Genomic DNA, 182336 nt, shown 5'->3' on the forward strand with positions numbered 1-182336 from the left:
TCTTCCTGAAGATCTTCGACATCAGCCGTCGGGACTATGACCGGAACCCTGCATCACACAGAAAATGTGACTGAGCCGATTTTCTTTTCTCTTGGTAAAAACATTTGACCACCTTTCCTTGCTGTTCTGTAGATATTATACCTAGTTTCAGCAGTTATTTACAAATCAGTTAATTGCACTTTAACCAATGAACTTAGTGCAATCAATGGTAAATATATCACATTTGTCAAATTTATCCCCCCTCTTTTTGTGCACATTACCCTATATTTCGTTTGTTTTATTTACTTTTCAAATTTCCGGTTACGTTTATCCTACACTGTTTCTGTGTTTTTGTATCTCTGCCTATACTTTTTCACTTAGTTGGTGCAATTTATCAAATATTCTTTTCTTCGGAAACGTCTATAATAATAGACAGCACAATAATCTTTTATAATCAGGAGGATTTACACATGATTATTTTTGAATTTTATAACCCCACAAAAGTTATTTTTGGAAAAGGTGTTGAAGCAGAAGCCGGTAAGGTCATCAAGGAAATGGGCGGGCACAAAGTACTTGTACATTTCGGCGGCGATTATCTTCAGAAAAGCGGTACTTTAGACCGTATCCACCAGGGACTTACTGAGGCCGGTCTGGAATATGTAGATTTGGGCGGAGTTGTTCCGAATCCAAGACTTGGACTAGTAAAAGAAGGGATCCGGCTTTGTAAAGAGGAAGGAGTTGACTTTCTGCTTCCGATCGGCGGCGGAAGCGCAATCGACTCTGCCAAAGGAATCGGTTACGGCCTTGCAAATGATTTTGAACTGGAAGACCTTCTGCTGGGCAAAACTGCCACCGACAAAATTGCACCTATCGGATGTATCTCAACAATCGCAGCAACCGGTTCTGAGACAAGCAACTCCATGGTAATCACCATCGAAGACGGCATGCTCAAGCGTTCTTACAACCATGACTGCGCCCGTCCTAAATTTGCGATCATGAACCCGGAACTTACATATACACTTCCTGCATATCAGACATCCAGCGGTGCTTCTGATATTATGATGCATACTATGGAGCGGTATTTTACAAACACAAAAGATGTCGACCTGATCGACCGTATGGCAGAAGGACTTCTTGTATCTGTTCGTGAAGCTGCCCTGACTGCTGTAAAAGACCCTGAAAACTATGAAGCTCGCGCAACCCTGATGTGGGCCGGAAGTCTTTCTCACAATGGACTGACCGGAACCGGACGTGTATCCGACTTTGCATCTCACAAAATCGAACATGAGCTGGGCGGTATGTTTGATGTTGCTCACGGCGCAGGCCTCTGTGCCGTCTGGGGGAGCTGGGCAAGATACGTATATAAGACAAATCCGGCAAGATTCGCACAGTTTGCAGTCCGTGTATTTGATGCAGCACAGAACTTCTATGATACAGAGGCAACTGCCCTCAAAGGTATTGAAGCCTGGGAAAACTGGTGCCGCTCTATCGGAATGCCGACCAGTCTCCGTGAACTGGGTGTAACTCCCACAGATGCACAAATTGAAGAAATGGCCGAAAAATGCGTTGCCACAGGCGGCGGACACGTTGGCTTCTTCCAGACCTTATATAAGGAGGATGTCATTAAAATTTTCCAAATGGCCCGTTAAATCCTTTTTTATCATCCTGCAAAAAACCAAGGGGCTGTCGGGAAATGAATGATTCATACTATATATTGCCGCCTGACTTTATAGTCTGCCTCAATATGCAGCTTATGAATCTCATTTCCCGACAGCCCCTGAATGCTGCCGCGCCTCCTGCAACGCTCACGTCCCCCTTGGAATTGAGACTTGTATGGTGTATATATCTGCCTCACTCAGCACATACAGTTCTCCACCATGGATTTCTACCATTTTTTCCACGCTTTTGAGTCCGATCCGGTTGCTGTCGGTTTCATTTACTTCCTTTTTGACTGTATTTATAAGGGTTGTTTTGAGCTGCTGTTTTTCTGTTTTGAAGGTGAGCCTGACAGGGTTTTTCTTGTCCCCGTATTTTAAGATGTTCGAAAACAGATTGTTGAATATTCTTTTTAAAATTACGATATCACCCTTCATGAACCCCTGGCTTTCTTCGATATTTACTTCTGCTTCAAATCCGGCCAGACGCAGGAAGTCCAGGTTCTCCTGCAGAATTTCCTGCAGATCCTGTACCGGGACTTTTTCCATATTGACCGCTTCTGTTTCTTCAAACACCAGCGCATATTCGAACATTTTATCTGTCATCTCTTTGATATCGCTTGTTTTCTGCAGGCATCTTGCCAGGTACTCTTCTTCCATTGACTTGGGTATCTTCTTTAACTGGAGTACTTCCAGATATCCGTTAATAATCGTCAGCGGGGTTCTGAGGTCGTGGGATATGGCTGTGATCAGATCCTGATTTGCCTTTCGGCTTTCTTCCTCCTGACGGATATTCTCATCCAGCGCAGTGCGGAGTTTGTCCAGTTCTTCTGCCAGTATCCCGATCTCATCTTCTCCACAGTCAGGTACCGGATGCTTTAGATTGCCGGACGCCATCTGCAGCACCTCATCCTTCAGGCAGAGAACGTCCTTCATCCTCCGGTTAATAAAAAACAGATTTATTGTCAGGAACGCACCTACGCTGATCAGCACACTGAACAGAAGGTATGGGTACACCATTTTCATGGCGTGATAGGAATAAATCATCACGCTGTATTTCCCATTGCGGAACTCCATCGGCCTCTGATCGTGGTTCTCAATCTCCCCTGATGTGATTTTGTATCCTGCATCCAGCAGGCTGCCGTATACCATCCGTTCGGTTATCTCCGGGTATGCTCCTGCCCTGAAAAGCCCGTCTCCGCCGATTTCGTAAACATATATACCCGTATACTCATCCTTAGGAGCAAAGAACGACTTGAATTCGGCCTGCGCCTCCTTATTTTCCTCCCGATCCGGAACATCGTAGTATTTTGCATTTGCTTCCAGTTCCTCAATCAGCGCATTCTCATCCCATGTGATCGAAGGGAATCTGCACAGGAACTTCCATACATTTCCCATATTAGACCAGATCCCCCAAAACAGGGAAAGACTTGCAATCGCAGCTGCCAACATAAGTATTGAAAGCTTCGTCCGTATTTTCCAGCTTTTTACTGCGGTCTTTATCTTCTTAATCACAGCGGTACCCCTTCCCCCATATGGTTTTGATCAAAACGGGATTCCTGGCATCCTTTTCAATCTTTTTCCGCAGATTTCTGATATGGACCATGATCGTATTATTGGCGCCGTAATAGTAAGGCTCATCCCAGACAGCCTCATACAGTCTTTCCGCCGAAAATATCTGGTGCCGGTACTTTATCAGTAAATGGAGCATGGCATATTCCGTGTCCGTCAGTTCAATCTCCCGGCCTTCCGCATACACCGTCTCCTGCTCCTCATCTATCTCAAGATAATGAAAGTGCAGGCGCTTTTTTTCCTGGCTTCCTTCCTCGCTGTTCCTATCCTCTGCGGCAGAATCAGGATCTTCCTTGCCTTTATATATCTGATAGCGTCTGATCAGGGCTTTGGCACGGCTGACCAGTTCATTATAGGAAAACGGTTTTACCAGATAATCATCCCCTCCGCTGGAAAATCCCAGAGTTTTGTCGCTCTCCTGTCCCTTCGCGCTTAAAAACAAAATCGGCGCGTTGCTCTGCTTCCGGATCTCCAGACAAGTCTGGTATCCGTTCATGCCCGGCATCATGATATCCAGAATAATCAGGTCAAACATCTTAAGCCCCAGCATTTCCAGGGCCTTTGTTCCATTCTTTGCTTCTTCTATGTCATATCCTTCCCCTTGAAGCAAGATTCTGATAATCTCACGAATCTCCGGGTTATCGTCTACGATTAAAATTCTGGCTGTTTCCATTTTTACCAACCCCCTTGTTTCCAATATCATTATACATGATTTCAGAAAAAATATAGTTACTCTTAAGAATTCTTCAGATTCAGTTTGGGAATTCTTTAAGAAACGGGTTGTATAATCCACTAATGTAAACAATATTCTGTAACCGCTCATAAAAAGGAGAGAGTATGACAAACAAAAATTATTTCTTCCCCGCACTGCTGGCCGGGCTCTTCATAATGCTGGTGATTCTGACCATTCCGGGGGGATATTTCTATGGATCTTATACAGACTGGCTGAGCCAGCATGTCCGGCTTGCTGAGACAATCCGCGGCGCCTGCCTGGAACAGGGGACATTGGTGCCGGCTTTTCTGCCGCTAGGGGGCGGGAGTAATGGATATCAGTTTTCTTACTATGGATACCTGAGGCCGGACATTCTGATCGGATGTCTGTTTCCTTTTGTTCCTATGGTATATTTTCTGATCGGCTATATGCTGGCAGGATATTTCTGTTCCGTTATGCTCTGCTATTGCTGGCTGCTAAAACACACGCAGGATAAGGGGTCTGCCTTTCTTGGCAGCCTGTTTTTCCTGACTGCCGCATGTTTTTTTCAGACCCATCGGCAGATCATGTTTGTAAATTATATGCCCTTTTTGATGCTGGCACTTTTGTGCATTAAGAAAAAACGTTTTCAGTTTCTTCCGCTATGCATGCTGCTGATTTACCTTAACAGTTTTTATTACTCCATAGCCTGCCTCGCGGTCATTGGCTGGTACTGGATGCGTGAGGAGGGAACGGAATTCTGGAAACATGGATTGCTTCGATATTTAAAATCAGCCTTTCTTTCCATCGGTATGGCGGCTCTTCTGCTTATACCGACTGCATTGGTCATTCTGGAACACAAACGCGCTTCTGAGAATCTGAATCTAATGGAGAAACTTGGGGCAAATGCCGATATGCACGGACTCCTGTACAGTCCTTACGGAATGGGGCTGACCGCAATATGCCTTTACCTGCTGCTTTTGGGGCTCTGCCATAAAAAGTACCGGACTGAGAGTATTATGCTGCTCTTTGTTTCCTTCTGCGGAGCCGCTGCATGGATATTGAACGGGACACTGTATGCCCGTGCAAAGATTCTGATTCCATTTGTACCGCTCGTTGTACTGCAATGCGCAAAACTTTTAAATGAACTGCGCATGGAAAAAATTACCTGGAAGCTTTGGCCCTGTTTGATTGCCGCTTCATGCTTGTTCTTTTTCCGTTCAAAGAATACATTTCCATGGATAGCTGCTGACCTTGGAATCCTCCTACTTGTTGTACTGGTCAGCAAAATAAAGGTGAAAGAACCCCTACTGAAGTACAGGTATGTGACCAGCCGGGTTCTGCTATGCTTCATGCCTTGTATGCTGTTTTACCAGACCATGCAGAAGGAACAGTTTGTAAAGAAAGAAGATGTATTCACAGACAACTCTGTGCTGGACAGCAGCCCGGTGTATGGCGGATCTCCTCTCTACAGATACGACACACTGACTGACGTACTCAATACCGGCAATCTTGCGGTAAACGGCAGGCAGCAGAAAAGTGCCATGTACTCCTCTATTTCTAATGAGGGATACTCTGACTTTTATTATGATACGCTGCTGTCCCCCGTTCAGATTAATAACAGGCTGGCGATCCTGCCCTCTTCCAATCCGTTTTTACTGAATTTCCTCGGGGTGCGTTATCTTGAGACCTTTCAGGATCAAGTGCCTGCCGGATATCAAATCGTGAAAGCTGCAGGCACTGAAAAAAACACGGCCGGCAAAAGCCTTCCTGTTCTGGCTGAAAATGAGAATGTGCTGCCTGTTGCTTATACGACCAGTTCTCTCATGAGTCAGTCACAGTATGAAAAACTGAACAAATACGACCGACTTGATGCCATAACCCGATATACCATTGTTCCTGGGAACGATACTGCCGATCAGCCTGCTGACGCAGCGGAATCTAATATGAAGATTTATGAGCCTTCCTTTGAAGATCTTCAGCTGCCAGACACAATTCAGGCTGAAAAAACGGACGAGGGGTGGCTTCTGAATGTAAAGAAAGAAACCACAGCTGCGCTCAAACTGAGCCAGTCTTTGAAAGAACAGATTCTGCTGCTGGATTTTGAAGTTGAGAATCAGGGACAGCACGCGGTTGTCATTGATATAAACCATATGAGAAATAAGCTGTCCGGTCCGGGCGCCCCTTACCCCAACGGAAACAATACTTTCCATTACCAGTTTACCAGTCCTTCTCAAGAGGGACTTCACACGCTTACTATTACATTTTCCAAAGGAAAATATCTGATAAAGCATATAAACTGGCATACCTATGACGTACAAAACCTCGCGGAAAAACAGTATACGGAGGTTGAAGAACAGGCGCCACGATCCGGTGAAATATTATCCTGCAGGGCATCTCTTGATGAGGACGGCTTTTTTGTAACCTCCATTCCTGTACAAAGGGGTATGGAAATCCTGGTTGACGGGAAAAATGTTCCTATCCTTACTTTGAACCAAGCATTTGCAGGTGTTCATCTGACAAGAGGAGTTCATGAAATCAGCGTCCGGTTCCATGCGCCGGGACAGCTGGCCGGATTTATTATTACGACTGGCAGCTTTCTGATTTATCTTCTTTATGCACTCCGGGCTCCTAGGCTTGCGCTTCTCGGGATGCTGAAAACCAAAAAGGAACTTGTACTCTATTGCTTAAGCGGCGGTGTAACAACATTTGTAAATTATTTAATTTACTATGCGCTTTTAAAAATATCTGTGGGGTACCTTGCAGCTAATACATTGGCCTGGGGAGGAGCTGTTATCACGGCGTATCTGTTGAACCGCAGACTGGTGTTCCACTCGCAGAAACAGATCCTGCAGGAATTCTCTTCCTTTGTTTGTTTAAGGTTCCTGACGCTTCTGGTGGAAAATGCCCTGCTCTGGCTGACAGCAGGCGCCCTGGGCATACCGCCTCTGCCTTCTAAGATCATAGTAAGCGTAATCACTATATTATGGAATTATGTGCTGTGTAAGTATAAGATTTTCCAAAAGGAGGAAATGAACCATGGATAAAATCAGCATTATCGTTCCCTGCTATAATGAAGAACAGGTGCTTTCCATGTTCTATCAGGAAATAGACAAGGCAGTCCGCGGCATAGAGACTGCAGAGTGTGAATTCATTTTTATTGATGACGGAAGCAGGGACCACACACCCGAAATACTGCAAAGCCTGGTTTATCGGGATAAACGCTGCAAATACCTGTCGTTCTCCCGGAATTTTGGCAAGGAGGCCGCTATGTATGCCGGTCTGCAGCATGCTTCCGGCGATTACTGCGTATTTATGGATGCGGATCTCCAGCACCCGCCCTCGCTTCTCAGGGAAATGTACAGGGTACTGAAAAATGAGGGCTATGACTGCTGTGCCGGATTCCGGGAAGACCGTGAGGGAGAAGGGCGGGTCAGAAGCTTTCTTTCCCGCAGATTCTATAAAATCGTTAACAAAATCTGTGATATGAACATGAGTGACGGGGCCGGGGATTACCGCATGATGAACCGTGCGATGGCCGACTCCATCCTGGAATTCAAGGAATATAACCGATATATGAAAGGAATCTTTTCATTTATCGGTTTTGATACCAAATGGATTCCATTCCGCAACGTGGAACGTGCCGCGGGAAACAGCAAATGGAGCTTTAGAAGCCTGTTCAGGTATGCCCTGGACGGAATATTCTCCTTCTCAACCGCCCCGATTACGCTTGCCGGAACAACCGGCAGCCTCCTGCTGGCTGCCGCCCTGCTGCTCGGAATTGCCGTGGCTGTACGGACGTTTATCTTAGGCTATGCAGCCAGCGGAATCCTGCTTGTGGTGCTGCTCATCTTGGGATTGAACGGGATACAGCTGCTTTTTATATCCGTATTGGGGCAGTATATCTCAAAAGATTACATGGAAACAAAAAAGCGGCCTCTATATATTGTAAAGAGAGAAGAAGGGTTTCGATAGTTCAAAGGGGTCTGTCCCCTTTGCAGAGGGGTCAGACCCCTCCGCAAAAGGGTCAGACCCCTTTTAGCAGATTTCGGCACCGGCCGGCATGTCTTTCTCTGGTGTCATCAGTGCGAGGCAGCCATCTGCGTCTTCTGCGCAGAGCAGCATTCCCTCTGACAGTACTCCGGCCAGCTTTGCTGGTTTCAGGTTGACAAGCACCATGACTTTCTTGCCTACCATCTCTTCCGGTTTGTAGTATGCCTTGATTCCCGATACGATCTGTTTTACCTGGCTTCCGACTTTTACCTGGGAACAGAGCAGTTTTTTGGATTTTTTTACTTCTTCACAGGCAATAATTTCTCCGACCTGGAACTGCATTTTTCCGAAATCTTCGAATGTAATTTCTGGTTTTGCCTCTATGTCAATGACGGTTTCTTCCGCATCTTTTGCCCCGGTCTCTGCCACAGGCGGATGGAGTTCTTCTACTTTTTTCAGTACCTCTTCCAGATCAAGCCTCTGAAACAAAATTTCCGGTTTATCTGTGACATGGCCCCCGTTCAATTGTTCCAGAATCTTCTTGCTGGTGGACGGCATGAAGGATTCCAGAAGTACGGCTCCTGCGGATATTCCCTGAATCAGGTTCCACAGTACGGTTTCCAGCCTGTCTTTTTTGGCCCCGTCTTTTGCAAGAACCCAGGGCATGGTCTCGTCAATGTATTTGTTGCAGCGTTTGAATAAGTTGAAGATTTCCGTAATGGCATCTGCTACGCGCAGTCCCTCCATCTTAGATTCCACTGCCTTTGACGTCCCCTCCATGACCGCTTTCAGGTCTGCATCCACATCCTCCGCAGCGCCTTTATCGCATACCGTTCCCCCAAAGTATTTATTGGTCATGGACACGGTTCGGTTTACCAGGTTGCCCAGGGTGTTTGCGAGGTCCGAATTCAGACGTTCTACCATCAGTTCCCAGGAGATGATGCCGTCGTTCTCGAAAGGCATTTCGTGGAGTACAAAATAACGCACGGCGTCCACGCCGAAGAAATCAACCAATTCATCCGCATACAGCACATTTCCCTTGGATTTGCTCATCTTACCGTCGCCCTGCAGCAGCCACGGATGCCCGAAAATCTGCTTCGGCAGCGGAAGATCCAGCGCCATCAGGAATATCGGCCAATATATCGTATGAAAACGGATAATATCCTTACCGATCAGGTGAAGATCTGCCGGCCAGTCTTTTTTAAATTGTTCTGTATTGTTTCCGTCGCAGTCATACCCAATACCTGTGATATAGTTCGTGAGCGCATCCAGCCATACATATACCACATGCTTGGGATCGAATTCCACAGGAATTCCCCATTTAAATGATGTCCTGGATACGCACAGATCCTGCAGGCCGGGCAGAAGGAAATTGTTCATCATTTCGTTTTTACGGGACACTGGCTGGATAAACTCCGGATGTGTATTAATATGCTCGATCAGACGGTCCGCGTATTTGCTCATTTTAAAGAAATACGCCTCCTCCTGTGCAGGCTGAACCTCGCGCCCGCAGTCTGGGCATTTTCCATCCACAAGCTGGGACTCTGTAAAGAAGGACTCGCACGGAGTGCAGTACATGCCCTCGTAATGCCCTTTATAAATATCACCCTGGTCGTACAGCTTTTTGAAAATCTTCTGCACCTGTTTTTCGTGTTCTTCGTCAGTAGTGCGGATAAATTTGTCATAGGATGTATCCATCAGATCCCAGATTCTTCTGATATCACCTGCCACATTGTCCACGAATTCCTTAGGGGTGATCCCAGCCTCGTCTGCCTTCAGCTCGATTTTCTGACCGTGTTCATCTGTACCTGTCTGGAAGAACACATCATACCCCTGGCTTCTTTTGTACCTTGCAATCGCATCTGCAAGGACGATTTCATAGGTGTTCCCAATATGCGGTTTGCCGGATGTATAGGCAATCGCTGTTGTAATGTAATACTTTTGTTTTTCTGACATGATTCTCTCTCCTTTAAGAACGCCGCCCTGTCCGTGGAAGGGACGCCCCGATTTCACTGTTGACCTGTACCAAAACGCTTTAGACTGGTACTCTTATAACACAAAAAACCGCCCTCTTAATTAATATTAAGAAGACGGATCCTATCCGTGTTACCACTTCCAATTCACCCTGACCTCACGGACAGAGCCTCAGTAAGTGCCAGCCAGCACTCCTTCGCTGTAAAGGGCGAACCCATCGCAGCCTTGCACAGAACCTCCGGCGGCATACTTAAATACTTAAGAATTCCTCAGACTGCCTCACGTCTGTTCTCTGTTCGGTGCGCCGCTCAGAAGCCATCTTCATCTGCCCTTCATTCATCCCTCTCAGCGTTCGTTCCTATGTTGAGGAACTGTGGGAATTCTCTGTGGAATGTCCTGCGGACTACTCTCTCCGTCACTGCGTTTTTCATTTCTGTTTGGTCTGTTAAAAAGCGTATCACAGCAATTTGCGAATGTCAAGGGTATGACTTTATAAATTCTAAAGATCCCTTCATAAAGTTTAAATGATTCTTTTACAAACTATTAATGCTGATATCACAATTTTGTCACATTTTTTGTTTAAATTATAATCATACAAAGCAGAGATGCTTTTTCAGATAAATTTTCTTTTTCATACCTTTCTCCGCCGGAGCTCACAGCCCCGGCTTTTTTATGATATTAGGAAACTCCATCTAAGGCTCGATCAGGTATCCTTTTCTTCGGAGCATATCTTCTATCATGTCCAGGGTCTCTTCATTATCCGCCTCCACTTTATGATAGTGATAGTTCGATGTTATATTCTTGAGCGGACTGGATTTTCCGCTCCTGATGTCTTCCATAAACTCCATGACTTTTCTTCTGGAATTGATGTTAAGTTCCGCCTCCATGTGCCCGTATACCCGATGATTAATCATAACATTGACGACCCGGCCGCCCAGATCTACGATGGAACACAGCTCATTTTCCAGGTCATCGTCCGTATGGTTCACTTTAAACACCCGGCCGGCGGACTTCGGCGCATTCAGAATATATCCCCTGTTTGTGGAAATGATATCGTGTCCGGCTGCGCGGATCAGGGCGATATCCTGCACGATAACCTGACGGCTCACTTCATATTCCTGTGCCAGTGTCTTGCCGGATACCGGTATGGCACTGTTTTTTATATGGCTCACTATAGCATTTCTGCGTTCAGAACCTGTCATCATGAGATGCTTTCACCTGCCTTTCTGTCTGTCCGGATTTATACTGCATGAAGATTCTTCATCGATATATCCAGGATCGGCGCGGAATGTGTCAGCGCCCCGCTGGAAACATAGTCTACGCCGAGCGCGGTAATTCTGTCGATGTTCTCCTTTGTCACATTTCCGGAACACTCTGTTTCGGCCCTGTGGTCTATGATGCGGATAGCTTCCTGCATCTCCTCTGTCGTCATATTGTCCAGCATAATGATGTCTGCACCGGCCTCAACCGCTTCTTTTACCATATCCAGGTTCTCAACCTCAACCTCGATCTTCCTCACAAATGGTGCATAGTCCTTCGCCATCTGCACGGCCTTCGCCACGCTGCCCGCTGCGCCGATGTGATTATCTTTTAGTAAAACACCGTCTGACAGATTATATCTGTGATTATATCCACCGCCGACCCGCACAGCGTATTTTTCAAAAATCCGCATATTAGGCGTGGTCTTTCTTGTATCCAGTAATTTTGTCTTCGTTCCTTCCAGGAGTGCCGCTACGGAATGCGTATAGGTTGCAATTCCACTCATTCTCTGCAGATAATTCAGCGCCACCCGCTCGCCTGATAAGAGCACCCGGATATCCCCTGTTACTTTTCCCATGAGCTGGCCTTTCATGACCTGATCGCCGTCTTTGCAGTAAAACTCTGCCATAACCTGACTGTCCAGCAGCTCGAATACCCGTTTAAATACATGGAGTCCGGCGATGATTCCGTCTTCTTTACAGATCAGCTCTACCTCACCTTTCACGGCTTCTTTCATCACTGCATTGGTGGTAACATCCTCACTGGAAATGTCCTCCTTTAGCGCCTCTAAAATCAGGTGGTCAGCCTGTAATGTCATTGTAATATCATTCATTTGTCCTGTTCTCCCTTCTATTTACTGATTTTTTAATCCGGTCCACCACAAACGTTCCATTTAAGGCAGGTCTGTGCCATTTTCCCGCTGTTCACGCCGTTTCTTCCTTTTGGGTTTCTGTCCCATACAGTTCTTTGACCTTTCCAGCCGCCCGCTTTGCGAATACCAGGCTCTCCAACAGGGAATTGCTGGCCAGACGATTGGCGCCGTGGACGCCGTTGCAGCTAGTTTCTCCCACGGCAAACAGGCTGTCCATGGATGTCTGGCTGTCGGAATCCACCCAGATACCGCCCATGAAATAGTGCTGGGCAGGAACCACCGGAATGTATTCCCTGGTTACATCATAGCCTTCTTCCAGACAGTGCCGGCAGATATTTGGGAAATGGCTCATGATGGTTTCTTTATCAATATGTTCCATCGAAAGCCATACATAATCTGTTCCATCCTTTTCCATCTGTTCGTGAATCGCTTTTGTCACAACATCGCGTGGAAGGAGTTCATTTACAAAACGCTCCCCTTTTTTATTGTAAAGGACGGCCCCCTCTCCTCTTACTGACTCGGAAATCAAAAATCTTCTGCCCGGTTTCCGTGAATACAGCGTGGTGGGATGAATCTGCACATAGTCCAGATGTTCCAGACGGATGCCGTGTTTTTTCGAGATTTCTATGGCATCCCCTGTTAAATGAGGATAATTAGTGGAATGTTTATAATTTCCCCCGATTCCCCCGCTTGCCAGGACCGTAAAATCCGCGCGGATCTCTATCTTGCCGTCTGCCTCCGACTCTGCCAGAACCCCGGTGCATATTCCGTTTTCTTCTATAATATCGGTCATGGTTGTATATTCCAAAATAGTGACATTCTTAAGCTTCTTAACCTGGGCAAGAAGCTTACCCGTAATCTCTTGTCCGGTAATGTCCGCATGATACAGGATTCTGGGAGTGGAATGCGCGCCCTCCCGCGTATAGGCGAAACCGTCTTTGCTTCGCTCAAACTCCACTCCATATCTAACCAGGTCTTCTATGATTTCCCGGGAGCTCCGTATCATAATATCCACGGACTCCCTGCGGTTCTCGTAATGCCCTGCCTTCATTGTATCTTCAAAATAACTGTCGTAATCATCCTCGTCCCGGAGAACGCAGATACCGCCCTGGGCCAGGAAAGAATCACTGCTCTCCACATCCGATTTGGTGAGCATCAGGATCTGCTTATCCCGCGGCAGATTCAACGCACAGAATAATCCTGCCACACCAGTACCAACAATTACGACTTCTGTTTTCATTTCCATAACAGCCCCACAGCCTTTCCTATTTCGCCAACTCCAGCATCCTTTCCAGTGGTTTTCTGGAATTCTCTCTCCGTTCATCCGATACCCGGACCTCATTTTCTCCGGTCTTCAGTACATGCAGTATTTTTCCCAGTGTAATCGTCTTCATATCCTCACATACAGGCTCGGTCTCCGTAAAATAAAACTTTTTTTCCGGATAATCATTCTCCAGCTTGTGACGGACACCATTTTCTGTGCAGATAATAAATTCTCTGCTGTTGCTTTTGCCCGCATAGTCGATGATCCCGGTGGTGCTGCCTATGTAGTCAGAAAGCTCCAGCACTGCCTTGGGACACTCCGGATGGGATAGAACCTCCGCCTCCGGATACATCTTCTTCGCTTTTCTGATCTCCGCAACACTCATTTTTTCATGAACCGGACAGTAGCCCTCGTTGTAAACAAAATTCTTTTCCGGAACCTGCTCAGCCACAAAATGGGCCAGATTTCTGTCCGGGATAAAAAAGATATTTTTATTGGGCAGGGCCTTCACTATTTTAACCGCATTTGCCGACGTCACACAGACATCCGAATGCTCTTTGAGTTCTGCAGTGGAATTAATATAACACACCACAGCCAAATCCTCGTATTGCTCCCGTATTTTCCTAATCGTGTCAGTATCCGCCATATGCGCCATTGCACAGTCCGCCGAAGCATCCGGCATCAACACCGTCTTCCCAGGATTCAGCACCTTGGCGCTTTCTCCCATAAAAGAAACCCCGCAGAACACAATCGTCTGCTCCGTAAGCTCTACTGCAACCTTGCTTAAATAAAAAGAATCCCCTATGTAGTCCGCAATGTCCTGCACCTCCGGATTCACATAATAGTGAGCCAGAATCACAGCATTCTTTTCCTTCTTCAACTTGTTAATCTCATCGGCTATTGTCATCTTTTTCACACCTCTCCCGCCCCTTGGGGCTTATGTATTCCTTTGCAGAAAAACTTCTGCGGTAAATTCTCATCATTATAGCACATAAGTTTACAGGTGACAAGACAGTAAAGGGGTCTGACCCCTTTGCCTTCCGTTTTCCATCAATTCTGAATCTTTATTTTGCCGGCAAATTTGCAAATTCTATTATACGCCCACTAATTAAGGGGTTTCCTAAACCACTTTGTATTTTCTCTTTATATAACGCAAAAAGATGCCGGAAAATTCCCGCATCTTTTTGCTATTTTCTGACTATGGAGTCCAAAAGGGTCAGACCCCTTTAAACCTCTTCTCCCAATACAACAGGTACCGACTTATACCCCACACCCATTCTGTCAATTCCCATATCGATCAGCTGAAGAAAGTGTTCTCTCGTCCGTATGCATCCGCTTCCTTTTACTTTTGCCTTTCCGTTCACTTCTTCCATAATCACTTTGATAATTTCCGGTGTAGCTCCATGGGCTTCAAAACCGGTGAGAAAACCGGTACTGGTTTTTACGAAGTCTGCCCCCGCATCCATACAGCAGTGGCACCCCCGTCTTACCTGCTCCTCATTTAAGGCATCTGTTTCCAGGATAACCTTGATTTCTCTTCCGTATTTGTGTGCCGCCTCTGCGCACTTTTTCAAGTCTTCGGTAACTTTATCGTATAATCCTGCTTTAATCCATCCGAAGTTTGCTACGATATCCACTTCTTTTACAGTATCGTATTTTGCTACATTTTCGATCTGCTGTACACGGGATTCTGTGGAGCTTGTTCCAAATGGAAAATCTGTTACCGGGCAGAGCATGGTGTCTGTCCCTTTTACGTATGGTTCACACAGTTCCATATATCCTGGATTAATGCAGATTGTTGCACATCCCAGTTTTACTCCATCCTTTGTCAGCTCAATGATCTCTTCCTCAGTGAATTCCGGCTTTAAGACCGAATAATCAATGTATGCGGCCAGCTCTCTGGTTGTCATGTCACACGCCTTTTTATCAGGTTTCATTTTGTCTCCTCCTATTGTCTTTTTATGATTTATTATCAACTCTTATTTAGAGTTAATTTCATTTTAATATTACTCTTACTTATCTGAATACAGATTTTAAACCAAAGCCCATTCTGTAAATGAATCCAAACACGAGCAGGATTACCTGCCACCCAGCTTATTTCTGCTTAGCCAGAAAGCTTGTAACTTCCTGCAGTGAGGGTGAACCTTTTGTACCGCCCCGCTTTGTCGCAGCCAAAGCACCGGCGGCATTCGCAAAGCTTAGGATCTGCGGAAAATCTTCCGGAACGATCTTGTCAATGCCGCCTTTTATCTTAATTTGATAGAGCAGTCCGGCAAAGAAACAGTCTCCTGCCCCTGTCGTGTCCACGGCCTCTATCGGATAAGATTCAATCAGGCCGGACCTGCCATCCATATAGTAATAAGCCCCTTTCTCCCCCAGCGTTATAATAACGATTCTGCATCCATATCCCGAGAGCATCTCCGCGGCCCTGTCCCAGCTTTCGGCGCCTGCCAGCAGACAGGCCTCCTCCTCCGAGGATTTATAAAGCGTTACATAGGGCAGCGTCTCCCGCATAATCCGTATCATGTCTTCTTCACTTTTCCAGAGATTGTATCTGTAATTTACATCCAATACGATAGGTATCTTCTTGTCGTACACCGCGCGCAAAAACCGCCAGGTTGCAGAACGCACAGGCTCATCCGTCATACACATTCCCGAAAAAGCAGCCATGGAAGATGCCACAGCCTTTTCTATCGGCAGTTCCTCTTCCCGGAGCCAGATATCCGCACCGAACCGCCGGGAGAAACTGAAGCTTCTCTCCCCGTCTTTATCCAGCGTCACAAATGCCTGGGTCGTAAAATGCATCGGATCCATAACACATCCGTCCATACTGACCCCATAGCCCGCCATCTTTTCCCGGATCAGACGGCCCATACAGTCCTCGCCGATCTTCCCCACAAACATCGTATTCAGTCCCAGTTTACTTCCGGCCGTCAGCAGATTCGCCACCGTCCCCCCCACCTCACATTGGTAAACTGGCGCCTCGGAAGTATACTGAGGCGCCGGGATAAAATCAATCAGGGCATCCCCGATTGCACATAAATCAAACATACTGCCACCTTGCCCTTAATTTGTTGCAAATGTCATCAGTGTCTCTTCCGAACATTCATCAATATCAAACAGTCCTGTCTGCCGTCCTTCGTTCATCACCATAATCCGGTCGCATGTGCCCAGCAGCTCCGGCAGTTCCGACGAAACCATAAGAATCGAAAGCCCATTTTCAATCAGCTGGTTTAGTATCTCATATATCTCTTCCTTCGCCCCCACATCCACACCTCTGGTCGGCTCGTCAACCAGCAGAATCTTGCAGTCCGCGGCAATCCATTTGGACAATACCACCTTCTGCTGGTTGCCGCCGCTCATAAAATTGGTAATTGTATGAGCGGAACCGGGCCGGATGTGGAACGTCTCAATATACTTTCTGGTGACTTCCGCCTCCTTTGCCGGCGTCAGCCTGCCGAAGCGGTTCTTATACTTTCTCAGCGCAGGCACGGTCATATTAAAAATCATATTCTGCTGCAGCATCAGCCCTTCCGCCTTGCGCTCCTCAGGAACAATTCCCAGCCCGGCCAGAATGCCTTCTTTCACATTTTTAAACTTCACCGGCCTGCCTTCCAGCTCCACGGTACCCTCATCTATGGGATCCGCCCCGATGACTGCCCTCAGAATCTCCGAGCGCCCGGCTCCTGCCAGGCCTGCAATCCCCAGAATCTCTCCCTTATGCAGGTCAAAATTAATATTCTCTATAACCCCTTTCCGGGTCAGTCCTTTGACCGAAAGCACCACCTCGCCGATATTCCGCGTTCTTTTTGGATAAATATCCTTCACATCCCGGCCGACCATCCTGCTGACCAGGATCTCTGTCGTATATTGCTCCACAGGTCCGCTTTCTACCATTTTCCCGTCTTTCATAATCGTCAGGCTCGTGCAGAGTTCAAAAATCTCCTTCAGCCGATGTGATATATAGATAAATGTGACCCCCTCCGACGCCAGCCGCTTCACAATATCAAACAATCCCTCCAGCTCACTGTCGCCCAAAACCGCGGTCGGCTCATCCAACACGACAATCTTGGCATTGCGGGACATCGCCTTGGCAATCTCTACCATCTGTCTCTTTGCAACGCTCAGATCTTCCACCACCGCCCGGGCATCCAGCTCCAGCTTCAATTCATCCAGGACCGCCTTCGCATCCCGCTCCATTTTCTTATAATCGATCTTTCCTAAGCCTGTTTTAGGGTACCTGCCCAGAAAAATATTCTCGGCTACAGTACGGTGAGGCAGCAGCATCAGCTCCTGATAAATAACCGCAATTCCCCTCTCAATCATCTTCGCAGGCGATGTATTCTCAATCTTTTCCCCGTCCAGCAGAATCTCCCCGCTGTCGAGAGAATAAGCCCCCGATAAAATCTTCATCAGGGTAGACTTTCCGGCTCCGTTCTCGCCGACCAGCGCATGGATCTCACCCTTTTCAACAGAAATTGATATATCATCCAGCGCCTTCACTCCCGGAAAGCTTTTAGAAATATGGTTCATTTTGAGCATCCCTGCCACCTCCTGTGCCTGTTTACAGTCCTTTACCTATCCAGTCTTTTACATTATCCTTATCCACAATTGTTGTATCCAGTTCCCAGCGGGTTTCCACTCCGTCGCCCTCCAGAATCTCATATGCAGCCTGCATTCCTTCCGGTGCACAGTATGGATATACAACAGTGAAGAACATATTGCCATCCTCAATCTCTGAAAATGCAACCTCCGTACCATCCATTCCGACGAGCAGGATGCCTTCATCCTCCCGGCCTGCCGCACGCAGCGATTCCAGCGCGCCCAGTGCCATCTCATCATTGTGGCAGTAGATGGCGTCGATCTCACCAGGTCCGAATCTCTGAAGAGTATCATCCATAAATGCCATTGCATCTTCACGGAGGTAGTCACAGTATTGGGTTGCAATTACTTCCATGTCTGGATATTCCTTCTCCAGCTGCTCTGCAAAGCCATCGTGACGGTCAATTGTCGCAGATGCGCCTGCCGTACCCTGAATTTCCACGATCTTTCCCTTCTTGTCCAGAGCCTCAGCCAGCTTATCTGCAGAAGCCACGCCCATCGGCTTGTTCTCTGCTCCGATAAAACAGGTAACGTCACATTCCACATTTCTGTCCAGCGTAACAACCGGGATGCCCTGCTCCATTGCCTTCTCACAAACAGGCGTCAGCGCATCTGAGGTGAGCGGAGAAATCAGCAGCAGATCGATGCCGCGGGCCAGAAGGTCTTCCACATCCTGCACCTGCGTTGCGGAATCGTTCTGTCCGTCCGTTGTAATACATTCAAATTCCGGATAATTTTCCTCCGCATATTTTACATTTTCATCTACCATGGCCACACGGAATGGGTGGTTCATTGTTCCCTGCGATACACCGATCACATACTTCTTATCACCGCTGTCGGAAGCTTTATCCGTATCTTCTGTCTTTGCCTCCCCGTTCGTAGCCTTCGTCTCTTTGGAGGCTCCATTGCTGCACCCCGCCGCCATGGTCGCTGCCATTGCCATACATAACATTACACTGAAAATCTTCTTTTTCATTCACCGTTCCTCCTCTTATAATTCTTGAATTTGATATGTACTAAAGCACTTATGTGCTGTTAGCCTTTATCCGCACTGCTCCCTCTATCTAAAGAGCCGCTGTTTCTGTCTAAACAAACTCTTTAGTCCTATACTGCTGTTCTATATTTAAACTGCCGTTACTTATCTGTTCTTCTTGGTCCTTCGCTCCAGCAAGACCGCAAGAATAATAATGACACCCTGGATTACCTTTTGAATAAATGGAGAAATGCCCATCAGGTTCAGGATATTGTTGATTACAGAGATCAGACACGCGCCAATCAGTGTGCCCACTACACTTCCGCTGCCTCCAGCCGTACTTGCACCGCCAATGTAAACCATAGCCAGGGCATCCAGTTCATAACCCTCGCCCGCTTCCGGCTGTCCGATGCCAAGCCTTGAGATAAAGATAATAGCGGATAACGCAGAAAGAAAACCAGTGATTACAAAGCACAGCGTCTCTACCTTCTTCGTGTTGATCCCACACAGCCTTGCCGCCTCGCGGCTGTCCCCCAACGCGTAAACGCTCCGTCCAAATTCCGTATACTTTAACACATAAAATGCTACCACAAATACCGCTAGAAATATGTACACCGGCACCGGAATCCCCAGGATGCTGCCCTGTCCCAGAAAGGAAAAATCTATACCGGAATCCCTCCAGTTCTGCGGAGAGCCATTCGCGATATACCTTGCAACACCGCGCAGAGCCGTCATGGTACCCAGCGTCATAATGAACGGGGCCAGTTTTCCTACAGTAACGCCGATCCCGTTGATCAGTCCCAGAACTATTCCGATCAGAAGGCTTGCTGCTATGGTAACAACCGGATGAATCCCTTTCTGCATCATAATCGCGGCAGATACAGCCACCACGCCCACAGTGGAACCCACAGACAGATCAACGCCTCCGGTCAGTACGACAAATGTCATCCCCATTGCAATAATTCCGTTCAAAGAAACCGAGCGCACCACATTGACCATATTCGCCGGTCTCAGAAAATTTGGGGAAATAATAGCTGCAATGATACAAATTAAAATTAACGCCCACAAAATTCCCATTGCCTTTAAATTTTTAAGAAGCGTGCCATTTCCGCTTACGTTCGATACCTTACCTTTCCCCATAACTAACCTCCTGTTTATTTGTCTCAAATGTATGATACATTTAATATATATTATTCATTTAATATTGTCAATAATTTTGTAAAATTATACTGAAAACTAACATATTGCACAAAAATACTACTTTTATTTTTGTTATATTTACGATGTACTTTATTTTAGGTTGTTTATGATAATTGTCCTTTATGCTATAATAAATTGGCATTTATTTTTGTTAAAGCAACGTGATATTCTGTTATTTTATTTAGGAGGTTTATTAATGAGCAGTACGCTTTCGGAGATGAGTTTGGAAGATTTATGGGAATTGTTCCCTATTTTTTTAGAACCTCATCAGGCAGTATGGAAGGAATGGTACGAGGAGGAGACAAGCCTTCTTATGGGGATTCTGCCGCATCGTGAGACAATGCGGATCAGCCATATTGGAAGTACCTCTGTTTGTACGATTTGGGCCAAGCCTATTGTGGATATTTTGATAGAAGTGCCGGATGATTCTGATATGGAGCTTATAAATTCCATATTAGAAGACAATGGTTATCTATGCATGTCCCGGGGAAACCGCAGAATTTCTTTTAATAAAGGTTACACGGAAAATGGATTTGCTGAAAGGGTATTTCATCTGCATTTGAGATATATTGGGGATCATGACGAATTGTATTTCAGGGATTATCTGATTGAAAATCCGGATATTGCTCATGAATATGAGCGGCTGAAGCTGAGGCTCTGGAAGGAGTTTGAACATGACAGGGATAGTTATACGGACTCGAAGTCGGATTTTGTTGCCAAGTATACGCAGATAGCGAAGGAGACGTATGGGGAAATTTAAAGCGTTCATTCATCATAAAATATAATTTCTTGCCAGAGCTAAAGCCATTGTCAGCCAAAAACTAACAATGGCTTATATTATTAATTATACTTCTTTTTTTGGCTGAAAGCGCTGCCCGCAGAAAGTATACTCTGGAGCTATTTTCCCCCATTCTCCTGGTATAGGGCAGGCTTCTTGGTTTTTAAGCGTCCCCCCTCCGTAATCTCCCGATACTTCAACGCATAATACAATGCCCAGTCCTGATCATTCGCCCAGGGATCATAGTAATGCCCTTTTCTCCCATTCACCCTTTCCGGAAAGACCATGGCACAGGATGCACAGCCGTCTGCAAAGAACAGGTTCAGGCATCCCCGCAGCGATGCCGAAGCCTGCGCATCCATGCAGTGGTTCCCGGTAACCGCTCCGTATCTGGCATACTCCACCCCTGTCAGCGCGCTCCAGTAATGCGGAAATGTATCCCCATACATCCTGTTTTTCCCAAACCAATACCCGTCCCAGTGCCGGATCGCGTTTTCGAAAAGATGGTAATCCGGCTGTCTTCCGTTAAACAATGATAATATGCGTAATTGCCTTTCTGCTTCTCTTAAATACTCTTCCTTCCCGGTTATCTGGTATCCCTGAAGAAGGCATGACACCGCCGGGGCAACGATACTCTGTTCATAAGAAACCTCCGATGCCGGATAGTACACTCCGTTATTGCAAATATGATCCGCATGCACCTTGGCATAATGTGCCATTACTTCCGCCTCCCCGGACAAACCTGCTTTCAGCAGCTCTTCCCGGAGTTCATAAACCGGGATTCCGATTGCATAAAATTCGGTTCCCCGCTGTTCATAATACCGCTTCATAACCTGATAAGCATCCTCCAGATACTCCTGTTTCTTCCAAAGCCGGAACAGCTCAAGCTGAAAAACCGCCATCCAGGGATAGTTATACATCCTGTGCCAATCCAGATTATAGGAAATATCGTTGTATACAATCCCCTCACCTCTGCGGTACAACTCTCTGTAGACATATGTTACATAATCCTTCAGACTGTTTTCCAGATCCCCGTCCCGGCGGCGCTGCAGCCATAAGGCCATCAAAGCCCCCATAGCCAGGCGTTCCCTCCCCCCGTTATGGTCATCCGCAGTATGATCGTAATAGCGGCAGTCTTCCTCCCTGTCATAAATCAGATATGCCCCGTCCAGAGAAGTACTGCTGCCGTGAAACTGCTGTTTCTCAGCCAGGAATTTGCACCTCCTGTCCACCATATCCTCAAGTCCGGCAGCGCAATACAATAACGCAAAGGTTTCTTTGCCATACATGTTTATTCGAAACCGGTATTCCCCTTCTTGTTCTGCCGGATATTCCGCCGATATCCAGAGAACCTCCTTCTCTTTCTTTATAGCAAAAGGAATTTCCCTGGCTCCCAGCATAATTTTGATTGCCCCTGGATCAGCCTCCCCCTTTACCGCGGCTTTAAAACACATAGTCTCACCGGTAAAATACGTACTCCGCTCTAAAAATACTACGGGGAAATGCGGCACCTCCAGTAGCTCACTGTAAAACCTCTCCCTCGTGTCAAACCAGAAAAGTTCCCATTGAACCACCGCCTCCTCCCCCGGTTCGATACAGCCGATTACAGGGTGGAGAATAAAGTCCCCCCTGTCGTCACTCCTCTGATTCAGATCCCGTTCGATACTGTATGACCCAATATTCCCCTGCAGGAGCTTTAACCCCAGGTTTGCTCCCTCCCCGGACATTCGAAGCGCCATAACATAGGCCGCATGATTTCCACAGAACAGGTGCGTATGGCATTTATAAGCAAGGCACTTCTCCGCCTCTTCGTAGCTGTCATTAAAGGTAGTGCAGATCCCGGTATCCGTCTTTTGCAGAAAAACGGGAAATTCGGAGACATTCTGAAACCGGTAGGTTTCCTTTAAGTTCCCGGCCTCCGTAAATTCCCTGGACACCTCGGCTTGTATGCCATCCGGGCATATTACCTCCCCCCACAGCCTGCCGCCTTCGATCCAGTTCATTCCCGCTTGATCGTCTTTATGTCCTAAAAATGTCAGATAGCCTCCTTCATTTTCCTTTGTCACAAATGCCTGATTCCATTTTCTGTGATCCGTTTTTATTTTCATACGTTTCCCCTTTCACCAAAACACTTATGCATGACTTCCTCAGCCATCAAAATCCCACCTTCTGTATTGGGATGCACGCCGTCTCCCAGATGCAGCCCTTCCGCCATACGGCATGGATTTACACGGTCTGCAACCGCTCTGTCAAAATCCACAAACCCGTTCGCTAACCTCTGCTCCCGAATCCATTGATTACATTCCTGCCGGATATTCTCACATTGGTACGGCCATGCTGCATCTCTGCTCTGGAACGGAGGCAGCGTCCCTATGTAAACCTGCCTTGCTGTTTTTTTCAGCAGGAAGATCAACTGTGACAGGCCCTGAATCAATTCGCCGGAGGTCACAGCCTCCTCCAGCCGATTCTCACCATATGGCTGCAGTATGTCATTTATCCCTTCGAGTATGACCGCAATATCCGTACATCCTCTGTATTGGCCTTCTGCCCGTCCGATGCCGGATCGTCCCATTTCTCTGCCATTTCCCGCAAAACGTTCCACCTCCATTGCGTCGCGCAAGACCCGGTTCCCGCATATTCCTCCGTTGATAACCGATACCTTTCCCGGATACTTTCTATAGAGCCGTTCCGCCAGTGCATCCGAATAAAATGACATATGAGTAAGGGAGTCGCCGAAGAGAAGAATTTCCCGCACATTGCTGTCAGTCAATACCTGGATTTCCGTGAAACCGAATATGATTTGAGGTTTTATTGCTTCTTCCTTCACAAATGGAAATATCTCTTCCAGTTCCCTCCCGGCGCTGCTTTCCCCTTCCGGTTGGCGCCTCCTGTACCACGCAGACCATCCCCCTGCCGAAAATGTAGTACAGACAGAGCCGATTTCGAGCACTTCACCAACAAAGATATCAACCATAATCTCATTTCCGGCCTGAACAGGCAGGTTCACAGCATCACTATAAAATTCTTCACCCGCATGAATGGTTATCTCTGCTCTCCCCTGATACGTAACCGCCTGCTCTCTCCGTCCGTCTGAAATCCTGACCGCCTGAAAATGAAGCGGCGTATTTCCATAACGATTTGAAAATCTGACTCTTACGCGATTTCCTGAGAGATTATTTTTTGCATACATCCTGCAAGCCGTTTCTTCTATCCGCCCGATCGTTTTTCCATAGTCAATGGGCTCATACCCCCAGCTGGTTTTCCATTTCATCCTGCAGACACTCCTTCCTATCCCTTGACTGACCCGGCCATTACACCGCTAATGATGAATCTCTGCATGAAGAGATAAAAGACCAGAAGAGGCAGTACGCCCAGCACCATCATCGGGAACAGGCTGGTCCAGTCCGTGGAAAACTGGCCGATGTTCCGGTAAACCTCCTGCAGGATGACATCGTTTTCCCTTGTCTGTAAGAAGTACAGCGGCCCCATAAAATCATTCCATACATTCAATGTATTCAAAATCGCCACGGTAGCAATCACCGGCTTAAGCAGCGGAAATGTGATCGTTGAAAATGTCCGGAATACTCCCGCGCCGTCGATCTTGGCAGCCTCCTCCAGCTCAATCGGGACGGTGGAGATGAAGTTTTTCATCAAAAATGTGGCAAATGGAATATTAATTGCAATATCGATTAAAATAACAGCCAGCAGCGAGTTCATAAGCCCCATCCCGCGGATCAGCTTGTAAAGTCCCATGATTGACATCTGATAGGGAAACATCATGCCTGATAAGATCAGCAGGAATACGAACTGTGTGATTCTATATTTTCCTTTTCTGTTCAGTACATATCCGCACATGGAGCTGGTAAATATAATTCCCACAACCGAACATGCCGTGATGATCAGCGTATTTTTAAATGCCCGTGGATACTGCATATCCTGAAATGCCTTTATGTAACCGCTAAAATCTATAGAGGACGGAAGTCCCATCGGATTCAGGGCAGCCTCGGCCCCTGATTTGAAAGTAGTCACAATCAGATAATAGACCGGAATCAGGACAACAACCGCCAGCGCGATTAAAACTAAATGCTTCAAAACGTTGATATAAATCTTTTTCTTCTTCATTATCCCAGCCGATCCTCCCATTTCTTAAATACTCCCAGCATCACTGCCGCAACCAGCATGCTGACTAACAAAAATACCATTCCAAAGGCCGATGCATACCCATAATTTCCATCCGAAAACTTGGAGAACATCAGGGACAGAATCGTCTCCGTCTGATGTGCCGGTCCCCCGTTTGTAGTTGCCAGAATCAGGTCAAATATCTTCAGGCCCGATATAGTACTCGTTACAAAATTGATCTTAATGGCCGGCGCCAGTCCCGGAATTGTAATGTGCCAGAACTTCTGCAATCCGTTCGCCCCATCCACCGAGGCGGCCTCATACAGCTCTTCACTAATGCTTTGTAAACTGCCCAGATAAATCACCATGGACCAGCCAAACCACTGCCACACAGAAATCGTAATAATAGCGAACAGTGCAATTTGCGCATTGCCCAGAAAATTCACCTTCTCAAATCCCATTCCGGTAAGTACCTGGTTGATAAAACCGTAGTCGCTGGAGGACATCAGATATTTCCACAGATAACCAACAACCAAAGTGCTCAAAACTGCCGGCGCAAAGTAAATGGCGCGGTAGATATTGCTCCCTTTGATTTTTGAATTCAGAAATACCGATACGGGCAGAGAGATCAGGCTCTGTACGGTAACCGTCACAAAAGCAAAAATAAGTGTGTTTTTGATTCCCTTTGCCAGAATAGGGTCGTCAAATATTTTCCTATAATTCTCTAAGCCGTTAAATGTAATCTCCTGCGAAAAATTAGTCCAGCTGTAAAAACTGTACTTTGCGGTAAATATTAGCGGCAGAATAAAAAACGTGACAAAAACCAGAAGCGCCGGAAGTACCATAATCACATAGGGCGCGCCATTTTTCACCTTGTATGCCTTCTTCATTTTTTCCTCTTCCTTTCAGATTATCTCTTTTATACATTCATTATAAGATGGAGGAATATCCGTTTATATAATAAATTTTTTAGCTAATCATCAAATTTTTTATCAAATCTACATATAATAATAGTGAACTCAATATTACATTCACGGAGAGTTCAAAAAGAGTTCAAAAAAACTTTTAGATATCTTGAATTAAAGCTTATTTGTGCTATAATGCTGTTAGAGGATAGCGGCAGTGATCAGCTATCGTAGGTGTTGAAGCAATTGACTGTGTCGGCATGCAGCTGATTGTGGAACCTGCCCGTGGGTTATGCGGTAACCACAAGCCGAATAGATTCTTAGTAATCGAACGAAAACGCATTAATGGGGCCTTGCTCATGCAAGGTCTCATTTATTATCTGAGCACTCTATCTTTCTTTGAATGGGGGGACAATATCTGACATCTTCAACAAATGATATTTTTTATCAGGCTGCTTCTGTTTGGAACGAACTAACAGATTATAAGTACAATAAAACTGGAGCAAATCCAGAAAGCTGCTCAATACAATGAAATGGTAGTTCCCAGGCTGGAAGCGTTAGTCCGAATTAAGGATACTCTTGACAATGAATTTATGCTTTTTTCATATATGCCACGTATGTACCCTTTTTATACACAAATAAAAGCGGATTACCTCATTTCCTCTCGCTCAGATATAAAAAGTTTTGTATTCATAATCCAATCAAATGCAGATGGCTCTGCTAAATGTGATTTTTCATGTTGTTCAACCTTTAAACAAGGGGCCCGAGATTATGAATCAAATCAACGACCTCGCTCCTTATTAAAAAAAGAACGTATACATATTAGTTCCTGCTCATCTACTATTCTTTTAGACAAACTAACACCTCAAGTCGAATTCAAAGATAATAAGATTTCCTAATCCCACTATTTAACTAATACTTTAATTTCTACCCGTTTCCGTTCTCGAGCTGTTTTTTCAGACTGCTTGTACTCATAGATTCAACCTATGGTAATTGTTTTTGATTTTATTTTTCAACTGTTGCGCTCAAGCCATTAACAACAAGAGTTTTCACAAGGAAAGTCTTTTCTTATAAATCGTAAAAACAGGCTGTACAAGATCCCGTACAGCCTGCCGCTTTTATTTCTTACTATATTTACTATCCTTATTCATATCGAACCGAATCCGCCTTAGCATCCATTGCCTTTACATAGTCATCCGGTGTTAAGTCTCCCGATACCATCCCCTGGATCTGTGCAATGGATTCATTAATCATTGTCTGAGAAGGCATATTGACAGACCAGCGGTCCCAATTGACAGCAATATTGCCTGCCTCGACGCACTCTGCGATCTCTGCATATTCATCCGGAAGTTCAGTCTCCACACCCTTTCTGTAACTCGGTGATCCCGGGTTCGCATCAATAAACGCCTGCTGCACCTCCACAGAAGCAAATGCCTCCAATGTCTTTTCAGCGCCCTCTTTGTTTGCCGCATTTACATTGATCCCAAGGCTTGCAGCCGGACCGCCGCCGGTAAATACATTTTCGCCGCTTTCGCTCAGCTGCGGCATCAGGCCAAAGTTCACGCCCGCTTCCTTGATCTCCGTATACTGCCAAGGCCCCCCATTGAAGAACGCAACATCCCCCGCTTTAAATGTATTCAGTGCATCCTGATTGGAAATCCCAAGCATTTCCGGTGTGATAATTTTTTTCTCAATTAATGTATACCATTTTTTAACACAGTCATTGATATTTCCATCCAGCGTAGCCTCGCCTGCGGCAAATTTTGCATCGAAATCGATACCGTCAGGATTGTCGGTATTATTGTGATAAAATGAATTTTCCAGATAACCCATCAGGGACGCCTGCGCCGTATCCGCGTCTGCGAGCCCGAATCCCATAGCCTGATGCCCTGCCGCCTGGATCTTCTCACATGCTGCCACAAATTCATCAAATGTCTTTGGTACCTCTACATTACATTCTGATAAAATATCTTTGTTATACCACATACCGGCAAACCAGCCGTAGGACGGGATCCCGTATACTTTTCCATCCTTGCTTGCGAGAGAAAGCCCCGCTTCGCTGAATTCTTTTACATAATCCTTGTCCGTAATTTCTTCCACATTCCCCGCCTTAACTCTCGCCGGGAACTCGGCTCCGTCCAGCACGATGTCCGGGCCTTCACCCGATGCCAGCTGGGTACCAAGCACATTGTTATAGTCTGAAAGTGCAACGTAGGTATACTCCAGTGTATATGCGCCGTCAAGCTGTTCATTCACGGCATTGATTACACCCTCCATATCATCCTCGTCGTACCAGCCCATTATGCTGACCGTTTTGTTTTCTGTTTCTTTCTTTTCGCCTTTGGATGTGTCTTCTTCTTTTCCGCCGCAACCCGCCATCATTGCTGTTGCCATAACCGCTGCAAGTAAAATACTAAGTACTTTTTTCTTTTTCATAGCAATCCCCTTTCTTTTTTGATGTCTCCTTTGGTATATATTCATTATAGCTATGGCATTCTTTTGAAAAAATAATAAAATTTTTAACTGGTTATCAACTTTTTAAGATTTTGCATCCAATACGATTGTATCCTTTTTCAGACGTATCTCCGAAGTAGTTCCGAACTTGTCTGCCCGGATCTTCACTCCGCTGGATTCACCGCACAGCAGCTTTATCCGTTTATCTACATTACTGACGCCATATCCAAATTCTTCAGAATTCAGCTCTGAGTCTCCGATTTTCCCGAACAGTTCCTTACCATTATCCCATATATGTATCACTAACCAGACGTCCTCTGAGAAAATATGTATCCTAATCTTACCTTTGTCTTCCCGCAGCGTGTCGATTCCGTGCTCAATTGCATTTTCTACCAGGGGCTGCATAATAAATATAGGGATCCGGGTGTCCAGCAAGGCATCCTCAATCTCATATTCCGCCTGAAAAGAATCATCATGAGCGTATGACTGTAGTTTCATGTAAGACTTTATATTGTCAATCTCTACCCGCAGCCTGTCAATATTCACTCCCCGGTTCAGCGCCGTCCTGTAAAATGTTGCCATCTGCGTCGTAATTTCATAAATCCTGTCCTCCCCCTTTTCAATCGCAATCCAGTTGATGGCGGAGAGATTGTTATACAAAAAGTGCGGATTAATCTTCGACTGCAGGAGGTTGAGTTCGAGATTTTTTTTGTCCAGTTCCGATTTATACACTTCCTCGATCAACATCCTGATTTTTTTCAACATTCGGTTGATACTTTTTGCTAATTCTCCGATCTCATCTCCCGACGACTCATCTATTTCGATCTCAAAATTGCTGTCATTCACCTTTTTTACACCGTCAATAATCCGGTACAAGTGCTTCAATAAGTACTTTGTGCTGCGGTTAACCAGAATCCAGACACATGCAAGCAGAATCATGACAATCATGAGTGATATTAAGATCCGCGGGTGAAAAATGGTTGAAAAATAGGACTGGTCTACGGCATACTGAATCTGCCAGTCGGGCTGCCCCATATCCAGAGACGTTTCATAGCCGGTTTTATGCCCCCCATCCCCACTTATATTGGTATAACGGTAGAATTCATTTTCTTCTCCCAGCAAACGGATTTCCACAGGTACCCCGGAAAATATTTCAAAGCTTTTTGCCAGAATCTCACCTTTGAGGTCAATCCGGATAATTCCTAGTTTCTTTTCCGTTACGGAATCTCTGACACAGCGGGTGATAAAGAATTGTTCCTTTTCTTCTTCATACCACCAGAGGGTCTTGCTCGTATTTTCCGTTTCCCGGTACCATTCCTTCGCCTGCACTTCCGAATCATTTTTAAACAGGTCGTAGGATATGCTGAAATTCTTTTCCGAATAGACAAGTATCTTTTCAAAGTCCTGGGTTGACAGCAAGCTGTTGTAGACCAGAGGCGCAACATTTTTTGAGAGCGTCAGACGTTTCATATATTCATCATCCCCGGTCATAAGAAACTCTTTCAGCATCGTGTTGCTGGATAGATAAAGCAGTGATTTTTCACACTGCTTCATTTGATTCTGGATGTCCTGGTAATTACGCTCAATCATGCTCCTCACCTCCAGCATCTGCTGCTCTTTGATGAAATTGCTGGAAGTAATACAGATCAGGCACTCAAGCAGCAGGATCGGTATAATCAGAATCAGGCTGTAAATCAGGCGGACTTTATTTAAAAAATGCATTTGGTTAAAACGGGCTCTCCAGTCAATTGTCTTCATTTATCTTCTCCCTATACTGAACAGGGCTGCATCCCTCATGGTTCCTGAAGATTGATATGTAGTAGGAAACGCTGATATAACCCACAGCAGCCGCGATATCACCGATTTTCATATTACTTTGTTTCAAAAGCTCTTTTGATTTTCCAACCCGGTATTTGGTAATAAACTTTACCAGATTTTCGCCGGTTTCAACTTTAAAGAGACTGCTGAGGTAAGCCGATGACACATGCATCTCCTCCGCAATGGAGGACACGCTCAGGCTGGAATCGCCGTACCTTTCATAGAGGATATTTTTAGCCATCCGTACGAGCCTGTTTTCTTTTTCATCGTTCTTCTTCTGATTTGCCATGTCATCTAACACTTCATATACCGTCTGGCTGACTTCCTCAAAAGAGCGGGCCTCATATATTCTTTCCAGATACGACATAAGATCAATATCTGATTTTGTATACTCATTGATTTTCTTAACGGCATCGGTAAATGTATATTTCACATATATCGAGCTGAATCCGCTCTGTTTCTCAATGTATGCAAATACTTTTTCCAGCTCCTTTTTCATCCCGCCGTAATCCTGCATTCTGGCACAATTAAAGATACGCTCAAAATACAGAGTCAGCATGTCCTGCTCCTTTTTCACAAAATAGGATTCGTCATGCACAATCAGCATACTGTCCGATACAAAAAACTGATAATCCAACTGATCTTTCATCTCTTCATACTCTTTCTTCAGTTGAATTAAACTTTCCGTCTTACTTCCTATGATGATAAATACATCGGTCTGATATTTTCTTTTCGATTGTTCAATGAGCAGTTCACATTTCTTTTTCAGCTCTTTTGCCCGGAAAGTCTGTGCTTCTCTTTTTACAAGAACAAGAATCTGGTTATCCGCTTTATTTATGACAAGAAGTTCCCCTCCTAGCTGTTTTTCGATCTCGTTTTGATAGGCTTCCCACTCCATGGAGAAGAGGTTGGAATAACAGGAGATCAGCACTGGTACGCAGACATTTTTATCAAACGCAAATTCCGCTTTTAGCTCCTCTACCGTCTCTTTTTTATAAGCTGTCTCCCCTTTTCCGGCTGCTCCATCCCCTTCCAGATAGCCCAGAAGATTCCAGCTAAGCCGGTAAGCGGCGACCTCCTCATAGGCCTGTCTTGTCTGCTCCTTCTCCTTCTCAATCTCATCCTTCTCCCTGCACAGGTCAATAACTTTATGGAACAAGTCTTCAAACGCATCCAGGCGGATCGGCTTCAGCAAGTACTCCAGTACCCCAAGTGAAATGGCATTCTGCGCATACTCAAACTCGCCGTAAGCACTGTAGATAATGCAAATGGGATTCATTCCCCGCTTTTGTATCTCCTTGATAAGCTGTATGCCATCCATAAACGGCATCTTAATATCCGTCAGGAGAATATCATACTCATGCTTTTCGAACTCTTTGAGCGCCTCCTCACCATTTGCTGCCTGGCTGATCTTCAAATTAAAATGATAGCGCTTCAGCAGCCTGCTGATGCCCTCACGCTCCTTCTTTTCATCGTCCACGATCAAGATACTGTACATGCTGCAATCACCTCCGAATTTTTCTTGAGTACTCATCTTTTGCTGAGACCATTATACCATATGAAAGGGGTCTGTCCCCTCTGCAAAAATGGCTGACCCTTTTGCAGAGGGGACAGACCCCTTTTAGTCATATTATATATCAAACTTTCAGTTTATTTCTATTACAACTTTTTTATATACATATCAACATTTTAAGGTGCAACATCTACTGCGCTTCCTGCAAAGGGGTCTGACCCCTTTACAGAAGGGACCGCCCCCTTTTCATTCCGCCGCCTTATACCCCCTTATAGCCAGAACCACTCTGAACTTTCCGTATACAGCCTCTCCAGTGTCTCGGGAACATCGCTGCCGGCCCATCTGTCGGCGTTCTTCAGCCCGCCAATACAGCTTCTCCTGTATGCCATATTCCAATTAATGGATCTGAACTTTTCAAGTTCATCTCTTGGGATCTCGAGGCAGCTGTCCATAAACACCGGATCCATACGGTCTTTTTCATAGATTCCTTCGAAATAAAGTATTCCCCACCTATCCGCTCTTCTTTCCAGCCGGTAATGCATCCTGCACCAGCATTGGGAGTCCATCCATTCTCCCTGGATTTCTGTTCTGAAGTTCAAGAAGCACAGCACTTCCGCTATCGCCTTTTCTCCGTTCAGCCAGACTACGGTATTATTAATCCGATGACCGTGAGACTCCTCGGGTTGATGTGTCTTTGGCAGCTCCTTGGATCTGATTGTGGGATTCCCCAGATAGTCATTGATACTCCCCTCGAACCATGTTGTAAATAGTCTGCCATCCTCATGCCACAAAGCCCTCTGCTGTTCTTTCAGGCCATAATCCGTACAGTACCGGTCGTACTCTACAATCTCACGTATTCGGATTTTTTCCAGCATCTCCTCTCCGGACAGGTTTCCCATTGGCGCCTCATAAAACATTTTCATATAATTTGCCCTCCTTCTGCACCATAATTATAGTCTACCTTCCGATATCCCCTAAAACAATCAGACTATTACAAGAAAATGTAGAAATTTTCAAGTTACCCGCTCCTAAAGAAATACACCCGCGCAAACCCATCCTACATCCATCGGCCCCGTGAATCGTAACAGTAGGGTAGTCTATTTTGTAAAGAATGTTTATGTTTTCTTCCAGAATCATTTTAGATATGCTATATTAAAGACACAAAGAGAACAACCGCCGCACGGGTGGTAACCTCTTAAGTTAAGTAATTGCCTTACGGCAGCCGCCTATCCTGTGGGTCAGACAGGGTAGGCATTTTTATTTCGCTTATGGTTCCTATCTATGCAGGTTAAGGTAGGAACAGCATCTCCCTCTTATAAGATCGGAGGATCCTCATGCTGCCCCTTATCAGTATCCGTTTTTATCCAGCGTGTAAATACCGCCCGGAAGTCTTTTCTAATAGGCGCACATACCAGCGGCCCCGCTTTCATCCCATCCGTATAAGGAAACCGCGCAAGCCGCATGGTCATCCATCTGCTGTCCCCGGTACGCACACGGATCAGTACCGCATCCTCGAACGGAGACACACGGAATGTCACTTGTTTTCCATCCCAGGACGGTACCGGAAAGTTCGAGCAGTCAGAGTAGACATCCGTTACTACAATTGAAATATTCGGCTCGTTGTCAATCACTTCTATTGTCATCTTGATCCAGTGTACGTCGTCATACCATAACATCATCCCTGCCTGGTCATATAATTCTTTAAAATCCTCCAGGAGAAATGTAACTTCCATCGCTTCCGTCCGTTTCAGTTCTGCCAGCAGCGCATGCCCGTCCCTGTGCTGGAATCCATAAAGCGTCTTCTCCCAATAATCGCTTTCGTGCACGGCCGTTACGGTCAACCGTCCGTCTTCTATTTTTACTTCCGCCGGTTCGTTCGTCCATACGCCCGCTTCCCACGGCACATTCTGGTACAATTCATTCATAATCTATGCCCTCCTTTCAGATACGCTTTAGAGCGCATCCATAAGTTCTTTGTAAATTTTATCTTCCAGCCCTCTTACATCCATACGGCCCAAATGGATAGACGGCTTTGTCTTTCCATGAAAATCGCTTCCTGCCGTGATCAGCAGCTGCCGCTTCAAGGCCCATTCCAGGTAGAACTCCACCTGCTCATCCGTATGGTAGCTGCTGAATACTTCCATTCCCCGGACCCCTGCTTTCACGATATCCTCCAGCAGGATCTGATCCTCCCTCGTATTATTGCCGGGATGCGCCAGAATGGGAACTCCCCCCGATGCTGTAATAATCTCTACCGCTCTGTCCAGGGAAATAAATTCTACTGGGGCATAGGCGCATTTTCCCTGTGAGCACCAGTCCCAGTAAAAGTTCACATAGGGGTTGTCACTCCGCTTTCCCCCCGGCAGGTAATCCCGCAGCAATCCGTGATTCTCCTCGTTCTTCAGCGCAGCCTCTGCAATGACTTCTCCTGTCACGACACCGTGATGTGCCAGCTCATAGACCAAATCATGATCCACGATTAATCCCGCTTCCTCCGCCAGCCGCAGCCGTATTTTTGAGCTCTCCTGTTCCTGGGCCAGCAGATTTTGTTCCACCTTTTCATACTCCGGATAATCTGGATCAATGCCGTATCCCAGAATATGCAGCTCCCTGTCCCGTATGCAGCAGTCCAGCTCTACTGCGGGGATCAACTCAAGAGCGTTTTCTTTTGCCCTGGCGGCAGCCCGCCCAAGAGCTTTAGTACTGTTATGGTCCGCAACTGCCACGGTTTTCAGCCCTGCCTCCCGGCACATGTCCATCAGTTTCTCCGGCTCAAATTCTCCATCATCGCTGATGACGGAATGCATATGTAAATCCAGCCAGTTCATTGTACACTCCTCCTTTCTCTTTCCATCTCCTCTTCAGTTATTTCCCTTAACACCTTACATGGATTGCCCACGGCCGCCACACCTGCCGGAATGTCTTTCGTCACCACGCTGCCTGCCCCGATGATGGTATTATCCCCTATGGTCACTCCCGGCAGCACTGTGACATTTCCTCCAATCCACACATTATTACCAATGCTTATCGGCTTTGCGTACTCCAGACCCTGGTTGCGCAGATCCGGGCTGTACGGGTGTCCGGCTGTATAAAATCCGCAGTTGGGCGCGATGAAGACATTGTCTCCAAAAGTGACCCTGGCCGCATCCAGGATGACGCATCCGTGATTTGCGTAAAAATTTTCACCAATTTCTATATTGTATCCATAATCGCACCAGAAGGTCTGTTCAATCAGGAAGGAGCTACCTGTCTTCCCTAGAATCCCCTTCATGATGTCCATCCTTTTTTCCTGCTCCGAAGGCCGGCAGGAATTAAACAGCCAGCACTGATCCTTGCACCTGTTTCTTTCTTCCGCCAGTCCCTGATTATAGTTGGCATCGTAGAGCAGCCCTGCCTGGCACTTTTCCTTTTCGCTTAACTTTGTTTTGCCCATATTTGCTCCCTTCATTTGTAATAGTTCAAACAGTCCGAACCGTATTCATTCTTTATTTTTCTCTGCCTCCGTCTGCCAGATAACCGGAACCCCCTGGGCCCTGGCTTCTTCCTGAAATGCCGCCCCCAGATTCCCATCTGTAAGCACGGCTGTAACCTGATCGATATTGCAGATATGGGAAAGATAGATATGCCCAAATTTGCTGCTGTCCGCCAGCACGTAGGTCTCTTTTGCACTTTTTAACATGGCCTGCTTAATCTCCATCTGGGGGTATCCAATCCCTGTAATCCCCTCCGTGAAGTCAATGCCATTGACTCCAATAAACGCCTTGTCCGCCCTGCACCGTGCGATCTGTTCGACAGCCTCCTGCCCCACAGTCGCAGAAAGATTGCCGGCCGCATCTCCTCCGATAATCTTTAGGGAGACATGTTCCGTCTGCATGAGTTCCAATGCAAGAAGTACGCTGTTTGTTATGATATTCACCTGTTTTTTCTCATTTTTCTTAATTTCCTTAGCCAGATACAGGCATGTGGTTGCATCATCTAAAAATATGGTATCCCGCGTCCTGATGACTTTGTACGCCTGCCTGGCTATGTATATCTTATTATGCAGATTGCTGTACAGCAAGTCTTTTACATTGTCAGTCACAAAATTCTTTCCTATTTTTACAGCGCCCCCGTGGGTTCTTTTCAGCAGGCCTTCCTCCGCCATCTCATTCAGGTCTCTGCGGATCGTCATCTCAGTGCAGCCGAACATGCTGCTCAGTGTACCCACACGAACATAAGCGTTTTGCTCAAGTTCTTTTAAAATTGCTTTTCTGCGATCCTGTGTATGCATCAATACTTATCAGCCCCCCATACAACAATTTCTTTTTCCGTGGATATTGCGTTTTATAATTTAATATGATAATATAAATGTATCATACATTTGATACATTATTATTGTATCACATCCGATAGACATAATCCAGTTGTTTTTACCATTCCATTAACTGGTAAATATGTTTGAATATCGTATATATTTATGATACTATTGAAGAAAATAAAACAGCTGAATCCGCTATATTTACTGCATTTTCCCAATCTAATCCGGGCGGAAATTCATATTTTATAGAAAGGAACTATACAATTGGACATTGACTATTTTAAAGAAACATTTCAGTTTTCGCCTGAGAGCGATTCTCCTCTGTATGAGCAGCTTGCCTCCTATATTAAGATACAAATCCAGGCAGGTGTCCTGAAGCCCGGAGATCAGATGATCACAGAGACAAACCTTTGCAACATATTGAATATCAGTCGGACTACGGTCCGCCAGTGCATGGACAGGCTTGTGGATGAGGGCCTCCTTGTCCGTTACAGAGGACGGGGCTCTTTTATTGCAGATCCCAAGATGAAACGAAATATCAACTATCTATACAATTTTACCGAGAATATGAGGGAACTTGGAGCGGTTCCCGCCTCTGTTGTCATCAAGAGCGAAGTGGTTGAGGCAGATCAGTATATCCGCGACCAGCTCAAACTGCCGCCGACACAGAATAAGGTATTTAAGCTTTACCGGCTGCGCTGTGCGAACAATGAGCCAATCTTATTTGAGAAGGCTTTTATTCCCTATTATCTCTGCGAACGGATTGAATTCTTTGATTTTTCAACCGTATCCCTGTACAAGGTGCTGAGTGAGCGCTACGCACTGAATCTCTACCGTGCAACGGAGACAATTGAAGCAATCATTATCAATAAGGATGAGGCTGATCTGCTGAAATGTGCAGCAAAAGTGCCCGGCTATAAGATTCAGCGTATCTCTTATCTGGATTCAGGATTTGTATTCGAGTTCACCACTTCTATCACCCGGGCCGATAAGTGCGTATTTCAACTGGAACTGTACCGCAACACATCCGCCAGCAAAAGCCCGATTGACATCCGCCGACAGGTAACGCTGTCATAATATTTTTTCGTCTGCACCGTTCTGTCCGTTACACATACCGCTCTGCGGCAGCGGCCAGGATGATACATATTCCCCCTATATCTGGATTAGTTCAGATATAGGGGGGGATGTTTTTTCTTATTGGTCAGCCATTTCTTCCATATTGGTGGAAAGGCCGAAGCTGTGTATGGTATTCCTGATTTTTTCTACATAGTCTTCCTCATGGGGCTTTACATCCTGCATGGAGTAATCCAGCCCGCAGGAAATGTATTTTCCGCTTCCATACTGATGGAATGGAAGGATGTCGTAATGGCGGATTCCATTTTTCTGAATAATCTCGATGATGTCCAAAATATCCTGTTCCCGATCGTTTACTCCCGGTATCATCGGAGTCCTGATGAAAATGCCTTTTGTTTGTCCCGCAAGACACTCCAGATTCCTTAGAATTTGTTGATTGTCTGCACCTGTCCAGGTTTTGTGGACCTGGCTGTCTGCAGATTTAATGTCGTATAGAAATAAATCCGTGTAAGGCAGCACTTTTTCCAGGTTTTCTTTTGGCACGCATCCGGTCGTCTCCACGGCCGTATGAATCCCGCGGCTGCGGCATAGTTTTAACAGGGATTCTGCAAAGTCCGCCTGCAGCAGCGGTTCACCCCCTGACAGGGTGATCCCGCCCTTACTTCTTTTATAAAATGACTCGTCTTTTAAGACCTCTTCGAACACCTCTTTTGGCGTCATCCATTTTCCCTTTACGGTAAGAGCCTTTGTAGGGCACTTTGCCACCCAGTCCAGATGTTCGTTTCCGCACCTGTCCCAATGAATCTGCAGACCATTTTCCGCCGTAATTTGCCCGTCCGGACAGTGATTTACGCAATTCAGGCAGCCAATACATCTGGAGGATGCATAGAATAACTGCGGATGCACCTGCCAGGATTCCGGATTGGAGCACCACCTGCAGCGCAGCGGGCAGCCCTTTAAAAAGACCACTGTGCGGATCCCCGGGCCATCGTGGATACTGTATCTTTGAATATCAAATATATTTCCCTGCATTCTTTTCCTCCCTCTATACACATTGCATGGTTCTGCTGATGATTTCATCCTGTATGTCTTTGTCCAGTTCCACGAAAAATGCACTGTATCCTGCTACGCGTACAACGAGGTTTCTGTGGCGGTCGGGATTCTGCTGTGCATCTTTGAGCTTATCCGGGGTCAGGATGTTGAACTGAATATGCATGCCTCCCATGGCGAAATACGTCCGGATCAGGTCGATGAGTTTTTGCCTTTCTTCTTTTGTCCTGAGAATCGTAGGCATGAATTTCATGTTAAAGTTCACACCGTTGATCGCGCTCCCGTGATCTACTCTGGCTACAGACTTAACCGCAGCGGTCGGACCGCAGATATCCATGCCGTGTTTCGGAGAAATGCCGCCGTCCCCCAGCGGAGTCCCCGCCTCTCTGCCGCTTGGAAGTGCGCAGACCTGGCGGCCCAACGGTGTGTTTGAGGAGAGGCAGAACAGACCGGGACGGTAGATCGCACCGTAGGGAGACCGATGGCCTTTGACGCTCTTGCAGTACTGTTTTCCCACATATGCTGTCATCTCGTCTGCTTCGGGGATGTCGTTTCCATATTTCGGTATCTGGTTGATGAGACGGTATTTCAGGATTTCCTGCCCCTCAAAATTATGCCTTAATGCATCAAGAAGCTGGGACGGGGCCATTTCCTTTTTGTCAAATATCAGCGTTTTTATAGCCATGAGAGAATCTCCCACATCCGCAATTCCGACACCCTGCACGCCTGCATAGTCGTATTTTGCCCCGCCCTGCGTACAGTCTCTGCCTTTTTCCAGGCAGCCTTCCAGCAGCATGGAGCAGTATATATGCTGCCCGTACCGTGCGTGCAGCAGTTCGATGGAGTTAAGCGAGCTGATCATCATGTCAACAAAATAATTTACTTGTATCTCATATGCTTTCTTAAGCTCATCAAAAGTCTCAAACTCTTCAAATTTTCCGGTTGCCGGCCCCATCTGTTCTCCCGACATCTGGCATACCCCGTTAAATAACGCAAGCTCCAGACATTTGGCAAGGTTGAAGTAACATGCATTGGTCCTGCCCATGGTATTGCCCTGTCCTGTCGGTTCCACACACCCTACGATTGCGTAGTTTCTGGCATCCTCCAGGGATACGCCGTCCTTCATCAGGCCGTCTATGATTAAGTCATCGTTAAAAAATGGAAGCTTTCCGCCTTCATTTTCCACTAAGATCTGCAGTACACGGTTTAAAAATTTATCCGGATTCTTCTGTGAAATGCGGATGCTGGTGTTGGGTTCCGAATTGAATACCGTCTGTTCTGCATCCAGGCAGACATAGGTAAAATCGTTGACCGCATTTTCCCCATTCTTATCGACACCGCCCAGCACCACGTTGATCGTAGTGGCGAATCCGCCGTTATTTCTGGCACTCATGTAGGTTCCCGCTTTAATGACATCGCTGCTCTTTACCCACAATGCCTCCAGAAGCTCCCGCGCTTCTTCTTTGACCATGATGCCATTTTCCAGGTCATTTTTATAGTAAGGGTAGAACATCTGATCCACCCGGCCTCCTGATATAGCGGATCCATTCTGGCCGCAGTAATCAATCAGAAGCGTAAACCAATATGACTGGAGCGCCTCATAATATGTCCGCGCCGGCTCATAAGGAACATGCCTGCAATTGGAGGCGATGAGAAGCAGCTCCTGTTTTCTGCGCTTATTACCTTCCTCTGCTGCCATCTGTTCTGCCAGGTCCGCATAACGGTTCTGAAAGATTCTTATCCCTTCGCATACAATCAGGACTGCTTTATAGAAATGAGTCTTATCTGTAAACTCAGGATCCAGAATGTCCAGACTTTCCAAGTAATCTTTTGCTTCTTCCTCTACTTTTCGGAACCCATGGCTGATGATTTTCTGAATATCCGGCAGGTAATGACCATATCCGCTGCGCGCGCGGCTCAGTGGATTGAATACACGGTAGGGGGAGTCGAGCACCTTCATGATCCGCTCGTCGATGTAGTGCCTGGATAGGTCTCCTATGGACTTATTCTCCCAGTACGGGTATATTTCCGTCAAAAGAGCCGCCTTATCCGCCTCCGTAATCTGCAGTGTGTCTACCTTTCTGGTGGGCATCCTGTCCAGTTCCTCCTTGCTGAATCCTCCGAATTCCGGAAAGAGAGGGGCACAACGGGGTTTGGAACCATGATTTCCTACGATCAGCTCTTCGTCCTCTATAAAGATTGTCATATTCTCAAGAAGGTCTTTCAGGCCTATAGCCCTGCGGATAATGTAAGGCATTCCTTCTGTACTGCGGTAGCTCTGCGTAATAAGGCGGGCCCGCTCGATACAGATCTCCGGTTTTACATTTCTCATGGCTTGATTTAGTTTCTCTGTTCTGTTTTCCCTGGTGAGGCCTGAAGGGAGAAGTTTCTTATTTATGCTCATAACTTTGCTCCTTTCTGTTATGGATTATGAAATAAGTTGCTGCCTTTACAAGATTATCTTAGCATAGAGGGTACGCAAATCAATTGGGCGCGGAGGGGTTTTTGGGGGAATTTATTCGGAAACGAACATTTTAGAAAGATAATTTTCGAAAGAGATATGATAAAAGGGATCAGACCCTTCTGCAAAGGGAGCAGCCCCCTCTGCAGAAGGGTCTGACCCCTTTGCACTTATTTACCTGTTATCAACATGTACTGCCCAGTTCTGCTCCCCATCATCCCGAATCTGTATACTGGGGAAGCTCTGAATATACTGTTTAAACTGAGAATATCCATAATCTCTGACTTTGAAATCGCCGAACCGGTTTCTGATTCTGTTCCCCAGCGTGCCTAAGGATACGCCCTGGGCCCCGGCGTTTTGAACAAGCATGATGATATACTCTTGCAGCATCTCCTGCCTGCTTTTATCTTCATATAGCGTGACGGTAACCTGGGTGCCATCCTGTTTCAGCTTTAGTTTTGGAAATGTCTCCAGAAACTTTGACAGCAGGCTGTACCCGTAGCGCCGGACGTCAAAATCAGGATACAGTTTGACCAGACGGCTGCCAACCTCACCAAGGCCGGTCTCCTTATCATTGTTCTGATTTTCAGTTATGATCTTGACGACCGCCTCTTCTATCTGATTCTTGGATACCACATCCGTGCTGCTCTTCTTGCAGTCTTTCCCGGTGGCATGTACTGTATTCTTCTCTTCCTTTTCTATGGTGTTATCTTCCAGCAGCAATTCCAACACGGTAAAGATATCACAGGCTTTTCTAAAAGGCGCCGGCGTTTTATCTTCTCCCATTCCTATGACAGTCTTGCCGCTTTCTCTGAGGCGGCTGGCCAGTTTTGTAAAGTCACTGTCACTGGATACCAGGCAGAACCCTTCCAGCTCGCTTGTATACAGCATATCCATCGCATCTATAATCATCGCGGAATCGGTTGCATTTTTCCCGTGCGTATAACTGAACTGCTGGATCGGAGTAATGGAATTCTGCAGCAGTTCCTCTTTCCAGCTTGAATTATACGTGCTGGTCCAGTCTCCGTAGATTCTTTTATAAGTTACGTTTCCATACTTGGACAATTCATCCAGTATCGGCTTTATATATTTTGCGGAAACATTATCCGCGTCAATCAGCAATGCATATTTGTCTTCCATATCCGGTATACCTCTCCATTCATATCTTTCCATTGAAATAATTTATTTTCATATATCATATAACTATGCACTGAATCCTTCTTTGGAATAGAAACAGAGCCCGGATTCATATAAATATATGTTTCATGTTCCTCACAGGCCGGAACGTGGGTATGTCCATTCAGCAGAATATCGCCTGCTTTAAGCGCCGGCAGATGTTCTGGATTGAAGTTGTGCCCATGCGTGGCGAGAATGGACTGGCCATCCAGTTCCAGCAGGCAGTATTCCGCCATAACCGGAAACTCCAGCACCATCTGGTCTACCTCTGTATCACAGTTCCCCCTGACACAGAGCAGGTGTTCCTTCATAGGGTTCAGCAATGCAATCACCTGCTTGGGAGCGTACTCCTTCGGCAGGTCATTGCGCGGCCCGTGATACAGGATGTCTCCCAAAAGAAGCAGCCTGTCCGCCCTTTCTCTTTCGTAAGCCTCCAGCATCTGCCTGCAGTAAAAGGCAGATCCGTGAATATCCGATGCAATCATCAATCTCATCTCTGCAGCTCCTTTCCTTGCAAAGGGGTCTGACCCCTTTGCGCCCTTTATGCATTCCCGCTTGATATGAAAGGCCGGATGGATGCCGCCACGCTGGATATCGGCATCGTCTGCAGCCAGATCTTGCCCGGGCCGGTCAGTACGGTGTTAAACAGCCCTTCACCGCCCAGCAGCTTATTCTTGATCCCCGGAACCTGCTGTATATCAATCTGCACGCCGACTTCAAATCCGGCTACATTACCGGTATCCACAACGATCTGCTGTCCGGGCCCCAGCTGATATTCGACCAGTTCCCCGTCAATCTCTACAAACGCCATGCCTGAACCTGAAAGCCGCTGCATGATAAAACCTTCCCCGCCGAAAAATCCTGCCCCCATTTTTTTGTTAAAATGTATGGACAGCTGAATTCCTGCCTCCGACGCAAGAAATGCACTTTTCTGTACAATCATCTCTCTGCCCGGCCTGATCTCAAGCGGAAGTATCCGCCCCGGAAAACTGGAACCAAACGCGATCATTCCTGCTCCCTGTGCAGTATATATATTTTGGAACATACTTTCGCCGGAAAATGCTTTTGAGAACATTTTCCCCAGGCCTCCGCCTGCAGTATCCATTTGCATATTTGGACTCATCCATACCATGGAGCCTTTTTCAGTAATCATCTGCTCCCCATTTTCAAGTTCACATACAACCACGGGAAATGCCCCGCCTTTTATTTCATATTTCATACTTACCTCCTTTTTATTTTGAGTACTCTCGGAAGCTCTTGTGCACAGCGCACGGTCTGAGCATTCCTCATTTTCGCCTGCGTTTTTCCGCGCAGGCCTCACATCAGAAAGCATTCCTGCTCGACAGCCACCCTCTTCTCCATGATAGCATCTATCAGGTCCTGCAGTTCCGGTATTTTAGTGTTTTTCAGCTTCTGCAGCGTCTTTGCGGCAATCGGTTCTCCCCATGCCAGATAACGTTCATATGTCTCCACGTCCATCATAAGCGGCCGCACATCCGGGAAAATATTTTTCTTAATATATTCAAAAATCTTAACTCCGCCGTAATCCAAATCCCCGCTGTGATAAAACTGTACGCCTTTTCCCTCCAGCACGGCCCAAAGCCGCTGCAAAAATCTTTTTTCCCGCGGCGAAAAATAACCGTGGCTGAAGATGTATAAGGTTCCTTCCTGATATGGAGCCGATACGAAATTCGCCTTGTTTTCAATGGTCACTACGCGTTTTATCTCCGGCTGCTCACTCAGGATCACGGCATTTTTCAATGTCTCGCTGTTCAAAACCGTCCCATAGATATAATCTCCCAGGTTAATATCAGAACATTTTGAGCCCTGCACGATCCCAATACACAGAGCCCCCTTTAGAGACATTTCCTGGGAATACTCCTCTATATAGAGCTGGGAGAGTACTTCCTTATCGTCCATCTCTTCCACCACATCCCCGCAATACTCCCGGGCCTTTGCTATGATATGGGGTTCCGCATTATTTTCAAAAGTCTTCGAATTCATAAGATATTTACTGCTGAAAATCCGTTTGAACACAGGCTCCTTCAGTTCATCGATTCCCCGGAAACAGGGCAGGTATACTTCCCGTTTGTCCAGCATCTTCGGAATATTTCCCCGCCCCAGCTGCTCCAGAAGATCCCGGTAGTACCGGCAGATCCACTCCGTATTAAGCCCTTCCAGTTCCCGCTCTAACAGTTCGCAGTACGTCCGGATCTGCTTCCATTTCGGCTGCCGCCCGGGCTGTGCTTCCATCAGAACCGCATAAAACCTGTCCAGATCCTCCAGCCGGTAGTGAATCCGCTCGATATCACTCCCCCGGGTCAGCCACTTGATCCGGACCATCCCCGCCCGCTCCAGCTCCTCCGCCTCCGACACCAGAGCCGTCTTCCCGCATGCATCATACTCCTGCTGGTCAATCCGCAAAGACTTCCCGCCCGTGGCCCCCAGCCGCCAGTCATTACGACTGTTCTCACATTTCTCAATAATTCTTTCTACAAGATACACAATATCACGCCTCCCTAAGGGAAAAACACATCTTCGTTATCCTATTGGCTGAACATTCTGAAAACGGTCCGCAAAGGGGTCTGACCCCTATTCTTCCTCCACCAGTTCCCCAAATTCTGTCCGCTCGAATTCCTGTATAGATATATGCTTTTTATTCGGATTCGCATATACAAATGTCTTATCCACATTCTCCAGGTAGTTCTGTATCTTATCATTCGTAGCACTGATGATAGCCTGGAAGCCTAATCCACGAATAAGCGAAATGCAGCTTGCCACTTTCTCCGCATCCATCTTTGAAAATGCCTCATCCAGCACCACCAGCCGAATCGTAGGATTCCGATGTATCTTGGGCGACAGGTTAATCCGGTATACCTGGGCGAAACTGGCGAGCAGTGCCACATACAAAGGATTCTGCCCCTCGCCTCCTGAGTTTTTCTTGATCATCTTACTGAGGCCGATGGTCATGTCTTTTTCGCCCTGCACGATCTGCTGCATGTCAAAGGACAGATAGGTACGGTAATCGGCATACTTGTCCATGTTCTTCTTGGCCTCTTCCAGTTCCTCCCTTGTGGCATTCTCGGGCGGAATGAAGATGTTGATCAGCTCGTTCATCATATCCCCGTACTGATCCTCGTGCTCCATGGTGAACATATTCAGCTGGTTCTCCATGGCATGGGTAAGCTGGGACGGATTGATCTTCAGTGAATCATCCATGAACATCCTGTAGTATTTTCCGTCCGGTCCCTTGTTCTTTGTAATCACAAACTGGTATTTATCCTTTCCGAAATCCAGCCTGCTGATTATGCGGTTCAGCTCATCCTTGCGCTGGTAGGCTTCCCGGATTGCACTGCGGATCTTGAAAATGAAGTCGTCCTTGAAATGTTCTACCGCCGACCGCGCCTGCTCCCTGGCCGCTTCTTTGTAGCCTTCCAGATCGTCGCATTCCAGGCTCTCCAGCAGCCTGTCATAAGGGCCGTTGTCCTTAATACTGGCTGAGAATGTCCGGTTCGGGTATCTCTGCGTGTAGCTGCTCCGGATATCCACCAGCTCCTGGTAAGCCCGTTCCTTCTTCTCCTCCAGCGGCGTCCGGTCCCCCAGCCGCTGCCTTCTGAGATAGTCGTAGTTCACGGAACGCCTGCCCTCCATAAACTGAGCAAACAGCGCCTCTAACTCCGCATCCTCTTTGAAGTACCGCTCCCGATCCGCAAGCTGGGCATGCATCTCCATGCTGTCGGACTTACATTTACTGATAAACTCCTTATTCTTCCAGATCTCCTCCTGGGCCGTCCGGATCTGCATCTTCTTTTCTTCCTGCCGCCGCATCAGCTCAAGCTTCTCGGCCTCCCACGCAGACACAGATTCTTCCCGGAGCGTACGCATCTTCTCCGTCAGCTGCTTCTTTTGCCGCTCCTTCCCCGGAATCTTCCCCACATCGTCCAGCCATTCCATGTATTCGGAAACCGGCTGCAGCAGGCCCTCGAACTGCCCAATCTTACGGAATTGCTCCAGCATCTCCTGCAGGGGCATCCGCTCCTCCTGCAGCGTCCGGCACTTCTCTTCCAGCTGGCGGATGCGCTGCCGCATACTCGTTTCACCAATGTAAGCCCTTCTGGTGTAGTTCTCCGGATTCATGTGCTGCAGACGGTAGCTGTGGTACAAGACACAGTCCGGCGTCACGCCCACGCGGCACCTGCGCAGCTCCTCCACACTCTCACATTTCATCACATTCCCGAGGAAAAAATCAATATATGCCTTCACATGCGCCTCCCGCGCAGTCACTTCCCCTGCCAGCGCTCCGGGCCGTACCGAATGTTCCTCCTCCAGAACCTTCTCCGTATCCAGCACCGCGGCGCGGAAGAACTTTTTCTTATCCATCTCCTGGTAAATGTCCATGGCAGCCTTTGCATACTGCGGCTCCACCACCAGAAGCAGCTTATTATTCCCCAGATATCCTTCCACGGCATTGTGCCACCGCTCATCCCGGATATCCAGCAGATCCGCCAGAATCTGTACATTCACAAACTTCCCGCAGCGCTCGTGCAGCCGGTTGCGCAGCTCATATCTGGCCTCCTCAAGCTCCTTCGGGTATGCCTTGCGCCCCTGCCTGAGTTCTTTTAGTTCCTCCCGGGCCTCATGCTCTTCCTTTTTAATCTTCCTAAGCCGGGAATCGGTCTCACGCCGCTCCTCCTCCAGCTCCTCCCGAAGCGCGGCCAGGCTCTCCTTCAGCCGTTCCAGCTCCCCTTCGGTAATACTCCCCTTTCCAAATTTCTCGATATCCCATAAAACCTGGTTGGGCGCCGCGTCACAGCCGGTCCAGTCCTTCAGCCGCCCCGCGGTCTGCTCCCACTTTACCTTACTGCTGCTCAGGCGCTCCAGCGCCTCATTCACGCTCAGCAGCTCCGTTTCCAGCCCGGAATAGCCGCTGTTGCTGATCCGTAGCAGCACGTCCTCATATTCCTTCTGAATCCGGGCAGCATCTTCCTCCCGCCGCCGCTGCATCGTCTCCTGCCGGCTGATCTCCTCCTCGCGGCCCCCGATTTTGTCCGACAACTCCTGAATCTTCGCCCGCAGTAAAAGCATCTCCAGCTTATCGATCTGATACGTACAGGACTCGGCTTCCCTGCGGCGCTCCCTGTACTGTCCATAACTTTCCCGGATCTCCTTCAGCCGCCGGATCTCCTCCAGCGTCTCTTCAATCTTATTGCGCATCCGCCCGTACTGCATAACACTCTCCTGCAGATCCTCGATGTGGATATCCTGCTCCATGCAGATATATTCCTTCACAAAATCTTCCAGCTTAATGTTCATGCGAAACGGTATCGCCCGTTTAAAAAGCCTGGGGAACTTCTCCATATCCAGCCCGCCTAAGTAGATATCATAGAGCTGTCTGCGGAAACGCTCGTTGCTGGGGCCGCAGTAATGCTGCTCCGGCGGAAATACCCGCTGCAGATACTCCCGTATTTCCCCTGTTGTCAGGCAGCGCTTATCCGCCCGGTAACCATTCTCCAGAAGTCCGCCCGTGTGCCAGAAAAACAGCCTGCCGATCTCATTGGTCGCAGTCTCCACATCAAAAACAACACCCACACATTGCTTTTCATGGGTATTGGTCTGCTCCAATTCTAACACAATGGTACTGGAAAAATTATGGTTCCTCAGATACTGAGATTCATTATTTTCACTGATATTCACCATACCACGGAGGTACTCGATCAACGTCCGGTCCGAATCATCCGCTGCAGCCTTATTAAAAAATCCCCGCCCGTCCGTATTGGCATACAGCACAATCTGCAGGGCGTCGATCACCGTAGACTTCCCGCTGCCGGAATGGCCGGTGAAAAAATTAATCCCCTCATTCAGCGTCAATATCTTCCTGTCTATATAATGCCAGTTATTCAGGCAGATCTTTGATAGTGCCTTGAATGGCTGTTTCGTCTCCAATGTTGTCCTCCTCGTGAAATGTTTTCAGCAGTTCCCGGATATCCTCTCCCATCAGCACCGCATTAATACACGGATAGATGATCAGCCTGGTGTGTTCGTTCAGTTCCTCCAGCATATCCAGCGGCTCAATGATCTGATATTTCTTCAGAAGGGAGATCGTCCTTCGCATCTCCGTAGGCGACGGAATCCCCTTAAGAACACGGAAGTCCCCGGCCTTTCCGTTGAGCGCCCCCATAGTCGTCACGATATGGCTGCTGGAAGAAACCTCCGCCATCTGTTCATCATAAAGAAGCTTCAGCACCAGCAGATATATCGTGGCAAGCCTGGGCATCTTCTCACCCCAGAGCGCCTCCCCCTGGATATAGATCAGCCCCATATGGGCATTCTCCTGAAGCGTAATCCCCGCCACCTGAAAATACGCTCTCAAAAATTCCAAATGCTTACTGCATGTCCGGTACTCCTTCACATAGGCCAGCCTTCCCGCCCGCCTGTCATACTTCCGCTCCAGAAGAAACGTCTGCCTGTACAGAAGCTGAATCACATCCGTCAGCGCCTCCTGCTCCTCCTGCATCAGCTGTTCATAATACTCTATCATAGAAACACTGCTCCTCACTTTTTTGATGCCATTCATCCTGCAAAGGGGTCTGACCCCTTTGAGGCTCCTTTGAGATTCTGTTAAGCTGCCCGTCTCACCGCCGTCGTACAAACCTCAGCCCCGGATAGCGGTACCCATGATTCTCCACCATCGCTGCATCTTCCTCCAGCACCATATACCGGCTGTTCTTCCTGGTACTCATATCATAAGCCAGTATCAGCTTTTCAAAATCCCCTTCCTCCGTAATCTCCAGCTTTGACACATCCAGCACCTCGTCCTTCATATGCGCCTCGATAAACTCCTCAATCTGCCTTCGATTGTATCTGGCCTGTATCCGGTTAAGCCTCAGCACATCACTTCTCTCCAGATCCTCGGCAGCCTCCTCCGGCGCCATCTGGCTGATAAAGTCCTGCCGCCCCTTCCGGCGCTTGTACAGCGACTTTTCGGAAATCATTTCCAGCAGGGACAGGTTCATCCGGCTTCCCGTACTCCGCAGAACCTCCTCATAATCGTCTCCCTGCGCCATGCGGTTCAGCAGCCGGATCACCAGTCCCTTCGTGTCCGTCTCCCCACTGAGCAGATAATTCAGCCTCGTCACCGTGGCCCGTACATACTTCGTGTGCTCCTTATCCATATTGGCAATCCTGTGCTCAATATCATCGAATCCCCGCTCAATCATATCAAGCAGGTCCAACACATCTTCCTTCGTATCTCCCTGCGCCCTGGAACGCTCCCGGATCTTCTCAATCCACTCCTCGTCCTCCCGCATATCCCGCAGAACCTTTTTAATATCCATCTTATAAATGTAGAAGTTGTCCGAAGTCTTTAGAATATGGTACTTCTTCTGCACAATCTCTTCGACATACCCCTCCAGATGCTCCTTCAACAGTTCCCCGTAAGTCTTCTGGTCCAAAAGCCTCGCAAAAAAACGGTCCATATTATGAAGCATGTCCTGCAGCGCCTTATTGAGCTTTCTCGTATTGATCAGCGCCGTCCGGAGCATATTCAGATTCACGCGCGGATCATGTTGAAATGAAAACAGCGTGGCATACACATTCTGGATATAAACTTCCGTCTCCTCCATGTCTTCCGATGTCAGCCGCTCAAAAGCATCGATAAAAACAGCGGAATAATCCGGTATCACAATATTCACAGCCAGCGTATTATAATCCTCAATCTTCTTCAGCCAGCCGGTCCTAAGCAGCCAGTTCAAGATACGGGAAGAAGGCGTCTCCAACATATCAAACTCCGTCTCATCCTCCTCGCGCTGCAGCTCAAACCGCTTCCTCGCGTTCATATCACCCAGAACCTGGATGCAGGCTTCCCGCGTCAAAAAGTAATTATTGTACTGGTATTCTTCATTAATATATAATAACGCCTCAATATAAGCATCCCGGTTCACCGAGCGGAATAAACTCCAAAAGGTGTCCGGGACTTCAAAACGCATCTGCATAATGTAATTGTTCCCCTTTGGTTCAGTAAGGTATTGTTGGTTTCCAAATACAGCATCAATCGTACAAACTCATATGGTGCAGGACAGCCCGCACCACACCCTTATTACATTTTATCATACGGCCAAAATACTGTAAACTGAAAGTTCGATTGCGGGCTTTTGTCTTGTTATCGAATCGGACGCCTGTGGGAAGGAGGGGACGTGGCACGGCGCAGGAGGCATATGTGGGTTTACAAGGCTTTCCATTTGTTAACTGCCACTAAAGAGGAAACAGCCGGATTTTATGGATCCGAAGGGATTCACCCCGTTTTCTGATGAAAACGCGGCTCAGCCCTTCTTGAAATTTGTTTGGTAAAACAAATTTCATCCATAAAATCCGGTTGTTTCCCCTTAAGTGGCAGTAACACGCATTCTATGCCCTGTAAACCCACATATGCCTCCTGCGCCGTGCCACGTCCCCTCCTTCCCACAGGCTGGTTCATCTGATCGGCAGGTAAGACTCGCTCACCAGGGAGGCCTATTTATAACATTCTTCCAGAACTTCTCTGATGTCCTCCAGCGTCATCGGTTTGAAGAGTAATTTCTGAATATTTGGTGTGACAACTCCCTGCATATCCTTTACCATAACCTCCAGTGCTTCGTCCGCCAATCCCAGTTCCTTGAAGTTTCTTGGCATTTGGAGTACGTCAAAGAATAATTCTTCAAACTTCCGGATGACCATTTCACCCATTTCCAACGGCGGAATGTTTTTGTCCATCCCAAATACGTTTACGCCAATGTCAACAAAACGGAATGCGGTATTCTCATCCAGAGCCCAGCGCATCCAGCGGGGTGTGATAACTGCCAGGCCTGCGCCATGCGTAATCTTATCGTTATAGGCACTGACTTCGTGTTCCAGTCCATGGCAGATCCATGCCGCATAATTCCCTTTTGTGGTAATGCCGTTGCACGCCCATGTACAGCCCAGCATAACATTGGCACGGGCATTATAGTTCTCAGGCTCATTGTAGGCTATTGGGCCGTATTCAAAGAAAGTCTTCAAAAGCGCCTCCCCTACTCGTGCATGGAAATAAGCGCCGTCCACCTGGGTAAAGTATGACTCCAGCGTATGGCTGATCCCGTCCACAATTCCGGCAGCTGTCTGCCATTTTCCTACGGTAAATGTATATTCCGGATCCAAAAATGTTACCTTGGGCCGAAGATCCGGGCCATGGAAGCCCTTCTTGACCTTTGTATCTTCATTGTTCAACACCGTACTTGTTGTCATCTCGGTTCCTGCACCGGAAGCTGTGGAAATAACAAGCACCGGAAGTACTTCCTTCTTCCACCACTGCCCAACCAGTTCGGACACATCGCCGTCATAATAGAAAGCAGTTGCAATTGCCTTCGCTGTATCAACACAGCTTCCGCCTCCGACTGCCAGGACGGCTTCAATCCTGTTCTCACGGCAAATATGGACGCCCTCGCGCACCAGGCCCATCTTTGGATTCGGTTCGACTCCCGGGAGCTCCTTAATATACGCGCCATCCTCATTCAGAATGTCCATTACCTTATCATACAGCCCCATTTTCTTAATACTTCCGCCGCCGTATACAACCAGTACCCGTTTGTTTGGGCTCCAGATGTTAATACTTTCCGCCAGGTTATCGAGCGCTGTTCTGCCAAAAAACAGCTGCGTTGGTGCACAAAACATAAAATCTTCCATTTCTCTTCTAATTTCCATTACTATTTCCTCCTGTTTGACTTTATTTATTCTGCTATTTGCTGGAAGGCATCCAATGTCTTCCAGAGTTCAGGCTCCCGATCCCAGAGCTTCATCATGATCGTGCCTATGTAAGCTCCGTCTGCCCCCGCTTGTTTTACTTCGTTTAATTCTTCTGCCGTTGATATTCCTGTTACCCCGAAAACAGGTGCTTTTACCCCTGCCTTTCTAATATAGGCCACGCGTTCTTTCCACGTGGTAAGCCCCGGCCTTGGTTCTGTTCTGCCATTTTTATTGCTCAGGAACACAATCTGGTTATCATTCGCTTTTGCAAGCTCGATTGCTTTTTCACTGGTATCATAGCCAATAAAAGTTGCCGTAGCGATACCGCGTCCATTCAGATAACGCATGATCTCCGGATCCATGGCAAGAACAGAATATACCTCAATTTCCTTGCAAAAATCACCAAACCGCTCCAGACCGATTGTCTCTATCACATCCGGATAGAGCACCAGGTGGATTTCCAGGTTTGGATGTTTTTTACGTATTTCGCGGAGCGCATCCATATACACTTCATATCCGCTGCCATACAGATTTCTGGCAGAGCGCATCCTTTCCTGGATAAACTCCGACTCGCGGGACGGGTCAGCCGATGGCATATCAAATTGCAGGGCACAGACGCCATGCGCAACATAATTGTCTACCATTTCTTTCGTTTTTTCGATGGTCGGCCAGCCGTTTATAATATAAAATACAGGCCTGAATCTCATATTCACCACTCCTTTCACCTACGATTATGAATCACTGATCAACAGGCTTTTTTACCGCCCGTCATTCAGCCTCGGTTAAATATCGGAAAGAATCCAGTTTCTCCCATAGTTTATCTTCATCTTCCCATAGTTCCATCAATGCCGTACCGATATAGGCTCCATCGGCGCCTGCATCTTTTACTTCCTGAAGCTGTTCCTTCGTTGAAATTCCAGATACCGGATAAATCGGACCTTCTACCCCGCGTTTCCGGAGCCACTCAATCCGCTGCTTCCATGTAGCCAGGCCCTCTCTTGGTTCCATGTCTTCATATCTGCTATTGCTGCGCAGCATCACAAGATTCTTCGTGCGAACCGCACGTTCGACCATGAACTCCGGCATATCATAGTGCAGAAAATCTGTGGTGCGCACGCCCCGGCTGTTCAGATAATCTGCGGTTTCATTATTGTCAACCATAACCGTATATGTCTGGACTTCCAGACAGTAATCCGCGAACTTTTCCAGTCCGATGCGGTCCGCCACATCATTGTACAGTACCTGATGGAATTCTATTTTGGGATGCCTCTTTCGGATCTCCCTGATACAATCCATGAATATGTCATAATTCAATCCATATTGATCAATTGCATGCTTCATGCGTTCCTGAATAAATTTGGATTCCCCGTATGGATTAGAGGACGGCATGCATATCTGAATTGCATTTACACCATGATCGACATATTTATCGACCATTTCAATCGTTTTTTCTACGGATGGCCACCCGTTAATAATATAAAAAGCCGGACTAAATTTCACCCTTCTACCTCCTTTACAATCTGCCTTCTTCGATACGCCTGATAATCTCTTCCAGAGGGATTGCCTTTGCCGTATATTTTGTCAATTCTTCCAAATGAATCTTCGACCGTTCTTCCGTATCAGATGCCACCATGTCCGAGGCCGCATAGGCCTGGAACTGCCGCCACATTGCATCCGTGGCTGTTGCGCGCACATCATAATTCGTCTTTACACCGCACACAATTACATTACGGATCTCTTTCTCCTTCAGCTTCTTTTCGAGCTCCGTGCCAAAGAATGCGGAGGACGCAAAATGTGATATGACCAGATCCTCCGGAAGGACCTCCAGCCGCTCATCCATTTCGGCATCCCAGCTTCCCTTAGGCGGGACAGGATCCCTTCTTTTCAGAACTTCCGTATCCAGGGAGCACTCTTCTCCCTCAGACTCTGAATTTGCATATACGATAAGGACACCGCGTTCTCTCAGTTTCTGAATACCATCCAATATAGCAGGAATTACCTTTTCTGTTGTTTCATAAAACAAGCAGCCTTTTTTATTCGTAAACTGATTCTGCATATCCAGCACTACCATTGCGGTCCGGTTCGTTCTCTGCATGTTATCTCCCTCCCTTACAGTTTTCCTGCCTTCAGCAGCTCCATAACCTCTTCAGAATTTACAACGCTGCAGTACTGATGGCCCATTTCGTTTAGATGAAACTGATTCAGTTCCTCGCTATTTGTTCCCAGCATATCGCTGACCATAAAAGTGCGGAAACCGTAACTGGCCGAATCAATGGTCGTTGCACGGCAGCACACATTTGTCTTTACTCCGCTGACCAATACATTTTCAACGCCTTTTTTCTTTAGTCGTTCCGCCAGGTCGGTATGCAGAAATGAACTGGCTGCAAATTTCTGCATCTTCCAGTCTCTTTCCGGGTCATAAGGAATCCTCTCATCAATTTCAGCTCCATAAGTCCCTTCTACCAGCGTTCTCGTATCGTGTGTAATCCGTGTAAGCTCCGGATTGGGTTTATGTTTATCCGGTACAAGAGAATAGATAATGACTATGAGGACTCCCTCGTCTCTCATGCGGTTTATTTTCTCAGCAAAATCTTTCAGCATAATCTCTGTGGTATGATAATACGCTTTTGCCCCTGGCTTCGTAAAATCGTTCTGCATATCAACTACCAGCAATGCCGTTTTTGTTTCCATAGTAATCACCTCCCGTTGTTATGTTGATACTACAAGTAATTGTATAACGCACTTATGTGCATTATTTAAATATCATCTCCTTTTTATTGGATTTGTATTGGCATGCAGTCAGTCCTGAAATAGAGCTGGCTCGCTTCTACCGGAAATGTCACCACACCATTTGTCGCAGTACATACGATTGCACGGTATAGCAATGGAAAGTCCTTTGGAACTTCCAGGGCAGAACTCATCTCCTCATCCGCAGAGATTGCACGCAGTACGCACCTTTCGGGTGTTATCGAAAGCCCAAAATTATTCTTTAGCACTTCCGACAAAGTGGTTTTGCTTAAGTCGATTTCTGAAAGTCCCCGGAGATACTTTATATTAATGGCTGTCTTAGCATAAATTACCGGAATCCCGTCGCCATAATATATCCGTTCATAATTCAGAACCTCATCTCCTGAATCAAGATGCAGGCATTCCGCCGAAACGGCGTCGCTTGGAAGCAGCTCCTGCCTGAGTACTTTGTGGGATGGCTCCATACCCTGCCGCCGGATCATCTCGCTGCATCCGTAATCATCCTTGCGTATCTCATTTTGGCGTTTTGATGCCTCTTCGACATAAGTGCCTTTCCCCTGAATTTTGTAGATATACTTGCTGGCTGCAAGTGCATCAAATGTTTTCCTAACAGTAGTCCGGCTGATTCCATATTGTTCACACAATATATTTTCAGATGGAAGCTTCTCATGCTCAGCCCAAAGTCCTGAATTAATTTTCGTAATAATATCCATCTTGAGACGATAATATTTTGGCACAGGAATTTCAGATGTGTTATCCATGACATTTTTATAATTTTCTTGCTCCATTCATCTTCAATCCTTTACATTTTGCTGTTATTATACCATATCCAGAAAAAATTGCCAAACATTTAAAAGCTTCATTGTTATCGCTTTTTTCTTATGTGAGATGTTATCAGTCTGCAGCTGCTGCTTTATATTCATAGATTTCCCTGCGGAGTTTATCCAGGTCTTTGGCCAGGCTGATCATTGCGGTTCCTACAAAGAACCCGTCCGCCCCGGCTTCCTTTACACCCTTCACATCTGCAGGGCTTTGGATTCCCCCTCCACAGTAGATTGGGCGTGTAATTCCAAGGTCACGCATATATTGGATCACATCCCCTAATGTCTCATATCCGGGCAGGGCCGTCTGCCCGGGGAACGGCTTTGTCTGCATATAGATGAGTCCCCCCGGCTTCAGACAATTGTTCAGCCGTTTAGGATCCAGTATAAAGCTGCCAAATGAACATCTGGAAACAGCCTTTTCATCTAACGCATCTATGGACTCCTTCGTCAGATTTGCTGAAATCACGCAGTCCACGCCCGCCTGCACACAAAAATCCGCGTAGCGTTGCGGGGTTACCATATCAAAAACTTCCTGATATACCATGGTATATACTTCCCGATCCGGATGTCTCTTCTTGATTCCTTCTATCGCATTAAAATATACTTCATAATCAGCTTCCGCAGCGTACGCCTCCTGCATCCACGTTTTAATTGTCTCTTTTTCGTAACATGGGTTGGGGCTTGGAATGCTGATTTCCACCGCGTTGCACCCGCCTTCTATATAGACATCCGCCATTTCCAGGCTTCTTTCCAGTGTCGGATAGCCAAGCGAAAGATAACCCACCATCTTCATTCCCTGCACCTCCTTTTTATTTATTTTTTGCAGATACCAGAGCAGCTGCCAGCTTCTCGTCTACACAGGCTTCTAATTTCCCATTGGCCTTAATGGAGGAACCGATAATAAATCCGTCTGCATACGGCATCTGTTCCTGAATATTATCCACGGATACTCCGCTTCCAACGATAACCGGGATTTTTACGGTCCGTTTCACACGCTGTATGGTTTCGATGGGTGTTTCCTCGCCGGTTGCCCTTCCCGTAACAATAATGGCGTCCGCGCCCTGCTTTTCTGCAAAATATGCCGACTCCTCAAGCCGCGTCTCCGGATACATCATTGTTCCGTGTTTTACCTGTATATCAGCCAAGACTGCAATATCCCGCATTCCTTCCTGTCTGCGCACCTCCCAGACCCGATTGGCGCTTGGATAAGAAACTCCCGGTGGAAAAATCATCGTGTCTACAAATGTTGTCAGCCTGACAAAACCGGCTCCGGATGCCTTCGCAACCGAAAACATATCCATACAGTCCGGCGTTAAATAAGATACTCCCGTAGGAAGGCTTACTGCCTGGCTTACTGCTTTGCAGATAATACTCATTGCCGCCAATTGCAGCTGCCCCCGCGCCATTCCCGAGGGAAGATCTAACGTAGGCTCTGTCAGTATTGCATCAAATCCCGCTCTTTCCAAAGTCTTTGCATCTGAAACCGCTTTTTCAATGATTGCGTCCATACTGCCTGCATAATTCATAGTCCCCGGCAAAGGAAGACAATGCACCATACCGATTAAAGCACTGTTTTTCTCAAGCATATTCATAAATTTCATACGGTATCACTTTCCCTTCATTTCTATTTTGCATCCGGACGCTGTCTGTTTCGTTCCAGTAACTCTTCTTCTGATGGGGCACGTGTCACAGAGCCATAGTCTTCAATAATAAAAGAGGCTTCCGTGCTTCCATACTGTGCAGCCGTCACAGGATCTTTGCCTTTACTCAACCCATATAGAAATCCTGCGACAAAGGCATCGCCTGCACCGATGGCGTTTACATTGCCGGCAGCGTTATCCGTGATCGGAACCGTTGTCTCTACGGCCTCGCCGCACTTTTTCTCGTATACAATGCAGCCTCTGATACCCAATGTTTTCACAATAATCTCTGCTTTACCGAACTTAAATAAATCTGTAATATCTGTATATCCATACATCTCATTGATCCATTCTACTTCTGATTCATTTGCGAATAGAATCGCGGTATCCCTCAAAATTGGTTCTAAATTTTCTTTGTTGAAGACAGAAGCATCCTGGCTCATGGACAGCACCATCGGCAGGCCGGATTCCTTGATTGCTTCATACATCGGCATCAAATCTCCTGCCTTCGGACAAGTAAGGACTGCCATCCTGCTGTCACTCAAAAACTCCGGACGAAGGGGAATATGCTCCGCTACCAGCTTACGCAGATCCACATGCCCTTCTGAGGAGTGATAACCGCCGATCGTAATGTGGTTTTTGTTCTCGTCCTCCAGCATATAACAGGTTAAATAATCATATTCCCCCTTTGGAGACTTAAAGACCGCGTCAACCGGTGTCCCGTATTCCGCATTCACGCGATGAATTTCATCCTGCATGCGGTCATCAGAATATGCCAGAACCGGATAAACCGGTACACCTAACTTAATCATATTATATGCGATATTCCATGCTTTCCCTCCATAATACAGTTTATCGAAATTAGTATTGGAAATCGGAGTTGTCACGCCTGGCTGCGGAAATTCTTTAAACTTAAATACTTTTACAGTTGTTGCTGTGCCAAATACTGTAAATTCATATTTCTTCATCATATCTTTCCTCCTTTGATTGAAAATTGTCACCGCACCTGGTAATGTCATCACTACAAGATTATCACATGAGTTTTCTATTTGCAAGTATGTTTTTCATATTTTTTATTCTAGGCTCTTTTTTCATGGTTTTATACAGTTTTTGCTCTCTATTTTTGATAATATCGCCACTTGTAATTACAAGGATATAAGTTTATAATAAAACTATCAATAAAACCGTGTCATCGCTTTTATTCCTGGTAATGTTTGTCATCGCAAATAAAGATTCTTATTAGGAGGATAAATTTATGGCACAAAATACACAAGGAAACCAAAATGGGAAAGTAAAAGGGTTTTATGGCTGGTTTATCGTGGTCGCCTGTTTTCTGCTCTCGGCATCCAGTACCGGCCTTCTTACGAACCTGAACTCACTTTTTATTACGCCTGCAATTGAAACATTAAAAGTAAATCATTCTACATTTATGTTATTCAGTACACTGGCTATGTTTGCCTCTATGCTTGCAACTCCCTTTATCGGGCCTTTATTCCGTAAACACTCCGCTAGAAAGCTTATTATCATCGGAGGTATTCTGGGGGCCTGCGCGCATTTAATTTACTCCGTTGCAGCCAATGTCTGGTTCTTTTATCTGGGCGGAATTATTGCCGGGGCATCATCAGGATTATTTGGAACAATCCCAATGAATTATCTGCTGGCAAACTGGTTCTATGATAAGCGTGGTACAATGACAGGAATTGCCTTTACAGGTTCCAGCCTGATTACTTCTGCACTTTCCCCTGTTGTCACCAGGCTGATCGCAGCATATGGATGGCGGACAACTTACCGCATCCTGGCCGTAACAATCGTAATCGTTGTTCTAATCTCTGTTCTGTTAATACGTACCAAGCCTGAAGATATCGGGCAAAGGCCCCTCGGTACCGAGAACAAAAGTGAAGCCGAAATCAAACCAACTGGTTTTATGCGTAAAGATGCGATGAAAAAAATCTGGTTCTGGACTTACGCAATCGGCGTATTCCTGATGGGGTTAGTCGTATCCGGTACCCAGCAGCAGTTAGTCGCCTATTGGACTTCAGAAGGAATCTCTGCAGCCAGGGCCGCTACATTCTTCTCAGTTGTTATGCTGGTTGGATTGGTAGCAAAAATTCTTCTTGGAGGTGTATTCGACCATTTTGGAAGTTCAAAGTCCATTATTATTTGCGGGGTCATCTGTGCAGCGGCATTTGCTACCCTTGCCACCTGCCTTGGAAACGTAAGCGCCTTTATACCGGTTATTTTATTCGGAATCGTGTCTGCTGAATTGGTTATCGTTCCTTCCTTTACTGTACAGAGGGTATTCGGCCTGCTGGACTATGCATCAAATGTCAGTCTGTTTACTACGATTCTGTTCCTTGGAAGCGCCGTCGGCATTCCGTTTTGTGCAATCATTTTCGATTTAACAGGAAGCTACCGGATTGCATGGTTCCTATACGCTGTCCTTGCAGTCATACTGACAATCTGCCTGTTTATTTCCAACAAACTTTCGATTAAAGCGTTTCAAGAGACTCTTGGTATTGAAAGAGTGGACTAGATTGTAAGAATAAGCAATTCAATATAAGATAGCAGAAAAAAGGCTGCTCCGCACCAAAAGGTTCGGAACAGCTCTTTTTATTTATATTCCAAAAGTAATGCAAACTTCAGGACAAGTAGATATTCAAATACATACGTTCTGTGCAGCACAAAAAAAGGTGCAAAAAAGTTTACACAAAGTTGACATACAATCGCTGATCTTATTGACAAACCAGCACTCAAATAGTATAATATAACAAGTTATTTAGTTCTTTTAACCTGGTTCTGTTTTCACAGTTTAGTAACTGATCTTCGAATAATGATAAACCATTTATTCATTTTCACTATTTATACCACATTACATGCATAATATGAAAGAGAAGCGCAATACTAATTCTGTGGCAGTACTGCAGTGATATCCTTTTCTATTTTTATGAAATCCATGATAGTATGACTGATATTCCTTTGATAAATCCGGAATTACTATAAAATTGTTTTTTACGTAAACCCAGACGGGTCCCTCTAAGATAAAGAAGCTGTCCTTTCAGGCCACTACCCGGCCGTGAAAAGGGCAGCCTCTTTTGTTCATGCACAAAAATCTGTTTTTTCAAGTACGCCAAGACAAGCATCTTGCTCCGCATAACATAATACCGCCCCGCACCTCCCCCATCTGCTAAAAACCCGCTAAAATTCCCCTGCCCCCATTGTATCCCGCCCCCTCTGCCCATATAATAAAGCGCAAAAAGGAGACCAAATGAAACATACTAACCTACTGACAGCAATCAAAGGAATGATCGTAGGCGGAACCATGCTGGTACCGGGTGTAAGCGGCGGTTCCATGGCTATGATACTCGGCATTTACACCAAATTAATCCATTCCGTAAGTTCCTTTACAAAACATAAAAAAGAAAACCTTCTTTTCCTTGCAGCCTTTTCTGCAGGCGGCGGATTTGGTATGGTTCTCTTTGCCCGTCCTATTCTCGGACTCATCCAAAATTATCCCATGCCTACTTTGTACTTCTTTATGGGTGCAGTAACGGGCAGTGTACCCTTAACGCTTAAGCAGGCGGACATCCGGCGCTTCTCCTGGAAATATCCGTTGTACATGGGCATTGGGCTGTCTGTGGTTCTCCTATTCGCCCTGCTTCCCTCCGGCGCCTTACAGGCTGATATGGCTAAAGGGGCTGGCGGCTTGCTGCTTCTGGTATTAGCTGGATTTGTCGCAGCAATCGCACTGGTGCTGCCGGGAATTAGTGTCTCCTATCTGTTCCTCCTGATGGGGATATACGATTCCGTTATGCGGGCAATCAGCAGTTTCCGGCTGACATTCCTTGCGCCCCTTGGCATCGGGCTGCTCTTGGGAATTGTCTTTACCACGAAGCTCCTGGAACACGCCATGACAAAATACCCCCGGCCGGCATATCTTATAATTCTAGGATTTGTACTAGGTTCCATTGTGGAACTCTTCCCCGGTATTCCGTCCGGGCCGGAAATACTTTTCTGCATCCTCACTTTTGCTGCCGGATTCGGAATCATCCGGCTGGTTTCTGTAACCGAAATAAAGCAACTCCAAAAATCCAGACCCGAATATCAATAAAATAGGGGTTCGCAGGCGGATCAGCAATCCGTCTGCCCTTTATGTATCTCTTCTAATATCCGGTCCGCCAGCACCCTGGCCCCTTCTCCGTCTTCCTCCATCCCAACAAGCTCCATAAACTGCCTGCACGCTGTTCTATACGCCTCATAATCGAACGCCAGAATATTTTGGCGCAGCTGTGTTTTATCCTCTGCCAGGGAAAAGGGCAGCTCCCCGAAGGTAAAGTACAATTCCCGCTCTTCTGCCAGATACCTGGCAACATCCCCCGCAAAAAGAAATACCGGCCTTCCCGTCAGCATAAACTCAAACATACTCCCGGAATAGTCCGTAATCATAACATCCGCGGCAGCCATAAGCTCCTGCATGTCCGGATAATCAGAGGCCGGGATTACGCCCTCCGAGCAGTCTGTACCCTGATATGCCACATTGGGATGCATTCTGAAAAGGCAGATATAATCCCCTCCAAATCTGTCCCGCAGAACTTCCAGGCAGGCGCCGATATCCAGCCGGTACCCCACGCCTCCCGTTTTCGACCGGAAAGTAGGCGCATAGAGAAGTATCCTTTTCTCTTCCGGTATCCCAAAATGTTTCCGTACCTTCCGGATTACCGCAGGAGGCGTATGGAGCAGAACCCCGTTTCTGGGATGACCGCACCGCATCACTTCTCCATGATACCAGAAGCTATTTCTGTATTTATCCGCCCGGAAAGCGTTATTGGAATACATCAGATCCGTCATGGATGCATCCCGCACGGCCTTTCTTACATAGGCCCGGTCCAGCCGCCCTGCATCCTGTTCATTCTTCTTCAGTCCCAGGGAAGAATGCCATGTCTGAATATAGTACTGATCCTTCTTTTTCCGTATGCGGATACCGCTCTTAAAGTTATCCACCCACACCCGCGCCGTCGCCTGCTCATACACCGCCCTGATTCCACCGTACCGGACCGGACGGATACCTTTGGGGAATTCTTCCGACATACTGCGGGTCAGCCATACGAGATCCAGATCCTCGTCCCGCTTTAACAGCTCCTCTGCTATATACTTCGGATCGCAGCCATATCCCCTGCCTCCAAAATTATCAAACACAATTTTATGATCCCTGGCCGGCAGCAATGCCAGGAAACACAGGATCTTTTCACATGCCACCCAATATGCCTTTTCCAGCCAGCACGGTTTACGCTGCTTTTTCATTTACCCTCTGCCCTCACTCATTGATATTTGCTAAAATGTTTATTCCGTTTTCATATGCCGTTTTATCGTTTGCCAGCCGGACACAGTAAGCTTCAACTATATCCCTCGGCTCTTCTTTTGAAATTTGGATTCCCACGGTCATTCCGTTCTTCCCCAACTTTTCTTGCGGAAAGGGATTTGCAAATTCGGCGCTGACTGTCCCCTTTTCCTTGGATTCCATTGCTGCGTCGGCCCTTATCCGCTTTTCCACATCCCCGCACCGCAGTATAAAATACCACCGGTAGTCCGGATTGATCATAGCAAATCCGCTGTTTCTGACCTTCAGCTCCAGCCGTAACTGCTTTTTCGCCGTAAAATGTCTGTCAATACTAAATGATTCTGCCCACGGCCTGCAGCCCAGATGCATTTTAATGTATTCATCACCCGGCATGTTGTCATATTCCTGCTCCGCCCAGTACTGCCACACCTCATGATTATACTCCGCATGCAGGTACGACAGATTCAGCTGCCGCGCTTCTTCCGCCACATTGTGTATATCAGTGAATTCACTGATAAAGGGCATCTCTCCCCCGTTAAACGGCACCTTGATGTTCGCAGCGGACCATTTCAGATCCTCTTCTCTTGTGTAATCCTCCCTGTAAGTACCCAGATCGCTTTCACTGGAAAACAGTCCGTCATTATAAACTCCCAGCCTGCCGGTGTCACATCCCCACGATTCGGCTTCCCGTATAAACTTCTGTCTTCTTACAGACACGGGGATCCTTGCATCCAGCACACTCTCCCATGCTCGGATGACCTCCATACGGTATATTTTTGTATCCATGTACCGGCTCTGGGTCCATTCCCCAAACGCCCCGATCATACCGGCCTGGACTCCCGCAATGCAGCTTTTGTATGCATTCAGAACCTGGCCGGTCTGCCGGATGTGTTTTAACATAATTTCAAACTCCGGATCCTCATACTCCCCGATAAAATCATATGCCGCCCGGAAGATCACCGAAAGCCCCAATTCCTGTGCAATCTGGAGTGTATGTTCCAGATCCCGCATCTTGTCATTCGGTATCACCTCCATTTCCCGCTCGTCATCCAAAAGAAATGTAAGCAGAACAACATCATAATCCGGGTGTTCCTCCGCCACATCATAGAGCCTGTCAGGATCACCGGTCGAGCACTGAAAATAGACTCCCTGAAAGGGATTTGCCACTCTGCTGCCACTTTCCCTGTAAGTAAAAACCAGTCTGGCCCGATATTCAGATACCAACCAGATAACCGCGGCGGCCAATAAAACTATGAGAATCATAAACCGTAGTGCCTTTCGGACTTTTCTATCTTTTTTAATCGTATCAAACCTCCGGAAATAATTTCAAATACACTTCCGCCATCACCCTGTATACATGAGGCGAAACGGAAAATACGAGGATCGATAACCGATCCATAAATCCCGCACATTCCAGGATCTCTTTCTTATATGTACTGTAAGTCAGCTTCCATTCTGCTCTCAGCAAAGCACCCAGCTCTTTTCGGTCCGGCAGAAACTTCGCGGTCCGGTACCAGGCGATCTGCAAATTGGTAAGATATCTTTTCCTCGCATACCGTTCCAACTCCCAGTCATTGTTATCCCTGAAAAATGTAACAGCCTCCCGCAGCGCCCTGATTTTATCCAGGCGCTTTTCCCGAAAGCCGTCATTCATGATACTCCCGCCGCGCTGCAGATAACGGTACAGCGGCTGGTTTGATACGGCGACCCGGCCGGCTTCATAAAAAACACGGTATGTCACAAACTCGTCTTCATGAGTCTTCCCCTCCGGATATACCAGCAGCGGCTTTAGGTCTCTGTGATAAAGCTTTCCCCAGGCAGTAATCATCGCACGTGCGCTTTCTTTCACAATCTTTTCGGCAGCCTGCCTGCCGGTATAAACCACGGTATGGAAGACCTCTTCCCCTTGATTTTTGTTCTGCCTGCTTTCGTTTTGCTTGTTTTGACCCTGTCTGCTTTTGTGCTCCCATTCCAGGCCGTATGCACAGACAGATACCTTCGCCTGGAATTCTACGGCATTATTATACAGCACCTCCAGGTATTTCGGCTCGATCCTGTCATCACTGTCAATGTATGTAATATACTCCCCTGCTGCCAGGCCAAGCCCTGTGTTTCTGGCCCCGGACAGCCCCCGGTTTTCCTGGTGCACGACGCGGATCCTGGCATCCTGCCCTGCATACCTGTCGCACATCTCCCCACATCTGTCCGGGGAACCGTCATCTATCAGGATCAACTCAAAATCCTGAAATGTCTGGCTAAGAATAGAACCGACACATCTCTCCAGATACTTTTCCACCCCGTAAACCGGGACAATGACACTTATCATATCTTTAGCTCCTCTACTGTAAGAATTCAGGCCTGCCCGAACTCTTACCCTCTACTTTAAAACTGCCGATACATACCGTTTCATCAGCGGATAACATATATAAAAAAACAGACTGATAATCTTAATTAATTTGCGTTTCAGTGCACACATGCAGAAGAGATAGAACCACCGCTGCAGCGCCGAGGGAAGTGTCTTCAGCTGTTCTGATGCCTTTGCGGTCCCAAGCGCCTTCTCTGTCTCCGCAGCATAGGCAAACGTACCTGCCCGCTCCTCAAGGCGTCTCAAAGACTTTCCTTCAAAGGGAATATTTTTTATCATTGACCAGCAGAAAGACCGCATGATCAGCGGAACAACCATATCCAAGTTCTCTTCCAGTACGCCCTCCCCCTCGAGATAACTAACCAGCGAACAAATCATGTTGACGCTTTTTGTGTGTATCTGAGGATCTGATTTTCGGGTCGTAGAAGCATGATCCGTCACATAATAGCAGACCGGACAGTCCATGCAATAAAACACTGGATAGTGGCTCCATACCTTCATATTAAACAGAAAGTCTTCCATATTCATAGACCGGATGTCATCCATCCATATATCATGCTCCCGCAGAAACTGCCTCCGGTATAATTTGTTCCACACATAACCAAACATGCTCTCCGTCTTCACCTTATGGTACAGTCCCGTTTCTGCGGCGGTTCCCTCCCGCTTCATCAGGCCTTCTCCGGCGGCGTGCACCCACTCCCGGGTTTCGCCGTTTACCCGGTAATAACTGCCCATGACAACGTCCGCGCGGACGTCTTCTGCCTGCTTCCACAGCCTGTATATACTGTCAGTGTCCGACCAGTCATCCGCATCCGCAAAACAGATATACTTCCCTGACGCCGCTCTGAGCCCGTAGTTTCTGGCCAGCCCCTGCCCGCAGTTCTCAATGTGATACACTTTGATCCTGCCATCCTCTGCGGCCTCCTCGTCGCAGATCTTCCCCGTGCTGTCCACAGAACCGTCGTCAATGATCAGAATCTCGATCTGTTCCTCCCGTTCCCATCTGCGAATCGCACGAATACAGCGTCGTATAAACTTCTCCCCGTTATATACGGGTATGATAAAACTGATCTCCATAGCGCCTCCTCTTTCGATATAATTTTCCGGGCCCACGCCCTCTATGCCTTCATGTTCTTTTTCATCCTTCGGTTAAAGATGAGATAGAATGCCAGATAGCAGAGGTTGCACACCACCCCGCATACAGCCGCTTTGAGCAGAAAATGCAGGACCCCGCCCTCCGGGAGCGCCTTCACGGCAGCCCCCGTAACAAAGAGGGACACTGCCAGTAGCAGAAGCGTGATAAACTGGTAGTATATTTCATTCAAGAAGCTTTTCTTAAAATACCTGAACACAATGAGGGGTTCATACCAAAAAAGCGTGACCGCCGATGCAATGGTCGTCGCAAATAAAATCCCCCACAGACCCCATATTTTTCCCAGCACAAAGGAAAGGACGATATTCAGTCCGCCCTTAATCAATATCATCCGTTTTATATTTTTAAACAGCCCGGCACTCTCCCGGTACATCTTGGTGGCAGAACGGCATATTTCCAGGTAGTAATTTACAATGATCACTATAATCACTTCCCGGGACAACAACTCCACCGTCCCCATCCAGATCCTGATAAAATCCTGAACCAGATAATAAAAACAGACGATTGTGGCTCCCGTCATCCATGAATTGATAAACGAATAAAACTGGAATCCCTGGTATTGATTCTCCCGTTCGCTTACAGACAGCAGCTGTCCCACCCTTGCCGTAATAGCCTCGTAGAATGCTCCAATCAGGCTTGTAATTCCCGCAATAATGAACTGGTAATTGGAATAGATTCCAACCATAGCCGTATTAATAAAGCGGGAGATGAAGATATTGTCCGTATTGCTGATCAGGACTTTCCCGAAACGGTACATCACCATATCGGCCACATTGTTTTTGATGGCATCTGCTTCCTTTTTTTCCAACTCCCTACCCGGTTCAAACAAAAATCCATACCGGGCCTTCAGATATTTGCCGAAAATTCCATTTATGAAAATATTTTTTACGAGTATACAGATTACAAATGCCTCATAGCTCCTGAAATACTTTAACAGCAGAATCTCAACGATCAGAGCCGAGGCATCCACCCCGCCGGTCACCGCCGCCACAAAGTATCTGCGCTGATCCGCCTGGATGAAGTAATTTCTCACCATCTGCCTGTTGTATAAAACAACGGACAGCATGAATGTCAGATATGTAACAGTGACCTCCACATCACTGATACTGGCATTTACCGAGAATACTGCAAATATGGTCGATACAGTTCCGATTCCCAGAACTACCCAGGTCATTTTTTTATAAATGCCGTCATAATACCTGTAAATTGCGGCCAGCCTTTCTTTGTCCCCCCTGGCCAGCGGGCCGTAAAAGCTGAACAGCATGGCCGTCCCCGCGCCAAAATACGCAAAGGACAGCACGTCACAGAAATTAGAGTACAGGCTTTGGAGGCCCAGGTACTCCACGTTCAGATACAGGCATATCACCCGCTTTGATATCAGATTAATCACCAGTGACAAGACCTGGCTGAGCATGCTGACAATGATATTCCATTGCAGTAGCTTTTTTCCACTATCCTGCTGCATTGCGCTCCTTCTTTCGGTAAACAACTTTTCCTTTATTAGAAGACTTCATCGTGTCCACGACTTTGTAATCGCAGAAGATAAAGGTATCCAGATTTCTCTCGATCCAGCGGATTCTGAAAAAGCTGTATGTCCATCCCGTCAGCATTCCGATAAATACCCCCGTTCCCCAAAACGGAATCGGCCACTTGCTGGAGAACAGGCTGGCAATCAGCGTAACTGCAAAAAACAGCGCGCCCGTCAGAAATGCTCCCGTCATATCTGCGAAGTAATACAGATAAATAATATTCCCATACATCATGAAAATTCCGAGAAAGGCAACGACCAGCATAGGATAAATCGTCATCGTAACACTGTCGAACCCGATCTTCTTTCCGAACAACACCATAAACAGAAATATAACCGACGTGATTGCAATCTGTGTGCCAAACACCTGGATAATCTGCTGAGAGAGCGTCCGAAACAGCTTTTTGCGTCCCTTTGCGATCATTTTATAGGTTCCCCCGATGACGCCTTCCATGTACTCTTTATAGGCAGTATGGAACCTCGTCTCCACCACAACCATGAAGGAAACCATCACGGAAATGTTTGTAAACATGGCAAGGCAGGAGGCCATGTCATAGGCCTGGTGGCTGTAATAAGTAGAAGCCACATAGAGGCGGCCGGGCACGGTCCAGAATACAAAATTATGGACATACAGGCCCAGGATGTATAAAAGGTTGGCCCCTAATAGTCGTTTAAACGACCACAAGTAATGCATACACTCCCCGTATTCGTTCGACACGCTTTTAAAATACCGCTTGATATAGGAAAAATCGCAGACTGCGATCACAAAGAATCCCAGCGACAGCCCGTATATGATGGAGTGGATCGCATCCTGTCCAGCCAACCGGTAGAAGGCAAAAGACACGACAAAGCTGATCGCCATACCAATCACAAAGAACAGCGCAATGATTTTATAATCTTTGGTCGCATGCAGATACGTGATCGCAAAAAATAATATAACCAGCGACATCCACTGCACATAGGCAGCGAGAATAAACGGCAGGTCGATCTTCCCCCGTACCCTCAGGCTCCATCCCACAGGAAGGAACATAAGCGTTGCTATGATACAGCATACAGAATTCCCCGTATAGTAGGAGGCCAGTATGTTGGAATACTCTTCCATGTAAAATTTATCCGCCAGATATCTGGAAAAGATGACATTGAACGGAGAGGTCAGTATGACGGAAAAGATAAAGGTGTAAAGTATGGTGGAGGACAGCAGCTCTCTGTCCGCATACGGCACCTTCGTCATCCCCAGAAAAAAATAGAGCAGAAGGATGGCCACGATCACCAGTATCATTGGACCGATGGTCACAAGGGAACTGTACACAATGCCCAGCATTCCCCTGGATATGCTTTCTTTCCTGTATATTTTCTTTAATTCAAATCCGATGCCCGCCATTTTTCTCCTCCTCTCTTTCTGACAGTTCAAGATAAAGATTATAATATGTGCTGAAAACCTCGGACTCATCGTATGCCTTTACAACTCTCTGGTAACCCGCCTGCCCCATCTTGATTCTGGACGCTTCATCTCCTGCCAGCTTCAGGATCGCGCGGGCAATTTCGGATACGCCCATTACAGGCACAATATAACCGGCCATGCCGTAATTGTCGCGTTCCCCCTCGATCAGCCCCTTGCAGTTCCCTACATTTGTGGCAATAAATGGTTTCTTCGCGGCAAAGCCCTCCAGAATAGAAAGCGGCTGGCCTTCGCTGATACTCGTCAGCATCAGAATATCCATCCTGCCAATGTACTCTTTTACGTCAATGATCCCAGTAAATTCCACATCCTGAATGTCCATATCCCGCACCATGGTACGGCATTCCTCCGCATATTCCTCTGCTTCCTCCATGCCCCCCATGATCCACAGCTTTAGTCTTGGCTCCATGTTTTTAGCCAGCGCAAAGGCGCTGATCATAGTCTTAACATCCTTGATAGGGGTGACACGAAGAACTGCTCCTACATTGATATATGGATCCGTATCCTCTTTCTGCCGGATCCCCTCAAATTTGTGGTAATTTACGCCGTTCGGAATAACCACCGTCTTTTTTTCGTCGCATCCCAGTTCAATCTGGAACCTTCGGGCAGCTTCAAACAGGGATACCACCCTGTCGGCGTACTGGTAACAACATTCTCCGATCTTTTTGAACTGGTCGATCCAGATATCCTTGTAGATCCCGCTTACCCAGTCCGCTTTGATGATCTCTTCCTCCCGTTCCCGTGTGTACAGCCCATGCTCTGTCATCAGGAAGGGGCGCCCGTATAAGCTCTTCTGCATACACCCCCAGATCCCGGCATACCCGCTGGATACGGAATGGTACAGATCCGCCTTCTCCGTCCTGGATTTTAAGATCGTAAACAGGGGGAGCTAAAGGGAACGCATGGTCCAAAGGAAATCTGAAAATACAACCCTTCTGAAATTCGTATTATAGTAGTCCAGAGTCATCTTAAAAAAATCACGTCCCGAAAGCAGCGCATTCAGCGAAACCTCTTTTTCTGCAAAAAATCGGATTATCACATTCCAGTCAGGATTGCTTTCGAACATCAGGTTTTCGAACGCATCGTACTCTTCCCCTGTCAGGGAAACCCTTTTCTGGGTTTTATTATTCACATAATCGTCATCCAGTAGATACACCTCCTGAATCTCACTGACATTCGAAGGAATCTTATATTTAAACTGCAGATTCGCATCCGGGCTTGCCGCTATAGACTGTACAACGAATTCTACATCCGGCATGGCAAGCATCAGCCCCTGCATCCAGCTTGATACCCCGCCGTTGACATAGGGATATGCTCCTTCAACAATTAAACATACTTTCATTCAAACCATTTCCTTTCTTCCTTATACTGCCCTTGTGCGGCCTCATCCGGTTCCTGTTACCTTTTCTCCTGGTATGTAATCTTTACATGCTCTTTTTTCGCATCTACCAAATAAAGCGTATCATTGATTTTAGTAGTCTCAGCCCCTTTTACCGATACTATTTCCCGGCCTGCCGGCAGGGACAGATAGAAAAATGCCCTCCCTGTAAAGTTACCGATTACTGCATCTATCCCGGTATCCGAATACGTAATATTCGGTTCCATCATTTGAAACGCTTTGATTCTGTACACGGCCTCGCCGACCGTCACTCGTTCCAGCCATGGGATATCTTCCTTTTCTACCCCCAGTATTGTCTCCAGATTGCGGCAGTAGTCAATCCATCGTACCGGTTTCCCCTCATCCGTGCCGTATAGAAACGGGGGAATATCTGTAAAAACACTATTGAATCCTATTCCGCGGCTTAACCCCTTATCCTGAAATATGACGTTCTGATATTTTTTCTTTGATATCTGCCGATATGGGATGCAGACCGTATCCGTCATCCCTTCTGTCCATTTAAAATCAGAATCCCACAACTCCAGCCGGTTATCAAAGGGCGAGTCCGTCTCCCGTTTCTGGCTGTAGCTGTTAAGCGAGCCGATCTCATTACTTCCCTCCACAATCCCTTCCAGATAATATGCGAGCATCGCATTCGAAGGTTTTTTGATCCCCTCACCGTCATCTGTGTACCATGTCGTTTTAACCGAATACCGCTCTTCGCAACGCCGGAATTCCGGGAAGAAAATATCATTTTGCACTCCCATGCTGTTTCTTTCATATTCCTTCTGCAAATAATCTGATGAGAATTCATCGGTATATGGCATTCCTGATACAACAAAGCAATAAGCATTCACGATAGGGTACATATACGCCTGGTATAAATCTGTAAAAAGAAAGCTGATTACTGCATAGCCCATGGTTGCGGACATCAGCTCCCGGTCCGCCACATAAACGCTTCCGCCCTTTATGCTGTCCTGATAACGCCAGAATACCGGGGCAAGCTTTTCGTTTTTTACCTTCTTATCCTGCAGTGCCGAGCCATAGACTTCTGTCTGCCTTTTCAGGGTTACGGCCTTCATCGTAAATGCTTCTTTGCTCTCTGCTATCTCACCGAACAAAAGATTCTCTGTAAGCCGGATCCCCTTTTTTTGCTCAATCCCCTTATAAGTATCGATTCCCAGGAGATCTCTCACGCTTTTGTCCTCCAGTGCGGTTTCCGAGGGGATCTCTGTAAAGAAAAGTGTTGTGCCTCTTTCACTGTACTGTTTTAGCAGCCTGAGCTCCTGCTCCGAAAAATCTGTTCTGCATATAAATAAGATTTCAGCCCCGGCACAATCTTCAAGCACCTCTTCCGTCCGAAAACCTTCTTTCATATTTTCAAGCTGCAGGACGGATGTCTGGTAACCTGCGGTATCCCGCCCCCAGACTACAGTCTTTTCAGCAGTCTTGTATTCTGCTCCCTTTCCGGCTTGTTCTTTATCCAGCTGCTCCGCCAGCTTCACCACCGCCTTATATTCTGCACGGTTGTCTGTTTCGACTCGGCTGGATTCATGAATGCTCCTCCAAATATTATCCAGGTTGCTCACAATCAAAAAAACAAAGAGAAGGCAGAACAGGATAATCACTATGTAAACAAATATGTATTTCTTCAGCTGGTTCTTTTTGGAAAGACCAAGCTTATTCAGTAATTTCATTTTATGCTCCCTGCTTTATAACGCGACCAGGCATTCCATGTGCTCAACATCATTAACACCATATACTTCCCTACCTTTAACAGGCCGGTATGCATGGATACCCCCGCGGTCCGCTCATGCATGACGGCAGGTACCTCTTCGATCTTAAAACCAAGCAGCAGCATCTGCACGATCATATTCAGATCCGGATACTTTAAATCAAAGTTATTGTACTCAGAATAGAATGCAAACGCCTTTCTGTTCAGTCCCTGCAGGCCGCTGGTAGGATCGGTCAGACTGCAGCCGGTCACTTTTTTAATGATTTTCCGGAAGAAATAGATCGTATACTTTTTTAATTTTGAAATCCGGAAAGACTGGCTCCCTTCTAGAAACCTGGAACCTATCACAATATCCGGGCAGGCGCCGTCCCCACATGTGCCTTTCTGCTCGCCGCCATCCGCCGGAAAACAGCCCAGTTTTTCACAAATTACTCTTATGTTGCAGAGATCGTGCTGGCCGTCCGCATCCATCTGAAGCAGATAAGCATATTTTTTTCCACGGCATACTTATAGGCGGTCTGCAAAGCTGCGCCGTATCCCATATTGAAGACCTGGCGTATCACCTTAAAACCGGTCTCCTCCACAATTTTTGAAGTACTGTCCGCAGAGCAGTCATCGATCACCAGGACATCCATGTACGCCTCCAGCCCCATTTTTTTCATGTCTAGAAGCAGATCTCCTATATTTTCAGCCTCATTATACGCCGGTATCATCAAAAGTATATTATTCATTCTTTGCCACCTACCTCTTCTTCCGCTAGTTTCTTATAGTCTACAGAAAGATTTAATGTAAAATAAGGATCTTGTGAAATCTTAAAAACAGTCACCGTCTCATCGCTGTAATATTCCCAGACATGGTTTGGATAGATCTGTTTTACCGCCTCCATCCAGTAATGAAGCTTGGACATAACCACATCCCTCTGGTAATAATACGGCGCATCTGCACCATGCAGCCCGCTTGAATCCTCGGTCCAGTCAATGTCCTGCAGTGCCATCTCCGGGCTGATTGCCTTCACCTTGTCCGGTGCATCGATGTCGCTTCTGTCTATTTCCCGCCGGTCATTGGCGAAGGAGATCGGATGCCGTTCTGTCACTACGTATATGTCCGGAGTGGGAATATAGATACTTTTCTTTCCCCTGTCTAAGTCTTTTAACAAGTCCACGATTTCATAATGATAGCCATCGTACCGGATTACCGACAGGTCATTGGTGGGCGATATGACTGTCCACGTGTACTTTTCGTGATTTTCACAAAGATCCAGGCTCACCCTCATATCTGCCTCAGAGATTGTAATGCTGTAATAGCGCTCTTCCTTTATTCTCCCTGCAGACGACATGGCCCAGATACCGCCGGTAATCAGAACCGCGAAGGACATTTCCAGGTACTTTTCCTTTATCCTGCACAGCCTGAGCATAGTAAACAGCATTTCGAAAGGCAGTCCCAGCAGCGGGATACTCAAAAACGTCAGAAACGTTGCCATGCGCTTTACTTCGATCAGGGCCGGAAGATTCAGGTAATAGGCACATGCGAGTATCGCGCCGGCCTCCCACAATACCGCCCAGAAGAGATACCCCAGATACCTTATCTTCTGTCTGGAAAAGATCAGGCCCAGCAGGGCATAAACGGCAAGCGCCCCGTCCGCCAGCATAAGCATACTGGCCGTATCTCTCTTGTTCACATAGTTGTAAGACAGATATTTGGATTCATCCTTCAGAAGATTTTCCGCAAGCGTCAGGACATCTTCCTCCCGCCAGTTATAGGACTTTGCTTCCGCCTTCCCGCCATCCGCATCTTCCTGATTCTCCGACTCCGCCGTTGTCTGTGCGATCCCCAGCGCCCATTCAATGGAACGCTCAAACTCATATCCGTTCAGATATCCCCAGACGTAGGGGATACACGCCAGAATAACGCCTGCAAGCCCGGCCGCAGCAAATCGAAGCAGGACTTTCTTTCGCAGAATGGGAATGAAAAAGACCAACCCAAAGCAGACGCAGATAACCAAACAAAGGATGGTGATATAAAAATGGGCCATGAGCGTCCACGTAATACACGCGGAGAACAATATCAGCTCTCCCTTCTGCTTATTTTTTATGTACGCCAGCATGGCATAGACCATGCCGAAAGCAGCAACAAGCCCGAACTCCATTGGAAAGGAAAACTGAAATCTAAAATAGGACGTAGTATGGAATAAATCCGTAAAAACAAAAAAGGCCCAGCCTGCCATGGCCACATATCTGTTGGAAAAGAATTTTCTGAACAGTGCATATGCCGAGCCAAAAACCATGACGGTTGAAAGAACCGAAAAGTTCAGGTAAACCCGGGTAACATTCATCGGAAACAATGTTCCAAGCGCTGCATTCAGGGTATGCACGCCATGGGGATACATTCCGGCCGGGAACAGGTTACCATGGATCAGCGCCCCGATCCAGTAAAGGTGGATCTCCTCGTCCGTGTGCCCATACCCCGTGTTATGCAGTTTGTACCATCCGTAAAACCAGATGATCCAGGCCATCACAGCACTAAATATCAGGATTTCTGCCACATTTCCCTTAAGACAGCGCTTCTTTTGGATCAGCCACCCCAGCAGCTTCTGCCTGATTTTACGGAAAAACACCTGGAAGCCATAGATTCCCAGTATCAGTTCCTTCAGGACCTTTGCCGAACGCCGCCAAAAGGCCATGATCCTTCTGCGCTCTCTCCAGGATGTCAGGGATAAAGGCAGGATAACCAGCAGGAGCAGCAGAGAAATAAAATGAACCAAATGCAGAAATCCAAGTAAAAGAACAATAAAGTTAATATATAAATTTCCGATGCACTGATAGAAGAAAAAACGGAAAGTCAGCTCTTTTTCGGCTGTATATTTTCGGAGGCAGACAGAGGGAAGCATCAGAGTCAGAAAAAAATATCCTGCCGCGCTCCCTATTATCGTCCACACATTTTCCCATATCATCGTCATCTACCACCCTGTCTGTTTATTCAAGTACACCCCGGAATTACCAGGACGGGGCGCACGTCGTGTGTCATGTCATGCTTCTTTTCTCAGGTTCATCAGTCTGCCGGATAAAACCGGATCCATTCAAGAAGCTCGCTGTCCAGATTCAGAGACGACTCCTTAATCCGCCGGACAGCTTCCCTGAACCCATACTTGTTTTTTATCTTAAAATAGTACTTCAGAACTTCCTTAGCCGCAGCCAGATCCTGTTCCATCATATCCTCTGCACGTTTCACCCATTTTTCAGTGCTGCCCACGTCCTGATACTCGTTCCGGAATTCAATGATATCCCCCAGCATGGCTCCATTCACCTTTGCTTTGTCCTTCTGATAGAGTTCTTCCATGTATCCTTCAAAAAAATTCAGATAAATTTTCTGCTCAGGTTCGCTGAATATTTTTTTGTGAAGCATATTGTCACAGAACTGAAGGTACAGCAGAAGCGTATCAATTTCCTTGCTTTGCTCATAGATCGACCGGAGCCGTTTCTCCGTATCTTTATATTTTGCAATCGTGTCTGTTATGTAGGATGCCGCATAATGCACCACCTCTGAATCCTCCTGCGCCATGGCGCTGCGGATTCCTCCCATATAATCTTCCACATCCGGACGCTTAAGTACCTCCAGGAAAAGCTGCCTTCTGTTCATGGTGTCAGAGATCATCAGCGCTTCCTCGATGGGCACTCTGTCAACCTCCTTCTCAATATCTTCGCCTATGATCATACGGGTTCTTTTTTTGCTGAAACTTAGTTCCTCTTCGTTCAACAGTCCGTCGCGCTTATGAAACAGGATAAAGTTAAACAGCTCACTGCACGATAAGAATATGACTCCAACTGCCGGAACCAGTATCATGAATATGGTCAGAAGAAAGGCCTTTTTATATTCTTTTTTTAGTACGCCTCTGTACAGAAAATAAACCAGCGCCAGACACGTGTTTATGATCAAAATCCACATGAACCATTTGTTTTCCACTCTTTCCAGCTCCTATCATCCAATTCCATTTTCTACCCGTACTCCTGCATTCTGAAAGCGCTGAATTACATAATCGGCTTCCTTTTCGTTCGTGTTCATCAGGAGAATGCATATATCTCCGTCTCTTTCCCCAATGATATCTGTCTGCCTTATTAAGGAAGCAATTTGGGTGTACCCTTCTGCCCCCCTGCTCTGCAGGTACGGTCCGGGTACCCTGAGGGCCGTATATTCCAGCTTATTCTGCTTGGATCCCTCCTGGCAGATTTGATACATTTTATCAAATTCCTCTTCTTTGAGTACATTTGTCCCCTCGATATACTGGTTCGCCAGCCGGTTCCAGTATGTGGCCGCATGGTTCATAGATGCCTCAATCAGACGGCAGATCAGAGCCAGCATATTAGACTCATAGAGGTTAATCTTGGTAAGGTCTTTCGTCCACAGCATGATAATGGCATTCAGATTCTCTCTGTCATATATTCCGCATGCATAGGATGGAAGGGACGACTCAAGATCCCTGTTCCGGTATACCGTTCTTTCAACCAGCTGCCTACCCATGAAGAAATTCTCGTCCGCATGAATGGACTTGCCCATTTGACGCGCCTCTTCGGAGGAAGCAGCCGCAAGGCGCAGATATCCCGTATTGCTGCCTGTTATGTAGATTGCTACGTCATCGATTCCCATCAGCTCCCTCGCTACATCGACCGCCTGGAAAATCACCTTCTGCGGTTCCCAGAAGTCCAGCTGACTGGAGGCTTCATAGACCCTCACCATGCTGTTTTCGTAGTTTACAATCCGTTTTTCATAAATCTCTTTGACGTACCGGTTCCCATCGTAGATTCGGGTCATATCTACAAGCTCGCTCTGGTAATATTTCTTCTCGTCCTCCAGATCGCCGTTTTTTCTTCTGTATTTGTCTCTCATATGCCCCACAACAACGCCGATGACAAGAACCTGCAGGATTCCTGTAAAAGCCGCATAATCAAATGCGCCTCCTGTAATAAGGATCTCCCCAATCTTTGCCAGCAGCGTGAGCAGCGTTGCAAAAAGCGCATGGGCGCACCCGTATACCACGGCAATAATAACTACATAGATCAGATAAAGATCGGCTATGCTCCCGAACCAGGTGTCTTTGAGGAGGTAGGTCAGCAGTGTCATGAGAAGAAACAGCCCTACATTCTCCAACAGAGGAATCAATTTGTCTTTGATAACCGATTTTTTCTTTTCCTCTTTTATCTCCAGATTTTTTTCCTTTTCGTATATCTTAAACAGCTCTCTCAGCCCATCTTCCAGGCTGTATTTTTCGTAAATCCCTAGCCTCTCCAGATGCGGATCCTCTATCCCGGGGAGTGGAATTGTTTTATACACGGCCTCATTGATCCTGGTCTCCCTTCCCGGGATCACGGTCTTAACTGCATCGATGAGCTGCCGTTCCGTATAAACAGTTCCTGGTATCAGGTAATTTTTCTCCCGTTCTTTGCACAGAAATACCCGCATCAGAACATCTACAGCATCATTGACATACAGCACCCGGTGCTGCCTTCCCGCTTCAATCTCCATCTCCGTACTGGTAAAAAAGGTCTCCATAAGCCTTGTACAGATATTGCAATTATGGGTCTTATAATCACCGTATACTTCCGGATAACGGATAACACGTATTTCAAACTCCCCCGGGATATTCTGCTCTGCGCACATGTATTCCGTCTGAATTACCGTCTGCATCAGAATAGAATTGGCTTCAAAATCAGTGTCCTTATCAATAACTTCATCCTCACAGCCGTCGTAGATCCCCAGGGAGGAGCAGTAGATGACCTGTTTGATTCCCGCTTCCTTTGCGCTCATCAGGATATTAGTGATACTGGTCAGATAGCGCACCGACTCCTGATTTATATCCTGCCAGGTAAATTTGGTGTCGCAGATTCCCATAATCAGCAGCACATCCGCCTGTACATTTTTCATGATCGTACCGATATTTTTACTCCGGTAACTGAAATTGTATTCTTGAAAAACTCCGGATCTTGGTTTCTCCCTCCGGGCTTTCTCCGATCCTGTTATAACAAAAATGTCATGCTTCTCTTTTTTCAGCCTGGAAATTAACTCCCTGCAGTATATGCCATATTCTCCACAAATCAATACTTTCATATATCGGCGCTCTCCCCTTTAGCTTTACTGTTTAACCTGTTTTCCAGTTCAGTGTTCTCGTCCTTTAAAAGTGCTATCTGCATTGCCAGCTCTTTTATCTCTGTCTCCATCGAGGAGATCGTGATCGTATGGCGCAGTATAATCAATATAATAACGATAAGGAAGAAAAAGATCAGGGATGCCGGCGGCCACCAGATTCCCAGAAGCTGTGCCGCCCAAGGCAGTATCTTTGGAAAAACTGATAAAATCAGAAGGCCTGCCACCCCTGCAATCCATAGGATCGCCTGATTTTCTGACAGATGCTTCTTTTTCATCTCCCGGCATAGGCCGTATAACATTAACAGACATACCGCAACAGATAATATTTGTAGAACGATGCTCATATACTGTCCCTCCTCTATACTAGTACTGCCATCCTGACATCATGTCTCCGGCTTCTTCAAAAGCATCCCGCCTTATCTCTTCGATCCACTGCTCATAGCCAAACAGACCCTGCCCTGCATGTGCTGCCATCTCAATAAACAATTCGCCTGCAGTCTTATGTGTCTTATATGTATGCAGCTCATAATCCGCTGCCCGCCCGTATATCATAATAAAGCCATCCATGTCCGGGGTGATTTCTGTAATATCCGGCATGTATATTCCGCCGGAATAATTGTCTTTCACTGCCAGATAAACAATGATGAGCTCTGAATAAGGGATTTCCTTTTTTATGTTTTCTTCATAAAGGAAAAACATGGATTTTTTTTGAAATTCTATGCTCAACGGAGCGGAAATGTGATATCTTTTATCCATAGGGGGCCGTCCTTTTTATCCTGTTCATTGAATTACCACAGAATCAGTATTCTGTGGTGGAGAGGTTCAGATTATGTAAGCCATTTTCTGATTCTTCTTTAGAGATATCTATGTTTTATATGCTCAGATTACATTTTGGGCGTAGTTGGGCAGACCTGTTTTGAAAAATAATTGCGGCAGGTCTTATTTTTATACATATAGATCTTTAAATTATGATAAATTGTGTAGGAATGCTTAAAAACAGTATAAAATTATATTGCTTTTATAAAATGTAATTGAATATCGACGGATTTTAATATATAATAAAAGCATCAAATTTATGTATAACTTATCTCTTTTACCACAGAATACTGATTCCGTGGTTAAATACATAAAAACAGTGATATCTAAATTATCCGGCCACCACAGAATACTGATTCTGTGGTTTTTATATTATCAGCTGCATTTTATCCAGTATCCTGTCAAAGTTCCTATAGCTGGATGCAACATAAATCCTCGTTGTTTCAATAGAAGAATGGCCCAGAATATCCGCTAAATGGGATAGATTTTTTTCTACTTCATAAAAGCTTCTCGCAAACAAATGCCTGAGATTATGCGGGTATACTTTTTGCGGTTCTACTCCTGCCGCGTTAGACAACTTCTTCATTTCATGAAAGATGTTGGACCGGTCTACCGGATTCCCGTTTTTTGTTATAAACACACACCCTTCCCTAATATTTTTATGGTTTATATATTCTTTGAGCTTATCCTTTAGCTCGTTGGGAAGAAGGATTACTCTGTGCTTGCCTTTCATATTTATCTCCGCCCGGCCCTGGCTTACTGCATGAACCGTGATATATTTCAGCTCACTGATTCGGATTCCTGTCCCGCATAATGTAAGCAGAATATAATATAGCCGGGTTTTCCCTGTCTTTTTGGCGGAAATCAGCAAAGACTTATATTCCGCGTCTTTTAACTCCTTTTCTTCCTCTACAAACGATTTCTTTTGGACTTTAACAAATTTTATACGGCAGTCCGATAGGCCTGCGAATTCCAGGAACGCATTAACAGCCGACAGCTTTACATTAATCGTCTGTGCCTTGTACTCCTCCTGCAGAGATTCTCTGTATTCTAACAGTCTGCTTTTACTCAATTCCCCGTCACCAAGAAAATCAAATAGATTTTGTATTTCCTTTAAATATTTTTTTATAGTAGCCTGAGATTTTTCATTCAAAACCAGGTTTCTTTCAAATTCTTTCACTTTTTTAATACATAATTTTTCTGTCATATTTTTTTCCTCCGTTTATTTATTAAAATACAATTTTGACAGAAAACTATACATTTTGAAAGTATTTTTTCTTTTTTTATTATTGAAATGAAAGCATTCCCATTACGAAAAAAAGCTTCACGGAACTGCCACCCTCTGGCATCAGTCCTGTGAAGCTCTCTTTTATTGGTTCTCATTCCTCTGCGGCAGCTCTTACGATATCCTGCCGATGTACAACCACACTTTCCCCTTTATCTGTTTACGGATAACAGCACCAAAATCCCTGGAGTCCATAGACTCCTCACGATTATCCCCCATTACAAAAACCTTTCCGTCCTCAACAGTATAAGGGAACTCAACCCCTCCGACCTTCCTCTCGGTCTCCCCATTCACATAGGGCTCATCCATCTCCTCGTCGTTAACATATAACTTTCCTTTCCTGATGTCCACCGTATCACCGCCAACTGCAATGACACGCTTCACGTAATACTCCCCGGAAGGCATTCTCACAGACAGCACATCCCCCCTGTCAAAATGCGGAATAATTCTGGTATAAAAGGCAATCTCATTATTATGAAGCGTTGGATACATGGATTTTCCTTTAACAAACGATACTCCTATAATAAAATTAAATAAAATAAGAACTACAAGAAAAATTATAATGATCTCAATAATATCATGCAGCCACTTCTGCTTATTACCGTCATATTTGCTTAGTATTCTCTTTGACATGGAATTCACTGCTTTCTATATAAATTATATATCCCTATTATACCTCGGATTGGGAATATTGCAAAGGGGTCTGACCCCTTTGCGTACCGTTTTCAGAATATTCTAAAAAAGCCCCCGGAAGGTTACTCCCAGGGGCTTATTGTTTTTAATAATTATGTTTTACTGTCAATCTCTACTGTATCGTTTGTGTAGAGTTCGGACAGCTGATCTTCCAGATCGTTTTCCTCTTTTTTCATGTTGTGGTGTTTTACCGCAAATCCAACGATAACAACAATCAAAACGATTAATGCAGGAAGATCCCACCAGCAAAAACCAAGCACGGTGTGTGAAAAGATATATGACATATTGATTCCTCCTTTTCATTTTGTGCTGTCCGCCGCCGGATGGAACCGGCGGCGCCAGCCTTTGTTGTTATGCCTGCACGGGCTCCTCGCCCGCTGTTCCTTCTTTGATTGCTTTCATTTTTTCTTCCAGCTCATCTTCGAAGTTGCTCTGACGTTTCTTCTGATTATGCTTATGCACTGCGAATACGACTATCATGATGATTCCCACCAGCAGCGCCGGTAAATCCCAGAAGCATAACCCTAAAGTGTTGTGTATGAATTGATATAAATTATACAACATATGGTTCCCTCCTTTTCGGTCTTGCGCTGCTTTGATTATTCAGCGTCATCTTCCTTTTCCTCTTCGCCTAAGCCTCTTCTCGCCATTTCAAGCTCCAGCTCTTCTCTTAGTTCGAAGATTCTTGCCTGCCGTTTCTTCATGCTTCTAGTGTAGAATGCCAGCACAATCAGTGCGAGCAGCATCAGTAAGAAGTGAAGGATGCAGCAAACGTGGTCATCGAGGTTCTGTTTCGCTAATGGTGTTTCCTCGTCCTGGATTGGTGTTAAATCATAGTCGCCTTCATCGTTTTCTGTTAGTTCAGCGTCAATCGGTGCTGCAGGTGTCGGTGTCGGCGGTATAATTGCCGTTGGTGTGGTTGGCGTTACCGCTGCCGGTGTTACTGGCGTTACTGGTGCTGCCGGAGTCGTCGGTGTTACCGGCGGTACGATTGGTACGATGACTGGATTCGCTGTGTAGGTTACTGTTACCTCTACATCCGCTGCCGGCATGCCGTCCGCGCCACTGTTTACGGTTGCGTAATTCGGTGTGTAGCCTGTGACTGCCGGTGACTCGATGGAGAATGCTGCACCCACCTCGTATTCGCCGGTATAATCCGGTGCTACCGCTGTTCCGGCTGCATCTACATAATGAATGGTCAGTCTGTAGATATTTACAACCGGTGTTTCCTCTGTCTCGTCTTCACGTGGAGTCTCACCCGTTTCATCTGTTCTTACACTTGCGATGTTGCTGATGGATGCTCCTGCATCTTCTCTGACGATCAGGTATTCACAGTTCAGTACTATTGTCTCACCGATGCCAATTTCATTAATTATTGCTTTGTTTCCTTCAACGGTGTAGTCTCCTGCATTTGTAAATGTTACGCTGCCGGATGCTCCCTGAAGGTTATCACTTACAACTACGTTGTGCAGTGTCACATTTCCGGTGTTGCTTACCGCGATCTGGTACTGGATTGTATCGCCAACCCTGTATTCATCCTGCGGTTCCACTACGGACTTATTCACTGTATATGCCGCATCTGCCGGCTCTGTCAGAGTTACGACTTCATCGCTTCCCTTAGGCCCTTCCGGATCATCAGTGGATGCTGCTGCCGTATTAACTACCTGGCCGTTTCTGATATCTGCTTCTGTTACGGTATATTCGTATGTGAATTCTCTGCTCTCTCCCGGTGCAAGGCTTGTGATAATATTCTCTGTAATACTTACCAGACTATCCTCAACCCTGATATTTTCAACCGGTATGTTGCCGTCGTTCGTTACGGTGATTCTGTAACTGATCGTCTCACCGAGTGCGTATGCCTCACCGTCAGCCGGTGTGCTTGTAACTTCCTTAACTACTGCTACACTTGGATTCGGATCTACTGTCGGGTCTTCTTTCTCTCCCGGGTCTACTCCTGGGTCTGGTTTATCCGGATCCGGAGTCTCTCCGCCGGCTGTTGCCACGTTGAGAACTGAGCCATTCAGGATATCCGCTGATGTTACTGTGTGCTCTGCGGTAAATGTTTCGCTGCTTGCTCCAGGTGCAAGTGAATCTATGGTCCACTCATCTCCGGTCAGTTCATCTCTTACCACTACATTCGTTAATGTCAGGTTACCGTCATTTGTTGCCACAATACTGTAGGTGATGGTTTCGCCAAGGGCGTAAGTCTCACCGTTGGCCGGTGTACTCGTTGTCTCCTTGGAAATGCTCAGGTGCGGGGTGGAGCTCTCTGTTACAATTGTCTCCGTACCTTCTCCTGTTACTTCGCTTCCGTCAGGAGCCGTACCGCCTGCCGCAGCAACGTTGACTACCTGGCCTGCCAGAATGTCAGCTTCTGTTACAACATAGTCTGTTGTAAACTCCTGCGTACCATTTGGCTCAAGGCTGTCAATTGTCCACTGCCCGCCTGTCAGATCATCATTTACTGTAATGCCGCTGATTGTTACATTACCATTGTTTACAACTTTGATTGTGTAAGGTACTGTATCGCCAAGGCTGAATCCGCCTTCCGGACCTGCAGCTGCTGTCTTTTCTACAAACAGGCTTGGCTGCGGAGTCACTGTTGGATCTTCCTTCTCGCCCGGATCTACTCCCGGATCCGGTTTTTCCGGATCTGGACTGTCTCCCTTAGCGGTTGCTACGTTGAGTACCGTTCCGTTCAGGATATCCTGCTCTGTTACTTTGTATTCTGCGGTAAATACTTCGCTGCTTTCTCCCGGTTTCAGGGAATCAATCGTCCACTCGTCTCCGGTCAGGTCGTCTGTTACCACTACATTTTCCAGTGTCAGGTTTCCGTCATTTGCTGCCACAATCTTGTAAGTGATTGTTTCTCCAAGAGCGTATGCCGCTCCGTTTTCTGGTGTACTTGTTGTTTCTTTAGTTACGGTCAGATGTCCGTTCGGATTGTCAGTCGGATCCTCTGTCTCTCCCGGGTCTACTCCTGGGTCCGGTTTGTTCGGATCCGGACTTTCGCCTGCTGCGGTTGCTTCATTTACTACAGAACCTTTCAGAATATCCTTCTGTGTTACCTTGTGGCTCGCGTTAAATGCTTCGCTGCTCTCACCAGGTTTCAGTGAGTCGATGGTCCACTCGTCTCCGGTCAGTTCATCGGTTACTACTACATTTTTCAGCGTCAGATTTCCATCGTTTGTCACGACAACCTTGTAGGAAATCGTCTCACCCAGAACATAAGACTCTCCGTTCGCAGGTGCACTCGTTGTCTCTTTGACAACGGTCAGATGCGGATTAGAAATCTCTGTTTCTACGGTCTCCGTATCTTCCTTGCTTACCTTTTCTCCTTCAGGATCTGTACCCTCTGCAGTTGCCACATTGACTACCTTGCCAGCCATAACATCTGCTTCGGTAACGGTATACTCAGCCTGATACTCCTCGTATGCACCAGGTTCAAGCTGGTCGATGGTCCATTCGTTTCCTGTAAGATCGTCGGTTACTGTAATATCTGTTACGGTCACATTCCCATTGTTAACCACCTTAATCATATAAGGAATGGTATCGCCAAGGCCATACGCACCGCTCTCTTTTACAGCCGCTGCCTTTTCTACAAACAGGCTCGGCTGCTGTGATGCTGTTGGATCTTCTTTTTCGCCTGGGTCTACTCCCGGGTCCGGATTTTCCGGATCAGGACTTTCGCCGGCGGCTGTTGCTACATTAAGTACCCTGCCGTTGAGGATATCCTGCTCTGTTACTTTGTAGCTTGCAGTGAATACTTCGCTGCTCTGTCCCGGTGCAAGTGTTCCAACTGTCCACTCATCTCCGGTCAGTTCGTCTGTTACTACTACATGATTCAGAGTCAGATTTCCGTCATTCGCTGCGATAATCTTGTAAGTAATCGTCTCGCCAAGATCATATGCTGCTCCATTTGCCGGTGTACTTGTCGTTTCTTTTGATACGGTCAGATGGCCTGCCGGATCTACTGTCGGGTCTTCTGTTTCGCCAGGTACGACTCCCGGATCCGGATTCTCCGGATCTGGACTCTCTGCGGACGCTGCGGCTTCATTCAATACAGATCCTTTCAGAATATCCTTCTCTGTTACCTTATGCCTTGCGGTAAATGCTTCACTGCTCTGTCCCGGTACAAGTGTATCAATTGTCCACTCATCTCCGGTCAGTTCATCTGTAATTACAATGTTCTTCAGCGTCAGGTTTCCGTCGTTGACTGCCGTAATCTTATAAGTGATGGTTTCGCCAAGAGCATATGCTTCTCCGTTAGCCGGCTTGCTTGTTGTCTCTTTTGAAACGCTCAGATGCGGATTAGAGTTTTCTGTCACCGTTGTCTCCGTATCTTCTTTTCCTACTTTACTTTCGTCAGGAGCTGTTCCTTCGGCTGCCGCTACATTAACAACCTTGCCTGCCATGATGTCTTTTTCTGTTACAACATACTCTGTAGAATATGATTTCTCAGCATTAGGTTCAAGGCTGCCAATTGTCCACTGATTTCCTGTCAGATCATCTGTTACTGTAATATCGCTTATGGTAACATTTCCATTGTTCACAACCTTAATGGTATAAGGAATGGTATCGCCGAGGGCATATCCGCCATTTGGTGCAGGTGCCGCTGTTTTTTCTACAAACAGGCTCGGCTGCTGGGTCTCTGTCGGATCTTCCTTTTCACCAGGATCTACTCCCGGATCCGGTTTATCAGGATCTGGGCTTTCCCCCTTCGCTGTTGCTACATTGAGTACGCTTCCTTTGAGAATATCCTGCTCTGTTACTTTGTATTCTGCGGTAAATGCTTCACTGCTTTCTCCCGGTTTCAGGGCCTCAATTGTCCACTTGTCTCCGGTCAGCTCATCCGTTACCACTACATTTTTCAGGGTCAGGTTTCCGTCATTGGTTGCTGTAACCTTGTAAGTGATTGTTTCTCCAAGAGCATATGCTGCTCCGTTTTCTGGTGTACTTGTTGTTTCTTTAGTTACGGTCAGGTGGCCGTTCGGATCTACTGTCGGATCCTCTGTCTCACCAGGTTCTACTCCCGGGTCCGGTTTATCAGGATCCGGGCTCTTGCCCGCTGCTGTCGCTTCGTTTACTACGGAACCGTTCAGAATATCTTTCTGCGTTACTTTGTGGCTCGCTGTAAATGCTTCGCTGCTCTGTCCTGGCGCAAGTGAATCTATGGTCCACTCGTCTCCGGTCAGTTCATCTGTTACAACTACATTCTTCAGCGTCAGGTTACCGTCATTGACTGCTGTGATCTTATAGGTGATCGTTTCGCCAAGAGCGTATGCTTCCCCGTTTGCCGGTGTACTTGTTGTTTCTTTTGTTACGGTCAGATGGCCGTTCGGATGATCTGTCGGGTCTTCGGTATTGCCAGGTACGATCTCCGGATTTGGATTCTCAGGATCTGTACTCTTTCCTGCTGCCGTAGCTTCATTAAGCACTGTGCCCTTCAGGATGTCTTCCTCTGTTACGGTGTATTCAGCTTTGAAAGCTTCGCTGCTCTGTCCCGGCTGCAGTGTTCCTGCTGTCCATTCATCGCCGGTCAGCTCATCTGTTACTACCACGTTGTTCAGCGTCAGATTTCCGTCGTTGACTGCCACAACCTTGTAAATGATTGTTTCGCCAAGGGCGTATGTTTTGCCGTTTGCGGGCTTGCTTGTTGTTTCCTTTGTTACGGTCAGATGGCCGGCTGGATCTTCAAATTTGTCAACCGTGTCGTCCTTCTCGTAATCTTTGTTTTCGTCTGAGAACTTCGCTGTAACGGTATTTGTAAAGCTTCCGTTCAGGATGTCTTCTTCTGTTACTGTGTAGGTGGCAGTCGTTGTTACTACTTCACCTGGCGCTACATCTTCGAATACGTCATTGCCGGTGATGGTTACGCCATCCTGCTCTATGATGGTAATTGTCTTGGCTTCATCATAGATGTTCTTGACTGAGATATCGAATGTTACGGTATCTCCCAGCTTATAGGTCTTATTATCATCATGTGTCTTGGTGACTACGTCATCAACATCTACTGATTGATCCGTTACAGTCAATTTGCCTTTTGCATAGGAAATGGCGTAGTTCGGTGTTACATCATCTCTGCCCAGAAGCGTAACAATTTCGGCATCCTTAACGATATTGTCACTTGTGCCTACGTATGTCTGACTGCCTTCCACATTTGCCGTGTAAGTATGCAGTGGTAATAACTGTCCAAGTCCGGCTGTACTGACTGCCTTAACCAGTGCTGTTCCGTCATAGGTCTTATCAGCGCTTGCCGCCGTAATCAGAATCGGACGTTTTTGAACATCCAATACTCCAATTTGGGACTCTGCTGCGTTAACAATATAGTTGCTCTGTTTTGCGGTTCCGTCCCAAACGATCTCATAGGTATTATCGCTTGTTCCGGCATTTGTCTGGCTTCCGGTTAATTTTAATGTTGCTGTTTCTTCATTTATCAGGCCGTTGATTGTACCGCCGGCTGTCAAAGGCTTCGCATCATATACCTTTTCTGCGCCGTCTGTAACAACTATCAGTTCCGCCGGAGCCACTGCGATTGTGTCTGTAACGATTATAATGTTCAGCTTATCCGTTACATCCTCACCCTGTGCGTTTCTGATTACCAGTGTATCGCAAGTTGCTGTTACTGTTCCGTCCTCTACGTCAGTTACTGCTGCGCTGGATTCGGCTGTCTCTAATGTATAGCCGTCCGGCAGGTCAGATACGGATACAGTTGCTTTGTGAGGCGAGCCTGTATAGGTGAAGGTGCCGCCTGTCACTGTTACTACGATTTGTTCTGCGTTTTCTTTTACAATCAGTTTTTCTACAGTTTCATTGATTTTGTAATTCTTTTCTTTGGCCGTGCCATTCCAGTTGATCACGTAGGTGTTATCGCTTACTCCGACCTCTGTCTGGCTTCCGGTTACCTGGAAGTCTGCGGTTTCGTTGTTTACAAATCCTTCAATTGTTCCTCCGGCTGTAAGCGGCTCTCCGTTGTATACTCTCTCCGCGCGTTCTGTCTTAACGGTCAGCACTGCCGGTTCTACGATGATCTCACCATCCACATAGCTGATATTCAGTCTCGAAGTTACATCGACTCCCTGCTTATTTCTAATGATGAGAGTATCGCATGTTGCTGAAACCGGGCTATCCGTTACATCTGTAACGCTTGCACTGGATTCGGCCTTTTCTAATTCGTATCCGTCAGGAAGATCGGATACGGTTACATCTGCCGTGTGTTCGGTTCCTGTATAGGTGAAGGTTCCGCCTTGGGTGGTTACTACGATCTCTGCTTTATTTTCTGTTACAGTCAGTTCTCCAACGGATTCGTCGATCTCATAGTTTTTGGCCTTTGCGGTTTTATCCCACTCAATATGATAGGTATTCGGACTATAACCAACTTCTGTCTGGCTTCCGGTTACGGTAAAGGTTGCGGTCTCGCCCTCAACAAATCCGTCAATACTTCCGCCTGCTGTCAACGGTGTTCCGTTATATACCTTATTTGCAGTCTGCGTAACCACCGTCAATTTTGCCGGGGTTACTGTAATAGAGCCATTTTCATAGCGGATTTTCAGACGTTCTGTTACATCTTCACCCTGCGCATTTCTGATAATCAGCGTGTCGCAAGACGCGGTTACTGCTTCTGACGTTACATCTGTTGCGCTTGCACTGGACTCTGCCTTTTCAAGCTCATAGCCATCCGGCAAGTCGGATACGGAAACTGTTGCTCCGTGGGCTTTACCGGTATAAGGGAAGCTTCCGCCTGTTGTTGTGACTACGATCTCTTCTTTGTATTCACTTACTGTCAGTAATCCGATATCTTCTTTGATCTCGTAGTTGTCTTTTTTGGCAGTATCGTTCCAATTAATTTCATAAGTATTCAGGCTATGTCCGACTTTCGTCTGACTTCCGGTTACCTGGAAGTCTGCGGTTTCATCATTTACAAATCCTTCAATACTTCCCTCTGCCGTCAGCGGCTGGCCGTTATAAACGCCATTGGCTGATTCTGTCTTCACTGTCAGTTTGGCCGGAGTAACCTTGATATCATCATTGACATACTGAATCTTCAGCTGTTTGGTTACATCCTCTCCCTGCTTATTTCTGATGACCAGCTTATCACAGGTGGCTGTTACTGTACCGTCCGCAACATCTGTTACGCTTGCGCTGGATTCGGCTGTTTCTAATGTATAGCCTTGCGGCAGATCAGATACTGTGACAGTTGCTTTGTGAGGCTTACCTGTATAAGTAAAGCTGCCTCCCGTAGTTGTGACTACGATGCTGTCTTCATACTCTTTTACTAACAGTGTTCCCAGTTCTTTCTCGATGGTATAGTTGCTTTCTTTTGCCGTTTTATTCCAGATGATCTCAAAGCTGTTCAGACTGTCTCCGACTGCCGTCTGGCTTCCTGTCACGCGGAACTCTGCGGTCTCATTATTTACAAATCCATCAATCTTCCCCGGTGCTGTCAGCGGCTCACCATCGTAAACCTTCTCCTTACCCTCAGTTACTACTGTCAGTGTTGCCGGCACGACTGTAATCTCACCGTCAATATATGTGATATTCAGATTCTTTGTAACATCATCCCCGCTTGCATTTCTGATGACTAATTTGTCACAGCCTGCCTTTACAGGTTCTTCGGTAACATCTGTTACTGCTGCATCAGATACGGCTGATTCTAATTCATAGCCGGTCGGAAGTTCTGATACTTCTACGGTTGCTCCATGTGGTGTTCCGGTGTAGGTATAGATATCACCTTTTGTCGTTACTACGATCTCGGCAGTATTTTCGTATACCTCCAGCAATCCCAGGAACTCCTCAATCTTGTAGTTATCCTTATCTGCAGTTCCGTCCCATATGATCTCGTAAGTATTATCGCTGTATCCTACTTTCGTCTGTGATCCGGTTGTTTTTAATGTTGCTGTTTCACCTTCGACAAAGCCTGTAATCATTCCTTCTGCTGTCAGCGGCGTGCCGTCATAAGGCTTATCAGCATTGTTTGTAACCACTTTCAGCGTTGCAGGTTCTACATTGATTTCACCGTCTACAAGTTTAATGTTCAGTTTATCGGTGACATCCTCTCCCTCTGCATTATAGATAACCAGTTTATCACAAGTTGCTGTTACAGCTTCTTTTGTTACATTCGTTGCACTTGCACTGGATTCGGCTGTTACTACTCTATACCCCTTTGGCAGATTGGAAACAGTAACTTCTGCACCATGCGGTTCACCTGTATAAGTGAAATCGCCGCCGGCTGTAGTTACTAAAATCTCTGCTGTCGACTCTTCAACAATCAATTTCCCGATCGTGTCCTGAATCTCGTAGTTGCTCTCTTTAGCCGTTCCGTTCCATTCAATCTTATAGGTGTTATCGCTCTTGCCCACCTTCGTCTGACTTCCGGTTACACTCAACTTAGCTGTCTCATTGTTTACCAGACCGGTCATCTCTCCATCTGCTGTCAGTGGTGTTCCGTCATACTCTTTGGATGCACCTTGTGTCACAACCCTCAAAACTGCAGGTTTTACGGTTATCTTGTCATTGATATACTTGATATTCAGCTTTTCTGTTACATCTTTGCCTTCTGCATTATGAATAACTAGAGTATCACAGTTCGCCTCTACTGCCTCTGTTGTAACATCTTTGGCACTATCATTGGATTCCGCGGTTATCAGTTTGTAACCCTCAGGAAGTGTCGATACTGATACCATTGCTTTATGAGGAGTTCCTGTATAAGTGAAGTCTCCTCCTGTGGTTGTTACCACAATCTCAGCAGTGCTCTCTTCAATGGTCAGTTCCCCAATAGTGTCTTTGATTACATAGTTGCTTTCTTTAGCGGAACCATTCCATACCAGCTCATAGGTATTCTTGCTTGTTCCTACTTCAGTACGGCTTCCAATTACGGTAAAGGTTGCGTCCTCATCGTGAACAAAACCAGTAATACTTCCGTTTGCCGTCAGTGGTTTGCCATTATACTCCCTTTTTGCAGATTCCGTTACAATTGTCAGAGTTGCCGGTTCTACTGTAATTTGTCCGTCCACATATTTAATATTCAGACTGGATGTTACATCTTCTCCCTCTGCATTTCTGATAACCAAATTGTTACAGGTTGCCGTAACCGGTTCTGCAGTTACATCTGTAACTGCTGCATTGGATTCTGCGGTTTCCAGAGTATAACCCTCCGGCAGATCAGATACGATTACCTCTGCACCATGTGGTTCCCCTGAATATGTGTAGGTTCCACCTGTTGTTGTTACTACAATTTCTTCTTTGGATTCGGATACTGTCAGCTGGCCGATGCTCTCATGGATTGCATAATCTGTTTCGACTGCTGTCCCGCTCCATTCTAGTTCGTACTCGTTATCACTGGTACCTACTTTTGTCTGGCTTCCGGTTACTTTAAATCCGACTGTTTCATCGTTTACAAGACCTTTGATTTCACCGTCTCCTATAAGAGCTGTTCCGTCGTATACCTTCTGATCAGTAAAGGTTACTATATCCAATGTTGCAGGGGTAATGACAATCGTGTCGTTTACATATTTAATTACCAAATTGCCCGTTACATCTTCTCCGTCATCGTTCTTAATAACCAGTTTGTCACAGCCTGCCTCTACGGCTCCGTCTGCGACATGGGTTGCTGTCGCATAGGATACTGCTTCCTCTAAATGATATCCCTTCGGCAGATCGGATACGGTTACCTCGGCCCCAAATGGTTTGCCTGTATATTCGTGGGTACCACCCTTTGTAGTTACAACGATTTCCTCGGCATACTCTTTCACATACAGGAATTTAAGTGTTTCTACAACTACATAGTTACTCTCTTTCGCATTACCGTTCCACTCAATCTTATATGTGTTTTTACTGTGCCCTACCTTTGTCTGTGATCCGGTTACTTTGAAGTCCGCTGTCTCTCCTTTGACAAAGCCTTCAATCTTCCCGTCTCCCAATAGGGCTGTACCGTCGTATACTTTCTCCGCCTCATAGGTGTGTACATACAGTGTTGCAGGATTTACGGTAATCGTGCCGTCCACGTATTCGATGTTAAGATCCTTCGTTACATCTTCTCCTGCGGCATTTACGATAATCAGTTCATCGCATGTAACCTCAACCGGATCCGTTGTGACGTCTTTTACGCTTGTGTTGGATACTGCTTTCTTCACTTCGTAACCTTTTGGCAGTGGTGTAGATACCGTGACCTCCGCACCATGTTTGGTTCCATCGTAAGTGTATGTGTCTCCCTTTGTTGTGACTGTGATCTTCTGTGTATTATGAACAACTTCCAATTTACCAAGCGTCTCAGAGATTACATAGTTATCAATCAGCGCTGTCGCTCCCTCCCACTTAATCTCATAGGTGTTCGGAATTATGTCTACATCTGTCAACTGACCGGTTACTATAAATTCTGCTTCCTCACCATTTACAAAACCGGATATACTACCGGTTCCAACTAAAGGTTCACCGTCATAAACCTTCCAGCCGTTATTGGTCTGTACTGTCAGCGTTGCCGGGGTGATCTTAACATAGGATTCCATGATGGAAGAATATTCATCCCCATTTTTCACCCTTACGTATACCGGATAGCTTGTAACCTCTCCCTTGTCATCTTTTACAACATCTTTATAGAGAAGTTCTTCAGAATCGAAGTTTTCTCCGTCTGTGGAATATTCAATCATATCTCCCTCAACGGTTCCGGTTACTGTAACTCCGTGGCTTTCACCATCGTATATCTCATGATATGGCGCAACGGAAATCGTTCTGAAGTCTCTGCTCCAGCTTCCGGTGATTTCCACATCCTCGTCCGGCATTGCAAAATCGCTCTTATTCCATCCGCTGAATATATAATCCGGCGCTGTTGCCGCGTCCGTCACTTTCACTTGTTCGCCATATTTGTATGTTTCTGCTGAAGGCAGCGCCGTTGCTCCTGTAGGAACCTTGCCTTCATAATTATAGGTTACCGTATGGCTGTTGCGGGTATAGAACAATTTCAATACAAGCTTGCCGTCTCCGGTGATCGTTCCTGTCTGAACTGTGCCTTCCACGCTGCCGTCAAAAGTAAAGCCCTTATAGGTATTCGGCTTTGCGGTAGCAGTAGCCCCTGTAATTCCGGTCCATTCTTTTGCTTCTTCCCGGGTATAGCTGTTGCCGTCCAGATCCTGCAGATAATGCTCTACCGTATAAATTGTATCGTTTCTTGCAGTAAAATGTCCCTTGATCTCTACGTTCTTATCCGGCATAGTGAAGCCTTCTGTCAGGCTCCATCCGCTGAAATCATATCCTGGCGCTGAGGCCGGTCCTGCAATATTGACAACTTCGCCAAACTTATAGTCTCTTGAAGCAGGAAGGTCACTTGCGCCATCCGGAACTACCCCCTCATAGCCGTATGTTACAGCATGTATATTACGGTTATAGTAAAGTCTTAACTCAAGCGTTCCATCTGCTTCGATTATACCAGTCACTTTGGTTCCTGCTACTTCCGGATCCCACGTAAAGCCCGGATAGCTTTTTGCAATTGCTAGTGCTTCTTCGTCTGTAACTCCGGTCAAATTCTCTGTATCAGCTACTTCATATTTGCCTTCAAGTTTTTCTTTATAATGAATCACAGTGTATTTCGTATCGGTGTCAGCAGTAAAGTAGCCATGAATATAAACCGGTCCAGCCGGCATTATGAACTCAGCCTCTTTATCCCAGCCACGGAAAGTATACCCAGGCGCTGTTGCCGCCTCTGCGGTCTTAACGGTAGCTCCGTATTTGTAAGATGCCTTTGCCGGCAGTTCGCTTGCGCCGTCCGGGACTTTATATACATAGGAATATTCTACAGGGTAGCTGTTCCTTGTATAGTATAATCTCAACTCAAGCTTGCCGTCGCCTCTTACTGTGCCTTTTTCAACTGTGCCATCTACGGTGTTGTCAAATGTAAAGCCGGTATAGCTCTTAGGCTCTGCAGTTACTTCGACGCCTGTTGTTCCTGTCAGGTTCTCTGTCTCATGCAAAGTATATTCATCATTGTCAATGTTCTGCCAATAGTGCTGTACGATATATTCTGTATTTGTATTTGCAGTGAACGAACCCTGGATTAAAACATCCTCTGCCGGCATTGTAAATGTGCCGTTTTTGTTCCATCCGCTGAATGTGTAGCCCGGTGCTGAAGCAGCCTCTGCTACGGTTACCTGAGCGCCGAATTTATAAGTCGCTTCTTCCGGAAGTGCTGTTGCTCCCTCAGGAACAGTACCGGTATATTCGTAAGTTACCTTATACTGGTTCCTGTCATAGAAGAGCTTCAATATAAGACTGCCGTCTGCAGCAATTGTTCCCTCTGCTACTGTATCCGCTGCATCTTTATTCAGTTTAAACCCGGTGTAGGACTTCTCTTCCGCTGCTGCTATTGTTCCCGTGGTTCCGGTTTTTCTTACCGTCTCTACCCTCGTATAGTCATCGTTGTTCACATTCTGCTGATAGTACTCTATCTGATATGGCGTCCCTGTTCCAGCAGTATAATAGAACACGATTTCCTTATTATACTCATCTAATCTGAATGTTTGTGTCTTATCGCCAACGAGGTCATAACCCTGAATCGTTTTTGCTGTCTCTGTTATTACCTTATTAAATTCCTGGTTATCGACCGTCTTATCAGGTGCAAGGCTGTTTTCTGTGTCCTGCAGATAATAGTGCACTGTATAACTTACATCTTTGTTTGCAGTATAATAGAACGCAATTTCCTTATCATATGCATCTAACTTAATTGTCTTTTCTGTAGGAGCCACTGCGGTATAACCAGTAATGTTTACCGCATTCTCCGTTACTTCTGAATCAAAGGTCTGCCCGTCAACTACTTTGTCATCTCTCACCTTAACCGCAGACCCTTGCAGATAGTAATGTACGGTATAACCCACATCGGATTTTGGCGCCCATTTTGCTTTGAGAATTACACTGGATGCCGGCATCGTAAATGTCTGCCCCTGTGTATATACGTCCCCGTCATATTCCCAGCCTTCAAATGTATAACCGTTCTTTTCCGGTGTTCCGCGCTTAATAGTAACTTGATTCCCGCTCAAATAGGATGCCGCATCTGTAGGAACCGTCCCTCCCGTATTGCCGTTACCGTCATAAGTAACTTTGAACGTATTCTTTGGCACATATTTCGCGTAGAAATTCACAGCGGAATTAACAGTGTATGGAAAAACTACCTTCTCGCCTGTTAAACCTGCATTTGTATACCAGCCGTCAAACGTATATACATTCCCGTAAGCGTCCTTCTTGGTAGCAGGATAATTACCTGACTTTGGACTTGTCGTTTCTCCAATATATACCATGGAACTTTCAACAGGTGTGAATCCGGTTGAATTATAATCCCAAAGGTGATAGGTTGCACTTGCCTTTTCTTTTGTAGTAATAGAAACTGTCATGTCTACATGATAACAAGCTCTTCCCCCATCATGGCCTGTGCCATTCTCATCCACCCAACCCATCGGGTAGGTGATTTTATAAGGGCTATATTCAATGGCAACTGCACTTACATCTACACCATAAAGAGCTGCAATCCTTGATTTGATCGTTGCTTCATTCGGATAAGAAAGTATACGGTCCGCAATATTTAAAGCAAACTGACCTTTTCCCGCCTGAAGGTTTAGTCCTGCAGTATCAATTGAACCTGTTCCAACATAAAGCCATGCATCATCTTTTAAATTTCCCGGATCCTGTTCCGGCCGCTGAATATAAAAATATGCGGTCTGAGAGCTTACTGCCCGGCCAACCTGTATGGTAAACTCATCTTTCACTCCACTACCATCGGCTGCAGTAGCGGTGATCTTAGCCGTACCAACATTGACCCCCGTCACCCTGCCTGAACTATTAACAGTGGCAACACCCGTATTCGAAGACTTCCATGTCACGTTTTTATTTGCTGCATCATTGGGACGTACCGTTGCAGTTAAGGTGGTGCTCTCGCCAACGTTAACAGTATTGTTGCCGCTTATTGTAATAGATGTAACCTTCACATTATTCTGCGTTACCTCTACATAAAACTTCTCGTAGCTGCTATTGTTATAGGTGATGGTTGCCTTTCCTACACCTTTTGCCGTTATTTGGGCATACCGTCCATTATTGCCGGATAACTTTGTTACAGCTGCTACTGCTGTATTGCTGCTATTCCAGCTTTTGTTTTTTGAACTAGAACTTGTATATACCTCGACAGACTCTCCTACTTTCAGCTCATACCGATAATATTCGTACCGACCTGCGTCTGTGTATCCGCCGACAACATAGATTGAAAATGCTTCTGCAGCAAATTCAGCCCCTGTAGAAGCGGCCTCTGCAACCTTCTCCACATTCTCTGCCTCATCCACATGGTAAACAGCAATCTCGTCACCCGCAACGCTTGCTCCCGTGATTGAAACATTTACAATGCCGCCGTCCGCCGGCTGTATCTCGTTGCCGTCTGCATCCTGGAATATAATATCGACCGCCTGCGCAGATACTACTTTCTGGTTATCATCCAATGCTTCCTCCAGCAGGCTCTCTGCTTTGCTGTCCGAAACACTCGTGACCTTCATGGTGGTTCCCGCCGGGAATACCCCCTCGTCTACCGTTGCCGTAACGTTCAGTCCGTTAGATGCACTGCCTTCGAAGTTTGCTGCCGGCATCTCTGTATGCTCAGCATCTTCATTATTAGCTTCACCAGCCGTATTTTCCGTTTCCTCTTTCTTATCTTCCGAAGGAGTTGGCTCTTCTTTATTCTGAGAAACTTCCTTATATAATATATTTATTTCCTTGTTCTCAGAAACGGACATCTGATAAGTAAAGATATTTCCTTCTGCAGATACAGGAGCGATCTCTGCCCCGTTCTGATCCGTAACTTTTTCAATAGAATACTTTTCATCTACCGTAATCTCGAAATTTAACAGAGCGCCCTCTGTTATTTCCTCTGTATATTTCTCTTCTCCATCATATGTAGCGTCTTTCTTATCGCTTCCATCTTCCCAGACTTTTAGGGAACCGCCCTCAACCGCAGGCTTATGAAACACAACACTAAACTTCTGTGGCGTTGGTTCTTCCTGCATATCTCCGGTCTGTTCCTGTTCGCCGCCTTGTTCTGGGGTGACTTCTTCCTTCTCTTTCTGCTCCGGATTCTGCGCTTCCTGATCCGAAGTTCCCTGATCTCCCTGTGGTTTTTCCAGTTCGATCACTTGCTTCGACTCGGTCTCACCAGTTTCCTGGGTCCCTGCATCCGAGTCAGGCGCCGCCGCATCCGCGCTGCCCGTTCCCTCATCCCCGGTCTGAGGCTCGCTCTGCTGGTCACTCTGCTCCACATTCTCCGGATCACCGGTGGCTTTGAGAGACGTCCCGGATGAATACACGGCACTTGTCGCTACCATCGCAACCGCTAAGAGAAGAGCAAGCCAGCGTTTAAAATTCTTCTTCATAATCTTTCTCCTTCCTCTTTAAATCTCCAATCATCTATATGCCAAAATCCAATCCCTTGAATTGTCCTAGAACCATTCAACATTAAGGACTTGCAGATTTAGACGTTACATATATAAAGAGGGCCTGATAAGGGGAAAAGGGTCATTTTTATTAGTCTTTTTTTATTTTTTTCTTAACTTCATATTATCTGCATTAACTTCATATTAAATACTTGTGCAATTTTATAGCATAACTATGATGTACACAAATTATAACTTGAAAAAATATAGGTATATTTCTTATAATATGATATACTTATAATGTTTACTGAATATTTTCAGTATTAGTAACGGGAGGTTCCGGGATTTTATCCAAAGGAATAAGGAGGCTTTATTTTATGAAAAAACTAGATATTTTCAAAACAATACAACTGATCATCTATGTCTTTTTGACAGGGTTCTGCATATACAAGATTATGATGGATCCTGAGGTATATCAATATATAGCCACTAACCCGTCCATCCGGCTTATCTGCGGCCTGTTATGGGCTGTACTCGGTTTGTCTTTCTTATTTCTGTTTCTTGACTTTAACTTTTTCTCATCCTTTAAGAGGGATTACCGGGATCTGGACTTTGCCGTACATTCAGACCCTCTTTCCGGTATACCAAACCGTTTCAGCTGTGACGCGTTGATTGAGAAATATCTTGACCAGCCGCTGCCTTCAGATATTGGCTGCATCATGTTCGACCTTACAAATGTGGGTGATATTAACCGCCTGTATGGACACGCTGAAGGAAATGCTCTGATAAAAGATTTCTCTAATATCCTCAAGATGGCTTCTGTTGACCTTTGTTTTATTGGCCGTAATGGAGGAAATAAATTTATGGCTTTGTTTGAGAATGGAAGCAATGAGAAACTTGATAATTTCCTGGAGCGTGTTTATACAAAGGTCGATTCACACAATTCGGGATCGGGAACACATCCTATTACATACAAATACGGCCGCGCTTTCAATGAAGGAAGCGGAGCCAATACGATTACAGATCTGATCGCACTTGCAAATAAGCGGATATACAACGCTTAAATTTTAATGTTTTGTGACTAAAAATAGGAAGTAGGTGAATAGATGGCAGAATTAGATTATGATTATATATCGACCCTGGTCAGCCGCGCCCGTACCGGTGACAGCGATGCCTTTGCCGAATTATATGCTGCCACCTATCAAAAAGAATACAGGTTCGCATATAATTATCTGAAGGATGAATATCTTGCGCAGGACGCCCTCCAGGAGACTTATATCCTTGCACTGAAGAATCTCTATACGCTTCGGGATTCCAAGCTTTTTATTTCCTGGCTCAATCAGATTAATTTTCGTGTCTGCTTTAATATGCACCGCAAGCAGAACCGTTTTGACCAGGAACTGTCCGTCTATGCCAAGGAAGACATGAAGGGAAATAAGCGCCATATGAAGCATCATCCGAATCCGGAAGAACAGGTCATCAGGGTAGATGAACAAGAGTATATCATGAAAAAGATTCTGGATCTGTCGTTTACCGAATCACAGGCTATTATCATGAAATATTATCAGAATATGAAGCTGGAAGACATCGCCGATGTGATGGAAGTCAGCAGAAGTACTGTAAAGAGGTATCTTAACAGCGGACGTACAAAGCTGGCACAGACACTGGAACGCTAAGGAGGTGAGTTTTACCGTGTTAACTGACAAGTTTAAAAAGCCAAAAGGCCCTGTGCTGGATGAATCCTTAGCCAGCCAGATGCTTGAAAATATATTTGACGCATGCGAGGTAGAACCCAATACTGTTCCTCTTTCCGTGCTGACATCGTACAGCAATTACCGCAGGGAGCGCTTTCTTCTGCAGAAAGTCCTCCTCGTAATTATCCTGCTGTTTTTCTGCCTGACGCCTCTTATGTTTATCGCACCGGATATAGACCTGAACCTCAAGGATCAGGGGATTAACGGCAAACCCGCATACGAACTGGTAGTCGATACATTTATACCGGTCAGCAGGATCACCGCCAATATAGGCGGCAGCAATGTTCCGGTATATGAAGTGGCCGACAAGACCTATTCCATTGAACCCACACTGAATGGAACCATGACTGTTACCGTTACCCTAAAAAACCGCCAGTTCGCTTCCATTACCTGTGAGGTGAACGGTGTGGATACCACCTCGCCGATGGTTCTTTCTGACAAGCAGGTGGGAGACCAGATCTATCTGTATCTCTCCGATCCCGACTCCGGCGTTGACTATGATAATATATCTGCTTTGGATATAGACGGAAAAGAGGTAGAACCCGTCTCCTTTGATGAGGAGAGGAACTACATTATATTTGATTATCCCGAAAAATCACTTAATATTTATGTGCCGGACAAGGCCGGCAATACGCTTCACCTGATTCTGACAATCAGGGAATAATACAGAAACCCTGAGAGGAGGCCTGATGTAATGAGAAAGAGTTCACGGTTATTAAGTGCAGTTCTGTTCATTATGATTGCGGTCTCCTCTTTTTCCGGCTGTTCGAAGGGAAACGGCGACATTTCAAGCGCCTCCGCTTCGACTGGTAAAAAAAGGCAGAGCGCGCTCCAGATTCTTAATCCGCAGGCATCGGGTTCAGTCGTTTATGGAAATGAAATTATTTCTATTGATGCATCCAATACAGGCGAAGGCTACGTTATGGTACAATACGGCGGCAGCGCCTCTAAGGTCAAACTGCAGATCACGATACCTGACGGAACTGTTTACACTTACACACTGGGCGGAGGTTCCTATGAAACATTTCCTCTTACAGGGGGAAACGGCTCCTATCACCTGGATATCCTGGAAAATGTCCGGGACGACCTCTATGCTCTCGCATTTTCCCAGGATATAGAGGTCAATATCAGTGATGAGTTTAAGCCTTTCCTCTATCCCAACCAATACGTATGGTTTACAGAGGATTCCCAGGCCGTTAAGCTGGGACGGGAGATTTCTGATAAGTCCTCCGATGATCTCAGTTATGTTCAGAATGTGTATCATTACGTCATTGAGAATATTGTATATGATGATAAGAAAGCGGAAAACATTCCGACCGACTACCTGCCCAACCTGGATCAGACCTTAAAAGATAAGACGGGCATATGTTTCGATTATGCCTCGCTGATGGCCGCCATGCTCCGCTCCCAGTCGGTTCCGACCAGGCTGGAAGTCGGATATTCGGGGGAAGCATACCACGCATGGGTAAGCGTTTACCTGAAGGAAAAAGGCTGGGTTGATAAGATCATTCAGTTTGACGGCAAAAGCTGGTCCCTTATGGATCCGACTCTTGCCGCAAATAACAGCAGGAAGGCAGTCGGCAAGTACATCGGTGACGGAAGCCATTACACAGTAAAGTATTCTTATTAGTAATTTTATTCGTGGCTGTTCATGGTTTTTGTACGGACTGTGCAGTAAATGCACAGTCCTGTACTGAACAGTTACTTTTATGCTAATAATCATGTTTATTCCTATTCAGAAAATAACGGAGGGCACACTATGGAGAAGCAAGTACAGGGAAAACCATTTACAAATATGGAGGTTTCTTCCTTCTGCGGGCAGATTGCCCTGATATTAAAGTCGGGCATCTCCTCTCTGGAAGGTATTACAATCATGCTGGAGGACGCTGCCTCTGCAGATGAAAAAGATATCCTGCAGGCGATTCTGGATCACATGCAGGAAACCGGAAGTATGTATCAGGCGCTTGAGAATACGGGGCTTTTCCCGTCTTATATGCTGCATATGATACAGATCGGCGAGGAGACAGGCACCCTTGACGAGGTCATGTCTGCACTGAGCGAGCATTACGACCGGGAGGACTCCATTGCCAAAAGTATTAAAAATGCGGTAACCTATCCGCTTATCATGGCCGGTATGATGGTGGTGGTCATTATTGTACTTCTTGTGAAGGTTATGCCCATCTTCAATCAGGTATTTATCCAGCTGGGCACCGAGATGACCGGATTTTCCCGGACGCTCATGGGGATTGGCAATGCTATCAACCGTTATTCTATCGTATTTGTTGTCATTCTGGTCGTCATTGCGGCCCTGATTCTATTCGGTACCAGAACGGCCGGCGGAAAACAGATGTCCCGTAATATTGGTTATAAATTTAGGTTTACCCGTGTTATTTATGAAGAGATTGCTGCCTGCAGGTTTGCCAGCGGTATGGCACTCACGCTTAGCAGCGGACTGAATCCGGAGCGCAGCATGGAACTGGTCAGCGCCTTGAATGACGACGTGCATTTTCAGAAAAAAATTGATGCCTGCCAAAGCCTCATCGATGAGGGGCAGGATCTGGCCGAAGCTCTGCACGGCACAGGCATTTTAACCGGAATGTATGCCAGAATGGCTTCTATCGGCGCTAAAACCGGTTCTATGGACCAGGTAATGGACAATATTGCAGGGCTTTATCAGGATGATATTGATACCCGTATGAATAACAGCCTGGCCGTACTGGAGCCTACACTTGTCATCGCGCTCTCTCTGATCGTCGGCGTAATTTTACTTTCTGTCATGCTTCCTCTAATGGGAATCATGTCCAGTATTTAAACGGAGGTTCTTATGGCACGTTTTGAATATCAGAAAAAACAGCATACATATCGGAAGTTTATCATTTCAGTCTGTGTTTTTCTGCTGATTGTGCTTCTTTTCTATCAGGGCATTGAATCGCTGTCCTCCGGTTCTGTGCGCCGCCAGAAAGAAAGCCTGGAAAACGCGCTGAACCGCAGTATCACTTACTGCTATGCCGTGGAGGGCAGTTATCCGGAAAGCCTGGAATATCTGAAGGAACATTATGGTATTACTTATGATGAAGATAGATTTTTTGTTGATTATAAAATCGTCGGCGCCAACATCCTGCCCGATGTGACAATCATTGAGAAAGGAGACTGACTATGCGTTTTCGAACCCGGAAGAACCACATGATTGATTTTTTATTTCCAGTGGCGCTGTTCTTTGTGTTTGCAGTGTCCGCACTGACAGTCATCCTTCTTGCCACCAATATATACCGCTCTGCCACCGAACATTCGTCTCTGAATTATACGGCCGGCACATCACTGTCCTATATCAGCGAAAAGATCCATCAGAGTGATGAGAACGGGAGTGTTTCACTGGGGACATTTGACGGGCTGGATGCGCTTATCCTGGAGCAGGAATACGACGGGGCATCCTATTTTACTTATATTTACACCGATGAACATGAGTTAAAAGAGCTGTTTGTAAAAGAAGGCGTACAGGCTGATGCCTCCCGGGGCAGGCAGATCCTGCAGGTAAAGTCCTTTGAGATGGAGGCCGTAAGTGATCATACCTTCCGCTTCACCTGTACAGATGATGCGGGGCAGAATGCCACCTCTGTCGTAACGGCAAGAAGCACCGAAGCACAGTAATATACAGTAAAGGAGAGCACTATGACACGCAGAAACCGGGCCAAATCTTCCAGTCTGTTCCTCTTGGAACTGATTCTTGCAATCTTGTTTTTCTCAATTGCAAGTGCCGTTTGCGTACAATTTTTTGTAAAATCACATCTGCTGAGCCAGGAATCGCGTGAACTCCAGGTTTCCGCCAATGAAGTATCCAGCATTGCGGAACTTATGAATGCCTCTTCGGATCAGCAGTCAGCAATCGATTTGATTTGTTCGGAATATCCGGATTCAGAAGTCATCGGTATGGAGAAGGTGACAATTTTTTATGATAAGAGCTTTTCCCGTACCGGACAGAATGATGCTGCCTACACTCTGGATATAGCCCTTTCCCAGGAAGATTTTATGCTTCACGCCGAAATAAACATGAAGAGACAAACCGACGGGAAGGTCATCTATTCACTGGATAACTCCCATCATCTGCAAAGGAGGGATAAATCATGAATGGAAATAAAAAACATTCCCCCGTTGTAAATATCGGTTCCTCCTTGCTGCTGGTTATTTTTCTGGTACTGTGCCTGGTAACATTTGCGACACTGTCTCTTTCCAGCGCCCGCAGCGACTACGGCTTCAGCAGCAGGCTGGCGGAACGCAAAACCGACTATTACAGGGCTTCGAGCCAGGCCGAAACCATACTGGATCAGATTGATACCGTTCTTGCGGAGGCTTACAAAGATGCCCCCGGAACTTATTATTCAACAGTAGAAAAAAAGCTCTCTGCACTGACGCCGGTTGTGGATACCGATGATGTTGTGCTGGAGGTGAACATTTCTGCTAAAAAACCTTCCGTGTCTTACCAGGTGCCTGTTAATGACAAACAATTTTTATCTGTGGTTCTGGAACTGCTGCCTGCCGACGAAGAAGACGGCTTCTACCGGGTTACACAGTGGAAAGTCGTTTCCCAGGCGGAATGGAATGGTGATAATACGTTAAAACTCATTAAATAGTGGAATTGAAGTAACCGTCGGCTCCGCCTGAACTGTTACGAATTAAAGGAGAATAGATCTATGGACGCAAAAACAATACTGGAACAGGCTGTGGCCAATGGTGCATCTGATATTTTTATCGTAGCCGGGCTGCCCGTCTCCTGCCGGAAGAACGGTGTCATCAATCGTATATATGAAGACAGGCTGCTCCCCCCGGATACGGAAAGTTTGCTGGTGGAGATATACCGCCTGGCAGACAACCGGGATATCAGCCAACTCCACAAGCACGGGGATGATGACTTTTCCTTTGCCATCCAGGGCGTTTCCCGCTTCCGTGTCAGCGCTTATAAACAGAGAGGTGCGCTCTCCGCGGTCATCCGCGTCATCACATTCACCCTGCCGGATCCTAAAGAGCTTGGGCTTCCGGATTATATCATCCAGCTCGGCAGCAGCGGCAAAGGCATGGTTCTTGTCACCGGCCCCGCCGGGAGCGGCAAGTCTACCACGCTCGCCTGCATCATTGATCAGATCAACAAGACAAGGGATGAGCACATCATCACCCTGGAGGATCCGCTGGAATTCCTGCACCGCCACAACCGCAGCATTGTCAGCCAGCGCGAAATTAACGTGGATACAGACAATTACGTCACCGCCCTGCGCGCTGCGCTCCGCCAAAGCCCCGATGTGATCCTGCTTGGGGAAATGCGCGACTACGAGACGATCAACGTTGCCATGACCGCCGCAGAGACAGGGCATCTGCTCTTCTCTACTCTGCACACCATCGGCGCCGCGAATACCATCGACCGTATTATCGATGTATTTCCGTCGAATCAACAGAGGCAGATCGCTGTGCAGCTTTCCATGGTGCTCAATGCCGTCGTGTCTCAGCAGCTGGTTCCTACGGTGGATGGAAAAGTAGTGCCGGCATTCGAGATAATGACCGTTACACCGGCGATCCGGAACATGATCCGGGATAATAAGGTGCATCAGATCGATGGAATTATTTATAGTTCTGTTAAGGAAGATATGGTTTCAATGGATACAAGTCTGCTGAAGCTTTATAAAGATGGATTAATATCCCGGGATACTGCACTGACTTATGCTTCGAATCCGGAGATGCTGGGGAAAAAATTAACCCCATAGGCCACCCCGTAACTCATGACCTGCGCGCGGATCCTCAGCCAGCTGCGGAAGAATGTATAAAAGGGGTCTGACCCCTTTGCGAAATATTGTAATATAGACAAATAAGACACGCTTTCCTGCGAAAAGCGCGTCTTATTTGTATTTTACGGATATATCCGTTCTTATTTAGCCCCATCCGCCTGCGGGCTAATTTTTTTGTTTTCTGAAGCCAGTTTTTGTTTGACACTGGCCGACCCAAAGTGTGTCACTCCCAGCAGCACGAATATCTCATGCGCCAATATCGGGAATGCAGACAGGATAATCAGGGATACCCATTCTCCGAGAGACAGAGCCGCTGTCCCGAACATAGCTGTAAGATAGGGGATCTCGGTTACTGCGGCCTGCAGGACGAACCCCGCTCCAAAGGAAGCAAGCATCACCACATTAAAGTCCCGTTTTCTGGAAAAAACGGAAGTATGTATGTCTTTCATTCCCAGTGCATGGAACAGTTCAGACATTCCCAGTACGGTAAAGGCATAGGTTTGTGCTCTGGCCAGCAGATCCGCGTCGGCAAATATAACCGAGATGTTGGCCAGGGTAAATGCTTTTTGCTGGGAGGCAAGTATATCCCAGGGAACTTTCAGGAATGCGGTCAGGCTTATGGCCGCAATCAGGCAGCCGTAGAAAATGGTACAGGCGGTTCCCCCATTTGAAAATAAGCCTTCATTTGCCTTTCTGGGAGGCATCTTCATCAGGGCTTCCTTATCGTTTTTATCGACCCCCAGCGCCAGCGCCGGCAGGGAGTCTGTGATCAGATTGACCCATAGGATATGGCTGGCTTTGAGGGGGGATGCAAGCCCGAGGATGACGGCAGTGAACATCGTGATGATTTCTCCAAAGTTTGAAGACAATAAAAACAGTACCGTTTTCTTGATGTTTTCATAGATACTGCGGCCTTCTTCTATGGCTTTTTCAATTGTAGCGAAATTATCATCTGTCAGAATCATATCTGCCGCATTTTTGGCTACGTCCGTCCCGGTAACCCCCATTGCGATCCCGATATCCGCCATGCGGAGTGAAGGAGCGTCATTCACGCCGTCTCCGGTCATGGCTGCAATGTTTCCGGTTTCCTTCAGCGCCTTCACAATCCGAACCTTATGCTCCGGTGAAACTCTTGCAAATACGCTGGTTCTTTTTAATTTCTCCTTCAGCTGGACATCGGATGTCTTTTCCAGCTCCTCTCCTGTCATACATTCATCCAGCTTCTTTGCGATCCCAAGCTCTCTTGCAATTGCAAATGCGGTATCAATGTGATCACCGGTGATCATAACGGTACGCACAGATGCATTTTTAAACCGCTCCACCGCGGCCTTTGCCTCCGGCCTAACGGGATCGATCATCCCGGCAAGTCCGACAAAGGTCATATCCTGTTCTTTTACTTCCTTTTCGCCCTTCCTTACTGCAACTGCCAACACACGCAGCGCCTGGGCTGAGAAGTCGTCTACAGCTTGCCGTATCTGTCTTCGGTGGGCATCTGTCAGGGACTGTACTTTTCCATTGATCAGGATCTTACTGCACCTTCCCAATATAACCTCGGGGGCGCCTTTTGTGTAGGCCTTAAGCCCCTGTGTGCTTTGATGTACCGTGGTCATCATCTTGCGCTGGGAATCGAAAGCCTTCTCGTTTACCCGCGGCATTCTTCCCTCCAGCGCTTCTTTCTGGGAACGTCCCGAAGACTGCGCGTCGCCTCTGGAACGGTATCCCTGAGCGAAACGAAGCAGGGCAAGCTCGGTTGGATCTCCCAGTTCTTCCCGTTCCGTTATAACCGCGTCATTGCAGAGCGTCATTCCTTCCACGAACTCCTCCGGCATATTGGGCGCCGGTTGGCTGCTTTTGTAAACGTTTTGGTTTACAAAATATCTCGTAACTGTCATTTTATTTTGAGTCAGTGTACCGGTTTTATCCGAGCAGACTACATTAACAGCACCAAGAGTCTCAACGGAGGGGAGTTTTCTTACAATTGTGTTCACCCGGACCATCTTCGAAACACTCAGCGCCAAAACGATGGTTACAATAGCCGGCAGGCCCTCCGGTACAGCAGCTACAGCCAATGAAATAGCCGTAATCAGCATTTCCAGTATGTTGCGTTTCTGGAAGACCGCAATAGCAAACAGGGCGGCACACAGAAGAACCGATACGATACTGAGCATCTTTCCCAGTCCGGCCAGTTTCTTCTGAAGCGGCGTGAATTCTTTCGGTACATCGCTGATGATTGCCGCGATTTTCCCAATCTCCGTATCCATGCCTGCTCCAATTACAACGCCTTCCCCTCTACCGCTGGTCACCAGGGTGGACATAAACGCCTCATTTTTCCTGTCCCCTACAGGCAGCGGTTTGTCCGCCTGAAAAGCCGAATCTTTATTCACGGGCAGCGATTCTCCTGTCAATGCCGACTCTTCCACCTTCAGATTCCAGGTCCTAACAAGCCGCAGGTCCGCGGCCACCTGGACGCCTGCTTCCAAAAGAACAAGATCCCCTTTTACCAGTTCGGAAGCCGGAATTTCACGTATTATACCGTCTCTTCTTACCACCGCCTTGGGGCTTGTCAGCTTTTTAAGCGATTCCAGGGCTTTCTGGGCCTTCCCTTCCTGAATCACGCCTACCGTTGCATTTACTACAATCACAATAGCGATAATAATTGCATCGCTTACTTCCTTCAGCAGAAAGGAAACAAGAGCAGCCACAAGGAGCACACAGATAAGCGGGTCATTCAACTGCTCCAGAAAAGACTCCACGGCCGTTTTTTTTCTTCCTTCTTTTAAAACATTTGGCCCGTCTTCCCCAAGCCGCCTCGCTGCCTCCGCCTCCGACAGGCCCTTTCCCCTGTCCGTATGCAGCAATTCTGATATCTCATGTAGTGACTTTTCCTCAAACAAAATACCCTCTCCTTTCACGCTTGTACAATACATTAGTACTGTATATTATGCTTGAAAGAAGAGGATTAGTCCTTTTTCTAAAATATGGTTATTAGGAATTTTTAGACTGGATTTTCCTCGCTGGCGGATAGTGCTTAATATATAATTTCCTTTTATTTAGTAAAAAACGTGATTAGCATTATTGGGAAGATATATTGTATTTGCATAAAAAACCAGCTATAATACAAGCAAAAGAAAGTATTCGAAAGCACCCGCAATCTACCACCTATTCTATTGGAGCTAATAAAACAATAGTCAGTAAGATTGAAAAAACTTTTTAGGAGTAAATTACTTTAAGGGAGGATTCAACATGGCGAATCAAATTGATAAAGCGATTGATATTCTAATCACGCAGTACCCCAAGCTTCAATTTACCCAAAAGAATGTGAAGAACATTAATGAACAGATTTTTAAAATGCCGGTTCCTGTACTTCCGCATAAACGTGGTGACATCATTTTAAGTGCCCATGGGGAACTTCATAAGGGTGAGCCTTACCACCGCCATGATTATTTTCTAATCAACTACTCCTACCGCGGTGACTACACCCAATGTATAGAATCAGAAAATATGATTCTCCATCAGGGAGAAGTCCTGCTTTTTCAGCCCTATGTGGCACATTCCCTGCTTCCTCATGCAACGGCCGGGGACAGCATCCTGTCCGTCCGCATCCGGAAGGAACTGATCTTCCATTCTCTTCTTCCGCTGATGCCCAAACACGAGGCTTTACTGCATTTCTTTCTGTCACCATTAAGCGGATCTCCTGCAGATACCCATAAATACCTGATTCTATCGGGTGATGATGTACTCAATGCCTCCATGCACTCGGTTTTTGAGATTCTGATTCTGGAATATGTAAATATGCTTCCCGGATATGATACTCTGCTGGACAGCGCCCTCTCCATGCTTTTTTCTCTGTTTTCCCGCTGCTACTGCGCAGACAATTTCAAGAATCCCAGCAGCCAGTCCGAAATACTAATTGACAACATTCTGAAGTATTTGAGCCGGAACTGTGCTACCGCCACCTTAAAAGATGTAGCAGAGAAATTCAACTATCATCCTAATTATTTATCGACGATTCTTCAGAAGGAAACCGGCAAAACTTTCTCCGAGTTAATCCGTGAATTCCGTCTGAAACGCGCCTGTACACTCCTGCAATATTCCCTGCTTCCGATTGAAGAAATTGCTGTGTTAGTCGGCTATCCTCATAGCAGTAACTTTTATAAAACCTTCAAAAAAGAATATCATATTTCTCCACATCAATACCGGATACAGTCAAAACCTGGAAACGGATAATAAATAGTTAAGCGGGCAGGTTTCTTAATTTTATATAACCTGCCCATTTTACCCGCTGCCTTAATGCCGTTTTTGGCCGCATACATTATCACCGGAAGGTTTAATTTCTATTTTTCCGCTGTGTCATTGCATCAATGAATACTGCAATCAATACCACCATTCCCGTCACGACCGTCTCCAGATACGAGGATACACTGAGCAGTGTAATGGATACTGAGATAACGCCCATCAAAAGGCCGCCCACGATCGTCCCCGTCATGCCGCCCTTTCCTCCGGTCATAGAAGTGCCGCCCAATACAGCTGCGGTCACGGAAGGCATGACCCACTCGGAACCAATGCTGACTTGAAAGGAAGCCAGGCGAAGCGTCATAAGAACCCCGGCAAATGCGGCGAGCAGACCGCTGAGCGCATAGGTCAGAAGCTCCACTTTTTTTACTTTTACCCCCACAATGGCCGCAGCACTGCGGTTCCCGCCAACTGCAAATATATGTCTGCCGAATACCGTATATTTAAGCACTGTAGTCAGCAAAAGCCAGGCAATCAGCATATAAACCAATACATACGGAATTCCGCCGAAAAGCATGCCGCTTCCGATGACAGATGCTGATTCCCGGATACCGATAATAGGTGAGCCCAGTGTAATGATGTAAACAATTCCCTTGAATATCTCCCCTGTAGCAAGTGTAACGATGAAGGGCGTAATTCGGCAGTAAGCCACAAAAAAGCCATTGATCAGCCCGCATATAAAACCAATCAGGCAGGCAATCAGCATTGCCAAAATGGCTGGTATACCGGTTCTGGTCAGCAGCATTGCCGTCACCATACTGGACAATCCGCCCACACTTGCGACCGAAAGGTCAATCCCCCCCCCGTCAATAGGATAATAGTCTGTGCGAACCCGACAAGTATGCTGATAGATGTCGATCTTAAAAATGTTCCCATGTTGTACACTGTGTAAAAGTTTCCAGTCAAAATATGTACAATAATTGTAATCAGCACGGTGATGATAAATACTGCTGCAGCCGTTGATTTCAGAGAGGCCGGCAGCTTCCGTGCAGTTGTATTTATTTTTTCCCATCCATAGATATCTCCTTTACCTTCCTGTATAATATAGACCGGTTATGAATCCTGGAAAGCCACTTTTAAAATGTCGTCTTCCCGTACCAACTCTACCTGCTCAATCTCTCCCTGCACTTTTCCTGCATGCATGACAATGATACGGTCTGCCAGTGCCATGACCTCTTCCATCTCGGAGGAGATCACTACGACCGTCACTCCCTGATCCGCCAGTTCCGTTATCAGATCGTGGATTTCGTCCTTGGCGTTTACATCAATTCCCCTTGTAGGCTCATCAAAAATCATCATCCTGATTCCTTTCGCAAGCCATCTTGCCACGATCACCTTCTGTTGGTTCCCGCCGCTTAAGTTCCGAATTAAGGTACCCAGAGATGGTGTCTTAACCCTTATCCTGTCTACATACTCATCTGCTGTCTGATGTACTTTCTTATATTGGATCAATCCGGATCTGACATACTGCCTGTAGGCCGGAAGCATCATATTTTCAGAAATGTCCAGGATCGGAAATATTCCCATCAGCCTGCGTTCCTCGGGTACATAGCCTATTCCAAGCCGTATTGCGTCCCTTGGGCCGTCTATGTTTACCCTTTTACCTTCAAAATAAATCTCTGCTTGGGGATCCGGCTTCGTCAGTCCGTAAACGGACTGGAAGAGCTCCGTCCGTCCGGCTCCGATGAGCCCTGCAAAGCACAATATCTCTCCTTTACGCACCTGGAATGACACATCTTCATACTCCGGCTTTCTGCTCATATGTTTCACCTCGAAGAAAACCTCATCGAATACCTGCCGCTTAACCTTTTTCCTGCGTGTTACCTGCCGGTTTGCCATGAAAGAAATAATCTGGTCCTTTGTAATCTCTGTCTTTTCACATACATGAACCAGCTGTCCGTCCCGCAGAATTGTCATTCTGTCAGCCTCTGCCATCACCTCATTCAGATGATGGGTAATGAAAATCATCGCCGTGCCTTTTTCTTTCAGTCTTCCCATCGCCGCAAACAGCAGCTTCGCTTCCTCCTGTGTCAGCGCAGCAGTCGGTTCGTCCAGAATCAGTACCTTAGGATTATAGGCCAAAGATCTGGCAATCAGAACGAGCTGCTGATAGGATGCGCTGAGTTTTTTCACCTGCATCCCGACATCCATAGAGACTCCAAGCCCTTCAAGCACCTCTGTTGCCTTTTTCTGTACCTCACTCCAGCGGATCATCCCTCCGGCCGATCGCTGTTCATTTCCAAGGAAAATATTTTCCGCAACCGACGCCTCCGGCACTAAATTCAGTTCCTGTGGAATCATAGCAATTCCCAGCTTCAGCGCCTCTGCCGGCGATTTAATCTGCAGCTCTTTGCCTTCATACAATATTCTGCCTTCATCCATAGCATAGACTCCCAGCAGAATATTCATCAGCGTACTTTTCCCGGCGCCGTTTTCTCCCAGTAGCGCATGTATTTCCCCCTTTTTTATCCGAAGATCCACCCCGTCCAGTGCCCTTGTCCCCGGAAAGTTCTTTACGATCCCCTGCATATCAACAATATACGCCGCTTCCATGAAACATCCCCACCTGCCTTTCTTTATAGCAATCAAATCGGAATGCCGTTTCTGACATTCCGATTCAGCTGTTACGTACGTTAGTCGTAAAACGTTCTATGATTCTCCATATAATTTCTGAATCCATTCATCCGCATCATCCTGGAAGATAATCGTTGAGCCCGTGTCATAGACCTCCGGATATGTATCCGCGCCCGGTTCCAATCCATCCGCCATCATAACAGCGGTTTTGACCATCCAGTACCCCATATCTATACAGTTTTGAATAACAGAGCAGTAAATGACGCCCTCTTTCAGCGCTTCCAGCGTACGCCTGTCATGATCATATGCCCCTATCAGAATTTCCCCTGTCTTTCCTGCATCCTTGACTGCTACTGCTGCTCCGACCGGATTAGACATGTTGTTGCACAGAATCGCCTTCAGATCCGGATATTTCTGGATAAAGGTTTCCGTAATCTGTGTGGCTTTCTCTACAAAGTCTTCATCTCTCTGGGAATCGACGACTTCTATGTTAGGGTGTTTTGCCAGTTCGCTGTCAAAACCATCCAGGCGGAGTTCATGGTTTGCAGCTCCGATTGTTCCGCTCAGGATAGCAATCTGGCCTTCGTCGTCAATTGCCTTACATATCTCTGCTGTAAGTGCCTCAGCATCCCCCACATTATCATTCGTTCCTATAAACGCCGTCCTTTTACAGCCGGCTTCCGGTGCCTCATCCGCCGATGCGTACAGAAGAACCGGTATTCCAGCATCCTCAGATTCATTAATTGCAGACACCGCAAGTTCCGGATCGGAAAGATCGACTGCAATCACATCCGGATTTTTAGCGATTCCTGCCTCAATCCGGTTCACCTGGTCTTCTCCGGACGGTTCTGTCGGCGCATTCCAATCCAGCTTGATCTCAATCCCCTGTTCGGCGTATTCTTCCACCGCTTTATCCACCCCGATCTTAATGGTGTCATACCATGCATGAACCAGCTTATAGGTACAATAAATGTAATAGCTGTCTTTCTCAGGCTCATAGGATGCAATCGGCTCGTCACTGCGGTCGAGAGCCAAATTTGTCGTTGTTACATCAGTCTGCAGATTTTTATTGGAACCGGATTCAGTGCTGCTGCTTTTTTCCTTTCCGGCATCGACGCTGTTTTGTTCCCTGTCAGATGCACTCCCGCATGCCGCAAGTCCGAACACCAACGTTACACATAAAAATAAACTCATTATCTTCTTTTTCATATCGGCTTTCTCCTTCCGCCATCAGCTATTCGTATCGTATACCCTGCCAAGGAATTCATAAACTTCATCCCTTGTAAGTTCCATCGGCAGAAATGCATAGCAGTTGTCCTTTCTCACATCATCCACAATGCTCTGGAACTCTTCTCTGGTAATTCCATAATCTGAAATCTTCTTAATCTTTACATCTCCCAGACTGTTATAGAAACTCCGGATAAAGTCAGCTATTTTCTGCCCTTTTTCCTCAACCGTATCGTTTTCATCGAACGTGAATCCCAATGCATCGGCAATTTTCTGCAGCTGGTCCATGCGGCCCTTCGCAGCATATGCCATGACCTCCGGAACAGACCAGGCACAGGCTATTCCATGCGTCACGTGAAATCTTGCCCCGATACACTGTGCCATCGCATGTCCCAGATGGCTGCATGTGTTCGTGTTCGCCGTTCCCGCAAAGTTACTGGCAATCGCCATGTTTTCCCGCGCTTCCAGATTGTCAGGCTCTTTTACCGCAATAGGGAGCCATTTGTAAATCCGTTTGATTGCGTCAATGCCAAGAGCGTCAGTCAGCGGATTTAATACATTGCAGGTCATGCCTTCTACAATATGCGAAAATGCATCGATCCCTGTGTAAGCCGTGATATCAGCCGGCAGCCCGTACGCCAGCTCGGGATCCAGGATTGTCAGGCTGCCCACCTCACAGACAACTCTCTTTCGTCCCGTCTCCGTACAGCTGATTACACCATATAAAGTATTCTCCGCACCGGTTCCTGCTGTAGTTGGAATAAGGATAAGCGGAAACGCCTTATTGTAATCCCAGGACTCATAGTACTGTGACAGAGGCAGGGGATTATGGGTCAGAATATTCATCGCCTTGCTGGCATCCATCACACTTCCACCGCCCAGCCCGATGATACCGTCCACTTCATTTGCCACCGCAAATTCGGCCCCCGCCACACAAGTTGTATCCAGTGGATCCGGCTGTACTTCATCGAAGATGACTGTCTCAATCCCCGCTGCCTTCAGATACCCTGCAATCAGCTCTGCAATCCCGGCTTTTGCAACACCCTTGTCTGTCACAATCATGGCCTTTCTCATCCCCAGTTTCCCGGCTTCTGCTCCAACATCCTTCGCCGCTCCCTGGCCTGCCAAAACCGGACTTGTCATGAAATACTTTACCTTTTGCATAATGTTTTCCTCCTTTTCTTTGCTGAATAACTATAGGTCTGTTAGTGATAGCCTAATTATATCAGTGCAGTTTTATATGAATAAGGCGAAATTCTAAGATGTCATCTGTTAAATTATTGGATCATATCGGTAAGGAGGGACAACAACGGGGGCAGACCTCTTGATCTGCCCCCCGTCTCTATATCTTTCATATATAAAAAACAACTAATCCTTGCTTATTATTACAGCCCCAGGCAGCACCACCCGGGCTAAAGGAAAAAGCAGGGCCCCTTCACCCCCAGCTCGCGGAATTCTTCATTCCGTTCCTGATATCTCTTCACCATCTCCGAATCCGGCTCAAATACTTTTTCGACCTGTACCATCTTTTTGATTGCCTCATCATAATCCGCATAAGCCCCAATCCCGACTGCTGCATTAATAGCAGCTCCCAGGGCGGATGCCTGCAGGTTGGAGACCCGCTCCATAGCAATATTCATGACGTTCGCTTTCAGCTGCACCCAGTTGTCCGCTTTGGCCCCGCCTGCGCTGATGCGCATGGCCTCAAATCGTCTTCCTGTGAGGTTTTCAAACTGTATCAGCATATCCTTCATCGGAAAGGTAACGCTTTCAATCAGGCCCGTAAAGACATCGGAAAGTTCGTCCGTCAGTGACAAACCTGAGAAGACTCCGCTCCCTTCCATCGGATCCTGTTGCAGGCGCACATGACAGGAACCGTCATACACGGCTTTTTTACTGAGCTCATTTAAGCCCTCCCTGGAAAATGTCCTGATAAACCAATCAAGCACCGGCCCAACTGCACCCGCAGCCTGGTAATAATAGCTGCCCCGGACGGGACCGCACCCCGGCGTCAGTTTCGACGCATTTTCCGATACATCCACAAAGTGGTTATAATATAGGTTCATTAAATTCCATGTCCCCGAATTATTTCCATTCAGAGTCCCATCGTTCTTCGGATGGATCCCCAGGCCCAGAGCGGAGCTGCAGGCGTCATGCGCCCCAATCACAACCGGCACCTTATGCGGAAGTTTTACCCGCCCATAATGATCCAGCTCCTCTATTGTTTCTGCTGAAGGACCCGCCACACCCAGCTGTTCCGGCGCTATTTCCAGGAACCGGGTGATCTCTGTTGACCATTCATACCGCCTCAAGTCATACAGCATTTTTCTGGAGGCGAGGGTGTAATCGTTCATTGGGTGAGCACCCATTTTCCTTAGAATATATTCCTGGAGCGAATAAAAACTTGCCGTCTTTCCGAAGATCTCCGGCCGGTTGTTCCGAAGCCACAGTATCTTTGAGGCCGCGGCAGAGGGCGCTATGTTTCCTCCTGCGATCTGACTGTAATCCGGGACGCCTTCTTTAATCTGCATACTTTCCCTATTGGCTCTGATATCATTGGATCCAATGATCGGATATAAATAATTCCCATCCCTGTCAACAGGCACGATCGTTTCCCCAAAGCACGACAATACAATGGCACAGATCTCCACCTCTTGAAAATCACATCTGGCGATCACTTCCTCCGCCGCCCTCTGGGACACCTCCCACAACTGCTCCGGGTTCGTCTCCATCCAGTTATTTGCCTGAACATCCCACTTGTATCTGAACTCAGAATCCAGCAGAAGCTTTCCGTTCTCTATACAGGTAAGTGTAGAATTGATTTTTGAAAGTCCAAAATCGACTCCCATTATTGCAGATTTTTTCATCCTTACTCCGCCTTTCACTATACGATGCCTTTATCCAGCATGATATTCGCATACACCGCAGTTTCTCCTGTCTGTATTATAGCATATGCGTCTGCGCATGCTTCATAAAAAGTGTCCCTCTTCAGTACCCCGACAGCATCTGTTCCGCGGCTGTCGTATTTCCCTACGATATCTTTGTAAGTATCCCAGATGGGCGTCTCCACATTCTGATCCGCCGGAACCGCCATCAGGTTAACCGGAGTCCGGACATATTCATCCAACGGATATAATTCCAGAACCGCCTCCAACAGCTCCGGCGCCCGGATTCCATCCGCCCTAAGTACAATGACACCCTGTTTTGCATAACGCTCCGCCGGGAAATTGGCGTCACCAAGCACCAGTCTGTCCTGGTGCCCCATCTCTGCCAGCAGTTTTAATATTTCCGGGGATAATAATGGTGATATTTTTTTTAACATAACCTGCACTTCCTTTCCGAAACTCCGTTTCTAAACACTCCTTGCTCAGCTCTTTATTCAACCTGCATAAGGCGGGATAATATCAATCTCACGCATGGTATCAAACAAATCCACCACCATTGGGGCCTCAAAGCATCCGATCCGATCACACCCTGCCTTAAAGAAAGCAACTGAATTCTGAGGTTTCGGAAAAACAACCCCTGCCTTTACTTTTACATTCGTTCCCTCCACAGCCTTTTTGATTACCAGAATCTGTTCCAGGGAAGGACCTTTAGACTGTCCGGTAGAAGTTTTTGCAAAGGTTGCCCCTGCTTCAACAATAATGTCGCACCCAGCCTTGATTTCGTCATCGGTTAAAAACGCAACTTCCAGTATCGGCTTGGTAACCGCGCCCTCTGCTGCCTTCACGTGTTCTTTTAATTCATTCAGGCAGTAATCATATCTATGTTCCCTGAGCACTCCTATATTGAACACCATGTCAACAGAGGTTGCACCCAATTTTACCGCATTTTGGGTAGCTTGAATTTTAGTTTTTGTATCCGAATATCCAAAAGGAAAATCTATAACAGTCCCAATTTCACAGTCTAAGTCCTTTAGCTCTTCTGCTACGATAGGAACCATTGCAGCTCCAGTCATAAAGCAGGCAAACTTATACTTTTTCATTGTTTCCAGGGCAGAGTAAAGTTCTGCAGTTGTGGCTTCCTTACGCCCTAGAATGTTATAGTCAAATAATTTAGCGAATTCCTCTTTGTTTGCAATTTTTGAAAGATCTACCATTGTCATTTCCTCCTATAATGAATCATTGTTAACTGAGCTTGTAACAATTGTATTCTAACAAAGGAAAATTCGCCGCGTAACGCAAAAAGCACAGATTCCGTATGGCAAAATGTAAGCAATTATTGACACTACTTTAATCCGGCTTCTCCACCGGCACACGTACCACTTCTTCTCCCACAAAAAAGAGCAGCCCGCTCACATTTTCATACTCAGCCATCTCGTAATTATACCCATACGCCCGGTACTCCGTTCTTTCTTCATTGGTAAAATGTCCACTCATATGGAGAAGTACATTTTCACGCACACTCCCATCCTCATATACAAGCCCCATAAGCATTGGCGGGTTCTTGACATGTTCAAATTCCACCTCCACACCTGTGTTGGGATCAATACCCGACAAAGTCTCTTTCTGATACGTCCATTCCATATCCAGAGTATAAGAGATTGAGGATAAACGAAGCGATTTGGCGACTGCTTCACTTCCAGGTATCTTCTGGTTGACCTGGTATACCTTTCCGGTATCCTCATTATCCAGATTCAGTGTAAGCTCCCAGGAGGTATCCAGCAGTACAGGCGGCGCGGTTCTGTTTAATTTTCCTGTGTACGCATCTGTTATTTTGTGAAACGACAGCTTAATAGGTTTGTTTAACAACCCTTTTTCACCGAGATCTTGTACGGTAATTTCATATTCCACTCCATCCGACCAGTCATCGGTCACCTCTTTGAGGAATCTCCCCTCCCAGCCGATCATTTCATTCCCTTCCACCTGCACATCAATGCTCTCAAACCCCATGTGGCTCTCAAGCGGGAACTCTTCGCTTCCCCGGATCATCAGAACAATATGAGCCGCATAGCTGTCTGCTACGGATTGCACTGCCTCTATCCTGATGCCGTCATGTTCCGTATACTGGTTCATTTCCTTCGCAGAGTTCGCATCATTCAGCTTTTTCTCTGTTTCAGGATCAATGTTGTATCTTTTGGAAAAGCTGTCGTTCCAGTGAAAATATTTGGCTGCCCCAACTGTCAATGTACTGACCATAAGCACTGCCGCCGCAATGATAACTGCGATTGTCCTCTTGCTACGCCTGCGTTTCCTCTTATTTGTACGCCTGGGAATCTCCCTGTAAGTTTCTTCTTCCCGGATTTTTTCAAAGGTCTGCTCAGCCTTTTTCCATACGACTTCCGGAATTTCCGCCTCTTCCTGCAGCTTTCGCAGCCACTCCCGTTTTTCGTCCATGCGGTTTCCTCCTTCCTGATTTTTTTACATATACATCCTGCATCTGCTCCTTGCCCCGTTTCAGCCTGGTCCGCACCGTATTTTCATTCATATCCAGGATCTGGGCGATCTCCCCTGTCTGAAACCCTTCCACATAATACAGCACCATAATCAGACGGTATTTTTCATCCAAAAGCCCAATGACTTCTTTCCATTCTAATTCCTCAAAGGACTTATCACAGGCCCCCTGCTCCGCGGTTTTCCCGTTAAAATCAATGACCTTCTGGCTCTTTAAAATATCACAGCATTTTCTCATTAGTATTTTTGTCATCCATGTTTTGAAATATTTATCGTGTTTCAGCAGCGGAAGCTTTTCATAACAGGTCAGAATCGTCTCCTGCACAGCATCCGCCGCATCCTCGTCTGAGGATAGATATGCCCTGGCAACCTTATACATGCTCTGCATGTGTAACCGCATCAGCTCCGTAAATGCTTCCGGATCTTTCTGTTTTGCTTTTCGAACCAGCTCTTCCACTCTTTTCCCTCCCCTCAGCCTCTTTCTACTCATTAGACACTGTAATTGGACTTCCTGTTTCAACTTTTTAAACATTTCACTATTTATTCTTATCCATTCTGCTTTACCTGCGCCCAGTACATTTTTTCATGAATAATACTGCTGATTTTCAAATTCCCCTCCTTAAACGAAAAAGAGGCTTCCAGTATTATGCTGAAAACCTCTTTTATATAACTGTTAATCTTTAAAAAGAACAAACCTTTCGGCAAAGGGGTCAGACCCCTTTGCGCTACTTAATATCCAGTTCCGGTGGTTCATCCAAATGCTCTGAAACGTATTTCCCATCTTTTTTTCTCTGCCTTACGCATTCTGTCAGAAGGTATTCGATTTGTCCGTTCACAGAGCGAAAATCATCTTCCGCCCAAGCGGCAATGGCATTGTACAATTTTTCGGATAACCTCAGGGGAACCTGTTTCTTCTTGGAATCTGCCATACTTAGTAGAGGCTTCCCGTGTTAACGATGGGCTGCGTATCATGATTGCCGCAGAGCACCACCAGCAGATTGGAAACCATGGCCGCTTTTCTTTCTTCATCCAGTTCCACAATCTCTTTCTCGTTCAGACGGTCCAGAGCCATCTCCACCATGCCGACCGCACCGTCCACGATCATCTTCCTTGCATCGATAATTGCGGAAGCCTGCTGCCTCTGGAGCATAACAGCTGCGATCTCCTGTGCGTACGCCAGATAAGTAATACGGGCTTCGATCACCTCCAGCCCTGCATCCGCTACTTTCTGCTGGATCTCATCCCGGATTCTGGAAGCAACCACTTCACTGGAACCACGCAGACTTCCCTCATCCGCAACGCCATCACCAGTAGTATCTACATTCGGCGCCACATCGTATGGATAAATCCGTACAATATTGCGGAGCGCACTGTCGCATTGCAATGACAGATATTCTTTGTAGTTGTCTACATTAAATACTGCCTTTGCGGTATCTGTCACCCGCCACATAACTGCGATCCCAATCTCAACAGGATTGCCAAGGCAGTCATTGATCTTCTGCCGGTTATTATTCAGCGTCATGATCTTCAGGGAAATCTTTTTGCTGGATGCTTCCCCAACGGAAATTTCATTTTTAACAGTGACTGCGAAGGCCTTCTGTGCTCCGCCGTCCACATCGCCGCTCTGGTTCAGCTTTGTCTTGGCTGCCGGGTTCACGCTGGTGCAGAATGGATTCACGAAGTAAAAGCCGTCATCCTTTAAGGTGCCCACATATTTACCAAAAAGCGTCAGTACCAGCGCTTCCTGCGGTTTCAAAACCTTTAGCCCACAGAATGGAAGCCATCCGATGCAAAGCCAGATTATGCTGATAATCAGCAGAACCGGCAAGCCGCCGTCGTTCACGATCACCCCGCCGAATATGCAGCCTGCGATGGCTGCTGCATAGAGCAGTATTGTAATAATTAAAACCAGCATGCCATTCTTTTTTGTACTAAGGATCTTTTCATTCATAATAATCCCTCTCTTTCACTTCCTAAGTAATTGGTAATTCTTGTTTATATCTGAATGATATCATAATGATATCATTTTGTCAATTACCAATATGATAGAAAAAAAACAAAGCGTGCCGGGCAATTCCCTATTATAATAAAGGTTTATCGGTCAGCTAAGCCGACCGGTAAACCTTCTGTGATGTAGTCTTAATATTCATTTAGAATCATGTGCCTGCTCTTGTATTCATCTTTTAAATGTCGTATATGCCATAAAAATCTTCTGGATCATGGGTTTATTGTGACATCTGTTTATTTTAACTGATCTAAAATCCAGTCAACAGCATATGCACATGCTTTCAGCTCTATATCATTTGCACAATGCATACTTCCTTCGTGTTCCCAATACTCTTTCACTTCGCTTGATGACTTATGATAGAGCGCTTTTGCCCCTTCTGTTCCAATAATGGGGTCTTTTTCCGTATGTTGGACAAGTAATGGACACTTGATCTTATAAAGTTTATCCTCTATGTCCATCTGATGGCTTATGGCCGCTGCTTCTTCCGGGTCTGTGACATGAAACTTCGGAAGAAAGCCGTTAAGGTAGAAGTTATCGATTCCCGCAAACGGATGCATGGTGAGCTGATCCGTTTTGGAACATCCCCCGCGTGATACCAGCGCCTTGATATCATCGCCGCAGTAGATAGCGCCGCTGGCCGCTAAATATCCACCATAACTCACTCCCATAAGTCCAATCTTATTACCAAATCTGCCATCCTCCTTGATAAAGTCAACGACTGCCTTAATAGCCCTGTCATAATTATCTGCCGTTAAATACATATTTCTGTTTAATAGGGCCTCTCCCTGGCCCGGGCCGTCAAAGATGATGGATACTGCTCCGCGTTCCCATAGTTTTTTTGGTGCGGTGTAATTTTCCTCCTTAAAACCGGTTGCTCCGGGAACATAAATGATCACCGGCGTCTCTTTATCAATATGATCCGGCAGCACAAGATATCCCGGCATGCTGTTTCCCTCAAACGGCACCTCAACAAATTCAACTTTTTCATAGCAGGTAAGTTCCTTACTTTTATGAAAGCTATCTACTAATTTTCCATATATTCTAAATTTTTCTTCATTCACTCCGCGTATACCATAATCTGCGATTCTGAAAAGAGAACATGCATTAAAATAGTAGTCGCTTGCTGTTTGTTTATGACCAAGTTTCTCGTGTTCTTCGGCATAAGCAATTGCTTTGTCCCCGAGTTCTTCACACACTGCTACAAAATCCTCTGCTGCCATTCCTCCGGCAAGAATTCTCCCCATGTTTTGGGCTGGCGGACGTTTTCTGATTTCCATTTTTCTACCTCCTGTATGTAGTTTTAATTTGTTCTTTACTTTATAGTACACTGTACTATTTTATTTGTCAATCAATATTTAGTACATTGTACTAAATATTGTAGATTTATGATAACAATTCAGGATTGTTTGAACTGTTACACTTTGTGGTTACCGTCCGGCTTTGCCTGAACTCTTATGCATTTACTTTCTCCGGGTCTTTTGATAGAATAGGGATTATGATGAAAAAAGGTGATGTAGAATGCGTATCAATAGAAAAGAGGCCATCTGTGATGCAGCGGCACAGCTATTTAATGAAAAAGGATATGATCAGGTAAGTATGCGGGAAATTGCTAAGCAAGCAGGTACAACGATTGGAAACTTGACATATTATTTCCCTAAAAAAGAAGATATTGTGATACAGATCGTTTCAGAACTTCATGAAGATTTCCAGATATATCTCAATGCAGAGCTCTCCGGGGTGGATTTGTTAAAAGATTTGATCTCGTCATTTAGAAAAGTAGAAGAGAATGAACAGCATTTTCCGTTCTATTTTAAAAATCTCAATGATCTTGTAAAAAGCTCGGATTATTTTAAGAGTAAGGGATTTAACTTCCAGATAAAGCTTTATAATTACTATAATTCCTGTTTTATTACGCTTCAAAATGCCGGCATTATCGATAAAAAATTTTCTGCTGAAGAGCTAAATATCCTTTCACTATCTTTTACAGCACAAACAGCCGGCTGGCTTATGGAATGCATGCCGTTTTATAACGAAGGGCTTACACCGGTACCTATTTCGAAAAATCTTTCCGTACTTTTGAAACCATATATTGTTAAGGATTATATGGACTTATATCAGGAATTTTTAGATGAGATATTAAGTATATCTTAAACTTTTATAGAATGTGAGGTTCTCCGCCACATCAAACACACACTAAAGCACCTTCCGCTGAAATTATACTAATGATAAACATAATTTCAGCGGGGGTGCTTTTGTGCATTTAAATTGCTGCGAACCAAATGTAGGCATCAGCTCCCAAGAAGCATACCGCTCCTTGCAAAAAACAACAACAAATAACAACAAATCTTCTAAATCACACCAGAATGAGATTTTTATAGTATTCTAGGAGAGTAAAACTATGTCCGGCAGTCCTGTGAATATTTGATTTAGGGGAGAAAATCGGGGAGAACAGATTCCCGGGACCTGTTAGGAAGAATACTAGGAGGAAGGACAATGGAATTGAAAAAGAAAAAAGGAATAGGGAAACGACTGTTCAGCCTGCTCGCCGCTGTCATAATGGGAATTTCTCTACTTGGCGGAATGGGTGCAGCGGAGGTAAATGCTGCAGATAAGACGGATGAGGAGCTGCTTACTGAAGCATTCTGGATCGTGGATGGTTGTATCAGCAGTATCCCTGATCCGGTTACTAATTCGACAAATGAGGAAACTTTTTTAAATGCATGCCGTGGGCAGGTGTCAGATAAGGTCACACTTACCTTTACAGATTTCCGAAAAACTAATGCTACTACAGAACGTGAAGGAAAGATTCGGGCAACGTTACTTATATGCGTAGGTAACCAATCGCAAAAATACCCCTTTGAAAGAACGATCCGGATTATGACTCAAGATGAACAGAATTTTGAAAATGCACTTTCAAAGTTAGACGACATTAAGGCGCAAGTTGCCATGGAAATGTCTAACGAAATGATGCCGGAAGACATATTAGGCGCTCTCAGCCGTTATATTAATGGTGTGGAATTCAGTCTGATTGACTGTGACAAAAAAGAGTCCACACTCACGGAGGAAGGCACATTTGATATAAACTTTCGAATGACAGCAGGGGAAGACAACAGTCAGAATTTTGCCTGGCACTTTACCATCCCCAAAAGGCCTATGACCGATGCAGAGCTCCTGGAGATTGCAATAGCTGATGCAACAAGGGCCCTAAAAGCTATAGAACCTTCGAATAACGCCTATGCTCCAGGGATTCTCCAATTAGTAAAAAATGCGATTGGTTCTGCTGCCGATGCAGATTGGGCCACAGAAATGAAAATCCAGCAAGCTACTACAACAAAAGAAGGCGCTGTCACAGGCGAGATACGGTTATCCGTAGGAAGTGAAAGCACGATACTTTCCGTAAATTTGATAATCCCTAAACTTGACGAGCCCCAGAATAATCCGAACGCAGACCAGGAATATATTGAAAAAGCAAAGCAGGCAGCATATGACGCTTTAGATGCATTTGTACCATCGAACGATACAACGAAAGATGATATTTATAATGTCGTAAAAAATGCAATAGGTAACGATATTAATATCGAGTGGTATGCTGACTTCAAAATGATCAAAGCCCAGAAAAACCAGGATGGCCTGATTGAAGAAGGATCATTAAGTTTAACAAAAGGTGATGGGTTGGGTTATGTATCTATTAACTTAACAATACCGGCTCTGAAAGATGAGACGGGTAATAAACCAAATGACAAACCAAATGACAAGCCAAATAACAAACCAAATAATAAACCGGATAATAATAAACCAAGTCAGAACGATGATAAGGGGAAAACGGATAACACAACAAAACCTCAGACTACTGAAAAGCCTAAAACTACTGCAAAAGCCGTCAGCCCAAAAACAGGCGACAGCAGTATGATGGTGTTCTACATAATTGCATTGTTCGCAGCATGCGGGATTGCTGTTGTTTCTGTGAAGCGCAGACACAGATAATTTGATATTGATATCATTCATATTACACTGCTTGTCTAAATAAAAATTAATAATCGAAAATTAAGAAGCCTACTTCTGTACTTTGCAGTACTAAGTAGGCTTTTTACTAATCAGAGGCTAACTACTTCGCAGGCGGTTGCTCCTATTTCTATTTTCATTTAGCATATCTTTTTGTTGTAAAGGAAGATATATATAACCATGAATACTTAGTACTCTATGCCCGTTTTGTTGCTACAGATATGCAGCGATACTCCGTTTTTTCTTCTCCCTCCTCTTGGGTAGGATCTATATTGACAGCCTTGTCTTTTTCCCTGCTTTCCCTTACAGCACAATAAAAATGATACAAGGTTCCATCCTTTTCTATAACGCAGGGTTTATGTGCATGCAGTTCATCGATCTCTCCCGCATTCCCATGTTTTAAAATCGGGGTATCCACCTTCTCCCAGCGGTACAAGTCTTCTGAAAATGCAATCCCCTCCTGTGCATGCTCTCCATCATATCCGTAATAATACATCAGCCATAATCCACCATCCTTAACCACACAGGGGTCAGCGCAAAAGTACGAATCCCAGCCAGGTTTTGTATTACAAATAACCGGCTGCCCGGATACCCGTTTCCATTCCAGCATATCATCGGATACCGCCATTCCAATTTGTTCATGCCATTTCCATACCTCGCTGTCTTTGGCATTATAAAACATATAATATTTCCCACGGTCCTCAATCAGGCAGCCTTTATATAACCCTGCCCGTTCCCAGTCATCACCATCTTTCCAGCTCAGGATCGGTTTGTCCAGACGTGTCCAGTGATGCAGCGACTCGTCCTCAGTATAAGCAAGTCCGATTTGGGCAGGACCAGCCTCATATCCCTCATCCGGATAGCTATGGTATATCATCCAGTACTTCCCGTCCACCTTTTTTAAGGACGGTTTTTTGAACAGATCATTTTCTTTTAGGATCCACATGCCTGCGACTCCACCTTTATCCCAGCCTTCCTGTTCTCCTCTTTTGAATATAATCGACTCTTTTTCCCAGTGAAGCAGATCCCGGCTTACTGCGAGACCTGTCTGATATCCTTTTCCGTCAAAACCTACATGCATCATATAGTATTGATTATTGTGATAAAACACGAAGGGACAATCCACAGCCATCTCATCATATGCGCCAGGGACACCTGACGGCCCCATAACCTCTGTCCCATATTTTACATCAGTCTTATATTTTGCTAAATTATACTGCATATTCTGTTACCCCTTAACTGCACCTGCTAATAGTGCGGATTCTATTCTTTTTTGAAGCAGACAATAGAGCAGTATACTTGGCAGCACTACGACAAACGATGCCGCAAACAGCTGACCATAGTCGCTTCCAATCATGCTCAAAAACTGCGACAATGCTACCGATACATTTCTCGCATTGTTGCCTGATGAAAGCATCAGGTTGTAAATAAAATCATTCCAGCTCGCCATGAAGATCAGTATCGCAGCCGTTGCCATGGCCGGCTTAACAAGCGGAAGCATAATAGTAATAAAGGTTCTTAAAAACCCGGAACCGTCAATTCTCGCCGCCTCTTCCATTTCCCTCGGGATCGTCAGGAAATAACTTCTTAAAACAAACAGTACTGCCGGCATCGCAATTGCCATATATACAAGCACAAGTCCGCTTTTCGTATTATAAAGGTTCATGGCATTCATCAGCTTGTACACCGGAAATATCAATGCCGATGTAGGTACAAGCATTGACATGCCGATTAAGGCAAATAAAAAGTTTTTTCCTTTAAACTCGAACCTTGCAAACACATATGCCGACATGCTGAATATGATTAGCCCAAAAAAAATACAGAAAACGGTGATTATAAATGTATTCCAAAAGTATGTACCCAACGGTGAATATTTAAATGCCATGATATAATTGTCAAGGTTGATGGAAACCAGTAAGGAGAATGCGGAATCCATAATCTCTTTATTTGTTTTGAAAGAAGATACCAGCGTCCATAAAAGTGGTACCGTCGAAATTGCAATTATAAATACCAAAAATACAATTCTTCCTAATTTTCCGATGATTTGTCCTGCCTTCATAGCTACTCCTTAATCTTTTCCTATGCGGAACACTTTTGTTATCAACAGCATTGCTGCTGCTCCAATCAGAATTGTTACAAACGCGATTGCATTGGCATATCCATAATTGGAATTATTCATTGCCGTCCTGAAAATCATAACCGGCAGATTCATTGTTAAATTACCCGGGCCTCCGCTCGTGGTCAGATATATGACTTCAAACGTTTTCAGGCAGTCTACCGTTGCAAGAATCAGGCATGTTCCCACGATATTTTTGATCAGGGGCATCACAATTAATCTGTTGATTTGGGATTCTGTCGCTCCGTCCACTTTTGCCGACTCATATACTTCTGCGGGGATTGCTGCTATCTCTGATGAGATCAGCAGCATAAAAACTCCCCCGTAAAAAATGGTCGTCACAGTAACCGCCACAAATGCAGTCCTTGCGTCCTGAAACCAGTTTACATTAAAATTCTCAAATCCTATTTTGCGGATAAAATCATTTACAAGCCCAATAGATGGATTAAACATGAAGTAGAATAAAAATCCGATTACTGCCAGCGGCATCATTTTCGGGATCAGATAGATTACTCTCACGGCTTTTGATAAGCGTGACTTTTTTAACGTTGCCAATGCCACCAGAAGGCTGGTTCCTACTAATATGACCCAATGCAGGGCCATCCATATAATTGTATTTTTAAAGGATATATGGAAAGTGGAATCCTGAAACATTTTTATAAAATTGTCAACACCTGCAAATCTTATGGGCTCCCCCAGCTTCCAGTCCGTAAATCCGGTAATTCCGACCGTAATAATGGAATATGCGTAAAACCCCAAAAAGAGGATCAGCGTGGGAGCCAAAAAGGCTGCAAGCCAGATTTTAGTTTTTTTAGATTTCATTCAGACTCCTCCTACAGGGGTGCGTTTAGTTTGATGCTTTTGTTAAATTCTCTGCAAACTGTTCGGGCGTGCTTTGGCCTGTTCCCAATGCTGCAAGTTCCTGGGGTATGATGGCCGTCACTGCGGCAGGATACACTCTCCAACAGGAACTTACTGTGTAATTAACATCGTCTTTCATTTCCAAAATTTCCATCATAAGTGGTGACAGTTCCAGAGATTCATAGTCAATATTTGCGGAGGCCGGAATCAAACCTAACTGTTCCAGGCGGATGGCCTGATCCTCTTTGTTGTTAAACCATTTAATGAATTCATAGGAAGCCGCCGCCGTTTTCTCATCCTTAGAGCCGGAGAACCATGCATACCCCGGGTAAGATACAGCACCCTTACCAGGAAGATATGCTTCTCCCACCTTATCTCCCATAGCTTCCGTTAGTTCGGCAATCCTCCAGGCCCCATCCAGAACAATCGCTGTTTTATCGCTTGTAAAGTTATTCAAAGCAACGCTAATATCCGAACCCGGAGCATCTGTGGTTGAATATTCCATAAACATTTTTTGAAGCTGTGAAGCGGCCTCGATGAATTCCGGCGTGTTATAATCTGTAAGCCCAACCGTTTTCGCCATCTCCTGCCCTTTCTCGCTTCCGCTGGCCAGTGCTGCCAGAAGTGTAAGGCTTGAATACCAAGCTGTCTTTGTCTCCAGAGCCATAGCAGCTACTCCGTCTCCTTTTAATTTTTCACATAAATCATAAAGCTCATCCCAGCTCTCTGGAAATTTTTCATATCCAGCCGCTTTTAGTATTTCTTTATTATAGAAAAACCCAAAAAAATCTTTATGAGAACAGATGCCATATACCTGGTCCGATCCCTCATTCCACGACGCAATGTCCTCCATATCCAGCTCATCCTTTAATTCAGCGTCTGCATCCAATTTATCCTTAAAGTCATAAAGTAAGTTTGACTTTTTGGCCAGATCAATAATACTCTGGTCATTGGTATAGAATACATCCGGAAGTTCTCCAGATGAAACCTGCACTTTTAATTTTGCATCCATATTGGCTGTTGTAGAACCTGCTATCTCTTCAACATTTACATCGATCTCCGGATGGGCTTCTTCAAAACTTTCCACCCTCTCTGCGAAATATTTTGCATATGGATGTGCTCCTACCCATTCACTGAAAACGGTAATGCTTACCTTTCCGTCTTCCTTTTCCGCTTTTCCTCCTGCTTCCCCGCCGCAAGCCGTTAATCCCACTGCCATACTAAATGCCAGCATTAACGATACGATTCGTTTTGCTTTCATATTCCTTTTCTCCTTTTTATTTTTTGTATTTGATGGATTTATTATATCTTGGCATAATCTATAAATAAATCAGTGGATTTTACTTGTTTTTATATATTTTTTACATTATAATGCTTTTGACCTGGAAACATGTAAAACATTTTTATATTATGTAATTATTTTACCTTTTATGGGGGTGTCCAATTTGCTGCCGCATACGAAAAAACCTGTATCACTTTTTGTTATAATAACCCTTATTATTTCCTTATGTATGATTACGCCTTGTATGATTGCAGGTATTTACTTCTATGCCACTCTGAGGAACAGCACCTTTGATACAATTGAGCGAAATATCGATTCATCCGCCGAAAGCTCCTTCAGCTCTCTTGACTCTACTCTGCTCTCTGTAAAAAATGCTTATTACTCAATCATCAGTGATCCGGTAATCAATCCCGAGCTATATAATTATATCTTTCCAGGCAATGAAACTACATTCAACGAATCTGTCGATGAACGCCTTACGAAAATGATGTTTTATACCACGATTTGGAACGAAAATATCCTGACTTCAATTACCCTTACGAATGATTTTAATACGTATCATTATATAGGTAATCCAAAATATGGCGTATATCCTGGCAAGGAGGATTCTTCCGCCCTTAACATGATTACCGATAATCGGGAAGCTCTCAGCAAATCACTGGGTACCGAAAGAATCCACACCCTTATGCATTCCAGAGATGACTCCGGCAGCCTGTTTTATATACGGGACTATTATGGGTATCCCGATGGCGCTTTTAAAGGCCTGCTCAGTTTCCAGTTAAGCGAGGAATCACTCATGTCCAATTTCACCGACTTTGATAAGTACACGGACACGCTTTGTTTTGCCTTTGATGAATCAGGAACTGTCATCATGAGCAGCAAAGAGGAACTGCAGGGCGAAACCATATCCGCTTTATCCGTCCAAGGGGTCTCTTTAAAACATATGATGGAAGATCCAGACAACTATCTGGCCAAAACGAAGACTTTAACGAATTATCCGCTTACTGCCTGCGTACTGATTCCGCTGGAGCCCATCTATCAGGAACTTCATAGTCAATTAAGAGGTTATCTGGTTATCTTTATCTGTTTGCTGCTGCTCGTTATCGTATTTGCCCTCGCAGTTTCCCGGTATGTAAGCAGATATATTCACTTACTGATCAAACGCATGACCCGGTTAAGCCAAAGCGACTATTCACAAACCCTGCCTGTATACGGAATTACAGAGCTTGATAACCTCAGTACAGCTTTTACTACGATGTCCTCTCAGATCAAAAGGCTTTTAAATGAAAAGTATGCCAATGAAGTCCTTTTAAAAGAGAGTGAACTCAAGGCACTGCAGGCGCAGATTAACCCGCATTTCCTATTTAATACGCTTCTGTCTGTCAGCTGGAAAGCCCGTGCAAACCAGGATATGGAATGTTATGAGATGATTACGGCACTCAGCAGTTTACTCAATGCCAATATTTATACTCCTGCAACAAAGTTTATCACTTTGCAGGAAGAGCTTCAGAATGTCCGGTACTATCTGCAGATACAGAAGGTGCGCTTTGGTCCAAAACTATCTTACGATATTGATGTAGATACAAAATTGATGGATCATTCCATTCTGAAGCTCTGCCTGCAGCCGCTTGTAGAGAATGCTGTTGTCCATGGCCTGGAGAATAAGGTGGAGGAAGGTACAATATTAATTACGGGAGATATCGTAGATGAACAGGAAATGCTGCTCCAGATCATTGATAATGGAATTGGGTTTCATCCAGAAGAAATGAATAGACAGCTGAATGAGCCAGATGCTTCAGTGTTATCCCAATCCGAGGGAAAAGGACACCACATTGGTCTGATTAATACACACTTACGCTTAAAATACACCTATGGCGAACAGTATGGGATTACCATTGCCAGCACGCCGGGCGAAGGAACTACAATATCTGTCAGGCTGCCGCTGTCATGACAGAGCAAAAAGGAGGATGTTCTATGTATCGAATCATGATTGTAGATGATGAATTAATTATCCGGGAAGGAATCAGCACTTTTATAGACTGGGCAGGCCTGGATTGCCAGATTGTACACTCAGCATCCGACGGTCTGGAAGCTATTGAATTTCTCCAAACCACCTGTGTGAATATCGTAATTACGGATATCCGCATGCCCGGAAAAAATGGGTTAGAGTTAGCAGAGTATGTGCAGAAATATGCCCCTTCCACCAAATTAATCATCCTGTCCGGGTATTCCGATTTTAAGTATGCCCAGGAAGCCCTGCGTCATGGGGCATTCGACTTTATATTAAAGGATAATCCCTTAAGTAAGATAGAAAATGCTGTCCGCAGGGCAATCAGTGCCATACAGGAGGAGCAGAAAAAGCAGCGCCATTTTGACAGTATACAGGAGACAATTATCAAAAATCAGGAAGAACTTCAGATAAAATTCTACCAGGATCTTGTCTACGATGTTCCGCTTTCTCCCGATGAGATTATCGATAAAACACGGCTTTATCAGGTATCCGGCAATAATTTTTACTGTATCCTCATAAAGATCCGGATCATCGACGACTCCGCCCAGCTTAAAGAAGATTTTATCAACACAGTTACCCGATTCCTCAGAGGAATTTTCTCCTCTGTAAAACCTGTTATTTTTCCGGTGCACTCCAAATACTTGTGCATTGTATTAAATGATACCAGTAAACTGGAGCATACACCCATCGTGCCTTCCTTAAATCAGATTTTTACTTTTGCAGAAAATTATCCGGCATACAGATTAAAAGCTGCAATCAGTACTCCCCATTCTTCGATCACAGAACTGAATACAGCTTATCTCGAATGCTGCTATTGTTTCAAACACAATGCAAAAAGTGAAAAGAAAATCCTGTTTTACAGCGCCGAAAATAATACATCTTCTCCCTCACTCAGCCAGAATCTGCCTATAAAAAAAGCTGTACAATATATCGAAAACAACTTTAATGAACAGATTGGGCTTAACGACATTGCAGACGCTGTTGGTCTTAATGCCAGTTATCTTAGCCGTTTATTCAAAAAAGAAACGGGTGAATCTATCACAGAACACCTTACTCAGTTTCGGATCGAAAAGGCAAAGGAACTTTTAAAGGATGAATCCTTAAGATTACGGGATATTGCCATGGCAGTTGGATTTAACGATGTAAGCTATTTTTCTAATACATTCAAGAAAATAGCCGGTATGTCTCCTACGGAATTTAGAATGATTTCGGAGATCAATTAGATGATTTGCTTTTAAATTGTGCTTACATATGTCGAAGCTTAGCATTTTATATATTCAACTATTGTATTTGAATCCTACATAAAGACAAGGCATTGCATCACCAAAAGGATTCCCTCCCCCTGCCGGGCGAGTCCTCAGCAAAGCTGAAAAATAAGATATACCCAAAGGGCATAAGTTGCGGAGTGCCCTTTGGGTATATAGTTTCCCATAATAAACCGCCTATTCTCTCGCCACTTGCGAAGGCAGGCAGTCAAAATATTTTTTAAAGGTTTTTGAAAAATGCTTTTCACTAATATATCCCACACGTTCCGCCACTTCCTTAACTGATAAAGACGGGCTCTTCCGGATAATTTCCATTGCCTTCTTCATCCTTACTGCGGTGACAAAGTCAATATATTTCTCCCCTGTTTTATTCCGGAAAATTCTGCTGATATAGGAAGGGCTGATATCAAATCGGTTCCCCATCTCCGCTATGGTCACATCATTCATGTAATTTACCGTCACATAATCCTTAATCTGCTGAACAATATCATGATTTTCGCTGTTCTGTTCCCACGTGGCATTTTGCAGGAGCTTTCGGAAATGCCGTAGCAGATCTGCATATTCTTCTCCCTCAAAGCTGCTTTTCCAGATAACGGACAAATAGGCGCGCAGGGGACGGCTGTCTATTTTTTCAAAGCTTTTTCTCAGTTCGTCTTCACGCTCCATTTCCTGCAGCAATTCGTTTGCCAACCCATAGTTTCCCGTCATATAGCTGGCTGTAAGCATTTCTATTTTCTCGCATAAATACTGTTTTTCCATCAAATCTTTTTGATCATTTAATGCCTGTAAAGATATGGTCTTATAATTTTCCTCCAGTATACGGACGCTTGCCAGCGCCAGCATAATCTGCTTATTCATATACATCTCCCGGAAGTCCTTTGCCACCGCACTTACTGCCACAATTCTCGTATTTTTGTCAAACAGATCCTGATGGTGGCGCAAATAGGAATGAATCCTCATATATTCTTTTCCCTCAATGACCAGGCAAAGCTCACTGGTCTGCAGAAAGAACAAGGCATAGCGGTCCCTTTCCTCTATAGTTTTGCTCAGATATACGGAGAGATGTTCGTACAGCTCTGCATATAGCTCCTGCCTTTTTCTGTTCTCATCCGTATCCAAGAAGAACACATACATACTGTAAACCGCGTCCTTCCCTGCCGGCTGCATCTGCTTGACACCCCCTGCCATGTCCGCCAGGGCAATGGCCTGGCTCACTCTGTTTTCGAAGAGCTGATTCTGGTTCTGAAGCTTTTGCTGCTTTCCTTTTATGATCTCACCCATGAGCTGCTTTAGTTGGTCAATATCTAATGGCTTCAGCAGATATTCCTTGACTCCAAGGCCAATCGACCGCTTCGCATATTCAAACTCAGCATACCCCGTTAGAATACACCACTGGGTCTCAGGAGCCTTCTGACGGCATATTTCCAGAGCATCCAGTCCATTAACTTTCGGCATATTAATGTCCAGAAAAACCAGATCGTAGAATGATTGTTCCACCATACGGATCATTTCTTCCCCATCTTTTGCCTGTGAAATGTGATGAATCCCCGGATACAGTTCCTCCAGCATAGACAGTAAACTCAGCCTTATCAGCCTCTCATCATCTGTTATTAAGATATTCATAAATTTCCCCTGCCTTCCTCAATACTGGTACAGACTTTCTTCTTTTGCAATCAACAGGTTACAGACCGTTTGATATCTTCCTTTTCTGTCATACCAAAAAAAGGAGTTCGGATATGTAATAAAAAGGCGATCCCGAACACTCGTAATTCCTACCCTGTCCTTGGTATAGATATCCTGCTCTTTATATGGGATTCCGTCATTAGCTACCTGAATCCATACAAAAGCCGCTCCATTTGTGCTCTTTACCTGGCAGACCCGCAGCAAAATGCTTAAGGAACTTCCATCCGGCGCCATTCCATGACGCATAGCATTTTCAATCAAAGGCTGAAGCAAGAGCTTGGGAATGGTAAAGTCCATTAGCTGCTCCTCCACTTGAATATCATAATACAAGCGTTCTTCAAACCGGATTTTTTCCAGCATAAGATAACTTTCAATAAACTGGCATTCCTTCTGAATGCTTGAATCATATCCCGGTTCACAGGTATAACGAAACATCCGGGAAAGATTTAAAATCCCCTTTTCCAGATTTTTCGTATCCCCGATCCGATTCAGCGCCTGAAGGGAGTTCATGACATTATAGAAGAAGTGAGGATTAATTTCCGCCTGCATAGCCTTATATTCCGCCATCTGCTGGTTCATTTTCCAGATGTACTCGTGCTGTACAAGATCCGTGATCCGCTCTGTCATCTCCGTCATTGCCAGAGAAATCTCCGAAAACTCCTCTATGGGGATTGCAGGCATATTCCCGCTGCTCTCCTCATCTCCCAACCGGTACTTCTGGATATACGAGACAATCCTTTCCGTAGAAACAGATATACGGCGGCTTAAATTCATAAAAATAAAAAATGCCGCTGCCATCGCACAAAACCAAAACAGCAGGATCACAAATGAAGTATGGTTGGCCTCCCTTAATATGGTGCTGTGCGGCAGCACATAATCAATTTTGAACCCATATTTCTCCTCCTTCATATGGTACAGATAATGTGTATCTCCTTCTATCCTCACCTTCCTGCCCATGAGCTCCTTCGTGTCCGCCATATCATCCTGCTCTGTGATAAACCTTTCCTCTGTGGCATAGGCCGGAGTCCCGTCCGGAAAATAAATAACCAGTCCCGCTCCCTCAGGCAGCGTAATTTTTTCATTCAGGTCTGAAAATACCGATTGGGACAGTTCCAAAAACGCATATCCCTGCCGTGATGCCGTTTCCAGATTGCTCACCGGACACAGCATCGTAAAGACAGGCTGCTCCTCATGATATTCCTCACTTCCGGACATAAGGCTGCCGGGGAAAAATCTCACCTCACCAGATAACAGCTTTGTCAGCTCTTCATACAACGGCTCTGCATTCTCCTCATACCGCAGGATTGATCCGCCATACTTATTCAAATAAAAGAAATTTCCCTTATTCGCATTTTCCGGCAAAAATCCAATCCCTCTGTGAATGGGATCCGACACGGTCAGATACTTATTCAATGCGCTTCTGTACTTGACCGAATATCGGATATAACCATACAAATTCTCCTGTGAAGCATCAATTTCAGTGTTATTTACATATTGATAAAACCTGGCAATATTCGTATCCGCCAAATACTGCAGAAAAAAATGCTCTCCATTCTGCAGGGAACTGTCCAGCTGATTTGTAAGGGTCTGAAGAATAATCCTATTGTTAGTATTGTAACTGTTTAAGAGTTGATGGTTAAAAAAGTTCAATAAAATAAAACTGATTATAATGAAGGGCATAAACACAGAACTGGCAAATGCCCGGTACAAAGATACCTTCAAAGAATATTTTTTCATTATGCCCTCCCCGATAATGTTCAGAATATTCAGAAAATGGTACGCAAAGGGGTCAGACCCCTTTGCGCCCCATTCTTTATAATTTCAGATTCTGCATTTTCTCACAGTAGTATTGAACCACCTCAAACTTAGCATCCGGAGCAATTCTATGGTCCGGACATGGGATATATCCTCCCAGTTCAATCAGCGTCTTTAACCTTTCTATCTCCTCGTCGACCGCCTTATTATCACGGGCAAATACTGTCTTGTTCATGCCGCCCACGCCGCGGAGCTCTTTGCCATACTGCGCTCTCCATGGCCCAATGCTTGCATTCCAGGTACCCACCTCAATGGGAAACATGGTATTAACCCCATTCTCAAGCCAGATAGGTACCAGTCGGTCAATACAGCCGTCACAGTCCACAGAAACGATGTCAATATCATGCTGCTTCAGCAATGCCGTATACTTTTTATAATGAGGAGCCACATAATCCTCAAAAACGGTTGGTGTAACCAACGGTCCATTCTTATAACAAATATCCTCCCAGAAATGAGCATAATCAAACTTTGCTCCCGTCTTTAAGACCTCTTCCAGGCATTGATACCCCAGTTCTGCGATGGTGTCAATGATCTCCACATACAGATCCTCATCATCCACATACAGATAGCTTAACTGCTCAACCCCCAGCAGATTTCTCATATACCCAATCAGAGAGCCGCAGTGCAGGCCAATGGGGATTTCCCTGCTGCCCTGAGAAGGAAGATTTTTGAAAAATTCCCGGTCTACCCGTGTTTCCTTCCACTCAAGCTTTGGCAGATAGAGTTCTTCCCATGCCTTCCGATCCATAAGAGAAGTCCCAATTTCCGCCGGAATTGAAATGGTGTCCAGTTTTTCCAGAACAATCAGGCCCTGCTCATCCCTTACAATCCTGCTGCCATCTGGTTTTTCCTCCAGAATCTTTTTTTCAAAGGCTGGGAACATCTGATTTTTTGTGCTTATACAGGAATTCCAGTTAAAATCAAATCCCAACCTCTTCATGACAGACTGATCAGCGGAGGAATTGTCCCCTTCCCTGCGGTATCCTTCTGCCTCTTCCTGGGTAATGTGGCCTTCCTGCGCCCATTTGTCCAAGGTTTCTTCCCAATACCCGAAGGAAACTACCGGGAAGTGTTCATATTTTTCATAATGCAGGATCGCCAGTACGTTCTCACGAAATGTCATGCTATAATCTCCTCTGTATTTATTCGTAATATTTGAATTGCGGCAGATATTCTTTATTTGCTTCAAACATTTCCCGCACCATAGATTTAATCTCTGCAAGGCTTAAGACTGCGGACGTCAATGGGTCAAAATAGCAGGCCTGGTAGATCTTCTGCGGATCTCCGGTAATTGCCCCTTCTACAGCCAGCTCCTCGATTCTGGAGCTCACATTATTTAGAAGCGCGAGATGAGGAGGCAGCGGACCTACATGAATCGGTTCCAGCGTGCCTTTGGAGGCAAGCACCGGCACTTCCACGCAGCAGCCTTCCGGAAGGTTGTCAATCAGGCCGAAGTTTCTTACATTCCCGTTGAATTTATACAGCGCGCCATCACCAAACATGGCATTGAAAATATTGGCGGCATACTCATTTCCACGTTTCAGATTCACCGGATTGTCGGCCCATTCCAGAAATTCTTTCTTCCAGGTATGTTCTCTTTTTTCGTACTCGTCCTTCACCATGAAATAGTGTCCGGGGTTCCAGCCTGTTCCGTGAGTACAATATTTTTCAATAAGATCCGGACGTTTACGGAACCAGGCCACATATTCTGAGGCATGTCCGCTGGACTCTGTCACATAGTAGCCAAGATGACGGAGCATCTCATTTCGCACGATCTCCTCCTGATAATGCTCTTCTGCCGCCTGTTTAATCAGAGGGTATGCATCCTCCCCCTTCCATTTATAATCCAGATAAAAGGCCTGATGGTTGATGCCGGCGCAGGTATATGTAATATCCTCCATATCGGCTTTGATCCACCGTGCCAGCATTTCCGCAGTCCCCTGGACGCTATGGCACAGTCCCGTCACATTCACCTTTGTCTCGCTCTGCATCCCTCTGCACAGCATTGCCATAGGATTGGTATAGTTCAAAAATATGGCCCCGGGACAGTAGGTTTCAATATCCTTACAGATAGCAAGCATCTCCGGCAGGGTCCGCATCGCCCGGAAGATTCCGGCCGGTCCCCTGGTATCCCCCACATTAATGTCTACACCGTATTTCTTTGGAATCGTAATATCATTTGCCCAGACAGCAAGGTCTCCTATATTAATGGTGCTGACAACGCCGTCAGCATCCTTAAGAGCCTCAATCCGGCTTTTCGTAGAAATCACTTTTGCCGGATAATTTCCGGAACCAATAATTTTCTCTACAGACTTTGCAGCATACATAAGTTTTTCATCATCAATATCCATCAGGGCAATCGTGGCATCCTGGAATGCCGGAAACGTCATCAGATCCCGCACCAGGCTTCTGGTAAATACAACACTGCCTGCGCCTATAAATGCAATTTTTTTCATCTTATTTACTCCTTGTGTCTTGTCTCATTGTGGCGGCTCATGGTTAGGAACACTTACCTCTTCCCTACCCTTTTACCGCACTGTCCAGGCTGCCCTGGATAAAATATTTCTGTAAAAACAAGTAGGCAATCACCACCGGAACAATCGCAATCACCGCACAGGCAGCTGCACCGTTTAAGTCCTTCATCTGCTCCCCGAAAAACTGTTTTACGGTCAGGGTGACATTATACATCTCCTTCTTCTGCAGAATATAGAGTGAATATCCATATTCATTCCAGGTTGAAACCGCCTGCATCAGCACAACCGTGGCCGTCACCGGCTTCAGCTGCGGAAGGATAATCTGAAAAAATGTCCTTAAAATTCCGGCGCCATCCATATAAGCTGCTTCGTCCAGAGACGTCGGGATTGCCATAATAAAGTTACTGTACATATAAATGGATACCGGCAGTCCAAACGCCGCACTCACCGCGATAATTCCCCAGTAGGTAGAAATCGCGTGGATCGAAACCAGGGTGGAATAAATACCAACAACCATAGACATTCCCGGCACCATCATCACGCCCAGCACAAAAGTCTTCATGGTCTTACTGAGCCGGTTTCTATTCCTTGCCATTGGATAAGCTGCAAGGCAGCCTACTATCACTACAATCATAACTGTTCCAACTGTAATAATAAAGGAATTTTTAATGGCATTTAATATGTTACTGTTTTGAAATGCCCTGATATAATTCTCCCAATGAAGTTCCATGGGCGGCAGCAGTCTGGACGTGTGATCTGTCATAGGTTTTAAGGATGTAACCACTACCACATAAATTGGAAGCAGATAAATAATCAATATGCCGGCCGCCACCAGATACTTCCACCAATTCTGTTTGATCTGTTTTTTTAATGTTCCTGTTTTCATCTGTTAACCGTCCCGCTTTCTCTACGCTTCGATACTCTTTTTCTCTAAATAGTGATTGCTGTACAGAGCGACCACCATAATCATAACAAAGGTGGTAATACCTATGGCAGATGCATAACCCGCTTTCTCCGCCAGAAAATACTGGCTGTTCAAATACGTCATCATCGAATGCGTGCTGTAATTCGGCCCGCCGTTTGTCAATGATATAATGCCGTCAAATATTTTCAGTCCGCCGATCAGGTCGATCATTACAGCACTTGTGATGGCCGGAATCAGCATGGGCAGGGTAATGTACCGGAAACGTGCAAATGAGCCTGCTCCATCAATTTCTGCCGCCTCAATATATGTTTTCGAGATATTCTGAAGCCCGGAAAGATATATGATCATACAATATCCCGCGTACTGCCAGGTATTAATTATGGTGATGAACAATACTCCATTCTTTCCGTCTGCCAGCCAATCTACTGCCCCCTTGCCAAATATCCCCAGAATATCGTTGAGCACACCATTGTCATAGGTTAAAAAGAAATACATGATGTACCCCATAATCAGGCTTGATATCATAATCGGCATATAGATCACCACACGGATCAGGTTGTTGCCCTTAAAACGGGAATTGACAAACAATGCCGCCCCCAATCCGATGATATTCTGAAGCACAGTGGACACAAAACCGTATATGAGTGTATTAATAAATGCCGTCAAGAGACGCTTGTCCGAAAACATTGCCTTGTAGTTTTCAAGTCCTATGAAGATTTTTTCCGGCGAATACCCATTCCACTTACACAAAGATACATAAACCGTTTCACAAAAAGGCCTCACTACAAAAAACAAAATCAGACAAATGGCCGGTATGTAAAAGCAGCTCATTTTTACTGCTCGTTTCCTCACTTTGGTTTCACTCCTTTACATTGCTTACTCTGCTGCTACATATTTATCCTGGAACGTACTCTTTAAATGCTGCAGTCCGGCGTTAACCCCTTTTTCTGTTGGGTCCATAAAAACCTCGATCACTGCATCCGCATCTGCATTAAACATTCCGCTTGGGAAATATTCCCGGTCGAACAGATTATCGTAGAAGATATCACCTTCAAAGATTTCCTGGCTTTCTGAAAAGGCCTTGTAGCTTACATTTTCCGTGTTCATATCCTTAAGAGCGGGCAGCCCTCCGTCCAGTTCCATGATCTTGTCTGCCACTTCCGGTTTTGCAAGGTAATTTAAAAACTGTTTTGCTTCCTTCATCTTTTCTGTGTCTTTCCAGATTCCAAAGCAGCTTCCTTCCCCGATCATATACTGGGATTTACCCTCCTCAGTCGTACATGGAATCGGCATGATCCCAAGCTGTGCATCCGGAGCTACGTTTAATACTTTCACAATCTCAACCTCGGTACTAAATCCACAGGCATCTTCCCCCAGAGCTGTCAGGGTTGCCGCATTATCAGCGGTAACAAGGTCTTTATTAAAGTATCCGGCCTGTACCATATCTGCGATTTCTTCCAGAACACAGCTTCCTTTTGTATCCCAGTCGAAGGTTCCATCTTTCAGCTCCTCACCGGATGGGTATTTACAGCCTTCTGTGGTATAGAATGCCGGCGCCATCGCATTATAGAGAACCGCTGCAGTCCAGGTGTCTTTTCCTTCCACGAAAAATGGGGTAACCCCGGAAGCTTTAATCTTCTCACAGGCATCTTTAAAATCGTCCATAGTGCGGATATCACCGACATTTACTCCTGCATTTTCAAGCACCGTCTTATTATATACAACACCGTTTGTCACCTGGCTGACAGGCAGTACGTATATGCTGCCGTCGTCGTCAGAAATAATGGGCAGAACCGGATCATCAATTCTGTCGTACCACTCCTCGTCATTCAAGGCTGTCAGGTATTCCTTATACCTTGCAATAGACCAGCCGTGTGTCACAAAAACATCCGGCATTTCTCCTGATGCCATCCTTGTTTTCATAACAGCCTCATAATCTGAACCCGGTGTAACCAATTCAATTCCAATTCCTGTCTCTTCTGTGAATCCGTCCAAAACTTCCCGGAACTGATCCAGCGGCTGACCCGTGTAGATAACCTCTACCTCCAGCGTATTCTCATTTTTTGCTGACTTATCCGCTTCTTTGGAATCTGTTTTTTCACTGTCGGCCTGTCCACTGCCGCAGCCTGCCAGCATACCAGTTGTCATAACTGCTGCCAAACCAAATGCAGCTAATTTTTTTAATCTTCTTTTCATGATGAACCCTCCCACGTACTTTTCACTTTTTCACTGCTAAATGAGTTTCTTCTTCGGATATCCTGAATCTATTATATACGGATTCCAGTTGCCTTATAAGAGTCGTTTTTTATACTTTAGGGGTGTATTTTTATACTCTCTGCCGCTCCCCTGCTATTTCTTCCCATAAAATATGCTCCCTCCCAAGCGCAAGTCCTTATTACTTCAACTTGCTGCCCGGAAGGGAGCATATCAAACCTTTTCTATTGATCTAAAGTATATAATTTTTCTCATTTCTACCTGCAGCCGAAAAGCCTCGGATCCTGCGTCAGCTCTAAAGGATAATCTCCCAAATGTTCAAGTTTATACCCGCTTTCTTTATATCTGTTATAATCAAAGCTGTTCAGTTCATCACACGCAAGTTTATGAAATTCATAAAAATTGGGCCACCACTCATACCCATCACCCAGATTATTACTCAGATACGCATCTGCAATATCGCATCCCATCTTAGGTGCTACATAAAAGGCTCCCATTGCCAGTACATTTACTCCGTTCCCTGTAATCGCACGAAGTGCCGCCGGTACACTTTCCACCACGCCGGAAAATACCCCCGGACACTTGCTAGCCGCAATATGGATCCCCATTCCAGTTCCGCAAAAAATTAATGCGCGTTCAAATTCTCCTTCCGATATCATGGAACCAACACGAAGTCCAATTCTGTGAAACATTAATTCTGTGCTACTGTCATCCTCAGACTGAACCCCTACATCTGTTACGGTCCATCCATATTCCTTCAAATGAGCTACAACCGCCTCCTTTAATGGAAATCCTGCAAAATCTGCTCCAACAAGAATCTGTTTGTCTTTAATTGTTTTCATTATAATCGCCTCTACTTTCTATTCTGCAAAATCAAAGATCTGATCCATGTCCTCATAAAATGCTTCCTTACTTGAAGCTGAATATTCTGTAAAACAGGGGCGCGTAAGTTTCCACCACTGCCTGGTCACTTCATCAGCTTCCATCTTTGCCATATCTGCCTCATAGTCGTCTCCAACATATTCAAAATATCCAAAAACTAAATCGTCTTTCATAAAGATTCTGTAGTTCCGTATATTGCAGTCACGAATCATGCGCAGCACCCCTTCCCAATGCGGTGTATGTACATCATCCATATGCAGCTTTCTATACTCCTGGATTTTATCTTTTTTAAGCCGGCCAATCTGCCCAAAAACTTTTCTGCTCATAGTTATTCTCCCATACTATTTTACTTTTTTAGGACGTGCACTAAAATAATCTATTACAAGAGCCAGGATTAAAACCGCGCCCCAAATCAGTGTTACATAGTATGTGGAAACGCTTCTGAAACGGTTAATACCTGATTCTATAAATTTTAAAAGAATGATTGCCGCAGCCACACCAGATAATCTGCCTTTCCCGCCATTCGGGCTGACACCGCCCAACACAATCAGCAGAATTGACTGCATGGTATAATTACTCCCATAATCTGCTCTTGCAGATGCGTATGTACTAAGCATCATCAGACCGCCTATAGAGGCACAAACAGCCGAAGCCATATAGGTTTTAAAAACTAATTTCTTTGTGTTTATTCCGGAAAACTCCGCTACATGCGCGCTTGATCCATATAACCTCAATTTCGTCCCATAGGTACTTCTCTCCAGCATAAACCAGATCATAACAGCCGCCAGTATGAAGACAATTACACGAACCGGAATAATGCCAAACAAATTCGTTGAAAAAATATCGCAAAATTGTTTTGGGAAGGAAGATACAGCCGCCCCCCCTGTAATAACAATACACAAACCGGTAATCAGCTGATTTACTCCTAAGGTGGCCAAAATAGGCGGCACCTTTAATTCCGAAATCAGAAAACCATTAAAAGCCCCTATCACACAGCCGGTAAGTATGGCAATCAGAAATATCACAACAGAGAAGCCTGCCGGCATCGTTCCGTCTACACCAAAAATCCAGTTCAGCACGTAGACACTGATAATCGTTGTCATATTGGCTGTTCCAACTACTGATAAATCAATTCCTCCGGTCATCATGCAGAGCATGCCTCCTAATGCCATCAGGCCATACTCCGGGAACTGTCCTGCCATAGTCAGGAAATTTGCACCTGTAAAAAACTTACCGGCCTGTGTCAGCAGCATAAATATCAGCCAAGCAATCATAATAATAAAAAGACGGCTCACTTCCCGGTTTTTTGAATAAAAACATTTTACTCTCTCCATTATGCTGCCTCCTTTACCATCTTACTTTTTGCTTTTTCAGTCCTGATAGACTGGTATGCACTTAATGCCACGCCCACAACAATTACGATTCCAACAAACACGTTACTCCATGTAGTCGGCACGCCCAGGAGAATCATAGAGTTCTGAACCAGTATAATCAAAAATGTACCCAGTATGCATCCGATCAGGGTTCCGGCCCCGCCAGTCAGCGCAACTCCGCCAAGCACAACACCTGCAATAATATTCATTTCCATTCCAAGCATGTTGGTCGGATGCATCTGCTGCATCATGCATACACGGCAGATACCGCCTGCTGCTGCAATCATGCCAATGATAATATACATGAAAAATTTTGTTCGTTTTACATTGAATCCTACCGTATGTGCGCTGACCGGATTCCCTCCGATCGCATAGATACCACGTCCAAAAATCGTATACCGCAGGATAAGGAACATCGCTGTACAAACAATCAACAAAATAATAAAAGTGTAGGGCAGGATGGAAGTCAGGTTATTCGTTTTGTTCGTTGCTGTGATAAACGAATTTGTCCCAAATTCTTTCATACCAGCTGGTATAACAGATAACTGTTTTGCCCGCAGTGCTCCCTGCATGAATCCCTGAAATACGCTGGAAGTACCTAATGTAACGATCATAGCATTGAGATTCAGATAACCAATCAGAAAACCATTTACAGCGCCTAACAGCGCGCCAATCGCCATGGCAATCACAAAAGCCAAAACCACATTGCCGCCATAATTCTGGTCCAGCAAAATCCTGGTGGATGCATATGCAGACAGAGAAGCCAATGCCGGAAAAGATACATCAATGCCTCCGGCAATGATCGCTAAGAATTCCGCCACCGCAAACATTCCGGGTACAATCATCGCACTTAGCAAATCCACCATATTATTTCCGGTAAAAAACTGTCCCGAGCGAATCTGCACCAAGATTCCTAACGCAATTATAATGAGAAATATGTATATTTCATTGGATTTAAATGTTGATTTTAATTTTTTATTCATTCGCCTGTCTCCTTACATCATTGCATCAATAATCATCTGTTCTTTTACCTGCTGAGTATCATATTCGGCAACTATAGAACCTTCTTTGATGACTAAAAGGCGTGAACAGTTCTGTATTACTTCCGGGAGATCATCAGAAATAATAATAACACCCAGGCCTTTTTGGGCTAATCGCTGAAGGATTGCATGAATATCATGTTTCGATCCAATATCAACACCGACTGTCGGGCCATTTAAGATCAGAACATCCGGATTACATGCCAGCCATTTTGCCAAAACTATGCGCTGCTGGTTTCCGCCTGATAAGGTGGTTGCGGGATTATCCGGATTCTTTGTTTTTATCTCGAATTCTTTTACCCATCGGTCTACTTCTTCATCTCTTTTTTTCAGATCAAACTGGCCATTTTTCTTCTTTAAAGAATCGATCTCAGAAATAATAATATTGTCACCAATGGATCTCTGTAAAAACAACCCTTCCGACAGACGGTCTTCTGGTACATATCCTATTTTGTTGGCAATGGCCTCTCTCGGATTTGTGATTTTTACAGGTTTTCCATTTCGGATGATCTCCCCCGATGTAGCGGGCTTCAGCCCAAACATAGACAGCGCAAGTTCCGTACGGCCTGAGTCCAGAAGACCTGTAATCCCCAGGATTTCACCTCCCCGTAAAGTAAGGCTGATATTTTTAAATGAACCTTCCAAAGAAAGATTCCTTAGTTCAAAAATAGGTGTATCTGTGACTTTTTCAGGAACAAAAGTTTTGTCTGCGAATTCACGTCCTGTCATATAGTAGGTAAATTTCTTATCATCTAATTCATCCGTTCTTCCAGTTGCCACCATCTCTCCATTTCTAAAGATTGTAAACCGGTCTGATATTTCAAATACTTCATTTAATTTATGGCTGATAAAGAGAATTGCAATCCCTTGTTCTTTCAGTTTTAATATGATTTTGAATAGTGCATCTACTTCTTTTTTAGTCAATGCAGTCGTTGGTTCATCCATTATAATCAATTTTGCATTGAACATAAGCGCTCTGCTGATTGCTACCATCTGTTTTTGGGCAACAGATAAACGGCTTACTTTTTCATCCAAATCAATATCCATATTGATTTTTTTAATTGCTTCTTCCGCGATTTTCCTTACGTTCTTCCAACTGATTGTTTTTTTGCCTGATGCTAATTCTGAATTTAATGCCAGGTTTTCTGCTACAGTCAAATTAGGGAATAAAGAGAAATCCTGATAAATAACCTGAATCCCCATATTGATTGCGTCAATTGGTGTAATCTTTTCCAGTTTTTTCCCATCAAATTCGATGGTCCCCCCGCTGCGCTGGTGTACACCCGAGATGATTTTAATAAGTGTAGATTTTCCGCAGCCGTTTTCACCTGCCAGACAATGAATTTCTCCAGGAACGATTTCCAATGAAACATCTTTGAGTGCATGGACATTTCCAAATGATATTTGAATATGTTCTGCCTTTAACAAACACTCTGACATATGCGTCCTCCTCTTCGCTTTTTAAAGAATCGAACCGCCGCCGAAGCGGCGCTCCGATTCTTAAAGTTTATTAGAAACCAAAACTATCTACATTATCTGCATCAATTGTGACCCAGCCCTGACCTTCCAGTACGGTTTTAGAACCTTCACGTTCTGTCATCTCTGTGTATCCGTCTACATTCAGGTTTAATGGTGCTGTGATACTCTCTTCTGCCAGAACTTTACAAGCCAGTGAAACCATAGCTTCGCCGGACATGGCCGGATCCCATAAAGTCAGAGATTTAATAATACCCGATTTAAGCAGCTCCGCATTATCCGCCGGCATGCCTGTCCCTGTAGTAAAGAATTTATCCTGCAGTCCCAGCTCCTGAATTGCTCTAGCGACACCCGGCGCGTCATAGGAAGAAGTTCCTAAAATCCCCTTCAGATCCGGATAGGTCTTAATCAGTTCTTTTGCTGCATTGTATGCTGTGTCTCCATTATCATTTGATTCCACACGCGGATTTTCTTCCAGCAAAGTCATCTTAGGATAGTGTTCTTTCTGATATTCAACTGCAGCATCCGCCCACTCATTATGTGAGCCATTTGTCAACGATGCCACCATAGTGGTATACACACCTTCTTCTCCCATCGCTTCTGCCAGATTCTGCATAATAAAAGCGCCATACCCTGCATTCGAAAAAGCCTCGATGTCATAGTCTACATTTTTCAGTTCTGCGCCTTCATGGGCGATTACTACAATTCCTGCATCCTGGGCTTTTTTAAGTACCACATCCATGGATTGCACATCTACAGGAACCACACAAATTGCATCTACGCCCTGGGCAATCAAATCTTCGACCATCTGAGCCTGATGCGTTGCATCAATTTCACCTGTATCAATCTGGTAGCAGTTGACACCTGTCTGATCCGCAAATTCTTCTACTCCTGTATTCATTCTTACGAACCATGGGTTTGTAGAATCCTTCGGCACTACGGCAATCTCCCACCCCTCCTCTGAGGCCTTTTTTACGGCCTCGTCTGACGCCAAGGATGACACACTTTCTGATGCCGCTGTTTCTTCTGTCTTTTTCTCTCCGGACGTTTCCTTTGTATCAGATCCACAAGCCGTTAGACCCAATACCATTGTTGCACATAATAATGCTGCGATACCTTTTTTCATTTCCTGTTCCTCCTTTAATATTTTTGGGTTTCTATATTAAAACGTTTCAAAACGTATACAAAAAATAATAGCTGACATACCCGGTAAAGCACATCTTGAAACGTTTCAATATTTTATAAAAATAAATGTACCGCTTACGCAATACATATTATTTTAACAGGATTCCCTTTCAACTAATTTTTGTGGAATTACCAAATGTTGATTCTCCTGTGTTTTAACCAGCTTCTTTGTTACCTTCCATAGCATTTCGCCGAACAGTTCCTGATTCTGCTCCACAGTCGTAAGCCTTGGGTTTACATACCCTGAAATATCCAGATTATCAAAACCTATGATCCCAAAATCATGTGGAACACGGTATCCCAATTCATTCATTGCCCGCATCATACCAATCGCCAGGTAATCCGATGAGGCAATCCAGGCATCCGGCAAATCTTTTTTCTTATGATTTTCCAGAATTGTTTTCATAAAAATATAACTGCTGTGTAATTTATTAAGAGCCAGACTTTTATCCGTAAATACATTATCTAAAGGATTTTTATAGCCAAATTTTTCGGAAGCCTTTAAAAAATGTTCATATCTTTTCTGTAAGTTCGATAAAGTAACAGGTTCTATAAACAAGCCAATTCTTTTGTAATTCTTTTTCTTTAACATTTCTACAATTGTATATAACATATCCTGGTTATCAAATGATACACTGGATACATTTAAACCCTCTGCATTCCGGTCGGCTAATATGACATGGATATCATTCTGCATAAGCCTCCTGATCTCCGCTTCATCTTTACTGCCATTAAAGATGATTACAATGGTTCCCCGTTTGCAGTTTTCAAGAGCAGCCAATTGCTTCTTTTCCACTTCGGCAGAGTATTCGTAACCGGAAATCTGTACCGTATATCCCGCCTGGTACGCATATGCCATATAGGAACTGATAATCCGCGTGTAAAATGTATTATTCAGGTTTGGCGTCAGGATATATATCGTCTTGCTGTTCTTCCTCCTTAAAGAGCTTGCAACCGTATCCGGGGTATAATGTAATTTATCGATCGCGGCCTGGATATTCTCCGCTTTCTGTGGGGAAACCTGAGCAGTTCCATTCAGATAATTTGAAACAGTTCCAATTGACACACCTGCATGTTTTGCTACCTGAGTGATTGTTGTTTTTTCTTTTTTTATTGCTGACATTCTTTACCTCTATGCTTTAATTGAAACGTTTCATTTATAAGTGGATTATAACTCTTTGTATTTAAATTTGTCAACAAAATTTTATATTTTGTCCATTATTCACAATAATAATCGTTCTTTTTTAGTTATCTTTACTAATTAAATTCAAAAGCAGAGAGCAATCAAGCCCTCCGCCTCTTCGCCTTCATCTTACAATAAACCATAGCCACCACCGTACTCACCGCCGTGGACTTAATCACATTCCCGAAATTACCTCAGCTTCCAATGCCGGTAATTCCTCCAGCCTAATCTCATAATCCTCGACCGAAGACGGAATCACTACTCCTTCTTTCAAGGATATTTTTAATGAGTCGTGCACTTTGGCTGCCGAATACTGCCCAATTTTGTTATTATGTTTCCACCAGTATACGCTCACAACCTCCATACTTCCGTCAGGTCTTGCAGCAGATGCATCGTTTACAAAAAGTGTACAAAGCGTCTCCTTCAGCTTTTCGGCATCCTCCTCCGAAAATCCAGTTTTTTCTGCCAGCTGGACATTTACAGAACCTTTAATTCTATACAGGCCAAATTCAACCAGATGTTTCGTCCCCATTGTGTCAGAGCTTCTCTTTTCAGATGGTTCCCCATTAACGCTTTTTGTGATCTGCATGCTGTTAATATCTACCGGTGAACAGCTTAAAGCCTGGTGAATTGACACAGGCCCCCTCACCCCTACTGAAACACCCTCTTTTTTATCTTTTGTTTTAAAGGCAAATACCTGCCCAAAGGTACGTACATCTATCCATTTTTCACATGCCTGTTCTGCATAGTCATCATCCGACTGGTAATGGGTTATATTTTGGGAAGCCCTTTCACTCAGAGATGTATAACCATCATCACTGCGTTCTGCTGACTGTACAAAAATATTTTCTCCCATATCCTGCAGACGGTTTCTGATTTTCCGTTTTATACATACATCGGATATTTCTCCCTGACCGCTATACGTCGTCCTTGGACGGTTTCCATTAAGCGGATCACCATTTGGGTTTGCATTGATGACCTTAACTAACACTGTAAAATCAATCTTATTCTGTAAGATGCTCATTTTCTCCTGCCTCCTCATGATCATTTGTATTTTGTTTTCCTGTCTTTATATCTACACGCTTATTCAATTCTGCCCGCTGCAGATAATATCCAATCAGATATGTTTCTTCTAATCCCCTGTTCAATTGCTGTTCATCCTTTTCCTCAAGGGCAGTAACAATATCGGTAATCATATCCTTATATTTCTTTCTCGCCTCTGGGTGCAGCTTCTGAAGATATGGATTCAACTGATCTGTTAATACCTTCCACGTCTGCATTGGATGATTGACGTAAGCCGACTGCAGACGGATCGCATTGGGCTCACGTTTTTCATCCCTGTCGTAGGTCAGCCTCTCCACTTTCTCCAGCACAGCCAATAATCTTCCAAACAGATAACTTCTGTCATGGTTTTCTAAATTCAGCTTCATATACTCCTCTTCCCCTTTCTTTTCCGTTTCTCTCTCGTAATAGTATTTTCTGATTATTGCACACGCTGTCGATAAGACTCTTTCCCTGTTTCCTCTTGTGTAAGCCATCGGCGTGGATGCACGTACCGCCAGCGCCTGTACCAGATCGTACGGGACAGGCCGCTTTTCTACCATGCATTTCACCAACCTCTGTATCTGTTCCTTCAGGAGCTTATCACCTATTTCAATGAATCTGCTCTTCCCATGGGAGCTATCCCTTTCGCGTCCAAACGCACATTTTACAATTCTTTCAAAAGTAGGCGTCTCGATACCGTAATAAGGATGATTTTGCCCGTCAAACTTCAAAAGCAACCAGTTACAAGTCTCTCCCCAGTATGTAATTCTATCGAAAAAATCGGAGGCCATTAACTGATAATAGTACGTAACAGAAAGGCGCCCCGTGGTGGCCGCATCCAGTCCCATGATCACTACGGAATCTGATTCATCAAACTGATTTCTGTATCCCTGAAATGTCTTGATCAGCTTTTTCCGGTAGTTCGGTTCCTCAGCCTCCACAGAATCATCCCCCGTAAGTCCCAGATCCCCAAAAATGGACGGTACCTTTTTCCCCTCAGGATTCCAGCAGATAAAAAGCCTCTTGTCCTGCGTCCCCGCATAGGCTCCGTGTTGCTTTGCAAGCCATGTCAGCGCACTGTGTATTTTCTGAGACGCCTCATAGCTAAATGCAAGGGCCTGCTCTTCATCTTGAAACCTTCCCCTGTAAGTATAACCCTGCTTATCATTTGCAGTTATAAGTTTCGCACCATAATTAGCCGCCACAATTCCCTTGGGGTGGTTTTGGGAAATTGCGCTTTCTTGTCCCAGAAAATAACAGATATCCCTTTTCCCATCCTGGTTGGCAAAATAATATTCCGTATAGGCCTGAATCAGTGATGCATCCTGCCATGTGCCGTCAGCTTCCTTTTCTGTGCTCAGTACTCTGAATCTGACCAGTGCTTTTTCATAAGGCTTCCCGCTTAATTTTTTATTTTGGAATGTACCATCCTCTTTCAGCTCAACTACTCCCGCTTTCACCAAATCCCGAATCAGCTCTTTTCTTAACAAATATTGGTGTACTGTCTCAACTTTGGGATGGCTGTATTTTGACTCCCTCCACTTTTTCAGGGCTTCCATATAGAGTTTATACTTGGCCTCAGCGCTTTTCCTCTCCTTCTCATTTTCACAATAATGACAATAATCCCCCCCAACATAGGAAAGCGTATCACACAATGCATGGGGCGTCTTCCCCGAGCTTCTTCCGGCAGATGCTTCTGTGACGGGAATCAGCGTAACGGCATCTTCTTTTTCTACCTTTACTGCGCCCAGAAACTCTCCCCGCCAGCTCAGTGTAACCTCAATCTGTGCATTTGCGTTCATATGCGCCACCGGCGTCATCTGTTCGTCCGGATTCTGTCCCTTTCCTACATTTTCTTCATACGTTTTATAAATCTGGCTCATCCAGGACATCTGTTACATCACCTCTTCCTCTTGGATCACAGAAAAGTTCTCCTGCTTCACGCCAAACTTTTTGATATTCATCTCACGTACCGGCCTGTGGATGCATTTCCAGGGAGGTATAAATGCAATCACCCCGTTATTCATGACAGCCTGCCAAAAACGTACAGACATCTTTCCTCTTGTCTCCTCCGAATATGCCTCGTCACTATATGTGATCCCATGATACATTGTACCGAAGTTGATCTCGGAAATATCGTCATAAAATCCCTCTCCCTGGCCAAACACACAGGGTTTTACATACCCCTGGCACTCTCTCGCTCCAAGAAAGATATCCCTCCTGCCGCCCCTTTCAATCATGCGTCTGGCAATATTATGATGCTTGTGCTCATTGCGGTCCTCTTTCAGCTCCGGTCGGTTCTCGTTCATTATAAAATGTGCCTTCACCTGATATCTGCACTCTTTTAAGTATGTGTAATAAGAAAGATCATTTTTATTATTATAATATTTTATAGGACGTATGCCCTTTGTCTCTGTCTGAATAGGATTCATGACGCGCACACTGTCAATGATCCAAATCAGAGTCGGCTTCCAGTATACACTATGTAAAATCCCCTTCAACGCTTCATAGGTCGGAACCTGATAACTAAACTTTTCTCCGCCGACCCGGGTGACGGGATCTGCAAACATCCCGTACTTTCCCGTCACTTCAAACTCTACTGAATTTCTGTGCTCCATCTTTTCCTCCTTTATTCCCCGTATTCTTCCATGTCCATCAATCCATAGCTTTCATGATATGCCTTATCATCCAGAACAAAAATTCTGTTCTCCAGTATACCATGCAGTACGCCTTGTCTCTCAAGCCTTTCTTTCTCATTCTCAAAAATGCTGACCGTATATTTTTTTGCCTTCTGCATAATTTCTTTAAAGTTCTCCAGATGAAACTGCTTTTCCTCCATACTTTTGAGCTGCTCAATCAGCTTCTTTCCCTGTTGATACGGAACCAGCACGTCTATGGTATCCTTATCAAATACTTCAAAAATCTGACCGGCCGTCTTAAATGGCTGATGCAGCAGATATCCATCGTTTTCTTTCCCGTTAGCACTCCCATTATTGTTTGACAATAGATCCATAAGATATATCTCCGTTCCGTAAGACTTCACCGGATACCGTACTTTGCCCCGAATCTCTTCAAACAGGTATTGATAATATCTATGTACTGCCTGCCCGCTGATTGAGGAGGTTTCACCAATCTGCTTCCTGAATTCCAACACTTTCCGGGTACAAATCTGCCGGTATTTGATATCCTGCAGCATACCCAGGTCCTCATTTTTAAGATGAATCAAATAGACCTTTCCTATATTTCCGTACTCATTGCTTCGGTTGCATCTTCCAATAACCTGTACCAGATTATCAATTCCCGCAAGAACACGCACTACTGCTTCAAATGAAATATCCATTCCTGCTTCGATTACCTGTGTGGAAACACAAATCACCTTCTGCTGCCCACCTCCATTTCTTACGTCATCCTGCAGCAGAGATAATTTATTTTGCAGTTCTTTCAGGTCATTTGAACGATGTTCCTGGCACATGGATGTGGAAAGATGTAATATATAGCCGCCTAACTGTTTGGCTTCCTTTTGCAGCCGCCGAAACAGTTTTCGTGCCTGTGATTTTGTATTACATACGATCAGAACCGAAGAGTGCTTTTTTACCAAATTGCCGCAAAATTCTGTACACTCATCTAAGTCCATCCCGTAAGGGCTTGTACAATCAATCACCTGTGCCCGGATAAATGTCCGAAGCTGTAATGAATCCAGATGAACCATGTCTGGCTCCTTTGCCAGATGGATCGGCCACTTCAGCTCTTCAAAGCAGGGCTGTGTCGCAGAAGATAAAATAATCGTTGCATTACAATACTGCTTCAGAAAATTCATCGCCATATTAAACATTTCCGTTACCTTCACCGGCAATGACTGAACCTCATCTATCACAACCACGCTGTCACATAATGCCTGCATCCGTCTTATTGCAGAGGTCTGGTGCTTAAACAAAATGTCCAGCAGCTGAACCAGTGTTGATACGATAACCGGGGCACCCCAGCTTTCCTTCAGCAGCTCATATGGATCCAGCTCTTCTCCCTTGTCTTTTTCATGCACTACATTAGAATGGTGTTCCAATACCTTCTCTTTATCCGGAACATAATCACGTATTACCCGGACATTCTGATCCAGCACACTGAGCAGCGGAATGCTATAGATAATCCGTTTTTTATTAAATTCTTGTGCATGTGCCAGTGCGTATCTCAGCAAACTTAATGTCTTTCCGCCACCGGTTGGTACATTCAAACGATAGATATCCGGGGGATTGCCTGCGAAAGCAATGCACTGTCCTGAAATATCATGCCTGATACGGTTAAGCGTAGATGACGTATCCAGCTTTGATAGTTGGTCTTCACAGTAGGCCAGCCACTTATCCCAGTTTATATCTTCCCTTTCATCCTCCTTCCATTGACTCATGAATTCAGCAGTATTCCTTCGATCCCCTTCTATCACTGAAGACAGAATCAGCCTGGACAGCATACTTATTTGAAAAAATGTTTTATAACCATTATTATTGTATGTTATTCTTGCCTCTTCGAAAAAGTCCGTAATCTCTTTTACAGCCTTTTGGAAATACATCTGCACTTCGCTTTCATCAGCTACCTGTTCAAAGAAACTACTGACAGCCTCATCATAGCACAGCGATGACCTGTCTTTCCGCAGCCGATGTATAAAACCATTGTTACCATCCAGGTCAACACAGTCAAACAGCCCATGATGGGAACCTATAGCCGTTGCGGTAATTTCACATGTCAGCTTTTCCATCGGTGAGTTAACATCTGTATGGAACTTTTCAAAAAGATAAATAACACCTGCAAAAGTATGGTTTACACTGCCACGCTGTACCTTTTCTCCCTGGAATGCTTTCTCCAAATACTCATTGTAAAGCTGGGTTGCCTTTCCTATGTCGTGCAGAAGGCCTGCAAGATAGGCAGTATTGGAAAACTTTGTGTTCAACAAACATTCTGAAGCGTACTTGGCGGTCTTATAGCTGTGTTCTTTTAAAGACTGCTCTTTCCGCTTGCCTTTGTATGTAGTAATATGTGCCAATAATTTCAAATGGGATATACCTCCAGGATTTCTTTTCTTACAACTGATGGTATCACATTATAAATATAATTTCAATACTTACCTCTTTTTATGAATTTATTTAATTTTATGCTTGTAATATAATGTTAAGTATTTTATAATGGCCAATAGTTATAGTCATTATTTGAAGTTCACATAATAAAATATTTTAATAGTGTGGATTGAAAAATAGTGTGGATTGAAGAATAAATAGAGGAAAGTCAATAAAACTCCAAACAGGGGATGTTATAAAATATCTATTTTTTAATTGAAATAGATTTTATAACATCCCCTGTTACATCTTTCGCGATCATATTAATTATATCTAATCCATGACCCTAACCTATGTTATTTTAATGTCTTAGCGGGTACCCTCGGCAAATTTTGATCCTTAATGAAACATTACCAGGAATTATTCTCATTTCTACTTACCAACATCCTAATAAGTTATCGGAATATTGGTAACTATAAAAAGTAATTTATATATGGTAAACCAACTTTTGGGTTCTATATCTTTATAAGTGCCTGTCTATATCTCGCTTTCTGTATATGAGCCGCCGAACTTCCATAACATCATCTATAACAACATAATAGACTACATAGTTTCTAATATAAATCCGATAATATAAAAGTTCTCTTTCCTTCGCCGAACGAAACGGCTCAAATGCAAGTGGATTTGAAAGCCTCTCTAATATAGCGGCTTCCACATCATCTGCCAAACGCAAGGCAGCATCTGGATTTTTCAGTACATACGTAATGTGATGAACTGTCTCAATTAAATCCTGCTCAAATAATGGCAGATACTGCAGCCTATACTTTTTATTTTCCATTAATCACATCCCTGACATGTCCAAAAACGCTTTCATGTGAAAGTCGTTCATCCGTATATTCGGCCATTTTGTCGGCTTCATCCAATTTTCTTTCGATATTGTCGGTTAGATTCGCATACTGCTCTAAACTCATGACCACCATTGCGCCATAACCATTTTTCGTTAGATAGACAGGTTTTCCTCCGTTTACAATTTCCTCAATCTCTGGAAATTTATTTCGAAGGTCAGAAACAGGACGTATCTGTATCATATGTGATGCTCCTTTATCCTTTTATTTTATCTTAATTTTATCATAACATTATCATAGATGCAATAATTTATCTAATTTCTCCTTATATTTAATTGAGTGATCCTTACTTTTCACACTCCAACCAACAACTAAATCGGAGGTTAGTCGACGAGACTAACCTCCGATTTACTGATACTGGCTGGATTATAAAAAGTAACGAGCGGTCATTACTTTTCACGCCTGCGTTATCGGAATGTAGGATTAAGTGCATTTGTAATCTCCACATATTTTTGATAAGCTTCCGCATAAACCTCTGCGTTTTCTGTATTAGGATAATAAGTCTCCTTAATCTCCACAAACTTCTCCGCCGCATCTTCTACTGATGCCCATATCCCATTTGCTACTCCGGCAAGTATTGCGCACCCCATACATGGAGTGCTGCCGCTATTTTTAATCACCTTAACCGGAATCCCGAGTATATCCGCCTTAATCTGGCACCAGGCCTTTGATTTAGAGCCGCCGCCGAGTGAACGGATTTCATCCATGGCCGCCCCGAGCTCTTTTTCACATTCAAGCATCCTTTTCAAAGCAATTGCAAGCCCTTCCATAATAGCCCTGATAAAATGCCCTCTTGTATGTCCTGCATTTATACCATAGTAGACACCGCTTGCTTTCTCATTAAGCTCTGGAATTCCCGACCCTTGGAAATATGGGAGCATAATCAGGCCATCCGCACCCGGAGGCGTTGATTCCACTAATTGATCCATCTGCGTATATGCATTGAGCCCTGTCTCCTTTTCCAGCTCTTTTTCCTGCTCACAAAATGCATCCCTAAACCATTTTGTAATCATAGCCCCTGTACAATATGGCTGATATATATATTTCCCCGCAATGCCACTGCAGAGTGTCGGTACATCACCTTTTGAATCAGGGCTTAATTCTTCAATGGTCGCAACAGTTACAAGCGCCGATCCTGTGCTTTCAGAGGCGATTCCTGGCTACCAGGTTGCTACGCCGTACCCGCTGAGCACGAGGAATGCATCTAACATTCCATACTGACGTTCTGATCTGCGAACCGGCAGTGTGCCAAATGTTGCTTCTTTTGTATATTGATCATCTGAACTATTTCGATTCTTTGCCATTTTATTCCTCCTCATATACAGTAAAATCCCTTTATATTACATCCAATATCCGCCAATAAGCAGTGCTCCGGATACTATAATTGTTGCAATTGCCAGAATCCAATCTAATTTACTGAATGGAGTTGGAAATTCATAATTGGGATCTTCCATTTTCTCAAGTCGTATCTCTGCTTCCTGGAGATATTCTTTAGAATATCTGTTGTTACGAAGAACGAGAAAAAGTGATATTAGATTTACTTCAAAAGAATGGCAGGATAACTGTTGCTGAAGCAACCGAGCTCACAGGCTTGTCCGTTTCTACAATACGCCTTCCGTTCCAAAGTATGCATGAAAAAGGATTACTATTGCGCACCCACGGTGGCGCAATCAAGGCGGATTATCCAAAAGATTTTAATACGAGAACGGTTCAGCCGGATATCTTTGATGGGATTGTCAATTTTAATAAGAAGCAGGAGATTGCTGCCGCCGCAGCTGAAACGATTGAAGACGGCGATTTTATTGCCATCAGCAGTGGGTCTACGGCTCTTCTTCTTGCGTCTAAAATTACAAATAAGAAAAATTTGACTGTCGTTACGGACTCCATCCCTGTAGCAAACCTTCTTCTGTTCCATCCCAACATAAAGCTTTATGTCTGCGGCGGCCAGATCCGCGAACGCAACGGTGCGTGTTTTGGTCCTACATCCGAAGCCTTTTTTAGCACTGTGAAGGTGGACAAAGCATATTCCGGCTGTGACTCTGTGGATCTTGATGTGGGAATTACCTCTCTCGATATTGATCCCAGAACAGAACAAAGCCTGATTAAGTGCGCAAAAAAATGCTATATCCTGGCTGATTCAACTAAATTTTCTGTAAAACCGTTCATCGAAAAAACAATAGATATCAACGAGATCACATGCCTGATATCTGACAGCGGCCTGGATCCCACTTATGTAACCAGACTTAAAGAAGCAGGTGTAGAGATTATCCTTGGTTCTCCCGCTTAGCAGATAATACATGTTTTATTTCGCTTATTCATCTTATGCCAATATACAACAATGACTGCTCCCTGATCATGAAAATCAATTCAGACAGCAAAATAGTAGTCATACCGAGTGTGCCACATCTATTATAAGAGGACGATACATAATTGGTTACTACTCCGTAACAAGTGATCTGTTTCGTCGTGACAGGTGGGCTAATCAAAGTAAGCCCTTTATAAGCCGGCTGTAAACATATCTGCATAGCAGGTGGTTTATGAAAATATATGATTACAAAAGCAGAGGGCAATCAAGCCCTCCGCCTCTTCGCCTTCATCTTACAATAAACCATAGCCACCACCGTACTCACCGCCGTGGCCACAATTCCCGCCCCGACAATTCCCGCGGGATTCACGCTCCCGTACTGGCTTCGGTAAGCGATCACATTCACCGGTATCAACTGCAATGATGAAATATTCATAATCAAAAACGTACACATCTCATCCGAGGCAACCCCTGGCTTCTGCGCTGCACCCGGCGCCCGCCCTTCCTGTCTCTCCCTCTCCAGATCTGCCAGCGCCCCCATCCCCTGCAGTCCTGCAGGAGTAGCCGCCCAGCCCAGTCCCAGAAAGTTTGCAATAAAATTTGTCGTAATATAATCATTCGCCTTATGCCCCTCCGGTATATCCGGAAACAAAAACCGTACCAGCGGCCGCAGCTTCTTAGAAGCAATCTCGATAATCCCAGCCCTTGTTGCAATCTCCATCATACCCACCCAAAAAGACATCACTCCCATCATCGTGATGCACAGGGTTACTGCCTCTTTTGCAGAGTCCAGCGCCGCATTCGTAATATCCGGCATCTTCCCGTTAAAAGCCCCGAAGATAACACCGACTATAATCATGCCCGCCCATAAGTAATTCAGCATAGGTTCCCTCCTAAAATTTTTTATTTTATTCATAATATTACGTACTTTATATGATAGAATAGAAACAATGTATCAGTATATTTAATCGGGGGTTATCATTATGATTCCATATAGTAACTATTTTGTTGAAAATTATCATACTTATTATGAAGATATTGCAGACAGAAATCTGAAAAGCCTGCGTCTTATAACAACTCTGGGATTCTTAATGGGCGTTCCGCTCATTTTGGTCAGCCTTTTTCTGGAAAACTTCCTGAAAGCAACGGTTCCGTATACTATTATTACCGCAGCTTCCGTTTTTCTGAATATCCTGGCGAAAACATCCCTGAAGGCGTATAAAAGGCTAATACCTGCAGCCCTTTATACTATGGCTGCCATCATACTCGGGGTGTCAGTCTATTTAGGTACCATTATGCAGCCGGAGCTCAACGCAGTAGCCTTTATAGTATTTCTTGTGGGGCTTCCCCTCTTTATCGTTGACATACCGTCCCGAATCTGCATGTTTATGGGCATATTCTGCGTGATCTTTTGTATGTTATCCAAAATATATAAGACTCCTTACACTGCCTCTTATGATATTATAAATACCGTTGTGTTTTATCTGCTCAGCATTTTTACTTCACACCAGTTCAACTACCTCAATTTCCGGCAGATCATGTCTAATAACATTCTGGAAATGCAAAGAGATACGGATAAGCTGACCGGTCTCTGGAACAGCGGATTCTGTGAGAGAAAGATTACTTCCCATCTTTCCCTCGCCAATGCCCAGGGTGCACTTTTAGTCATCGACATTGATAATTTTAAACTGGTCAATGATTCCCGTGGGCATGACTGCGGCGATCAGGTGCTCAAAGAAGTAGGGGCCGTACTGCAGGAAACGTTCCGCTCTTCGGATATTATTGGGCGCATCGGAGGCGATGAGTTTTTAATTTTTCTCCCCGACTGTTCAAGTGACGACGTCCCCCGGGACCGTATTGTACAGTTTCTTGAAGCAATCAATGCGATAAACACTGCGGCTGACAGGGAACTCCCCCTAATAGGAGCCAGCATAGGCATCGCTCTGGCCCCGGAAGACAGATGCACTTTCAGGGAGCTGTTTAAGCACGCGGATGAAGCGCTGTACCTTTCAAAGCAAAATGGCAAGAATCAGTATGCGTTCTATCATATTCTTCCATGATTTTCAGATAATGAATCACCGTGGTTTCCGGCTGTTCCTCTAATCAACAGGCATTTTCCACATATATTCTTCCACGAGAGCAAAAGGAGCCGGTCCTACAGACAGCACTGCCTCGTGGAATTCTTTCTGTGAAAAATGATTCCCCTTTTTTGCGGCCCATTCTTTTTTCAGTTCCAAAAACTCTACATAACCGATATAATACTTCAGATAATTTCCCGGCGAACCTATAATAAGTTCATAAATACGTTCTATTGTTTTCGCGTCTTTGATCCCATAATTTTTGAAAAATGCCACCGTGTCAATCCTGCTCCACCCGTCGTAGTGAATCCCCATATCCGCAAGTGCGTAGAGCCCGAGTACAATGGAGCTGTTTTTCTGCAGCAGTGTAGCCTGCTCTTTACTCAGTGAGGACAGGTAATAGCTGCACATTTCCGCATAAGTTGCCCATCCTTCCACGTATCCGCCAAAATTAAAAATGCTTCTTAACGGGTCGGGATCTGTCCCGGCATAGTATACTGTCTGATACAAATGGCCTGGATACCCTTCATGTGCAAGTGTGGTATAGAGTGTCAGGTTGTTGCTCATATGAGATTGGTTCACATAGATTACATTTTCCGCCGTATTATCAATGGCGGGAATCATATAAAATGCGGGGCTCAGGTGTTCTTCCATAGCCTCCGGCACGTATTTGACCTGTGTCACCGTTTCAGGCGGCTCTGGGAATGCCCCGCCCGTTTTGCGCTCCAGTTCATTCAGTATAGTAACCGGATTACTCTCCTCCATGGCTGCTGTCTCTTTTGCCTGGTTTCCGGTTATATTGAGCACTTCCTCCATGGCCTCAAGGTCAGATATAATCTGTCTCCTGGTCAGATCCTCCAGCTCTGGAACAGTCTTTTCTGACCCTGTTGATTCAGCCACGATCTGTTCATAATAGGTCTTTCCGTCGGGAAGGTGGCAGAGCCCCTCCTCGTTTTTTCCAGTACCTTTTAAAGACTGTACGGCTGAAATCAGCTGATTATAAGCAGGCAGGACATAACTTTGGAGCATCTGGGCATTTCTCTTAATATAGCGGCTTTGAGTCTCAGACGATAGTCCAAGCTGTTTGATCCGCTCCACGAAGGTAGAAATCAAATAATTGCTTTCACCCATTTCCATAAAAGCCGTACACTGGGAAATCACCGTATCCGCTGCATAATCCGCCATAAACAGGCCTGCTGCCGATTTTTGCTTTTCGAATGCAATAAGTGACTCAAAATATTCCGGCGTTGACTGCATCAATTTTAAATATGTATCCACATCTTTCTCGTCATAGAACTGGTATTCCGATAAAAGCACCGGCAGCTGCGTCTGGATTCCGCTGACCAGGCCGAGAGGCTCATCGTACAGCAGATAATCCGTATTCTTTTCTGCCATATTCAGGTAATAGTCCAGGACGTCATAGGTCAATTGATTTTCCACCGACAGGCTGTCATAAGAAAACCTGTCAAGTGCCGCACGAAGATTTTCCAATGAGGCCGCCGCTTCTTTCGAATCCGCAGTAAAACCGCCAAAAGTAACCGGTGCTTCCTTGATTCCATACTTTTCCGGCTCCTTCAGTGAATAATGCAGACTGATCGAATTCGAGGAAACCTCCTGGCAGAACACCTCTTTTGTAAATGACTGGAATGTTTTATTCTGGTTGGTATTTGTACTGACGCTGCACCCTGTAAACAAAAGGGCCGCTGTTGTGCTGACGGTAAGACACGCGGCAAGAAGCCGTTTTCTGATATGTTTGGGAATTAGAGATGGCATAGGAACTCCCCCAAAGTCTTTGTTTCATATTATGAGTAAAAATCCCCTGTTATGCTAACGCCAGACATTCCATCCTTTTAATTCATACCCAATGATACCCCGTAAGCTCACGCCATGACGGGCGGATTTGCAGCCCAGCTGCAAAATAAGGTATCGTTTTCTCCGGATAAGCATATAAATAAAGCAATGATATTACAGATTGCCGAGGGATGTTTATGCAGTTTTTTCTGTATATTACGGATTTTATAGTTCCGTTTATTATTCTGGCTATCGTTACTTACGGCATACTTATGAGAACCAATGTATACGACAACTTTATTAAAGGGGCAAAAAGCGGTTTCTTCACCGTCATAAAAATCATGCCCACCCTCATCGGCCTCATGGTTGCAGTCGGAATCCTGCGCGCCTCTGGCTTCCTTGATTTCTTGTCGTCAATCATCGGCCATTTTACCGCATACATAGGCTTCCCCGGAGAACTCGTCCCACTCACCATTGTAAAAATGTTCTCCTCCTCCGCTGCCACCGGCCTCCTCCTGGACATCTTCAAAGAATATGGCACCGATTCCCGGCTGGGGCTTATCGCCTCCATATCCATGGCCTGCACAGAAACAATTTTCTATACGATGAGCGTATATTTCATGACCGCAAAAATTAAAAAAACGCGCTATACACTCACCGGAGCTCTGCTGGCAACCTTAGCCGGACTTGCCGCAAGCGTACTGATCGCAGGAATGATGTAAAGGGGTCTGACCCCTTTGCTCACCGTTTTCTGAATATTCTGAACTTTTCATAAAAACTCCCTTAAAAAACCTTGCCCCCCTTTGCATTGATATACGGTATGTGCTAAAATTGTGATAAGAATAAGCGGAGGTATTTCTATGGCAAGCGTGACATTTAAGAACTTAAATAAGACTTATCCTAACGGATTTATATCCGTTAAGAACGTATCTCTCCATATTAAAGATGGAGAATTCGTTGCCTTTCACGGCCCCAGCGGCTGCGGAAAGTCCACCATTCTCCGCATGATTGGAGGCCTGGAGGATATTACCTCAGGAGAGATATACCTGGGAGATGATCTCCTCAATGACATACTTCCCAGGGACAGAAGCCTCGCAATGGCTTTTCAGAACTATGTACTGTATTCCTATTTTAATGTTTATGATAATATGGCACTTGGCCTAAGGCTTCGGAATCTTCCGCGCGGAGTGATCGATACCCGTGTGAAGACGGCTGCTGAATTTCTCGGCATCGCAGATAAGCTTGATAAAAAGATTAAGTCGATCTCAGATGAAGCCAGACAGAAAGTTGCACTTGGACGTGCTGTTGTCTGCCACCCCAAGGTTCTTCTTGTTGATGAAGATTTTGCAAGGCAGAATGAACAGCGGCGGATGGAGATGATCGAAGATATTCAGAAGATCAATAAAGTGCTTGGAATTACCGTATTATACGTGACAAATGATTACGACGAAGCTGTTACGCTGGGGAACCGGGTAATATTCATGAAGGAAGGGAAGATCACCGAGATCAGAGAGCACATCGGCAGAGATTAAAAAAAGGGGTCAGACCCCTTTTTTTAATCCTCCATAATTCCACCTATGCCTCTGTGCAGTATAGGTGTTGACAGCACGATCTGTGTCATCGTATCAGCCCCACGTTTCTGGATTTCATTAATAAACTTATCCAGTTTTTGTGTGTTTTCAAAAAAGACAGATATCACTATGGAATATATTCCCGAAACAAAAGCGCATTCTGTAACATTCGGGCATCTATAGATAAAAGAAAACAGACTTTCTCTGCCTTTTCTATCCGTTTGAATATTAATGATTGCTTTGATTGGATACCCCAGTTCGCTTTCTCCTTCGATAACAGTGTATCCCTTGATATACCCCATCTTCTCCATTCTGGATATCCGGGATGCTGTAGCCGGCGAAGAAAGGTATACCTGACTGGCCAGTTTCTTGATCGAAGTCCGCGCATTCTCCTGTAGTGCTTTCAGAAGCTGAATGTCAATTTTGTCTAATTCGTTCATCCTGTTTTCCTCATCCCAGCATCAAGTGTTCCTGCAAATACTTTTCTAATTCCTCTTTTGTCGGCAATATCTCATTATCGGTCTTGGAGGTAATAATAATAGCCCCCATTGCATTCCCCCTGACAACCGCATCTTCAACCGGCATTCCCTCCAGAATACCGCTGATAAAGCCGGATGCAAAAGCATCCCCCGCACCGACTGTATCTACAACATTGTCCACCTTAAAACCTTTCACATAACCATTTCTTCCAGTATATTCCTGATAAAATGCTCCGGATGCCCCTAACTTAACAACTACCGTTTTGGCCCCCAGTGACAAATAAAACCGGGCGATTTCTTTTTCATCCTTTGTGCCCGCCAGCACTCTGCCTTCCTCGATCCCGGGTAATACAACATCACATTTGCCTGCAAGGTCATTCAAAGTCGAAATCATTTCTTCTTCGCTGTTCCAAAGCCTCCGTCTGATATTCGGATCAAATACTACCTTCATTCCGCACTGTCTTGCTTTCTCCAACGCATAATAACAGGCATCCAGACAACTTTCAGAGATAGCCGCCGTAATTCCACTGAGATGTAATACCCCTGCGCCTTCAAATTCCACCTGATCTATATCCTTCCTGCTCACACAGGATGCCGCTGAATTCTTTCTATAATAAAAAACCTGCGGATCCCCCTGATGGACTTTCGACTTGATATAAGAACCTGTCAAATGGTCTCTGTCAAATATTACCCCGCTTGTATCAATGCCTTCTTTTTTAATAAAGTCAAAAATATAATCACCATATGGATCCGTGCCTAGCCTGGTTATGTATTTTACATTGTGTCCAAGCCTGGTGATTCCAACCGCAACGTTCAATTCCGCACCGGCAAGGCCTTTTGTAAAGTCAGAAACATCTTTAAACTCCCCTGTTTCCTCAGAAATAAAGACAACCATTGCCTCACCAAATGTAATCACTTCCGCCAAATGTCTCACCTCGCTTTTCTTCAGACTACTCCCGGAAATACAGACACTTAAATGGGCGGTGTCTTCCCGGGAGTATCCCTTAATAAATATATCTCATTCCTATACCCAAAGGGCATGCATTACGGGGTGCCCTTTGGGTATACCTTATTCTGCAGCTTAGCGGCAGACCCGCCCGCAGGGCATGAGTTACGGGGTGCCCTTTGGGTATAGCCTTTCGTGCTCATCCGATTTTCGGAATAAGTGGGGTATCTAAATAATAACACGCGCGGATTTTCAGCGATACCCCATGCTTCTTGAAATACTTTCCGCACATTTCTTCACATACACAGACATTGCTTCTATCCGCGCTTTTGGAAACATATCGATAAATCCCGTTGCGCTTACCGCGGCTATCACATTCCCTCTGTAGTCAAAAACCGGCGCCGCCACGCACCTGATTCCCGCCTCATTTTCCTGTTCATCTACGGCATAGCCCCTGGCACGTGTCCGATCCAGTTCGTCAAAAAAATTCTTCTGGTCCGTACAGGTATATTCTGTCATCATCGGAAGCCCTTTCACGGCCAGGATCTCCTCTACTTCTTCCCTGCTCATCCGGGATAGCATTGCTTTTCCAAGCCCTGTGCAATGAACATAGGCGCGTTTCCCTATCTGGGAATACATCCGTATATTATTAAATGAACTGATTTTATCCAGATAAACTACTTCATTTTCATCCAGACTTCCCAGATGCACGATGAGTCCCGTCTGGTTTCTAAGCTCTTCTAAAAAAGGAAGCGCCTCCGTTTTCAGCTGAAGACTGTTTAAGTAGAAGCTGCACAAATCCACCAGACGCATTCCCAGCCGATAATAATTATCTTTATTTTTTACCACATAACCTTTACTGGCCAAAGTCAAAAGAATACGGCTCACCGTACTTTTATTCAGTGCAAGCGCAGCCGACAATTCTTTGACCTGCATCCCATTCGGGCAGTTTCCCAACGCCTCCAGAATCTCAAATGCCCTATCAATTGATTGTACCGTTGCTGTTGACATAGTAACCCTTTCCAGATCTCTCAGTTTAATGTTTCCTGAAGAAGATGGACTGCAAAACCGCCCGCATCTTCTTTCAGGTAAGCAGCTAAGATATGACCTGCTTCATTTTTTTTGACAGACTCCGTTTGAATACCAAAACCCTTCCTTTGCAGATAGAATATTGCCCGCCCGATATCACAGGTTCCAACCGCTATATGCCCATTTTTCCCCTGTCCTGCGGTTTTTACAGCCTCAACATAATCTCCGGTGAAGCCGGAGGTCTGCCCCCAGAGAGTCTGTACATTCAGAATCTGCTCCAATGTTTTCGCTGCCTCCATCCCATAATTGATCCCCAGATGTGCAAACCGCAGCCCGAGCATTGCCGTTAAAGTCCGGTTAATATCGCTTTTCAAGCCTTCCAGGTCGCCTTTTCTCAGCTTTTCTTTTTTAATCAGCCAGCTGCCCCCGCATGCAGCCATTCTTGGAAATGCAAGGGACGAGGCTAAATTCTCATCATTGATTCCTCCGGTTGCCAAAAATTCCATTTTGCCAAAAGGGGCTGAGATTGCTTTGAGCATCGGGATCCCGCCCAACTGCATAAACGGAAATATCTTCACAACCTTAAGCCCCAGGTTCTGCGCCTGTCCCAGATCTGTTGGAGTCATACACCCCGGAAATACAGGAATTTCCTCCTCAAGGCAATATTCTATCATGCCGGGATTCATACCAGGCGCCAGTACAAACTGTGCTCCCGCTTTGATCGCCCGCTCCGCCATATCCGCATCCAGCACCGTCCCTGCTCCGACCAACATATCCGGATAGGTGCTTCTGAGAATACGGATTGCTTCCTCCGCCGCGCCGGACCGAAACGTAATCTCCACAATGGGCAGGCTGCAATCCGTCAGTGCTCTGCCAAGTACATACGCATCCTGCGGATCATCCAGCGTAACAAGAGGCATCACTCCGTACTCGCGGATTTTTTCTAATATCTTGTCCATAAAACAGCCTCCTGACTATTCTCTTCCTTCAAAGCAATAAGCATATGGTTTACTTGGTATGAACTCTCCCTGTCCCATTTCGCCCACAAATTGTGCATGTTCTACTACTTTTTTACCGCGCAGCAGTACGGTTTCCACCTGCCCGATCTGCTCTCTTCCTTCATAAATATTATAGTCTACGCCATTCGGGTTATCCGCAAGCTGTACAACACCTCTGTAGTCCGGATTGAAAATTACAATATCCGCATCTGAGCCAACTGCTATGGTACCTTTTCTTGGATATATGCCATTAATCTTTGCAGGCATTTCCGAACATACCTCCACAAACTTCTGTCTGGAAATCCTGTTTTTAGCCACGCCATTTGTCCAGATCATATGAATGCGGTCGGCCGCCCCCGGCGCCCCGTTTGGTATATCCACAAAATTATCCCTTCCCGTCTGCTTCATTTCTGCAAGGTCAATTCCGCAGTGATCCGATACCACGGCGCTTAATACACCATCATATAATGCCTGCCACATGGCGTCAATATCACTCTCATCACGGAGTGCCGGCGAACATACGAATTGGGCGGCAATATTAAAGTCCGGATTTTTCAGGCGATCCTTTGTCGTCGTAAGATACTGTGTACAGGTCTCGCCATATACTCTCTGTTTTTTATACCTTGCCTCTGCAATGGCATCCGACGCCCCCTTACAGGAGACATGTACGATAAAGAGCGGGGCGTCTAACTGATCCGCTATGTAGATAGCTCTCTGAGCAGCCTCTGTCTCAACAAGCGGCGGGCGGGATACCGCATGGAATTCGGGCGTCACATTCCCGGCTTTTACACACTCCTTCTGCAGCATATCAATGATCTCTCCATTTTCCGCATGCACAAATACGGTTACCCCCACCTTTTTACTTTCCTGGAGCACCTTATATAAGGTATCGTCCCCTACATGGAGCGGGGAACCGATATATGCCATAAACACCTTGATACTTGCAATGCCATAGTCCGGCAGCTGTTTTATCTCGTCAAACATAGCGTCCGTCACTTCGGTTACCAGAGAATGCAGAGCAAAATCAACGCATGTCTTTCCCTTTGCCCTCGTGTTGATGCGGTACTGTGCGGATTCAATCAGCCCACAGCCCGGATCCTGGGGCGCGTAATCTATGATTGTAGTAGTCCCCCCTACAATAACTGCTTTCGTTGTCTCGTATCCCGCGGTATCCTTATCCCCGGAATTACAAAGCGCAGAAAAATGAGTGTGCTGGTCGATTCCTCCCGGAAATACATATTTCCCCTCTGCATCGATCACCTCATCAACATCTTGCACTATATTCTGCCCGACCGCAGCGATTTTCTCATCAATGATCAAAACATCGGCTTTTACCTCGTTTTCCGCTGTCAATACGGTTCCATTCTTTATTAAAATACTCATATGTATGCCCCTTCCTTCTTATTTCTTTTTCATTCTCTGGATGGATGTTATGGTGACCGCCAGAAAAATGACAAGCCCTTTCGCAATGTCCTGGTTGTAATACTGAACGTTGCAGAGGGTCAGCCCATTTGTAAGGACTCCGATAATCATAGCGCCCACAAAGGTTCCTGCAATATTAGGCTCCCCGCTCTTAAATGCGGTTCCCCCCACATAGACGGTGGCCAGCGCTTCCATCAAGTAATTATCTCCCGCCGTAGGATGTGCGGTTCCAAGCTTAGACGCCAGGATCAATGCGGCCAGTCCTGCGCCAACGCCGCTGACAACATAAGCCCAGATCAAATTCGCTTTTACATTTACACCGGACATCAGGGATGCCTCTTCATTGCCGCCGATTGCATAAACATGCCTTCCGAATCTTGTGAAGTTAAGCAGTATAAAAATAATAACCAGAAATACGATCATAAAGAATATGGAAGTCGGTATTCCTTTAACAAACTTAGCGCCGAATATGCTGAACTCCGCCGGAAGCCCTGAGATTGGATGTCCTTTTGTATAGGACTGGTTAAAGCCTGAAATCAAAAATCCCAATGATAAAGTCGCAATAAAATCTGGAATCCCAATCAATGCCACAGCAATACCGCTCAGGCTCCCCAGTATGGCCCCGGCTATCAAAGTCAGGATCGCGGCAGGCAAAACAGGAATTCCGAAGTCTACCATCAGCGCACCTGCAACAATTCCAAGAAAACTGGTCGTATAGCCTATCGTCAAGTCGATACGGTTTGTGATCATAACAACCGTAAGGCCTCCGCCCAGTATGCTCAAGATTACAATCTGCCTCAATACGGTCAATAGATTGCCCACACTTAAAAATGTGCTTGGCCGTAATACCGAAAATGCGATGCACAGAAGCACCAAAAACATCAATGTCCCGTATTTCATCACAAATTCTGAAAAATGCACTTTCTTTTTCATTTGCACCTGTCCTGTCATATTAGCCTCCTATAGAATATTTCAGAATGGTCTCCGCATCCTGGAACTCTTCACTGCCCAATACTCCCGTAACTCGGCCCTCCCGCATGACTGCAACCCTGTCGCAGATTGACTGCAGTTCCGGTATTTCGGATGAAATAATAATGACAGATGCTCCCCGTTCTGAAATTTTCTCTATCAATGTATAAATCTCACTTTTTGCCCCCACATCTATCCCTCTGGTCGGTTCATCAAATATAAAGATATCCACCGGCATGTCTACAAATTTTGCCAGGACAACCTTCTGCTGGTTCCCGCCGCTTAATGCACCGGCCGGGCTTTCAATGCCGGGGCAGGAGAGCTGTAGCTCCTCCCGCAGTTTCTCCGCGCTTTCCACTTCTTTACTCTTATTCATAAATCCGGCTTTACTGAATCTTTTCAGCTTCGTAAGCGACGCATTCTGACGGATAGACAGATTCATGACAAGCCCCTGCTTTCTCCTCTCTTCCGGGATTAAGACCAGCCCTGCCGCCATGGATTCACGGATATTTTTAAACCTGACCCTGTTTCCTTTATAGGTAACTTCACCGCCCTTTATGGGATCAATGCCAAGCACCGCGCGTATCATCTCTGTACGCCCAGAGCCAACGAGTCCATAGAAGCCCAGGATTTCTCCTTTTTTCAAAGAAAAATGAACGTCCGCCACCATTTTTTCACATGACAGTCCCTCTACCTTCAGGATATCTTCCCCGAATTCTTTATGGTTCTTTTTGATATCCAGGCTTTCCGAGGATCTGTTTACCATCTCTTTAATCAGCTGGTCAACCGTGATATCGGCGGTCCGATGGGTTCCGATCGTCTGACCGTCGCGCAGTACCGTTATTTCGTCACAGATTTCAAAAATCTCTTCTAATTTATGGGATATGTAAATAATGGTTTTTCCAATGCTTCTCAAGTATTTCATGTACTCCAGAAATTCCTTGATTTCCTTAACGCCCAGCCTGGCGGTAGGTTCATCCATAATGATCACTTCCGCATCCAGCGACAGCACTTTTGCAATTACAAGCATTTGTTTATCTGAAACACTCAATTTACCCGCAGCCGTTCTTGGATCCAGATGAATCTTGAGTTCTTTCAGAATAGTTTCTGCTTCTTCAAACATTTTGCTGCGTGATACCAGGCCCGGCCCTTTTACCTGCTCACGCCCCAGATAAATGTTTTCGGCTACGGTAAAATAATCTACTAATGCCAGTTCCTGAGGCACAATCGCAAGCTTATGATCCTGAGCTTCTATCACAGACCTTATGTTCATTTCTTTTCCGAACAGATAAACGGACCCCTGTTCTTTCTTAATAATTCCGCAAAGTATCTTCATTAAGGTAGATTTTCCCGCCCCGTTCTCGCCAAGCAGGGCATGGATAGTCCCCTTTTTTATCTGCAGGTTTACGTCATGGAGTGCGCATATGCCATTGAAATATTTACTGATATTTCTCATTTCTACTGCCATTTCCTGCTCTGCCATATTTACTCCTTTCCGGCTTGAAACAGTTTTTGTATTTAAGTATTGGGCGCCTGCAAGCGCCCTTTACAATTTTTATTCGCTTTCTTTCAGATAGGACTCTGTTCTTTCAATCCATTCATCTACATTTTCCTCTGTAATCATAATAAATGGCATCTCATGGAACATCTTTACTTCCGCTCCGGAAGATAAATCAGCCACTGTCTGAATGACATCATCGGTCGTTGCCTCCAAATCAGCTACGGATGTCGCAATAATATATTTTCCGTCTTTTATCATACGGAGCACATCAATTTCTCCGTCGGCTCCTACAATTTTGATATCCTTCTTGCCCAGCGCTTCGCATGCCTGCGCCGCTCCCAGTGCCTCCAGGTCAAAGGTACACCAGATTGTCTTAACGTCCGGATTCTGCTGCAGTGCGCTTTCCACGCCGTTATAAGCAAGTTCCGTCGTTCCCGGGTAACCCGTTGTTACACGGTTTACCAGCTTGATATTCGCGTATTCTTTCAGCATTGCTTCCTGGACATTTACTCTTTCCCGGATAGCGGGATGGTCGTTATGCCCGGTTGCTATAATTTCACCCTCATACCCCATCTCTCCTGCCAGCATCATATACATTGCGGATGCCAGGGCAAAATCGTTTTTTGCAAAGTAAGCAGAAATACCCGGGATATATCCAGATTCTACACTGATTACGTAGACACCCTTTTCAGATGCCTCTTTTACCGCATTGGTCAGTCCTTCTGTATCGCCGTTCAAAACAACAATCACATTGCATCCCTGCTGCACCAGGTTCTCAATATCCGTGGACTGCTGGGTTGCCGTGCCGTTTGCATTGGTGGCAACGTATTCATAACCGGCTGCTTCTGCCTTATTCTGCATCATTTCAAATACCTGGCGGTTATTAATCGCATCCAGCGCATTGATGCTGATACCGACCTTAATATCACCGGAATCCAATACCTTAGCCGGCTCACCGGACTCATCTTTTGTCTCCTCTGTCTGTTCTGCTTTAGGTTCTGGCTGTTTTTCTTCCTTGCTTCCCCCGGAACATCCCGCAAGAAGTGCGGAACATACGATTACACTACTAAGTACAAATGCTAACAATCTTTTCTTTCTCATACATATTTCCTCCTATTTACCACATATCATCGGTTTCTCTGGCATCCACGTTACCGTTTCAAGATCATAACCTGCATATTCTTTCTTCTCGGGATAACTCCATGTATTTGCTTTGCTGGTGCAGAGCCCCATTTCCACAAATGCCTCTGCAAATTTTACGGCCGGCATAACCCCGTCTAGCACCGGAACCCCCAGTTCTTTCTTTATCTTTTCTACAAAATCAACAAACCCTGCACATCCAAGAAGAATACACTCCGCCTTATCCTCACTCACTGCAAGTCTGCTCTGATGCAGAAGCGCATCCAGTCCTCTTTGTGGGTTTTCTCCAAATTCCAGAACACTGAGTCCGGTGGAGCGGATGGATCTGCAGAATTTTTCTGCTCCATAATTGACAACCACATCCTCAGTCACCTTAATCGAACGATCCAGAACAGATACAATTGAAAAATACGGCGCAATTACTTTGGCAGCGGCAATGGCAGATTCTGCAATTCCTACCACCGGTTTGTCCGTGATTTCCCTTGCTGCCTGAAGGCCGGGATCTCCAAAGCATGCAATTACATACGCATCGGCCCCTTCCTGCTCCCCTTTCTGGACTTCCCGCAATACTCCGGGGATAGCCAGGTATTCGTCTACATAACACTCAATACTGTTTACACCGACAGTTGGGTTGACCGCATATATTTCAGTATCTTTGCGCACATACTTTTCTGCGCAGCTTTGAATGCTCTGAGTCATAGCAGCTGTCGTATTTGGATTGATCAGTTTTATTTTCATACTGCATCTCCCTCATTACTGCCGGTCAATCATTTGAATCGCATCCAGCAGTATATTACTTCCTTTTATGATATCTTCCGGCCTGCTTTCTTCCCTGATATTATGGCTGATTCCGCCCATACTCGGGATAAAGATCATTGCTGAAGGTGTGAATAATGCCATGTTTATCCCATCATGCCCCGCACCACTTGGCATATGGCAGAAGTTTGTTTTTCTTCCAAGGCAGCACTTTTGAAAAACATTCATCAATTCTCCATCCATGTTTGTGGCTTCCTGCCACAGAAAGTTTTCAATTGTAATACCCTCACTCTGAAACTCTGATTCAAATCTATGGATGGCTTTATTGATATCCTGCGTATCCATACATCTCAGTTCAATCATAAATTCCGCCAGCCCGGGGATTACATTGACTGCGCCGGGTTCCACCCGGATTTGCCCTATGGTGCATGTCATATCGGAGTTTATATCCCGGGCGATATCCATCATTCCCGTAATCATCGGGGCTGCTTTTACCAGAGCATCATCGCGCAGATTCATCGGAGTACTGCCGGCATGATTGGTTTTACCTGCAACAGTCACCCTGTATCGGGCAATCCCTACGATGCCCTGTACAATCCCAATGGGTATCTGCTCTTGCTCCAGCCGACCTCCCTGTTCAATATGTAATTCCAGATAGCATCTGTAATCTTCCGGATTCCGCCTGGCATTTAGGATATCCGTTTCCGTAATATTGTACCCGACTGCCTTTTGCAGCGAATCTGTTTCCTGCGGCTGTCCGGTGAACGCCTTACTTCCAAATGTGCCGCCAACCACATTCCCCTCTTCCTCGGTAAATGCAATCACTTCTATGCTGTGTCTGCTGCGGTATCCGGCTGATTTTAATGCCCTTACTGCTTCAATCCCGGCCAGAACGCCCAGGGCTCCATCATAGATTCCGCCTCCCGGTACTGTATCAATATGGGAGCCTATGGATATAATTTTTTCGGTTTCCCCTTTCAGCACACCGGTAAGATTACCGACTTCATCAACCCTTGCTGACATCCCGGTACTTTCCATCAGCTGCTTCACATAATCCCGACCCTGGTTGAATGTTTCGGAGTATGCCATTCGGCTGGTTCCAACGCCCTCTTTATATCCTATATTCCCAAGTTCTGTGAGCTCCCTGAGGAGCCTGTCGCCATTAATGTCCATTCAGGTTACCTCCCGGCTGTTAAAGGGTTTTTACAAATTCTTCGATTAAATCCATGCCTCTTTCAATCGCTTCCAGAGAAGTTGCATAAGACAGCCTGATATATCCTTCTCCGCCTTCGCCAAAAGCAGTTCCCGGAACTACCACCACCTGTTTTTCTTCTAAAAGCCTGTCTGCAAACTCTTCTGATGTCAAAGGAAGATTCCTGATATTCACAAACGCATAGAAGGTACCTTTTGGCGCCCTGCAGGATATGCCGGGAATTGCATTCAGCCTTGCCACCATCACATCGCGCCTTTCCTTATACTTCCCCACCATATATTCCTTGTAATCCTGCGGGCCGTTCAAAGCTTCCAGGGCCGCATACTGGCTGGGCATAGCTGCGCATGCCGCCACATTTTCCTGCAGTTTCGTGATATTGCTTATCACCTCTTCCGGTCCTGCGGCATATCCCACTCTCCACCCTGTCATGGCATACCCTTTTGAGAAACTGTTAATCACAATGGTACGTTCTTTCATTCCTTCCACGGATGCAATGGAGGGAGCTTTCGTTCCATCATAAACAATGGTTTTGTATACCTCATCCGAGATCACCGCAAGCCCGTGCTTTTTGGCTGTCTGTGCAATTGCTTCCAGGCTCTGCATATCAAGCACTCCTCCGGTCGGATTGGAAGGGGAATTTAATATGACCGCTTTGGTCTTCTCCGTAATCGCCTTCTCCAGATCATTAACATCCAGCATAAAGTTATTCTCTTCTCTGCATATAACGAATACAGGAACCCCATCACACATCTTTACCTGCTGTACATAATTCGTCCAGTAAGGCTCACATATAATGACCTCATCCCCCGGATTGATGAGTACCTTCAGTGAAAGATACAAAGCCCCCATGGCCCCTACTGTTACCGTAATCTCACGATCCGCATCATAGTTCTGCCCAGTCTCTTTATTTAGGGCTTCACCAATCGCTTTTCTAAGCGGAAGCAGCCCTGCATTTGCGGAATATTTTGTATATCCCTGCCGGATGGCCCGGCATCCGGCATCTACCACATTTTCGGAAGCTGTAAAATCCGGCTCCCCCAATGTAAAACTAATTACATTATCATACAGCAATGCTTTATTAAACATCTTCCGTATGGAGGATGGTTTTATACCTTGCGTATTTCTGGATATTTCCATATGATTCCTCCTTTGTCCCGCATTGTGAAACACCATCTCATTTTTAGGTAATAAGTGTAAAATGCAGGACTTGCATTTCATATAATGAATCGCGATTTCATTTTTTAACATTATAGCATTGCAATTGTGCATATTCAACATTTATTATCTGTTTTATTTCGTTTTAATTATATTTTTATACTAATTTTTATCATTCACCAAATTTTATTAGTGAATTTTTACCATTATTTATACTATTTAAGACTTTTAATATGTTTATCTTGACGAACTTTTTTTATTTCTTCTTATTTTAGCTTGCGTTTTTTAAGTTTTATAAAAGAGAGAGCCTGAAATATTTACTAAACAGCCTTATCTTCGTAAAAACGGACAAAAAAAAGGGCCATACCCTTTTTTCTTTTTCCTCAGCTATTCTATTTTCCCCAATAAATCTGTAAATGAAAAGGCGCATTACATAAAATGTAATACGCCCTAACATAGTTCAATCCAAGTCTGATGCTGTATATTCCGGAACTCCTGTCATGCTCTGCATGGATGCCTGATCCGATGTCTCTTCAAGATGCCTTAACTGATGTCTGTACCTGATGTCTGTCCTGCTGTCTTACCCGATGTCTGTCCAAAATGTCCTGTCCGGAGATCTTAAAAGAAAAAGGGCCGCCTCTAAATGCGACGCCTTTGTCTGCCTGGTTTTCTTGAACTTGTAATTTATTCTATACTTTCCTTCCCAAATCGTCAATGTTACAATTTTCTAAAATTCAGGTGGAAATTTTTAATCTCTCTGTCTATGTTGACTAATTCTTAACAATATGATTATTTCTGACGTTCCAAATAATTGTAAATCTCCCGTTTCTGAACTCCACGGTCTTTTGCTACCGTCTTCATAGCCTCTTTTTTTGCCATTCCCCGGGAAGTATAATATTCCATATGTGCCTCAATGCTCATCTCTTCCCATTTTTCCTGTTCTTCACGGACAGCCTCACTGCGGCTGCGGCCCTCAACCACAAGCACACATTCCCCCTTTGGCTCATGCTCCCCATAATACAAAGCAGCCTCCTCAAGGGTCGTAGTAAATGCAGTCTCATACTTTTTCGTCAGCTCTCTGCAGACGGTAATCCGTCTGTTCCCCAGACGCTCCAGAAGAAGCTTCAGCGTCTTCACAAGCCTGTGCGGCGCCTCATACAAAATAATCGTCCGAAACTCTCCCTCCAGTTCTTCCAGCACCCACTCCCTCTCCTTCTTGTCCGTGGGAAGAAAAGCTTCAAAAGCAAACCTCCTGGTAGACAGACCGGATATTGTCAGCGCCGTAATGCAAGCCGACGCACCCGGAAGAGAGGTCACTGTTATCCCTGCTTCGCAGCACATCCGGACAAGTTCCTCTCCCGGATCTGAGATCCCGGGTGTTCCCGCATCTGTAATCAGCGCAATATTCTGGCCGTCCAGCAGCTTTTCCACAAGTTTTCGGCCCTTCTCAAACTTATTATATTCATGGTAGCTAGTCATAGGAGTCCGGATCTCAAAATGATTCAGCAGTCTGATACTATTGCGTGTATCTTCCGCCGCGATCAGATCCGCCTCCTTCAGAGTCCGGATCACCCGAAACGTCATATCCTCAAGATTTCCGATCGGGGTAGCGCATAAGTATAATATTCCTGACATAACTCCTCCTTATCAGCCACAGATATCCCACCCGCTGTCTATTGGTAACCGTTCGGGCAAGTCTGAACGGTTACATCTATTTGTACATAATAACAGGAGGTTCGATTTTTACCCTGGACTTTCCGCCCTTGATTCCTTCAATCAGAACCATCGTCGGCTCTTTATCCACATACGGGTGGATAAACTGGATACGCTTCGGTTCGATCTTATACTGATTCATCTTGATAATAATCTCTGCAAGACGAAACGGTTTGTGAATCATATAAAATCTACCTTTGCTCTCCTGCAGCAGCTTCCCGCTCTCCCGCAGTATATCATCCAGCGTACAGAGCACCTCATGCCTGGCAATGGCTTTGGCATCCCCGGGATTCTGAAGTCCGTGCTCCGCCAGCATATACGGGGGGTTTGTCACGATAACATCAAAAAAGGCAGGCCGAAATATCTCCGCTGCCTCTTTGATATCTCCTGTTACAATATCAATCCGGTCTCCCAGCCGGTTGTGCTCCACACTTCGCACCGCCATATCTGCGCTTTCCGCCTGTATCTCCAGCCCCGTAAAATGCTTTCCCTGCGTCTTTGCCGCGAGGAGAATGGGCAGGATACCCGTCCCAGTCCCCAAATCCAGAACCGTCTCCTCTTTTTTTACTCTTACAAAATCGGAGAGCAGAACGGCATCGATCCCAAAACAGAACCTCTCCGGATTCTGAATAATCTCATATCCGTCCAGCTGGAGATCATCCAGCCTCTCTCCCGGTCTTAACTTAGTTGTCATCTAACTTCGATGCTCCTTCACCTTTTTCCAGCGCGGCCAGCTTCTTCATCTCTTCCTTGGACACCTTTGCCTTTTTACGCCGCGGCCTGAACTTCAGTTCCTCCGCTCTGTATTCCCGTATCTCTTTTTCATCGTTTTCCAGCACCACTATAACCTTTACAAGCTTCCGCAGTACGCTCAGTGAGTGAACCGTTCCTGAAAGCCCCTCCGGCGTTGTAACGGTATCTCCCAAAGTAGGAAGCTGGCTGTTCAGCTCCTCGTATGTCTCTTCCTCGTTGGTCAGGCAGCACATCAAACGGCCGCAAACGCCCGATATCTTCGTCGGATTCAGGGACAGATTCTGCTCCTTCGCCATCTTGATAGAAACTGCAGCAAATTCAGATAAATAAGTATTGCAACACAAAGGTCTCCCGCATATGCCGATTCCTCCGCGGATCTTTGTCTCATCCCTCACACCGATTTGACGGAGTTCGATCCTGGTTCTGAATACTGCTGCCAGATCCTTTACCAGCTCCCTGAAATCGATCCTGCCATCCGCCGTAAAATAAAACAGCACTTTATTATTGTCAAATGTATATTCAGCATCAATCAGTTTCATATCCAGGCCGTGCTTGCGGATCTTCTCCAGACATATCTTAAAGGCATCTTTTTCCTTCTCACGGTTCTTCTCCTCTACTTTGCGGTCCTGCTCAGTAGCCACACGGATCACCGACTTCAGCGGCTGCACAACTTCCTCGTCCTTCACCTCTTTTGGTCCGCTTACAACACGCCCGTATTCTACGCCTCTCGCTGTCTCAACAATTACATTGTCACCCTGTGTGATATCAAACTTCCCCGGTGCAAAGAAGTATATCTTTCCTGCAGTGCGGAATCTCACACCTATTACTTTCGTCATCCCGTTAATTCTCCTTTATTGTCAATAAAAGCAATTCCATAGTCAATTCAAAGTTTACATTCGCCTTCAGGCGGGACTTTGCCTTTTCCAGTGCATCCAGAATAATCTCGATTCCCTCATAAGAACTCTTGCTCGCCCGTTCTTTAATATACTTCAGCTGATCCGAAAATACAACCCTGTCCACATTTCTGGTTGCCTTATAAATAAGCACATCCCTGTACCATACTGCGATCACATCCATGTAATCCGTGATCTCCAGCTTATAAGACATGCATCTCTTCACTGCCTCGATCAGTTCATTCAAATCCAAATCATTGATATTTCTCAGCAAATGAACCGCTTCTTCCTTAATCTCGTTAAAATGTTCCGAAGTGGCCAGCATAATGGCCTTTCCCATATTGCCCTGAGCAAACGCCACACAGACATCCGCTTTATAATCCGGCACCTGCATCTGTTCCATCAAATACTTTTTCACAAGCTGGTCCTTAATATTCCGCAGCTTGAGCATCACACATCTGGACCTGATTGTGGGAAGCAGCGTCTCCGCATTCTCCGTAAGCAGCATAATAACCGCATATTCCGGCGGCTCTTCAATCGTCTTAAGAATCGCGTTCTGGGCCTGTACGCTCATCATATCCGCATCTGCTATAATATAAATCTTATATCTGCTGCTGTATGGTTTGATCACAATATCATTATTTACCTGTTCACGGATATCGTCGATGCTGATCGTATTGGGTTTCTCATGCGTAACCTTAATGATATCCGGCTGATTCTGATTCAGCGCCTGTTTGCAGGACTGGCATTTGCCGCAGGCATCTCCGTCTTCCTCCCGGTTCCGGCACTGCAGGCTCATCGCAAATAAATTAGCAAGCAGCTTCTTGCCTGCCCCTTTTTCCCCATTCATTATATATGCATGTGAGACCTTGTCCGTCTTCACTGCATTGCCTATATATTGTATAATATTTTTGTGTCCGACTACATCCTTAAAACCGCTCATTACATCACCTGCTGCCTCTCCGTATTCCTTTGTAAGTTACCATCTGGTTACTGTACTTGTTCAAAGTATGAACAGTTACGTTTATTGTACAATAGGTTTCTTACAAAGTTGTGAACTACTCATTAAGTATATCATAAATTTTCATGAAGATATAGCCCATAAATACGGGATTTCTTCGAGAATTTATCACTGGTTACTGTTCACACCCTATGGGTGTGCACAGTAACGGCATCTGCCCATTTAAAGTCGCCTACGGCGAAGGGCAGATGCCCCGAGACCATCACTTCATCGGCTCCGATGCCGTGCAGCGAGGTGCACGGCACGGTCTGAACAGTAACTATCACTACCCTATCACAGTCAATTAATTTATTATCGAATTATTTTTTAAGAAACAACTTTCAGCACAGTGAGTCCGTAAAACACTTTTCAATGTCCTTAAAACGCCCCAAAATCAAAAAAATAAAGGGAAAGGTGATTTCCCTCCGCCTGACTGCTGTTTTGTCCCAAATAGGGCATGAAATGTTTTTTGAATCATCACTCTTTTTTCTATTTTTCACTCATAATTTATCTCCGATCCGGACATCCTATACTGAGGTGAGAATATGGCATCTTATATAGCACCGGAACTCCGGGACAAGTTTGAATCATTACCGATCAACTTGAAAGACTGTATACTCGAAAGAAATGTCCAATTAAAGAACATTCACGACCTGATTCGTGTACTCGAGGATATAGTAGCAGAGGGAGAAGCAGAGTAATCTGTTTCTCCCTCTTTGTATAAATAAACTATCCCTCATCCATCTCTCTCTCCAGATACATCTGTATTTCCTGAATACATTCTTCCATATTATTATTTTGAAACCGCCTTATAATTCCTGCATTTTCCAGGTTTTCTTCTGAAAAATCTTCCTGGTCTGCCAGAAACCGTCTGCACATCTCGGAATACTTAGGCTCACTTTGCTGCTGCTCTCTCATAAGCGCCCTTGAGAGCCTTTCCCCGTCCTCCACTTCTATATAAACAGGTACCAGCCTGTCCTTCCCAAAATACAGGCGCATTTCCTCATAAGACTGCAGCGTCCCAATGACAATATAGTCATATTTTTCCAGATCTATCTGCCCGTCGTCTGCCGTAAAATACTTCCATACGCCGCATTTTGTATGATAGGCTCTCATCTCAATGACAGCCCCCTGCTTCTCCAGACTTTCCAGCTTTGCCTCATCAGTGAAATAATACTCCACCCCATCCGTTTCCCCTGCCCGGATCGGCCTTGTCGTATATAGAATAATCGTTCTGAACTGAGGCAGTATCTCCTTCAATTTTTTAAAAATAGTATCTTTTCCGGAGGAACTTTTTCCCATAATGTAACATATCTTACCCATTGATCAACACCTCAATTTTTCCTTCTTCTTTCAAACCTTCCACAGAAAATCCCAGATTCCGGTATTTTTCAAGTAAAGCGGCTGCTTCTTCAGAAATCTCTTCCCCGGGAACAATTAACGGAATCCCAGGAGGATAAATATAAGCATATTCTGATGAAACTCTACCAACAGATTTTCCCCATTCCAGGCTTTGGGTTCTACGGCCGCTTCCTCTTCCCACAGCTTCTTTTGTCTCTGCACTCGTATATATCTGCCTAAGCGGAGGAAGTGCAAAATCTGCAGACACCCCTTTTTCAGCTGACAGGCCCGCATCAATTTCCAGCAGCGCATCTGTGAGGCGCTTCATGCCCTCTTTTGTGTCTCCCATCGAAGTCATGGCAATCACATAAGACCCGGCCGCCATCTCCAGCTGCAGATGGTATCGCTCCAAAAGAGTCATATAGAGCTGCCGTCCCGTTATACCAGTCCCTTTTACTGAAATCACTATCTTAGATTTATCATATACTTCTGTTTCAAGTAGTTTCAAACAATTTAATTTTCGCATCAATTCACGTGACTGCTTTAATAACACTGCATATTTATCAAGATACGTATGCCCTTCATAGGACATCATCTCAACGCATACATCTATACCTGCCATCAGTACATAGGAAGGACTGCTCGTCTGCAGCATATGCAGATACTGCGTGATCTCCCCACTGATATCCAGATTTTCTTTTAAATTCTTATTTTCATTGATATGGATTAAGGCTGTCTGTGTCAGTGCAGGAAGAGTTTTATGAAGGCTGTGTATAACCACATCGGCCCCAAGGGATACTGAATTTTTCGGAAAATATGGATGAAACCCCAGATGGGCTCCATGAGCCTCATCGACAATCAAAGGAATCCCCTTCCTGTGAACCACAGCCGCAATAGATTTTATATCCGATACAACTCCGTCATATGTTGGAGACGTAATTACCACCGCCTTGATATCCACATACTTATCCAAGGCATTTTCTACATCCTCTGATTTAACAGGTCCGTTTAATTCCATATCTGTATAAAATTGCGGGTAAATATATACTGGTCTCAGTTCATGCATTAAAACTGCATGGTAAACTGATTTGTGGCAGTTTCTCGCCATTAAGATTCTGTCCCCTTTTGCCGTACACCCCATTACAGCGCTCAAGATCCCTGTTGTACTGCCATTAATCAGGTAATGTGTCTCTAAAGAATGGTACAATGCAGCAGCACGCTCTTCTGCCTCCTTTAAAATACCTCTTGCATGGTGCAGATCATCAAATCCTTCTATCTCTGTAATATCGATTGAATACGGCAGATCACAACCTGTCAGGATTCCTTTCCGCTTGTGCCCCGGCATATGAAATCCATAATAATCAGAACGGCTGTATTCCCGCAATTTTTTATATAAATTGTCCATTCATACTCCTATACTCCGGCTAACGCCGTAAATTCCATTTCTACGTCTAATTTTTCCGTCCAATAACCCTCTTATATGGTACCATAAAATAAGGGATAACCACAATCTTTTTAGCTGTCTTGGGAGAATGAAACCAATGCGCGCCCGCAGATTGTGGATAATTACAATCTGCATAAAAACTAAAATACCGCAAACCCTCTGTATTTTAAGGATTTGCGGCATTTTTTTGAATGAGCGTGCGGGGATTCGAACCCCGGACAACTTGATTAAAAGTCAAGTGCTCTACCACCTGAGCTACACGCCCCTATTAAGTTGTCTTTCTTTTTGGCAAAGAAAATGCCCAGAGCCGGAATCGAACCAGCGACACGAGGATTTTCAGTCCTCTGCTCTACCAACTGAGCTATCTGGGCATTAGACTTAAAAAGTCTGAGTTGCGGGGGCAGGATTTGAACCTACGACCTTCGGGTTATGAGCCCGACGAGCTTCCAGACTGCTCCACCCCGCGCTATTAAATTTTTCTTATCTCTAATGAGATAAAGCCGATGATCGGACTCGAACCGATAACCTGCTGATTACAAATCAGCTGCTCTGCCAATTGAGCCACATCGGCATAATTACATCCTCTCAGAGCAACTGATTTGTAATCAGAACTCTGCCTGCGATTGACATAGTCAATCTTAATGAATTGAGCCACATCAGCACTCACCTTACGGCTTATGAGAATTACTTCTCAAGTGGATGGAGAAGGATTCGAACCTTCGAAGGCGTCGCCAACAGATTTACAGTCTGCCCCCTTTGGCCACTCGGGAATCCATCCATTCTTGTTAAGTGGGACCTATAGGGCTCGAACCTATGACCCTCTGCTTGTAAGGCAGATGCTCTCCCAGCTGAGCTAAGATCCCACAAAATTAATGCTATTTACCAAATTAAAAGCCTATACGGTAAATAAGCAACGACCCAGAAGAGACTCGAACTCTCGACCTCCGCCGTGACAGGGCGGCGCTCTAACCAACTGAGCCACTGGGCCATATGAAGATATGTATCTTCAAAGCTGCATACAAAGAATTAAATCCATCCATTTCCTATCACCTTGCTTGGTTATGCCCTCGACCTATTAGTAACAGTCAGCTCCATATGTTGCCATACTTCCACCTCTG

The 182336-nt window shown here is 45.4% G+C and carries 147 protein-coding genes, 7 tRNA genes and 1 pseudogene; 28 read left to right on the plus strand and 127 right to left on the minus strand.

Translation table 11 applies throughout. The annotated features are described in order from the left end of the window. Positions 1 to 449 precede the first annotated feature (449 nt). Positions 450 to 1628: an iron-containing alcohol dehydrogenase gene (locus GKG43_RS00005; RefSeq protein WP_129878281.1), complete on the plus strand. Its 1179-nt coding sequence runs from the start codon at positions 450 to 452 to the stop codon at positions 1626 to 1628. A gap of 156 nt (positions 1629 to 1784) precedes the next feature. Here the strand turns inward: GKG43_RS00005 and GKG43_RS00010 are convergent, their stop codons facing one another. Together GKG43_RS00010 and GKG43_RS00015 are read right to left on the minus strand one after the other, a co-directional pair. After that, a complete protein-coding gene (locus GKG43_RS00010) occupies positions 1785 to 3149 on the minus strand; it encodes a HAMP domain-containing sensor histidine kinase (RefSeq protein WP_243125789.1) in 1365 nt (454 codons plus the stop codon). Further along, positions 3142 to 3879 carry a response regulator transcription factor gene (locus tag GKG43_RS00015; protein ID WP_055154616.1) on the minus strand — a complete coding sequence of 246 codons (738 nt, stop codon included), beginning with the start codon at positions 3877 to 3879 and terminating at the stop codon, positions 3142 to 3144. Before GKG43_RS00015 ends, GKG43_RS00010 begins: the two co-directional genes overlap by 8 nt. Before the next feature lie 164 nt (positions 3880 to 4043). On the opposite strand from GKG43_RS00015, the gene GKG43_RS00020 reads away from it, so the two are divergent. Beyond that, on the plus strand, positions 4044 to 6944 hold the full coding sequence (locus GKG43_RS00020) for a YfhO family protein (protein WP_129878282.1): 2901 nt from the start codon (positions 4044 to 4046) through the stop codon (positions 6942 to 6944). Then, positions 6937 to 7872, plus strand: a complete 936-nt coding sequence (locus GKG43_RS00025; protein WP_129878283.1) for a glycosyltransferase family 2 protein — start codon at positions 6937 to 6939, stop codon at positions 7870 to 7872. The genes GKG43_RS00020 and GKG43_RS00025 overlap by 8 nt, the downstream gene beginning before the upstream one ends. Before the next feature lie 63 nt (positions 7873 to 7935). Here the strand turns inward: GKG43_RS00025 and metG are convergent, their stop codons facing one another. From metG to GKG43_RS00075, 10 genes are all read right to left on the minus strand, one after another. Beyond that, positions 7936 to 9846: a methionine--tRNA ligase gene (gene metG / locus GKG43_RS00030; protein ID WP_129878284.1), complete on the minus strand. Its 1911-nt coding sequence runs from the start codon at positions 9844 to 9846 to the stop codon at positions 7936 to 7938. Between the two features lie 710 nt (positions 9847 to 10556). Then, a complete protein-coding gene (locus tag GKG43_RS00035) occupies positions 10557 to 11069 on the minus strand; it encodes a transcription repressor NadR (protein WP_330377729.1) in 513 nt (170 codons plus the stop codon). Positions 11070 to 11104: 35 nt separating this feature from the next. After that, complete coding sequence (gene nadC / locus GKG43_RS00040; protein ID WP_050639368.1) at positions 11105 to 11956, minus strand: carboxylating nicotinate-nucleotide diphosphorylase; 852 nt, start codon at positions 11954 to 11956, stop codon at positions 11105 to 11107. Positions 11957 to 12047: 91 nt separating this feature from the next. Then, positions 12048 to 13241 (minus strand): L-aspartate oxidase, encoded by a 1194-nt coding sequence (locus tag GKG43_RS00045; RefSeq protein WP_050639367.1) that lies wholly within the window; start codon positions 13239 to 13241, stop codon positions 12048 to 12050. A gap of 19 nt (positions 13242 to 13260) precedes the next feature. Continuing rightward, complete coding sequence (gene nadA / locus GKG43_RS00050; RefSeq protein WP_055154612.1) at positions 13261 to 14166, minus strand: quinolinate synthase NadA; 906 nt, start codon at positions 14164 to 14166, stop codon at positions 13261 to 13263. Positions 14167 to 14485: 319 nt separating this feature from the next. Further along, positions 14486 to 15196: a deoxyribose-phosphate aldolase gene (gene deoC / locus GKG43_RS00055; RefSeq protein ID WP_050639365.1), complete on the minus strand. Its 711-nt coding sequence runs from the start codon at positions 15194 to 15196 to the stop codon at positions 14486 to 14488. 157 nt (positions 15197 to 15353) lie between these two features. Beyond that, a complete protein-coding gene (locus tag GKG43_RS00060) occupies positions 15354 to 16310 on the minus strand; it encodes a carbohydrate kinase (RefSeq protein ID WP_055154611.1) in 957 nt (318 codons plus the stop codon). 15 nt (positions 16311 to 16325) lie between these two features. Continuing rightward, positions 16326 to 17801 carry a sugar ABC transporter ATP-binding protein gene (locus GKG43_RS00065; protein WP_050639363.1) on the minus strand — a complete coding sequence of 492 codons (1476 nt, stop codon included), beginning with the start codon at positions 17799 to 17801 and terminating at the stop codon, positions 16326 to 16328. A gap of 22 nt (positions 17802 to 17823) precedes the next feature. After that, positions 17824 to 18837: a substrate-binding domain-containing protein gene (locus GKG43_RS00070; RefSeq protein ID WP_242843800.1), complete on the minus strand. Its 1014-nt coding sequence runs from the start codon at positions 18835 to 18837 to the stop codon at positions 17824 to 17826. A 162-nt stretch (positions 18838 to 18999) separates the two neighbouring features. Beyond that, positions 19000 to 19974 (minus strand): ABC transporter permease, encoded by a 975-nt coding sequence (locus tag GKG43_RS00075; RefSeq protein WP_050639362.1) that lies wholly within the window; start codon positions 19972 to 19974, stop codon positions 19000 to 19002. Between the two features lie 256 nt (positions 19975 to 20230). On the opposite strand from GKG43_RS00075, the gene GKG43_RS00080 reads away from it, so the two are divergent. Next, positions 20231 to 20794, plus strand: a complete 564-nt coding sequence (locus GKG43_RS00080; protein WP_050639361.1) for a GrpB family protein — start codon at positions 20231 to 20233, stop codon at positions 20792 to 20794. Between the two features lie 137 nt (positions 20795 to 20931). On the opposite strand, the gene GKG43_RS00085 is transcribed toward GKG43_RS00080, so the two are convergent. The 4 genes from GKG43_RS00085 to GKG43_RS00100 are packed head-to-tail and all read right to left on the minus strand — an operon-like array spanning position 20932 to position 25821. Further along, a complete protein-coding gene (locus tag GKG43_RS00085) occupies positions 20932 to 22920 on the minus strand; it encodes a hypothetical protein (protein WP_055154610.1) in 1989 nt (662 codons plus the stop codon). Further along, complete coding sequence (locus GKG43_RS00090) at positions 22917 to 24083, minus strand: GDSL-type esterase/lipase family protein (protein ID WP_055154609.1); 1167 nt, start codon at positions 24081 to 24083, stop codon at positions 22917 to 22919. The genes GKG43_RS00085 and GKG43_RS00090 overlap by 4 nt, the downstream gene beginning before the upstream one ends. A 17-nt stretch (positions 24084 to 24100) precedes the next feature. After that, on the minus strand, positions 24101 to 24934 hold the full coding sequence (locus GKG43_RS00095; RefSeq protein WP_082202777.1) for a carbohydrate ABC transporter permease: 834 nt from the start codon (positions 24932 to 24934) through the stop codon (positions 24101 to 24103). After that, complete coding sequence (locus tag GKG43_RS00100; RefSeq protein ID WP_050639357.1) at positions 24934 to 25821, minus strand: sugar ABC transporter permease; 888 nt, start codon at positions 25819 to 25821, stop codon at positions 24934 to 24936. The genes GKG43_RS00095 and GKG43_RS00100 overlap by 1 nt, the downstream gene beginning before the upstream one ends. A 512-nt stretch (positions 25822 to 26333) precedes the next feature. On the opposite strand from GKG43_RS00100, the gene GKG43_RS22845 reads away from it, so the two are divergent. Beyond that, complete coding sequence (locus tag GKG43_RS22845) at positions 26334 to 26735, plus strand: PBECR4 domain-containing protein (protein WP_278312356.1); 402 nt, start codon at positions 26334 to 26336, stop codon at positions 26733 to 26735. Between the two features lie 244 nt (positions 26736 to 26979). Here the strand turns inward: GKG43_RS22845 and GKG43_RS00105 are convergent, their stop codons facing one another. From GKG43_RS00105 to GKG43_RS00140, 8 genes are all read right to left on the minus strand, one after another. Continuing rightward, the gene (locus tag GKG43_RS00105; RefSeq protein WP_050639356.1) at positions 26980 to 28272 is read right to left on the minus strand and encodes an extracellular solute-binding protein; all 1293 of its coding nucleotides are present in this window, start codon (positions 28270 to 28272) and stop codon (positions 26980 to 26982) included. Positions 28273 to 28374: 102 nt separating this feature from the next. After that, positions 28375 to 30048, minus strand: coding sequence for a histidine kinase (locus GKG43_RS00110; RefSeq protein ID WP_050639355.1), 1674 nt, complete (start codon positions 30046 to 30048; stop codon positions 28375 to 28377). Then, positions 30035 to 31606 (minus strand): response regulator, encoded by a 1572-nt coding sequence (locus tag GKG43_RS00115; protein ID WP_055150916.1) that lies wholly within the window; start codon positions 31604 to 31606, stop codon positions 30035 to 30037. Before GKG43_RS00115 ends, GKG43_RS00110 begins: the two co-directional genes overlap by 14 nt. A gap of 284 nt (positions 31607 to 31890) precedes the next feature. Further along, the gene (locus tag GKG43_RS00120; RefSeq protein WP_055150919.1) at positions 31891 to 32544 is read right to left on the minus strand and encodes a nuclear transport factor 2 family protein; all 654 of its coding nucleotides are present in this window, start codon (positions 32542 to 32544) and stop codon (positions 31891 to 31893) included. A gap of 390 nt (positions 32545 to 32934) precedes the next feature. Further along, positions 32935 to 33546, minus strand: coding sequence for a DUF1349 domain-containing protein (locus tag GKG43_RS00125; protein WP_050639352.1), 612 nt, complete (start codon positions 33544 to 33546; stop codon positions 32935 to 32937). A 27-nt stretch (positions 33547 to 33573) separates the two neighbouring features. Next, entirely contained in the window at positions 33574 to 34449 is an 876-nt protein-coding gene (locus GKG43_RS00130; protein WP_055150922.1) for a PHP domain-containing protein, read from the minus strand. Continuing rightward, positions 34446 to 35054, minus strand: a complete 609-nt coding sequence (locus GKG43_RS00135; protein WP_055150925.1) for a sugar O-acetyltransferase — start codon at positions 35052 to 35054, stop codon at positions 34446 to 34448. The genes GKG43_RS00130 and GKG43_RS00135 overlap by 4 nt, the downstream gene beginning before the upstream one ends. A 45-nt stretch (positions 35055 to 35099) precedes the next feature. After that, positions 35100 to 35891 carry a DeoR/GlpR family DNA-binding transcription regulator gene (locus GKG43_RS00140; protein WP_050639349.1) on the minus strand — a complete coding sequence of 264 codons (792 nt, stop codon included), beginning with the start codon at positions 35889 to 35891 and terminating at the stop codon, positions 35100 to 35102. Between the two features lie 291 nt (positions 35892 to 36182). On the opposite strand from GKG43_RS00140, the gene GKG43_RS00145 reads away from it, so the two are divergent. Further along, positions 36183 to 36995 (plus strand): GntR family transcriptional regulator, encoded by an 813-nt coding sequence (locus GKG43_RS00145; RefSeq protein ID WP_050639348.1) that lies wholly within the window; start codon positions 36183 to 36185, stop codon positions 36993 to 36995. A gap of 117 nt (positions 36996 to 37112) precedes the next feature. Here the strand turns inward: GKG43_RS00145 and GKG43_RS00150 are convergent, their stop codons facing one another. From GKG43_RS00150 to GKG43_RS00235, 18 genes are all read right to left on the minus strand, one after another. Continuing rightward, a complete protein-coding gene (locus tag GKG43_RS00150; protein ID WP_055150928.1) occupies positions 37113 to 38024 on the minus strand; it encodes a glycyl-radical enzyme activating protein in 912 nt (303 codons plus the stop codon). Positions 38025 to 38037: 13 nt separating this feature from the next. Continuing rightward, entirely contained in the window at positions 38038 to 40446 is a 2409-nt protein-coding gene (locus tag GKG43_RS00155) for a formate C-acetyltransferase/glycerol dehydratase family glycyl radical enzyme (protein WP_055150931.1), read from the minus strand. Between the two features lie 231 nt (positions 40447 to 40677). Next, complete coding sequence (locus tag GKG43_RS00160; protein WP_050639345.1) at positions 40678 to 41643, minus strand: NYN domain-containing protein; 966 nt, start codon at positions 41641 to 41643, stop codon at positions 40678 to 40680. After that, positions 41619 to 42173, minus strand: a complete 555-nt coding sequence (gene yfcE, locus GKG43_RS00165) for a phosphodiesterase (RefSeq protein ID WP_055150934.1) — start codon at positions 42171 to 42173, stop codon at positions 41619 to 41621. The genes GKG43_RS00160 and yfcE overlap by 25 nt, the downstream gene beginning before the upstream one ends. Before the next feature lie 47 nt (positions 42174 to 42220). Beyond that, on the minus strand, positions 42221 to 42898 hold the full coding sequence (locus tag GKG43_RS00170; RefSeq protein WP_129878286.1) for a TIGR00266 family protein: 678 nt from the start codon (positions 42896 to 42898) through the stop codon (positions 42221 to 42223). A gap of 98 nt (positions 42899 to 42996) precedes the next feature. Continuing rightward, complete coding sequence (locus tag GKG43_RS00175; RefSeq protein ID WP_129878287.1) at positions 42997 to 44184, minus strand: Wadjet anti-phage system protein JetD domain-containing protein; 1188 nt, start codon at positions 44182 to 44184, stop codon at positions 42997 to 42999. Between the two features lie 87 nt (positions 44185 to 44271). Continuing rightward, complete coding sequence (locus GKG43_RS00180; protein ID WP_129878288.1) at positions 44272 to 47622, minus strand: SbcC/MukB-like Walker B domain-containing protein; 3351 nt, start codon at positions 47620 to 47622, stop codon at positions 44272 to 44274. Then, on the minus strand, positions 47573 to 48217 hold the full coding sequence (locus GKG43_RS00185; protein WP_050639341.1) for a DUF4194 domain-containing protein: 645 nt from the start codon (positions 48215 to 48217) through the stop codon (positions 47573 to 47575). Before GKG43_RS00185 ends, GKG43_RS00180 begins: the two co-directional genes overlap by 50 nt. Before the next feature lie 94 nt (positions 48218 to 48311). Then, positions 48312 to 49670, minus strand: coding sequence for a Wadjet anti-phage system protein JetA family protein (locus GKG43_RS00190; RefSeq protein ID WP_050639340.1), 1359 nt, complete (start codon positions 49668 to 49670; stop codon positions 48312 to 48314). A 517-nt stretch (positions 49671 to 50187) separates the two neighbouring features. Then, on the minus strand, positions 50188 to 51393 hold the full coding sequence (locus GKG43_RS00195; protein WP_050639339.1) for an iron-containing alcohol dehydrogenase: 1206 nt from the start codon (positions 51391 to 51393) through the stop codon (positions 50188 to 50190). Between the two features lie 26 nt (positions 51394 to 51419). Next, positions 51420 to 52142, minus strand: coding sequence for a tryptophan synthase subunit alpha (locus GKG43_RS00200; protein WP_055150949.1), 723 nt, complete (start codon positions 52140 to 52142; stop codon positions 51420 to 51422). A gap of 61 nt (positions 52143 to 52203) precedes the next feature. Next, a complete protein-coding gene (locus GKG43_RS00205; RefSeq protein ID WP_050639337.1) occupies positions 52204 to 52935 on the minus strand; it encodes a tryptophan synthase subunit alpha in 732 nt (243 codons plus the stop codon). 13 nt (positions 52936 to 52948) lie between these two features. Continuing rightward, complete coding sequence (locus GKG43_RS00210; protein ID WP_129878289.1) at positions 52949 to 53530, minus strand: cysteine hydrolase; 582 nt, start codon at positions 53528 to 53530, stop codon at positions 52949 to 52951. A 14-nt stretch (positions 53531 to 53544) separates the two neighbouring features. Next, on the minus strand, positions 53545 to 54126 hold the full coding sequence (locus tag GKG43_RS00215) for an isochorismatase family cysteine hydrolase (RefSeq protein ID WP_129878290.1): 582 nt from the start codon (positions 54124 to 54126) through the stop codon (positions 53545 to 53547). 83 nt (positions 54127 to 54209) lie between these two features. Continuing rightward, positions 54210 to 54971, minus strand: a complete 762-nt coding sequence (locus GKG43_RS00220) for a GntR family transcriptional regulator (protein ID WP_050639334.1) — start codon at positions 54969 to 54971, stop codon at positions 54210 to 54212. A 106-nt stretch (positions 54972 to 55077) separates the two neighbouring features. After that, entirely contained in the window at positions 55078 to 55809 is a 732-nt protein-coding gene (locus tag GKG43_RS00225; RefSeq protein ID WP_255350404.1) for a tryptophan synthase subunit alpha, read from the minus strand. Between the two features lie 7 nt (positions 55810 to 55816). Then, positions 55817 to 56608 (minus strand): BtpA/SgcQ family protein, encoded by a 792-nt coding sequence (locus GKG43_RS00230; RefSeq protein ID WP_055150958.1) that lies wholly within the window; start codon positions 56606 to 56608, stop codon positions 55817 to 55819. A 23-nt stretch (positions 56609 to 56631) separates the two neighbouring features. Next, complete coding sequence (locus tag GKG43_RS00235) at positions 56632 to 57618, minus strand: carbohydrate kinase family protein (protein ID WP_050639331.1); 987 nt, start codon at positions 57616 to 57618, stop codon at positions 56632 to 56634. A 284-nt stretch (positions 57619 to 57902) separates the two neighbouring features. Between GKG43_RS00235 and GKG43_RS00240 the strand changes: the two genes are divergently transcribed. Together GKG43_RS00240 and GKG43_RS00245 are read left to right on the plus strand one after the other, a co-directional pair. Further along, complete coding sequence (locus tag GKG43_RS00240; RefSeq protein WP_050639330.1) at positions 57903 to 59180, plus strand: MFS transporter; 1278 nt, start codon at positions 57903 to 57905, stop codon at positions 59178 to 59180. 732 nt (positions 59181 to 59912) lie between these two features. Beyond that, positions 59913 to 60755, plus strand: a complete 843-nt coding sequence (locus tag GKG43_RS00245) for a DUF368 domain-containing protein (RefSeq protein WP_055150961.1) — start codon at positions 59913 to 59915, stop codon at positions 60753 to 60755. A gap of 20 nt (positions 60756 to 60775) precedes the next feature. Here the strand turns inward: GKG43_RS00245 and GKG43_RS00250 are convergent, their stop codons facing one another. The 20 genes and pseudogenes from GKG43_RS00250 to GKG43_RS00340 all read right to left on the minus strand — a co-directional run bounded on the left by GKG43_RS00250 (position 60776) and on the right by GKG43_RS00340 (position 96923). Beyond that, the gene (locus GKG43_RS00250; RefSeq protein ID WP_055150964.1) at positions 60776 to 61945 is read right to left on the minus strand and encodes a CDP-glycerol glycerophosphotransferase family protein; all 1170 of its coding nucleotides are present in this window, start codon (positions 61943 to 61945) and stop codon (positions 60776 to 60778) included. 13 nt (positions 61946 to 61958) lie between these two features. Next, positions 61959 to 63149 (minus strand): DUF4832 domain-containing protein, encoded by a 1191-nt coding sequence (locus GKG43_RS00255; protein WP_243125790.1) that lies wholly within the window; start codon positions 63147 to 63149, stop codon positions 61959 to 61961. Between the two features lie 139 nt (positions 63150 to 63288). Then, positions 63289 to 64308 (minus strand): glycosyltransferase family 2 protein, encoded by a 1020-nt coding sequence (locus GKG43_RS00260; RefSeq protein ID WP_055150967.1) that lies wholly within the window; start codon positions 64306 to 64308, stop codon positions 63289 to 63291. A 51-nt stretch (positions 64309 to 64359) separates the two neighbouring features. After that, a complete protein-coding gene (locus GKG43_RS00265) occupies positions 64360 to 65424 on the minus strand; it encodes a glycosyltransferase family 2 protein (RefSeq protein WP_055150970.1) in 1065 nt (354 codons plus the stop codon). A gap of 41 nt (positions 65425 to 65465) precedes the next feature. Next, on the minus strand, positions 65466 to 66965 hold the full coding sequence (locus tag GKG43_RS00270) for a hypothetical protein (RefSeq protein WP_055150974.1): 1500 nt from the start codon (positions 66963 to 66965) through the stop codon (positions 65466 to 65468). Next, a complete protein-coding gene (gene pelG / locus GKG43_RS00275; RefSeq protein WP_055150977.1) occupies positions 66952 to 68409 on the minus strand; it encodes an exopolysaccharide Pel transporter PelG in 1458 nt (485 codons plus the stop codon). The genes GKG43_RS00270 and pelG overlap by 14 nt, the downstream gene beginning before the upstream one ends. Then, positions 68390 to 69829, minus strand: a pseudogene (gene pelF, locus GKG43_RS00280) (GT4 family glycosyltransferase PelF). Before pelF ends, pelG begins: the two are co-directional and overlap by 20 nt. A gap of 56 nt (positions 69830 to 69885) precedes the next feature. Beyond that, a complete protein-coding gene (locus tag GKG43_RS00285) occupies positions 69886 to 71562 on the minus strand; it encodes a DUF2194 domain-containing protein (RefSeq protein WP_055150980.1) in 1677 nt (558 codons plus the stop codon). Continuing rightward, a complete protein-coding gene (locus GKG43_RS00290; protein WP_242857516.1) occupies positions 71559 to 72071 on the minus strand; it encodes a hypothetical protein in 513 nt (170 codons plus the stop codon). The genes GKG43_RS00285 and GKG43_RS00290 overlap by 4 nt, the downstream gene beginning before the upstream one ends. Then, positions 72035 to 72331 carry a glycosyltransferase gene (locus tag GKG43_RS23170; protein WP_242857518.1) on the minus strand — a complete coding sequence of 99 codons (297 nt, stop codon included), beginning with the start codon at positions 72329 to 72331 and terminating at the stop codon, positions 72035 to 72037. Before GKG43_RS23170 ends, GKG43_RS00290 begins: the two co-directional genes overlap by 37 nt. Beyond that, positions 72328 to 74556: a pilus assembly protein gene (locus GKG43_RS00295; protein WP_243125791.1), complete on the minus strand. Its 2229-nt coding sequence runs from the start codon at positions 74554 to 74556 to the stop codon at positions 72328 to 72330. Before GKG43_RS00295 ends, GKG43_RS23170 begins: the two co-directional genes overlap by 4 nt. Before the next feature lie 92 nt (positions 74557 to 74648). Further along, on the minus strand, positions 74649 to 75560 hold the full coding sequence (locus tag GKG43_RS00300; RefSeq protein ID WP_242843797.1) for a hypothetical protein: 912 nt from the start codon (positions 75558 to 75560) through the stop codon (positions 74649 to 74651). A 15-nt stretch (positions 75561 to 75575) separates the two neighbouring features. Further along, positions 75576 to 77699, minus strand: coding sequence for an NAD(P)-dependent oxidoreductase (locus GKG43_RS00305; RefSeq protein ID WP_129878292.1), 2124 nt, complete (start codon positions 77697 to 77699; stop codon positions 75576 to 75578). Beyond that, on the minus strand, positions 77696 to 78082 hold the full coding sequence (locus GKG43_RS00310) for a DUF2304 domain-containing protein (protein ID WP_083487005.1): 387 nt from the start codon (positions 78080 to 78082) through the stop codon (positions 77696 to 77698). The genes GKG43_RS00305 and GKG43_RS00310 overlap by 4 nt, the downstream gene beginning before the upstream one ends. A 19-nt stretch (positions 78083 to 78101) precedes the next feature. After that, complete coding sequence (locus tag GKG43_RS00315) at positions 78102 to 78494, minus strand: hypothetical protein (protein WP_055150990.1); 393 nt, start codon at positions 78492 to 78494, stop codon at positions 78102 to 78104. 427 nt (positions 78495 to 78921) lie between these two features. Beyond that, positions 78922 to 79761, minus strand: a complete 840-nt coding sequence (locus GKG43_RS00320; protein WP_055150993.1) for a tyrosine-type recombinase/integrase — start codon at positions 79759 to 79761, stop codon at positions 78922 to 78924. A 192-nt stretch (positions 79762 to 79953) separates the two neighbouring features. Then, positions 79954 to 80472, minus strand: a complete 519-nt coding sequence (gene lepB, locus GKG43_RS00325; protein ID WP_055150996.1) for a signal peptidase I — start codon at positions 80470 to 80472, stop codon at positions 79954 to 79956. 152 nt (positions 80473 to 80624) lie between these two features. Next, positions 80625 to 80816 carry a hypothetical protein gene (locus tag GKG43_RS00330; RefSeq protein ID WP_050639314.1) on the minus strand — a complete coding sequence of 64 codons (192 nt, stop codon included), beginning with the start codon at positions 80814 to 80816 and terminating at the stop codon, positions 80625 to 80627. Positions 80817 to 80883: 67 nt separating this feature from the next. Beyond that, positions 80884 to 81096: a hypothetical protein gene (locus GKG43_RS00335; protein ID WP_050639313.1), complete on the minus strand. Its 213-nt coding sequence runs from the start codon at positions 81094 to 81096 to the stop codon at positions 80884 to 80886. A gap of 35 nt (positions 81097 to 81131) precedes the next feature. Next, entirely contained in the window at positions 81132 to 96923 is a 15792-nt protein-coding gene (locus GKG43_RS00340) for an InlB B-repeat-containing protein (protein ID WP_129878293.1), read from the minus strand. 377 nt (positions 96924 to 97300) lie between these two features. Here GKG43_RS00340 and GKG43_RS00345 point away from each other — a divergent pair, with 377 nt between their 5' ends. The 10 genes from GKG43_RS00345 to GKG43_RS00390 all read left to right on the plus strand — a co-directional run bounded on the left by GKG43_RS00345 (position 97301) and on the right by GKG43_RS00390 (position 104427). Further along, on the plus strand, positions 97301 to 97987 hold the full coding sequence (locus GKG43_RS00345) for a diguanylate cyclase (RefSeq protein ID WP_050639311.1): 687 nt from the start codon (positions 97301 to 97303) through the stop codon (positions 97985 to 97987). A gap of 42 nt (positions 97988 to 98029) precedes the next feature. Beyond that, entirely contained in the window at positions 98030 to 98599 is a 570-nt protein-coding gene (locus GKG43_RS00350; RefSeq protein ID WP_050639310.1) for an RNA polymerase sigma factor, read from the plus strand. A 16-nt stretch (positions 98600 to 98615) separates the two neighbouring features. After that, positions 98616 to 99341: a hypothetical protein gene (locus tag GKG43_RS00355; protein WP_129878294.1), complete on the plus strand. Its 726-nt coding sequence runs from the start codon at positions 98616 to 98618 to the stop codon at positions 99339 to 99341. 30 nt (positions 99342 to 99371) lie between these two features. Beyond that, complete coding sequence (locus GKG43_RS00360; protein ID WP_050639308.1) at positions 99372 to 100307, plus strand: transglutaminase-like domain-containing protein; 936 nt, start codon at positions 99372 to 99374, stop codon at positions 100305 to 100307. Between the two features lie 129 nt (positions 100308 to 100436). Next, positions 100437 to 101489 (plus strand): type II secretion system F family protein, encoded by a 1053-nt coding sequence (locus tag GKG43_RS00365; RefSeq protein WP_050639307.1) that lies wholly within the window; start codon positions 100437 to 100439, stop codon positions 101487 to 101489. A gap of 12 nt (positions 101490 to 101501) precedes the next feature. Beyond that, on the plus strand, positions 101502 to 101831 hold the full coding sequence (locus GKG43_RS00370; RefSeq protein ID WP_050639306.1) for a hypothetical protein: 330 nt from the start codon (positions 101502 to 101504) through the stop codon (positions 101829 to 101831). Between the two features lie 2 nt (positions 101832 to 101833). Beyond that, positions 101834 to 102325, plus strand: coding sequence for a DUF4860 domain-containing protein (locus tag GKG43_RS00375; protein WP_055151005.1), 492 nt, complete (start codon positions 101834 to 101836; stop codon positions 102323 to 102325). A gap of 21 nt (positions 102326 to 102346) precedes the next feature. After that, on the plus strand, positions 102347 to 102802 hold the full coding sequence (locus tag GKG43_RS23175; protein WP_050639304.1) for a hypothetical protein: 456 nt from the start codon (positions 102347 to 102349) through the stop codon (positions 102800 to 102802). Next, positions 102799 to 103305, plus strand: a complete 507-nt coding sequence (locus GKG43_RS00385; protein ID WP_055151008.1) for a hypothetical protein — start codon at positions 102799 to 102801, stop codon at positions 103303 to 103305. The genes GKG43_RS23175 and GKG43_RS00385 overlap by 4 nt, the downstream gene beginning before the upstream one ends. 60 nt (positions 103306 to 103365) lie before the next feature. Next, on the plus strand, positions 103366 to 104427 hold the full coding sequence (locus tag GKG43_RS00390; protein WP_050639302.1) for a PilT/PilU family type 4a pilus ATPase: 1062 nt from the start codon (positions 103366 to 103368) through the stop codon (positions 104425 to 104427). 161 nt (positions 104428 to 104588) lie between these two features. Here the strand turns inward: GKG43_RS00390 and GKG43_RS00395 are convergent, their stop codons facing one another. Continuing rightward, positions 104589 to 107342 (minus strand): cation-translocating P-type ATPase, encoded by a 2754-nt coding sequence (locus GKG43_RS00395; RefSeq protein WP_083487006.1) that lies wholly within the window; start codon positions 107340 to 107342, stop codon positions 104589 to 104591. Positions 107343 to 107691: 349 nt separating this feature from the next. Here GKG43_RS00395 and GKG43_RS00400 point away from each other — a divergent pair, with 349 nt between their 5' ends. Next, positions 107692 to 108675, plus strand: coding sequence for a helix-turn-helix domain-containing protein (locus GKG43_RS00400; protein WP_055151014.1), 984 nt, complete (start codon positions 107692 to 107694; stop codon positions 108673 to 108675). Between the two features lie 100 nt (positions 108676 to 108775). On the opposite strand, the gene GKG43_RS00405 is transcribed toward GKG43_RS00400, so the two are convergent. The 12 genes from GKG43_RS00405 to GKG43_RS00460 all read right to left on the minus strand — a co-directional run bounded on the left by GKG43_RS00405 (position 108776) and on the right by GKG43_RS00460 (position 121220). Continuing rightward, entirely contained in the window at positions 108776 to 109753 is a 978-nt protein-coding gene (locus GKG43_RS00405) for an ABC transporter permease (RefSeq protein ID WP_243125792.1), read from the minus strand. 41 nt (positions 109754 to 109794) lie between these two features. After that, positions 109795 to 111294 carry a sugar ABC transporter ATP-binding protein gene (locus GKG43_RS00410; RefSeq protein ID WP_055151020.1) on the minus strand — a complete coding sequence of 500 codons (1500 nt, stop codon included), beginning with the start codon at positions 111292 to 111294 and terminating at the stop codon, positions 109795 to 109797. A gap of 96 nt (positions 111295 to 111390) precedes the next feature. Beyond that, on the minus strand, positions 111391 to 112524 hold the full coding sequence (locus tag GKG43_RS00415) for a substrate-binding domain-containing protein (protein ID WP_129878295.1): 1134 nt from the start codon (positions 112522 to 112524) through the stop codon (positions 111391 to 111393). Positions 112525 to 112545: 21 nt separating this feature from the next. Next, positions 112546 to 113706, minus strand: a complete 1161-nt coding sequence (locus GKG43_RS00420; protein ID WP_055151027.1) for an iron-containing alcohol dehydrogenase — start codon at positions 113704 to 113706, stop codon at positions 112546 to 112548. Positions 113707 to 113954: 248 nt separating this feature from the next. After that, the gene (locus GKG43_RS00425) at positions 113955 to 115409 is read right to left on the minus strand and encodes an FGGY family carbohydrate kinase (RefSeq protein ID WP_129878296.1); all 1455 of its coding nucleotides are present in this window, start codon (positions 115407 to 115409) and stop codon (positions 113955 to 113957) included. Positions 115410 to 115426: 17 nt separating this feature from the next. Continuing rightward, on the minus strand, positions 115427 to 115864 hold the full coding sequence (locus tag GKG43_RS00430; RefSeq protein WP_055151033.1) for an RbsD/FucU family protein: 438 nt from the start codon (positions 115862 to 115864) through the stop codon (positions 115427 to 115429). 57 nt (positions 115865 to 115921) lie between these two features. After that, complete coding sequence (gene deoC, locus GKG43_RS00435; protein ID WP_173020058.1) at positions 115922 to 116641, minus strand: deoxyribose-phosphate aldolase; 720 nt, start codon at positions 116639 to 116641, stop codon at positions 115922 to 115924. 133 nt (positions 116642 to 116774) lie between these two features. Beyond that, a complete protein-coding gene (locus GKG43_RS00440; protein WP_055151040.1) occupies positions 116775 to 117878 on the minus strand; it encodes a DUF4179 domain-containing protein in 1104 nt (367 codons plus the stop codon). Then, positions 117802 to 118392 (minus strand): sigma-70 family RNA polymerase sigma factor, encoded by a 591-nt coding sequence (locus GKG43_RS00445; protein WP_070102313.1) that lies wholly within the window; start codon positions 118390 to 118392, stop codon positions 117802 to 117804. Before GKG43_RS00445 ends, GKG43_RS00440 begins: the two co-directional genes overlap by 77 nt. A 268-nt stretch (positions 118393 to 118660) precedes the next feature. Continuing rightward, complete coding sequence (locus GKG43_RS00450; RefSeq protein WP_050639295.1) at positions 118661 to 118864, minus strand: PTS ascorbate transporter subunit IIC; 204 nt, start codon at positions 118862 to 118864, stop codon at positions 118661 to 118663. A 2-nt stretch (positions 118865 to 118866) separates the two neighbouring features. Further along, the gene (locus GKG43_RS00455) at positions 118867 to 119886 is read right to left on the minus strand and encodes an SPFH domain-containing protein (RefSeq protein ID WP_055151043.1); all 1020 of its coding nucleotides are present in this window, start codon (positions 119884 to 119886) and stop codon (positions 118867 to 118869) included. 290 nt (positions 119887 to 120176) lie between these two features. Beyond that, positions 120177 to 121220: a prolyl oligopeptidase family serine peptidase gene (locus tag GKG43_RS00460; RefSeq protein WP_129878298.1), complete on the minus strand. Its 1044-nt coding sequence runs from the start codon at positions 121218 to 121220 to the stop codon at positions 120177 to 120179. A gap of 241 nt (positions 121221 to 121461) precedes the next feature. On the opposite strand from GKG43_RS00460, the gene GKG43_RS00465 reads away from it, so the two are divergent. Further along, entirely contained in the window at positions 121462 to 122094 is a 633-nt protein-coding gene (locus tag GKG43_RS00465; RefSeq protein WP_050639292.1) for a TetR/AcrR family transcriptional regulator, read from the plus strand. 342 nt (positions 122095 to 122436) lie between these two features. Next, positions 122437 to 123927 (plus strand): LPXTG cell wall anchor domain-containing protein, encoded by a 1491-nt coding sequence (locus GKG43_RS00470; protein WP_055151050.1) that lies wholly within the window; start codon positions 122437 to 122439, stop codon positions 123925 to 123927. Positions 123928 to 124141: 214 nt separating this feature from the next. Here GKG43_RS00470 and GKG43_RS00475 read toward each other — a convergent pair whose 3' ends face one another. From GKG43_RS00475 to GKG43_RS00490, 4 genes are read right to left on the minus strand one after another with little or no spacing between them, the layout of a single operon-like run. Continuing rightward, complete coding sequence (locus GKG43_RS00475) at positions 124142 to 125167, minus strand: hypothetical protein (protein ID WP_050639290.1); 1026 nt, start codon at positions 125165 to 125167, stop codon at positions 124142 to 124144. A 6-nt stretch (positions 125168 to 125173) separates the two neighbouring features. Continuing rightward, complete coding sequence (locus GKG43_RS00480) at positions 125174 to 126004, minus strand: carbohydrate ABC transporter permease (RefSeq protein ID WP_129878299.1); 831 nt, start codon at positions 126002 to 126004, stop codon at positions 125174 to 125176. 9 nt (positions 126005 to 126013) lie between these two features. Next, positions 126014 to 126883 carry a sugar ABC transporter permease gene (locus GKG43_RS00485; protein WP_050639288.1) on the minus strand — a complete coding sequence of 290 codons (870 nt, stop codon included), beginning with the start codon at positions 126881 to 126883 and terminating at the stop codon, positions 126014 to 126016. 25 nt (positions 126884 to 126908) lie between these two features. Then, entirely contained in the window at positions 126909 to 128183 is a 1275-nt protein-coding gene (locus tag GKG43_RS00490) for an extracellular solute-binding protein (RefSeq protein ID WP_050639287.1), read from the minus strand. A 265-nt stretch (positions 128184 to 128448) separates the two neighbouring features. Between GKG43_RS00490 and GKG43_RS00495 the strand changes: the two genes are divergently transcribed. Both GKG43_RS00495 and GKG43_RS00500 read left to right on the plus strand, forming a co-directional pair. Beyond that, positions 128449 to 130155 (plus strand): sensor histidine kinase, encoded by a 1707-nt coding sequence (locus GKG43_RS00495; protein WP_167702479.1) that lies wholly within the window; start codon positions 128449 to 128451, stop codon positions 130153 to 130155. A 23-nt stretch (positions 130156 to 130178) separates the two neighbouring features. Next, positions 130179 to 131438, plus strand: coding sequence for a response regulator (locus tag GKG43_RS00500; protein WP_050639285.1), 1260 nt, complete (start codon positions 130179 to 130181; stop codon positions 131436 to 131438). A gap of 219 nt (positions 131439 to 131657) precedes the next feature. Here GKG43_RS00500 and GKG43_RS00505 read toward each other — a convergent pair whose 3' ends face one another. The 22 genes from GKG43_RS00505 to GKG43_RS00610 all read right to left on the minus strand — a co-directional run bounded on the left by GKG43_RS00505 (position 131658) and on the right by GKG43_RS00610 (position 156025). Next, the gene (locus GKG43_RS00505) at positions 131658 to 133103 is read right to left on the minus strand and encodes a response regulator (protein WP_055151060.1); all 1446 of its coding nucleotides are present in this window, start codon (positions 133101 to 133103) and stop codon (positions 131658 to 131660) included. An 18-nt stretch (positions 133104 to 133121) separates the two neighbouring features. Further along, positions 133122 to 134900, minus strand: coding sequence for a histidine kinase (locus tag GKG43_RS00510; protein ID WP_055151062.1), 1779 nt, complete (start codon positions 134898 to 134900; stop codon positions 133122 to 133124). A gap of 76 nt (positions 134901 to 134976) precedes the next feature. Beyond that, positions 134977 to 136101 (minus strand): uroporphyrinogen decarboxylase family protein, encoded by a 1125-nt coding sequence (locus tag GKG43_RS00515; RefSeq protein WP_055151065.1) that lies wholly within the window; start codon positions 136099 to 136101, stop codon positions 134977 to 134979. A gap of 19 nt (positions 136102 to 136120) precedes the next feature. Continuing rightward, positions 136121 to 137434 (minus strand): alpha-galactosidase, encoded by a 1314-nt coding sequence (gene melA, locus GKG43_RS00520; RefSeq protein WP_055151068.1) that lies wholly within the window; start codon positions 137432 to 137434, stop codon positions 136121 to 136123. A 64-nt stretch (positions 137435 to 137498) separates the two neighbouring features. Further along, complete coding sequence (locus GKG43_RS00525) at positions 137499 to 138338, minus strand: carbohydrate ABC transporter permease (protein WP_044926034.1); 840 nt, start codon at positions 138336 to 138338, stop codon at positions 137499 to 137501. A gap of 21 nt (positions 138339 to 138359) precedes the next feature. Continuing rightward, positions 138360 to 139229, minus strand: coding sequence for a sugar ABC transporter permease (locus GKG43_RS00530; RefSeq protein WP_055151071.1), 870 nt, complete (start codon positions 139227 to 139229; stop codon positions 138360 to 138362). 24 nt (positions 139230 to 139253) lie between these two features. Then, positions 139254 to 140573, minus strand: coding sequence for an ABC transporter substrate-binding protein (locus tag GKG43_RS00535; RefSeq protein WP_129878300.1), 1320 nt, complete (start codon positions 140571 to 140573; stop codon positions 139254 to 139256). A 275-nt stretch (positions 140574 to 140848) separates the two neighbouring features. Further along, a complete protein-coding gene (locus tag GKG43_RS00540) occupies positions 140849 to 141433 on the minus strand; it encodes an RpiB/LacA/LacB family sugar-phosphate isomerase (protein WP_129878301.1) in 585 nt (194 codons plus the stop codon). 18 nt (positions 141434 to 141451) lie between these two features. Next, on the minus strand, positions 141452 to 141799 hold the full coding sequence (locus GKG43_RS00545; RefSeq protein ID WP_129878302.1) for an L-rhamnose mutarotase: 348 nt from the start codon (positions 141797 to 141799) through the stop codon (positions 141452 to 141454). 15 nt (positions 141800 to 141814) lie between these two features. Next, a complete protein-coding gene (locus GKG43_RS00550; protein ID WP_129878303.1) occupies positions 141815 to 142807 on the minus strand; it encodes an ABC transporter permease in 993 nt (330 codons plus the stop codon). After that, positions 142807 to 143829, minus strand: a complete 1023-nt coding sequence (locus GKG43_RS00555; RefSeq protein ID WP_129878305.1) for an ABC transporter permease — start codon at positions 143827 to 143829, stop codon at positions 142807 to 142809. Before GKG43_RS00555 ends, GKG43_RS00550 begins: the two co-directional genes overlap by 1 nt. Positions 143830 to 143841: 12 nt before the next feature. After that, positions 143842 to 145326 (minus strand): sugar ABC transporter ATP-binding protein, encoded by a 1485-nt coding sequence (locus GKG43_RS00560; protein WP_129878307.1) that lies wholly within the window; start codon positions 145324 to 145326, stop codon positions 143842 to 143844. A gap of 70 nt (positions 145327 to 145396) precedes the next feature. Next, the gene (locus GKG43_RS00565) at positions 145397 to 146488 is read right to left on the minus strand and encodes an autoinducer 2 ABC transporter substrate-binding protein (protein ID WP_129878309.1); all 1092 of its coding nucleotides are present in this window, start codon (positions 146486 to 146488) and stop codon (positions 145397 to 145399) included. A 153-nt stretch (positions 146489 to 146641) separates the two neighbouring features. Continuing rightward, complete coding sequence (locus GKG43_RS00570) at positions 146642 to 147670, minus strand: LacI family DNA-binding transcriptional regulator (RefSeq protein ID WP_055151085.1); 1029 nt, start codon at positions 147668 to 147670, stop codon at positions 146642 to 146644. A gap of 235 nt (positions 147671 to 147905) precedes the next feature. Continuing rightward, positions 147906 to 148754: a type I-C CRISPR-associated protein Cas7/Csd2 gene (gene cas7c / locus GKG43_RS00575; protein ID WP_055151088.1), complete on the minus strand. Its 849-nt coding sequence runs from the start codon at positions 148752 to 148754 to the stop codon at positions 147906 to 147908. After that, the gene (gene cas8c, locus GKG43_RS00580) at positions 148735 to 150657 is read right to left on the minus strand and encodes a type I-C CRISPR-associated protein Cas8c/Csd1 (RefSeq protein ID WP_070102321.1); all 1923 of its coding nucleotides are present in this window, start codon (positions 150655 to 150657) and stop codon (positions 148735 to 148737) included. The genes cas7c and cas8c overlap by 20 nt, the downstream gene beginning before the upstream one ends. 12 nt (positions 150658 to 150669) lie before the next feature. Further along, the gene (gene cas5c, locus GKG43_RS00585; RefSeq protein WP_055151095.1) at positions 150670 to 151392 is read right to left on the minus strand and encodes a type I-C CRISPR-associated protein Cas5c; all 723 of its coding nucleotides are present in this window, start codon (positions 151390 to 151392) and stop codon (positions 150670 to 150672) included. Between the two features lie 11 nt (positions 151393 to 151403). Beyond that, positions 151404 to 153815 (minus strand): CRISPR-associated helicase/endonuclease Cas3, encoded by a 2412-nt coding sequence (locus tag GKG43_RS00590; RefSeq protein ID WP_055151098.1) that lies wholly within the window; start codon positions 153813 to 153815, stop codon positions 151404 to 151406. A 524-nt stretch (positions 153816 to 154339) separates the two neighbouring features. Then, the gene (locus tag GKG43_RS00595; RefSeq protein WP_055151101.1) at positions 154340 to 154654 is read right to left on the minus strand and encodes a type II toxin-antitoxin system RelE/ParE family toxin; all 315 of its coding nucleotides are present in this window, start codon (positions 154652 to 154654) and stop codon (positions 154340 to 154342) included. Then, on the minus strand, positions 154644 to 154904 hold the full coding sequence (locus GKG43_RS00600) for a type II toxin-antitoxin system Phd/YefM family antitoxin (protein ID WP_025653939.1): 261 nt from the start codon (positions 154902 to 154904) through the stop codon (positions 154644 to 154646). Before GKG43_RS00600 ends, GKG43_RS00595 begins: the two co-directional genes overlap by 11 nt. 224 nt (positions 154905 to 155128) lie before the next feature. Then, positions 155129 to 155875: an FGGY-family carbohydrate kinase gene (locus tag GKG43_RS00605; protein WP_330377515.1), complete on the minus strand. Its 747-nt coding sequence runs from the start codon at positions 155873 to 155875 to the stop codon at positions 155129 to 155131. A 6-nt stretch (positions 155876 to 155881) separates the two neighbouring features. Then, positions 155882 to 156025: a hypothetical protein gene (locus GKG43_RS00610; RefSeq protein WP_154253276.1), complete on the minus strand. Its 144-nt coding sequence runs from the start codon at positions 156023 to 156025 to the stop codon at positions 155882 to 155884. Between the two features lie 221 nt (positions 156026 to 156246). Here GKG43_RS00610 and GKG43_RS00615 point away from each other — a divergent pair, with 221 nt between their 5' ends. Continuing rightward, the gene (locus GKG43_RS00615; RefSeq protein WP_154253275.1) at positions 156247 to 157008 is read left to right on the plus strand and encodes a DeoR/GlpR family DNA-binding transcription regulator; all 762 of its coding nucleotides are present in this window, start codon (positions 156247 to 156249) and stop codon (positions 157006 to 157008) included. A gap of 283 nt (positions 157009 to 157291) precedes the next feature. Here the strand turns inward: GKG43_RS00615 and GKG43_RS00620 are convergent, their stop codons facing one another. Beyond that, positions 157292 to 157909, minus strand: coding sequence for a nucleoside recognition domain-containing protein (locus tag GKG43_RS00620; protein ID WP_025653933.1), 618 nt, complete (start codon positions 157907 to 157909; stop codon positions 157292 to 157294). Between the two features lie 100 nt (positions 157910 to 158009). On the opposite strand from GKG43_RS00620, the gene GKG43_RS00625 reads away from it, so the two are divergent. Further along, complete coding sequence (locus GKG43_RS00625) at positions 158010 to 159086, plus strand: GGDEF domain-containing protein (RefSeq protein ID WP_055151113.1); 1077 nt, start codon at positions 158010 to 158012, stop codon at positions 159084 to 159086. 39 nt (positions 159087 to 159125) lie between these two features. On the opposite strand, the gene GKG43_RS00630 is transcribed toward GKG43_RS00625, so the two are convergent. Continuing rightward, on the minus strand, positions 159126 to 160877 hold the full coding sequence (locus GKG43_RS00630; RefSeq protein ID WP_025653931.1) for a DUF885 domain-containing protein: 1752 nt from the start codon (positions 160875 to 160877) through the stop codon (positions 159126 to 159128). A 215-nt stretch (positions 160878 to 161092) separates the two neighbouring features. Here GKG43_RS00630 and GKG43_RS00635 point away from each other — a divergent pair, with 215 nt between their 5' ends. Together GKG43_RS00635 and GKG43_RS00640 are read left to right on the plus strand one after the other, a co-directional pair. After that, on the plus strand, positions 161093 to 161617 hold the full coding sequence (locus GKG43_RS00635) for a nucleoside recognition domain-containing protein (protein ID WP_025653930.1): 525 nt from the start codon (positions 161093 to 161095) through the stop codon (positions 161615 to 161617). A 138-nt stretch (positions 161618 to 161755) separates the two neighbouring features. After that, positions 161756 to 162427 carry an ABC transporter ATP-binding protein gene (locus GKG43_RS00640; protein ID WP_025653929.1) on the plus strand — a complete coding sequence of 224 codons (672 nt, stop codon included), beginning with the start codon at positions 161756 to 161758 and terminating at the stop codon, positions 162425 to 162427. A gap of 23 nt (positions 162428 to 162450) precedes the next feature. Here GKG43_RS00640 and GKG43_RS00645 read toward each other — a convergent pair whose 3' ends face one another. The 15 genes from GKG43_RS00645 to GKG43_RS00715 all read right to left on the minus strand — a co-directional run bounded on the left by GKG43_RS00645 (position 162451) and on the right by GKG43_RS00715 (position 178376). Continuing rightward, complete coding sequence (locus tag GKG43_RS00645) at positions 162451 to 162906, minus strand: Lrp/AsnC family transcriptional regulator (protein WP_129878313.1); 456 nt, start codon at positions 162904 to 162906, stop codon at positions 162451 to 162453. 10 nt (positions 162907 to 162916) lie between these two features. After that, positions 162917 to 163861 (minus strand): sugar kinase, encoded by a 945-nt coding sequence (locus GKG43_RS00650; protein ID WP_243125794.1) that lies wholly within the window; start codon positions 163859 to 163861, stop codon positions 162917 to 162919. 282 nt (positions 163862 to 164143) lie between these two features. Continuing rightward, entirely contained in the window at positions 164144 to 164902 is a 759-nt protein-coding gene (locus tag GKG43_RS00655; protein ID WP_050639258.1) for an IclR family transcriptional regulator, read from the minus strand. Between the two features lie 20 nt (positions 164903 to 164922). Continuing rightward, positions 164923 to 165879 (minus strand): bifunctional 4-hydroxy-2-oxoglutarate aldolase/2-dehydro-3-deoxy-phosphogluconate aldolase, encoded by a 957-nt coding sequence (gene eda, locus GKG43_RS00660; RefSeq protein WP_050639257.1) that lies wholly within the window; start codon positions 165877 to 165879, stop codon positions 164923 to 164925. Positions 165880 to 165894: 15 nt separating this feature from the next. Continuing rightward, on the minus strand, positions 165895 to 167301 hold the full coding sequence (hydA, locus tag GKG43_RS00665) for a dihydropyrimidinase (RefSeq protein ID WP_129878317.1): 1407 nt from the start codon (positions 167299 to 167301) through the stop codon (positions 165895 to 165897). Positions 167302 to 167319: 18 nt separating this feature from the next. After that, positions 167320 to 168291 (minus strand): ABC transporter permease, encoded by a 972-nt coding sequence (locus GKG43_RS00670; protein WP_025653924.1) that lies wholly within the window; start codon positions 168289 to 168291, stop codon positions 167320 to 167322. Position 168292: 1 nt separating this feature from the next. After that, positions 168293 to 169792, minus strand: coding sequence for a sugar ABC transporter ATP-binding protein (locus GKG43_RS00675; protein WP_129878319.1), 1500 nt, complete (start codon positions 169790 to 169792; stop codon positions 168293 to 168295). A 72-nt stretch (positions 169793 to 169864) separates the two neighbouring features. Next, the gene (locus tag GKG43_RS00680) at positions 169865 to 170911 is read right to left on the minus strand and encodes a sugar ABC transporter substrate-binding protein (RefSeq protein ID WP_129878321.1); all 1047 of its coding nucleotides are present in this window, start codon (positions 170909 to 170911) and stop codon (positions 169865 to 169867) included. 12 nt (positions 170912 to 170923) lie between these two features. Then, on the minus strand, positions 170924 to 171688 hold the full coding sequence (locus GKG43_RS00685; RefSeq protein WP_129878323.1) for an aspartate/glutamate racemase family protein: 765 nt from the start codon (positions 171686 to 171688) through the stop codon (positions 170924 to 170926). Between the two features lie 15 nt (positions 171689 to 171703). Continuing rightward, a complete protein-coding gene (locus tag GKG43_RS00690; RefSeq protein WP_129878325.1) occupies positions 171704 to 172879 on the minus strand; it encodes a M20 family metallo-hydrolase in 1176 nt (391 codons plus the stop codon). A gap of 19 nt (positions 172880 to 172898) precedes the next feature. Further along, the gene (locus GKG43_RS00695) at positions 172899 to 174056 is read right to left on the minus strand and encodes a pyridoxal phosphate-dependent aminotransferase (RefSeq protein WP_129878327.1); all 1158 of its coding nucleotides are present in this window, start codon (positions 174054 to 174056) and stop codon (positions 172899 to 172901) included. An 807-nt stretch (positions 174057 to 174863) separates the two neighbouring features. Further along, positions 174864 to 175709, minus strand: a complete 846-nt coding sequence (gene rsmI / locus GKG43_RS00700; protein WP_050639250.1) for a 16S rRNA (cytidine(1402)-2'-O)-methyltransferase — start codon at positions 175707 to 175709, stop codon at positions 174864 to 174866. Between the two features lie 76 nt (positions 175710 to 175785). Then, entirely contained in the window at positions 175786 to 176481 is a 696-nt protein-coding gene (locus GKG43_RS00705; protein WP_050639249.1) for a tRNA1(Val) (adenine(37)-N6)-methyltransferase, read from the minus strand. Continuing rightward, positions 176471 to 177376, minus strand: a complete 906-nt coding sequence (locus GKG43_RS00710) for a stage 0 sporulation family protein (RefSeq protein WP_050639248.1) — start codon at positions 177374 to 177376, stop codon at positions 176471 to 176473. Before GKG43_RS00710 ends, GKG43_RS00705 begins: the two co-directional genes overlap by 11 nt. 4 nt (positions 177377 to 177380) lie before the next feature. Next, positions 177381 to 178376: a DNA polymerase III subunit delta' C-terminal domain-containing protein gene (locus tag GKG43_RS00715; protein WP_050639247.1), complete on the minus strand. Its 996-nt coding sequence runs from the start codon at positions 178374 to 178376 to the stop codon at positions 177381 to 177383. A gap of 602 nt (positions 178377 to 178978) precedes the next feature. Here GKG43_RS00715 and GKG43_RS22850 point away from each other — a divergent pair. Further along, on the plus strand, positions 178979 to 179134 hold the full coding sequence (locus GKG43_RS22850; protein ID WP_025653901.1) for a hypothetical protein: 156 nt from the start codon (positions 178979 to 178981) through the stop codon (positions 179132 to 179134). 28 nt (positions 179135 to 179162) lie between these two features. On the opposite strand, the gene GKG43_RS00720 is transcribed toward GKG43_RS22850, so the two are convergent. From GKG43_RS00720 to GKG43_RS00760, 9 genes are all read right to left on the minus strand, one after another. Then, positions 179163 to 179756, minus strand: coding sequence for a guanylate kinase (locus GKG43_RS00720; protein WP_055151131.1), 594 nt, complete (start codon positions 179754 to 179756; stop codon positions 179163 to 179165). Beyond that, a complete protein-coding gene (locus tag GKG43_RS00725; RefSeq protein WP_055151134.1) occupies positions 179749 to 181179 on the minus strand; it encodes an aminotransferase class I/II-fold pyridoxal phosphate-dependent enzyme in 1431 nt (476 codons plus the stop codon). The genes GKG43_RS00720 and GKG43_RS00725 overlap by 8 nt, the downstream gene beginning before the upstream one ends. A 231-nt stretch (positions 181180 to 181410) precedes the next feature. Then, positions 181411 to 181483 (minus strand) — tRNA-Lys (locus GKG43_RS00730). A gap of 33 nt (positions 181484 to 181516) precedes the next feature. Then, positions 181517 to 181589, minus strand: a tRNA-Phe gene (locus tag GKG43_RS00735). A 21-nt stretch (positions 181590 to 181610) separates the two neighbouring features. Beyond that, positions 181611 to 181684, minus strand: a tRNA-Met gene (locus tag GKG43_RS00740). A gap of 32 nt (positions 181685 to 181716) precedes the next feature. Continuing rightward, positions 181717 to 181789, minus strand: a tRNA-Thr gene (locus GKG43_RS00745). A gap of 125 nt (positions 181790 to 181914) precedes the next feature. Further along, positions 181915 to 181996 (minus strand) — tRNA-Tyr (locus GKG43_RS00750). A gap of 12 nt (positions 181997 to 182008) precedes the next feature. After that, a tRNA-Val gene (locus GKG43_RS00755) sits at positions 182009 to 182081 on the minus strand. A 51-nt stretch (positions 182082 to 182132) separates the two neighbouring features. Further along, positions 182133 to 182206 (minus strand) — tRNA-Asp (locus tag GKG43_RS00760). Positions 182207 to 182336: the final 130 nt, after the last annotated feature.

The sequence above is a fragment of the Eubacterium sp. BIOML-A2 genome (assembly GCF_009680135.1).
In the GTDB taxonomy this organism is placed as follows: Bacteria; Bacillota; Clostridia; order Lachnospirales; family Lachnospiraceae; genus Faecalicatena; species Faecalicatena contortus_B.

Coding starts and splice junctions, on each gene's coding strand:
- GKG43_RS00005 (WP_129878281.1), top strand. CDS start 450: ATGATTATTTTTGAATTTTATAACCCCACAAAAGTTATTTTTGGAAAA.
- lepB (WP_055150996.1), bottom strand. CDS start 80,472: ATGTCAAAGAGAATACTAAGCAAATATGACGGTAATAAGCAGAAGTGG.
- GKG43_RS00510 (WP_055151062.1), bottom strand. CDS start 134,900: ATGAAAAAATATTCTTTGAAGGTATCTTTGTACCGGGCATTTGCCAGT.
- GKG43_RS00400 (WP_055151014.1), top strand. CDS start 107,692: ATGGCGAATCAAATTGATAAAGCGATTGATATTCTAATCACGCAGTAC.
- rsmI (WP_050639250.1), bottom strand. CDS start 175,709: ATGTCAGGAATATTATACTTATGCGCTACCCCGATCGGAAATCTTGAG.
- GKG43_RS23170 (WP_242857518.1), bottom strand. CDS start 72,331: ATGAATAATATACTTTTGATGATACCGGCGTATAATGAGGCTGAAAAT.
- GKG43_RS00370 (WP_050639306.1), top strand. CDS start 101,502: ATGGCACGTTTTGAATATCAGAAAAAACAGCATACATATCGGAAGTTT.
- GKG43_RS00245 (WP_055150961.1), top strand. CDS start 59,913: ATGAAACATACTAACCTACTGACAGCAATCAAAGGAATGATCGTAGGC.
- GKG43_RS00685 (WP_129878323.1), bottom strand. CDS start 171,688: ATGAAAATAAAACTGATCAATCCAAATACGACAGCTGCTATGACTCAG.
- GKG43_RS00390 (WP_050639302.1), top strand. CDS start 103,366: ATGGACGCAAAAACAATACTGGAACAGGCTGTGGCCAATGGTGCATCT.
- GKG43_RS00080 (WP_050639361.1), top strand. CDS start 20,231: ATGAGCAGTACGCTTTCGGAGATGAGTTTGGAAGATTTATGGGAATTG.
- GKG43_RS00015 (WP_055154616.1), bottom strand. CDS start 3,879: ATGGAAACAGCCAGAATTTTAATCGTAGACGATAACCCGGAGATTCGT.
- GKG43_RS00545 (WP_129878302.1), bottom strand. CDS start 141,799: ATGAGCAGAAAAGTTTTTGGGCAGATTGGCCGGCTTAAAAAAGATAAA.
- GKG43_RS00070 (WP_242843800.1), bottom strand. CDS start 18,837: ATGAAAAAGAAGATTTTCAGTGTAATGTTATGTATGGCAATGGCAGCG.
- GKG43_RS00250 (WP_055150964.1), bottom strand. CDS start 61,945: ATGAAAAAGCAGCGTAAACCGTGCTGGCTGGAAAAGGCATATTGGGTG.
- GKG43_RS00440 (WP_055151040.1), bottom strand. CDS start 117,878: ATGGACGAAAAACGGGAGTGGCTGCGAAAGCTGCAGGAAGAGGCGGAA.
- GKG43_RS00135 (WP_055150925.1), bottom strand. CDS start 35,054: ATGGGCAAAACAAAGTTAAGCGAAAAGGAAAAGTGCCAGGCAGGGCTG.
- GKG43_RS00155 (WP_055150931.1), bottom strand. CDS start 40,446: ATGAGCATAAATAAGAAACTTCTCCCTTCAGGCCTCACCAGGGAAAAC.
- GKG43_RS00715 (WP_050639247.1), bottom strand. CDS start 178,376: ATGAGCGGTTTTAAGGATGTAGTCGGACACAAAAATATTATACAATAT.
- GKG43_RS00045 (WP_050639367.1), bottom strand. CDS start 13,241: ATGGAAATGAAAACAGAAGTCGTAATTGTTGGTACTGGTGTGGCAGGA.
- GKG43_RS00100 (WP_050639357.1), bottom strand. CDS start 25,821: ATGAAGAAGGCATACAAGGTGAAAAATGGCGCGCCCTATGTGATTATG.
- GKG43_RS00475 (WP_050639290.1), bottom strand. CDS start 125,167: ATGCAGTATAATTTAGCAAAATATAAGACTGATGTAAAATATGGGACA.
- GKG43_RS00140 (WP_050639349.1), bottom strand. CDS start 35,891: ATGCATACACAGGATCGCAGAAAAGCAATTTTAAAAGAACTTGAGCAA.
- GKG43_RS00405 (WP_243125792.1), bottom strand. CDS start 109,753: ATGGGAAAAAATAAATACAACTGCACGGAAGCTGCCGGCCTCTCTGAA.
- GKG43_RS00430 (WP_055151033.1), bottom strand. CDS start 115,864: ATGTTAAAAAAAATATCACCATTATTATCCCCGGAAATATTAAAACTG.
- GKG43_RS00330 (WP_050639314.1), bottom strand. CDS start 80,816: ATGTCATATATCTTTTCACACACCGTGCTTGGTTTTTGCTGGTGGGAT.
- GKG43_RS00295 (WP_243125791.1), bottom strand. CDS start 74,556: ATGACGATGATATGGGAAAATGTGTGGACGATAATAGGGAGCGCGGCA.
- GKG43_RS00130 (WP_055150922.1), bottom strand. CDS start 34,449: ATGAACTGGCTGGATTTACATATGCATTCCGTCATCAGCGATGATGGA.
- GKG43_RS00375 (WP_055151005.1), top strand. CDS start 101,834: ATGCGTTTTCGAACCCGGAAGAACCACATGATTGATTTTTTATTTCCA.
- GKG43_RS00540 (WP_129878301.1), bottom strand. CDS start 141,433: ATGAAAACAATTAAAGACAAACAGATTCTTGTTGGAGCAGATTTTGCA.
- GKG43_RS00230 (WP_055150958.1), bottom strand. CDS start 56,608: ATGAAATTTATGAATATGCTTGAGAAAAACAGTGCTTTAATCGGTATG.
- GKG43_RS00360 (WP_050639308.1), top strand. CDS start 99,372: ATGAGAAAGAGTTCACGGTTATTAAGTGCAGTTCTGTTCATTATGATT.
- GKG43_RS00710 (WP_050639248.1), bottom strand. CDS start 177,376: ATGACGAAAGTAATAGGTGTGAGATTCCGCACTGCAGGAAAGATATAC.
- GKG43_RS00210 (WP_129878289.1), bottom strand. CDS start 53,530: ATGCAGAGAACGAACCGGACCGCAATGGTAGTGCTGGATATGCAGAAT.
- GKG43_RS00635 (WP_025653930.1), top strand. CDS start 161,093: ATGCAGTTTTTTCTGTATATTACGGATTTTATAGTTCCGTTTATTATT.
- GKG43_RS22850 (WP_025653901.1), top strand. CDS start 178,979: ATGGCATCTTATATAGCACCGGAACTCCGGGACAAGTTTGAATCATTA.
- nadA (WP_055154612.1), bottom strand. CDS start 14,166: ATGACAATAGCCGATGAGATTAACAAGTTGAAGAAGGAAAAGAATGCT.
- GKG43_RS00185 (WP_050639341.1), bottom strand. CDS start 48,217: ATGATAGAGTATTATGAACAGCTGATGCAGGAGGAGCAGGAGGCGCTG.
- GKG43_RS00190 (WP_050639340.1), bottom strand. CDS start 49,670: ATGCAGATGCGTTTTGAAGTCCCGGACACCTTTTGGAGTTTATTCCGC.
- GKG43_RS00515 (WP_055151065.1), bottom strand. CDS start 136,101: ATGACATTTCGTGAGAACGTACTGGCGATCCTGCATTATGAAAAATAT.
- GKG43_RS00385 (WP_055151008.1), top strand. CDS start 102,799: ATGAATGGAAATAAAAAACATTCCCCCGTTGTAAATATCGGTTCCTCC.
- deoC (WP_050639365.1), bottom strand. CDS start 15,196: ATGAAACCTGATAAAAAGGCGTGTGACATGACAACCAGAGAGCTGGCC.
- GKG43_RS00610 (WP_154253276.1), bottom strand. CDS start 156,025: ATGGCAAAGAATCGAAATAGTTCAGATGATCAATATACAAAAGAAGCA.
- GKG43_RS00725 (WP_055151134.1), bottom strand. CDS start 181,179: ATGGACAATTTATATAAAAAATTGCGGGAATACAGCCGTTCTGATTAT.
- GKG43_RS00720 (WP_055151131.1), bottom strand. CDS start 179,756: ATGGGTAAGATATGTTACATTATGGGAAAAAGTTCCTCCGGAAAAGAT.
- GKG43_RS00495 (WP_167702479.1), top strand. CDS start 128,449: ATGATTGCAGGTATTTACTTCTATGCCACTCTGAGGAACAGCACCTTT.
- GKG43_RS00640 (WP_025653929.1), top strand. CDS start 161,756: ATGGCAAGCGTGACATTTAAGAACTTAAATAAGACTTATCCTAACGGA.
- GKG43_RS00535 (WP_129878300.1), bottom strand. CDS start 140,573: ATGAAAAGAAGATTAAAAAAATTAGCTGCATTTGGTTTGGCAGCAGTT.
- GKG43_RS00160 (WP_050639345.1), bottom strand. CDS start 41,643: ATGGAAGACAAATATGCATTGCTGATTGACGCGGATAATGTTTCCGCA.
- GKG43_RS00345 (WP_050639311.1), top strand. CDS start 97,301: ATGAAAAAACTAGATATTTTCAAAACAATACAACTGATCATCTATGTC.
- hydA (WP_129878317.1), bottom strand. CDS start 167,301: ATGAGTATTTTAATAAAGAATGGAACCGTATTGACAGCGGAAAACGAG.
- GKG43_RS00105 (WP_050639356.1), bottom strand. CDS start 28,272: ATGAAAAAGAAAAAAGTACTTAGTATTTTACTTGCAGCGGTTATGGCA.
- GKG43_RS00200 (WP_055150949.1), bottom strand. CDS start 52,142: ATGAGATTCAGGCCTGTATTTTATATTATAAACGGCTGGCCGACCATC.
- GKG43_RS00560 (WP_129878307.1), bottom strand. CDS start 145,326: ATGTCAGAGTGTTTGTTAAAGGCAGAACATATTCAAATATCATTTGGA.
- GKG43_RS00600 (WP_025653939.1), bottom strand. CDS start 154,904: ATGATACAGATACGTCCTGTTTCTGACCTTCGAAATAAATTTCCAGAG.
- GKG43_RS00465 (WP_050639292.1), top strand. CDS start 121,462: ATGCGTATCAATAGAAAAGAGGCCATCTGTGATGCAGCGGCACAGCTA.
- GKG43_RS00670 (WP_025653924.1), bottom strand. CDS start 168,291: ATGACAGGACAGGTGCAAATGAAAAAGAAAGTGCATTTTTCAGAATTT.
- GKG43_RS00680 (WP_129878321.1), bottom strand. CDS start 170,911: ATGAGAAAGAAAAGATTGTTAGCATTTGTACTTAGTAGTGTAATCGTA.
- GKG43_RS00415 (WP_129878295.1), bottom strand. CDS start 112,524: ATGAAAAAGAAGATAATGAGTTTATTTTTATGTGTAACGTTGGTGTTC.
- GKG43_RS00335 (WP_050639313.1), bottom strand. CDS start 81,096: ATGTTGTATAATTTATATCAATTCATACACAACACTTTAGGGTTATGC.
- cas7c (WP_055151088.1), bottom strand. CDS start 148,754: ATGAGCATCTTACAGAATAAGATTGATTTTACAGTGTTAGTTAAGGTC.
- GKG43_RS00625 (WP_055151113.1), top strand. CDS start 158,010: ATGATTCCATATAGTAACTATTTTGTTGAAAATTATCATACTTATTAT.
- GKG43_RS00365 (WP_050639307.1), top strand. CDS start 100,437: ATGGAGAAGCAAGTACAGGGAAAACCATTTACAAATATGGAGGTTTCT.
- GKG43_RS00320 (WP_055150993.1), bottom strand. CDS start 79,761: ATGACAGAAAAATTATGTATTAAAAAAGTGAAAGAATTTGAAAGAAAC.
- GKG43_RS00240 (WP_050639330.1), top strand. CDS start 57,903: ATGGCACAAAATACACAAGGAAACCAAAATGGGAAAGTAAAAGGGTTT.
- GKG43_RS23175 (WP_050639304.1), top strand. CDS start 102,347: ATGACACGCAGAAACCGGGCCAAATCTTCCAGTCTGTTCCTCTTGGAA.
- GKG43_RS00525 (WP_044926034.1), bottom strand. CDS start 138,338: ATGAAAACAGGAACATTAAAAAAACAGATCAAACAGAATTGGTGGAAG.
- GKG43_RS00705 (WP_050639249.1), bottom strand. CDS start 176,481: ATGACAACTAAGTTAAGACCGGGAGAGAGGCTGGATGATCTCCAGCTG.
- GKG43_RS00420 (WP_055151027.1), bottom strand. CDS start 113,706: ATGCAAAAGGTAAAGTATTTCATGACAAGTCCGGTTTTGGCAGGCCAG.
- GKG43_RS00490 (WP_050639287.1), bottom strand. CDS start 128,183: ATGAAAGCAAAACGAATCGTATCGTTAATGCTGGCATTTAGTATGGCA.
- GKG43_RS00025 (WP_129878283.1), top strand. CDS start 6,937: ATGGATAAAATCAGCATTATCGTTCCCTGCTATAATGAAGAACAGGTG.
- cas5c (WP_055151095.1), bottom strand. CDS start 151,392: ATGGAGCACAGAAATTCAGTAGAGTTTGAAGTGACGGGAAAGTACGGG.
- GKG43_RS00620 (WP_025653933.1), bottom strand. CDS start 157,909: ATGCTGAATTACTTATGGGCGGGCATGATTATAGTCGGTGTTATCTTC.
- GKG43_RS00690 (WP_129878325.1), bottom strand. CDS start 172,879: ATGGACATTAATGGCGACAGGCTCCTCAGGGAGCTCACAGAACTTGGG.
- GKG43_RS00260 (WP_055150967.1), bottom strand. CDS start 64,308: ATGATAAGTGTCATTGTCCCGGTTTACGGGGTGGAAAAGTATCTGGAG.
- GKG43_RS00595 (WP_055151101.1), bottom strand. CDS start 154,654: ATGGAAAATAAAAAGTATAGGCTGCAGTATCTGCCATTATTTGAGCAG.
- GKG43_RS00150 (WP_055150928.1), bottom strand. CDS start 38,024: ATGCAGGGAAATATATTTGATATTCAAAGATACAGTATCCACGATGGC.
- pelG (WP_055150977.1), bottom strand. CDS start 68,409: ATGGCGGGCATCGGATTTGAATTAAAGAAAATATACAGGAAAGAAAGC.
- GKG43_RS00125 (WP_050639352.1), bottom strand. CDS start 33,546: ATGAATGAATTGTACCAGAATGTGCCGTGGGAAGCGGGCGTATGGACG.
- GKG43_RS00120 (WP_055150919.1), bottom strand. CDS start 32,544: ATGAAAATGTTTTATGAGGCGCCAATGGGAAACCTGTCCGGAGAGGAG.
- GKG43_RS00565 (WP_129878309.1), bottom strand. CDS start 146,488: ATGAAAAAAGGTATCGCAGCATTATTATGTGCAACAATGGTATTGGGT.
- GKG43_RS00505 (WP_055151060.1), bottom strand. CDS start 133,103: ATGAATATCTTAATAACAGATGATGAGAGGCTGATAAGGCTGAGTTTA.
- GKG43_RS00085 (WP_055154610.1), bottom strand. CDS start 22,920: ATGAAAATAAAAACGGATCACAGAAAATGGAATCAGGCATTTGTGACA.
- GKG43_RS00095 (WP_082202777.1), bottom strand. CDS start 24,934: ATGAAGAAGAAAAAGATTTATATCAACGTTTTGAAGCATTTAGTTTTA.
- GKG43_RS00215 (WP_129878290.1), bottom strand. CDS start 54,126: ATGGAAACAAAAACGGCATTGCTGGTAGTTGATATGCAGAACGATTTT.
- GKG43_RS00570 (WP_055151085.1), bottom strand. CDS start 147,670: ATGTCAGCAATAAAAAAAGAAAAAACAACAATCACTCAGGTAGCAAAA.
- GKG43_RS00270 (WP_055150974.1), bottom strand. CDS start 66,965: ATGCAGCAGGATAGTGGAAAAAAGCTACTGCAATGGAATATCATTGTC.
- GKG43_RS00500 (WP_050639285.1), top strand. CDS start 130,179: ATGTATCGAATCATGATTGTAGATGATGAATTAATTATCCGGGAAGGA.
- GKG43_RS00315 (WP_055150990.1), bottom strand. CDS start 78,494: ATGGATAAAAGATATCACATTTCCGCTCCGTTGAGCATAGAATTTCAA.
- GKG43_RS00285 (WP_055150980.1), bottom strand. CDS start 71,562: ATGAAATTACTGAATAAGCTTGGTCTTTCCAAAAAGAACCAGCTGAAG.
- GKG43_RS00460 (WP_129878298.1), bottom strand. CDS start 121,220: ATGGAAATCAGAAAACGTCCGCCAGCCCAAAACATGGGGAGAATTCTT.
- GKG43_RS00305 (WP_129878292.1), bottom strand. CDS start 77,699: ATGAAAGTATTGATTTGTGGAGAATATGGCATATACTGCAGGGAGTTA.
- GKG43_RS00065 (WP_050639363.1), bottom strand. CDS start 17,801: ATGCTCAAAATGAACCATATTTCTAAAAGCTTTCCGGGAGTGAAGGCG.
- GKG43_RS00020 (WP_129878282.1), top strand. CDS start 4,044: ATGACAAACAAAAATTATTTCTTCCCCGCACTGCTGGCCGGGCTCTTC.
- GKG43_RS00470 (WP_055151050.1), top strand. CDS start 122,437: ATGGAATTGAAAAAGAAAAAAGGAATAGGGAAACGACTGTTCAGCCTG.
- GKG43_RS00115 (WP_055150916.1), bottom strand. CDS start 31,606: ATGTACAGTATCTTGATCGTGGACGATGAAAAGAAGGAGCGTGAGGGC.
- GKG43_RS00075 (WP_050639362.1), bottom strand. CDS start 19,974: ATGGGGAAAGGTAAGGTATCGAACGTAAGCGGAAATGGCACGCTTCTT.
- GKG43_RS00480 (WP_129878299.1), bottom strand. CDS start 126,004: ATGAAGGCAGGACAAATCATCGGAAAATTAGGAAGAATTGTATTTTTG.
- GKG43_RS00340 (WP_129878293.1), bottom strand. CDS start 96,923: ATGAAGAAGAATTTTAAACGCTGGCTTGCTCTTCTCTTAGCGGTTGCG.
- GKG43_RS00170 (WP_129878286.1), bottom strand. CDS start 42,898: ATGAAATATGAAATAAAAGGCGGGGCATTTCCCGTGGTTGTATGTGAA.
- GKG43_RS00655 (WP_050639258.1), bottom strand. CDS start 164,902: ATGTCAACAGCAACGGTACAATCAATTGATAGGGCATTTGAGATTCTG.
- GKG43_RS00220 (WP_050639334.1), bottom strand. CDS start 54,971: ATGGAGCAAGAAAATTATAAAAATGTCATGGATAACACATCTGAAATT.
- GKG43_RS00630 (WP_025653931.1), bottom strand. CDS start 160,877: ATGCCATCTCTAATTCCCAAACATATCAGAAAACGGCTTCTTGCCGCG.
- eda (WP_050639257.1), bottom strand. CDS start 165,879: ATGGACAAGATATTAGAAAAAATCCGCGAGTACGGAGTGATGCCTCTT.
- GKG43_RS00450 (WP_050639295.1), bottom strand. CDS start 118,864: ATGGCAGATTCCAAGAAGAAACAGGTTCCCCTGAGGTTATCCGAAAAA.
- GKG43_RS00035 (WP_330377729.1), bottom strand. CDS start 11,069: ATGATGACAGGTTCTGAACGCAGAAATGCTATAGTGAGCCATATAAAA.
- GKG43_RS00265 (WP_055150970.1), bottom strand. CDS start 65,424: ATGGAGATCAGTTTTATCATACCCGTATATAACGGGGAGAAGTTTATA.
- GKG43_RS00455 (WP_055151043.1), bottom strand. CDS start 119,886: ATGAATGAAAAGATCCTTAGTACAAAAAAGAATGGCATGCTGGTTTTA.
- GKG43_RS00645 (WP_129878313.1), bottom strand. CDS start 162,906: ATGAACGAATTAGACAAAATTGACATTCAGCTTCTGAAAGCACTACAG.
- GKG43_RS00485 (WP_050639288.1), bottom strand. CDS start 126,883: ATGAAATCTAAAAAAACTAAAATCTGGCTTGCAGCCTTTTTGGCTCCC.
- GKG43_RS00675 (WP_129878319.1), bottom strand. CDS start 169,792: ATGGCAGAGCAGGAAATGGCAGTAGAAATGAGAAATATCAGTAAATAT.
- GKG43_RS00550 (WP_129878303.1), bottom strand. CDS start 142,807: ATGGAGAGAGTAAAATGTTTTTATTCAAAAAACCGGGAAGTGAGCCGT.
- GKG43_RS00555 (WP_129878305.1), bottom strand. CDS start 143,829: ATGAATAAAAAATTAAAATCAACATTTAAATCCAATGAAATATACATA.
- cas8c (WP_070102321.1), bottom strand. CDS start 150,657: ATGAGCCAGATTTATAAAACGTATGAAGAAAATGTAGGAAAGGGACAG.
- yfcE (WP_055150934.1), bottom strand. CDS start 42,173: ATGAGATTGATGATTGCATCGGATATTCACGGATCTGCCTTTTACTGC.
- GKG43_RS00090 (WP_055154609.1), bottom strand. CDS start 24,083: ATGAAATGGAAAACCAGCTGGGGGTATGAGCCCATTGACTATGGAAAA.
- GKG43_RS00425 (WP_129878296.1), bottom strand. CDS start 115,409: ATGAAAAAATCTGCAATAATGGGAGTCGATTTTGGACTTTCAAAAATC.
- melA (WP_055151068.1), bottom strand. CDS start 137,434: ATGAAAAAAATTGCATTTATAGGCGCAGGCAGTGTTGTATTTACCAGA.
- GKG43_RS00110 (WP_050639355.1), bottom strand. CDS start 30,048: ATGAAGACAATTGACTGGAGAGCCCGTTTTAACCAAATGCATTTTTTA.
- GKG43_RS00695 (WP_129878327.1), bottom strand. CDS start 174,056: ATGGAAATATCCAGAAATACGCAAGGTATAAAACCATCCTCCATACGG.
- GKG43_RS00310 (WP_083487005.1), bottom strand. CDS start 78,082: ATGAGCATCGTTCTACAAATATTATCTGTTGCGGTATGTCTGTTAATG.
- deoC (WP_173020058.1), bottom strand. CDS start 116,641: ATGGTAGATCTTTCAAAAATTGCAAACAAAGAGGAATTCGCTAAATTA.
- GKG43_RS00290 (WP_242857516.1), bottom strand. CDS start 72,071: ATGGATGCGGACGGCCAGCACGATCTCTGCAACATAAGAGTAATTTGT.
- GKG43_RS00235 (WP_050639331.1), bottom strand. CDS start 57,618: ATGATGAAGAAATATGAATTTACAGTATTTGGCACAGCAACAACTGTA.
- nadC (WP_050639368.1), bottom strand. CDS start 11,956: ATGAATGATATTACAATGACATTACAGGCTGACCACCTGATTTTAGAG.
- metG (WP_129878284.1), bottom strand. CDS start 9,846: ATGTCAGAAAAACAAAAGTATTACATTACAACAGCGATTGCCTATACA.
- GKG43_RS00350 (WP_050639310.1), top strand. CDS start 98,030: ATGGCAGAATTAGATTATGATTATATATCGACCCTGGTCAGCCGCGCC.
- GKG43_RS00060 (WP_055154611.1), bottom strand. CDS start 16,310: ATGTTTGATTTATGTGCAATCGGGGATGCCCTGATTGATTTTATCCCG.
- GKG43_RS00410 (WP_055151020.1), bottom strand. CDS start 111,294: ATGGAAGCGGCGTATATTGTTGATATGCAGGGGATCGTAAAGAACTTT.
- GKG43_RS00195 (WP_050639339.1), bottom strand. CDS start 51,393: ATGGAAATTAGAAGAGAAATGGAAGATTTTATGTTTTGTGCACCAACG.